175 protein-coding genes, 5 tRNA genes, 1 other RNA gene and 1 pseudogene are annotated in these 182,511 nt (G+C 68.8%); 83 read left to right on the top strand and 99 right to left on the bottom strand.

The features are described 5' to 3' along the window. The coding region (locus AC5Y3P_RS13510) for a PadR family transcriptional regulator (protein WP_500046404.1) at positions 1 to 420 on the top strand (420 nt) is incomplete at its 5' end. A gap of 53 nt (positions 421 to 473) precedes the next feature. On the opposite strand, the gene glpK is transcribed toward AC5Y3P_RS13510, so the two are convergent. Further along, a complete protein-coding gene (glpK, locus tag AC5Y3P_RS13505) occupies positions 474 to 2,042 on the bottom strand; it encodes a glycerol kinase GlpK (RefSeq protein ID WP_500046403.1) in 1,569 nt (522 codons plus the stop codon). Between the two features lies 1 nt (position 2,043). Here glpK and AC5Y3P_RS13500 point away from each other — a divergent pair, with 1 nt between their 5' ends. Genes AC5Y3P_RS13500 through AC5Y3P_RS13490 form a run of 3 tightly spaced genes read left to right on the top strand, consistent with a single transcriptional unit; the run spans position 2,044 to position 5,031 of the window. Next, positions 2,044 to 2,805 carry a class I SAM-dependent methyltransferase gene (locus AC5Y3P_RS13500; RefSeq protein ID WP_500046415.1) on the top strand — a complete coding sequence of 254 codons (762 nt, stop codon included), beginning with the start codon at positions 2,044 to 2,046 and terminating at the stop codon, positions 2,803 to 2,805. Positions 2,806 to 2,825: 20 nt separating this feature from the next. Then, positions 2,826 to 4,313, top strand: coding sequence for a glutamate-cysteine ligase family protein (locus tag AC5Y3P_RS13495; RefSeq protein WP_500046402.1), 1,488 nt, complete (start codon positions 2,826 to 2,828; stop codon positions 4,311 to 4,313). Between the two features lie 40 nt (positions 4,314 to 4,353). Next, complete coding sequence (locus AC5Y3P_RS13490; RefSeq protein ID WP_500046401.1) at positions 4,354 to 5,031, top strand: class I SAM-dependent methyltransferase; 678 nt, start codon at positions 4,354 to 4,356, stop codon at positions 5,029 to 5,031. A 3-nt stretch (positions 5,032 to 5,034) separates the two neighbouring features. Here AC5Y3P_RS13490 and egtE read toward each other — a convergent pair whose 3' ends face one another. The 13 genes from egtE to AC5Y3P_RS13425 all read right to left on the bottom strand — a co-directional run bounded on the left by egtE (position 5,035) and on the right by AC5Y3P_RS13425 (position 18,028). After that, positions 5,035 to 6,165, bottom strand: coding sequence for an ergothioneine biosynthesis PLP-dependent enzyme EgtE (gene egtE, locus AC5Y3P_RS13485; RefSeq protein ID WP_500046400.1), 1,131 nt, complete (start codon positions 6,163 to 6,165; stop codon positions 5,035 to 5,037). After that, on the bottom strand, positions 6,162 to 7,127 hold the full coding sequence (gene egtD, locus AC5Y3P_RS13480; RefSeq protein ID WP_500046399.1) for an L-histidine N(alpha)-methyltransferase: 966 nt from the start codon (positions 7,125 to 7,127) through the stop codon (positions 6,162 to 6,164). The genes egtE and egtD overlap by 4 nt, the downstream gene beginning before the upstream one ends. Then, entirely contained in the window at positions 7,124 to 7,864 is a 741-nt protein-coding gene (egtC, locus tag AC5Y3P_RS13475; protein WP_500046398.1) for an ergothioneine biosynthesis protein EgtC, read from the bottom strand. Before egtC ends, egtD begins: the two co-directional genes overlap by 4 nt. After that, positions 7,864 to 9,150 carry an ergothioneine biosynthesis protein EgtB gene (gene egtB, locus AC5Y3P_RS13470; protein ID WP_500046397.1) on the bottom strand — a complete coding sequence of 429 codons (1,287 nt, stop codon included), beginning with the start codon at positions 9,148 to 9,150 and terminating at the stop codon, positions 7,864 to 7,866. The genes egtC and egtB overlap by 1 nt, the downstream gene beginning before the upstream one ends. Continuing rightward, positions 9,147 to 10,433, bottom strand: a complete 1,287-nt coding sequence (gene egtA / locus AC5Y3P_RS13465) for an ergothioneine biosynthesis glutamate--cysteine ligase EgtA (protein WP_500046396.1) — start codon at positions 10,431 to 10,433, stop codon at positions 9,147 to 9,149. The genes egtB and egtA overlap by 4 nt, the downstream gene beginning before the upstream one ends. A 140-nt stretch (positions 10,434 to 10,573) precedes the next feature. Next, a complete protein-coding gene (locus AC5Y3P_RS13460) occupies positions 10,574 to 11,227 on the bottom strand; it encodes a sensor domain-containing protein (protein WP_500046395.1) in 654 nt (217 codons plus the stop codon). A gap of 167 nt (positions 11,228 to 11,394) precedes the next feature. Continuing rightward, positions 11,395 to 11,832, bottom strand: coding sequence for a hypothetical protein (locus AC5Y3P_RS13455; RefSeq protein ID WP_500046394.1), 438 nt, complete (start codon positions 11,830 to 11,832; stop codon positions 11,395 to 11,397). Between the two features lie 45 nt (positions 11,833 to 11,877). Continuing rightward, entirely contained in the window at positions 11,878 to 12,915 is a 1,038-nt protein-coding gene (locus tag AC5Y3P_RS13450; RefSeq protein ID WP_500046393.1) for a CobW family GTP-binding protein, read from the bottom strand. Next, positions 12,909 to 14,000, bottom strand: a complete 1,092-nt coding sequence (locus AC5Y3P_RS13445) for a DUF4185 domain-containing protein (protein ID WP_500046392.1) — start codon at positions 13,998 to 14,000, stop codon at positions 12,909 to 12,911. The genes AC5Y3P_RS13450 and AC5Y3P_RS13445 overlap by 7 nt, the downstream gene beginning before the upstream one ends. A 46-nt stretch (positions 14,001 to 14,046) precedes the next feature. After that, positions 14,047 to 15,093, bottom strand: coding sequence for an aspartate-semialdehyde dehydrogenase (locus AC5Y3P_RS13440; protein ID WP_500046391.1), 1,047 nt, complete (start codon positions 15,091 to 15,093; stop codon positions 14,047 to 14,049). A 109-nt stretch (positions 15,094 to 15,202) separates the two neighbouring features. Beyond that, positions 15,203 to 16,468 carry an aspartate kinase gene (locus AC5Y3P_RS13435; RefSeq protein WP_500046390.1) on the bottom strand — a complete coding sequence of 422 codons (1,266 nt, stop codon included), beginning with the start codon at positions 16,466 to 16,468 and terminating at the stop codon, positions 15,203 to 15,205. A gap of 90 nt (positions 16,469 to 16,558) precedes the next feature. Continuing rightward, positions 16,559 to 17,545, bottom strand: a complete 987-nt coding sequence (locus AC5Y3P_RS13430; RefSeq protein ID WP_500046389.1) for a linear amide C-N hydrolase — start codon at positions 17,543 to 17,545, stop codon at positions 16,559 to 16,561. Between the two features lie 27 nt (positions 17,546 to 17,572). After that, positions 17,573 to 18,028, bottom strand: a complete 456-nt coding sequence (locus tag AC5Y3P_RS13425) for a hypothetical protein (protein WP_500046388.1) — start codon at positions 18,026 to 18,028, stop codon at positions 17,573 to 17,575. Between the two features lie 190 nt (positions 18,029 to 18,218). Here AC5Y3P_RS13425 and AC5Y3P_RS13420 point away from each other — a divergent pair, with 190 nt between their 5' ends. The 3 genes from AC5Y3P_RS13420 to AC5Y3P_RS13410 all read left to right on the top strand — a co-directional run bounded on the left by AC5Y3P_RS13420 (position 18,219) and on the right by AC5Y3P_RS13410 (position 21,971). After that, complete coding sequence (locus AC5Y3P_RS13420) at positions 18,219 to 19,214, top strand: lytic murein transglycosylase (RefSeq protein WP_500046387.1); 996 nt, start codon at positions 18,219 to 18,221, stop codon at positions 19,212 to 19,214. Positions 19,215 to 19,696: 482 nt separating this feature from the next. Then, on the top strand, positions 19,697 to 21,535 hold the full coding sequence (gene leuA, locus AC5Y3P_RS13415; RefSeq protein ID WP_500046386.1) for a 2-isopropylmalate synthase: 1,839 nt from the start codon (positions 19,697 to 19,699) through the stop codon (positions 21,533 to 21,535). A 49-nt stretch (positions 21,536 to 21,584) separates the two neighbouring features. Further along, on the top strand, positions 21,585 to 21,971 hold the full coding sequence (locus AC5Y3P_RS13410) for an SHOCT domain-containing protein (RefSeq protein ID WP_500046385.1): 387 nt from the start codon (positions 21,585 to 21,587) through the stop codon (positions 21,969 to 21,971). A 70-nt stretch (positions 21,972 to 22,041) separates the two neighbouring features. Here the strand turns inward: AC5Y3P_RS13410 and AC5Y3P_RS13405 are convergent, their stop codons facing one another. Next, positions 22,042 to 23,031 (bottom strand): DEDDh family exonuclease, encoded by a 990-nt coding sequence (locus AC5Y3P_RS13405; RefSeq protein WP_500046384.1) that lies wholly within the window; start codon positions 23,029 to 23,031, stop codon positions 22,042 to 22,044. Positions 23,032 to 23,161: 130 nt separating this feature from the next. Between AC5Y3P_RS13405 and AC5Y3P_RS13400 the strand changes: the two genes are divergently transcribed. Together AC5Y3P_RS13400 and AC5Y3P_RS13395 are read left to right on the top strand one after the other, a co-directional pair. Further along, complete coding sequence (locus tag AC5Y3P_RS13400) at positions 23,162 to 24,385, top strand: Mur ligase family protein (RefSeq protein WP_500046383.1); 1,224 nt, start codon at positions 23,162 to 23,164, stop codon at positions 24,383 to 24,385. Further along, the gene (locus AC5Y3P_RS13395; RefSeq protein ID WP_500046382.1) at positions 24,382 to 25,089 is read left to right on the top strand and encodes a type 1 glutamine amidotransferase; all 708 of its coding nucleotides are present in this window, start codon (positions 24,382 to 24,384) and stop codon (positions 25,087 to 25,089) included. Before AC5Y3P_RS13400 ends, AC5Y3P_RS13395 begins: the two co-directional genes overlap by 4 nt. Positions 25,090 to 25,105: 16 nt before the next feature. On the opposite strand, the gene recR is transcribed toward AC5Y3P_RS13395, so the two are convergent. Together recR and AC5Y3P_RS13385 are read right to left on the bottom strand one after the other, a co-directional pair. Continuing rightward, positions 25,106 to 25,717, bottom strand: coding sequence for a recombination mediator RecR (recR, locus tag AC5Y3P_RS13390; protein ID WP_500046381.1), 612 nt, complete (start codon positions 25,715 to 25,717; stop codon positions 25,106 to 25,108). Between the two features lie 9 nt (positions 25,718 to 25,726). Then, positions 25,727 to 26,065, bottom strand: a complete 339-nt coding sequence (locus AC5Y3P_RS13385) for a YbaB/EbfC family nucleoid-associated protein (RefSeq protein ID WP_500046380.1) — start codon at positions 26,063 to 26,065, stop codon at positions 25,727 to 25,729. Between the two features lie 104 nt (positions 26,066 to 26,169). Here AC5Y3P_RS13385 and AC5Y3P_RS13380 point away from each other — a divergent pair, with 104 nt between their 5' ends. Continuing rightward, complete coding sequence (locus tag AC5Y3P_RS13380; RefSeq protein WP_500046414.1) at positions 26,170 to 26,907, top strand: Rv3717 family N-acetylmuramoyl-L-alanine amidase; 738 nt, start codon at positions 26,170 to 26,172, stop codon at positions 26,905 to 26,907. 34 nt (positions 26,908 to 26,941) lie between these two features. On the opposite strand, the gene AC5Y3P_RS13375 is transcribed toward AC5Y3P_RS13380, so the two are convergent. Next, on the bottom strand, positions 26,942 to 27,379 hold the full coding sequence (locus tag AC5Y3P_RS13375) for an SRPBCC family protein (RefSeq protein WP_500046379.1): 438 nt from the start codon (positions 27,377 to 27,379) through the stop codon (positions 26,942 to 26,944). Between the two features lie 90 nt (positions 27,380 to 27,469). Between AC5Y3P_RS13375 and AC5Y3P_RS13370 the strand changes: the two genes are divergently transcribed. Next, the gene (locus tag AC5Y3P_RS13370) at positions 27,470 to 28,849 is read left to right on the top strand and encodes an FAD-binding oxidoreductase (protein ID WP_500046378.1); all 1,380 of its coding nucleotides are present in this window, start codon (positions 27,470 to 27,472) and stop codon (positions 28,847 to 28,849) included. Beyond that, on the top strand, positions 28,846 to 30,162 hold the full coding sequence (locus AC5Y3P_RS13365; protein WP_500046377.1) for a class I SAM-dependent methyltransferase: 1,317 nt from the start codon (positions 28,846 to 28,848) through the stop codon (positions 30,160 to 30,162). Before AC5Y3P_RS13370 ends, AC5Y3P_RS13365 begins: the two co-directional genes overlap by 4 nt. Before the next feature lie 53 nt (positions 30,163 to 30,215). On the opposite strand, the gene AC5Y3P_RS13360 is transcribed toward AC5Y3P_RS13365, so the two are convergent. The 3 genes from AC5Y3P_RS13360 to ffs all read right to left on the bottom strand — a co-directional run bounded on the left by AC5Y3P_RS13360 (position 30,216) and on the right by ffs (position 33,770). Continuing rightward, a complete protein-coding gene (locus AC5Y3P_RS13360; protein ID WP_500046376.1) occupies positions 30,216 to 32,303 on the bottom strand; it encodes a DNA polymerase III subunits gamma/tau in 2,088 nt (695 codons plus the stop codon). 41 nt (positions 32,304 to 32,344) lie between these two features. Next, a complete protein-coding gene (locus tag AC5Y3P_RS13355; protein WP_500046375.1) occupies positions 32,345 to 33,643 on the bottom strand; it encodes an aspartate aminotransferase type Ic in 1,299 nt (432 codons plus the stop codon). A gap of 32 nt (positions 33,644 to 33,675) precedes the next feature. Next, positions 33,676 to 33,770: signal recognition particle sRNA small type (gene ffs / locus AC5Y3P_RS13350), an RNA gene on the bottom strand. A 72-nt stretch (positions 33,771 to 33,842) separates the two neighbouring features. On the opposite strand from ffs, the gene AC5Y3P_RS13345 reads away from it, so the two are divergent. From AC5Y3P_RS13345 to AC5Y3P_RS13335, 3 genes are all read left to right on the top strand, one after another. Then, positions 33,843 to 33,928 (top strand) — tRNA-Ser (locus AC5Y3P_RS13345). Between the two features lie 92 nt (positions 33,929 to 34,020). Further along, positions 34,021 to 34,677, top strand: coding sequence for a lipid uptake coordinator LucA (gene lucA, locus AC5Y3P_RS13340; protein ID WP_500046374.1), 657 nt, complete (start codon positions 34,021 to 34,023; stop codon positions 34,675 to 34,677). A 103-nt stretch (positions 34,678 to 34,780) separates the two neighbouring features. Continuing rightward, complete coding sequence (locus tag AC5Y3P_RS13335; RefSeq protein WP_500046373.1) at positions 34,781 to 35,833, top strand: S1C family serine protease; 1,053 nt, start codon at positions 34,781 to 34,783, stop codon at positions 35,831 to 35,833. Positions 35,834 to 35,922: 89 nt separating this feature from the next. On the opposite strand, the gene AC5Y3P_RS13330 is transcribed toward AC5Y3P_RS13335, so the two are convergent. After that, positions 35,923 to 36,219, bottom strand: coding sequence for a hypothetical protein (locus AC5Y3P_RS13330; protein WP_500046372.1), 297 nt, complete (start codon positions 36,217 to 36,219; stop codon positions 35,923 to 35,925). Positions 36,220 to 36,382: 163 nt separating this feature from the next. Here AC5Y3P_RS13330 and AC5Y3P_RS13325 point away from each other — a divergent pair, with 163 nt between their 5' ends. Then, the gene (locus tag AC5Y3P_RS13325) at positions 36,383 to 38,566 is read left to right on the top strand and encodes an ATP-binding protein (RefSeq protein ID WP_500046371.1); all 2,184 of its coding nucleotides are present in this window, start codon (positions 36,383 to 36,385) and stop codon (positions 38,564 to 38,566) included. Then, on the top strand, positions 38,563 to 39,138 hold the full coding sequence (locus tag AC5Y3P_RS13320) for a LuxR C-terminal-related transcriptional regulator (RefSeq protein WP_500046370.1): 576 nt from the start codon (positions 38,563 to 38,565) through the stop codon (positions 39,136 to 39,138). Before AC5Y3P_RS13325 ends, AC5Y3P_RS13320 begins: the two co-directional genes overlap by 4 nt. A 9-nt stretch (positions 39,139 to 39,147) precedes the next feature. Here the strand turns inward: AC5Y3P_RS13320 and ligD are convergent, their stop codons facing one another. Then, a complete protein-coding gene (gene ligD / locus AC5Y3P_RS13315) occupies positions 39,148 to 40,194 on the bottom strand; it encodes a non-homologous end-joining DNA ligase (RefSeq protein WP_500046369.1) in 1,047 nt (348 codons plus the stop codon). A 107-nt stretch (positions 40,195 to 40,301) separates the two neighbouring features. Here ligD and AC5Y3P_RS13310 point away from each other — a divergent pair, with 107 nt between their 5' ends. After that, entirely contained in the window at positions 40,302 to 41,369 is a 1,068-nt protein-coding gene (locus AC5Y3P_RS13310; RefSeq protein ID WP_500046368.1) for an ATP-dependent DNA ligase, read from the top strand. Positions 41,370 to 41,436: 67 nt separating this feature from the next. Here the strand turns inward: AC5Y3P_RS13310 and gluQRS are convergent, their stop codons facing one another. Genes gluQRS through AC5Y3P_RS13285 form a run of 5 tightly spaced genes read right to left on the bottom strand, consistent with a single transcriptional unit; the run spans position 41,437 to position 46,809 of the window. After that, positions 41,437 to 42,321, bottom strand: coding sequence for a tRNA glutamyl-Q(34) synthetase GluQRS (gene gluQRS, locus AC5Y3P_RS13305; RefSeq protein WP_500046367.1), 885 nt, complete (start codon positions 42,319 to 42,321; stop codon positions 41,437 to 41,439). 10 nt (positions 42,322 to 42,331) lie between these two features. Further along, a complete protein-coding gene (locus AC5Y3P_RS13300; RefSeq protein ID WP_500046366.1) occupies positions 42,332 to 43,558 on the bottom strand; it encodes a saccharopine dehydrogenase family protein in 1,227 nt (408 codons plus the stop codon). Between the two features lie 15 nt (positions 43,559 to 43,573). After that, positions 43,574 to 44,803: a cytochrome P450 gene (locus AC5Y3P_RS13295; RefSeq protein ID WP_500046365.1), complete on the bottom strand. Its 1,230-nt coding sequence runs from the start codon at positions 44,801 to 44,803 to the stop codon at positions 43,574 to 43,576. A 34-nt stretch (positions 44,804 to 44,837) separates the two neighbouring features. Then, positions 44,838 to 46,070: a tRNA guanosine(34) transglycosylase Tgt gene (tgt, locus tag AC5Y3P_RS13290; protein WP_500046364.1), complete on the bottom strand. Its 1,233-nt coding sequence runs from the start codon at positions 46,068 to 46,070 to the stop codon at positions 44,838 to 44,840. 1 nt (position 46,071) lies between these two features. Beyond that, positions 46,072 to 46,809 (bottom strand): HAD family hydrolase, encoded by a 738-nt coding sequence (locus tag AC5Y3P_RS13285; RefSeq protein WP_500046363.1) that lies wholly within the window; start codon positions 46,807 to 46,809, stop codon positions 46,072 to 46,074. Positions 46,810 to 46,903: 94 nt separating this feature from the next. On the opposite strand from AC5Y3P_RS13285, the gene AC5Y3P_RS13280 reads away from it, so the two are divergent. From AC5Y3P_RS13280 to AC5Y3P_RS13270, 3 genes are all read left to right on the top strand, one after another. Further along, entirely contained in the window at positions 46,904 to 47,413 is a 510-nt protein-coding gene (locus tag AC5Y3P_RS13280; protein ID WP_500046362.1) for a lipoprotein LpqH, read from the top strand. 68 nt (positions 47,414 to 47,481) lie between these two features. Then, entirely contained in the window at positions 47,482 to 47,919 is a 438-nt protein-coding gene (locus AC5Y3P_RS13275; protein WP_500046361.1) for a lipoprotein LpqH, read from the top strand. A 107-nt stretch (positions 47,920 to 48,026) separates the two neighbouring features. Continuing rightward, entirely contained in the window at positions 48,027 to 48,530 is a 504-nt protein-coding gene (locus AC5Y3P_RS13270) for a lipoprotein LpqH (RefSeq protein ID WP_500046360.1), read from the top strand. A gap of 71 nt (positions 48,531 to 48,601) precedes the next feature. Here the strand turns inward: AC5Y3P_RS13270 and AC5Y3P_RS13265 are convergent, their stop codons facing one another. The 6 genes from AC5Y3P_RS13265 to AC5Y3P_RS13240 all read right to left on the bottom strand — a co-directional run bounded on the left by AC5Y3P_RS13265 (position 48,602) and on the right by AC5Y3P_RS13240 (position 53,666). Further along, complete coding sequence (locus AC5Y3P_RS13265; protein WP_500046359.1) at positions 48,602 to 49,069, bottom strand: NUDIX hydrolase; 468 nt, start codon at positions 49,067 to 49,069, stop codon at positions 48,602 to 48,604. Positions 49,070 to 49,072: 3 nt separating this feature from the next. Then, entirely contained in the window at positions 49,073 to 50,446 is a 1,374-nt protein-coding gene (locus AC5Y3P_RS13260; RefSeq protein WP_500046358.1) for a WS/DGAT/MGAT family O-acyltransferase, read from the bottom strand. 101 nt (positions 50,447 to 50,547) lie between these two features. Next, complete coding sequence (locus AC5Y3P_RS13255; RefSeq protein ID WP_500046357.1) at positions 50,548 to 51,783, bottom strand: sulfotransferase family protein; 1,236 nt, start codon at positions 51,781 to 51,783, stop codon at positions 50,548 to 50,550. Further along, a complete protein-coding gene (locus AC5Y3P_RS13250) occupies positions 51,780 to 52,859 on the bottom strand; it encodes a DUF1214 domain-containing protein (protein WP_500046356.1) in 1,080 nt (359 codons plus the stop codon). Before AC5Y3P_RS13250 ends, AC5Y3P_RS13255 begins: the two co-directional genes overlap by 4 nt. Next, positions 52,856 to 53,461, bottom strand: coding sequence for a TetR/AcrR family transcriptional regulator (locus AC5Y3P_RS13245; protein WP_500046355.1), 606 nt, complete (start codon positions 53,459 to 53,461; stop codon positions 52,856 to 52,858). Before AC5Y3P_RS13245 ends, AC5Y3P_RS13250 begins: the two co-directional genes overlap by 4 nt. A gap of 114 nt (positions 53,462 to 53,575) precedes the next feature. Next, positions 53,576 to 53,666, bottom strand: a tRNA-Ser gene (locus AC5Y3P_RS13240). A 152-nt stretch (positions 53,667 to 53,818) separates the two neighbouring features. Here AC5Y3P_RS13240 and AC5Y3P_RS13235 point away from each other — a divergent pair. Next, a complete protein-coding gene (locus tag AC5Y3P_RS13235) occupies positions 53,819 to 54,319 on the top strand; it encodes a hypothetical protein (RefSeq protein WP_500046354.1) in 501 nt (166 codons plus the stop codon). A gap of 127 nt (positions 54,320 to 54,446) precedes the next feature. Here AC5Y3P_RS13235 and AC5Y3P_RS13230 read toward each other — a convergent pair whose 3' ends face one another. Beyond that, positions 54,447 to 54,905, bottom strand: a complete 459-nt coding sequence (locus AC5Y3P_RS13230) for a nucleoside deaminase (protein WP_500046353.1) — start codon at positions 54,903 to 54,905, stop codon at positions 54,447 to 54,449. Continuing rightward, on the bottom strand, positions 54,902 to 55,417 hold the full coding sequence (locus tag AC5Y3P_RS13225; RefSeq protein WP_500046352.1) for a tRNA adenosine deaminase-associated protein: 516 nt from the start codon (positions 55,415 to 55,417) through the stop codon (positions 54,902 to 54,904). The genes AC5Y3P_RS13230 and AC5Y3P_RS13225 overlap by 4 nt, the downstream gene beginning before the upstream one ends. A gap of 96 nt (positions 55,418 to 55,513) precedes the next feature. Between AC5Y3P_RS13225 and AC5Y3P_RS13220 the strand changes: the two genes are divergently transcribed. Beyond that, a complete protein-coding gene (locus AC5Y3P_RS13220; protein ID WP_500046413.1) occupies positions 55,514 to 56,452 on the top strand; it encodes a prephenate dehydrogenase in 939 nt (312 codons plus the stop codon). Here the strand turns inward: AC5Y3P_RS13220 and AC5Y3P_RS13215 are convergent. Genes AC5Y3P_RS13215 through AC5Y3P_RS13195 form a run of 5 tightly spaced genes read right to left on the bottom strand, consistent with a single transcriptional unit; the run spans position 56,421 to position 60,520 of the window. Then, on the bottom strand, positions 56,421 to 57,014 hold the full coding sequence (locus tag AC5Y3P_RS13215) for a putative glycolipid-binding domain-containing protein (protein WP_500046351.1): 594 nt from the start codon (positions 57,012 to 57,014) through the stop codon (positions 56,421 to 56,423). The genes AC5Y3P_RS13220 and AC5Y3P_RS13215 overlap by 32 nt on opposite strands. Before the next feature lie 4 nt (positions 57,015 to 57,018). Beyond that, entirely contained in the window at positions 57,019 to 57,786 is a 768-nt protein-coding gene (locus AC5Y3P_RS13210) for an ABC transporter permease (RefSeq protein ID WP_500046350.1), read from the bottom strand. Further along, positions 57,783 to 58,457, bottom strand: coding sequence for an ABC transporter permease (locus AC5Y3P_RS13205; protein ID WP_500046349.1), 675 nt, complete (start codon positions 58,455 to 58,457; stop codon positions 57,783 to 57,785). The genes AC5Y3P_RS13210 and AC5Y3P_RS13205 overlap by 4 nt, the downstream gene beginning before the upstream one ends. Next, entirely contained in the window at positions 58,457 to 59,569 is a 1,113-nt protein-coding gene (locus AC5Y3P_RS13200; protein WP_500046348.1) for an ABC transporter ATP-binding protein, read from the bottom strand. The genes AC5Y3P_RS13205 and AC5Y3P_RS13200 overlap by 1 nt, the downstream gene beginning before the upstream one ends. Then, complete coding sequence (locus AC5Y3P_RS13195) at positions 59,570 to 60,520, bottom strand: ABC transporter substrate-binding protein (protein ID WP_500046347.1); 951 nt, start codon at positions 60,518 to 60,520, stop codon at positions 59,570 to 59,572. 140 nt (positions 60,521 to 60,660) lie between these two features. On the opposite strand from AC5Y3P_RS13195, the gene AC5Y3P_RS13190 reads away from it, so the two are divergent. After that, positions 60,661 to 60,996 carry a LapA family protein gene (locus AC5Y3P_RS13190; RefSeq protein ID WP_500046346.1) on the top strand — a complete coding sequence of 112 codons (336 nt, stop codon included), beginning with the start codon at positions 60,661 to 60,663 and terminating at the stop codon, positions 60,994 to 60,996. A gap of 19 nt (positions 60,997 to 61,015) precedes the next feature. Here the strand turns inward: AC5Y3P_RS13190 and AC5Y3P_RS13185 are convergent, their stop codons facing one another. Continuing rightward, positions 61,016 to 61,633, bottom strand: coding sequence for a histidine phosphatase family protein (locus AC5Y3P_RS13185; protein WP_500046345.1), 618 nt, complete (start codon positions 61,631 to 61,633; stop codon positions 61,016 to 61,018). A gap of 78 nt (positions 61,634 to 61,711) precedes the next feature. Between AC5Y3P_RS13185 and AC5Y3P_RS13180 the strand changes: the two genes are divergently transcribed. Continuing rightward, the gene (locus AC5Y3P_RS13180) at positions 61,712 to 62,296 is read left to right on the top strand and encodes a TetR/AcrR family transcriptional regulator (RefSeq protein WP_500046344.1); all 585 of its coding nucleotides are present in this window, start codon (positions 61,712 to 61,714) and stop codon (positions 62,294 to 62,296) included. Here AC5Y3P_RS13180 and AC5Y3P_RS13175 read toward each other — a convergent pair. From AC5Y3P_RS13175 to AC5Y3P_RS13150, 6 genes are all read right to left on the bottom strand, one after another. Beyond that, positions 62,286 to 64,163, bottom strand: a complete 1,878-nt coding sequence (locus AC5Y3P_RS13175) for an alkyl/aryl-sulfatase (RefSeq protein ID WP_500046343.1) — start codon at positions 64,161 to 64,163, stop codon at positions 62,286 to 62,288. The genes AC5Y3P_RS13180 and AC5Y3P_RS13175 overlap by 11 nt on opposite strands. A gap of 45 nt (positions 64,164 to 64,208) precedes the next feature. After that, positions 64,209 to 66,137 (bottom strand): ArnT family glycosyltransferase, encoded by a 1,929-nt coding sequence (locus AC5Y3P_RS13170; protein ID WP_500046342.1) that lies wholly within the window; start codon positions 66,135 to 66,137, stop codon positions 64,209 to 64,211. Positions 66,138 to 66,142: 5 nt separating this feature from the next. Further along, positions 66,143 to 67,450 carry a bifunctional glycosyltransferase family 2/GtrA family protein gene (locus tag AC5Y3P_RS13165; RefSeq protein WP_500046341.1) on the bottom strand — a complete coding sequence of 436 codons (1,308 nt, stop codon included), beginning with the start codon at positions 67,448 to 67,450 and terminating at the stop codon, positions 66,143 to 66,145. Between the two features lie 63 nt (positions 67,451 to 67,513). Then, the gene (locus AC5Y3P_RS13160) at positions 67,514 to 69,343 is read right to left on the bottom strand and encodes a glycosyltransferase family 39 protein (RefSeq protein WP_500046340.1); all 1,830 of its coding nucleotides are present in this window, start codon (positions 69,341 to 69,343) and stop codon (positions 67,514 to 67,516) included. Between the two features lie 44 nt (positions 69,344 to 69,387). Then, positions 69,388 to 70,911 (bottom strand): sensor histidine kinase, encoded by a 1,524-nt coding sequence (locus tag AC5Y3P_RS13155; protein WP_500046339.1) that lies wholly within the window; start codon positions 70,909 to 70,911, stop codon positions 69,388 to 69,390. Next, complete coding sequence (locus tag AC5Y3P_RS13150; protein ID WP_500046412.1) at positions 70,889 to 71,593, bottom strand: response regulator transcription factor; 705 nt, start codon at positions 71,591 to 71,593, stop codon at positions 70,889 to 70,891. Before AC5Y3P_RS13150 ends, AC5Y3P_RS13155 begins: the two co-directional genes overlap by 23 nt. Positions 71,594 to 71,766: 173 nt before the next feature. Between AC5Y3P_RS13150 and AC5Y3P_RS13145 the strand changes: the two genes are divergently transcribed. Genes AC5Y3P_RS13145 through AC5Y3P_RS13120 form a run of 6 tightly spaced genes read left to right on the top strand, consistent with a single transcriptional unit; the run spans position 71,767 to position 76,519 of the window. Beyond that, complete coding sequence (locus AC5Y3P_RS13145; RefSeq protein ID WP_500046338.1) at positions 71,767 to 72,264, top strand: hypothetical protein; 498 nt, start codon at positions 71,767 to 71,769, stop codon at positions 72,262 to 72,264. Between the two features lie 54 nt (positions 72,265 to 72,318). Further along, on the top strand, positions 72,319 to 73,065 hold the full coding sequence (locus tag AC5Y3P_RS13140; protein WP_500046337.1) for an alpha/beta fold hydrolase: 747 nt from the start codon (positions 72,319 to 72,321) through the stop codon (positions 73,063 to 73,065). A 31-nt stretch (positions 73,066 to 73,096) separates the two neighbouring features. Beyond that, positions 73,097 to 73,504 (top strand): DUF1622 domain-containing protein, encoded by a 408-nt coding sequence (locus AC5Y3P_RS13135; protein WP_500046336.1) that lies wholly within the window; start codon positions 73,097 to 73,099, stop codon positions 73,502 to 73,504. Positions 73,505 to 73,544: 40 nt separating this feature from the next. Next, positions 73,545 to 74,540, top strand: coding sequence for a phosphotransferase family protein (locus AC5Y3P_RS13130; RefSeq protein ID WP_500046411.1), 996 nt, complete (start codon positions 73,545 to 73,547; stop codon positions 74,538 to 74,540). Then, on the top strand, positions 74,537 to 75,715 hold the full coding sequence (locus AC5Y3P_RS13125; protein ID WP_500046335.1) for an acyl-CoA dehydrogenase family protein: 1,179 nt from the start codon (positions 74,537 to 74,539) through the stop codon (positions 75,713 to 75,715). The genes AC5Y3P_RS13130 and AC5Y3P_RS13125 overlap by 4 nt, the downstream gene beginning before the upstream one ends. Before the next feature lie 42 nt (positions 75,716 to 75,757). Then, positions 75,758 to 76,519 (top strand): SDR family NAD(P)-dependent oxidoreductase, encoded by a 762-nt coding sequence (locus tag AC5Y3P_RS13120; protein WP_500046334.1) that lies wholly within the window; start codon positions 75,758 to 75,760, stop codon positions 76,517 to 76,519. Positions 76,520 to 76,537: 18 nt separating this feature from the next. Here the strand turns inward: AC5Y3P_RS13120 and AC5Y3P_RS13115 are convergent, their stop codons facing one another. Genes AC5Y3P_RS13115 through AC5Y3P_RS13090 form a run of 6 tightly spaced genes read right to left on the bottom strand, consistent with a single transcriptional unit; the run spans position 76,538 to position 80,868 of the window. Beyond that, positions 76,538 to 77,173: an urease accessory protein UreD gene (locus tag AC5Y3P_RS13115; RefSeq protein WP_500046333.1), complete on the bottom strand. Its 636-nt coding sequence runs from the start codon at positions 77,171 to 77,173 to the stop codon at positions 76,538 to 76,540. Continuing rightward, a complete protein-coding gene (gene ureG / locus AC5Y3P_RS13110) occupies positions 77,173 to 77,835 on the bottom strand; it encodes an urease accessory protein UreG (RefSeq protein ID WP_500046332.1) in 663 nt (220 codons plus the stop codon). The genes AC5Y3P_RS13115 and ureG overlap by 1 nt, the downstream gene beginning before the upstream one ends. Positions 77,836 to 77,880: 45 nt before the next feature. Beyond that, positions 77,881 to 78,537: an urease accessory protein UreF gene (locus AC5Y3P_RS13105; RefSeq protein ID WP_500046410.1), complete on the bottom strand. Its 657-nt coding sequence runs from the start codon at positions 78,535 to 78,537 to the stop codon at positions 77,881 to 77,883. Next, positions 78,534 to 80,255 carry an urease subunit alpha gene (locus AC5Y3P_RS13100; RefSeq protein ID WP_500046331.1) on the bottom strand — a complete coding sequence of 574 codons (1,722 nt, stop codon included), beginning with the start codon at positions 80,253 to 80,255 and terminating at the stop codon, positions 78,534 to 78,536. The genes AC5Y3P_RS13105 and AC5Y3P_RS13100 overlap by 4 nt, the downstream gene beginning before the upstream one ends. Further along, on the bottom strand, positions 80,252 to 80,569 hold the full coding sequence (gene ureB / locus AC5Y3P_RS13095) for an urease subunit beta (RefSeq protein WP_500046330.1): 318 nt from the start codon (positions 80,567 to 80,569) through the stop codon (positions 80,252 to 80,254). The genes AC5Y3P_RS13100 and ureB overlap by 4 nt, the downstream gene beginning before the upstream one ends. Next, the gene (locus AC5Y3P_RS13090) at positions 80,566 to 80,868 is read right to left on the bottom strand and encodes an urease subunit gamma (protein WP_500046329.1); all 303 of its coding nucleotides are present in this window, start codon (positions 80,866 to 80,868) and stop codon (positions 80,566 to 80,568) included. The genes ureB and AC5Y3P_RS13090 overlap by 4 nt, the downstream gene beginning before the upstream one ends. A gap of 231 nt (positions 80,869 to 81,099) precedes the next feature. On the opposite strand from AC5Y3P_RS13090, the gene AC5Y3P_RS13085 reads away from it, so the two are divergent. Beyond that, positions 81,100 to 81,738 (top strand): class I SAM-dependent methyltransferase, encoded by a 639-nt coding sequence (locus AC5Y3P_RS13085; RefSeq protein ID WP_500046328.1) that lies wholly within the window; start codon positions 81,100 to 81,102, stop codon positions 81,736 to 81,738. A gap of 15 nt (positions 81,739 to 81,753) precedes the next feature. Here AC5Y3P_RS13085 and AC5Y3P_RS13080 read toward each other — a convergent pair whose 3' ends face one another. The 4 genes from AC5Y3P_RS13080 to AC5Y3P_RS13065 all read right to left on the bottom strand — a co-directional run bounded on the left by AC5Y3P_RS13080 (position 81,754) and on the right by AC5Y3P_RS13065 (position 84,331). Beyond that, positions 81,754 to 82,728 carry a pirin family protein gene (locus AC5Y3P_RS13080; protein ID WP_500046327.1) on the bottom strand — a complete coding sequence of 325 codons (975 nt, stop codon included), beginning with the start codon at positions 82,726 to 82,728 and terminating at the stop codon, positions 81,754 to 81,756. A gap of 318 nt (positions 82,729 to 83,046) precedes the next feature. Continuing rightward, positions 83,047 to 83,982, bottom strand: a complete 936-nt coding sequence (locus AC5Y3P_RS13075; protein ID WP_500046326.1) for a type IV toxin-antitoxin system AbiEi family antitoxin domain-containing protein — start codon at positions 83,980 to 83,982, stop codon at positions 83,047 to 83,049. Positions 83,983 to 84,148: 166 nt separating this feature from the next. Beyond that, positions 84,149 to 84,221: transfer RNA gene (locus tag AC5Y3P_RS13070), tRNA-Arg, on the bottom strand. Positions 84,222 to 84,239: 18 nt separating this feature from the next. After that, positions 84,240 to 84,331, bottom strand: a tRNA-Ser gene (locus AC5Y3P_RS13065). A gap of 87 nt (positions 84,332 to 84,418) precedes the next feature. On the opposite strand from AC5Y3P_RS13065, the gene AC5Y3P_RS13060 reads away from it, so the two are divergent. From AC5Y3P_RS13060 to AC5Y3P_RS13050, 3 genes are read left to right on the top strand one after another with little or no spacing between them, the layout of a single operon-like run. Beyond that, positions 84,419 to 85,471 carry a pyridoxal phosphate-dependent aminotransferase gene (locus tag AC5Y3P_RS13060; RefSeq protein ID WP_500046325.1) on the top strand — a complete coding sequence of 351 codons (1,053 nt, stop codon included), beginning with the start codon at positions 84,419 to 84,421 and terminating at the stop codon, positions 85,469 to 85,471. 40 nt (positions 85,472 to 85,511) lie between these two features. Next, a complete protein-coding gene (locus AC5Y3P_RS13055) occupies positions 85,512 to 85,991 on the top strand; it encodes a DUF4334 domain-containing protein (RefSeq protein ID WP_500046324.1) in 480 nt (159 codons plus the stop codon). A gap of 24 nt (positions 85,992 to 86,015) precedes the next feature. Further along, positions 86,016 to 86,840: a crotonase/enoyl-CoA hydratase family protein gene (locus tag AC5Y3P_RS13050; protein ID WP_500046323.1), complete on the top strand. Its 825-nt coding sequence runs from the start codon at positions 86,016 to 86,018 to the stop codon at positions 86,838 to 86,840. Here AC5Y3P_RS13050 and AC5Y3P_RS13045 read toward each other — a convergent pair. Continuing rightward, positions 86,794 to 87,744, bottom strand: a complete 951-nt coding sequence (locus AC5Y3P_RS13045; RefSeq protein ID WP_500046322.1) for an NAD-dependent epimerase/dehydratase family protein — start codon at positions 87,742 to 87,744, stop codon at positions 86,794 to 86,796. The two genes, AC5Y3P_RS13050 and AC5Y3P_RS13045, sit on opposite strands and share 47 nt — an antisense overlap. A 65-nt stretch (positions 87,745 to 87,809) precedes the next feature. Here AC5Y3P_RS13045 and pdxR point away from each other — a divergent pair, with 65 nt between their 5' ends. The 4 genes from pdxR to AC5Y3P_RS13025 are packed head-to-tail and all read left to right on the top strand — an operon-like array spanning position 87,810 to position 91,550. After that, positions 87,810 to 89,216 carry a MocR-like pyridoxine biosynthesis transcription factor PdxR gene (gene pdxR / locus AC5Y3P_RS13040; RefSeq protein WP_500046321.1) on the top strand — a complete coding sequence of 469 codons (1,407 nt, stop codon included), beginning with the start codon at positions 87,810 to 87,812 and terminating at the stop codon, positions 89,214 to 89,216. A gap of 21 nt (positions 89,217 to 89,237) precedes the next feature. After that, complete coding sequence (locus tag AC5Y3P_RS13035; protein WP_500046320.1) at positions 89,238 to 89,723, top strand: peroxynitrite isomerase; 486 nt, start codon at positions 89,238 to 89,240, stop codon at positions 89,721 to 89,723. Beyond that, positions 89,720 to 90,955: a lipase LipE gene (gene lipE, locus AC5Y3P_RS13030; RefSeq protein ID WP_500046319.1), complete on the top strand. Its 1,236-nt coding sequence runs from the start codon at positions 89,720 to 89,722 to the stop codon at positions 90,953 to 90,955. Before AC5Y3P_RS13035 ends, lipE begins: the two co-directional genes overlap by 4 nt. A 55-nt stretch (positions 90,956 to 91,010) precedes the next feature. Further along, a complete protein-coding gene (locus tag AC5Y3P_RS13025; protein ID WP_500046318.1) occupies positions 91,011 to 91,550 on the top strand; it encodes a hypothetical protein in 540 nt (179 codons plus the stop codon). A 49-nt stretch (positions 91,551 to 91,599) separates the two neighbouring features. On the opposite strand, the gene AC5Y3P_RS13020 is transcribed toward AC5Y3P_RS13025, so the two are convergent. Beyond that, complete coding sequence (locus AC5Y3P_RS13020) at positions 91,600 to 92,289, bottom strand: TetR/AcrR family transcriptional regulator C-terminal domain-containing protein (RefSeq protein WP_500046317.1); 690 nt, start codon at positions 92,287 to 92,289, stop codon at positions 91,600 to 91,602. Between the two features lie 114 nt (positions 92,290 to 92,403). Between AC5Y3P_RS13020 and AC5Y3P_RS13015 the strand changes: the two genes are divergently transcribed. After that, on the top strand, positions 92,404 to 93,462 hold the full coding sequence (locus tag AC5Y3P_RS13015; RefSeq protein WP_500046316.1) for an NAD(P)H-dependent amine dehydrogenase family protein: 1,059 nt from the start codon (positions 92,404 to 92,406) through the stop codon (positions 93,460 to 93,462). A gap of 53 nt (positions 93,463 to 93,515) precedes the next feature. On the opposite strand, the gene gjpA is transcribed toward AC5Y3P_RS13015, so the two are convergent. Both gjpA and AC5Y3P_RS13005 read right to left on the bottom strand, forming a co-directional pair. Continuing rightward, the gene (gene gjpA, locus AC5Y3P_RS13010; protein ID WP_500046315.1) at positions 93,516 to 95,066 is read right to left on the bottom strand and encodes an outer membrane porin GjpA; all 1,551 of its coding nucleotides are present in this window, start codon (positions 95,064 to 95,066) and stop codon (positions 93,516 to 93,518) included. Between the two features lie 490 nt (positions 95,067 to 95,556). Beyond that, entirely contained in the window at positions 95,557 to 97,938 is a 2,382-nt protein-coding gene (locus tag AC5Y3P_RS13005; RefSeq protein ID WP_500046409.1) for an arylsulfatase, read from the bottom strand. Between the two features lie 100 nt (positions 97,939 to 98,038). Between AC5Y3P_RS13005 and AC5Y3P_RS13000 the strand changes: the two genes are divergently transcribed. Next, positions 98,039 to 99,916 carry a hypothetical protein gene (locus AC5Y3P_RS13000; RefSeq protein ID WP_500046314.1) on the top strand — a complete coding sequence of 626 codons (1,878 nt, stop codon included), beginning with the start codon at positions 98,039 to 98,041 and terminating at the stop codon, positions 99,914 to 99,916. Positions 99,917 to 100,060: 144 nt separating this feature from the next. Here the strand turns inward: AC5Y3P_RS13000 and AC5Y3P_RS12995 are convergent, their stop codons facing one another. The 3 genes from AC5Y3P_RS12995 to AC5Y3P_RS12985 are packed head-to-tail and all read right to left on the bottom strand — an operon-like array spanning position 100,061 to position 101,022. Beyond that, positions 100,061 to 100,285 carry a hypothetical protein gene (locus AC5Y3P_RS12995; protein ID WP_500046313.1) on the bottom strand — a complete coding sequence of 75 codons (225 nt, stop codon included), beginning with the start codon at positions 100,283 to 100,285 and terminating at the stop codon, positions 100,061 to 100,063. 57 nt (positions 100,286 to 100,342) lie between these two features. After that, positions 100,343 to 100,690, bottom strand: coding sequence for a VOC family protein (locus tag AC5Y3P_RS12990; RefSeq protein WP_500046312.1), 348 nt, complete (start codon positions 100,688 to 100,690; stop codon positions 100,343 to 100,345). After that, positions 100,690 to 101,022, bottom strand: coding sequence for a hypothetical protein (locus AC5Y3P_RS12985; protein WP_500046311.1), 333 nt, complete (start codon positions 101,020 to 101,022; stop codon positions 100,690 to 100,692). Before AC5Y3P_RS12985 ends, AC5Y3P_RS12990 begins: the two co-directional genes overlap by 1 nt. 719 nt (positions 101,023 to 101,741) lie before the next feature. On the opposite strand from AC5Y3P_RS12985, the gene AC5Y3P_RS12980 reads away from it, so the two are divergent. After that, the gene (locus AC5Y3P_RS12980) at positions 101,742 to 102,173 is read left to right on the top strand and encodes a transcriptional regulator (RefSeq protein WP_500046310.1); all 432 of its coding nucleotides are present in this window, start codon (positions 101,742 to 101,744) and stop codon (positions 102,171 to 102,173) included. An 8-nt stretch (positions 102,174 to 102,181) separates the two neighbouring features. On the opposite strand, the gene AC5Y3P_RS12975 is transcribed toward AC5Y3P_RS12980, so the two are convergent. Continuing rightward, on the bottom strand, positions 102,182 to 103,177 hold the full coding sequence (locus tag AC5Y3P_RS12975) for an AraC family transcriptional regulator (RefSeq protein ID WP_500046309.1): 996 nt from the start codon (positions 103,175 to 103,177) through the stop codon (positions 102,182 to 102,184). Positions 103,178 to 103,324: 147 nt separating this feature from the next. Here AC5Y3P_RS12975 and AC5Y3P_RS12970 point away from each other — a divergent pair, with 147 nt between their 5' ends. The 8 genes from AC5Y3P_RS12970 (at position 103,325) to AC5Y3P_RS12935 (ending at position 110,547) form a co-directional block, all read left to right on the top strand. Beyond that, positions 103,325 to 103,801, top strand: coding sequence for a hypothetical protein (locus AC5Y3P_RS12970; RefSeq protein WP_500046308.1), 477 nt, complete (start codon positions 103,325 to 103,327; stop codon positions 103,799 to 103,801). Positions 103,802 to 103,895: 94 nt separating this feature from the next. Further along, positions 103,896 to 104,189 (top strand): hypothetical protein, encoded by a 294-nt coding sequence (locus tag AC5Y3P_RS12965; protein WP_500046307.1) that lies wholly within the window; start codon positions 103,896 to 103,898, stop codon positions 104,187 to 104,189. A gap of 271 nt (positions 104,190 to 104,460) precedes the next feature. Next, positions 104,461 to 106,836 carry a sulfatase-like hydrolase/transferase gene (locus AC5Y3P_RS12960; protein WP_500046306.1) on the top strand — a complete coding sequence of 792 codons (2,376 nt, stop codon included), beginning with the start codon at positions 104,461 to 104,463 and terminating at the stop codon, positions 106,834 to 106,836. 105 nt (positions 106,837 to 106,941) lie between these two features. Beyond that, positions 106,942 to 107,325, top strand: a complete 384-nt coding sequence (locus AC5Y3P_RS12955; protein WP_500046305.1) for a heme-binding protein — start codon at positions 106,942 to 106,944, stop codon at positions 107,323 to 107,325. 17 nt (positions 107,326 to 107,342) lie between these two features. Continuing rightward, a complete protein-coding gene (locus tag AC5Y3P_RS12950) occupies positions 107,343 to 107,645 on the top strand; it encodes a hypothetical protein (protein WP_500046408.1) in 303 nt (100 codons plus the stop codon). A gap of 141 nt (positions 107,646 to 107,786) precedes the next feature. Further along, entirely contained in the window at positions 107,787 to 108,482 is a 696-nt protein-coding gene (locus tag AC5Y3P_RS12945; RefSeq protein WP_500046304.1) for a hypothetical protein, read from the top strand. Beyond that, complete coding sequence (locus AC5Y3P_RS12940; protein WP_500046303.1) at positions 108,479 to 108,853, top strand: YidH family protein; 375 nt, start codon at positions 108,479 to 108,481, stop codon at positions 108,851 to 108,853. The genes AC5Y3P_RS12945 and AC5Y3P_RS12940 overlap by 4 nt, the downstream gene beginning before the upstream one ends. 560 nt (positions 108,854 to 109,413) lie before the next feature. Beyond that, positions 109,414 to 110,547, top strand: coding sequence for a site-specific integrase (locus AC5Y3P_RS12935; protein WP_500046302.1), 1,134 nt, complete (start codon positions 109,414 to 109,416; stop codon positions 110,545 to 110,547). On the opposite strand, the gene AC5Y3P_RS12930 is transcribed toward AC5Y3P_RS12935, so the two are convergent. Together AC5Y3P_RS12930 and AC5Y3P_RS12925 are read right to left on the bottom strand one after the other, a co-directional pair. Beyond that, entirely contained in the window at positions 110,548 to 110,859 is a 312-nt protein-coding gene (locus AC5Y3P_RS12930) for a hypothetical protein (RefSeq protein ID WP_500046301.1), read from the bottom strand. Continuing rightward, positions 110,856 to 111,041: a hypothetical protein gene (locus tag AC5Y3P_RS12925; RefSeq protein WP_500046300.1), complete on the bottom strand. Its 186-nt coding sequence runs from the start codon at positions 111,039 to 111,041 to the stop codon at positions 110,856 to 110,858. The genes AC5Y3P_RS12930 and AC5Y3P_RS12925 overlap by 4 nt, the downstream gene beginning before the upstream one ends. A gap of 67 nt (positions 111,042 to 111,108) precedes the next feature. Between AC5Y3P_RS12925 and AC5Y3P_RS12920 the strand changes: the two genes are divergently transcribed. Genes AC5Y3P_RS12920 through AC5Y3P_RS12905 form a run of 4 tightly spaced genes read left to right on the top strand, consistent with a single transcriptional unit; the run spans position 111,109 to position 112,856 of the window. Then, a complete protein-coding gene (locus tag AC5Y3P_RS12920; protein WP_500046299.1) occupies positions 111,109 to 112,098 on the top strand; it encodes a hypothetical protein in 990 nt (329 codons plus the stop codon). Next, positions 112,095 to 112,286, top strand: a complete 192-nt coding sequence (locus tag AC5Y3P_RS12915; RefSeq protein WP_500046298.1) for a hypothetical protein — start codon at positions 112,095 to 112,097, stop codon at positions 112,284 to 112,286. The genes AC5Y3P_RS12920 and AC5Y3P_RS12915 overlap by 4 nt, the downstream gene beginning before the upstream one ends. After that, positions 112,283 to 112,615 carry a hypothetical protein gene (locus tag AC5Y3P_RS12910; protein ID WP_500046297.1) on the top strand — a complete coding sequence of 111 codons (333 nt, stop codon included), beginning with the start codon at positions 112,283 to 112,285 and terminating at the stop codon, positions 112,613 to 112,615. Before AC5Y3P_RS12915 ends, AC5Y3P_RS12910 begins: the two co-directional genes overlap by 4 nt. Continuing rightward, the gene (locus AC5Y3P_RS12905; RefSeq protein WP_500046296.1) at positions 112,608 to 112,856 is read left to right on the top strand and encodes a hypothetical protein; all 249 of its coding nucleotides are present in this window, start codon (positions 112,608 to 112,610) and stop codon (positions 112,854 to 112,856) included. The genes AC5Y3P_RS12910 and AC5Y3P_RS12905 overlap by 8 nt, the downstream gene beginning before the upstream one ends. 30 nt (positions 112,857 to 112,886) lie before the next feature. On the opposite strand, the gene AC5Y3P_RS12900 is transcribed toward AC5Y3P_RS12905, so the two are convergent. The 4 genes from AC5Y3P_RS12900 to AC5Y3P_RS12885 all read right to left on the bottom strand — a co-directional run bounded on the left by AC5Y3P_RS12900 (position 112,887) and on the right by AC5Y3P_RS12885 (position 115,186). Beyond that, on the bottom strand, positions 112,887 to 113,006 hold the full coding sequence (locus tag AC5Y3P_RS12900; protein WP_500046407.1) for a MerR family transcriptional regulator: 120 nt from the start codon (positions 113,004 to 113,006) through the stop codon (positions 112,887 to 112,889). 196 nt (positions 113,007 to 113,202) lie between these two features. Beyond that, the gene (locus AC5Y3P_RS12895; protein WP_500046295.1) at positions 113,203 to 114,420 is read right to left on the bottom strand and encodes a tyrosine-type recombinase/integrase; all 1,218 of its coding nucleotides are present in this window, start codon (positions 114,418 to 114,420) and stop codon (positions 113,203 to 113,205) included. Positions 114,421 to 114,572: 152 nt separating this feature from the next. Then, positions 114,573 to 114,659: transfer RNA gene (locus AC5Y3P_RS12890), tRNA-Ser, on the bottom strand. Between the two features lie 17 nt (positions 114,660 to 114,676). After that, on the bottom strand, positions 114,677 to 115,186 hold the full coding sequence (locus tag AC5Y3P_RS12885) for a MarR family winged helix-turn-helix transcriptional regulator (protein WP_500046294.1): 510 nt from the start codon (positions 115,184 to 115,186) through the stop codon (positions 114,677 to 114,679). Between the two features lie 67 nt (positions 115,187 to 115,253). Between AC5Y3P_RS12885 and AC5Y3P_RS12880 the strand changes: the two genes are divergently transcribed. Further along, positions 115,254 to 116,222 (top strand): NAD(P)H-quinone oxidoreductase, encoded by a 969-nt coding sequence (locus tag AC5Y3P_RS12880; protein ID WP_500046293.1) that lies wholly within the window; start codon positions 115,254 to 115,256, stop codon positions 116,220 to 116,222. 1 nt (position 116,223) lies between these two features. Here AC5Y3P_RS12880 and AC5Y3P_RS12875 read toward each other — a convergent pair whose 3' ends face one another. Beyond that, positions 116,224 to 117,420 (bottom strand): cysteine desulfurase-like protein, encoded by a 1,197-nt coding sequence (locus tag AC5Y3P_RS12875; protein WP_500046292.1) that lies wholly within the window; start codon positions 117,418 to 117,420, stop codon positions 116,224 to 116,226. A gap of 118 nt (positions 117,421 to 117,538) precedes the next feature. Between AC5Y3P_RS12875 and AC5Y3P_RS12870 the strand changes: the two genes are divergently transcribed. The 5 genes from AC5Y3P_RS12870 to wzm are packed head-to-tail and all read left to right on the top strand — an operon-like array spanning position 117,539 to position 122,601. Next, entirely contained in the window at positions 117,539 to 119,509 is a 1,971-nt protein-coding gene (locus tag AC5Y3P_RS12870; protein ID WP_500046291.1) for a DUF6541 family protein, read from the top strand. Next, positions 119,482 to 120,018, top strand: coding sequence for a bacterial proteasome activator family protein (locus AC5Y3P_RS12865; protein ID WP_500046290.1), 537 nt, complete (start codon positions 119,482 to 119,484; stop codon positions 120,016 to 120,018). Before AC5Y3P_RS12870 ends, AC5Y3P_RS12865 begins: the two co-directional genes overlap by 28 nt. Positions 120,019 to 120,026: 8 nt before the next feature. Further along, positions 120,027 to 120,854: a galactan export ABC transporter ATP-binding subunit Wzt/RfbE gene (gene wzt, locus AC5Y3P_RS12860; protein ID WP_500046289.1), complete on the top strand. Its 828-nt coding sequence runs from the start codon at positions 120,027 to 120,029 to the stop codon at positions 120,852 to 120,854. Then, positions 120,851 to 121,774 (top strand): galactofuranosyltransferase GlfT1, encoded by a 924-nt coding sequence (gene glfT1 / locus AC5Y3P_RS12855; protein ID WP_500046288.1) that lies wholly within the window; start codon positions 120,851 to 120,853, stop codon positions 121,772 to 121,774. The genes wzt and glfT1 overlap by 4 nt, the downstream gene beginning before the upstream one ends. Then, the gene (gene wzm, locus AC5Y3P_RS12850; protein WP_500046287.1) at positions 121,771 to 122,601 is read left to right on the top strand and encodes a galactan export ABC transporter permease subunit Wzm/RfbD; all 831 of its coding nucleotides are present in this window, start codon (positions 121,771 to 121,773) and stop codon (positions 122,599 to 122,601) included. The genes glfT1 and wzm overlap by 4 nt, the downstream gene beginning before the upstream one ends. Before the next feature lie 50 nt (positions 122,602 to 122,651). Here wzm and AC5Y3P_RS12845 read toward each other — a convergent pair whose 3' ends face one another. Together AC5Y3P_RS12845 and AC5Y3P_RS12840 are read right to left on the bottom strand one after the other, a co-directional pair. Beyond that, positions 122,652 to 123,086, bottom strand: a complete 435-nt coding sequence (locus AC5Y3P_RS12845; RefSeq protein ID WP_500046286.1) for a pyridoxamine 5'-phosphate oxidase family protein — start codon at positions 123,084 to 123,086, stop codon at positions 122,652 to 122,654. Between the two features lie 78 nt (positions 123,087 to 123,164). Next, entirely contained in the window at positions 123,165 to 123,791 is a 627-nt protein-coding gene (locus AC5Y3P_RS12840) for an HD domain-containing protein (RefSeq protein WP_500046285.1), read from the bottom strand. A gap of 40 nt (positions 123,792 to 123,831) precedes the next feature. Between AC5Y3P_RS12840 and AC5Y3P_RS12835 the strand changes: the two genes are divergently transcribed. The 9 genes from AC5Y3P_RS12835 (at position 123,832) to AC5Y3P_RS12795 (ending at position 138,951) form a co-directional block, all read left to right on the top strand. After that, positions 123,832 to 124,272, top strand: a complete 441-nt coding sequence (locus AC5Y3P_RS12835; protein WP_500046284.1) for a GtrA family protein — start codon at positions 123,832 to 123,834, stop codon at positions 124,270 to 124,272. A 32-nt stretch (positions 124,273 to 124,304) separates the two neighbouring features. Then, entirely contained in the window at positions 124,305 to 125,717 is a 1,413-nt protein-coding gene (dprE1, locus tag AC5Y3P_RS12830; protein ID WP_500046283.1) for a decaprenylphosphoryl-beta-D-ribose oxidase, read from the top strand. 16 nt (positions 125,718 to 125,733) lie between these two features. Further along, positions 125,734 to 126,513 carry a decaprenylphospho-beta-D-erythro-pentofuranosid-2-ulose 2-reductase gene (dprE2, locus tag AC5Y3P_RS12825; protein ID WP_500046282.1) on the top strand — a complete coding sequence of 260 codons (780 nt, stop codon included), beginning with the start codon at positions 125,734 to 125,736 and terminating at the stop codon, positions 126,511 to 126,513. A gap of 1 nt (position 126,514) precedes the next feature. Then, positions 126,515 to 128,422 carry a galactan 5-O-arabinofuranosyltransferase gene (locus tag AC5Y3P_RS12820; RefSeq protein ID WP_500046281.1) on the top strand — a complete coding sequence of 636 codons (1,908 nt, stop codon included), beginning with the start codon at positions 126,515 to 126,517 and terminating at the stop codon, positions 128,420 to 128,422. Positions 128,423 to 128,457: 35 nt separating this feature from the next. Continuing rightward, positions 128,458 to 131,655 carry an arabinosyltransferase domain-containing protein gene (locus tag AC5Y3P_RS12815; protein WP_500046280.1) on the top strand — a complete coding sequence of 1,066 codons (3,198 nt, stop codon included), beginning with the start codon at positions 128,458 to 128,460 and terminating at the stop codon, positions 131,653 to 131,655. Between the two features lie 64 nt (positions 131,656 to 131,719). Further along, positions 131,720 to 131,977 (top strand): type II toxin-antitoxin system VapB family antitoxin, encoded by a 258-nt coding sequence (locus AC5Y3P_RS12810; protein ID WP_500046279.1) that lies wholly within the window; start codon positions 131,720 to 131,722, stop codon positions 131,975 to 131,977. Continuing rightward, a complete protein-coding gene (locus tag AC5Y3P_RS12805) occupies positions 131,974 to 132,378 on the top strand; it encodes a type II toxin-antitoxin system VapC family toxin (protein ID WP_500046278.1) in 405 nt (134 codons plus the stop codon). The genes AC5Y3P_RS12810 and AC5Y3P_RS12805 overlap by 4 nt, the downstream gene beginning before the upstream one ends. Before the next feature lie 103 nt (positions 132,379 to 132,481). Continuing rightward, the gene (locus AC5Y3P_RS12800) at positions 132,482 to 135,736 is read left to right on the top strand and encodes an arabinosyltransferase domain-containing protein (RefSeq protein ID WP_500046277.1); all 3,255 of its coding nucleotides are present in this window, start codon (positions 132,482 to 132,484) and stop codon (positions 135,734 to 135,736) included. Then, positions 135,733 to 138,951, top strand: a complete 3,219-nt coding sequence (locus AC5Y3P_RS12795; protein WP_500046276.1) for an arabinosyltransferase domain-containing protein — start codon at positions 135,733 to 135,735, stop codon at positions 138,949 to 138,951. The genes AC5Y3P_RS12800 and AC5Y3P_RS12795 overlap by 4 nt, the downstream gene beginning before the upstream one ends. 54 nt (positions 138,952 to 139,005) lie before the next feature. Here the strand turns inward: AC5Y3P_RS12795 and AC5Y3P_RS12790 are convergent, their stop codons facing one another. Next, complete coding sequence (locus AC5Y3P_RS12790) at positions 139,006 to 140,016, bottom strand: DUF4331 family protein (RefSeq protein ID WP_500046275.1); 1,011 nt, start codon at positions 140,014 to 140,016, stop codon at positions 139,006 to 139,008. A 106-nt stretch (positions 140,017 to 140,122) separates the two neighbouring features. Between AC5Y3P_RS12790 and AC5Y3P_RS12785 the strand changes: the two genes are divergently transcribed. Continuing rightward, on the top strand, positions 140,123 to 141,289 hold the full coding sequence (locus tag AC5Y3P_RS12785) for a transporter substrate-binding domain-containing protein (protein ID WP_500046274.1): 1,167 nt from the start codon (positions 140,123 to 140,125) through the stop codon (positions 141,287 to 141,289). 104 nt (positions 141,290 to 141,393) lie between these two features. On the opposite strand, the gene AC5Y3P_RS12780 is transcribed toward AC5Y3P_RS12785, so the two are convergent. From AC5Y3P_RS12780 to glf, 12 genes are all read right to left on the bottom strand, one after another. Beyond that, the gene (locus AC5Y3P_RS12780) at positions 141,394 to 142,977 is read right to left on the bottom strand and encodes an acyl-CoA carboxylase subunit beta (protein ID WP_500046273.1); all 1,584 of its coding nucleotides are present in this window, start codon (positions 142,975 to 142,977) and stop codon (positions 141,394 to 141,396) included. 2 nt (positions 142,978 to 142,979) lie between these two features. After that, the gene (pks13, locus tag AC5Y3P_RS12775) at positions 142,980 to 148,487 is read right to left on the bottom strand and encodes a polyketide synthase Pks13 (RefSeq protein WP_500046272.1); all 5,508 of its coding nucleotides are present in this window, start codon (positions 148,485 to 148,487) and stop codon (positions 142,980 to 142,982) included. 63 nt (positions 148,488 to 148,550) lie between these two features. Continuing rightward, positions 148,551 to 150,443, bottom strand: coding sequence for a long-chain-fatty-acid--AMP ligase FadD32 (gene fadD32 / locus AC5Y3P_RS12770; protein ID WP_500046271.1), 1,893 nt, complete (start codon positions 150,441 to 150,443; stop codon positions 148,551 to 148,553). 224 nt (positions 150,444 to 150,667) lie between these two features. Beyond that, positions 150,668 to 151,684 (bottom strand): carboxylesterase Culp6, encoded by a 1,017-nt coding sequence (culp6, locus tag AC5Y3P_RS12765; RefSeq protein ID WP_500046270.1) that lies wholly within the window; start codon positions 151,682 to 151,684, stop codon positions 150,668 to 150,670. A 9-nt stretch (positions 151,685 to 151,693) separates the two neighbouring features. Further along, a complete protein-coding gene (locus AC5Y3P_RS12760) occupies positions 151,694 to 152,140 on the bottom strand; it encodes a DUF732 domain-containing protein (RefSeq protein WP_500046269.1) in 447 nt (148 codons plus the stop codon). Positions 152,141 to 152,228: 88 nt separating this feature from the next. After that, the gene (locus AC5Y3P_RS12755) at positions 152,229 to 153,125 is read right to left on the bottom strand and encodes an alpha/beta hydrolase-fold protein (protein ID WP_500046406.1); all 897 of its coding nucleotides are present in this window, start codon (positions 153,123 to 153,125) and stop codon (positions 152,229 to 152,231) included. 137 nt (positions 153,126 to 153,262) lie between these two features. Beyond that, a complete protein-coding gene (locus tag AC5Y3P_RS12750; RefSeq protein WP_500046268.1) occupies positions 153,263 to 154,312 on the bottom strand; it encodes an esterase family protein in 1,050 nt (349 codons plus the stop codon). Between the two features lie 249 nt (positions 154,313 to 154,561). Further along, positions 154,562 to 156,637, bottom strand: a complete 2,076-nt coding sequence (gene aftB / locus AC5Y3P_RS12745; RefSeq protein ID WP_500046267.1) for a terminal beta-(1->2)-arabinofuranosyltransferase — start codon at positions 156,635 to 156,637, stop codon at positions 154,562 to 154,564. After that, positions 156,615 to 157,526: a decaprenyl-phosphate phosphoribosyltransferase gene (locus AC5Y3P_RS12740; RefSeq protein ID WP_500046266.1), complete on the bottom strand. Its 912-nt coding sequence runs from the start codon at positions 157,524 to 157,526 to the stop codon at positions 156,615 to 156,617. The genes aftB and AC5Y3P_RS12740 overlap by 23 nt, the downstream gene beginning before the upstream one ends. Beyond that, a complete protein-coding gene (locus tag AC5Y3P_RS12735) occupies positions 157,523 to 158,053 on the bottom strand; it encodes a phosphatase PAP2 family protein (RefSeq protein WP_500046265.1) in 531 nt (176 codons plus the stop codon). Before AC5Y3P_RS12735 ends, AC5Y3P_RS12740 begins: the two co-directional genes overlap by 4 nt. Further along, complete coding sequence (locus tag AC5Y3P_RS12730) at positions 158,046 to 159,971, bottom strand: glycosyltransferase (RefSeq protein WP_500046264.1); 1,926 nt, start codon at positions 159,969 to 159,971, stop codon at positions 158,046 to 158,048. The genes AC5Y3P_RS12735 and AC5Y3P_RS12730 overlap by 8 nt, the downstream gene beginning before the upstream one ends. Continuing rightward, positions 159,968 to 161,206, bottom strand: a complete 1,239-nt coding sequence (glf, locus tag AC5Y3P_RS12725) for a UDP-galactopyranose mutase (RefSeq protein WP_500046263.1) — start codon at positions 161,204 to 161,206, stop codon at positions 159,968 to 159,970. Before glf ends, AC5Y3P_RS12730 begins: the two co-directional genes overlap by 4 nt. Positions 161,207 to 161,408: 202 nt before the next feature. On the opposite strand from glf, the gene AC5Y3P_RS12720 reads away from it, so the two are divergent. Beyond that, positions 161,409 to 162,284 (top strand): hypothetical protein, encoded by an 876-nt coding sequence (locus tag AC5Y3P_RS12720; protein WP_500046262.1) that lies wholly within the window; start codon positions 161,409 to 161,411, stop codon positions 162,282 to 162,284. Between the two features lie 178 nt (positions 162,285 to 162,462). Further along, positions 162,463 to 164,109 (top strand): N-acetylmuramoyl-L-alanine amidase, encoded by a 1,647-nt coding sequence (locus AC5Y3P_RS12715; RefSeq protein WP_500046261.1) that lies wholly within the window; start codon positions 162,463 to 162,465, stop codon positions 164,107 to 164,109. 30 nt (positions 164,110 to 164,139) lie between these two features. On the opposite strand, the gene AC5Y3P_RS12710 is transcribed toward AC5Y3P_RS12715, so the two are convergent. Genes AC5Y3P_RS12710 through AC5Y3P_RS12700 form a run of 3 tightly spaced genes read right to left on the bottom strand, consistent with a single transcriptional unit; the run spans position 164,140 to position 166,459 of the window. Beyond that, positions 164,140 to 164,955 (bottom strand): HAD family hydrolase, encoded by an 816-nt coding sequence (locus AC5Y3P_RS12710; protein ID WP_500046260.1) that lies wholly within the window; start codon positions 164,953 to 164,955, stop codon positions 164,140 to 164,142. Further along, positions 164,952 to 165,698 carry a lysophospholipid acyltransferase family protein gene (locus AC5Y3P_RS12705; RefSeq protein WP_500046259.1) on the bottom strand — a complete coding sequence of 249 codons (747 nt, stop codon included), beginning with the start codon at positions 165,696 to 165,698 and terminating at the stop codon, positions 164,952 to 164,954. Before AC5Y3P_RS12705 ends, AC5Y3P_RS12710 begins: the two co-directional genes overlap by 4 nt. Before the next feature lie 5 nt (positions 165,699 to 165,703). After that, entirely contained in the window at positions 165,704 to 166,459 is a 756-nt protein-coding gene (locus tag AC5Y3P_RS12700) for a lysophospholipid acyltransferase family protein (RefSeq protein ID WP_500046258.1), read from the bottom strand. 200 nt (positions 166,460 to 166,659) lie between these two features. Between AC5Y3P_RS12700 and AC5Y3P_RS12695 the strand changes: the two genes are divergently transcribed. Further along, positions 166,660 to 168,210 carry a Rieske 2Fe-2S domain-containing protein gene (locus AC5Y3P_RS12695; RefSeq protein ID WP_500046257.1) on the top strand — a complete coding sequence of 517 codons (1,551 nt, stop codon included), beginning with the start codon at positions 166,660 to 166,662 and terminating at the stop codon, positions 168,208 to 168,210. Further along, the gene (locus tag AC5Y3P_RS12690) at positions 168,207 to 168,548 is read left to right on the top strand and encodes a hypothetical protein (protein WP_500046256.1); all 342 of its coding nucleotides are present in this window, start codon (positions 168,207 to 168,209) and stop codon (positions 168,546 to 168,548) included. Before AC5Y3P_RS12695 ends, AC5Y3P_RS12690 begins: the two co-directional genes overlap by 4 nt. Before the next feature lie 97 nt (positions 168,549 to 168,645). Here AC5Y3P_RS12690 and AC5Y3P_RS12685 read toward each other — a convergent pair whose 3' ends face one another. Together AC5Y3P_RS12685 and serS are read right to left on the bottom strand one after the other, a co-directional pair. Further along, positions 168,646 to 169,461: a DUF5718 family protein gene (locus tag AC5Y3P_RS12685; protein WP_500046255.1), complete on the bottom strand. Its 816-nt coding sequence runs from the start codon at positions 169,459 to 169,461 to the stop codon at positions 168,646 to 168,648. Continuing rightward, complete coding sequence (gene serS / locus AC5Y3P_RS12680) at positions 169,458 to 170,711, bottom strand: serine--tRNA ligase (RefSeq protein WP_500046254.1); 1,254 nt, start codon at positions 170,709 to 170,711, stop codon at positions 169,458 to 169,460. Before serS ends, AC5Y3P_RS12685 begins: the two co-directional genes overlap by 4 nt. A 405-nt stretch (positions 170,712 to 171,116) precedes the next feature. Here serS and AC5Y3P_RS12675 point away from each other — a divergent pair. Together AC5Y3P_RS12675 and AC5Y3P_RS12670 are read left to right on the top strand one after the other, a co-directional pair. Beyond that, positions 171,117 to 172,205 (top strand): annotated as a pseudogene (locus AC5Y3P_RS12675) (septum formation family protein); the annotation flags it as partial. Between the two features lie 23 nt (positions 172,206 to 172,228). Next, a complete protein-coding gene (locus AC5Y3P_RS12670) occupies positions 172,229 to 172,582 on the top strand; it encodes a metallopeptidase family protein (RefSeq protein WP_500046253.1) in 354 nt (117 codons plus the stop codon). A gap of 237 nt (positions 172,583 to 172,819) precedes the next feature. Here AC5Y3P_RS12670 and AC5Y3P_RS12665 read toward each other — a convergent pair whose 3' ends face one another. Both AC5Y3P_RS12665 and pheA read right to left on the bottom strand, forming a co-directional pair. Beyond that, positions 172,820 to 173,503 carry a histidine phosphatase family protein gene (locus AC5Y3P_RS12665; protein ID WP_500046252.1) on the bottom strand — a complete coding sequence of 228 codons (684 nt, stop codon included), beginning with the start codon at positions 173,501 to 173,503 and terminating at the stop codon, positions 172,820 to 172,822. Further along, positions 173,500 to 174,438 (bottom strand): prephenate dehydratase, encoded by a 939-nt coding sequence (gene pheA, locus AC5Y3P_RS12660; protein ID WP_500046251.1) that lies wholly within the window; start codon positions 174,436 to 174,438, stop codon positions 173,500 to 173,502. The genes AC5Y3P_RS12665 and pheA overlap by 4 nt, the downstream gene beginning before the upstream one ends. 116 nt (positions 174,439 to 174,554) lie before the next feature. On the opposite strand from pheA, the gene AC5Y3P_RS12655 reads away from it, so the two are divergent. From AC5Y3P_RS12655 to AC5Y3P_RS12635, 5 genes are all read left to right on the top strand, one after another. Next, positions 174,555 to 175,331, top strand: a complete 777-nt coding sequence (locus AC5Y3P_RS12655; RefSeq protein ID WP_500046250.1) for a DUF2470 domain-containing protein — start codon at positions 174,555 to 174,557, stop codon at positions 175,329 to 175,331. Positions 175,332 to 175,358: 27 nt separating this feature from the next. Then, complete coding sequence (locus AC5Y3P_RS12650) at positions 175,359 to 176,165, top strand: CPBP family intramembrane glutamic endopeptidase (protein WP_500046249.1); 807 nt, start codon at positions 175,359 to 175,361, stop codon at positions 176,163 to 176,165. A 9-nt stretch (positions 176,166 to 176,174) separates the two neighbouring features. Further along, positions 176,175 to 177,440 carry an LCP family protein gene (locus tag AC5Y3P_RS12645; RefSeq protein ID WP_500046248.1) on the top strand — a complete coding sequence of 422 codons (1,266 nt, stop codon included), beginning with the start codon at positions 176,175 to 176,177 and terminating at the stop codon, positions 177,438 to 177,440. A gap of 33 nt (positions 177,441 to 177,473) precedes the next feature. Beyond that, complete coding sequence (locus tag AC5Y3P_RS12640) at positions 177,474 to 178,031, top strand: ferritin (RefSeq protein ID WP_500046247.1); 558 nt, start codon at positions 177,474 to 177,476, stop codon at positions 178,029 to 178,031. 125 nt (positions 178,032 to 178,156) lie between these two features. Continuing rightward, on the top strand, positions 178,157 to 178,702 hold the full coding sequence (locus AC5Y3P_RS12635; RefSeq protein WP_500046246.1) for a ferritin: 546 nt from the start codon (positions 178,157 to 178,159) through the stop codon (positions 178,700 to 178,702). 10 nt (positions 178,703 to 178,712) lie between these two features. Here AC5Y3P_RS12635 and AC5Y3P_RS12630 read toward each other — a convergent pair whose 3' ends face one another. From AC5Y3P_RS12630 to AC5Y3P_RS12620, 3 genes are all read right to left on the bottom strand, one after another. Further along, positions 178,713 to 179,540 carry a glycerophosphodiester phosphodiesterase gene (locus AC5Y3P_RS12630; RefSeq protein WP_500046245.1) on the bottom strand — a complete coding sequence of 276 codons (828 nt, stop codon included), beginning with the start codon at positions 179,538 to 179,540 and terminating at the stop codon, positions 178,713 to 178,715. A 4-nt stretch (positions 179,541 to 179,544) separates the two neighbouring features. Next, positions 179,545 to 180,705, bottom strand: a complete 1,161-nt coding sequence (locus AC5Y3P_RS12625; RefSeq protein ID WP_500046244.1) for a DUF4328 domain-containing protein — start codon at positions 180,703 to 180,705, stop codon at positions 179,545 to 179,547. Positions 180,706 to 180,766: 61 nt separating this feature from the next. Beyond that, complete coding sequence (locus AC5Y3P_RS12620) at positions 180,767 to 181,102, bottom strand: rhodanese-like domain-containing protein (protein WP_500046243.1); 336 nt, start codon at positions 181,100 to 181,102, stop codon at positions 180,767 to 180,769. Positions 181,103 to 181,501: 399 nt separating this feature from the next. On the opposite strand from AC5Y3P_RS12620, the gene AC5Y3P_RS12615 reads away from it, so the two are divergent. Continuing rightward, positions 181,502 to 181,657: a hypothetical protein gene (locus AC5Y3P_RS12615; RefSeq protein ID WP_500046242.1), complete on the top strand. Its 156-nt coding sequence runs from the start codon at positions 181,502 to 181,504 to the stop codon at positions 181,655 to 181,657. Positions 181,658 to 181,726: 69 nt separating this feature from the next. Here AC5Y3P_RS12615 and AC5Y3P_RS12610 read toward each other — a convergent pair whose 3' ends face one another. Beyond that, entirely contained in the window at positions 181,727 to 182,020 is a 294-nt protein-coding gene (locus AC5Y3P_RS12610; RefSeq protein WP_500046405.1) for a S26 family signal peptidase, read from the bottom strand. Positions 182,021 to 182,105: 85 nt separating this feature from the next. Here AC5Y3P_RS12610 and sodN point away from each other — a divergent pair. Continuing rightward, positions 182,106 to 182,511 (top strand): superoxide dismutase, Ni (gene sodN, locus AC5Y3P_RS12605; RefSeq protein ID WP_500046241.1); only part of this gene is annotated, 406 nt, incomplete at its 3' end.

The following is a 182,511-nucleotide window of genomic DNA, read 5'->3' as shown; positions in this document are numbered from 1 at the left end:
GTCCGCGCGGCCATCCTGGTGCTGCTGACCGAACGCCCCATGCACGGCTACGAGATGATCCAGGAGATCGACTCGCGCAGCCGGCAACTGTGGAAACCGAGTCCCGGTTCGGTGTACCCGACGCTGCAACTGCTCGAGGACGAAGGCCTGATCGTGGCCAGCGCAGCCGACGGCAACCGCAAGCTCTTCGAGCTCACCGAGGACGGTCGCGCGGCAGCCGAGCAGGTCGAGACCCCACCGTGGGACGCCATCGCCGAGGATGCCGACCCGGGCCATCTGAACCTGCAGGCCGCTATCGGCCAATTGTTCAGCGCGGTAACGCAATCCGCGCACGCCGCCAGCGTCGACCAGCAGCAGCGGATCGTCGAGATCCTCAACCGCGCCCGGCGTGAGGTCTACCAGATCCTCAGCGAGGACTGATTGCCTGCGGTGCGGTCATCGCGCACACCCCACCGTCGCGATAACCGCACCGCTCACACGTCGACCCAATCCAGGGTGCGCTGCACGGCTTTTCGCCATCCGGCATAGCCGGCAGCGCGCTGCTCGGCGGTCCAGGACGGCGACCAGCGCCGGTCTTCCTGCCAGTTGGCCCGCAGTTCCTGCGGGTCGTTCCAGAACCCGACCGCCAACCCGGCGGCATAGGCCGCGCCCAGCGCCGTCGTCTCGGCCACCACGGGTCGCACCACGTCGACGCCGAGCACATCGGCCTGGATCTGCATGCACAGGTCGTTGGCCGTCACGCCGCCGTCGACCTTGAGCACCTCGAGATGCACACCGGAGTCGGCTTCCATCGCGTCGGCGACGTCGCGGCTCTGATAGCAGATCGCTTCCAGCGCGGCCCGCGCCAAGTGCGCGTTGGTGTTGAACCGGGACAGCCCGACGATTGCGCCGCGGGCATCCGAACGCCAGTACGGCGCAAACAATCCGGAGAACGCGGGCACGAAGTACACCCCGCCGTTGTCCGGGACCTGCCGGGCCAGCGCCTCGCTTTGCGCTGCGCCGCTGATGATCCCGAGTTGATCGCGCAGCCACTGGATCGCCGATCCGGTCACCGCGATCGAACCCTCCAGTGCGTACACCGGTTTGGCGTCGGCGAACTGATAGCAAACCGTGGTGAGCAATCCGTTGCGCGAACGCACGATCTTCTCACCGGTGTTGAGCAGCAGGAAGTTTCCGGTTCCGTAGGTGTTCTTGGCCTCCCCCGCCGACAGGCACACCTGGCCGACCATGGCGGCCTGCTGATCGCCGAGGATCCCGGTGATCGGAATCTGGGCGGCCAGCGGCCCGGACCCTCGGGTCAGGCCGTACGGCTCCGGCGCCGACGACGGCGCGATCCTGGGCAGCATCTGGCGCGGAATCGTGAAGAACGACAACAGTTCATCGTCCCAGTCCAGGGTCTCGAGGTCCATCAGCATGGTGCGGCTGGCATTGCTGACGTCGGTGACGTGCACACCGCCGTCCGGTCCGCCGGTCAGGTTCCACACCACCCAGGCGTCCGAGGTACCGAACAGCGCGTCGCCGCACTCGGCGGCCGCCCGCACCCCGTCGACGTGGTCCAGAATCCACTGCACCTTGCCGGCGGAGAAGTAGGTGGCCGGCGGCAACCCGGCCTTGCGCCGGATCACATCACCGCGACCGTCGCGGTCCAGCGCGGACGCTATCCGATCGGTGCGGGTGTCCTGCCACACGATCGCGTTGTAGTACGGCCGTCCGGTGCGGCGATCCCACACCATTGCGGTCTCGCGCTGATTGGTGATGCCCAGCGCGGCCAGGTCCCGGGCTTGCAGGCGGGTGTTGTTCAATGCGCTGGCCAGCACCGAGCTGGTGCGGTCGGCGATCTCCACCGGGTTGTGCTCCACCCAGCCGGCCTGCGGCAGGATCTGCTCGTGCTCGAGTTGGTGCCGGCCCACCTCGCGGCCGGCATGATCGAAGATCATCGCGCGGGTACTGGTGGTGCCCTGGTCGATGGCGGCAACGAAGTCAGCCAACGGGTCTCCTCGGCGGCCTGGTCGGTGATCTGCGGGTTTTGGCTCGTCGTCCATGATGGACCACGTGAGCACCAGAACCTTCGACATTGACCGAATGCCGCGCGGCGGGTTCGACGCATCGTGTCTGGATCGGCTGCTGCGCACCGACCGGCTCGAGTACCTCGACCGCGACGACGATGATCAACGCAAACGCCAGGTAATCGACGCGCTCGAGCTCACCGGCCGGCTGTTCGGCCACCACCGCCGGTTCGCCCACCTGGCCCTGGAACTGCTCGCCGAGGTGCCCGACCCGACCATCCTGGAACTCGGCGCCGGGCACGGCGCCGTCTCGGCCATCCTGCTCGACGAGCATCCGACCGCCCGGCTCACGGTCACGGATCTGGAGCCGACGTCGGTGGCCGCGATGGCCGACGGCGACCTGGGCCGACACCCACGGGCCACGGTGCGCCGGATGGATGCCACCGCGATCGACGCCGACGACGGCAGCTTCGATCTGGTGTTGTTCGCCATGTCGTTTCACCACCTGCCACCGGCGGCCGCCGCGGCGGCGTTGGCCGAGGGCACCCGGGTCGGTCGGCAGCTGCTGATCATCGACCTGCCGCGGCCGCCGGCCCCGCTGCACCTGCTGCGGCTGGCCAGCATGGCGCCGCTGGTCCCCTGGCTGCCGTTCGTGCACGACGGGCTGATCAGCTCGCTGCGCAGCTACAGTCCGTCGGCGTTGCGATCGCTGGCGCAGCACGCCGACCCGGCGATCGAACTCGAGCTGCGGCGCGGTTGCCGGATACCGCAAGTGCTCATCGCCCGCCGCCGAACCTGACCGCCGATTAGCATCGCGGTGTGGGCGATGAAGTCCGGCAGGCCAGTTACAACCGCGCGCACCGGCAGGAATACCGACGCAAGGTGTTGTTGTGCCTGGACGTTTTCGAAACGATGCTGGCGCAGTCCAGCTTCGAGTTCGACCGGCCGCTGACCGGTATGGAGATCGAGTGCAACCTGGTCGACGAGGACTACCAACCGGCGATGTCCAACACCGAGGTCTTGGCCTCGATCGCCGATCCGGCCTATCAAACCGAATTGGGCGCCTACAACATCGAATTCAACGTTCCGCCGCGGCCGTTGCCGGGACGCTCGGCGCTGGACCTGGAAAATGAGGTGCGGGCCAGCCTGAACGCCGCTGAAACCAAGGCCACCCGCAGCGGGAAGCACATCGTGATGATCGGCATTCTGCCGACGCTGCGGCCCACCCACTTGGCGCACGACTGGATGAGCGAATCGGCCCGGTATCGCGCGCTCAACGAGTCGATCTTCACGGCCCGCGGCGAGGATATCCTGATCGACATCGACGGCCCCGAGCGGCTGACCCTGATGACCGAGACCATCGCCCCCGAATCTGCTTGCACCAGTATGCAATTGCATCTGCAGGTGGCTCCGGGCGACTTCGCCAACAATTGGAATGCCGCCCAGGTGCTGGCCGGTCCGCAGTTGGCGGTGGGGGCCAACTCACCGTTCTTCTTCGGGCACCACCTGTGGGCCGAAACCCGCATCGAGTTGTTCTCGCAGTCCACCGACACCCGGCCCGACGAACTCAAGACCCAGGGGGTGCGGCCGCGGGTCTGGTTCGGCGAACGCTGGATCACCTCGATCTTCGATTTGTTCGAAGAGAATGTGCGTTACTTCCCGTCACTGCTGCCCGAACTGTCCGAGGAAGACCCGGCGGCCGAGTTGGCCGCCGGCCGCACCCCGCAGCTGTCCGAGCTGCGCCTGCACAACGGCACGGTGTACCGGTGGAACCGCCCGGTGTACGACGTCGTCGCCGGGCGGCCGCATCTGCGGGTGGAGAACCGGGTGCTGCCGGCTGGGCCCACGGTGCTCGACATGCTGGCCAACTCGGCCTTCTACTACGGTCTGCTGCGCACGCTGTCCGAAGAGGACCGGCCGGTCTGGACCAAGATGAGCTTCCCGGCCGCCGAGTCGAACTTCTACGCCGGTGCCCGCTGGGGGATGGATGCCCAACTGTATTGGCCCGGCCTCGGACAGGTGACGCCCGATGAGTTGGTGCTGCGGGAGCTGCTGCCGCTGGCCGATGAGGGGCTGCGACGCTGGCGGGTGGCCGCCGACGTGCGGGATCGGTTCCTCGGTGTGATCGAGGGCCGGGCCAAGACCGGCCGCACCGGCGCAGCCTGGCAGGTGCAGACCGTGCAGGCCCTGCAGGAGCGCGGGCTGCCCCGACCGCAGGCGCTGGCCGAGATGCTGCGGCTGTACTGCGAACTCATGCATTCCAATCAGCCGGTGCACACCTGGGACGGTCCGCGCACCCAGAGCTGACCGACCGTCGGCGGTTGCCAGGACCAGTACCGTGGTTGCCATGGACGCTGCCGATGACGTGATGAACTGGGACGAGGCCTACCGCGAGCAGGCTCAATTCGCGGGCCCGCCGCCGTGGAACATCGGTGAGCCACAACCCGAACTGGCCCGGCTGATCGCCGACGGAAAGGTGTCCGGTGCGGTGCTCGACGCCGGCTGCGGGCACGCCGAACTCGCGTTGGCGCTCGGCGCTGCCGGCTACGACGTGGTCGGCATCGAACTGAGCCCTACCGCGGTGGCCGCGGCCCGTCAGGCCGCCGACGACCGCGGGCTGACCAACGTCACCATCGTGCAGGACGACATCACCACCTTCACCGGCTTCGACGGCACCTTCGACACCATCATCGACAGCACCCTGTTTCATTCGCTGCCGGTAACCGCCCGGGACGGCTACCAGCAGTCGGTGTACCGCGCGGCAGCCCCGGGTGCGCGCTACTACATTCTGGTGTTCGCCAGCGGGGCGTTTCCGGCCGAACTGGAGATCAAGCCCAACCAGGTCGACGAGGACGAGTTGCGGGCCGCAGTTGGAAAGTATTGGGAGATCGACGAAATCCGGCCGGCCCACATCCACGCCAACCGGGTGGAGATCCCCGGAGCGCCGACTGTCGACCACGAGTTGGACGAACAGGGCCGGGTGAAGTTTCCGGCCTTCCTGCTCAGTGCGCACAAACCGGGCTGACTTTCAGTCCGGCTCGCCGAGCACGGTGAGCGCATCGGCCAACAGCCCGAGGTCGGCGGTATCGACGTCGAGGTGCGGTGAGATTCGCAGCACCGGGGCGGTCAGCGCGAACGGCGCCCGGGCGACCTCGGCGAACGTGGTCAAGATGGCATGTTCGGCCAGCAGTTCCCGGTGCACCCGGGCGAGATCGGCACCCGGCGGCGGGCGCAGCGTGGTGATCGCGCTGGGCTCGTCGCGGTCCTCTACCACCTGCCAGCCGGCCACCTCGGCCAGCACCGCGCGGGTGGCCCGCCCGACCGCGGCCAGGCCGGCGCGCACCCGCGCCGGGCCGGCCGCCAGGTGCTCGCCCAGTGCCACCGAAAATCCCACTCGCGCAGCGATGTTCGCTTCAGCCCAGGCGAAACTCTGCAGGGTGGTCATCGGCAGCGGCCAGTTCGGCGGCGGCACCCGGCGGTTCAGCCGCTCGGCCAGCTCGGGGCGCACCGCCAGGAACCCGACCCCGCGTGGCCCGGCCAACCACTTGCGCGAGGTGGAGTAGACCGCGTCGGCCCCGACCGCGCAGTCCAGCTGGCCCAGGGCCTGGGCGGCGTCGAGCACCAATGGGATCTCGAGATCTCGGCACAGCGCGGCCATCTCGGCGATCGGTTGCACCACACCGCAGTGGCTGCCCAGACCGGTCAGGTGCACCATCGCGGGTCGCTGGGCGCGCAGCGCATCGGCGGCTGCGGCCACCCGCAGCCGGCCGTGTTGGTCGACCGGCAACGCGCTGACCTGGAAGCCGTGTGCTGCCATGACGGCCAGGTTGGGCCCGAATTCGCCGGGCAGACACACCGCGGTGCGTGGGTCCGGCCAACTGCCCAGCAGCAGGTCCAAACCGTGCTGGGCGCCCGTGGTGTACACCACGTCGGCTGCGGTCATCCCGGTCAGCGCCCCGATAGCGGTGCGTCCGGCCGCCAGCACCGGTTCGGCGGCTTGTGCCGCGACGTAGCCGCCCGCCTCGGCTTCGTGCCGGGCGTGCGCGGCGCACGCGTCCAGCACGGCGCGGCTCGACCGCGAGCAGGCCGCCGAATCAAGGTGCAGCACAACCGGTTCCGGACGCGCGGTGCGCCACGCCTGAGCCAGCTCGGCGCTCACTTGACCGCCAGGGTCAGGCCGAAGTCTCCGTCCGGGTCGGTCCACCACCGGGTGCGGGTCAACCCGGCCGCGGCCAGTTCGTCGGCCACCTGGGTCGGCGTGAACTTGCAGGACACTTCGGTGAGCAGTTCCTCGCCGTCGGCGAAGCGCACTTCCATGTCCAGATCGTCGATCGCGACGCGCTGGGGACCGCGTGCCCGCAACCACATCTCGATGCGCCGTTCTACGCTGTTCCACCGGGCGACATGCTCGAAATCCTCGACGACGAAGTCCGCGCCCAGTTCCCGGTTGATCACCCTGAGCACATTGCGGTTGAACTCGGCGGTCACCCCGGCTGCGTCGTCGTAGGCACGCACCAGCCGAACCGGATCCTTGACCAGATCGGTGCCCAGCAACAGGCCGTCGCCGGGCGCCAGGGTCTCTGCCAGCGCCGCCAGGAAGGACGTCCGCGGACCCGGCGTCAGATTGCCGATCGTCGACCCCAGAAAGGCCACCAATCGGCGTCCACCGCGCGGGATTTCGGCGAGGTGGCGTTCGAAGTCGCCGCACACGGCGTCGACCTGCAGCCCCGGATATTCCTGCTGCACGGCCTGCCCCGCACTGCGCAGCACGCTGGCGTCGACGTCGAACGGAACGAAACGCTCGAGTGCACCGCTGCGCGCCAGCGCGTCCAACAGCATCCGGGTCTTGGCCGACGTGCCGCTCCCGAGTTCGATCAGGGTGTCGGCGCCGCTGGCTTCGGCGATCTCGTCGGCCCGCCGGCCCAGGATGGCCGCCTCGGCCCGGGTCGGGTAGTACTCCGGGAGTTGGGTGATCCGGTCGAACAACTCGCTGCCGGCGGCGTCGTAGAACCATTTCGGCGGCAACGACTTCGGTGTCCGGGTCAGACCGTCGCGGACGTCGTTGCACAGTTCGCGACGCGCATGATCGGCCGGCAGATGGTTGGTCAACACCAGGCTCATGGATCTCCTCGCAGGTCGGTGATCCGCACACCGTCGGCGTCGACGTCGACCAGGTGCCGGTCGGGCACGTCGGTCCAGTCCGGATGATCGTCGTAGGGTTCGCTGGCCAACACCACCCCGTCGGGCCGGCGCAGGATCGCCAGGGTGTCACCCCAGGTGCTGGCCAGCAGCCGGGATCCGTTGCCGGCCAGGATGTTCAGTCGTGCGGCTGGGTCCCGCTCGGCCACCCAGGCGAGGGTTTCGGCCAGTGCGTCCATCCCCCGGTCGAAGATCAGCGCGGCCAGTAGCGCGCTGTCCACGGTCGATTCGGCGGCCGCGCTGACCGGCAGCACCGCACGGTCCACCACGCCGTTGTGCGACAGCAGCCACTGCCCATCGGTGAACGGCGCCGCCGCCGTGGTCTCGATCGGCATGCCGACGGTGGCCGACCGGACCGCGGCCACCACACAGCCGCTGACCAACACCGGGGCCACCGACGCGAACGACGCGTCCCCCCACAGCGGGGCCGCGCTGCGCCAACGCCGCGGCGGCGCCGGCCGGCCGGGTTGCGGACCGTCGCGGTCGGCGTGCGAGCCATCGCGGTCGGCGAAGAACCCCACGCCCCAGCCGTCGGCGTTGAGCAGGCCGTGCCGCTGTCGGCGCGGTGCGTAGGACTGCACCAGCAGACTGTGCGGTGGGTCGAGCACCAGAGTGCTCACCGGGACCGGCGCGCCCAGCCAGCCGAGATGTCGGCACATCAGACGTCCCAGGCCAACCGCAGGCCGGCGAAGATCTGTCGCCGGATCGGGTGATCCCAGTTGCGGAAACTGGGCCGCAGGATGTCGGCGCTCACCGCCCACGAACCGCCGCGCAGCACCCGGTACTCGCCGCTGGGCGCCGGCTCGAAAAACGGTGTGCTGTAGCGCTGGTAGATCATCGGGGTGAATCCGGGCCACGGCCGCAGCGGCGATGCGGTCCACTCCCAAACATCGCCCAGCATCTGCTCGGCCCCGTAGGCCGAGGCGCCCTCGGGATAGCTGCCCACCTCAGCCGGCCCGCGCGCTACCCCGGACAGGTTGGCCCGCTTGGCATCCGGGGGATCCGAGCCCCACGGATAGCGACGCCGGGTTTCGGTGCGCGGATCCCACGCGCAGGCCTTCTCCCACTCGATCTCGGTCGGCAGCCGCGCCCCGGCCCAGGCCGCGTACGCCTCGGCCTCGTAGTAGGTCACGTGCTGCACCGGCCGCGCCGGCGGGATGGGTTCGGTCCGGCCGAATCGAGTAAGGCTGCCGTCCGGGTTCCAGAACTGCGGTGCCTGCAGTCCCGCGGCGCACCGATGCGCCCAGCCCGGCTGCGACCACCACCGCGCATGCCGATACCCACCGTCGTCGATGAACTGCTGCCATTCGGCGTTGGTGACCGGCACCCGGCCGATCCGGAACCCCGGCACGTCCACCACGTGGGCAGGACGTTCGTTGTCGAGGGCATACGGTTCGGTGTCGGCGTCCACGCCCAGCACGAAGGGCCCGCCGGCGACCAGTACCGAGGTCCCGGCCAATCCCGGCCGCCCCGGCGGGGTGGGCGCGCCGGCGTCGAGCAGCGGCGGTCCGCCGCGCAGGTTCAAGGCCTGCAGCATGGTCTCGACGTGCTGGTTCTCATGGCTGATCACCAGCCCGTAGTCGAACCCCGGATCATCGTCTGCCAGGCCGGCCAAGCGGTCGAACACCTTGGCGCGCACCGTGTTCAGGTAGTCGCGGGACTGCGCCGGGGACAGCAGCGGCAGCTCGCCGCGGCCGGCCCGCGGATGCACGAACGCGTCGTAGAGGCCTTCCACCGCCGGGTCGAGCAGCCCGGGCCGGTTCGGGTCGCCGCCGCGCAACAGCCAGAGCTCTTCCTGCTGACCGATATGCGCCAAATCCCACACCAGCGGGCTCATCAGCGGGTGGTACTGCCGACGCAGTTCGTGCTCGTCGAACTCGACTAGGGCCAGGGTGCGGTCCCGGGCCCGGGCCAACTCCTCGGCGAGGGTGGCTGCCGCGCTCATCGAGACGCTCCGAGCGCACTGCGCAGCGCCGCGGCCGGGCCGGTGCGGACCACGGCGTCGGCGAAGTCATCGGCCGGGCACCGGCCGCGGTCCACCAACTCGGACAGCAGTTGCATCGAGTCGGTCAACTCCGGCGGGGCCGCGGCGGCCGCTACTCCGACGCAGTGCCGGGCGGCGTGCTGCAGGTGCGGATCGGCCAGGCCGATCCGGGCCGCGGTGTCCCACGCGGTGGCCACCTCGGCCACCGCGACGCCGGCCTGGGCGGCGGCGTCGGCGTCGTCGAGCAGTTGAGTCAGGGTGAACACGACGGCCGGCCAAAGCTGTTCCGGAACGGCGTCGAGGTAGCGGATCTCCAGCCAGCCACGCGGACGGACCGGCGGGAACAAGGTGGTCAGGTGGTAGTCCAGGTCGGCGGTGGTGGGCCGCCGGTCACCGAGCAACACCCGGCCGTCGGCCCAGTCGGCGAACGGCACCCGCTCCGGCACCGCGACGGCGGTCGGCTCGTGCACCAGCATGACCGGCGCCTTGAGTGCATACCGCGCCCAGTCGGTGGCCGGGTCCTCGTAGCCGACCCCCAACACCGGCCCGCAGCGCGCGGTGTCGAGCTGTCCCCACACCTGCTGTCGGCTGGATTTCCACCCGGTGAACCGGCCGTCCAGCAGCGGCGAGTTGGCCGCGATGGCCACCATGATGGGACCCAACGCGTGCGCCAGCCGGACCCGGGCGGACCAGCCGTCGGCCGGGCCGGCTTCCAGGTTCAGCTGCACCGACGCGGTGCCGGTCATCATGGCCGCGCCGGCCGCGGCGGTGCCGGTGGCGGCGAAGAACTGCTCCATCGCCCGGTAGCGCGCGCCCGGGTTGACCCGCTGTGCGCTGCGCAGCGGATCGGTACCGGTGAGCAGCAAGCCCAGGCCGGCCGCGTTGAAAGCCTGGGTCAGCACCGCGCGGTCGGTGCGCATGGCCGCGATGGCGGCGCACGCACCGGGCAGCGGCGGTCCGGACAGTTCCACCGCGCCGCCGGGTTCGACGGTGACCCGGCTGCCCCCGGGAAGCGCCGGAAGCCCCGCGACGACCTGCTGGATGCGCGACCAACCGGGTCGACTCATCAGGTCGTCGAGGTCGATGCAGTGCGCTTCGATCTCGATGCCGACCCGGCCCAGCGGGGTGTCGCGCAGGGCGCGCGCGCAGATCTGTTGGGCGGCGTCGGCGGAGCCGGTGAGTTCCCTGACCTCGACGTCCGCCGGCGCGGCCGGTACCGGCGGTGCTGTGACGGCGGACGTCATGAGTTGATTGCCTCGCTCCTCGGACCTGCTGTCCCGGTCATTCGTCGAGTGGCTGGTTCCATCTTCGACCACCGGACCGACAAATTCTCGTCGTGTGACACCAGGAGGCGATACCCGTTTTTCGTCGCTCTGTCGTGCGGCTACTGCCCCAGGATGTTCTGCATCGCCCCGGCCAGCACGTTGACCGCCGGGCCACCGTTGCCGAACTGGCACACCTTGGCTTGCAGCAGCGCGTTCTCGCGCAGCCGGGTCTGGGTGAAGCAGCGCCGATCGGTGCCGGCCTCCTGTTTGACCCAGGACGCGTCGGCCGGCCCGGGTGCGCCGCCGCTGAACGACCACACCTCGACGCTGCCGTCGTCCAGACGCATGGTCGCGGTCTGACCGGCGCAACCGGCCGTGCGGTCCACCACGCGGTGGTAGGCGCGGTTGGCGGCGTCGGTGCTGGCGAACACCCCGACCGCCTGCTTGACCAGGTGGGTGTCATCGGTCGGGGAGGTCTGGGCCGCGGCGCCGTTGAACGACGCCAGGTCCGGGTCGTTGAACACCTCGGGTAGTCCGATGTCGGCCCAGTTGTTGCACACCGGGACGTCCACCGAATAGCCCTGGAACGGGAAGCCGAACCTGGTTTCGGCCGTGATGGGTGCGCCCACCACGTTGGCCACCGAACCCTTGGCCAGCACGGCGTAGTTCACCACTCCCGGATCCGACGGCTTGGCCGATGCCGGGGCCGCGCCGGTCAGCAGCCCGGCGGCGGCCAACACCGCCGCGCCGGTCAGGTGGACGACGGCTTTCATCGACGAATCCTCCTCCCGCCCGGACTCCCCGGCCGCACTGCCTCGGAGCCGTTGCGAATGTCCTCGGTGCGCTGTTCGCTGCCAGCTGCGAACCGGTTCCGATCATGCCAGCCGCCGAACCCGGCTCGCGGCACGTGTTCAGGATCCGCGAGCGGTGTTCGAACTGCTCAGGGCCGCGCGGGCGGGGTGGCCGGTGAGGTAGGCGAGGGCGACGGGCTCTCGGCGCCCCGGTTCGGTTCGGTGGGCCGCTGCGTCCTGGAATCGTCCCTGGAGTCGTCGTCTCGGGAGTCATCTCCGCGCCGGAAGGGTCCGCCCGGGTGCATCATCGGTCCGCCCCGCTCGAACTTCGAGCTGTCCCGATCGTGGTGGTGGCGGTGGTGCCCGTCGCCGCTGTGGCTGCCCAGCATGAATCCGGTGCAGAAGACCACTCCGACGATGAACAGCGTGCCGGCCACGATCGCCACCCAGGCCGCGACCTGGTAGAGCCGGTTGGGTTTGTTCTCGACCACGATCGGCCGGGCCGCGGCCGGTGCGGCCTCGGGAGCCGCGGACCCGATGGGCGCCGTGGCGTCGGCGGTGTCGGGCTGCTCAGGTGTTTCACTCATGTCGCCATCATCCACGTCGGCGCCAATATGGCAGGTGAGCCGCCGTTAGGAATTGGCTGTGAAGCGGTGCCAGCGGCGCAGGTCGGCCGCGGTCGCCGGTTCCGGGTCGGCGGCCAGGGCGTTCGTCAGCGCGGTGCGCACCGCGTCGGTGTCCAACCGGGTACCGATCGCCACCAGCGCATTGTCGGTCCCGCCCCGGCGCACCGGCGTGATGTGCACCGAGGTGCCGACCACGTGCACGACGTGGCTGCGCACCCCCGAGGTGTGCCGGATGCACACCGTGCCCTTGATCCGGTACACCCCGGCGGGTGGCTGCTCGAGCAGATCGAGTAGCGCGCCCGGCCGCGCCGGGCCGGAACTGGTGACGGTCACCGAATCGGCGTGCGTGTGCGGATGCGCGGCGTGCTCGTCGGCTTCGGCCTGGGCGAACAGTTCCCGGAAGGACAACTGCCCGGTCTCCTCGGCGACGTCGGCGACGTCGTAGAGCAGGGCCGGGTCGATCCGGCCACCGACTGCGCCCACCAGGTGGGCGCGCGGGTTGGCATCGCGCACCCGGGCCTCGATGCGGGCCAGGGTGGCCTCGCGGTCGGCGTCGGCGAGCTGGTCGAGTTTGTTGACCACGATCAGCGAAGCCGCCGCGTAGCGGGCCGGCGGGATGCCGTCGCGGTCGACGGTGTCGAAGTGGGTGGCCGCGTCGATCACGTCGACCACGCCGCCCGGGCGCACCCCGGGTATCCCGGAGAATCCGATCATGCGGGCCAACGCAACCGGCTCGGCCAGCCCGCTGGCCTCCACGATTATCGCGTCCAGCCGCAGCTTGGGGTCGGCCAGCTTGGCCAACGCCTCATCGAGTGCACCGTCGGTGGGCAGACAGCAGATGCAGCCGCCGGCGATCGAGGCCGGTTCATCGATCTGGCCGGTGATCAAGCCGGCATCCACATTGAGTTCACCGAAGTCGTTGATCACCACCCCGATCCGCGACCCCGAGGTGCGCAGCACGTGGTTGAGCAGGCTGGTCTTGCCGGCGCCGAGGTAGCCGGTCAGCGCGATGACCGGGACCTGCTGACCGGCACGCCTCACCATGGCTTCAGCGGGTTGACGGCGTACTGCAGGACCCGGTAGGGCGCCCGGTCCCGGGTCACGGTGTTCCACTGGCTGACGAACACCCGTACCTCGTCCAGGGTGGAGCCGGGTGCGATGTAACCGCCGTACGGTTGGGCCAGCGTGTTGTCGTCGGGGTCGGGCAGCGCGTCGACCTGCTCGGGCCAATCCCCGGCCCGCACCACGGTGGTCACCGGGGCGCCGCCCAGTTTGGTCGGGTCGTCGGCGACCCGGATCTCCATGTTGCCGGTGCTGGCGTTGAAGTAGGACAGCACGGTCTTGCCTTCGATCTGCCGAATACTCATCTCCCCCACCCGGTCCGGCCACAGCGGAGCCGCCGGTCCGGCCCAGCCGCCGGACTCCGACCAACCTTGCCAGGCCGCACGGTCGGTGAACTTCGCCGGCGGCACCCGGTACAGCGAAACCGGTGCACTGCGGTCGAAGTCATTGGCCACGATGTAGACCCAACCGGTCACCGAGTCCGACGTCGGGATCGGGTCGTAGTAACCGCTGATCTGGGTTTGCTTGCCGTCCAGGTAGTCGGCGTCCCGCACCGAACCGGCAACAGTCGGCCAACCTGCTTGCGCCACTTCGGCTTTGACCAACCGCGAGTTCTGCGGCAGCAAGCTCTTGGTGGTGGTGATCATCAGGTAGTTCTCCCGGTTGATCTCCACGATGCCGGCCGGCAGCTGCGAGGTGCCGGCCGGTCCGGGGTCGGCGAGCAACGGTTCGAACGCGCCGGTGACGCCGGTGTAGCGCACCCCGCCCGGCGAGTTCAGCGAGCTGCGGTCGACGTGCAGCGCGACCGGCGAATACCAGCCGCCGAAACCCACACCGGGACCGGCGAAGCTGTCACCGCACACCTGCAGCAGTTCGGTGGGGAATTCCAAGAACTCGCACAGGTCGGTGGCCCCGATACCGTAATCGGCGGTGTCCGTTCCGGTTCCGGCCACCGCGCCGATCCGGACCACCTGACCGGGGGCCAGCGGCGGCAGCCCGTTCTCCGGACTGGCCGACACCGGCGCGGCCAGCGCGCAGCCCAACAGCACCGCGAGGCCCAACGGCACCGCGTGCCACACCCGGCGACCCGGACGTCGACGTCGGCGCACCGGACTACAGCGCAGCGGCGAGCAATTCGGCAATCTGAATGGTGTTGAGCGCAGCGCCCTTTCGCAGGTTGTCACCCGAGACGAACAGGGCCAGACCGCGACCGTCCGGCACGCCCGGATCCTGGCGGATCCGGCCCACCAGGGAATCGTCGGCACCGGCGGCAGCCAACGGCGTCGGCACGTCCACCAACTTCACCCCGGGGGCGCCGGCCAGGATCTCACTGGCGCGCGCGGCCGAGATCGGTTGGGCGAACTCGGCGTTGATCGACAGCGAGTGCCCGGTGAACACCGGCACCCGCACGCAGGTGCCGGACACCGCCAGTTCCGGGATGCCCAGGATCTTGCGGCTCTCGTTGCGCAGCTTCTGGTCCTCGTCGGTCTCCCCGGAGTCGTCGTCGACCAGCGCGCCGGCCAACGGCACCACGTTGAACGCGATCGGCGCGACGTACTTGTTCGGCGCCGGGAAGTCCACTGCCGCACCGTCGTGCACCAGGCCTTCGGCGCTGTCGATCACGGCGCGGGCCTGAGCGGCCAGTTCCTCGACACCGGCCAATCCGCTGCCGGAGACCGCCTGATAACTCGACACGATCAGCCGGGTCAGCCCGGCTTCGTCGTGCAGCGGTTTGAGCACCGGCATGGCGGCCATCGTGGTGCAGTTCGGGTTGGCGATGATGCCCTTGGGCAGCGAACGGATCCGACCGGCCACATCCCGGTCGAAGTTGACCTCGCTGACCACCAGCGGAACGTCGGGGTCCTTGCGCCAGGCCGAGGAGTTGTCCACCACGACCGCTCCGGCTGCGGCGAACCGCGGGGCCTGCACCTTGGACATGGTGGCCCCGGCCGAGAACAGCGCGATGTCGATGCCCGCCGGGTCAGCGGTGGCGGCATCCTCGACCTCGATCTCCTGGCCCTTGAAGCTCAGCTTCTTGCCCGCCGAGCGCTCCGAGGCGAAGAACCGGACGTTGTTGGCCGGGAAGTCGCGCTGCTCGAGCAGCGTGCGCATCACCTGGCCGACCTGACCGGTGGCTCCCACTACTGCGATGTTGACCATTGCCGTTCCCGTCGTGTCTCGCTCTTTGGTTTCGTGCTCTGCTGGTTTCGTGCGCCCTGGTGTCGTGCTCTTTGGTGCCGTGCTCGGCGCTGGTCGGCCGGCGCGCCGATCAGCGTCCGGTGCCGCCGTAGACCACGGCTTCCTCGCCGCCGCCGAGGTCGAATGCCTGATGCAACGCGGCGACGGCCTTGTCCAATTCCGTGTCCTTGATCAGCACCGAGATCCGGATCTCCGAGGTGGAGATCAGGTCGATGTTGATGCCCGCCTCGGCCAGCGCCTCACAGAAGGTGGCGGTGACGCCGGGGTGGCTGCGCATACCGGCACCGATCAGCGAGACCTTGCCGATCAGGTCGTCGTAGAGCACCCGGGTGAAGCCGATCTCATCCTGCAGCGAGGTGAGCTTGGCCACCGCACCCGGCGCGCTCTCCCGCGAGCAGGTGAAGGTGATGTCGGTCTTGCCGTCTTCCACCTTCGAGATGTTCTGCAGCACCATGTCGATGTTCACGTCGGCGTCGGCGACGGCGCGGAACACCTTGGCGGCGTAGCCGGGCACGTCGGGCACGCCGGTCACCGTCACCTTCGCCTCGCTGCGGTCGTGGGCCACACCGGTGAGGATGGCGTCTTCCATGGGGATGTCCTCCATCGATCCTTTGACGAGGGTGCCGGGTTTGTCCGAGTACGACGACCGGACATGGATCGGCAGGTTGTAGCGCTTGGCATATTCCACGCAGCGCAGCATGAGCACCTTGGCGCCGGCCGCGGCCATCTCCAGCATCTCCTCGAAGGAGACGGTCTCCAGCCGTCGGGCGTCCGACACGATCCGCGGATCGGCGGTGTACACGCCGTCGACGTCGGTGTAGATCTCGCACACGTCGGCACCGAGCGCGGCAGCGACCGCAACCGCGGTGGTGTCCGAGCCGCCGCGGCCCAGCGTGGTGACGTCCTTGGTGTCCTGACTCACGCCCTGGAACCCGGCGACCAGCACGATCTGACCCTCGTCGAGGGCCGACCGGAGTCGTCCCGGCGTCACGTCCATGATCTTGGCGTTGCCGTGGGTGCCGGTGGTGATGACGCCGGCCTGCGAACCGGTGAACGACCGTGCATTGGCGCCCAGCGATTCGATGGCCATGGCCAGCAGCGCGTTGGAGATCCGCTCGCCGGCGGTCAGCAGCATGTCGAGCTCGCGCGCGGGCGGCGACGGGCACACCTGTTGAGCCAGGTCAAGCAGGTCATCGGTGGTGTCACCCATGGCGGAGGCCACCACGACGACGTCGTGGCCGGCCTTCTTGGTCTCGACGATCCGCTCGGCGACGCGCCGAATCCGTTCGGCGTCGGACACCGAGGATCCGCCGTATTTCTGCACGACGAGCGCCACTGTCTGCCCCTTCAGCTGGGATTGGATCCCAACCAGGATAAGGGAGCCGATGACGTGCTCGTCCCTCGGCGACTGGCGGCGTGGTCTGCGTTACGGCGTGCTGAGAAACTCGAACGGCGGCGTTGGCTCGAACTCGGCGCTGGTGTCGCCTGCATAGACGGTCTTTTCGCCGTCACCGAGGCTCAGCCGGCGTGTGGGTCCGCCCGCGCTGAAGTCCAACTTGCTCAACTCGACCCAGAACGTGCTGGGCGAGAGCGCCGATTCGAAGAAGTAGCGCAGGTCCTTGTGGTCGATGACGGTGCGCCACCGGGTCGAGGAGATGTTGGGTTCGTCGGCGGTGGCGATGCCGTAGGGCACCGAGGCGTTGCGCACCACGCTGAACACCACCGCGGCGGCTTCCAGCGGATCGTCGGTCTTGGGCACCGCGTTGACGTAGAACGCGGCCCGGACGAACCGGTCGGCGGCGCGGTTGGTGCCCGGCAGCATCACGGTGCCGCCGATCTGCTGCCAGTACTCGGTGATCGCCAACTGCTTGTCGAAGGTCGGCGAATTCGTCATCACCTGGTATTCGCGGCCGTGGTGGATGGTCTGCACACCGTCGATGTACTCCACGATCGCGCTGTCGCCGGACCCGTCCGACATCGCCAGGTGCAGCGTGGCCATCCGCTGCTGGCCGGGCACCTCGGCGGTGGTCACCCGCAGCGGCGTCGCGGTCAACGCGGACACCGCCTCGGCGACCGAGCCGAAGTTGTCCAGGACGTACTGGCCCCACAGCGCCAGCGAGATTGCGTTGCCGCCGCCGGCGTCGGCCGCCGGATACTGCGATTCGGCCAGCCACAGCAGGTTGACCGCCAAACCCTTCTCGTTGAGACCGTCGGTGGTGCAGATGTCGTAACCGGTGGCCACCACGCTGCCGTACTTGGCGGTCCACTCCACCGAGTCCGGTCCGGCCTGCCCGGTTCGGGCGATGCCGCGGGGCAGCGCCCACAGGTTGGTGTTGAGTTCGTACTTCCAGTCCATCGAGCGGCCGGTGACCACCCGCTCGCCGGAACCCAGATAGACCACCCTGGTGCACATGACGGCGACCTTAGCCGCGAATCCGGCTCAAGCGGGGCAAGCCGAATCGAGTGTCCGCAGCGAAGCCGTGATCTGGTCGTTGAGCAACGACATTTGGGCCAGCACCGGGGGTGGTGCGCTGCCGGTGTCGCCGGTCGGCACCGACGGCAGTTTCGCGGTGAACTGCCCGGCCAGGTCCGCCAACTGGATCGCCTCGGCCGCCAGGTCCGGGTTGTTGACCCGCTGCGCATGCTCGGCCAGACCGTCGGCCCACTGCTGGTAGAGCCAGATCGGCATGGCCTCTTCCTCGCCGAACTCCTGGATTCGTTCGGATTGGGATTTGTTGTAGTCCAGCAGCTCCCGCACGGGTTGGCAGTCCTCCCGGGAGTATTCGCGGAACCAGGTCTGGGACAACACCAGAGCGACGACCGCGACCACGGCCACCGCGATGGCCACCCACCAGCGTCGGTCCAGGTTGCGCAAATGGTCCATCAGGCCAGCCATGCCGCCATTGTCCGTCCCGCTCGCACCGGCCGGTCCGGTGGGGTGGTTGGGGCGCCGGCCACCGTGCGCGGGCGGCCCGGCGTGTCGGGGATTGGCTCCTCGGCGGTCCGGATGCCACGGTGGTCGTATGCGTCTCCGTGCCTGTCGAGCGGCCCGCGACGCGTCCGCGCGGCTCACTGTGATCGCGCGGATGGCGTTGGCAGGTGTGGTCGCCGTCGCGCCCGGCCTGGTCGGTCTGGTTCAGGAGACCCGCATCCGGCCGGTGGCCGCGGTGCTGCCGTTGCCCGCTCTCACCGACCTGCCCTGGGCGGCAGCGGCGCCTTCGGATCCGGCTGCCGCGGCACCCAGCACGACCGGGCCGCCGGCACCGCCGCAGGTCCGGGCACCCGGTGCGGTGCACATCCCGGCGATCGCGCTGGCGGCCTATCAGAACGCGGACGCCCTGATGGCGCAGCGCCAAGCCGGCTGCGGGGTGGGCTGGAACCTGCTCGCCGGGATCGGGTACGTCGAGTCCACGCACGCCTTCGGCGGGGCCGCCGACGAGCGCGGCAATCCGGTCCGGCCGATCTTCGGTCCCACGCTCGACGGTTCACTGCCGGGCAACGAGATCATCGTGGCCGGGCACTTCGGCGGCAGCACGCAGTACGCCCGCGCGTTGGGTCCCATGCAGTTCCTGCCCAGCACCTGGCTGCTGCACGGCGCCGACGGCGACGACGACGGACGGGCCGATCCGCACAACCTGTTCGATGCCGCGCTGGCCGCGGCCGGCTACCTGTGCAGCGGCGGCATGGACCTGCGCGATGACGCACAGCTGAGAACCGCGGTGCTGCGCTACAACCATTCGATGGCCTATGTCGCCAATGTGCTGGGTTGGGCGCAGGCCTACGCCACCGGGGTGGCTCCGGTGAATCTGCCGCCGCTGATCGCACCGGCCCGCCCGCGGGTCGTCGACGCCCCCGCCGCCCCGGCCTACGAGCCCGTCGAAACCGGCAGCGCCGCAGCGGAGAAGCCCGTGCGCCAGGCGGAGGTGCAGACCAGCGCGCCCACGCCCCAGCCGCGGACCTCGACCACCCGCTCCACCGGTCCGACCACCCGCTCCACCGGCCCGAGCGGTCCCCGGACTGAAACCCGCAGCAGCACGCCGAAAGTGAAGTTCGGCAACGGCCGCACGGGTGGGGCGCGCTGATGCCGAGCCGTCAAGGCCGAGGATTGCAGTCACCAGGTGACTGCAATCCTCGGCCTAACGCGTCCTGACTGCTTACTCGCTCCCGCAGCTGCAGTTGGCGCCGCAGGTACAGTTCTCGCACTTGCAGTTCGGGTTGTCGCAGCCGTTGCTCTGCACTGCCGCGGTCTCGTTGCTGGTCATGGCTGCCAGTCTGGCCGGTCGTCGGCGGCGGCGCTGCTGCCTTGAGTCACAAACCGCAACTACTTCGGTCACCAACCGGCCTCGACGTGGATTGGCGTCGCAGTTCCGGTGTCGGCGGGGCAGCCGGCCGCCGGTAGCGAACTCGTTTGGTCCAACCGCAGGCCAGGAGTACAGTATTTGCCGTGCAGCGGGTGCTCCTTCTCGGCGGCCGCGACGGGGTCTGATCCAGACTGGCTTCCCGTCGCGGGTTTTCGCGATGCGCCGGTCTGAAAATCCCACCAAGACCATCCGGAGCCACCATCATGAGCAGCACTTCAGACATCACCTCTCCCGACGCCTTTTCGTCGGTGCGCACCATCACCACGCCGTCCGGTCCGCCCAACCCGGGTCAGCCGTCCTGGAACACCCAACGCGGTTCGAGCATGCCGGTCCACCGCTACCGCAGCTTCGCCGAAGAGGTGCCGGGCGGCAGCCCGGCGTTCGGCGCGGCCGACGTTCCGTTCGACCGCACCTGGCCGGACATCGTGATCGACCGCGCCCCGATGTGGGGTGCGGTGGACCTGCGCGACGGCAACCAGGCCCTGATCGACCCGATGAGCCCCGAACGCAAGCGGCGGATGTTCGACCTGCTGGTCAGCATGGGCTACAAGGAGATCGAGGTCGGTTTCCCGTCGGCCTCGCAGACCGACTACGACTTCGTTCGCGAGATCATCGAACAGAACGCCATCCCCGACGACGTCACCATCCAGGTGCTGACCCAGTGCCGTCCGGAGCTGATCACCCGCACCTTCGAAGCCTGCGAGGGCGCGCCGCGGGTGATCGTGCACTTCTACAACTCCACCTCGATCCTGCAGCGCCGGGTGGTGTTCCGGGCCGAGCGCGATGAAGTGCAGCAGATCGCCACCGACGGCGCCCGGCTGTGCGTCGAGGAGGCCAAGCGCTATCCGGGCACCCGGTGGCGTTTCCAGTACTCCCCGGAGTCCTACACCGGCACCGAGCTGGAGTACGCCAAGCAGGTGTGCGATGCGGTGTCGGAGGTTATCGCGCCCACGCCCGACAACCCGATGATCGTCAACCTGCCGGCCACCGTCGAGATGGCCACCCCGAACGTGTACGCCGACTCGATCGAGTGGATGAGCCGCAACCTGGCCCGCCGGGATTCCATCATCTTGAGCCTGCATCCGCACAACGACCGCGGAACCGGTGTTGCCGCAGCCGAATTGGGCTTCCAAGCCGGCGCTGACCGGATCGAGGGCTGCCTGTTCGGCAACGGCGAGCGCACCGGCAACGTGTGTCTGGTGACGCTGGGGCTGAACCTGTTCAGCCGTGGCATCGATCCGCAGATCGACTTCTCGAACATCGACGAGATCCGGCGCACCGTGGAGTACTGCAACCAGCTGCCGGTACCCGAACGGCACCCGTACGGCGGGGACCTGGTTTACACCGCGTTCTCCGGCAGCCACCAGGACGCCATCAACAAGGGTCTGGACCAGATGAAGTTCGACGCCGACGCGGTCGACGCCGACGTCGACGACATCCTGTGGCAGGTGCCGTATCTGCCGATCGACCCCAAGGACGTCGGCCGCACCTACGAAGCCGTGATCCGGGTGAACTCGCAGTCCGGCAAGGGTGGGGTGGCCTACATCATGAAGGCCGACCACGGGCTGGTGCTGCCACGGCGGCTGCAGATCGAGTTCTCCCGCGCGATCCAACAGATCACCGACGGCGAAGGCGGCGAGGTCGCGCCCAAGGAGATGTGGGATGCGTTCTACGACGAGTACCTGGCCCCGGTCACGCCGCTGGAGCGGATCCGGCAGAAGGTGGACGCCGCCGAAGTCGACGGCGGCACCGATCGGGTCAGCGCGATCGTAAAGGTCGATGGCGTGGAGCAGGAGATCGTCGGCGCCGGCAACGGTCCGTTGGCGGCGTTCGTCGACGCGTTGGGCACCATCGGTTACGACATCAACGTGCTGGACTATTCCGAGCATGCGATGGCCTCCGGTGAGGAAGCCCAGGCAGCGGCCTACGTCGAGGCGTCGATCGGCGGCACCACGGTGTGGGGCGTGGGGATCGCCACCTCGATCACGACTGCGTCACTTCGGGCCGTCGTCTCCGCGGTCAACCGCGCTGCGCGTGCTTAACTGACGGCGACGTAGAGCACTACGTCACCGTCAACTTCGAGGAGCAGTCATGGACTGGGGCTCTACCTGGGACTTCCTTTGGCACTTCCTGATCATCTTCGCTTGGATCGCCTACCTGCTGGTGCTGTTCCAGATCCTGGGCGACCTGTTCTGGCGGGACCACCAGACCTCCGGCTGGGCCAAGGCCGTGTGGGTGATCTTCCTGATCCTGTTCCCGTGGCTGACCGCGGTGATATACCTGATCGCGCGCGGGCGCGGGATGGCCGAGCGGGCACATGCCGCCGCGGTGTCGGCCAAGCAGGAGACCGACGCCTACATCCGGGAGGCGGCCGGCCGGTCACCGGCGCAGGAGATCGCCGACGCCAAGGGGTTGTTGGATGCCGGTGCGATCACCCAGGCCGAGTTCGACACGCTGAAAGCCAAGGCGCTCAGCTAGTTTCACATCCCGAACGATTCGATCCGGCGGTCCCGACGGACCGCCGGATCGGCGTTTGGCGGCTGGTCGCTCAGAACAGCGCGAACTGCTCACCGGCCACGGTCGGGTCGACGAACTCCTCGATCCCGATGCCGCCCACCACATCCGGCACGCTGGCGATGAATTCGTGGTCCGCGACCACCGGCACGCCGAGTTCCTTGGCCAGATAACCCTTGCCGTGTTCGGGCCGCCGCTCATTGCAGATCACCAGCGAGGTGTCCGGGTCGACGGTGTCGCAATAGGCCAGACCGGCATGCAGGATCCGCTCGACGAGTTCGTCGTGGGTGCGGGTGCACTCCGCCGACAGCGCCACCCGCATGCCCTGCACCAGCGGCCGGCCGTGGACGTACCGGCCGGGATTCTGGTACGCGCACGGCATCCGTGAGGCCAACATCTTCAGCGGACGCAACTCGTCATGGGTGACCCGCCCATTGGGCCAGCGGCGCCGGGTCAGCGGCCGGATCGGCAGCCAGGTATCGCGGTCGCGGGCCCGTTCCAGCGCGGGCGTCAGAACCCGGGACAGCACCAACGCGTCGTCGAACGCGTCATGCGGGCGGGTTTGGGCCACTCCCCAGTGTCGGGCCACGGTCTCCAGCCGCAGGTTGTCCAACCCGAGGTCGAGGCGCCGCGCCAACTCGACGGTGCACATCGCGGTGTCGATCGGCAGTTCGACGCCGGCCAACTCGGCCTCGTGGGCCAAGAACGAATAGTCGAAGCCGACGTTGTGGGCGACCAGGGTGCGCCCGCGCAGCACCTCGATCAGGTCCCCGGCGATCTCGGCGAACGTGGGCTGGTCCTCCAGCATCTCGGCGGTCAGCCCGTGCACGTGGGTGGGCCCCGGGTCCACACCCGGATTCAGCAGGCTGGCCACCGACTGCTCCACCTGCCCGTCGGCGTCCAGAGCGAGCAGCGCGACGCTGATCACCCGGGCCTGCGGCGGGCTGAAACCCGAGGTCTCGACGTCGACGACGACCCAACCGGCACCGGGCTCCCCGGCCGGCCGTCCCCAACTGTGCGTCATAGCGTCAGGATGGCACGCGCGACCGACAAACCCGGTGGACCACCCCGCTGTGGAGAACCGTGTCGGCCGTCACGTTCGGCTGGGTTCGGCGCGGGGCGCGGAGGCCGCGGCACCGAACTACACTGCCCGGGTGATCACCGCCCGAGGACGTGTTGCGCTGGCCGCCGGTGCGGCGGCGCGCTGGGCTTCGCGGGTGACCGGACGCGGCGCCGGCGCCATGATCGGCGGCCTGGTGTCGATGACGTTGGACCGCTCCATCCTGGGCCAGCTCGGCCGGGGGCGACGCAGCCTGATCGTGACCGGGACCAACGGCAAATCGACCACCACGCGGATGGCCGCTGCCGCGCTGCAAACCGTCGGCGAGGTCGCCACCAACGCCGAGGGCGCCAACATGGACGCCGGGCTGATCGCGGCGCTGGCCGGGGCGCGGCAGGCCCCGCTGGCGGCGCTGGAAGTCGACGAGATGCACGTGCCGCACGTCGCCGACGCGATCGACCCGGCCGTGTTCGTGCTGCTGAACCTGTCCCGCGACCAGCTGGACCGGGTCGGCGAGATCAACCACATCGAACGCACGCTGCGCGCCGGGCTGGCCCGGCACCACGGCGCGGTGGTCGTGGCCAACTGCGACGACATCCTGATCACCTCGGCCGCCTACGACTGCCCGAACGTGGTGTGGGTGGCGGCCGGCGGCGGCTGGGCCGGTGATTCGGTGAGCTGCCCGCGCAGCGGCGAGGTGATCGTGCGGGACGGCACCGACTGGTTCTCCACCGGGACCGACTTCAAACGCCCCAGCCCGCACTGGTGGTTCGACGACGACACGCTCTACGGCCCGGACGGTGTGGCGCTGCCGATGACCCTCGCGCTGCCCGGTGCGGTCAACCGTGGCAACGCCGCGCAGGCGGTGGCGGCCGCGGTGGCGCTGGGCGCCGATCCGGCGCAGGCGGTGGCAGCCGCGGCCGGCGTCGACGAGGTGGCCGGCCGCTACCGCACGGTGCGGCACGGTCAGCACACCGTGCGGATCCTGCTGGCCAAGAACCCGGCCGGGTGGCAGGAAGCGCTGTCGATGGTCGACACCGGGGCCGGCAGCGTGGTCATCTCGGTCAACGGGCAGGTTCCCGACGGCGAGGACCTGTCCTGGCTGTGGGACGTGAACTTCGAACACTTCGTCACCCATCCGGTGGTCGCCGCCGGGGAACGCGGCACCGACCTGGCGGTGCGACTGGGCTACGCGGGGGTGCAGCACACCCTGGTGCACGACACCGTCGCCGCCATCGAGTCCTGCCCGCCCGGTCACGTCGAGGTGGTTGCCAACTACACCGCGTTCCTGCAACTGAACCGGCGGCTCGGGTCATGACCGTGCAGATCGGGCTGGTGCTGCCCGACGTGATGGGCACCTACGGCGACAGCGGCAACGCGGTGGTGCTGCGGCAGCGGCTGCGGCTGCGCGGCATCGACGCCGAGATCGTCGAGATCACGCTGGCCGACCCGGTGCCGGATTCATTGGACCTCTACACCCTCGGCGGCGCCGAGGACTACGCCCAGCGGTTGGCCACCAAGCATCTGCTGCGCCATCCGGGGCTGCAGCGCGCGGCCGGGCGGGGCGCACCGGTGCTGGCGATCTGCGCGGCCATCCAGGTGCTCGGACACTGGTATGAAACCTCGGCCGGTGAGCGGGTCGACGGCGTCGGGCTGCTGGATGTGACCACCTCCCCGCAGGCCGAGCGAACCATCGGCGAAGTGGCCGCCACCCCGGTCGTCGACGGGCTGACCCAGCCGCTGACCGGCTTCGAAAACCACCGGGGCGGAACGGTTCTGGGCCCGGACGCCAAGCCGCTGGCGCGGGTCACCAAGGGTGCGGGCAACCGGCTCGGCGACGGCTACGACGGGGCCGTGCAGGGCAGCGTGGTCGCGACCTACCTGCATGGCTGCTGCCTGGCGCGCAACCCGGAACTCGCCGATCACCTGTTGGCTCAGGTGGTCGGGCCGCTGGCGCCGCTGGAACTGCCCGAGGTCGAGCAGTTGCGCCGGGAACGGCTGGCCGCCCCACGCCGCGTCTAAGTCTTTCCCGCCAGGATCAGGCCATCGCGCGGCGGCCGGCCAGCGCCCGTCCCAGGGTCAGCTCGTCGGCGAACTCGAGGTCACCGCCCATCGGCAGACCCGAGGCGATCCGGCTCACGGTCAGCCCCGGGATGTCGCGAAGCATCCGCACCAGGTAGGTCGCGGTGGCTTCGCCCTCGGTGTTCGGGTCGGTGGCGATGATCACCTCGGCCACGTCGACGCCGTCGACCCGCTCCCCGATCCGGTTGAGCAGCTCGCGAATCCGCAACTGCTCGGGCCCGATCCCGGACAGCGGATCCAGCGCACCGCCGAGCACGTGGTACCGGCCACGGAACTCGCGGGTGCGCTCAACGGCCTGCACGTCCTTGGGTTCTTCGACGACGCACACCAGGGAGGCGTCGCGGCGCGGATCGTTGCAGATCCGGCAGCGCTCGTCGTCGGAGACGTTGCCGCACACCGCGCAGAACGTCACCCCGTCGCGCACCCGGTTGAGCGCGGCCACCAGTCGGTCGATGTCTGGCGGCTCCACGCTCAACAGGTGGAACGCGATGCGCTGCGCGCTCTTGGGTCCGATACCCGGCAGCTTGCCCAGCTCGTCGATCAGATCCTGGACGGGGCCTTCAAACACTCAGACGCCTCAGTAGCCGGGCATGCCCAGCGCCTGGCCCATCCCGCCGGCCAGCGGGCCGAGCCGGGACTGCGCCAAGGCGGTGACCTGGTTGGCGGCGTCGGCCAGCGCGCCGACGATCAGGTCCTGCAGGGTTTCGACGTCGTCGGGATCGACCACCTTCGGATCGATCGAGACCCCCACCACTTCCCCGCTGCCCTTGACGGTGACCTGCACCAGGCCGCCACCGGCTTGGCCGTGCACTTCGCTGCTGGCCAGGTTGGCCTGCGCCTCCATCAGCTTCTGCTGCATCTGCTGGGCTTGGGCCAGCAGCTGTGACATGTCGGGCATGCCTCCGTCGGGTTGCATGACAGTCCCCTTGCGTATTGGTCTCGACTTGGTTGCGCATCCACAATGTGCACGCTTCAGTCCTTCAACCCTAGCTGCGCTCACGCTACGGTGACGCCGTGCCCATACCAGCTTGCCTGCGTGTCGGCGCGCCTCTGTTCGCCGGCGCGCTGGTCGCCGCTTCCCTGCTGACCTCCCCGGCCGCCCCGGCCGCGCCCAACCTGTCCGGCAAGATCGTCTTCCTCGACCCCGGCCATCAGGCCAGCATGGAAGGGCTGGACCGGCAGGTTCCGACCGGCCGCGGCGGCACCAAGCCGTGCCAGGCCAGCGGTACCTCCACCGACGACGGCTACCCGGAGCACACCTTCACCTGGGAGACCACCCTGCTGGTGCGGCAGATTCTGCACAATCAGGGCATCCGCACGGCCATGACCCGCGGCGACGACACCGGGCCGGGACCGTGTGTGGACGAACGCGCGGCGATGGCCAACTCGGTGCAACCGAACGCGATCGTGTCGATCCACGCCGACGGCGGCCCGCCCTCCGGCCGCGGTTTCCACATCTTGTACTCCAGCCCGGCGCTCAACCAGGCGCAGTCCGGCCCGTCGATCGCGTTCGCCCAGACCATGCGGCAGCAACTGCTGGCCTCGGGCATCCCGGCGGCCAACTACATCGGTTCCGACGGTTTAGACCCGCGCTCGGACATCGCCGGGCTGAACCTGGCCCAGTACCCGTCGATCCTGGTCGAGTGCGGCAACATGAAGAACCCGGCCGACTCCGCGCTGATGAAGACTCCGCAGGGTCGGCAGAAGTACGCCCAGGCGATCGCCCGCGGCGTGCTGGCCTATCTGGGCTCGACGTAGTCGCTCGCCGAGCGGCTCGTCGACGGCGCCTGGCTCAGCCTTCGAGGTGGTTCTTGAGGTTGCCCAGCACCTCGTCCTGAATCTTGCGCAAGCCCAACGGCGCAAAGGTCTTCTCGAAGAAACCCTTGATCCCGCTGCCACCGGTCCAGCTGGTCTTGACCGTGACGGTCGCGCCGGTACCGGCCGGCGCCACCGTCCAGTTGGTGATCATCGAGGAGTTGGCGTCCTTCTCGATGACGGTCTTGCCGGCGATGTCGACCGAGTTCTGGACGTCGCGCACCCGCGATTTGGTGGCCTGCAGTTTCCACTTCACCACGGTGCCGGCGCCCACTCCGCCCTGCAGCACTTGGTATTCGCTGTAGTGGTCGGTCAGGATCTTGGGCCGGACTTCCTGGTAATTGGCGACCGCCGCGAGCACCGCGTCGGGCTCGGCATTGATCAGGACCGTGCTGGACGCGCTGACCTGTCCCATCAGGAAAGACTCCTCATTCTGTGCTGAAGGTACGGCGAGCCTTCTCACCGAGCGGTCGCATCGACCGCGTTTGACGACTAGCGTATATGCGTGTCCGTTCCAGCGACCGACGCACTCGCACAGCACGCCCACGGCGTGCAAAGACTGCTGGCAAGTTACCGCTCGATTCCGCCGTCGGCCACCGTCCGGCTGGCCAAGCCGACCTCAAATCTGTTCCGCGCCCGCGCCAAACGCGACGCCCCCGGCCTGGACACCTCCGGTTTGACCGGGGTGTTGCAGGTCGACGCCGACGCTCGCACCGCCGACGTCGCGGGTATGTGCACCTACGAGGACCTGGTGGCCGCCACGTTGCCGCACGGCCTGTGCCCGCTGGTGGTGCCGCAGCTCAAGACCATCACGCTCGGCGGTGCGGTCACCGGGTTGGGTATCGAGTCGGCCTCGTTCCGCAACGGCCTGCCGCACGAGTCGGTGCTGGAGATGGACATCCTCACCGGCACCGGCGAGATCCTCACCGCGTCCCCGCGCGACCACGTCGACCTGTTCCGATCCTTCCCGAACTCCTATGGCACCCTGGGCTATTCGGTCCGCATCAAGATCGAGCTGGAGCCGGTCAAACCGTTCGTGGCGCTCAACCACCTGCGCTTCCACGCACTGGCCGACCTGATCGAAGCGATGGACCGGATCATCGAGACCGGTGGCCATGACGGTGAACCCGTGGACTACCTCGACGGTGTGGTGTTCAGCGCCGACGAGTCCTACCTGTGCCTGGGCCGCCAGACTGCCACCAGTGGCGCGGTCAGCGATTACACCGGACAAGACATCTACTACCGGTCGATCCAGCACGATCAGGGCGAGAAGCACGACCGGTTGACCATCCACGACTACCTGTGGCGGTGGGACACCGACTGGTTCTGGTGCTCGCGCGCGTTTGGGGCGCAGCATCCGCGGATCCGCCGGTTCTGGCCACGTCGACTGCGACGCAGCAGCTTCTACTGGAAGCTGATCGGTTACGACCAGCGCTTCGGTATCGCCGACCGGATCGAACAGCGCAACGGCCGGCCGGCGCGGGAACGCGTGGTCCAGGACATCGAGGTGCCCTTGGAGCGGTGTGCGGAATTCCTGGACTGGTTCTTGACCAACATCCCGATCGAGCCGATCTGGTTGTGCCCGCTGCGACTTCGCGACCGCAAGGGTTGGCCGCTGTACCCGATCCAGCCCGACCACACCTACGTCAACGTCGGGTTCTGGTCCTCGGTGCCGGTCGGCCCCACCCCGGGCCACACCAACCGGCTGATCGAAGCCAAGGTCAGCCAACTCGACGGGCACAAGTCTTTGTACTCCGAATCCTTCTACACCCCAGACGAATTCGAAGAACTCTACGGCGGCGAGGCCTACAAGACAGCCAAGAAAACCTACGATCCCGACTCACGTCTGCTCGATCTCTACGCGAAGGCGGTGCAACGGCGATGACCACGTACAAGTCCCATCCCACGACCAGCAAGCCCGGTCGACTCCGCCTGGCCGAGATCTTGGAGGTGTTCACCGCCGGCAGCCAGCAGCCGTTGAAGTTCACTGCCTACGACGGCAGTTCGGCCGGCCCGCCGGACGCCACCCTCGGCTTCGAACTGCTGACCCCGCGCGGCACCACCTACCTGGCGACGGCGCCGGGCGAACTGGGTCTGGTGCGCGCCTACGTCTCCGGCGACCTGAATCTGCTCGGTGTGCATCCAGGTGACCCCTACGAGTTGCTGCGCGCCCTGGCCACCGGGATGAAACTGCAACTTCCCTCGCCCCGGACGCTGGCCAACATCGTCCGCTCGATCGGCCTGGAGCGGCTCAAGCCGATCGCTCCGCCACCGCAGGAAGCCCTGCCGCGCTGGCGCCGGATCGCAGAAGGACTGCGGCACAGCAAATCCCGGGATGCCGAAGCCATCCACCACCACTACGACGTGTCCAATGCGTTCTACGAATGGGTGCTCGGCCCGTCGATGACCTACACCTGTGCGTGCTATCCGGACCCGGACGCCACGCTGGAAGAGGCCCAGGACAACAAGTACCGGTTGGTGTTCGAGAAGCTGAACCTGTCCGCCGGTGACCGACTGCTCGACGTGGGCTGCGGCTGGGGCGGCATGGTGCGCTACGCCGCGCGGCGCGGTGTCCGGGTGATCGGCGTGACGCTGTCGGCCGAGCAGGCCAGCTGGGCCCAGCGCGCCATCGCCGAGCAGGACCTCGGTGAACTCGCCGAAGTGCGGCACGGCGACTACCGCGACATCAGCGAAACCGGTTTCGATGCGGTGTCCTCGATCGGGCTCACCGAACACATTGGGGTGCAAAACTATCCGGCCTACTTCGGTTTCCTGAAGTCGAAACTGCGCACCGGCGGACTGTTGTTGAACCACTGCATCACCCGGCCGGACAACAAGTCGACGGCCACCGCCGGCGGCTTCATCGACCGGTACGTCTTCCCGGACGGCGAACTGACCGGGTCGGGCCGGATCATCACCGAGGTCCAGAACGTCGGCCTGGAGGTGCTGCACGAGGAGAACCTGCGCCAGCACTACGCACTGACGTTGCGGGACTGGTGCGCCAACCTGGTCGAGCACTGGGACCAGGCGGTCGCCGAGGTCGGACCGGCCACGGCCAAGATCTGGGGGCTCTACATGGCCGGCTCACGGCTGGGGTTCGAGACCAACATCGTGCAGTTGCACCAGGTCCTGGCGGTCAAGCTAGGCAACCTCGGCGACGACGGCGACCTGCCGCTGCGGCCCTGGTGGTCTGTGTGATTTCGGTGCGTTTGGGTGCGCTCAGCGCCCCTGCGCGCACCGAAATCGCTTGGCTAGCCGTCGATTTTGCGGGCGCCGAGCTCGTTCTGCAGTAGCTCGAGCGCCACTTCCTCCGGGTCTCGACGCGGACCCGGATCGGCTTCCTCGGACGCCGCCTCGGCCATCAGCCGGTCCTCTTCGGCGCGCTGCGCGGCCACCCGGGCCTGTTCGGCGCGTTCGGCGGCCAGCTGCGGATCTTCGGCCGGTCCCGACGACGACGTCGGCGCGGCCGGGGCCGCACCGGGAGCCCCGTGTTCACACCGCACCCGCCAGTTCACGCCGAGGGCATCCTTGAGCGCCTCCGAGATCACCTCGGCGTTGCGCTGCTCGGAGAGCCGACGGGCCAGGGGCGCCGATTCGTGGATCAGGTGCAGCGTGTTGTCCTCGACGGCGCGCACGGTGGCGCCGGTCAACATCACCTCGGTGGTGCGGCTGCGCAATCGCACCTTTTCCCGCACCGTGGTCCACATGCTGCGGACCGCGGCCGCGTCGGGCTGTCCGGCCGCCGGGGCCGGCGCGGGTGCTGCAGGTGCGGCGGGCGCGGGCGGCGGTGGCGGTGCGGCCGGCTCCGGGGCCACCGCAGCGGGCCGAACCGGGGCCGCGGGCGGTTCCCACCTGGGTCGGGCCGGCGGGGCGGGTGGCGTCGGGGTGGGCTCCGGGGCCGGTTCCGGCGCGGCGGGCTCAGCGGGCCGCGCGGCGGGCGCAGCGGGCTCGGCAGGCCGCGCGACGGGCGGGACGGGCTCGGCGGGCGCAGCGGGCCGCGCGGCGGGCTCAACGGGCTCGGCAGGCGCGGCGGGTTGAGCAGCCGGCGGCACAGCGGGCGCCTCCGACGGTGCAGCCTGCGCGGGAGCGACAGCCGGCACAGCCTGAGCAGGTGCCGCCTCGGACCGTCGGGTGAATTGCTTGGCCGCGGCGGGTCCACCGGCACCGCCGGCGCCCGGAATCGACATGTCCAGCCGGGTTTCGATGCGTTCGACGCGTTGCAGCAGTGCGGCTTCGGTGTCGCTGGCCGACGGCAGCAGCAACCGCGCGCACACCACCTCGAGCAGCAGGCGCGGTGCGGTGGCACCGCGCATCTCGCCGAGCCCGGCGTGCACCACCTCGGCGTACCGGGTCAAGGTGGCGGTGCCGATCCGGCCGGCCTGATCGCGCATCTTGTCCAGTTCGTCCTCGGGCGCGTCCACCACACCGCGTGCGGCGGCATCCGGGACCGCTTGCAACACGATCAGGTCGCGGATCCGCTCCAGCAGGTCGGTGGCGAACCGGCGCGGATCATGCCCGGCGTCGATCACCGATTCGATGGCACCGAACAGCGCCGCCGCGTCACCGGCGGCCAGCGCCTCGATGGCGTCGTCGATCAGCGCGAGGTCGGTGGCGCCGAGCAGCGCCAGTGCTCGCTGATACCCGACGTGGTTGTCCTCGGCGCCGGCCAGCAACTGGTCCAGCACCGACAGGGTGTCCCGCGGCGAACCACCGCCGGCGCGAATCACCAAGGGGTACACCGCATCATCGACGTTGACGTCTTCGGACGCGATGATCTTCTCGATCAGGGTGCGCATGGTGCGCGGTGGCAGCAGCCGGAACGGATAGTGATGGGTACGCGACCGGATGGTCGGCAGCACCTTCTCCGGCTCGGTGGTGGCGAACACGAAGATCAGATGCTCGGGCGGTTCCTCGACGATCTTGAGCAGCGCGTTGAAGCCCGCAGTGGTGACCATGTGCGCTTCGTCGATGATGAAGATCCGGTACCGGGACTGGGCCGGCGCGTAGAACGCGCGGTCACGCAGTTCGCGGGTGTCGTCGACGCCGCCGTGACTGGCCGCGTCGAGTTCGACGACGTCGACGTTGCCGGGTCCGTTCGGGGCCAGCGCCACACAGGAGTCGCAGGTCCCGCACGGGTCGGCGGTCGGTCCCTGTGCACAGTTCAGCGAGCGGGCCAGGATGCGCGCCGAGGAGGTCTTTCCGCAACCACGTGGGCCGGAGAACAGATAGGCGTGGTTGATCCGACCGGCCGCCAGGGCCGTGCACAGCGGCGCGGTGACGTGCTCTTGCCCCACTACTTCGGCGAAAGACGCCGGTCGGTACTTGCGGTAGAGAGCCACGGAAGCAGGCTACCCACTCCGCCTGACACGTGCGGACGCCGTCACTGCCGTTCCAGCAGCGACTCGGTGGCAGCCAGCAGGGTGCAGGTGGCCAGCCCGTCGATGGCGTCGCGCAGATCGGGCAGCGACGGGAACGACGGCGCGATCCGGATGTTCTGGTCCTGTGGATCCTTGCGATACGGGAACGACGCCCCGGCCTCGGTCACCGCGATGCCGGCCTCCTTCGCCAACGCCACCGTGCGCCGCGCGGTCCCGGGCAGCACGTCCATGCTGACGAAGTAGCCGCCCTTGGGATCGGTCCAGGACGCCACCTTCGAGGCACCGAGCCGATCTTCGAGCAGCTCGCCCACCAGGGCGAACTTCGGGGCCAGCAGCTCTTGGTGGCGCTGCATGTGCAACCGCACACCGTCGGCGTCGCCGAAGAAGTTCAGGTGCCGCAACTGGTTGACCTTGTCCGGTCCGATCGTCTTCTTGCCGACGTACTGCAGATACCAGGCGATGTTGCCCAGCGAGCCGCCGAAGAAGCTGACGCCGGCACCGGCGAAGGTGACCTTCGAGGTCGAGGCGAACACGTACGGCCGGTTCGGGTTGCCGGCCGCGGCGGCCAGGCCCAGCACGTCGACCTGTTGCGGGAACTCGCGGGTCAACGTGTGCACCATGTAGGCGTTGTCCCAGAACAGGCGGAAATCACTTGCCGCCGTGCGCATTTGGACCAGCCGGCGAACCGTCTCCCAGGAGTAGGTGGTGCCGGTCGGGTTGGCGAACACCGGTACGCACCACATGCCCTTGATCGCCGGATCGGCCGCCACCAACTCTTCGATCAGGTCGACGTCGGGGCCCTCGTCGAGCATCGGCACCGGGATCATCTCGATGCCCACGGTCTCGGTGATCGCGAAGTGCCGGTCATAGCCGGGCGACGGACACAAGAACTTCACCCCGGTGCCGTCGTGCAGATCGGCGATCCACGGCCGGGTGGAGTCCACCCCGCCGTGCAGCAGCGAGAACACCACGCAGTCGTGCATCATCTCCAGGCTGGCGTTGTTGCCGGCGATCAAGTTCTGCACCGGGATGCCGAGCAACTCACCGAAGATCTGCCGCAGTGCGGGTAGTCCGTGCAGCCCGCCGTAGTTGCGGGTGTCGGTGCCGTCCGGGTCGCGCCAGGCATCCGGGGCAGTTCCCGGCAGCGCCAACAGACCATTGGACAGGTCGAGTTGCTCGGGGGACGGCTTACCGCGGGTCAGGTCCAGCTTGAGGTTCTTGGCCTGCAGATCGGCATAGTTGCGCAACTGCTGCTCATGCTCAGCCTGCAGTTCCGCGCGGCCCAGGGAGAAGAACGACACGTCAGGGCCTTTCACCAGCCGCTTTCAGAAGAATTGGGGGACCCCGCGCACCCGCTAGAGCCCGTTGACCCTTGCTGCCTTCCGGCCCTGGGGGAGTTCACAGGGTAGACGCCGCGCGGGGTCCACGGGCGAGTGTATCCCCGATGGGTTCGGGGCAGCGATTCTGGCCTCCCCGGCATCCTCGGTTACCATTGCCGACGGAGGATTCGCCTAGTGGCCTATGGCGCTCGCCTGGAACGCGGGTTGGGTTAATAGCCCTCGCGGGTTCAAATCCCGCATCCTCCGCACTCGGTCTGGGGTGCCGGTCCCGGTGGCGCACACGCCAGCGAAGCGGACCGGCACCCCAGAACCACATACATCCCCTGCGAAGGAGCGGCATGCGGCGTGGCATCGCAACCACCTGGCACGCGCTGTCCGTCCTGATCGTCTCGGTGCTGTTCTTCGTCTTCGTGCTGCCGCGCTGGGGCGAACTGTCCGGTGCCTACGGGTCAGCCGTGGGCAGCAGCATGCGGGTGGTCACCGGTGCGCTGCTGCTGCTGACCGCCCTGCCGGTGTGGTTCAACCTGCGCCTGGCCCGGCGCCCAGACTCCGGCACCCCGCGACTGGCCCTGACGCTGCGGGTCTGTTCGGTGCTCGGCCAGTTGCTGGCCGGCGTGGTGATCACCGGTGTCGCGGTCGCTGAGATCTGGTTGCCGCTCGATGAGTACGGCCACTGGCTGTTCGCGATCTACGCCGGCGCCGCGGTGCTGGCGCTGATCGGTGCGGCCGCGTTCTACCTGGCCTTCGCCGCCGAGTTGCCGCCGCCGCCGCCCAAGCCGATCGATCCGGGCGCCTACCTGCCGCGCGCGGACGGCGCGTCCGAGGACGACGGCGATGATGACGCCGACGACACCGAGGTCGCCGAGACCTCCGCCGACGACGACGACGGCGATCACGAGATCACCGAATCCTCGGCCGCTGAGCCATTCGCCGCCGAGCCGGACCGCGAGCCCGCACAGGTGGGGTTGCGCAACCGCCGGGGCAAACGCAGCTGAACCGGCCCGGGCTGTAACGCAGATCACCCACCCCACCCCTGACCTGCCGGTTCCGGCAAGATGGTCGGGTAACGAAAGCATCTGCTGGGCCGAGAGGCAGGTAATGAACGCGAACCGAAGTCGTCGCCGCGCGCCACGCTGGCTACCGAGCCTGCTCGCGGCCGCCCTGCTGGCTTTGGCCACGGCGACGCCCGCGCACGCCGCGCCGCTGGATGCCGACACCGTGGTCGACCGGGTCGAACCCGGCCTGGTGCAGATCAGCACGATCGTGGACTTCCAGGGTGTGGTCGGCAACGGCGCGGGCATCGTGCTGACCCCGGACGGCGAGATCCTGACCAACCATCACGTGGTGCAGGGCGCCAACTCGATTCGGGTGGCCGTCCCGGCCGTCGGGCAGGTCTTCGACGCCGACCCGATCGGCTACGACCGCGGCAACGACGTCGCGCTGCTGCGGTTACGCGGAGCGGCCGGGCTGCCGGTGGCGCCGCTGGGTAATTCCGACACCGTCGCCGTCGGCGACCCGGTGATCACGCTGGGCAACGCCAACGGCACCGGGCAACCGTTCACCCACGAGCAGGGCACCGTGGTGGCCCTGGACCAGAGCATCAGCGCCGAGGACGGTCTGACCGGCAGTTCGCATGAACTCGACGGGCTGATCGAGTCCTCGACCAACCTGCGCTCCGGCGACTCGGGCGGCGCGCTGGCCAACTCCGCCGGGCAAGTGATCGGCATGAACGCCGCAGCCACCTTGAACTTCCGCATCGACGGTGAGTCGGTGCCGGCCGGCCAGGGCTACGCGGTACCGATCAACCAGGCCCTGGTGATCGCCGACCAGATCCGGGCCGGCGCGGCCTCACCCAGCGTGCACATCGGCCCGTCGGCCATGCTCGGCGTCGGCATCAACGCCGCCGCCCCGAGCGGCAGCCGAGGGCTGCCGATCCGGACCATCCTGCCCGGCGGCCCGGCCGACCAGGCCGGACTGCGGGTCGGCGACGTCATCGTCGCGATCGACGGCACGCCGATCAACTCGGCCAACGCGCTGACCTCGCTGCTGGATCAGCGCTATCCCGGCGACGTCATCGACGTCACATTCACCGACCGGTTCGGGCAGAGCTACGCCGCCAAGGTGACGCTGGTGCCCGGCCCGGTCAGCTGACGTCGTCGCTCCCGGCCGGGCAACGATGCCCGCAAACGGGAGAGGCCGGGTCCCTCCCCTCCGGAGACCCGGCCTACCCCCGACATTCGCTAGTGGCTTTGGGCGAGTGCACCGCACAGCCGGGTGTCCACGCCGTAGGTCAACCGCTGAACGGCGAACCCAGCGGCGCCACAGGCCGCGGTGATGGTTGCCGCCGAATTGGCCTCGGCGTCAAACACTCCGTACAGCACATCGTCGGCCGGCACCGCCACCAGTAGCAGCAACTTCATGCCGTCGAGGTCGCCCAGTTGCCGCTCGATCTCGTCGACAGATACCTGCCCCAGGTCGGGTCGATACCATTCGGCCAGGTAGCAGCACCGTTGGGTAGCCGGCACCGATGTGAGCACGGACCTGACCGTAAGGGCGTCCGCACCGGCAAAGCATCAGGGATTCCCCTACAACTTAGGGTTTGCCCACCCCGTACCATCGAGTATGCAGCGGCCGGCAGAGCCGGCCAGCACGCATTTTGCTGACTGCCGGACATGGGGTTACGCACGGGGGTTCAGGGGCATGCCGGACAGGGTGGTTCGCGCGGCGACGACGCGTGCCGTCCTGAGCTTGCTCGACGCTGCCCGGAGCAAGCCGGCCGGCCTGGGCCTCGAAGGCGAAGCCGGTATCGGCAAGACCACGGTGCTGCTCGACGCCATGGCGCGGGCGCGCGCCGACGGGTTTCTGGTGCTCGGCGCGGCCGCCAGCCCGACCGAGTCGCTGTTGGCCTTCGCGGTGGTCTCCGATCTGCTGCGCGACGTCGATGCGGAGGTGCTGGCGAGCCTGCCGGAGGTGCAGCGGGTCGCACTGGACCGGGTGCTGCTGCGTCACACCGATCCCGGCCTCGACACCGACTATCGGGTGACCGGGGCCGCTCTGCTCGCGGTGATCGAGAGCTGCGCACGCTCCACCCCGGTTCTGATCGCCCTCGACGACATCCAGTGGCTCGACGAGTCCAGTCGCATCGTCCTGACCTTCGCGTTGCGTCGCCTGCAGGGCCCGGTCGCGGTGCTGGCCACCGAACGCTGCGAGCCCGGCCGGGCCTCGGGCTGGCTGAACCTGGGTACACCGAATGCGGTGCGCCGCCACCGGGTGGGCCCGATGAGCTTGGGCGCGCTGCACGCGATCCTCACCGCCGAGTTGGGGCGCTCGTTTCCGCGACCGCTGATGGCGCGGATCGCCCGGTCCTCCGGCGGCAACCCCTTCTACGCACTCGAGTTGGGCCGGTCCCTGTCCGACGGCGACCTCGGCCGCGAACCCGCGCTGCCGGCCTCGCTGTCGGAGTTGGTGCGCAACCGCGTCGAACAGCTGGACCCGGGCGTGCGCCGGGTGTTGCTGGCCGCCGCGGTCGCGGTCAACCCAACCCTCGACCTGGTGTCCAAGGTGCTGGATCAACCGGTTGAGCAGGTGGCCGAAGCGCTGGACACCGCCGAGCGGCACGAGGTGGTGACGGTCTCCCGAGCCCGGATCCGTTTCGCCCACCCGCTGTTGTCCGAGGGCATCTACCAGGCCGCCACCGCCAGTGAACGTCGGCAATTGCACCGGGCCTACGCCGAGGTCAAGACCCAACCCGAGCTGAAGGCCCGACATCTGGCGCTGGCTTCCACCGGGCCGGACCCCACCACCATCGCGGCGCTGGACGCCGCCGCGCTGGACGCCCGGAGTCGGGGCGCCCCGGCTGCGGCCGCCGAATTGCTGGAATTGGCAATCGGATTGGGCGATGATTCGCCGGTCCGTACGCTGATGCTGGCCGACCACCACATTCGCGCCGGGGCGCACCAACGCGCCACCGAGTTGCTGACGCCGTTGTCGTCGAGTCTGCGGCCCGGGACCCTGCGCGCCATGGTGCGGATGGCTTTGGGCGCCATGTACATCTACGGCGACAGCTACCTGGAGGCCGCAGAACTACTGCAAGCGGCGTTGGCCGACGCAGAGGGGTTGGACGCGCTGAAAGTCCAGATCCTGCTGCCGCTGTCGTTCGCCGAGGGCAATGCCGCGAGGTTCGATGCGGCCATCGACCACGCCCGGACCGCAGTGCAACTCGCCGAGTCACAGGGTGCGCCCGCGCTGCTGAGCCAGGCCCTGGCCAACTGGGCGATCGTGTCGGGCAGTTACGGGCTGGGCTTCGACCAGGAGGCGCTGCAGCGCGCCCTGGAATACGAGGACGTCGCCGCCGAGACGCCAATTCCGTTCCGCGCCCGGGCCAATGAAGTCCTGGTGTTGACCTGGACCGGACGGCTGTCCGAAGCCACAGCCAAGATGGCGCGGGTACGGCAACGCTGTGCCGACCGCGGCGCGGAGAGCGACATGATCTTCGTGTCCGGGCATTCCACCATGATCGCGGTGTGGCGCGGCCACTTCGCCGAAGCCTTGCGCCTGGCGGACGAATGTATCGAGCGCGCCGAACAGCTCGGCGGCGAACACACCCGCATCATCGGCTACACCGTGCGCGGGTACGTCCATGCGCACCTGGGGAACGAGGCCGAGACCCGCGCCGACGTGGCCACCGCGCTGACCGCCGCGGCCCGGTGCGGCTCCCAGCGGATGACCGAGGTGCCCGCCAAGACCCTTGGCCTGCTGGAGGTTTCACTGCGCGACTACCAGGCGGCCGCCGATGTGCTGGAACCGGTGATCACCACCTTCAACGCGCACCCGTTCACCGAGATGATGACCGCATTCTTCATCCCGGTGCGGTCGAAGCGTTGACCACACTGGGCCGCAGCGCCGAAGCCCGGCCGTTGCTGGCAGCATTGGAAGCAGACTTGGCCCGCCTGGGCGGCCCCTGGCGGCACGCGGTGACGGCGCGTTGCCGGGCCATGATCCTGGCCGCCGAAGGCGAACTCGACGCCGCCCTGCGCTCAGCCGAGCAGGCTCTCGCGCTACAGCGCGAACTGGAACTGCCGTTCGAGACCGCGCGGACCAAACTGCTGCTGGGGCAGCTGCAGCACCGGGCACGCCGGCGCGGAGCCGCCGACACGCTGCGCCGCGCCGCGGAGATGTTCGAACAACTCGGTGCGGCGTTGTGGGAGCAGCGGGCGCGCACCGAACTGGACCGGGTCACCATCCGCTGGAGTCGTGGTGAACTCACCGCGGCCGAGCAGCGGGTGGCCGAACTGGTGGTCAGCGGGATGACCAACAAGGAAGTGGCCGCCACATTGTTCGTCAGCCCGAAGACCGTCGAAGCCACCCTGAGCCGGGTTTACCGCAAGCTCGGCATCCGTGGCCGCACCGCGCTGGCGGCCAGTCTCGGCGCCGCCGAAACCGGACCCCGGGACTAGCGACCAGCGCTATTTGGGATTGCCGTCCTCGTCCCAGTGCGCCGCCACCTTCTTGCTGGGCTGCACGCGTGGCGGCTCACCGGGCATCTTCGGATAGTTCGGCGGATACGGCAGGTCCCCGAGCCCGCGTTCCTCATCGGCGGCGGCCAGGTCCAGCAGCGGCTGCAGTGACTGCCGGTTCGTGTCGATGTCGGCCCACGGATCCTCACGTTCGGCGATCAGGTCCGGCACCGTCAGCATGGTGAAGTCATCGGGGTCGGCGTCGGGCAGATCCGACCAGGCCAGCGGCATCGACACGGTGGCGATCTGGGTGCGTCGCACCGAATACGGTGAGGCCATGGTGCGGTCCCGGGCGTTCTGGTTGTAGTCGACGAAGATCCGCTGACCGCGTTCCTCCTTCCACCACGACGCGGTCACCAACTCCGGGGCTCGCCGTTCCAGTTCGCGGGCCAGCGCAATGCCGGCCCGGCGCACCGCGATGAAGTCCCAGTCGGTGCTGATCCGCAGGTAGACGTGGATGCCGCGGCCGCCGGAGGTTTTCGGGTAGCCGACCAGACCGAGATCGTCGAGCAGCGGTTCGAGCACGTCGACGGCCACCCGGCGGGCCTCGGCGAAACCGGTGCCGGGCTGCGGGTCCAGGTCGATGCGCAGCTCGTCGGGATGCTCGGTGTCCGGGCAGCGCACCGGCCACGGATGCAACGTGACGGTGCCCATCTGGGCGGCCCACACCACCGCGGCGGGATGGTCCACCAGCAACGCGTCCGCGGTGCGCCCGGACGGGAACGTGATCTGGCAGGTGTGCAGGTACTCGGGCCGCTTCTGCGGCATCCGCTTCTGATAGACCTCTTCGCCGTCGATCCCGTCCGGGAACCGCTGCAGGTGCGTCGGGCGATCCCGCAGTTGTGCCAACATCGGACCGGGTGCGACCGTGCGGTAGTAGTCGATCAGCTTGCCCTTGGTGCCGTCGGCGCCCAGCTTCGGAAAGAACGGCTTGTCCGGGCTGGTGACTCGGACCTTGATTCCCTCGACGTCGATTTCGGTTGCCGGACTTGCCATTAGCGCGTCTCCAGACGTGGTGGGCGTGATCGCCAGGGTAGACCATCGGAGTTGCTGCGCGCAGCCGGTTCCGCGGCGCCCCTTGCGCGGCGCGGCACAATGGGAGGATGCAGCTCCCCGTGATGCCACCGGTCTCCCCGATGCTGGCCAAGCCGGTGGCATCGATCCCGCCGGATCTGATCTACGAACCGAAATGGGACGGGTTCCGCTCGATCTGTTTTCGGGATCACGACGACGTCGAGTTGGGCAGCCGCAACGAGCGGCCGCTGACCCGCTACTTCCCCGAGCTGGTGGCGGCGATGCGCAGCGAGTTGCCACCACGCTGCGCGATCGACGGTGAGATCGTCATCGCGACCGAGCACGGCCTGGATTTCGAAGCGCTGCAACAGCGCATCCACCCGGCGGTATCCCGGGTGCGGTTGCTGGCCGAACAGACCCCGGCGTCGTTCATCGCGTTCGACCTGCTCTGCCTCGGTGATGAGGACTTCACCGGCCGGCCGTTCAGTGAGCGGCGGGCCGCGCTGGAGCGGGCGCTGGCCGACGCCCGGGCGCCGGTGCACATCACGCCGGCCACCACCGATGCCGCGTTGGCGCTGCGCTGGTTCGACGAGTTCGAAGGCGCGGGCTTGGACGGGCTGATCGCCAAACCGCCGTCGATCAGCTACCAGCCGGACAAGCGGGTGATGTTCAAGGTGAAACATGAACGCACCGCCGACTGCGTGGTGGCCGGCTACCGGGTGCACAAGTCGGCAGACGATGCCATCGGTTCGCTGCTGCTCGGCTTGTACGCCGACGACTGCACCCTGGCGTCGGTCGGCGTGATCGGCGCCTTCCCGATGGCCAAACGCCGCGCGCTGTTCACCGAATTACAGCCGCTGGTAGTCGGTTTCGACGAGCACCCGTGGAACTGGGCCGCACACCAGGCCGGTGAACGCACCCCGCAGCGCAATCAGGGTTCGCGGTGGAACGCCGGTAAGGACCTGTCGTTCGTGCCGCTGCGGCCCGAACGGGTGGTCGAGGTGCGCTACGACCACATGGAAGGTGAAAGGTTCCGGCACACGGCGCAATTCAACCGGTGGCGGCCGGACCGGGATCCGCGCAGCTGCACCTACGCACAGTTGGAGCAGCCGACCAGTGCGCGACTCGGTGACATCGTTGAAGGCCTGGGCGACTGACCACCGCCCGCGTTGATTCAGCGCCCAGGTAGGCGTTGTGCGAGTAGCGGCCTACCAGGATTCTGGATCAACGTGGATCGGTGTAGATCCACGGTTCGCGGGGCAGCCGGGCCGGATCGAATTCGGTCAGCATGCCGTCCAGGGTGTGGCTGCTGTACCCCAGCGAGTCCGCGATCTGTTCCAACGCGGCCGCAACGCCGATCTCGCCCAGCGTGACCGCGCCGTCGCGTTTGGCCAGTCGCTTGCCGTCGCCGTTGAGCACCAACGGCACATGCGCGTACTCCGGTATCGGGTAGCCGAGCAGACTCGCCAGGTAGGCCTGCCGCGGGGACGACGACAGCAGGTCGTCGCCGCGGACCACCTGGTCCACACCGGTGGCGGCGTCGTCGACCACGACCGCCAGGTTGTAGGCGGGTACGCCGTCGCCGCGGCGCAGCACCAGATCGTCCACCACCCCGGTGTAGCTGCCGTGCAGCAGGTCGGTGACGGTGTACTCGTAGGTCGCTGAGCGCAGCCGCAGGGCCGGCGGCCGACCGGCCGCGCGGCGTCGCGCGCGTTCGTCGTCGCTCAGCTCCCGGCAGGTACCGGGATAGGCTCCCTCCGGGGCGTGTGGCGCGCGCGGTGCGGACTGGATTTCCTTTCTGCTGCAATAGCATTCATAGGTCAGTCCGCGCGCCGACAGTTCGTCGATCACGGTGTCGTAGCGGGTGGCGTGCGCACTCTGGTACTGCGTCGGTGCGTCTGCGGTGATGCCGAGCTCAGCCAGGTCGGCCAGTTGGCGGGCCGCGATGTCGGCGGAGGTGCGGTCGTCGAGGTCTTCCACCCGCAGCAGGAACCGGCGCCCGCTGCGCCGGGCGAACAGCCAGGCCAGCACCGCGGTGCGCAGATTGCCGATGTGCAGATCGGCCGACGGGCTGGGCGCGAACCGGCCTGCGCCGCTGGAATCAGGCATCTGCTCGAACCTAACCGACGGCCAATTCCTGCAGCCCCCAGGGCGAGCCGTAGTCCACCAGTAGCTCCAGGAACGGTTCGGCCGGGAAGGCTTCCGGGCCCAGCACGCCGGTGCCGGACCAGGTTTGGCGCGCCAGCAGTTCCAACGCGATGACCGGGTTGATCGCGGTCTGCCACAACACGCACTGGTGGCCGTATTCGCGCATCGACCACTGGTTGTCGACCACGTGATACAGGTAGGTCGAGCGCGGCCGGCCGTCCTTGCCGGTTCCGGTGACCCAGACACCGGCGCAGGTCTTGCCGTGCAGCCGTGGCCCCAACCCGGCCGGATCGGGCAGGCAGGCCGCCACCAGGTCGCGCGGACTGACCAGCACCGTGCCGTCGGGTCCGGGCACCGGCAGCGGTTCGGTGCGGTCCAAACCCAATTTGTGCAGGGTCTGCAGCGCGCCGATGAACTCCGAGCCCAGCCCATACTTGAACGTCACCCGACGACAATCCAGCCAACGTGGAATCAGCAGCACTTCTTCGTGTTCCACGTTGACGCATTCCACCGGACCGATACCTTCCGGGAAGTCGAACACCTCGGGCTCGCTGAACGGTTCGGTGACGAACCAGCCGCGATCGGCTTCCCAGATCACCGGCGGGTTGAGGCACTCTTCGATGGTGGTCCAGATCGAGAACGACGGCGCGAAGTCGTAGCCGTCCACGGTGAGGTTCGCGCCGTCGCGCACCGCGAATTCGGTGATGTCGCTGAACAGTTGGTCGGCGGCATAGCGGGCGAAGACGTCGGACAGCCCGGGCTCGACGCCCATACCCAGCAGCGCCAGTCGCCCGCCGGCAGCCCATTGGTCGGCCAGCGCGAACTGCTCGTCGCCCAGCTTGACGTGGGTCTGCCGGTAGGGGTGGACGGGGTGCGGTCGGGACAGACTCATCGCCATATCCAGGTAATCCGCGCCGCCGGCCAACGCACCGGTGAAGATCGGCAGCACGAACCTCGGGTCCACCGCGTTGAGTACATGGGTAATACCTTGCGCGGCAATGAGTTCAGCCACAGCATCGGCTGAACCGGCGTCGAGGTGGGCGGCCGAGAACCGGCCGTCCTGCACGGCACCGGCCGCGCGGGTGGCGCGGGTCAGGTCGTGGTCGCACACCAGCACGTGCTCGAAGAAGTCGCGGCGCGCCGCGATCGCGCAGAACGCCGAACCCACACCCCCGGCACCGATCAGCAGGATTCGCATGCGTCGATGATGCGGCTAGGCGCGGACCGGGAGGGCGGTCATGCCACGCAGGGTGACGTTGGGTTTGTAACTGGGCGCACCGTCGAGGCGGGCATTCGGGAAGCGAGCAGCCAACGCCGACAACGCGATCGAGGCCTCCAACCGGGCCAGTGGTGCGCCCAGACAGAAGTGCGGGCCCAGACCGAAGGCCAGGTGCCGGATCGCGCCACGGTTCGGGTCGAACTGCTCCGGGTTCTGGTACATCGCCGGATCCCGTTGCGCGCCGGCGAGCAGCAGCATCATGATCTCGCCCTTGGGCACCTGCGTGTCGTTGATCTGCATGTCCTCGGCCGCCGACCGGCTGACCAGTTGCACCGGCGGGTCATAGCGCAGCGTTTCCTCGATGATCGCCGACACCCGGGACGGGTCGGTGCTCAACGCCGCCCAGTATTCGGGGGCGCGCAGCATGGCCAGTACCGCATTGGCGATCAAGTTCACCGTGGTCTCGTGCCCGGCGATCAGCAGCAGGTTGCAGGTCGCGACGATCTCCTCGGCGCTGAGTTGATCACCGTCCTCCTCGGCCGCGATCAGCTCGGAGATCAGGTCCTGGCGCGGCTGTGCGCGCCGCTGCTCGACCAGATCCCGCAGGTAGCCGCGCAGCCAGTGCCCGGCCTGCATGCGTTCGTCGATGCCCTCGGAGGTCTCACCGGTGACGGTGCTGAACGGGTCGAGCGCCTGGGCCAGCAGCGCCGAGGCCCGGCTGAACTGCGGTTCGTCTTCCAGCGGTACGCCGAGCAGCCGGCAGATCACCGCGACCGGCAGCGGGTAGGCCAGGGCGGACACCACGTCGAAACCGGCCGGGTCGATCTCGGCCAGCAGTTCGTCGACCAACGCGACGATTTCGGGTTCGAGCGCCTTGACCACCTTGGGCGCGAACGCCTTTTGCGCCAGCTTGCGCAGCCGGGTGTGGTCGGGCGGGTCCAGGAACAAGAACCCGGGCGGCCCGAACGGCCGCACCGTCTGGCCGGCCTCGACGGCGCGCTGCGCCGCCGTCGACTTCAGCCGGTCGTTGGACGACGACGGGTGCCGCAGCACCGCATCACAGTCGGCGTAACCCGAGAACACCACCAGATTCATCTCCGGTAGCGCCACCGGCCCCAGGCCACGAATCTGGTTGTAGAGCGGATACGGGTTGGATCGCAGGTCCGGATCGAACATCCGCTGCAGCAGCTCGCCAGGCGCGGCCACCTCCGGTGCACCAGTCATGGTCACATTGTGCCTGCGCCGCGCGGCGTGCAGGTCAGCTGCGCACCGTGCTGCCGTAGTAGCGGCCCAGCACCTCTTGGCGCAGATCGTCGAAGCGGCCGGCCTGGATCGCGGCACGCATGTCATCGACCAACCGGATCACGAAGCGCTCGTTGTGGATCGTGCACAGCGTCGAGGCCAGCATCTCCTTGGCCTTGAACAAGTGGTGCACATAGGCCCGGGTGTAGTGCGCGCAGGTGTAGCAGTCGCATTCGGGATCGATCGGGGTGAAGTCCCGTTTGTACCGGGCGCCGGTGATGTTGTAGCGACCGTCCATCGAGTACACCGCGGCGTTGCGGGCCACCCGGGACGGCGAGACGCAGTCGAAGGTGTCCGCACCGGCGGCGACGGCGGCGAACAGGTCGTCGGGTTCGGAGATGCCCAGCAGATGCCGCGGTTTGTCGTCGGGCAGTTCGTCGATCACCCAGCCGACGATGGTGGCCAGGTTCTGTTTCTCCAGCGCGCCGCCGATCCCGTAGCCGGCGAATCCGGCGCCGTCGTCGTCGCGGATGCCGACCAGGCCGCGCGCCGATTCCCGGCGCAGGTCCTCGTACTGGGCGCCCTGAACCACACCAAACAACGCCTGCGCGGGTTTGTCCGGGCGGGACCGGGTCAGCCGGCGATGCTCGGCCACGCAGCGCACCGCCCAGGCCTGCGTGCGGCGCACCGAGGACTCCTGGTAGCTGCGGGTGTTGACCAGCGTGGTCAGTTCGTCGAACGCGAAGATGATGTCGGCGCCGAGGTGGTGCTGGATGTCCATCGACACCTCGGGGGTGAACCGGTGCGTGGAGCCGTCCAGGTGCGAGGTGAAGGTGACGCCGTCGTCGTCGACCCGGGCCAGCCGTTCCTTGCCGGCCGCGATGATGTCGTCGGCCTGCACCCGGTTGGCGTCCATCGCCAACACTTTGCGGAACCCGGCCCCCAGCGAGAGCACCTGGAACCCGCCGCTGTCGGTGAACGTCGGCCCGGGCCAGTTCATGAACGCACCCAGACCGCCGGCCTCGTCCACCACGTCGGGTCCCGGCTGCAGGTACAGGTGGTAAGCGTTGGCCAGAACTGCTTGCGCGCCAAGGGCAGCCACCGTTTCCGGCAGCACCGCCTTGACGGTGGCCTTGGTGCCGACCGGGATGAACGCCGGGGTCTCGATGTCGCCGTGCGGGGTGCGGATTATCCCGGTGCGTCCAAGCTGACCGGGCAGGTCAGCGCCCGGTGTGAAGAAGTCGACCACGTCAGGAATTCAACCCGATGCCGAACCTGCGCCGCCGGGCGCCGTCGGTACGCAGCACCGGCCAGCCCTCGGCCGCAGCGACGGCAGCCAACTTCGGCCGCGGGTTCACCGGCCGCGGATTGCCGACGGCCCGCAGCAGCGCCTCGTCCTCGTAGCCGTCGGCGTAGAAGTAGCTCTGCGCCAGATCCACCCCCTCGGCACTGCTGAACGACGTCACCGCGTCGGCTTTGCGGGCACCCCAGATGATGGGTGCGACGACGCCGCCGGTCAGATGTCCGCGGTGGTCGAGCTCGAAGTGGTTGCAGATCAGGTGTGCGATGTCCAGGGCGCGGGCGACCGGTTGCGCGTGGATGCTGAGCGCCGACGAACTGAGCACCACGGTGTGACCCGCTTCCTGGTGGGCGCGGACCAGGCTGACCATCGGCGGGCGCATCCGGGGCCTGACCTTGTCCCGGAACAGTTCCTCACACAGCGCTTCGAGTTCGAGCAGCGAGGCCCCGCGTAGATAACCGGCCGCCCGCACCAGCAACCGATCGAATTCGACCCAGCCCAGCCGGTAGCTGACGGCCGCCTCGGCGATGCCGGTCAGCTCGCCGAACTTGGCCTGACGGTTGCGGATTCGGTGCCGCGCGTGCGCGACCGGGGTGAAACCGTCGACCAGGGTGCCGTCCAGATCGAAGAATGCTCCCACGTCAGAGCCCGTTGGACCCGCGGCGATGTCGACGAGCGGATCAGTCATCGATAACTCGATCCCACCGCACCGAGTCTAGAGATGCCGCCCGACATCCGGTCAGTTCGGCCAGCGGGTTGCGGCGACCGGCCATACTCGAGCCATGCACCGTGCACTCATCATCGGCGCCGCCGCCGTCGCCGTCCTCGCTGCCTGCTCATCAAACGATCATGACTCGGCCGATCACCACGCCGATTCGCCCGCACCGGCCGACGCGTCGACCCCGGCGGCCCCGCCGGCCGGTGAAGACACCGCGGCCGCACCCGCACCCACCGGAACCGACCACATCAAGTTCGGGGACCGCGAGATCAGCGAAGTCAGCAACGTGACCTGCCAGGGTGACGGCACGCTGGTCACCATCTCTGTCGAATCGGATCCCAAGACCACGATCGTCGTCACCGACGGCGACGCCCCGTCGGTGCAGTCGATCAGCATCGGTGAGGCCGGTTCCGACCAACCGTCGCTGGTCTACATCGAGGGGCTCTCCGACACCCCGCAGGCCGCGCGGACCGGCAACACCTACACCCTGACCGGCACCGGGACCGGCACCACCGCCGAGGATCCGGTCAACCCGGTGCCGATGCCGTTCGACATCGCGGTGACCTGCCCGTAACCGCGGTCGACGCCGACCAATCGCACCAATCCCGGCCGGGTCCCCAGCCGCGCCGATAGATTCATGGTGTGCGGATTCAGATGTTGACGTGCGCTGCGGCGCTGCTGGCGGTGACGGCTGGGTGTTCGTCGGACTCCGAAGAGTCCGAGCCGCAACCCGGGACCTTGGTCTCGGGTACTGCGGTGATCACTGTCGACGACAAGCACCTCGGCGAGTTCCATTCGGTGCACTGCCACACCACCGGGGCATTGACCACGATCACCACCGGCGACGAGGAAGCCGGCGTCACCGCGTTGGTGTCGAACGCCGAGGGGTTGGCCGCCGAATCGGTGTCGCTGCGCAACCTCGGGTCGTTCACCGGCAGCTACAACCGTGGGTTGGGCGGCGAGGCTGAGGTGCGGATGACCGGCAAGACCTACGCCATCACCGGCGTCGCCGACGGATTCGCCACCGACAATCCCAGTTTCCGCACCACCGCCACCTTCGACATCAAGGTGGCCTGCTGAATACACCTGAGTTTGGGTAATTCTGCCCGCCGCCGCGCGTGCGCGCACGATACTGCCCTTCAGGTCTGTCAGCCTTGGCGGATCATCCACAGGCGAAGGAGATAGATGTGAAGCGTGCACTCGTTGTCGCCATCGGCGGTGCAGCCCTGGTGGTGGGTGGGCTGGCCGGCTGTTCCGACGATAAATCGGCATCAGAGCAGATCACTTCGGCAACCGAAGAGGCCAAGGATGCGGTGACGTCAGCCACCGACGCCGCCAAGGACGCCATCGACGGCAACCGGGTCAGCATCGACGGCGAAGACCAGGCCATCGAGGGCGACGTGGTGTGCACCAACATGGGCGGCAAGATCCAGATCGCGATCGGCAACGCCACCCAGGGCATCGGGGCGCAGGTCAGTGAGGGCGACAGCCCCACCGTGCACCAGGTCGGTCTGGGCAACGTCGACGGCACCGCGCTGGGGTACACCGAGGGCGCGCCCGGCGGGGAAGCCACCGCCACCAAGGACGGCGACACCTACACCATCACCGGCACCGCGACCGGCGTCGACCTGGCCAACCCGACGCAGCCGCTGACCAAGCCGTTCGAGATCAAGGTCACCTGCCCGGCCTGATCCCAGCCAGAAGATACGGCGACGCACTCGACCGAGTGCGTCGCCGTCTTTCGTTCCCGGTGCCGGTCGGCTCAGGACACCGGCAACTGCTCGAGCAGACGGTCCAGGAACGGCAACTGGCCGGCCAGCAGTTTGACCCGGGCCTGCTCGACCGGCAGCCACTCGACCCGATCGACCTCCGGGAACTCGGCGCGCTTGCCCGAGCGCGGCGGCCACTCCATCTCGAAGACGTTGCTGCGGGCCGCGGACACGTCCAGGTCGGCAGCGACGGCGAAGGCCGTCACCAGCTTTCCGCCGGCTTGCCGGACCTGCCCCAGCTCGAGCCGGTCGCCGTCGGGCACCTCGAGGCCGAGTTCCTCGCGGAACTCGCGGCGGGCCGCGAGCCACGGATCTTCGTCGGCGGCGTACTCACCCTTGGGGATGGACCACGCCCCGGCGTCCTTGCGCGCCCAGAACGGGCCGCCCGGGTGCGCGATCAGGACTTCGACGCCGGTGGGTGCGCGACGGAACAACAACACCCCGGCGCTGAGTTTGGCCACTGCTCAGCTGCCGACGGCGCGTTCGAGGTCGGCCAGCGAATCCTCCAGGTGCCCCAGCAGACGCTGCAGGTGCGGCACGCTGCGGCGGCAGCCGGTGAGCCCGAAGTCGAGCTGGTCGCCGTTGCTGACCAGGGTGATGTTGAGCGCCTGACCGTCCAGCACAATCGACAGCGGATAGTTGCCGTCCAACCGGGCGCCCTTGAAGTACATCGGTTGCCGTGGCCCGGGCACGTTCGAGATCACGATGTTGAATGGCGGCGGGGTGCCACCGACGAAGCCGGGCACCCCACCCAGGGCCAGCGGCGCGATCATTATCGCCGACAGCGCCAACGCCTGCAGCTTGGGCAACTCGGAGAACACCTGCTTGTTGCCGCGCATCGACTCGCTGATGATGCCGAGGCGCACCTCGGCATCCTCGACGTCGGTGGCCAGGTTGCACAGGATCGCGCCGACCTGATTGCCGCCGGCGTGCGCGTCGGCTTCCGAACGCATACTCACCGGCACCATGGCGATCAGCGGGGTTTCCGGCAGCGCGTCCCGCTCGATCAGGTAGGCCCGCAACGCGCCCGCGCACATCGCCAAGATGACGTCGTTGATCGTGCTGGCCGAGGCCTGCTTGACCCGTTTGATCCGGTCCAGCGGCCAGGATTGCGCGGCGACCCGGCGGGCCCCGCCGATCTTGACATTGAACATGGTCTTGGGCGCTTGGAACGGCAGGGTGAGCTGCTGTTCGAGCAACGCCTTACGGGCCAGCAGCAGCGTCGACGGCGCCAACCCGACCATCGACCCGGCGGTGCCGGTCGCGGTCTGCCACAACCGCTGGGCGGCCGAGCTGCTGGGCGCCGAACGGGTGCGTTTCTTGGGCGGCAGCGCCCACGGCACCCGCACCTCGGTGTCGGCGGGGTCGGTGGACAGCGACCGTTCGGTCAGTTTGAGCGCCGAAATCCCGTCGATCAGGGAGTGGTGCATCTTCGAGTACACCGCGAACCGGCCGTCGTCGAGTCCCTCGATCAGATGCATCTCCCACAGCGGGCGGTGCCGGTCGAGCAGGGTTCCGTGCAGCCGGGAGGTCAGCTCCAGCAGGTCGCGCACCCGGCCCGGCCGCGGCAGCGCAGAGCGACGCAGGTGGTAGTCGACGTCGATGTCGTCGTCGATGCTCCAGCCGATGTTGGCGATACCGCCCAGCACGGTGGCCGGGTGCTTGCGGAAGGTGGGTTGGATGTCGGTGACGGCGACGACGTCGTCGTAGAGTTCGCGCACGAAGTCCGCGCCGGCGTCGGCGGGCGGCTGGTAGAGCTGTAGCCCGCCCACGTGCATCGGATGCTCGCGGCTCTCACCGGCGAGGAAGATCAAATCGGTGGGCGAAATCAACTCCATGCGCTCTTCATACCCGCAGGCCCGGCTTCCCGCCGCAAAGCCGCTTCTTTGCGCGCTACCGCTGCGGCGCGCGGCGTCGGTTTTCCGGGTTCTCGACGTCCTCAGCAGAACCGTTCGCGGTAGCCGCCCAGACGCTTGGCGACCTCATCGACGTCGAGGCCCAGCGCGACCGGGTCGTAGTCGACCCCGCCGTGCCGGCCGCGCGGGTGCTCGGCGAGGAAGGCCCGCATGGCCCGGCGTACCTCGTCGTCAAACGGTTGGCCGGCCAGCTCGTAGATGCGACGCAGGGTGCCTTCCTCGTCGGACATGAAATCGTCGAACCGGATGTCGATGGACTGGTCGGCCGGCAGCGCATCGCGGTCGGTCAGGCATCCGTTCAGCAGATCTTCGGCGCGGCCCAGCCAGTAGCGGGTCAGCTTGACCGGGTCGGGCCGGGCAGCGGCCATCCGGGCGGCGTAGCTGATCATCGTGGTCATCGAGGCCACGACGTCGACCGGGTCGCGGTGGGTCACGACGAACGTGGCGTCCGGGAAGGTCTTCGCCAGCAGCGGAAACTGCTCGAGGTGCTGCGGGGACTTCAGCACCCACCGGGAGCCGCCGCGCAGGTATTGCAGCGCCTGCAGGCTGCGTTTCAGGTACGCATAGGACGGTGTCTGGTCATGCGTCTTGTAGTGCTCGGCGAAACTTGGTACGTAGTAGGTGGTTTCGAACAGCATGCCGGAGATGTCGTTGGCCAACAGCTGGATCTCCTCGTGCGCGTGCTCGACGGTCATGTCGTGCATGCGTTTGAATTCCGGCATGGTGGCTTCGATCAGCGCCAGCCCGGCTGCGCAGCGCTGCCGGCGCGGCTCGGGGTCTTGCTCATCGGGCGCCGGGAACGGTTCCAGGCTCTCCCAGTAGGGCAGGTGCCGCAGCGCCGGGTCGGCCGCCAGCAGGTTGTGCAGGTGGGTGGTGCCGGTGCGGGGTAGCCCGCAGATGATGATCGGCCGGTCGATGGTTTCGTCTTCGATCTCCGGGTGTTCGATCAGCAAGGCCTGCAGCCGAAATCGGTTGACCAGGTTGCCGACCAGCTGTTCGAACACCACCGCGACGCCGGTGTCGGACAGGCCGGCCTCCTCGCGCAGCGCGGTGCACAGCACGTCCAGGCGTTCGCCGAAGCACGGGTCCTCGGCGTCGGTGAGGCCGGTGCGTTCGGTCGCTGCGGCCAGCAGCGCAGCCGGGGTCAGTTCGAGTTGGGATCCGTAGCCGGCCAACCCGTCGCGCAGGGCTTGGGATTCGGGCGGATAACTCGGATTGGCCAAGTCCTGCAGGCGGATTGACGCCGGGCGCGCGCTCACTGCGCACCTGCTTCGGCGATGCCGACGACCCGGCAGGTCGGTTGTTGTGGGGTGGCGTCCGGCAGGAACCAGCGCAACCAGATCAGCCCGGCGCCGCGGCCGGCGGTCGACACCCAGTTCGGGTGACCCGGATCGGTGTCGCTGATCACGATCCGCCAGGAACCGTCCGGCTGGTAGCGCACCTGGGAACCGTTGATGGTGACCCGCTCATAGGTGTAGTCGTAGGTGTGCAGGAACGGGTTCCACAGGCACAGGTTCCAGAACGCGCACGGCGGGGAGGTGCCCTCGACGATCAGGGCCTGGCCCGGTTCCAGCGCGTAGGCGCCCATGGCGTAGGCGGCGTCGGCGGCCGACCAACCGTAGGCATGTTCGGGTACCGGGAACGGTTCCAGGATCTGGTTGGGTGGGTCGATCCGGGTGGGCAGGAACGAAACCTGTTCACGTAGCCAGAGTTTGGCGGCGTTCAGGCGTTTGGTCAGATCGGCGCTGCTGTCGGCGCGGCGGGCCGGCCGGTCCACGGCCTCGATCTTCCAGTGCGGCCGGCGGGCGGTGACCGGATCGTCGAGATAGTCACGGGTCAAGGCGAACTCGGCGTCCGGCGTCAATTCCAGCCAGCTGCCGCTTCCGGGGTTGGTGGGGCCGAGGGTGAATTCGAAGTTGCCGTCGGCGTCGAAGTCCAGGGTGCGGTCGTTGACGGTGCCGACGATCCGGTTGCTGTACGCGCCGCCGCCGGGGCCGCCGTAGACCGTCATGGACAGATAGACCGCGTCGCCGCGGTTTCCGCTAATCTTGTAGGTGCGGGCCGGATCCACCGGTGCCAGCTGATAGTAGGCATCCGAATTGTCGCCGCCCCATTTCAGGTAGGGGCTGATCAGGTCGACCAGGATCGGGTTGTCGGCGTCACCCCACACGTAGGCGTCGGTGGCCACCCGCAGCAGGCTCAGCGCCAGCCGGTAGCCGTCGAGCAGGTCGGGCTCGGCCAGCGGCGGATCGGTGGTGAGCAGTTTGCGTTCGACGGCCCGCACCTCGTCCAGCAGTTCGTTGAACGCTTGGGACAGTGGAGTGGTCTCGGTCATGACGGGGTGCCCTTTCGTCGGGTGTTGCGACCGGCGCCGTCGAGCACCAGGGCGCACAGTCGGTCGGTGACGTCGTCGTGGTCGTCCTCACCGCGTTGGGCGAGATAGAAAGCGGTGCCGATCAGGGTCTGGTAGAGCATCTCGACGTCGACGTCGGCGCGCACTGCCCGCTGCGCGATGCCGGCACGCACCAGTTCGGCGAAACCGGAGGCGGTGCGCTCGTCGAGCAGCTGCTGGGTCCGGATGCTCAATTCCGGGTCGCGGTGGCGTTCGGCCAGGATCCCCAGCGCCGCGGCCTCGACGACCGGGTCACTCCAGAACTGCAGCGCTGCCTGTACGAACTTGCGCAGCGCGGAGTCGAAATCGCCTGATGGATCAGGGAGTTCGACGTGCTGCGCGGCACCGAACGCGGCGTCGAACACGATGTGCGCCTTGGACGGCCAGCGCCGGTACACCGTCGGGCGACTGACACCCGCTTCCCGCGCGATCTGTTCGATGGACAACTGTTCGTAGCCGTCGCGTTCCAGCAGCCGTCGGGTGGCGGCCATGATCGCGTGCTGCGCGCGCGGGTCCCGCGGGCGGCCACGCTCGATGCCGGACACGGAGCATATCGTTACAGGTTGTAACGATATTGCGCAGGCTTTCTGCTGAAACGGTGCCCTCTAGGGCCCGCCACGAAAAAGCCCACCACCTGAGAGAACAGGCGATGGGCTTTATGGCGGTGGCGGAGGGATTTGAACCCTCGGACGGGGGTTACCCGTCACACGCTTTCGAGGCGTGCTCCTTAGGCCGCTCGGACACGCCACCGTGTGGCAGCTTACCGGGGACTGGCTTCTGGCCATAATTGCCGGGCTGGGGTGGACGGACCGCCCGGGTCGTGAGCCATGACTTGTGAACGTCTTCACTCGGGAAATGCGTCCTCAAGTCACGGTTCACGAGAGACCAGGGACGAAAGGCGAATGCCAGTGTTCAAGAAGGTGCTCACCGTAGGCGCAGTACTCACCGGCATCGCCGCCGCTGTGCTGACCTTCCTACCCTGGATCAACCTGGACGAGATCGGCCTCACGCTGAAGTGGACCGGACTTGGTTGGGCTGTCGGCCCGCACGCCGCGCACTACAACTCGGTGCTGGAAGGCGCCACCAATTCAGCACCTGGCTGGATCGTCTTGCTCACCTCGATTGCAGCTGCCGTGGCGGCGGCGGTCGGCCTGCGGTGGCGTCTCGGCAGCGTGGTTGCGGTGGTCTTCTCGGCGATCGGCTTCGTCACCGCGCTGATCTGCGTCGCGTACCCGGGGTTCGTGCTGGGCGGGTTCAAGGAACTGGCCGGTGCAGCATCCGTCCCGGACCGCATGTTCGTCGACAACTCGATTCTGGTCACGTTAGCCGTGCTGACCGGTGTTCAACTGGTGATCACCCTGCTTATCGCCGTCCGATCGACCCGCCCGGTTCGTGAACCGTGAATTGTTAACGCCTCCACTCGGGAAATGCGTTCACAATTAACGGTTCACGACGGAGGTGGGCCTGGTTTCCGGGGCTACGACGGAGGTGGGCCTGGTTTCTGCGGTTCTCGACGGAGGTGGGCCCGGCTCAGCGCTGGCGGGCGAAGAAGTCCTCGAGCAGCCCTGCGCACTCCTCGGCCAGCACCCCGCCGACCACCTGCGGGCGGTGGTTGAGCCGACGGTCCCGCACCACGTCCCACAGCGAACCCACCGCACCGGTCTTGGGTTCCCACGCCCCGAATACCACCCGCGCCACCCGAGCCAACACCAGCGCACCCGCACACATCGTGCACGGCTCGACGGTCACGGCCAGCGTCGCGCCCTCCAGCCGCCAGCCGTCCCCGTACACCCGCGCGGCCTCGCGCAGGGCCAGGATCTCGGCGTGTGCGGTCGGATCACCCAGGGCTTCTCGCGCGTTGGCGGCCCGGGCCAGCTCCACCCCGTCGGGGTCGACCACTACGGCCCCGATCGGCACATCCCGCGGACCCACCGAGCCGGCAACCGAAAGCGCAGCGCGGATCAGCGCCTCATCGTCAGGCCGGCTCACCGATCGAGCTTGTCGAGTACCGTCGCGAGTTCGTCGCCGAAACCCATCTCCCCGGCGATCCGGACGATCTGCTCGTCGGCGTAGAGCTCGTCGTCGCCGAGGATCACCTGCAGCACGTCCTCGTGCAGACCCAGGTCGGACAGCACTCCCAGGTCGCCCTCCTCGAACGGGTCGGCATCCTCGAGCTCATCGTCATCGATGTCGGCGTCCAGATGCTCGAGTGCTTCGGCGGCGATGTCGTAGTCCAGGGCCGCTGTCGCGTCCGACAGCAACAACCTGGTCCCCGACGGTGCCGGCCGCACGATCAGGAAGAACTCGTCGTCGATGTCGAGCAGCCCGAAGACCGCGCCGGCGCTGCGCAACTCACGCAGCTCGGTCTCGGCGGCCGCCAGGCTGCGCAACGCGGCACGCCGCAACGCCGTGCAGCGCCACTTGCCGTCCTCACGCACCACCGCCACACCGAAACCGTCGAACGCCTCGGCGTCGGACGCGGAGGCCCGCTGTACTCCCATGGCCGCATACGGTAGTCCCCGATATGCCCCGTTGACCAGGTAATTGGATGGCGCCCGATGCAGATGTGCCAACCTTGGACCGTGACACGAAGACCGGTGTGCGTGCTGGGCTTGGGGCTGATCGGGGGTTCGCTGCTGCGGGCCGCCGTCGCCGCAGGCCGGGAGGCGTTCGGCTACAACCGTTCGGTCGACGGCGCCCAGTCCGCCAGCGCCGACGGTTTCGACGCGTCCACCGATCTGACCGCGGTGTTGCAGCGCGCCGCGCAGACCCAGGCGCTGATCGTGCTGGCCGTTCCGATGTTCGCGCTGCCCGCTCTGCTGGAGCGGATCGCGGCCACCGCGCCGGACAATCCGCTGACCGACGTGGTCAGCGTGAAAGGCGCGGTGCGCGACGCCGTGCAGGCCGCGGGCCTGCTGCCGCGGTTCGTCGGCGGGCACCCGATGACCGGCACCGCGCATTCGGGTTGGGCGGCCGGCGATGCCCGGCTGTTCTCCCGGGCGCCCTGGGTGCTGATGGTCGACGACCACGTCGACCCACACATCTGGTTCGACGTGATGACGCTGGCCCTGGAGTGCGGTTCGTTCGTGGTGCCGGCGGTCTCTGACGAGCACGACGCCGCCGCAGCCGCCATCTCGCACCTGCCGCATCTGGTCGCCGAGGCGATGGCGATCACCGCCGGCGAAGTGCCGTTGGCGTTCGCGCTGGCGGCGGGGTCGTTCCGGGACGGCACCCGGGTGGCCGCCACCGCGCCCGAGTTGGTGCGGGCGATGTGCGAGGCCAACAGCACCGACCTGCTGATCATGTTGGATCGCACGCTGGAACTGCTCACCGCGGCGCGGCGCACCCTGGTCGACGACGGCAATGTGGCCGATCTGGTCGACGAGGGGCACGCGGCGCGCACCCGCTACGACAGCTTCTCCCGGCCGGAGATCTTGACGGTGCGGATCGGCGAAACGGACTGGCGCGCCGAGCTGGCCGCCGCCGGGCGGGCCGGCGGCGTGATCAGATCCGCGTTGCCAGGCCCGGATAGTTGAGGATGAACCCGTCGGCGTCCACGGTGATCGTGGTGTCGGCCACCGGCGACTGCAGCTTGATGCCGCCGGCCGTGCTGGCGTAGCCGATCGTGACCGGCTCGACCACCAGGTCCGGCAACCGCACGTAGACGACCGGCAGCATCACCGAATCGGTGCGGTGGTACAGCTCGGTGCGCCGGATCGGCAGCGCGTTGAAGAACGGGCTGAACACCACGTCGACGTCCAACGCGCCGTCGTAGGCGGCCCGCGAGGTCTGCCCGCCGCCGGCCTGCACCAACCACATGTTCTCTTCGTCCCGGGCGATCGAGAGTTGACGTTCCCGGTCGGCCGCGGTCAGCGACATCGACAACCGTTTGGTGGCCCCGGATTCGTCGGTGACCAGGTCATAGGAGGCGCTGAACGCCGGGGCGTCCGGGGTGGCGGCCGACACGATCCGGCCGTGCGCCTTGATCCGGTTGCCGGACAACTGCACCCGCACCGACTCCATCCGCGGCAAGTCATGTCCCCGCCAGGTCAGGACCGCGGGCCACTCGTTGCTGGTCGGAGCTTTGGCTGCACTCACGGGTCTACCGTAAGCGACGCGCTCGTGGCCTCGCAGTCCGGTTGGGTAGATCGGCGGCCAGCGCCACTTCGTCGTCGAGCAGCGGTTGCGGCAACCTGCGTCCCGAGCCGGGCAGCCGGCCGGTGCCGGGAGCCGACAACCACACCGCGTAGGCCAGTACCGCGTCCAGCAGCAGCGCCAACAGGGTCACCAGCAGCGCGCCGACCAGCGCGATGTGGAACTGACGCACTTTGATGCCGTCGATCAGGTAGCGGCCCAGCCCGCCCAGGCTGGCGTAGGCGGCCACGGTCGCAGTCGCCACGATCTGCAGCGTCGCGGTGCGCAACCCACCCAGGATCAGCGGCGCCGCGTTGGGCGTCTCGACCCGGATCAGGATCCGGGTTTCGGTCATGCCCATGGCGCGGGCCGCGTCGACCACGCCCCGGTCGACGTTGGCGATCCCGGAGTAGGTGCCGGCCAGCAGCGGTGGGATGCCCAGCAGCATCAGCGCCACGGTCGGCGGGATCAGACCCAGGCCCCAGAGCAGCACGCCGAGCAGCAGCACCCCGAGGGTGGGCAGCGCGCGCAGCGCGTTGACCCCGGTGACGACCAGCAGCGTGCCGCGACCGGTGTGCCCGATCAGCATGCCCAGCGGGATCGCGATCAACGCCGAGCAGGCCAGCGCCAGCACGGTGTACTGCAGGTGCTCGAGGATCCGTGCGGTCAGCCCGGCCGGGCCGGCCCAGTTGGCGGCGGTGAAGATGTAGGACAGCGCCTGCTGCAGGAAGTTCATGCCGCCGCCCCGAACCGGCCGATCAGGCCCGCGGGTTGGCCGGCCCGCGCCCACGGTGTCAACACTCGGCCGGCCAGCATGATCAGCAGGTCCACCACGATCGCCAGCACGAAGATCGCGATGATGCCGGCGATGATCTGACTGCTCTTGTCGGCCTGGTAGCCCTCGGTGAACCAGGTACCCAGCCCGCCGATCCCGATCACCGAACCCACCGCCACCATCGAGATGTTCGTCACGGCCACCACCCGAAGACTCGCGATCAGCACCGGAAGCGCCAGCGGCAGTTCGACTTTGAGCATCCGGACCAGTGGGCGATAGCCGACCGCGGTGGCCGCGTCGCGCACCGCGGCCGGCACCGCGTCCAGCGCCTCGGGGACCGCGCGCACCAGCAGTGCGACGGTGTAGAGGGTGAGCGCGACGATCACGTTGGCTTCGTCGAGGATCCGGGTCGGGATGATCAGCGGCAGCACCACGAACAACGCCAGCGACGGGATGGTGAACACGATGCTGGCGGTCACCGTGCTGATCCGGCGCCAGAACGTGCTGCGCTGCACCCAGGCCCCCAGCGGCACCGCGATCAGCAACCCCACCACGATCGGGATCAGCGACAGCCGCAGGTGGATCACGGTCAACGCCCATGCGCTGTCCAGATGGGTCAGCAGGTAGCGCATCAACTGCTCCGCGGACGCGCGTCGCGTTGCCGGTCCAGCGCGGCCAGCACGTCTTCAGCGCGAATCCCGCCCAGCACGCGGCCGTCGTCGTCGACCGCGACACCCAACCCGGACGGAGAACTCAGCGCGGCATCCAGCGCCACCCGCAGCGACCCGCCGGGCCGGAACAGCGACCCGCCGGCGATGCTGGAGTCATACCGGGACCGGCCGTCGCGATGCAGCGCCAGCCCGGCGGCGTCGATCCAGCCGTACGGGCTGCCGTCCGGGTCGATCAGCAGCGCCCACTGGCCCGCTTCGAGCTGCATGGCGTCCAGTTCGGTCTCGGTGACCCATCGGATTTCGTGCAGCGGCAGATCGGTGCCGCCGAAGAACTGCAGCCCGCGGTAGCCACGGTCGGCGCCGACGAACCCGGCGACGAAGTCGTCGGCCGGGTTGGACAGCAGCCGCGCCGGTGGGTCGTATTGGCGCAGCACCCCGCCGGGGCCGAACACCGCGACCAGGTCGGCGAGTTTGACCGCCTCGTCGATGTCGTGCGTGACGAACACGATGGTCTTGTGCAGTTCGGCTTGCAGTCGCAGGATCTCGGCTTGCAGTTCGTCACGTACCACCGGGTCGACCGCGCTGAACGGCTCGTCCATCAGCAGGATCGGCGGGTCGGCCGCCAAGGCCCGGGCCACCCCGACGCGTTGCTGTTGCCCTCCGGACAGTTGCGCCGGATAGCGGTGCGCCAGTTTGGGATCCAGACCCACCCGTTCCAGTACGCCGTAGGCGGCCTTGCGGGCCGCTCGTCGGGACTGGCCGCGCAGCACCGGGACCGTCGCGACGTTGTCGATCACCCGCTGATGCGGCATCAGCCCGGCGCTTTGGATCACGTAACCGATGCCCAGCCGCAGCTTGACCGGATCCACCTCGGCGACGTCGCGGCCGTCGACCGTCAGGCGCCCGGCGCTGGGGTCGATCATCCGGTTGATCATCCGCATCGAGGTGGTCTTGCCGCAGCCGGACGGGCCGACGAACGCGGCCAACTTGCCTTCCGGAACTTCCAGCGTCAATTGGTCGACGGCCACCGTGCCATCGTCGTAGCGCTTGCTGACGTCGTCGAAGCAGATCATCTAGCCGCCGATCGGTTTGTCGAAGCCGTTGTCCTGCACCCACTTCCGCGCTGCCTCGTCCGGGTCCACGCCGTCGTTGCCGGACACCGCGGTGTTCAGCGCGATCAGGTCCTCGGTGCTCAACGTTGCCGACACCGCGTCCAGCACGGTCTTGATGGCCTGCGAACGCTTCTGCGAGCTCAGCACCGGAACCACGTTGGCGGCCGGGAAGTTGCGCTTCGGGTCGGCCAGCACCACCAGATCGTTCTGCGCGATCGCCGGTGAGGTGCTGAAGATGTTGGCCGCGGTGACCCGGCCGTCGACCAGGGCGCGCACGGTGGCCGGGCCGCCGCCGTCGCTGATCGCGATGAAGTTGTGCGGCGCGATGTGCAGCCCGTAGTTGGCCGCCAGCCCGGGCAGTCCCTCGGTGCGGCTGGCGAACTCCGAGGGCGCACCGAGCTTGACCTCGGCCGAATGTGCGGCCAGATCGGCGATGCTGGTCAGGTTCCAGTTGCGTGCGGTCTCGGCGGTGACCGCGACGGTGTCGATGTCCTCGGCCGGCGACGGCGTGAGCATCGTCAGATCACCCGGCAGCGCCCGATGCAGCGCGAGTTCGACGTCGTCGGGTTGGGTCGCCTCGGCCGCCGGATCGAAGTAGTTGAGCAGATTGCCGGTGTATTCCGGCACCAGGTCGATCGAGTGATCTTGCAGTGCCGGGATGTAGGTTTCCCGGCTGCCGATGCCGAATTGCCGGCCGACGGTGAAGCCGTTGGCCTCCAGGGCCTGCGCGTAGATCTCGGCGATGATCTTCGATTCCGGGAAGTCCGCGGACCCGACGACCACGGTCTTCAGATCACCCGAGATGGTGCCGCCGCCGAGCGGATTGGAACTGCCGCAGGCGGCGGCAGCCAGCGCGACCGCCGCGCACACGGCCAGCAGCAGCCGCCGCGCATGACTGCGTGGCCTGGTCATCTGTCGACCCTAACCGGGCCTGCGGCCGCGCACCCGGATTCGCTGCGGCGTGCTGGTAAACCGCATATTCCGAGGTATCCGGATGCCGACGCTCCGCGTGGGTGATTGCGTCGGCGCCGGAAACGGCGCAGATTGGGATCATGAGCAGCGAACCATCCGTGCCCGCACCGTCCGATCCCCCGGCCGATCACCCGACATCCCACGCGCAGGACCCCGACATCGGCTTGACCCGAGCCGGCGCGCTGTGGACCGCGCTGATCCTCGGTTTCCTGCTTCTCATCGTGCTGCTGATCTTCATCCTGCAGAACTGGCACCCGGCCCGGATCGCCTTCCTGAGCTGGGAGCAGGAACTGCCGGTGGGGATTGCGCTGCTGTTCGCGGCTGTGGCCGGTGGTCTGCTCACCGTCGCGGTCGGCGCGGTCCGGATGGTCCAGTTGCGCCGGGCCGCCAAGCGGTCGGCGAAAGCCCTGCGCTGACTCGTCCGGTCCGGCAATCCTACGGAGTGATCTGGCGCTGGTTGCGCGGCAGCAAGTCCCACACGTGCTCACTGCCGTTGACGCTCACCACGCTGGCCGCGCCGGTGCGCGAGAACAGTACCCGGGTCACCGACGCGTAGTCGATCGGAAACGACAGCAACCGCTCGGTGCCGAGGATCTGATGTAGCACCACGTTGATCACCCCACCGTGGCTGAACGTCGCCACGGTCTGGTCGTGCGGGGTGTCCGCCACGATGTCGGCCAACGCCGCCTGGATCCGGGCGCGGAAGGCGTATTCATCCACGCCGGCCGGCAGCCGGCCCTGCGACATCCGGGACCAGTCCTCGGGCCGCTCGGCGCGCAGGTCCTCCAGCGGGACGTAGCCGGCCATCTCCCGGTCGTACTCGGCGAGGCGTTCGTCGACGTCGACGTCGAGGCCGAGGGCGGCGGCCACCGGTGCCGCGGTCTGCACGGCGCGCCGCTGCGGGCTGCTGATCAGCCGGGCCAGCGGAAACCGTTCCAGCGCCTCGGGCAGCCGACGTGCCTGTTCCCAGCCCTGCGGGGCCAATTCCGGGTCTGATCCCGCCCCGTGCGCGCTGCGGTGCGGCAGCGCATGCCGGATCAGCAGCAGTTGCATGGTGTGGTTCCTCTCGGCTGACGTCGGACTCATCGGCGCGGTTGCCCGTGTAACGATAGGTGCCATGCGGGGAGCGGTATGACCACGGGCGAGACCATGGGGGACTCCGAGGTCGAGCGGATCCTGGCCGCCGCCGTGCGGGTGATGGAGCGGGTGGCCCCCGAAGCCCCGCGGGTCAGCGACATCGTGGCCGAGGCCGGATCGTCGAACAAGGCGTTCTACCGGCACTTCGGCGGTAAGGACGATCTGATCCTGGCGGTGATGAAACGCGGTGTGACGCTGCTGGCCGTGCAGCTCGAACACCAGATGGCCGTCGAGTCCGATCCGGCCGGCAAGATTGCGCGCTGGATCGAGGGGGTGTTGGCCCAGGTCGCCGACCCCGAGTTGATCAGCACCAACCGCGCCGCCACCGGGCAGATGTCAGCAGCGGTGTACCGCCACGTGCTGGATACCGACATCATGGAACCGCTGCGCAACCTGCTGGTCGAACCCATTGCCGCGCTGGGCCGTTCGGCCACTGACGCCGATCTGGTGTTCCTGTGTGCGACCGGAACCATGCGCCGTTATCACGGTTCCGGGGAGCGGCCACAGGCCGCCGACGTCGAACATCTGGTGCAGTTCTGTCTGCGCGGAATCGGTCAACTGCCGGTCGTCACGGCGTGACGATGTCGAACGACGGGTCCGGTTGATCCAGCACGCCGATCAAGGCCTGCAGCAGCGCCGGGTCGCCGGACATGCGCGGCGCCGCTCCGGTGCTGTCGCCGAGCATCAGCGCCACCAATTGACCCCGATCATCGAGTTCGAGCGAGACTCCCGCTGTGTCCGGATCGACGGGCGCCTGGCGATAGACCAACACCCCGTTGCGCAGCGTCAGGCGGTAGTTGGCGGCCAGGTCCGCGAAGCTGACGTCGATGGCCAGGTCCAGATCCCAGGCTCGCGGCCCGTTCACCCTGATCGCCAGGCTGTCGAAGATCTGCTCCGGGGTCAGTTGGTGCAGCATCGAGGCCGACGCCACCTGGGTGGGAGTGCCGAAGTTGCCGTCGCGCAGTTCCGTGGCGCCGGACAGGAAGAAGTTGCGCCAGGTGGCGCACTCCGATCCGAATGCCAGCTGACGCAGGGTTGCCGCGTACAACTCCCGCGCTGGCACATGTTTTTCATCGGTGAACATCACGTGATCCAACAGCGTTGCTGCCCAACGGAAGTCACCGTCGTGGTAGGCCTGCTGGGCGAGCGCGACGACGGCGTCCGGGCCGCCCATCGCGGCGACGTAGCGCGGCCCGATCGCCTCCGGCGGGTGCGGCCACAGCCGGGCCGGGTTGCCGTCGAACCAACCCATGTAGCGCTGGTAGATCGCCTTGACGTTGTGGCTGACCGAACCGTAGTAGCCGCGCGCGTGCCAGGCCTGATCCAGCGCCGGCGGTAACCGGAACTCTTCGGCGATCTCGATGCCGGTCTGGCCCTGGTTGAGCAGACGCAGGGTCTGATCATGCAGGTAGGCGTACAGATCGCGCTGCAAGGACAGAAATTCCACGATGCGCGCCCGGCCCCAGGTGGGCCAGTGGTGCGAGGCGAACAGCACGTCGGTGCGGTCGGCGAAGGTGTCGATGGCTTCGGTCAGATACCCGGACCAGGCGTGCGGGTCACGCACCAGCGCGCCGCGCAGGGTGAGCAGGTTGTGCAGATTGTGGGTGGCGTTCTCGGCCATGCACAGCGCCCGGAACCGCGGGAAGTAGAAATGCATCTCGGCCGGCGCTTCGGTGCCCGGCGCCATCTGGAACTCGATCTCGACGCCGTCGATCACATGCGTTTCTCCGGTGGTGGTGATGTCGATGGTCGGGACGATGATGGCGACTTCGCCCACCGATGGTGTCTGCCCCAGTCCGCAGCCCACTTGGTCGGCGGGTCCGCGGTCCAGCAGTGCGCCGTACATGTAGGCCGCGCGGCGCGCCATCGCGGTGCCGGCGTAGACGTTCTCCTGCACGGCGTGCTCGACGAATCCGGCCGGCGCCAGCACCGCGACCCGCCCGGCGTCGACGTCGGCCTGCGTGGTCACCCCGAGCACGCCGCCGAAGTGGTCGACGTGGCTGTGCGTGTAGATGACCGCGACCACCGGCCGATCGCCGCGATGCGCGCGGTACAGGCCCAGGGCGGCCGCGGCGGTCTCGGTGCACACCAGCGGGTCGATGACGATGATCCCGGTGTCACCCTCGATGACGGTCATGTTCGAGAGGTCCAGTCCGCGAATCTGATACACGCCGTCGACCACCTGGTACAGGCCTTGTTTGGCGCACAGCATGCTCTGCCGCCACAGACTAGGGTGCACGGTCGCCGGGGCGTCTCCGGTCAGGAACGCGTACGCGTCGTTGTCCCACACCACCTTTCCGTCGGCGGCGGTGACCACACATGGCGACAGCGCACCGACGAAACCACGATCGGCGTCCTCGAAGTCGGCGGTATCGGCGAACGGCAACTCCGCGGCTGCCCGGGCATGCGCGGCGGTGACGGCAGGCGACGGTGCGTTTGAGTCCATCCGTCCATCTTCGCCCCGACCACTGCGGCCGGGCGCCGAATCGCGCTATCCGATCAGGTGGTAGACCGTCAGGTCGTCGATGGTGGTGAAGGTGAAGTTGGCCTGCACCCAGTCGCTGATCTGGGTGCCGACGTTGTCCGGGCCGCCGGTCGGGCCGCCCGGGCCGCGACCACCGAAGCTGACGAAGTACTGGATCTGGCCGTCGGCGACGTACTTCTGGAACTGCTGCAGGGTGGGTGCCGGGTCACCGCCCATGAAGCCGCCGATCGCCAGCACCGGTTTGCCTGTGCTCAAGGCCAGGCTGCCGGCCAGCGGTGAGCCCACAGTCGCTGCCGCCCAACGGGTCTCGGAGTCTCGGATCAGCTGCTGAACCTGCTCATTGGACCTGCCGAAGGCGTCCGGGCCGGGGCCGGCGGGCTGGCCGTCTGCGCTGCGCGGCGGACCCGAGGTGGGGATCGGACCACCGTGGCTGTGCAGCACGGTCTCCACGGTGTAGGCCGCGGTCGGCGCCAGGCCGAACAGCAGACCCGCGCCGGCCAGCACCGCGGTGTAGCGGCCGAGTTGCTGCGCGCCGACGATCAGCACCGCGGCCACCGTGATCGCACCGATCAGCACCGTCGGGCCGAGCCAGGGCAACCAGTGCGGGGTGCGCTGCAGCAGCACGTAGTTCCACACCCCGGTACCGGCCAGCATCAGACCGAGCACCAGGCGCGCGCCGCCAAACGCCTTGCCGCGCCAGGCTTCCCGCACCGCAATCGCCGCGGTGGCGGCCACCCCGGGCGCCAGCGCCACCGTGTAGTAGGGGTGCATGATGCCCTTCATGTAGCTGAACACCAGCGCCGTGCTGACCAGCCAACCGCCCCACACCAGCAGGGCCGCCCGGGTGTGATCGGTGCGCGGCGCGCGCCGGGTGAACCACAGCCCGGCCAGCAAGCCGATCAGTGCGGCGGGCAGCAGCCAGGACACCTCGGTACCCATCGACTCGCCGAACATCCGGAACATGCCGGGATCACCGCCGAACATCGCGCCGCCGGGTCCACCCGGCCCGGCGCCGCCGGAGCCGTGGGTGGGGTTGCCGTTGCCGCCGAGCACCCGGCCCAGACCGTTGTAGCCCAGCGTGAGCTGCAGCAGCGTGTTGTCGGTGGAGCCGCCGATGTAGGGCCGGGAGTCGGCGGGCCACAGGTCGACCAGCGCGATGAACGCAGCACTGGAGACCACCATGGCGACCACGCCGACCAGCAGTGCCCGCAGCCGCACCCAGACGCTGCCCGGCATCGCGACCAACACCGCCAAGCCCAACGTCGGGATCACCACGAACGCCTGCATCAGCTTGGCCAGGAATGCGAACCCGAGTGCCACGCCGGCCAGCGCCATCCAGCGGGTGGCATGGCGATCGCTGGTGATCGCGCGGATCACGCAGTAGGCCGCGGCCACCAGCAGCAGCACCAGCAGCGCGTCGGGGTTGTTGTACCGGAACATCAAGGCGACCACCGGGGTCAGCGCCATCGCGGTGCCGGCCACCAGAGCCGCACCGGGACCGTTGGTGCGGCGCACCGCGGCGAACAGCAACCAGACCGCGGTCACCCCCATCAGTACCTGCGGCACCAGCATGCTGGCCGTGCTGAACCCGAACAGCCGACCGGACAGCGCCATCGCCCACAGCGCGGCCGGCGGCTTGTCCACGGTGATCACGTTGCCCGGGTCCAACGAGCCGAACAGCAGCGCCTTCCAGTCCTGCGTGCCGGATTGCACTGCGACGGCGTAGAACTCGTTGGCCCAGCCCAGGGCATTCAGATTCCACAGGTAGAGCACGGCGGTCAGCGTCAGCAGCCCCAGCAGGCCCGGGCGCTCCCAGCGCGGCGCATCGCCGGTGCCCAGCAACAGTCGCCGCCAGCCCGAACGTGGGGCGGCTGCCGGGGCCGCATCCGGCGCGGCGTCGTCGGTCGCGGTGTCGGTGTCGTTGTCGGCGGTCATCACCGTCATCGTGCTTGGTTCCTGACCTCGCGGCGTCGACGGAGTCGCTGCGGATGGAACACCCAGCCGCGCAGCAGCACGAACCGCAGCACGGTGGCCATCAGGTTGGCAGCCACCAGCACGACGAGTTCGACCACCCGTGCCGGCTCGCCGGTGGCGTGCAACAGGGCCAGTGCGGCACTGGTCAGCGACAGCCCGATGCCGAACACCACCAGACCTTCGACGTGGTGGCGCACCGCACCGCCGCGGCCCCGCACCCCGAACGTGAAGCGCCGGTTGGCGGCTGTGTTGGCGATCGCGGTGGCCAGCAGCGCCACCAGGTTTGCGCCTTGGGCACCCAACCCGGCCCGCAGCGCCAGATAGAGCACCAGGTAGGCGACCGTGCTGCAGATCCCGACGGTCGCGAAGAACACGCCTTGGCGCAGCAGCGACCGCGGCGCCGCCGCCCGGGTGCTGGAGCCGAACTGCGCGGCGATCGCGGCCACCGGGATGTCGCCGGTCGCGAAGCCCTTGGCCAGCCGGGCCACGCCCTTGAGGTCGGCGACCGCGGTGGCCACGATGTCGACCCGGCTGTCCGGGTCGTCGACCCAGTCCACCGGCACCTCGTGGATGCGCAGCCCGGTGCGTTCGGCCAGCACCAACAGTTCGGTGTCGAAGAACCAGCCGGTGTCCTCGACATGCGGCAGCAGCGCCCGGGCGGCGTCGGCGTGGATCGCCTTGAACCCGCACTGGGCGTCGGAGAAGCGCGCCGACAGCGTCGAGCGCAGGATCAGGTTGTAGCAGCGCGAGATGATCTCGCGTTTGGGTCCGCGCACCACCCGGGCGCCGCGGGACAGCCTGCTGCCGATCGCGACGTCGGAGTGCCCGGAGATCAACGGCGCGACCAGCGGCAGTAGCGCGGCCAGGTCGGTGGACAGGTCGACGTCCATGTGGGCCAGCACCGGCGCATCCGAATCCGACCACACCTGGTGCAGCGCGGCGCCGCGGCCCTTGCGCTCCAACCGGCAGTAGCGCACCTCGTCGAGTTCGCCGGCCAGCGCGGCGCCGATCCGCGGGGTGCCGTCGACGCTGGCGTTGTCGGCGATCGTGATCCGGAAGCTGAACGGGCACTGCGCGCGCAGGTAGTCATGCAGCCGGCGCACCGAATCGGCCAGCGCGACCTGCTCGTTGTAGACCGGGACGACGACGTCGAGCACCGGCACGCCGCGTTCGGCGGCGACCTGGACCGCATTGCGGCGGGCGGTGCGGGTGGACCGTGCGGCAGGTTCGATGACCCGGGTTGTCGCGTCGTCGCGGTCCACTGCGCTCGTCATGACTTCGATCCTGGGCGACCGGCGTGGGTCGAGAGTTGGTGCTTGCTATGCGTCGGCTGTGAATCAGGACAGGTCGTAGACCGAGACGCCGTCGATGCTGGTCACCGGGAAATTGCCGGCCACCCATTGTGCGATCCGTTCGGCCGCATCGCTGCCGCCGTGCTCGGCGGGCTTCGGCCCCGGCATCGACCCGCCGACGAAGTAGTGGATGCGCCGGTGCGCCACCAGGTCCTGGAACTGCGCCAGCGTGGGTGCCGGATCGGTGCCGTTGAAACCGCCGACCGCCAGCACCGGTGCCCCGGTGGCCAGCTGGTAGCCGGCGGCGTTGTTGGAGCCGACAGCCGCGGCCGCCCAGGTGTATCGATCCGCGTCGGCGCCGACGACGGCAACCAGCGCGGGCCCGGGCTGCGACAGCGACAAGAAACCGGGCGGCCCGCCGAACCCCGAACTCGGGCCGGCCGACGGGATGGCACCGCTGTGCGGCGTGGCCGCGGTGGCCACCGAGAACGCGGCCGGGCCGGTCAGCAGGACCGCGACGGCGACCCCGGCCACCACGCGCACCGCGCGATCCGGCAACCGGTGGTTGACCAACAGCAGCACCGCGGCGGCCAGCGCGGCGATCAGCAGCACCGGGCGCAGCCACGGCAACCACTCCGAATACCGCTGCAGCAGTTGGTAGCTCACGACACCGGTGAGCGCGACCGCACCGGCCAGGGTGAGCGCTGCACGCGGATCGGCCCGCCGGTCCCACAGCAGCGCGCCGCCGATGCCCACGCAGCCGGCCACCGCCGGCGCCAACGCCACCGTGTAGTACGGGTGCACGATGCCGTTCATGTAGCTGAACACCGCCGCGGTGCCCAGCAGCCAGCCACCCCACACCAGCAGTGCGGCCCGAACCGGGTCGGTGCGTGGTGCCCGCCGGGTGATGATCAGCCCCGCGACCAACCCGATCACCGCGGCCGGCAACAGCCAGCCGATTTGGTTGCCCATCTCCCCGCCCAGCAGGCGGGCCCAGCCGACGTCGAAGTTGAGGTTGCCCAGCCCGCCGGTCTCGGCGCCGGTGAGTCGGCCCACGCCGTTGTAGCCCAGCGCCAGCTCGATGACCGAATTGTGTTGTGAACCACCGATGTACGGGCGGGAATCAGCGGGCCACAGTGCCACCAGCAGCAGATACCAGCCGGCCGAAACCAGCAGCGCCGCCGCCCCCGCCGTCAGCCGCAGCAGGCGGACTCGGCGCGCCATGTCCGCGCACACCAGGAATACCACGGCCAGCACCGGTGCCACCAGGAAGGCTTGTAGCATCTTGGCCAGAAAACCCACGCCCAGCGCCAGGCCGGCGGCCGGCATCCAGCACGGGCTGCTGCCGCGTTCGATCGCGCGCAGCGTGCAGTAGCCGGCCAGCACCATGCTCAACACCAGCAACGCGTCCGGGTTGTTGAACCGGAACATCAGCGCAGCGGCCGGCGTCGACGCCAGTACCGCACCGGCCAGCAGCGCGGCCCGCGGACCGCAGCTGCGCCGCACCGCGGCGTAGAGCACCCCGACCGCGGCGACGCCCATCAGCGCCTGCGGCACCAGCATGCTCCACGGGTTGAACCCGAACAGCCGCACCGACAAACCCATGACCCACAGCGCGCCCGGGGTCTTGTCGACCGTGATCGCGTTGGCCGCGTCACTGGAACCGAACAGCCATGCCGTCCAGTTCTGCGATCCGGCCTGCACGGCAGCCGCGTAGAAGCCGTTGGCCCAGCCACTTTCGCCCAGGTTCCACAAATAGAGCACCCCCGTCGTGCACAGCAGCGCAACGACGGCGATCAGCTCGCGGCGGCTGCGCCGAACTTCGGGCGGGGTGTGGACTTGCCCGGCGGTGGGCACGGGGCAGGTCACGGTCACCGATCCAGCCTGCCCGATCAGCGTGGCCCCGACATGAGCGACGGCTATGCGCCGGCTGTGAACGGCAGCCGAACCACGAATTCGGTGTCCCCGGGCCGGCTTTGCACGTCGATGCTGCCGCCATGGGCCCGTACCACGGCCGCCACGATCGCCAACCCCAGTCCGGTGCTGCCGGCGTTTCTGGATCGCGAGGTATCGCCGCGCGCGAAGCGTTCGAACACCTCCGACTGCAACTCGGTCGGGATGCCGGGACCGTCGTCGGCGACCCGCAGCACCGCGGCATCGGGTTCCGGGGTCAGCGACACCGTCACGGTGGTGCCCGGCGGTGTGTGCACCCGGGCGTTGGCCAGCAGGTTGGTCAGCACCTGGTGCAGTCGGGCGGTGTCGCCGGTCACGGTGACCGGTTCCTCGGGCAGATCCAGGTTCCACTCATGATCTGCGCCGGCCACGTGCGCATCGCTGACCGCATCGATCGCCAACTGCGACAGGTCAACTGGCTCCTGTTCGAGCGGACGTCCGGAATCCAGCCGGGCCAGCAGCAGCAGGTCTTCGACCAGACTGGAGAGCCGCTTGGCTTCCGAGGACACCCGACCCATGGCGTGCGCGACTTCGTCGGGCAGCTCACTGCGGTGCCGCTGCACCAGTTCGGAATAGCCGCGGATCGCGGTCAGCGGGGTACGCAGTTCATGGCTGGCGTCGGCGACAAACTGGCGGACCCGGGTCTCGCTGGCCTGCCGGGTCGACAGCGCGGCCGCGATGTGGTCGAGCATCCGGTTCAGCGCCGAACCCATCTGTCCCACTTCGGTGTTCGGGTTGGTGTCCGGCTCGGACACCCGGACCGGCAGCTCGACCTCGCCGCGGTCCAACGGCAGGTTCGCGACCTCGCGGGCGGTGGCCGCGACCCGGGTCAGCGGCGTCAACGCGCGACGGGTGATCATCGCCCCGACCGTCGAGGCGATCAACACCGTGGCGACCGCGACCACCACGAAGATCAGCAGCACCCGCAGCATGGTGGCGTTGACGTCGGACATCGGCATCGCGGTGACGATGACGTCGCCGCCGCGGTCCTGCGCGGCGATCGCCCGGTAACTGCCCAACTCATCGAGGTCGACGGCGACCGGGCGGGCGCCGGGCTCCAGTGCGGTGAGCGTCTCGACGGCCGGGTCGGGCAGCGCAGCCCGGTCGCCGGCGCTGGTGAGCAGACCGGCCTCCAGTCGGCCGCCGCGGTGCACGACGACGGCGATCAACCCGACCGGTTGCCCGGGCGCGTCCAGGAAGTCCGGACCCGGGCCGGGCCGGCGGTAGGGCCGGCCGGTGCCGTCCGGGCCGATCGGCGGTGGCGGGAAGCTGGACAGCACCGTCGAGCGGTGCGAGATCTCGGTCAGGCTCTGGTCGAGTTGGGCCACCAGGTATTGCCGCAAGGCGACTTCGGTGACCGCGCCGATGCCGATGCAGACCAGCACCAGCAGCAGGATCTGGCCCACCATCAGCCGGGTGCTCAACGACCAGTTGCCGGGAGCGCGGCGGCTGCGCCGAATCTCGGTGTCAGCCTGCGGGTTTGAGGACATACCCGGCCCCCCGCAGGGTGTGGATCATCGGTGTTCTGCCGTTGTCGATCTTCTTGCGCAAATAGGAGATGTAGAGCTCGACGATGTTGGACCGGCCACCGAAGTCGTAGCTCCACACCCGGTCGAGGATCTGCGCTTTGGACAGCACCCGCTTGGGGTTGCGCATCATGAACCGCAGCAACTCGAACTCGGTGGAGGTCAACGTGATCGGCTCCCCGGCGCGGGTCACCTCGTGGCTGTCCTCGTCGAGCACCAGATCCCCCACCACGATCTGCGCGCCGCTGTCCTCGGTGGTGACCCCGGTGCGGCGCAGCAGCGCACGCAACCGCAGCACCACCTCTTCGATGCTGAACGGTTTGGTGACGTAGTCATCGCCGCCGGCGGTCAGACCGGCGATCCGGTCTTCGACGGCGTCCTTGGCGGTCAGCAGCAGCACCGGCAGCGCCGGGTTGTCCTCCCGGAGTCGGCGCAGCACGTCCAGGCCGCTCATGTCCGGCAGCATCACGTCGAGCACGACGACGTCGGGGCGCGCGCTGCGGGCCGCGGCAATCGCCGACGCGCCGTCACCGGCGGTGGTGATCTCCCAGCCCTCGTAGCGCAGCGCCATCGACACCATCTCGGCGAGCACGGCTTCGTCGTCGACCACCAGGATGCTGATCGGACTTCCGTCGGCACGCCGCATGACCACGCGTTGCGCAGGGGAAGACGTCATGACTCCCAGTCTTCGAAATTTCGATGGGCCGACCCTGTGTCGATTCTATGCGCCGGCTGTGAAGATCAGAGCGGGTTGTGCGCCACATCGCCTGCTGGGCTGTTACACAGCCGGCACACAGCTGCGCGCGCCACCGTGGTGGCATGCAGACCGAGGTTTCCTCGCCCGTCTGGGGCGAAACCACCGACGAGCAACCGCAGTGGTCGATGCGCAAGACGCTGGGCGCGGTCGGGATCGCAGTGCTGTTGGCGGCCGGCGGCGCCGCGGTGATCTACGCCGTCGACGGCGGTGCGACCGCGCAGGGCGGCTTCGATGCGCCCGGCGGTGGGCCCGGCGGCCCAGGTGGGCCCGGCCCGAGTTTCGGGCGCGACGCCCAAACGCCGACCGCGCTGCACGGACAGTTCGTGGTCACCGACGAAGACGGCGGGTTCACCACCCAGTTGACCCAGACCGGGACCGTCACCGAGGTGACGGACACGTCGATCACTGCGCGCAGCGCCGACGGGTTTGTCGCGACCTACACCATCACCGCCGACACCCGGCAGACCCGCGAACCGGCGCAGGCCGGCGACACCGCCACCATCCGCGGCGTGCTGACCGACGGGGTCAGCACCGCGACCGCGATCTCACCGCAGCGCTGACGACCCGGGCGCGGTCCCTGTAGCAACGTCGGTGCGGCATGCCAGCATGGGGCCATGACCGTCGTCTTGGTGCATGGCAATCCGGAAACCGACGCGATCTGGGACCCGCTGGTGGCAGCCCTCGGGCGCAGCGACGTGGTCCGGCTCTCACCACCGGGTTTCGGTGCACCGCTGCCCGCGGACTTCGAGCCAACCCACACCGGCTACCGGGACTGGCTGGCCGGCGAGTTGGGGCGCTTCGACGCACCGGTCGACCTGGTGGGCCACGACTGGGGTGGCGGACACGTCGTCAATGTGGTGCTGCAGCAGCCCGAGCTGGTGCGCAGCTGGGCCACCGACGTGATCGGATTGTTCGACCCGGACTACACCTGGCACGACATGGCCAAGGTGTGGCAGACCCCCGGCGCGGGTGAGGAACTGATCGACTCGATGATCGGCGGCCCGGTCGAGCAGCGCGCCGAAACGCTTGTCGCGTTAGGTTTTCCACCCGAAACCGCAGCCGTCGTCGCCGTCGGGCAGACCCCCGAGATGGGACGCGCCATCCTCACCCTGTACCGGTCGGCTCCGGAAACCACATTGGCCGAGGTCGCCGCGTTGCTGCCGGCGGCCGCCGCCCGACCGGGTTTGGCGCTGCTCGCGACCGACGATCCCTACCTGGGTGAGCAGTCCACGATCCGGCGCGCCGCGCAGCGGGCCGGGGCCCGGGTCGAGGTGCTCGACGGACTGGGACACTGGTGGATGCTGCAGGATCCGCAGCGCAGCGCCCAGGCACTGACCCGGTTCTGGGCGTCCTTGACCTGAGCGGTCCGCGGCCACAGTAGGTTTGCCTGGCATGGAGTTCTATGAGGCCATCGAGATCGTGGGCAAGGTCATCGACGGGGTCGGGGTCGCCGTCATCGCGGTGGGTGCGGTGGTGGCCGCCGGCGTCGCGGTCGGGCGGATGCTGCGCAAGACACCGCACACCTATCGGCTGTTCCGCGGTCAACTCGGCCGGGCCATCCTGCTCGGCCTGGAACTGCTGGTGGCCGCCGACATCATCCGGACCGTGGCGATCACCCCGACCATGGAGAGCATCGGCGTGCTGGCCGGCATCGTGCTGATCCGGACTTTCCTGAGTTGGTCGCTGGAACTCGAGATCAGCGGCTTCTGGCCGTGGCAGCACAAACGCCCCGAGGAATCCACTGCGCCGGCGGCCGCGGTATCCGACACCACAGACCAGACCGGACCAACCAACCGGTAGGTTGTCAGTCGTGGACGATCTGGACAAAGTCTCGGAGTGGATGTCGGCGCGTGGCCTGGCTGAGGGTCCGTTGGAGAACGTCACCCCGATCGGCGGTGGCACCCAGAACATCATGGTGCGCTTCGAGCGCGATGGGCGCCCGTTCGTCTTCCGGCGCGGCCCGCAGCACCTGCGGCCGATCAGCAACAAGGTGATCTTGCGCGAGACGCAGGTGTTGGGCGCGCTGGCCGGCACCGACGTCCCGCACGCCGGACTGATCGCGGTGTGCGACGACCCCGAGGTCCTCGGCGACGCGGTGTTCTACCTGATGGAACCCATCGACGGCTTCAACGCCGGGGAAGCCCTGCCGGAACCGCATGCCACCGATGAGTCGATCCAGTTCCAGATGGGGTTGTCGATGGCCGACGCGCTGGCCAAGCTGGGCGCCGTCGACCACATCGCGGTGGGTCTGGAGAAGTACGGCAAGCCGGACGGTTTCCTGGAGCGGCAGGTGCCGCGCTGGCTGTCCGAGCTGGAATCGTATTCCGGCTTCGAGGGTTACGCCGGGCCGCAGATCGGTGACGTCGACGGCGTCGCGCAGTGGCTCTCCGAACGCTGCCCGCAGTCCTGGACGCCGGGCATCATGCACGGCGACTACCACGGCGCCAACGTGATGTTCGCCAAGACCGGACCCGAAGTCGTCGCGATCGTCGACTGGGAGATGAGCACCATCGGCGACCCGCTGCTGGACCTGGGCTGGATGCTGGCCACCTGGCGTTATCCCGGGCAGGACACCGTGCTGGGCCAGGCCCTGATGGACGCCCCCGGCCTGTGCACACCCGATGACCTGGTCAACCGGTACGCCCAGCACACCAACCGGGACCTGACCCACATCAAGTGGTACGCCGTGATGGCCTGCTTCAAGCTCGGGATCATCTTGGAGGGCAGTCACGCCCGAGCCGCGGCCGGCCTGGCGCCGGTCGAGATCGGTGATCACCTGCACACCGCGACCCTGCGACTGTTCGAACGGGCTGAGACCCTGATTGGAGAGGCATGATCGACTTCGAGGTTCCCGCCAGCGTGACCGCTCTGCGCGACCAGATCCGCGCGTTCGTCACCGAGCAGGTGGTCCCATTCGAGACCGATCCCCGACTGACCCGGCACGGCCCCACCGAGGAGCTGCGCACCGAGCTGGTGGACCTGGCCCGCAAGGCCGGACTGTTGACCTTCCAGGCGCCGCACCGGTTCGGCGGCCGCGAGCCCAGCCACCTCGAGCAGGCCGTGCTGTTCGAGGCGGCCGGCTGGTCCACGCTGGGGCCCGTCGCGTTGAACTGCGCAGCCCCCGATGAGGGCAACATGTTCCTGCTCGGCAAGATCGCCAACGACGAACAGGTCGAGAAGTTCCTGGTCCCGGTGATCGAGGGCAAGCAGCGTTCGGTGTTCGCGATGACCGAACCCGGCGGCGCCGGTTCGGATCCCAACCAGTTGGCCACCGAGGCCGTGTTCGACGGCAACGAGTACGTGATCAACGGCCTGAAGTGGCTGATCACCGGCGCCAACGGCGCCCGCACCTGGATCATCATGGCCCGGGTGGCGCCGAATTCCCATGGCGCCGATGGTCCGACGCTGTTCTTGTGCGACGGCAATACGCCGGGCATCGAACTCGAGCGAGTGATGAACACGATGGACCGCAACTACGTCGAAGGGCACGGCGTGGTGCGGTTCAACGACCTGCGGCTGCCGGCCTCGGCCGTGCTCGGCGAGGTGGGTCAGGCGCTGCGTTACGCCCAGCTGCGGCTGGCTCCGGCGCGTTTGACGCACTGCATGCGCTGGCTGGGTGCAGCTTCACGCGCGCAGTCGATCGCGATCGAACATGCCCGCACCCGAACCGGTTTCGGCAAGACGCTGTCCGAACACCAGGGCGTGAGCTTCATGATCGCCGACAACGAGATCGCTCTGCAGCAGTGCCGGCTGGCGATCTGGTGGGCCTGCTGGACGTTGGACTCCGGCGCCAAGGGCCGGCACGAAAGCTCGATGGTCAAGGCCTATGTCTCCGAGGAACTGTTCAAGGTGGCCGACCGCTGCGTCCAAATCCTGGGCGGCATGGGCATTTCCGATGAGACGCCGGTCGCGATGATCTTCTCCGACATGCGCGCCTTCCGGCTCTACGACGGGCCGACCGAGGTGCACAAGCATGCCATCGCCCGCCAGGTGCTGCGCAACCCGTCCTGATCGCTGCTGCTCGCCAAAAGTACTGACAAGTAAGGAAGAACATTGAGCGTGCTGGATTCGTTCAAGCTCGACGACAAGGTTGTCATCGTCACCGGAGCCTCCTCGGGGCTGGGTGTTTCGTTCGCGCAGGCCTTCGCCGAAGCCGGCGCCGACGTCGTCCTGGCCGCCCGCCGGGTGGAGAAGTTGGCCGACACCGCGGCGCTGGTGCAGGCCGCCGGTCGGCGGGCACTGAGTGTGCAGACCGACGTCGCCGATCCCGAACAGTGCCAAGCGCTGGTGGACGCCGCGATGAAAGAGTTCGGCCACGTCGACGTGTTGGTCAACAACGCCGGCATCGGCACCGCGGTGCCCTCGACGCGGGAAACCCCCGAAGAGTTCCGCAAGGTGATCGACATCAACCTGGAGGGCTCCTACTGGATGGCGCAGGCCTGCGGCCGGGTGATGCAGCCCGGCAGTTCGATCATCAACATCTCCAGCATCCTGGGCATCACCACCGCGGGCTTGCCGCAGGCGGCCTACGCCGCATCCAAGGCCGGTGTCATCGGCCTGACCCGCGACCTGGCTGCGCAGTGGGGCGGGCGCAAGGGAATTCGGGTCAACGCGTTGGCGCCGGGCTTCTTCTTGTCGGAGATGACCGACGAGTACAAGCCTGGCTACCTGGATTCGCAGATGCCGCGCGTGGTGCTGGGCCGCACCGGCGACCCCGCCGAGTTGGCGGCCAGCGCGGTCTGGCTGGCCTCGAAGGCCGGCGGGTACGTGGTGGGTCAGACCATCGCGGTCGACGGTGGCCTGACCATCAACTGAGTCGGTGCGCCGCTGATGCTAGGCCGGCGGCAACTGCGGACCCTGCCAGGTGGACAGGCAGCCGCCATGTTCCAGCTCGAGGGTCAGCCCGTCGCCGGGTAGATCGGTGCCCGGATAACGGAGTTGGCTGATCTGGGCGCGGACCGTGCCGAGTTCGTCGTCGATCACCGAGCCGGCACCGAGTTCGACGCGGTGCCGCACCAGCGGTGCCGCCCCGACATCGACGCTCAGCGCGCCGGACCAGAATCCTTGGTGTTCTCCGGTGCGCCCGATCTGCACGCGTTCCCGGATCCAGATGTTGGCGTCCTCGTCGAGTTGGATCCGGGTGCTGCTCAGGTGCCGGGCTGCGGCCGCCACGATCATCGGTTCCGGATCGACGTCGAGCTCACCGGCCACCTCGAAACTCCACTCGGCGTTCGATTCTCGGGTGTCCGGCCCGGGCAGTGCGATGGCCGCGGCCACCGAGCGCACCCGCAGCGTCGCACCGCGCTCGACCACGATCCGCACCGTGCTGCTGTCACCGCCCAGCGGAGTCGCGGCCGCAGACACCAAATGCACGGTATTCGGGCCGGTTTGGCGCACCGCGATCGCGCCTCGCCCGTCGACCCGTGGGGCCCGGTCGACCGAGGCGACGATCAGGACTTCGGAGTGCATCAGGACGCGAGTTGTTCGCGCACCCAGGACAGCACCGGCGTCGCCGCCGGATCCTCGACCAGGGACACGAACACCGCGGGGCGGTCGTGGCGCACCTTACCGGCGTCGCGGCGCATGACGTCGAGATCCGCGCCGACCAGCGCAGCCAGATCAGTCTTGTTGATCACCAACAGGTCTGAGAATGTCACGCCGGGTCCGCCCTTGCGGGGCACCTTGTCGCCGCCGGCCACGTCGATCACGAAGATCTGCACGTCGACCAGACCGGTGGAGAACATCGCGGTCAGGTTGTCGCCACCGGACTCCACCAGGATCAGGTCCAGTGCCGGATTGCCGGCGACCAGGTCGTCGATGGCATCCAGGTTGGCGGTGATGTCATCGCGGATCGCGGTGTGCGGGCAGCCGCCGGTCTGTACGGCAGCAATCCGCTCGTCGGGCAGCACGGCGTGCCGGCGCAGGAAGTCGGCGTCCTCGGTGGTGTAGATGTCGTTGGTCAGCACGGCCAGCGACAGTTCGTCACGCAGCTGTCGGCACAGCGCGGCGACCAACGCGGTCTTGCCGGACCCGACCGGTCCGCCGACCCCGATGCGCAGCGCTTCGCCGGGCGTGCGGATGCGTTTGGCCGACGGGCCCTGCACCTCGGCGTCAATGAAATGTGGTGGCATGCTGATCCTTTCCCCTGTTGCCCGACCCACGGGACGGCAGGTGGTTCACGAGACGAACAATGGTCGGTCCCGCTCGACGTGGCGTTGCGCCAGCACATCCAGCAGCGGGTCGGACAGGTCGGCGAGCTCTGCGCAGGCGCGTGCCGCGGTGTCCTCACACAACCCCGCGAGCTCGAAGGTGATCGCCGCGACGTCGGCGGGATCGAGTGCGAGCAGGCGCTGCGCCGCGGTGGCGCTGCCGGTCATGCTGGTGTACACCAACGAGATCGCGGTCTGCTGCGCGGACAGCCCGGCAACCCGGCCGACCACCCCGGACACCACCGGCAGGTGCGGGCTGCGGCCCAGGTCATCCCAAACACTCTCGGCACCGGGGCTGCCCGCGTCCGGCCAGACTCGTCGTGCCAGCCGCAGCAGTCCGCGGCCCTGCACCCTCGAGGCCTGCCGCGCGGCCGGAGCCGGTGTGCGGGCATCGGTTTCGCGGTCGGCCTGGTTCGGCGTCAACCGGCCGTCGGCGACCGCGGCCGCCAAGGATGCGGTCACCAGGGCTTGGGTGCGGATCCGTCGACGCAGGTAGGCCCGCAGCGTGTCCAGGTCGCCGACCAACCCGCAGGTGATCGCTTCCTCCATGCCGCCGGAATGCACGTGGCCACCGGCCGGTAATCGGGAGTCGGCCAGCCCAAGCAGCGTCACCAGTGTCATCAGAACAGGAAATACAGTTGTGCCATCGGCAGTTCGGTGGCCGGTTGCTCCTGCCACACCTGGCCGTCGATCCGCACCGTGAAGGTGTCCGGATCGACCTCGATGTCCGGCCGTGCGTCATTGTGCGGCATGTCGGCCTTGCCGATCCGGCGGGTGTCCTTCACCGCGACCAGCGATCGGTTGACCCGCAGTCGTTGCGGCAGACCGTCGTCGAGCGCGGCCGGCGCCACGAAATGCACCGACGTGGCGGCCGCGGCGGCTGGGGCCGCGCCGAATGCGGGTCGCGGCAGCACCGGCTGCGGCGACGGGATCGAGGCGTTGGCGTCACCCATCGCGGCCCAGGCGATCATGCCGCCCTTGAGCACCGCGTGCGGCCGTACCCCGAAGAAGCGGGGATCCCACAGCACCAGGTCGGCGAGCTTGCCCACTTCGACCGAGCCGACTTCGTCGTCCAGACCATGCGCAACGGCCGGGCAGATGGTGTACTTAGCTACATATCTGCGGGCCCGCAGGTTGTCGGCCGCGCCGTCGCCGGGCAGCGCGCCGCGGCGACGTTTCATCACGTGCGCGGTCTGCCAGGTGCGGATCACCACCTCGCCGACCCGGCCCATCGCCTGGGCGTCGCTGCCGATCATCGAGATGGCACCGATGTCATGCAGTAGGTCTTCGGCGGCGATGGTGGACGGCCGGATCCGGCTTTCAGCGAACGCCAAATCCTCTGGGACGCTGGGCTTGAGGTGGTGGCACACCATCAGCATGTCCAGGTGTTCGTCGAGCGTGTTGACGGTGTGCGGCCGGGTCGGGTTGGTGGAGCTGGGCAGCACGTGCGGTTGGCCCGCGATGGTGATGATGTCCGGCGCGTGGCCGCCGCCAGCACCCTCGGTGTGGTAGGCGTGGATCGAACGACCGGCGATCGCAGCTACGGTGTCCTCGACGAACCCGGCTTCATTGAGGGTGTCGGTGTGCAGGGCAACCTGCACACCGGAGGCGTCGGCGACCCGCAGGCAGGCGTCAATCGCCGCAGGCGTCGAGCCCCAGTCCTCATGCAGTTTGAAACCCGAAGCGCCGCCACGTAGTTGCTCCCACATGGATTCGGCGCTGACGGTGTTGCCCTTGCCCAGCAGCGCGATGTTCATCGGCCAGCCGTCCAACGCTTCCAACATGCGGGCCAGGTGCCAGGCGCCGGGGCTGACCGTGGTGGCCTTGCTGCCCTCGGCCGGTCCGGTACCGCCGCCGATCATGGTGGTGATGCCCGAACCGAGTGCCTCCTCCATGATCTGCGGGCAGATGAAGTGCACGTGACAGTCGATACCGCCCGCGGTGAGGATCCGGCCGTTGCCGGCGATCACCTCGGTCGAGGGGCCGACCACCAGGCCGGGGTGCACCCCGTCCATGATGTCGGGGTTGCCGGCCTTGCCGATCGCCGAGATTCGGCCGTCCCGAATACCGATGTCGGCCTTGATGATCCCCCAGTGATCCAGAATCACCGCACCGGTGATCACGGTGTCGGGTGCACCCTCGGCGCGGGTCGCCCGGCCCTGGCCCATCGACTCGCGCAGCACCTTGCCGCCGCCGAAAACGGCCTCGTCGCCGGCCCGGCCCGGTCCGCCGCTGCGGTCCTCGGTGATCTCGATCAGCAGGTCGGTGTCGGCCAGCCGGATCCGGTCACCGGTGGTCGGTCCGTACAGCGCGGCGTAGCGTTCCCGCGACAGCGAGGTCATGATGCGTCCAACCGGCCGGGCGGATTCAGGCTCAGCCCGTACACCGCGCGGTCCCCGCCCATCGGAACCAGCAGAACCCATTGGGCCACACCGGGTTCGAATCGCACCGCGGTGCCGGCCGGCACGTCGAGGCGATGGCCGTGGGCGGCGGTGCGGTCGAAGTCCAGTGCCGCGTTGGCCTGCGGCAGGTGCACGTGGCTGCCGACCTGCACCGGGCGGTCGACGGTGTTGACGATCGGCAGCTCCAGCCGCGGTGCACCGTCGTTGATGCTGATCTCGTCGGCCGCGAACAGGATCTCGCCCGGCCTACTCATGAGATCGGGTGGTGCACGGTCACCAGTTTCGTGCCGTCCGGGAAGGTGGCTTCCACCTGGACCTCCGGGACCAAGTCGGGCACGCCGTCCATCACGTCGTGCACACCGAGCACCTCGCGTCCGCTGGACATCAACTCGGCGACGGTGCGGCCGTCTCGGGCACCCTCGAGCAGGTGGTCGGTGATGATCGCGACCGCCTCGGGCTGGTTGAGCCGCAGCCCACGCGCCTGCCGTCGACGGGCCAACTCCGCGGCATAGGAGATCAGCAGACGGTCCTGTTCATGCGGAGTCAGACGCATGGGCGTGATCCTGCCACGTCGAGCCGCACCGGGATTCGGCTCGGCTGGGCGGGCATGCTCGGCGTCATCACTGCCTTCCTTGCGCGGCCATGGTCGGGGTGAAGGTAGCCAGTTGCTGTTGCAGGGATGTGACGGCGGTGTTTCACCCATGCAGCGCACCGAAGCTGGCCGCGCCGGGGGCTTTGCTTGCTGCCCTGGTCGGCACCCGTCGGCGCCGCGTACCGTCGAGGTATGTCCTCGGTACCTCGACGCAACCTCAACGAGGCGGTGACCAAGTTCTGGAGCTTCGCCTCGCCCGCCTACGATTTGGCCGCCCTGCAGTGGTTTTACCGCCCCGCCCAAGACGAGGTGATCGAGGTGTTGCGCGCCCAGGGCTGCACCCGAGTGGTCGACGTGGCCTGCGGCACCGGCATTCTGGCCGACCGGATCCAGCGGGAACTGGCGCCGGACGAGGTGTACGGCGTCGACATGTCCGAGGGCATGCTGGCCAAGGCGAAGGCCCGCTCCGCTGAGGTGCACTGGCTGAGCGCGCCGGCCGAAGAGTTGCCGTTCGAGGACGGCGCGTTGGACGCGGTGGTGACCACCTCGGCGTTTCACTTCTTCGATCAGCCCGCCGCGTTGCGCGAGTTCCACCGCGTGCTGGCCCCCGGCGGCGTCGTCGCGGTGACCACGATCAGCCCGCTGGCGGTGTTCCCGTTTTCCGCGGTGCTCGACCATCGCCTCGCACCTGCACACAACCCCACCGCCGAGCAGATGCGGGAACTGTTCACCGACGCCGGGTTCAGCGTCGATGAACAGCACCGCGTGCGGCGACCGCTGTGGACCCAACTGGTGTCGGATCTGCTCACCGTCGGGATCAAGCCCGCGTAGTTCAGCGGTGCGGCATCAGCGCATCGGCCGGTGCGGCGTCAGCGCATCGGGCGGGATCTGACCGAACTTGCCGGACTGGAAGTCCTCGAGCGCCTGGATCACGTCGGCCTTGGTGTTCATCACGAACGGTCCGTAGTGGAACACGGGCTCTCGAATCGGTTGGCCGCCCAACAGCAGAACCTCCATGGCGGGTCGGTGGGAATCCTGTGTGCCGTCGGCCTTGACGGTGATTCGGTCACCGGGACCCAGGACAGCCAGCTGGCCTCCTTCGATGGGCTGCCCGACGGGGCCGATGCTGCCGCGACCGGACAGCACATATACCAGCGCGTTGAACTCCCGGTTCCAGGGCAGGCTGAGCCGAGCGCCGGGCTGGATGGTGCTGTGCGCCAGGGTGATCGGCGTGAACGTCGAACCCGGCCCGGAGTGCCCGTCGATGTCGCCGGCGATCACGCGGACCAGCGCCCCACCGTCCTCAGACGACAGCAGCTTGACCTCGCCGCCCTCGATGGCCTGGTACTTCGGTTGGGCGAACTTGTGCTCGCGGGGCAGGTTGACCCACAGCTGGATGCCGTGGAACATGCCACCACTGTCCACCAGTTCGGCCGGCGGGGTTTCGATGTGCAGGATGCCGGAGCCGGCGGTCATCCACTGCGTGGCGCCGTCGGTGATCAGACCGCCACCGCCGTGTGAATCCTGGTGGGCGAAGCGGCCGTCGATCATGTAGGTGACGGTCTCGAAGCCGCGATGCGGGTGCCAGTCGGTGCCGCGCGGTTCACCGGGCTGGTATTCGACCTCGCCCATCTGGTCCATGTGCACGAACGGGTCGAGTGCGGCAGCGCTGACCCCGGCGAATGCCCGCACGACCGGGAAGCCTTCACCCTCGTAGCCGCGCGGGCCGGTGGTGATCGAGCGCACCGGACGGTCGGTGTCGGTCGGCTGGGGCGATGGGATGCGGGGCAAAGTCAAGGTGTCGGCGGTGATGGCGGGCATGGGTACCTCCTATGGGAGTCAGTACCCGGTATAACCGGACTACGGTCCGATTCATTCCCTGGGTGTGCTGCCGCTGACCCGCCGCTGAACGCCCAGTTGCGACCGAAGTACCCGTCCCCGCTCGGCGGCCCTGCTTTAGCCCGCGCTTTGGCCCGCGCCCAGTTATGCCGAGGATCCTTGCCGAATAGTGGCTGCAATCCTCGGCACAAGTACCGCCGAGCAAGCGTCCCACCCGGCTCAATCGCCGTGGCCGCGACGATCGCACCTTATGCCGAGGATCCTTGCCGAATACTGACTGCAATCCTCGGCACAACTGCCTCAGGCCGCTTGGTCCAGCGGGCCGAACTCGCAGTCCGGCCCGCACCGTCGGCCGGGCGCGTCGATCCCCTGCCGCCGCAGCACCTGGGCGATCTTGGCTGCGGTCTGGCATGGCCGGTCGAAGACCTGCCCGTAAGTAAGCCGAAGGGTCGACCGGCCGTCGACGGCAGCATCGAGGTCCCGTTCGAAATCCGCATCCCGCCGAGTCGCCGAATCGTGGTAGAGCCGGCCATCGAGTTCCACCACGAGCCCGTCGCCGTACTGGGCATCGCGGTAGCAGACGCCGACTGAAGACGCAGACTTCTGCTGTCGCCGCGCCCGAGGTAGTCCGTGCGACCGCTCGACGCGAACCAGATAGCCATGTTCGAGCACCGAACAGGTGCCCTCGGCGATGTCGACCAACACCGACCGCAGCCACCGGCGACGAGGCAACCGTTTCCGGGAGTCGAGGGCCTGCAATAGCCGCTGTGCGGTCGTCCGCCGCGATTGGCACGCGTTGGCCAATGTCGCAATGACATCGAGGTCTGCTGCTGCACGGGCCGCGACGTCGAGGACGGCTTCCTCGTAGCGCATCCGTGGCGGGCCGACATTCCACAGCACCCGCTCCGACAGGTGGTCGAGGTGATGAATGCGAACTCCCGGCGGCTCGGCCAACATGGCGCGCTGCCGTGCGACCGCAACATGGATCAGTGCCGAGTCTTCGCTCATGGCCGATTCGAAGCACAGCGCCGCCGGAGCCGCGTAAAGCACTGCTGCCCAGGCCCGTTGCCGCCAGGTCAGCGGACCGGTGTGATCGACGTAGACACCGCTGTGCACACGGGCCCACTCGTTGCGGCGGAGCAACCGCCGGATCTGATGATCGGCCAGGCCCGCAGCCAGGGCCTGCTGACGCGAGATCACGCCGTCCTGCTGTCGAAGCACGTCGCCGACGACCACGCTTCAATACTCATGGCCAACGGCAGCCACCGCCTGCACGGTCCGACGAGTCTGTGGATAACCGTCAACGCCGAGGATCCTCGCCACATACTGACTGAAATCCTCGGCGTAACTGGTTAATGCTGGAAATCCGGAAGCAGCAAGGCCGCCCACCGCTCGTACGAAGTGCGCCCGAAGGGATTCGAACCCCTAACCTTCTGATCCGTAGTCAGATGCTCTATCCGTTGAGCTACGGGCGCTGGACATATTCAGTTGTGTGGCGGAGGCGAGAGGATTTGAACCTCCGGTCCCCTGTAAGGGGGACAACTCATTAGCAGTGAGTCCCATTCGGCCGCTCTGGCACGCCTCCTCGAACTTGGTAGAGGTTACCGGATCCTCGTCGAAGCACCGGAACCGCCGAGGGCACAGCGTACAGGCACTCACTTATGCTGACCAAATGAGTACCCGGCTGCGCCCGCTGATGGCCGATCTGCCGGCCTACACGCCCGGCAAGACAGTGCCCGGCGCGATCAAACTGGCCAGCAATGAAACCGTCGACGGGCCGCTGCCCAGTGTGCGCACCGCCATCGAGAAGGCCACCGACACCCTCAACCGCTACCCGGACAACGGCTACGCCGAGCTCAAGGGACACCTGGCCAAGCACGTCGGTGTCACGCCCGAGCACATCGCGGCCGGCTGCGGCTCGGTCAGTCTGTGCCAACAGCTGATCCAGGTCACCGCGTCGGTCGGCGACGAGGTGATGTTCGGCTGGCGCGCCTTCGAGGTGTACCCGCTGCAGGTGCGGGTGGCCGGCGCCACCCCGGTGCCGATTCCACTGAAAGACCACGCCCACGACCTGGACGCCATGCTGGCCGCGATCACCGACCGCACCCGGCTGATCTTCGTGTGCAACCCGAACAACCCGACCTCCACGGTGGTGCCGCCGGCCGAGTTGGCCCGCTTCGTCGAGGCGGTGCCGCCGCACATCGTGGTGGCCATCGACGAGGCCTACGTCGAATACATCCGCGACGACCTGCTGCCGGACAGTCTCGGGCTGGCCGCGCGGCACCCCAACGTCGTCGTGCTGCGCACGTTCTCCAAGGCCTACGGGCTGGCCGGCGCGCGGGTCGGCTACGCGGTCGGCGATCCGGAGCTGATCACCGCGCTCGGCAAGGTCTACGTGCCGTTCACCGTCAGCGCGCTGGCCCAGGCTGCGGCGATCGCCTCGCTGGGCGCGGCCGATGAACTGCTGGCCCGCACCGACGCCGTGGTTGCCGACCGCCGCCGGGTCAGCGCCGCGCTGCGCGACGCGGGCTACAAACTGCCGGACTCGCAGGCCAACTTCGTCTGGCTGCCGCTGGGCCCCGAACGCACCGCCGACTTCGTCGAGCAGGCTGCCGAGCAGGCCCGGATTCTGGTCCGCCCGTACGGCACCGACGGCGTCCGGGTGACCATCGGAGCCCCGGCCGAAAACGACGCCTTCCTGGCATTCGCCCGATCCTGGATCTGAATTTCGGGCCGCGGCCGCCCATGCGTTAGGTTCAACCACCGTGCCAACGACCGACCTGCGCGCCCGCTTCGACGAACTGCGGCAACGCACCACCCCGCTGACCGACGCCGAGCTCGACGAGTTCTGGGCGCAACTGACCCCGACCAGCATCGAGGACATGCTCGGCGAATGGCGCGGCGGCGAATTCGTCACCGGCCACCGCGCCAACGGCATGCTGGAGAAGGGCCGCTGGCACGGCAAGGCGTTCTACTCGGCCGCCGACGCCAAGCCGCTGGTCTGCCTGGACGAGGACGGCAACAAGTTCTCCAACGCCGAATGGATGAAGGGCGAAGCCAGCCTGTGGCTCGAGCAGTTCCGCGGTGAGTTGGTGGCGACCATGGTCTACGACGGCGTCCCGATCCACGACCACTTCAAGCTGGTCGACGCCGACACCGTGATGGGCATCATGAACGGCAAGGCCGGCCTGGACTTCACCAGCGGCACCCCGCGGCACTTCTACTTCTGGTTGGAGCGGGAGTAACCGGACCGACTAACCTCGACGGTTATGGCTGACAGCTACGAGTCCCTTTCTGTCGAGATCAAGGACCACATCGCGCAGGTAACCCTGCTCGGACCGGGCAAGGGCAACGCCATGGGCCCGGCGTTCTGGGCCGAACTTCCGGTCGCGTTCGAGACGCTCGACGCCGACCCCGAGGTCCGCGCGATCGTGTTGACCGGGTCCGGTAAGCACTTCAGCTACGGCCTGGACCTGGCCGCCTCCGGCAGCACGCTGGCGCCGATGATGGCCGAAGGCGCGATGGCCCGCCCGCGCGCGGACTTCCACCGCCACCTGCGCGGCATGCAGCAGTCGATCACCGCCGTGGCCGACTGCCGCACCCCGGTGATCGCCGCGGTGCACGGCTGGTGCATCGGCGGCGGCGTCGACCTGATCAGCGCCGTCGACATCCGGTATGCGTCGGCCGATGCGAAGTTCTCGGTGCGCGAGGTCAAGCTGGCAATCGTCGCCGACGTCGGCAGCCTGGCCCGGCTCCCGCTGATCCTGTCCGAGGGTCACCTGCGCGAGTTGGCGCTCACCGGCAAGGACATCGACGCCGCCCGCGCCGAGAAGATCGGCCTGGTCAACGACGTGTTCGACGACGCCGAGGCCTGTCTGGCCGCCGCGCACGCGACGGCCGCCGAGATCGCCGCCAATCCGCCGCTGACCGTGCAGGGCATCAAGGATGTGCTCGACGAGCAGCGCACCGCCCAGGTGTCGGCCAGCCTGCGCTATGTGGCGGCCTGGAACTCGGCGTTCCTGCCCAGCAAGGATCTGTCCGAGGGCATCACCGCGATGTTCGAGAAGCGCCCGCCGAACTTCCAGGGCGAGTGAGCGCGTCGGCCATCTCGCGGTAGCCCTCCCGCACGCTGGGGAATCGCGGCTGCCACTGCGTGGCGGTCCGGAACCGCGCGTTGTCGACGCGCAGCGAACTGGTCATCGGCGCGGTGCGCGCGCCGAGCAGCAGCGCCAGCCGGCCCGGCCCGACCAGCCACGGCTTGGCGCCGGCCGCGGTCGCCAGGATCCGCACGTGTTCGCGCTTGGTGACCGGTTCGTCGTCGACGACGTTGTAGACCCCGGCTGGGCAGTCCAGCGCCGCGACCACCGCGTCGGCGGCGTCGGCCAGGTGGATCGAGGAGATGTAGCCTTCCGGTCGCCCGGCCAGGAAGCCGAGGTGCCGTCGCGCTGCGGCGAAGAATTGCTCACTGTGCGCTGCACCCCGGCCGTAGAACAGACCGAAGCGCAAAACCACTGCGACAGAGCCTGATTCGGTGAACCGGCGGGCGTTGGCTTCGGCTGCGTGGTTGCCCTCGGCGATCGGGAAGTGGTCCACCGGGCTCGCCTCGTCGAGCCACTGATCCCCGCCGTCGTGATACGTCATCACGATCGACTCCTGGACCAACCGCCCTACCCCGGCTTGCAGCGCCGCATCGACGACGGTGGCCGAACCCTCGGTGCGGATGCGGTGGCAGTCGCGCCACGCCGAGGCGAAGACATAGCGGTGCGAGGCCGGCAACGCCGACGCCAGGTTGACCACCGCGTCGTGACCGGCGAACGCCGCGGCCAGGGCGTCGCGGTCGAACAGCGACACCGCCACCGGGGCCGCGCCCTGGCTGCGCAGTCGTTCGGCGGCGGCCTGGCTGCGCGCCAGCGCTGTGACCTGGTGCCCGGCCGCGATCAGGGCGGGCACCGCATACCCGCCGATGGCCCCGGTCCCGCCCGTGACGAACACTCGCATCGCTGTTCCTCCTTCGTCAGGTTGAACGCTAGTCCGGTACTGGTCGCCGATTAAGCTCCACTTCGGTGAAGAAATCGGGTACCAATCCTGCGGCGGCCGGTTTCGGCCCGGAACTGCTGCTGCCCTTGGATCGCGAGGACCCGGTACCGCTGTACCGCCAACTCGCCGACAGCCTGCGCGACGCCATCCGCGCCGGCCGGCTGGCACCGGATACCCGGATGCCGTCCACCCGCACCCTGGCCAACGATCTCGGGGTGTCGCGGCGACTGGTCGTCGAGGGTTATGAGCAACTGGCCGCCGAAGGGTTCCTGGTGGCGCGCCGCGGCTCGGGCACGGTGGTGGCCCGGGTTGATACACCGGCCCCGCTGGAAGCAGCGGCAGCACCCGCCACCCCGGCGGTCTACGACGTCGACTTCCTGCCGGGCACACCGGATCTCAGCACCGTGCCGACGCACGCCTGGGTACAGGCGCTGCGCCGGGGCCTGGCCGCGACCCCGGTCCGCGACTTCGGCTACGTCGACCCGCAGGGTCTGCCGGCGAGCCGCCGGGCGATCGCCGACTACTTGCGCCGCACCCGCGGCGTGCTGGCCGGCGCCGACGACGTCATCGTGTGCTCGGGGGTCACCCAGGCGATCGCGCTGCTCGCCCCGCACATTGCCGATGCCCCGGTTGCCGTGGAGGATCCGGGGTTCTGGCTGCACCCGCGCATCCTGCGCCGGCACCGGATCGACCCGCTGCCGGTACCGGTGGACGAGTACGGCCTGGACGTCGGCGCGCTGGCCCGCACTGCCGCGCGCACCGTGGTCTGCACCCCGGCCCACCAGTCGGTGCTCGGCGCGGTGCTCGATCCGCAGCGCCGCGCACAGCTGGTGGGCTGGGCCCGGTCCGGCAACCTGGTGATCGAGGACGACTACGACGCCGAATACCGCTATGACCGCGCCCCGGTCGGGGCGCTGCAAGGCCTGGCACCGGACCGCGTGGTCTACACCGGGTCCACCAGCAAGACGCTGTCGCCCGGGCTGCGGATGGGTTGGCTGGTCGCCCCCGAGCAGCTGATCGGGCAGCTGCGCCGCGACAAACTGCTGGCCGATCTCGGTAGCTCGGTGATGGACCAGATCGCTTTCACCGAGCTGTTGAACTCCGGCTGGTATGACCGCCACCTACGGTTGACCCGGCGGCGGTATCGGCGTCGCCGCCAGGCGCTGGTCCGGGTGCTCGCCGAACGGCTGCCGGAAGCGCAGGTGCTGGGCACCGCCGCCGGGGTGCAGTTGGCGGTGCGGCTGCCCGCGGACACCGACGTCGACGCCGTCGTGCAGCGCGCGGCTGCAGACCGGGTGCGGGTGGAGTCGATGGCGCGTTGCTACGCCGACCCTGAGGCGGCCGAACCCGGCCTGATCCTGGGCTATGCCAACCTCACCGAACCCCAGCTGGCCCGCGGCGTGGACGTGCTCGCCCGCGCGGTGCGGGACTGAGCGCCCCGTAGGCTGGCAGACGTGGTGGACCTGCATCCCGACGTCGTCGTACTGGCTCCTCTGCTGGGCACCTGGGCCGGGCTCGGTGCCGGTGAGTACCCGTCCATCGAGGGCTTCGAGTACCGCGAAGAGGTGACGTTCGGTCACGTCGGCAAGCCGTTCCTGAGCTACGCGCAGCGCACCCGGGCGGCCGATGACGGCCGGCCGCTGCACGCCGAGGTCGGCTACCTGCGGGTGCCCTCCCCCGGGCGGGTCGAGCTGGTGCTGGCACATCCCACCGGGATCACCGAGATCGACGAGGGCAGCCTGGCCGCCGACGCCGACACGTTGACGCTCGAGCTGCAGTCCACGACGGTGGGCCTGACCTCCTCGGCCAAGGCGGTCACCGCGGTGGCCCGCATGTTCGAGCTCAGCGGTGACACGCTGAGCTATCGGGTCGCCATGGCTGCAGTCGGTCTGCCGCTGCAGCATCACCTGGCCGCGACGCTGCATCGGCAGGACGTATGAGCGCCGACGGCCGGATCGCGGTCCCTGCGGACTTGGAATCGGTGACCGCGCGTGGCGTCGAAGATCACACCGATGTGGATTCGGCTGGCGTGGAACGGATCTGGCAGTCAGTGCGGCACTGGTATGCGGCCGGTATGCACCCGGCCATCCAGGTGTGCATACGCCGGGACGGCAAGGTGGTGCTCAACCGGGCGATCGGGCACGGCTGGGGCAACGGCCCCGACGACGGGCCGGACGCCGAGAAGGTCCCGGTGCGTACCGACACCCCGTTCTGCGTCTACTCGGCGGCCAAGGCGATCTCCACCACCGTGGTGCACATGCTCGTCGAACGCGGGCACTTCTCGCTCGACGACCGGGTCTGCGACTACCTGCCCAGCTACACCAGTCACGGCAAGCACCGCACCACAATCCGGCACGTCATGACGCACAGCGCCGGCGTGCCGTTCGCCACCGGCCCGCGCCCGGACCTGCGCCGGATGGACGACAGCGACTACGCGCAGCAGATGCTCGGCGCACTCAAACCGGTGTACCGGCCCGGGTTGGTGCACATCTACCACGGCCTGACCTGGGGTCCATTGGTGCGTGAGATCGTGCTGGCCGCAACGGGACGCGGCATCCGCGAGATCCTGGCCACCGAGATCCTCGAACCGCTCGGGTTCCGCTGGACCAACTACGGGGTCACCGCCGCCGACGTGCCACTGGTCGCGCCGAGTCACCCGACCGGTAAACCGCTGCCCCCGCCGATGGCCCGGGCGTTCAAACTGGCGGTCGGCGGGACCATGCGTGAGATCATTCCGTTCAGCAACACCCCCGCCTTCCTCACCAGTGTGGTGCCGTCGTCGAGCACGGTGTCCACCGCCGAGGAGTTGTCCCGATTCGCCGAGATCCTGTGCCGGGGTGGCGAACTCGACGGCGTCCGGGTGCTGCGCCCGGAGACGCTGTACGCCGCGACCCGGGAGGCCCGGCGGCTGCGTCCCGATGTGGCCACCGGTTTGCAGCCGATGCGGTGGGGCACCGGGTACATGCTCGGGTCGCGGCGGTTCGGTCCGTTCGGCCGCGACGCCGCGGGCGCGTTCGGGCATACCGGTCTGGTCGATATCGCGGTGTGGGCCGATCCGTCGCGGCGACTGTCGGTCGGCATCGTCAGCAGCGGCAAACCCGGCAACCATCCGGAGGCCAAGCGCTATCCGGCGGTGTTGAACCGGATCAACGCCGAGATGCCCCGGCAATGACTGCCCGGCGCCGCCGATCTGCCGGTGCCGCGGCCGCATCTGATTGACTGTCGGCATGGTGTGTCGAGATCGATCACTGGCGGTGCTGGCGGTTTCGCTGGTGGGTGCCGCGCTCGCGCTGACCGGGTGCGCCGGCCGGGGCGGTGAGGACAGCACCGCCGCGGAGTCCACGACCGACCAGACCGTGGCCGCCTCGACCCCGAACGCCGATGCGGCGCCGGCGGATTCGCTGCCGCAGGGCTTCCCCGCCGACATCCCGCTGGTGCGCGGAAACATCGAGGGCAGCGCCGAAGAGGTGCCCGGTTCGGGCGGCGGCAAGATCTGGACGGTGATCGTGTCTGCCGTCGAGGAGGACGACTTCCAGACCGCCGAGCAGTTGCTGACCGACGTCGGTTTCACGCCGGACCCGGTACCGAAACCGGCTGCCACCTGCGAACGCGAGGCGAGCCTGACCAAGGAGAACACCGACGGCAGTGCCTACGTCGCCCGGTTGTGCTCGAGTACTCCCCCGACCGGCTACCAGATCAAGTACAGCGTCAACGTCTACCCCGAGTCGGTGTGGGGTCCGGGGCTGGCGACGCTGCCCGGCTCGTGATTTCGGTGCGTTTGGGGGCGCTCAGCGCACCCAAACGCACCGAAATCGCTCAGTGAAGCGACTGTTCCAAGCCGGCGATGACGACGCCGAGGTTGAACTCGAAGTCGTCCACGCCCGGCGCGCCGCGCTGCTCGGTGACGGCAGCCAGCAGCGGAAACTCGCCTGCGGCAAACTGTTTCAGCGCGCGTTCGACTTCCGGCGTCTGATGCTTGATCCGCGACTCGGGCGAGCCCAGGACGTCATGGCCGGCCGACAACGCGATGCCGGTGACCAGGGTCAGGACGCGGCCGGCCTCGTCGACGCCGAAGCCGCCGTCGGTCAGAGCCCGCAACACCTGCTCGGCCAGCGCCAGGCTGGCAGCCCCGCCGATGCCGCTGATCCGGAAGTTCATCCCGGTCGCTCCGGCCTTGCGCACCCCATTGCGGATCGCGGTGGCGTGCGCGCGCAGGATCTCCTGCCAGGGCGCGTTCTCGGGCAGTTCGGTGGCGCGCAGTTCGGCTTCGAAGCAGTCCGCGACCACCAGCTCGACCAGCCCGTCCCGGTCCCCGACGTAGTGGTGCAGTGCGGTGCGGTCCACGCCGAGCGCGTCGGCCACCGCCTGCATGGTCAGACCGCCGGGGGCTACTTCGCGTGCGGCGGCGATGATCTGATCGCGGTCGATGCGACGTGGCCGGCCCCGTCGGGGTCGGCTTTCCCGGTGCACGGGTTGGTCAGCCGTGCCCTCCGCGCTGTCGGTCATCGCGGTCACCTTAACGCCTGCGCCGCTGTGACCGGGGCCGGGCCTTGACAGCCCGTGTTAGTTTTCTCACGGTCGTGAAAAAAGCTATCCGGGTCGTGGCGGAAGGGATCAACCGTGTCGAAATACCGCGTCGTGCAATGGACCACCGGCAACGTGGGCAAGAGTTCGGTGGCGGCGATCGCCAAGAACCCCACCCTGGAGCTGGTGGGCTGTTATGCCTGGTCGGAGGAGAAGGTCGGCCGCGACGTCGGTGAACTGTGCGGCATCGAACCGCTGGGCGTGCAGGCCACCAACGACGTCGACGCGCTGTTGGGGCTCGAGCCCGACGTAGTGGTCTACAACCCGATGTGGATCAACGTCGACGAGTTGGTCCGCATCCTGGAGGCCGGGATCAACGTGGTGGCGACGGCGTCGTTCATCACCGGTCACAACCAGGGCGACGGGCGCGGCAGGATCGAAGCCGCCTGCCGGCGCGGCGGATCCACCATGTTCGGTTCCGGGATCAGCCCGGGCTACGTCAACCAACTGTCGGTGGTGGCCGCCGGGATCTGCGACCGCGTCGACAAGATCACCGTCAACGAAGCCGCCGACACCACGTTCTACGACTCCCCGGACACCGAGCGCCCGGTCGGTTTCGGGCGTCCCATCGACGATCCCGACCTGCCGGCGATGACCGCGCACGGCACCGGGGTGTTCGGCGAGGCGGTGCGGATGGTGGCCGACGCGCTGGGCATCGACCTCGACGAGGTGCGCTGCGACGCCGAATACGCGAAGACCACCGAGGATCTCGACCTGGGCTCGTGGACCATCCCGGCCGGCGGTGTGGCCGGCGTGTACATCAGCTGGAAGGGCATCGTCGACGGTGTGTCCCGGGTGGAGATCAACATCCTGTGGCGCAAAGGCCAGACGCTGGAACCGGATTGGCAGATCGACCAAGACGGCTGGGTGATCGAGGTGGCCGGGCGACCGACGGTGACGATGAAGGTCGGTTTCTTGCCACCGCCGGACTTCGAAGCCACCACGCTCGAGGAGTTCATGGTGCTCGGGCACATCATGACCGCCACCCCGCCGATCAACGCGATCCCCGCGGTGGTGGCCGCCGAGCCGGGCATCGTCACCTACAACGACCTGCCGCTGATCCTGCCGCGCGGCGTAGTCCCCAGCGCCAGTTAGCTTCTGCGCGACGACGGTAACGGCCCCGCCCCCCGAGGCGGGGCCGTTACCGATCAGGCAGCGTCGCTACCGGCGTCCTTCTTGACGGCGCGCTTCTTCTCGGCGCGCTTCTTGGGGCCGGTGTCGGTGCTGTCTGCCGACTCGCTGGTGGCGTTGTCGTCGGCCTTCTGCGTGCCCGGTCGCTTGGGCAGGCTGTCCCGGATGCTCTTACCGAGGTCGGAGACCTTCTGCTTGACCTGAGTGCGGGCGTCCTCGAGCGTGCTCGACAGTCGGCTGCCCGGGGTTGCGCGCTTGACTGTCGTCGTGCTTTCCGAGGCGTTGGTGTCCGGTGTCAGTCCAGACGATGCGGCGCCGTCGCTGACCTGCTCGGCGAGCTTGGACACCATCTTGGCATCCCCGTCCGTTGGGACCGATTCCTGCACAACATCTTTCGGCGTCAAGGCAGGATCGGTCTTTAGATCCACGATTGGACTCCTATCGCCCGTCACCGAGGCCGGAATATCAGCCGGACCCTGAACCTCGACCGGGGCCTGGGCGGTCAGCGCGGCTGGTGTCTCCGGAGGATCGACCGTCGGGAAGGTGACGTCGGTCAACGGATTTCCCGTACCGTCCCAGCCGACTGCTGCGGCGATCATCTGCGAGAGGTTGACGAGGGCACCGAGCGGGCCGACGGCTTGGCCGGGAACCGCCAGGGCGAAACCGCCGAGATCGACCGTCAAGCCCACCGAATTGAAGATCGAACCGCCGATGCCGTTGTTCACTTCGATGTTCGGTGTGCCGCCTTCGGGGCCCAACCCGGTCACGCCGGGCGTGAGCAGCCCACCGAACGCCAGGCTCAGCGACGTCAGGGCAATGCCCTCCGGGAAGGGCACGGCGTCCGAGATCAGCGGCAGCAGCGGATCGAGGTTGAGGGTCGCGCCGTTGAAGAACGCACCGACGACCTCGGCCGGCGCAGCCACCAGCGCCTGCAGCGCCGCCTCGAGGTTCGCGGCATTGGCAATGGCCGAAACGCTGTTGACCAATGCCACCACCGGGCTGACGACCGGGCCGATCGCCCCCATCAGAACACCGCTGACCGGTGAAGAGATGAACTGCACCACCTCGGCGATCAGATCGGCGGTGGCCGGATCCGAGGCCGGCAGGAACATCGGGAGCAGGGCCGCAAATGCCGCATGGAACCCGTCGTTGCTCTGCAGTAGCGGCACCAGAGTGGTGTCGTCATTCGGGTCGATTTCCAAGCCGAGGAAGGTGGCCATCTGGAATGCCGCCTTCAGGTTGGCGCCAGTCGCTTCGAGCGCATCTCCGATACTGGCCGGGTCATTGAGCACCTCCCCCAACTGATTGAGTTGGTTGACGATCACCTGCTGCAGCACCGGCGCCGGCGCCTCGAAGAACGTGTCGGCGAGCTGCGTGGTGTTGTCGGATGAGGTGTGGAAGAGATTGACCCATGGGCCGATCGGGTCGACGGCGGCGGACAGCGTGACCGCTTGATCGGAGGCACGTAGGTCCGCAGTCGGCGGTGGCGCGGCCGGTGTGATTGCGATGGCGCTAGCCCCCAACAGCGCTATCCCGGCGGTCGCATACGGACGAAGTCGTACTTCCATTTACTCGCTCCTAACGGCGTGGTCAATAATTCACGCCGGGGTCGCTACCTAATAGGAAGCTGAGAATTCTCCGGAATGCATTTATCGGTAGGCAAGTGGCAGATTGTGTCGAGTGCGGGCTTCGGCGTTTGCGGTTGTGCGTCAATTACAGTGGTATACACCGGAATACAGGAAAGACTCGCGGTCACACGGATGTGATCGCGAGCGCAGTTGGGCCCCAACGTAGCCGAGGATGCGCTGAGAAACCTGAGAATTAGATTCTCTCCTTGCACGGGCAATGTTTCCCAGATCAACCTGCTGGGCTCCTGGCAAACTTCCATCCGAACCCCGCCTCGAACCTCAGATCCCGCAAGGCGACGTGCACAACGACTGCGGTTTCGGCCACTCGACCGCAACCTCGCCGCGGGGTAGATCGGGGTGCTCGACTGACCTCTCCGCCGGTCAGTGCGGTGTTCGTGTTGCGGCGCGGGCCGTTGTGGCGCCTGTGCCGTCAGGTGTAGGCGACGTGCACCGTGCGGATCAGCCCTTCGTACGGGAACGGCGCCTTCTCCCGGTAATCCATCGACACCGGCGACCCCAAGCAGGTGCCGATGTCCAGGCAGTCGTTGGCGGTGAACAGCAGCGGCGCGCTGACCGGCACCGTGCCGGACGCCACCTCGATGCCGTCGACTGCGATACCGATGTTCAGCGGACCGCCGGCCCGAGCCTCGGCGTATGCGGTGGTCACGGTGAGGGTGTGCTTACCCGCTGCGACCGGGTCCGCAGACCGGATCTTGGTCTTCATCAGGATGAACAGGTTGTACTCGTAGCACAGGTACCCGTCCTCCATGAAGCAGGTCAGGCCGCCGGCACCGCTGCCGAGCGCGTAGAGCACGCCGTTCGCGTTCTCCGGAACATCGAGATCGATGGTCAGCGTGTTGTTCTTGTTACCGAGGCCGGGCGCGCAGAACTCCGGCATCCGGATCATGTCGCCGGCGAACTCCCACTCGGTGAACGGCGGCGCAATCCGCAACTCGGGGTGATACACCGGCACCCACAGCCCACCACCCACGGGGAGCACCGCATTCTTCGCGGCCTCGATCGCGAACGTCTCACGCATCTGCGCCAGCTTCTCCGGCATATCCGCGGCCAGATCGTGGGCCTGAGTCCAGTCCTCGTCCAGGTTGTACAGCTCCCAGGCGTCCTGATCCGGGGTCCACGTGGCCATTCCGGGCGGCAGACCGGGCACCCACGGCAACCGCGGCCCGACCGCGCCGGCGAACCAACCGTCGTGATAGATCCCGCGGCTGCCCATGATCTCGAAGTACTGGGTCTTCTTGCCGCCCTCGGCGTCCCGATCGACCAGCGTCTGCGCGAAACCGGCACCGGCCAACGGCATCTGGGTCTCCCCGGACACGGTGCGCGGCGGCTCGATCCCCACCACCTGGTAGATGGTCGGCACCACGTCGTTGCAGTGCAGGAACTGGGTGCGCGGGGTGGCATCGGCGGCGACCTTCGCCGGCCACCGGACCGCCATCGGGTTGCGGGTACCGCCCAGATGCGAGGCCATCAGCTTCATGCCCTTGTACGGGGTGGAACCGGCCCAGGCCCAGCCCGCGTGGTACTGGTTATCGACCAGCGGCGAGCCCAGCACGTCCAGACCGCCGAGCTCGTCGAGGGCGTCGATGTGCTGGCGCACCGTGGTGGGGATCCCGTTCTGCGCCAACAGCTCCGAAATCGTGCCGTTCTGCCCCTCACCGGAGGAGCCGTTGTCGCCCCAGATGTAGAGGAACAGGGTGTTCTCGGCGTACCCGAGGGCGTCGAGCTCGTCGGCGAGCCGGCCCACCTGCACGTCGACATGTTCGGCGTAGCCGGCGGCCACCTCCATCAGGCGGCGCTGGAAGGGTTTCTCGTCCTCGGGGATGTCGTCCCAGGCGGCCAGCTGCGGGTCACGCTCGGTGAGCTGGCAATCCTGCGGGATCCAGCCCTTGTCCTTGGCGCGTTCGAACACCCGCTGCCGGTAGGCGTCCCAGCCGTCGTCGAACTTGCCGGCGTACTTGTCAGCCCATTCCTTCATGATGTGGTGCGGGCCGTGCAGGCAGCCGCTGGCCCAGTACATGAAGAACGGTTTGTCGGCGTTGAAGGCCTTGTGCCGGCGCAGCCAGCCGATGGCGTCGTCGGCCAGATCCTCCGAGAGGTGGTACCCCTCCTCCGGGGTACGCGGCGGCGGAACGATAGTGGTGTTGCGCACCAGGTTCGGCTCGTACTGCGACGCCTCGCCGGCCAGGAACCCGTAGAAGTACTCGAAACCCAGGCCGGTGGGCCAGTTCTCGAACGGCCCGGCCGCGGTGGTCTCCTCGGCGGGGGTGTTGTGCCACTTCCCGAACGCCGATGTCGCGTAGCCGTACTGCTTGAGCACCTCAGCCACGGTGGCGCTGCTGCGCGGGATCTTCCCGGAGTAGCCGTCCCAGTCGTTGGCCAGCTCGGCGATCTGCCCGTTGCCGATCTCGTGGTGGTTGCGGCCCGTGAGCAGCGACGCACGGGTCGGCGAACACATGGCGGTGGTGTGGAACCGGTTGTAGGTAACGCCCTCGCGGCAGATCCGATCCATGGTGGACGTGGTCACCTCGCCGCCGAACGTCGACGGCAGGCCCGGACCCGCGTCGTCGATCAGCACGATCACGATGTTCGGCGTGTCCTCGTGCAACCGCCGCGGGACCTTGCGCGGGCTGTACGTGGAATCCTGCAACGTCCGGCCCGCGACACTGCCGGACGGCACCGGCGGGAACGGCAGCACGCCGCCATCCGGCAGGACCGGCGCCACAACCTGATTACTGCGCCCCTCAGACAACACGGCCCCTTCCCAAGACACATGGCCGCTGCGGCCAACCATGGTCGGGACGACCGCAACGCTGCGGTCCCCGACCGGAAAATAACTCTGCAGTATCCAACCACCGCGCGTCTTGACTTTGTTAGACAACTTCTTGACTGTCATGGACATGCAGTTGATCCGAGGATCGTGCCTGACCGGGTTCGACTCGCTCGTCGCGGCGCGCGGCGGCGACCCCGCCGAACTGCTGGCACTGGCCAACATCGATCCCGCCGATGCCGGCTGCGACGACCGGTTCAGACGTGCCCATCCCATCGTGAGATCCGAAAAGGACCAGTCACGCGGAACGACACGCCGACACGGCACCGGACACATTCCCCGGCGATGGGGTCAATATGTGTCGACTTTCAGCAGTTGTCCGATGAGACCGGTCAGCTCGGTGGAGAAGGCGGCCACTGAATGGCTCGGCGGGCTCAGCGACCTCTTCACCGAGATCGACACGGTGATGTCGAGCGCGGGAGAGGCGTACTTCACTGAGTACAAGGCACGCCTGCAGCCCCACCTCGATGCGATGAAGCAGCTCCGTGAGCAGGCCAAGCCGCTCCTACAGCAGCTCACCGCCGCCTCGGACGGGGCAGGGCAGGCGTACACCGCGATCCTCGACGCGAACCGCAGCGCGCGCGAGCAGCTCGTCGAAGCCGGGAAGCTCAGCGACCAGGCGGCGGCGCAGGCGGGCAGCTCGGCGCTGAGCGCTGCGGTCTCCACGGTTGAGGCGGCGGACCGGAACATCGCGGCGCTGTTCGGTGAGCCCGCCGCGGTACTCACGGCTACGGTCGCGGCTGGCACGGGGACGCGCATCGACCCGAGCAAGAGGACGGACCCGGTGCAGACCGCTCCTGTGGCGCAGAACCCGGTCACCCCGACGTCGCAGGCACCGACCGCCACGCCCACGAAGACGGAGACGCCGACCAAGACCAACGACCCGCTGAGCGACTTGCTCCGCACGCTGAACCAGAAGACCGCCACGCCGACCACGCCGAGCACCCCGAACCTGGGCAGCGGTCTCGGCGGGTCGCCGCTCGGTACGGGCGGGGGATCGCCGCTCAGCACCTCGCCGAGCAAGCCCCTCGACACCAGCAGCGACCGCAAGCTCGACGACGGCAAGAAGGGCGAGGACAAGAAGTCCGAGCGCAAGCTCGGAGACGAGCCGAAGAAGGAGAAGTCCGAGACCAAGCCGTCGCTCGCCGCGTCGAAGACCGAGAACGCGAAGACGAAGCCGGACCCGCTCACCGCCGCCGAGCGGCCCGGCGCCCCGGCCATGGTCCCGGCCCAGCCCGCCGCCGCTGCCGCGAACGCAGCACCCACCGCCGCGCAGGGACCGGCCGCGCCGCCCGAGCCGAGCAAGGAGGTCGACGTCAAGGGCAACAAGACCACGTTCCCCGACGCGAAGACCGCCAAGATGGCGCAGCTCCTCTCGGCGGCGGACCCGGCTCACCCGCTCAGCCTCTCCGAGGCCGCGAAGATGGCCGGCCTCACCCCGCCCGTGCCCGGGCAGGACCCCGGCAGCCAGGTCGCACCGGCTCAGGCCAAGCCGGGCGATCTCCTCGTCGCGGGGGACCGAAGCTACCTGCTCCTCGGTGACGGGCGCTTCTACGACCTGGCCGAGTACAAGGTCGTGGATGCGTCGCAGCTGCCGCAGGACATGGGGTCGAGGGGCGGTTACTTCCACCTGAACGACCCCAGCCCGAACACCGCTGCGGGTACGCAGCCGGTGTCGGGGCAGACCCTGAACGCTGTGGATCAGGTGGTGCCGACTGGTATGCCGGCGGCCACGGTACCGGCCGATGCCAGCGCCGCGAAGCCGGCCGGTCCGGTACCGGACACACCCGCTGCGGGTGGAGTTCCGTCGACCGGCATCCCTGGTGCCCCGAAGCCCGCCACCGGAGGTGGACCCAACTCGGCGGAGTCCACCGCGACGGGTACGGGTGAGGGGCAGCCGTCTCCCTCGACGCCGCGTCTCGATCCCACCACCGTCCGCTGAGCCCAGTACAGAACACCCCGCAACCGTTCAGGTAGCGGGGGGTTGCTGTGTCAGGGACGGGGGCTCAGTCGCGGTCGCGCTCCTCGTCGAGCCACTGCTCGCCGTCGTCGTGGACGTCCTCGTTGTCGTACACGGGCTCGGTGCTCATGCTTCTGCTCCGTCCCGCTGCGCCTCGATGCAGGCGGGATCAGACGCGGCCACCGCGGCGGCCACGGCGTCCCGTGCCACCCGCAGCGCGGTGACGGCCTCGACGTACCCGTCGGCGGAGGAGTCGAGCTCCTCGAACTCGGCGAGCAGTGCGCGCATCTCATGGAGCAGTTCCGGTGGTGTGTCCTCGGCGGCGGGCTTGGTCCAGGTCGTCTCGTTCATGGGCCGAGCATGTCGGCGGCACCGACAAGATGGTGCGCGCGGCGCGGGTAGCTGCTCTCAGCTCGGCAGCAGCACCACGGTGTTGCCGATCGGGTCGCTCACCCACCAACCGCCACCATCGCGGGTGCGTTCGGGCAGCGCGTAAGCCTTGTCCATCAACCTGGTCGCCGCGGCGTCGACATCCGAGTCGTGGAACTCCAGCCGGGTCGAGGTGTGGGGCCGCGATGTGGCCGGATACAGCTCCAGCGCCAGGCCGGTCTCCGGACACGTGACCGACCAGTGCTCCGGCCCGTACTCGCCGTGCTGTTCCCGTACGGGCTCGGCGTCGAGGATCGCCCCGTAGAACGCCGCGGCGCGGTCGAGGACCGGATCCGGCACGTACAGCACGATCAGCGACAGCTTCATCAGTCGATCCCCGGCAGCCGCATCTCCGACTGCGGAGCGATCCGCAGCTCGCCGCGGGCCTCCTGCTCTCGCAACGCCTGCTGCTTCTCAGCCGGCAACGTGAAGAAGTACTCCTCGGCGATCACCAGGGAGCCCGGGACCGGGCCGAACCCGGGTGTCGGCGTCGGGTGCACGTCTGGGCAGTCGGCCAAGCAGCACCCGCACTCGGTGTACCGGCCGAGCGGCTCGGGCTCCTCGCTGCGCAGCGACGGATTCGTGCAACAACCATCGAAGGACCCGACGTGGTCGCGGCGGGGGCAGTCACACAGCTCGACGGGCGCGGACTCGGTCATGCACCGGAGCGTAAGCCGGGGCGGTGACACGTCGCGAGGGAGTTTCACCCTCGGACAGGTCAGTCCCACGGTTTCCGCCGGCGCCACCACGGCGCCGATGCCCAGGCATCACGTTCCATGGTGACCGCGCGGAACCGCTCGTCGAGCCGATTCACCTCCGCCCGGAGCCTGTGGGCGTGCTTCCCACCACGGTGGACGAGCGCTTCGAGGCGGTCACGGGAGTCATCCCAGATCTCGCCTTGGCAGCACGGGCAGCCGATGTCGCCGATGTAGACGTAGCCACCTGATCGGTGGAGGCGTTCAGCTCGTTCGACTTCCCGTCGCCACTCGGTGAGGTACCGCAGGGCCGCGCCGTCTTTACGAGGGCGGCGGGGACGGTGCCGGTTCACCGGCGGAGAAGGGGCTGCCGCTTCTGGTGAGTGTGTGTCATGTGCGGCGCCGTGACGTGGCGCGGCCGGTGAGGCGGAACACGAACCCGGTTAGCCTACAACCGGAAGGCGTCCAGCAGTGCGGCCATCCCTCAACCCCGGTGTCCAGGAAAATCAAGAAGCAGTCCTGAGATGTCAAGGTCACAGCGGCTCAGCTCCCGCGAAGATGTGTAGGACGAGGAACCGAGAGTTTGCTGCCGGAGGCAGGGCGGGGATCAGTTGCGCTGCACGCCGAGTGGGAATCGGTTTGCAGCGCCGGTGCTATCTCGTGCAGAGGAAGGGAACGGCGGAATGAGCGCTGAGACAGTCGGGGGTGCGCCGGCACCTGACGCCAGCGCTGCGGGGGAACCGAGCTTCGCGGCGCGGCTGAATTTGCTGTTCGAGTCCGTGTACCCGCCCGGACGGGGTCCGTACCGCGACGCCGAGGTCGCCGACGGGCTGGCGCATCTCGGCTACCCGGTGTCGCGGCCGTACCTGTCGCAGCTTCGCACCGGCCGGCGAACGAACCCGTCGGAGACGACGATTCACGCCTTCGCGGAGTTCTTCCGAGTCGACGCCGCCTACTTCACCGACGACGAGTACTACCTGGCGATGCAGGAGGAGCTGGCCTGGTTGAGAGGGCCCCGCGACGGCCTCCTCGCGGACCTGGCCCGCGGGTTGCTCGGATTGTCGAGGGACTCCCACGCTGAGGTCATCGAATCGATCGAACGCGGGTCGTCGTAGCGCGCGGATCAGCGGCTGGTCCGATACTCCGTCGGCGTCACCCCGAACCAGCGCCTGCAGGCGCGGGTGAACACGCCGTGCTCGGCGTACCCGAGTTGGCGGGCCACCTGGGCCACGGGTAGGTCGGTGCCGGTGAGCAGGCGGTGGGCCAGGTCGCGGCGGGTGTGGTCGACCAACTCGGCATAGCTGGTTCCCTCGGTGGCGAGGCGCCGTTGCAAGGTCTTCGGGTGGATGCCGAATTGGCGGGCGACCTGCTCGGCGGACAATTTCCGCGTCGGTAGTAGCTGTCGGATGATGCTGCTCACGGTGTCGGCGATGTCGGGTGCGCGCCGCCCGTGGGTGTCGGACAGGTAGGCGAGGGCGACGCGGTGCGCGAGCGGGTCGTGGTTGAGTGGGCGCTGCAGATCGCTGGCGCGCAGGGTGAACCCGCCGATCGGATCGTTGAAGTGCGGTGGACAGCCGAAGAACTCGTGGTAGTCGGCCGTGGTACCCAGCGGCGGGTGCGGCAGGTGCACCGCCACCGGCCGGTAGGCGGCGCCCAGGAACAACCGCAGCACCTGGAGAGTGAGTCCGAGAGCCAGTTCGAGTGCCTGGCTTTGCGGCGGCGTGGGGCGCAGCAGGAAGTCGTACTCGAACCGGCGCAGCTGCGGATCGACGTGCGCGGTGATGCGCGCGGAGATGGCGGGGCTGTGGGAGTCCATGTGGGTGACCAGGACATCGAACGCTTCAGCGACTGTCGCTGCGGTGCGCGCGGCGACGGAGACTGGGCCGAGGATGTCGATGCTCTGCCGCCGGCCGAGTTGGCGGCCGAAGTCAGGCGCGCTCAGCATTGTTGCCGCAGTCTCGACTGCGACGATGGCGCTGCGCAGCGGGATGAACCGATCGTCGTGGCCCGCGTCGGCGGGGTCGACCCCGGCGGTGGCCAGCAGAGCGGCCGGATCTCCACCGTGGGCGGTGACGAGCGGTGCGAACCCGGTGAGTGACGATCCGCGGACCAGATGCATGTCCAGAATGGTCAATAATGTGTCCAGCAACGTCAAGGCGAGTGCCTGCTGGATCGTGCAGAGTGGAGGCCCGGTCGGGGGACCGCTTTCGTTTGTGGCCGATCCGATCGTGGTGGGGCGCAATGGCCGTGAGGAGGCAGCAGCGCTGTGCCCGGTATAGCTGAGATCGCTTTGGGCGCCGCGCCGATCGCCGGCGGTGCACTGCTAGGCGCTGTCGCCGGCAACCTGAAAGCACCGGATGTGCGCGCGGTGATCAAGGCCGACCTCGACATGCTCGACCGCATCCCCGAGGATCAGGTGCAGCGGCGCGCGGCGCTGTCCCAGATGATCGGGGCGCGCATCGATGACCTGGTCACCGCCGACCAGCGCGGCCGTGAGCTGCGTCAGGCGGCGGCAAACTATCAGGGCAGCTGGCGTGACATCGTGGTGTTCGTCTGCACTGTGCTGTTCACCGTCGTGTGGTGGCACGTCAGCCATCATCACGCGAACTGGTTGCCGATGTTCGTCGTGCTCATCGTGATGTCGGTGATCGCCGGTGCCTACGCCGCCCGCGGCGCGGTCCGCGCGCTCGCGCACCTGCTGCGCCGCAAGCCCACCCCCGCGGCGCGGCACTCCGCGCTGTAACGGCCCGGCGGCGGATCGTGACATGTCTGACGAAACCGCCGATGGCCCCTCAACGGAACCGGTCCCATGTACATCGCGACAAGGAGAAGCACGCATGAAGAAACCCGTTGGAACGCTGTTCACCGCGGCGGGATTGGCGATCGCGCCGATGATCTTCCTCGCACCCAGCGCGTCGGCTGACATCTGCGCCGGCGCGCATGGCCGCTTCGTCGGTGTTGAGGGGTGTGGCGCGCCCATCGCGCACATCGCCACCGGTGCGGCCATCGCGGGCGGTGTGGCCGCCGGGGTCGCCATCGATTCGGCTGCCGTGCCTTACGTGCCGGGGGAGATTCCGTGCTACACCGTCGAAGGCGTGCCGTACTACACCCCGCCGGGACAGCCCTGCTGACTAGCGGCGGGTCGCGGTGGCCGGGATGGGTCACCGCACTCAGCTCGCCGGCAGTACCCGTAGCGGCTATGGCGTCGCCGGCGGTCACCGACGGAAGCTGGACCCCTCCGAAGGTGTCGAAGAGTATCGACTGATCAAAATCCACTGTCGCCCAGTTAAATTCGCGCGAGTCGGGCAGTGTGGTAGTCGGATCGTGAAGGATGGAGACGCGTCGGCAAACGCCGGCGTGTGGGAGTTTGGCCCGTGGGGCCGATGGAGAGGACACGCGTAAGTGAGTACGGATCACCAGGTTTCCCGGACGCATCTGCCGATTCCGAGTGCCCCGCGAACGGGGTTGATCACCTATGACGCGAAGGATCCCGACACCCCGCATCCGCCGATCCGGGATGTGCGGCCGCCCGACGGTGCCCCGAACATCCTGCTAATCCTGCTTGATGATGTGGGTTTCGGGGCGGCCAGCGCGTTCGGTGGTCCGTGTGCAACCCCGACCGCGGAGCGGCTGGCGGCCGGCGGGTTGAAGTACAACCGGTTTCACACCACCGCGCTGTGCTCACCCACTCGCCAGGCCCTGCTGACCGGGCGCAATCACCACTCGGCCGGGATGGGTGGGATCACCGAGATCGCCACGGGCCAGCCGGGCTACAGCTCGGTGCTGCCGAACACGATGTCGCCGATCGCGCGGACCCTCAAGCTCAACGGGTACAGCACCGCCCAGTTCGGCAAGTGCCACGAGGTGCCGGTGTGGCAGACCAGCCCGGTCGGGCCGTTCGATGCCTGGCCGTCGGCGGGCGGTGGTTTCGAGTACTTCTACGGATTCATCGGCGGCGAGGCCAACCAGTGGTACCCGTCACTGTACGAGGGAACCAATCCGGTGGAGGTGGACCGCACCCCCGAGCAGGGTTATCACCTGATGGAGGACATGACCGACAAGGCGATCAGCTGGATCGGTCAGCAGAAGGCACTCGCCCCGGACAAACCGTTCTTCACCTACTTCGCCCCCGGCGCCACCCACGCCCCGCACCACGCCCCCAAGGAGTGGATCGACAAGTACAAGGGGAAGTTCGACGCCGGCTGGGATGTGGTACGGGAGCAGACCTTCGCCCGGCAGAAGGAACTGGGGGTGATCCCGGCGGACGCGCAGCTGACGCCGCGGCCCGAGCAGATCCCGGCCTGGGACGACATGCCCGAGGACCTCAAACCGGTGCTGCGCCGCCAGATGGAGGTCTACGCCGGGTTCCTGGAGTACACCGATCACCACGTCGGCCGGCTCATCGACTCCATCGAGAAACTGGGCCTGCTCGACGACACCCTGATCTACTACATCGTCGGCGACAACGGCGCGTCCGCAGAGGGCACCCTCAACGGCACATTCAACGAGATGCTGAACTTCAACGGCATGGCGGCCCTGGAAACCCCCGAGTTCCTGATGGAGCGCCTCGACGAGCTCGGCGGCCCCGACTCCTACAACCACTACGCGGTGGGCTGGGCGCACGCCATGTGCACGCCGTACCAGTGGACCAAGCAGGTGGCCTCACACTGGGGCGGCACCCGCAACGGCACCCTGGTGCACTGGCCGGGCGGTTTCGCGGCCAAGGGCGAGCACCGAGATCAATTCCACCACGTGATCGACGTGGCGCCGACGCTGCTGGAGGCCGCCGGAATCCCGGCGCCGCTGTTCGTCAACGGCGTGGCGCAGGCACCGATCGAGGGCACCAGCATGCTGTACTCGTTCGGCGACGGCAACGCCGCCGATCAGCACGAGACGCAGTACTTCGAGATGTTCGGCAACCGGGGCATCTACCACAAGGGCTGGACTGCGGTGACCAAGCACAAGACGCCGTGGCTGCTGATGGGCGAACAGACCGTCGCCTTCGATGACGACGTGTGGGAGCTCTACGACACCACCGTCGACTGGACGCAGGCCAAGGATCTGTCCAAGGAGCAGCCGGAGCGGCTGCACGAACTGCAGCGGTTGTGGCTGATCGAGGCGACCCGGTACAATGTGCTGCCGCTGGACGATGATCTGAACAAGCGGCTGAATTCCGACCTGGCTGGCCGCCCGACGTTGATCAAGGGCAATACGCAGGTGCTGTTCGGCGGGATGGGGCGGCTCTCAGAGAACTGCGTGCTCAACGTGAAGAACAAGTCGCATTCGGTCACCGCCGAGATCGAAGTGCCCGAGGGCGGCGCCGAGGGCGTGATCATCGCCCAAGGCGCCAACATCGGCGGCTGGAGCCTCTACGCGCACGGCGGCAAACTGAAGTACTGCTACAACCTCGGCGGGGTCAAGTGCTTCTACGCCGAATCCGCCGACCCGATCCCGGCCGGAACCCATCAGGTGCGGATGGAGTTCGACTACGACGGCCCGGGCCTGGCCAAGGGCGGAACGGTGACGCTGTTCATCGACGGTGAATCGGTGGGCACCGGTCAGGTGGAGGCGACGTTGCCGAACATCTTCTCCGCCGACGACGGCTGCGACGTCGGAACGGATTCCGGCGCCGCGGTCTCGCCCGACTACCGCCCCGGCGACAACCGGTTCACCGGCCGGATCCGCGGCGTGCAGTTGGCCATCGACGACGCCGCCGACGCTGCCGGCCATCACGTGGACCCCGCGGAGGCGGTTCGGATCGCCCTGGCCCGCCAGTAACCCCCGGCCCTGCGCGGGGCCACCCCGCGCAGGGTCCGGCCGCGGTCACCTCGACCAGCGGCGGCAAGAGTTCATCCGGTTCGACCAGAAGAATGGAGTTCCCCCATGCCCACGACACTGACCCGCCTGGCAGTTGCCGGAGCGCTCGCGGTGAGCGCCGCAGCGCTGCTCGGCGGGGCGACCGCGACCGCGGACCCGGCTGCGGATCCGCCCCGCCCGCCGAACTGCACTCCCGCTGACCTCGCCGGCATCGCGTCCGGAGTCGCCGCAGCGACTTCCGTCTACCTGTTCACTCATCCCGACGTCAACGAGTTCTTCGCCAGCCTGCACGGCCGTCCCCACGACGAGGTACCCGCTGCCAGCAAGGTGTTCTTCGACGCACACCCCCAGGAACTCGCGGAGCTGCGGGGCATCCGCCAACCGCTGGTCGACTTCCGCAACCGCTGCGGCTACAGCGAGCCGAACGCGCTTGAAGGACAACCGTCGTGAACAGATCGCCTCGGTCGATCCGGGCCCGCGTCGCAACCGTCACGCTCGCGTTCTTGACGCTGCCCGGCGCGATCGTGCTGCTGGTGCCCGCAGGTACGGCCAACGCGGATGTGTGCGCGAGCGGCGGGCGCCGCATCACGGTCGGGGGATGTGTCAACATCGCCGACGCCGTGGCCCCGTATGTGCCGCCGCCGGCCTACTACGCCCCGCTGCCCGAAGACGTACCCCCACCACCCCCTCCGCCACCGCCGCCGGGCTCCAACATCAGCGGCTGCATCGGTTACAACGGACGCTGGGTCCACGCCAGTGGCTGCAACTAGAACCGGTCGGCAGATGGTTAGGTCACGCGGCCCGGCAACCGCAGCGGTACACGGCATTTCGGCTGTGAACCTCAGTGTGATCTCTACCGGCGATGATCGGCTGGCACACCCCTGGCCCCACCGATCCGGAGGGTCGACGCGATGACGGGTGTCTCGGCGCCGTCCGGGTCGGTCGTGCACCGGTTGTCGACGCCCCGCGCGGCGGGGCTGGCCGGTGTGGTGTTCGCGATCCTGTTCGCCGTCACGCAGGTGCTGATCCACACCACCATGGGGCAGGCCGGCGGAGCGCAAGCCCGGTGGGCACCCGGCGATGACACGGGTATCACGACCGTGACGGTGCTGATGCCCTTTGTCGGGATCAGCTTCCTGTGGTTCCTGGCGGTGGTGCGAGACGGGTTCGGCCGCGTGGAGGATCGCTTCTACGCCACCGTCTTCCTGGGCAGCGGGCTGCTGTTCGTGGCGATGATCTTCGTCGCCACCGCGGTGGCCGCCGGGTTGGTCGCCGTCGGTGGCGGGGGCGACTCCGGTGTGCAGGCGGTGGTGGTCGACTTCGCCACCGCGGTGATGGTGTCGGCGAGCAAGACCTACGCCCTGCGCATGGCCGCAGTGTTCATGATCTCGTTGGCGACGATCTGGCTCAAGACTGCGCTGATGCCGGGCTGGCTGGCCGTTGCGAGCTACGTGACGGCACTGACGCTGCTGGTCGTCAGCGACCGGATCGAATGGGCGACACTGGCGTTCCCGGTGTGGGTGTTCGTGGTCAGCGTCATGATCCTGATCCGAGGACACCACGTCGCCGCGGCTGCAACTGCGCATCACCGCGGTGAGCGATCATGACCGAGCCGCCCGCCCTGGACACCTCGACCCGGCTGGCGGTCGAACGCACCCGGCTGGCGCTCGAGCGCACCACCATGGCCTGGATCCGCACCAGCACGTCGCTGATCGCGTTCGGCTTCACCATCTTCAAGTTCTTCCAGTACCAAGCTGAACAGAACCACCGCACCGTCGCCAGCCCCTGGGTCGTCGGCATGGTGATGATCGGCATCGGCCTGACCGCCCTGACTCTGGCCTGGATCCAGCACCACCAGGAAAGCACCGCGCTCCGCTCCCAGGATCCGCACCTGCCGTACTCGCTGGCCGGGATCATGGCCGGTCTGATCGCCATGCTGGGAGTGTTGGCGTTCGTCACCGTCGCCTGGCGGCTGTAGCTCAGCCTTTTGCTGCCGGAGCGGACTTCGCGGCGGTAGAAGGAAGCCAACCGGCTGCCGGCCTGGGCTGGCGACTTCGAGCTGATCCTGCGAACCTCCACGGTCGCGAACGATGAACACGACTGTGCCCTGCCGGAAACAGCGGGGCACAGGTGTGTCGGTGTCGCGACGTTCGACTGGTGGCGGCCTACTCCGCTGCGCCGGGCCGAAGCCCGGAGTCGACGCCGGGTGCGCGGACACTCACACACCGCCAGCCTCGAATCCACAGGTCAAACCCAACCCGCGTTACCGACGAGAAATTCGTCCGACCTGTCGCCGAGGCCCCACCACCCCCCGCTTCACCCACCCCGAACCCGCCTCTCCACCAGTCCCTGCACAGTCACTCGAGACGGATGCGCGCGAGGCGACGAGAATTTCACTTCCCGCACATGACGGGGCGGTGAGCTGAGGAAACGGGCTAGCAAGGGTGGAGATTCTCGGCGGTCGAGGCGGCTGATCCAGGGTGTCCGTACTCGCGCCGCGTACCGGCGCTGCGGGGTGTCGGACCTACGTTGCCGGCCATGATGCTTCCCGCCGTCAACGCCGCCGCCGCGCCGCCGGACCTGCCGCCCGATGCAGTGGAGCGGATCCGGCTGGCCACCATCGACAGCCAGTCCGAGGGCACTCGCCGCGCGTACAGCTCGGCCTGGAGGCGGTTCGAGGGCTGGTGCCGCCGCGCCGGGTACGACTCGTTGCCGGCGCACCCCACGGTGATCGCTGCGTACTTGGTCGACGCCGCCGAGACCATCAACCCGGATGGCGAGCGCGCGTACTCGACGCAGTCGCTGGGCAAGTGGTCCTCGGCGATCTTCGACCGACACCGCCGAGCGGGCGTGGACCCGAACCCGGCGGGGCATGAACTGGTGCGTCAGACCATGGCGGGGATCCGGCGGCAGTACGCGTCTCGGGGCGACCGCCCACGGCAGCCCCGGACTCCGCTGCTCACGGACGATGTGGTGCTCCTGGTGACCGCTGCACGAGAGCAGGCCGACACGTGGGTGTCGCAGGTCTGCGAGCGCCGTGACAGCGCGCTGCTTCTGATGGGGTTCGCGGGAGCCTTCCGCCGCAGCGAGCTGAGCGGACTCACCGGCGCCGACGTGGAGCTGCACGCCGCGGATGGTGTCCACGTGCACCTGCGCAAGAGCAAGACCGATCAGCTCGGTGAAGGCGGGGTGTACCCGCTGCCCCGGACGAAAGATCCGCTGCGTTGCCCCGCGTGCGCCTTCGTGCGTTGGGCCGCAGTGGTTTCCGAGTACGACGCCGGAAGCAAGGACGCGGTGATCCGACTGCTCACCGATGCCGCTCCGTTCGGCAGCCGCCACGTCTGTCGGTCGCGCGCACCGAAGATCGACCGCCGCTCGCCCGTGTTCCGCTCCTGCCGCAACGGAGTCCTGTCCGAGGGTCCGCTTTCAGGTGCCGGTGTCCACGCCGTGATCCGGCGGCGTGCACTTCGAGCAGGCTTCGATCCCGAAGCGGTCGAGCGTCTCGGTGGGCACTCGTTGCGCGCCGGCTTCGTAACCCAGGCCGCGCGTGCCGGCGCCGATCACCACTCGATCATGCGGCAGACGGGCCACCGGACGCCGGCGATGGTCACTCGCTACGTGCGTGAGTCCGCGCCGCTCATCGGGAACGCCGTCACCGTGCTGGGGCTGTAACTACGTCCGCACCAGGAACACGGTGCCGTCCGTGCCGTTCGTGTCCACGGCCTGCGATCCATCGGCGGAAACATCGAACCCGTTCTCCCGCAGCCGATCCGCTGCGCCCGGGTCTACCGAGACGGTCAGGTCGACGTACCGGCTGATCGTCTCCCACACGCGTGAAGTGCTCACCACGACGGCAGGACCGGTGGCCGGCGTGATGCGGTGGCGACCGTCGCCCAGCTCCTCGGCCGTTACGTCGAGGATCGCGGACCAGAAGCGGGCGGTGCTCTCGGCATCGTTCGACTGGAGCTTGACCTCGGTGATCACGGCGTGCCTCCTGTCTCCGACACGATCAGCACCAGGTGCCGCTCGGCGGGTGCGGCTACCACTTCATCCGACGCGGTGATCGTCACCGGCGCGTCGAAGAGTAGGGACAGGAACTCGGCGGTGCGGGCGATGTCGGCGGTGCGGGCGCGGATCACGGGACGGGTAGCGGTGGTGTTGCTCATTCGTAGAAGGCTGCCACGTCAGTACGACACGGGATAGCTGGATTCTCCAGTCGCGCAGTGTAGTTCGGTGATCCTGCAACGCGCTGAGGCGTCGCCGCTGGTCCGGGCGATGTTGCTGGTTCGGTTGCATGCGCAACGGAACCTGCATCGGGGAAAGGGCTCGCGAGGTGTCAGTGAGACCGGTCAGACTGGCGCCATGCCGCTGCATGAACCGACGGATGCCGACCGTGACCGCCGTGCCGCCGACCTCCGCGAGCGGGCAGCGCTCGTGCGCACGAACGGCTGGGCGTCGTACGAGAGCGTCTGGTCGACAGGCGAGGTGCTCGGTGTCCGTGCCGTGCTCGGCGAACCCGGTGCACTGCGCGCTGCAGTGGAAGTCTGGGCGCCCACGCTGTGGGGCGCGGAGGCCGCGCAGACCGAATCGCGATGCGGGTACCCGCAGACGTACCGCTGGCTCAGACGGTTGCAGGTGCCCGAGGAGATGACCGAGGCTGAGAAGGCATCGCTAGCGGCCTCGCGCGCGGCGATCAATGAGCTGGCACACGCGATCGTCGAGGGCACCGACGCCGAGAGCGCCGAGGCCGCACTCGCCTCGGCGAGGCAGGCGAACACGCAGTTGGATCGGGAGGCTCTGCTCAACAAGATCCACATGCCCGACGACGCAGCGGGATTCGAGGACGGACTCCGCGCGATCATGATGCGCATCCCTGATGGCTGGGGTCGGTGGATCAGCTGCTCGCGCGGCTGGTACTCGATCATCATCCAGGTCGACGAGGCGCTGGCCGCGATCGACCCTGACTACGAGTTGCACCAGGTGAAGGAGAAGTTCGCGGGCTTGCGCTACTACTTCGGTGCGTCCGAGTCGATCTCAGAGGCAGACCGCGAGCGGATGCGCGCACTGGTTCGAGAGGCAGAGGACCGCTGCGAGGCGACATGCGAGCTTTGCGGTGGTCCGGGCTCACGGCACGTCACGGCAGGTGGTTGGTACCGCACCCTGTGCGCAGCGTGCGCGGCCGCGGAGGGGAAGGGGTACGAACCCGCGAAGGAGTTGGAGTGACTGCCGACGAGCCGGAGCGCATCACGATCAGTGCGGCGACCATGCATGAGTTGAATCCACAGATGAAGAAGCTGTTGAGCGAGGGCTGGCGCATGGTCCGCATGGACAAGCCGCTCGCGGAAGGCTTCGGCGATGACGTGGTCGCCTGGTTCGAGCGGCGGATCGAGGACGAGGTGTTGGAGCGGTGACCGATAGGAGCGCGTTCCCACCGCCGACCACGGTCGCGGAGCTGCGCCGCATCCTCGACCAGCTGCCGGGAGATGCGCTGGTACTCGTCGACGCGTACGAGGCTGCCTACTCCGCGGTCGGGTCGGCCGCACTCACCGAGGTACAGGAACTGTCAGGGCGGCCCAGCTACCTCGGCCGGTTCGAGCACCCGTCCAACGCTGCGCGTGCGGTGTCCGGCGATGACGCCGCGGGGTGGGCGATCAGTGAGCCGGGACCACTGCCGCAACTCGTCGGCGAACCTGTGATGGCGTTGGTGCTCCGCCGCGAGGTGCGGGACGACAATGAGTGACCGTCGACGCACCTGGGAGACGAGGCTGATGCGTGCGGCCACGGCGGGCGAACTCACACCGGACCTGTCCGTGGCGGAGCGGGCCGCCGTGGCGTTCCTGCTGTCCGACGACGCCCAACTCGACGAGCACACGGCGACGGTCTGGGCAGAGCTGGTCGCCTCGGATGTGCCGCACGACGAGCGGGTGGGGTTCACGCAGATGTGGATGCGCGAGCTCCGTGACGCGTTGCGGCGGGCGTAGCCCGAGCAGAGGGCCAGGTGCCACCGGGGCCTATGCCGCCTCGCCGATGATCCGGTCCACTTCCGTCGACGGGATCAGCCGTCTGCGGCCGAGCCGGATCGACCGCAACTCCCCCGACCGCAGCTGGGAGTAGATCAGCGAGCGCGACACCCTGAGTCGGTCCGCCGCCTCGTCCAACGGTCAGTACGGTCGTCGGCTCCGCGGCGGGTGCGGGTTCGGTCTGCGTCGCGGCCAGGACGGCGGCGATCGTCGCGGCCAGCGCGGCCGGGTCGGTGGTGCTCATGCCCGCAATCCGATCACGGGTTTGCGATTCCGACGACTGAGCTGCACGACACGCCGAAACACGTCACCGCTCCCCCGACACCCTGGGCGACAGCAACACCGCCGCGGACGCCAGCGACTCCCTGCTGGTGTGCGCGTACGTCCGCATCGCCAGAACACCGTCCGCGTGACCGAGCCACGCCGCGATCGTGGCCGTGGGTGCTCCGCGCAGGTGCAGCAGCGTCGCCGCGGTGTGCCGGGATGCGTGCAGGCGACGGTGCGCGACACCCGCGAACGCCAAGGACCTGTTCCACCAGGCGTTGAGTGCCCGCGGGCTGACAGGCCGGCCGAACGGGTGCGCGATCACGAACGGGTCCGCCGGTCCCTCCCACTTGTCACCGACGGCCAAGCGCATCTCGCGTTGCTCCCGCCGTACCCGTCGCAGAATCGGGATCAGGTGCGGCGGCAGGTCGAGTTCCCGTGCGCTGGAGAGGGTCTTGGCATCGGCCTGCTCGATCACACCGTGCGCGGTTGACACCCTCGTCGCCCGCACCGCGAGCGTCGGTGTCTCGGCGTCGAGGGTGATCGCGGACCACCGCAACCCGGCCAGCTCACCGCGGCGCAGACCCAACAGCGCGAGGTGCACGAACAGTTCACGGAGCCTTGCGTGTTCGGTCTCGCGCACCTCCTTCGGAGGGTCGCCCGCCGCGTGGGCGGACACCGCGTGGGCGTCGACGAGCTGCTCCACCTCGGCCTCGGACAGAACGTCGTCCAGCTTCAGGTCCGGTGCGCCCGACGGCCGACGCAGCGGCTCCACCAAGTCGACTACGTTGCGCGGCAGGATGCCCTGTGCCTGAAGGTCTTTCCACACGCTGCGCCACCGCGCGAGCATCGGGTTGATCGATGTGCGTGCCCACACGCCGCGTGGGCCGGTGCCGTCACGGAGCTCCACGACGAGCTTCTCCACGTCGGCCTTGACGATCTTCTGCACCGGCCGGTCCCCGTAGCGTTCGATCACCGGAGCCAGCGCGGCGGAGTACGCGGAGTGCGTCGTCGGCTTGATGCGCTTTCCGGCCAGCCAGGTCTCGCACGCGGCCTTCACGGTTAGTTCGGAGGGCGCAGTGAACGTTCCGGCGCCGCGCTCGGCAGGCACCTTCGCGTAGGCGTCGACCGCCTCCTTCAGCGTGCGGAACCGGCGGCGGCGCTGATGCCGCACGCCGTCGGGTCCGGTCACTTCGAGTCTGACTTCGTAACGGCGGCCGGAATCGAACTCGCGCACCGTGACGTAACTCGGGATCTTCATGCGTCCACCTCACCGTAGAAATTCGGTGAGACCAGCCGCGTCGAACGACACGCCGAAACTGGATACCTGGGCTCATGTGTCACCTTGTGTCACATCGACCGGGCGGTGATCCGCGGGCGGACCCGCGATCCAAACGTCGGCGCTGGTAAGAGCGGTGGCGGAGGGATTTGAACCCCCGGACGGTGTTAGCCGTCTCTCGCTTTCAAGGCGAGTGCATTAGGCCGCTCTGCCACGCCACCGCGGACCAGCGTAGCGGTCAGTTCCGGCTGATCGGAGCCGGGGCACCGGCGCGCAGCGCGACACCGATGCGCCGGCAACTCTCGCCCAGCGCGGTGGTCTGCGACCGGGTCAACGGCGTCAGGAAGTAGCCGCGCACCGACTCGGCGTAGGTCACCATCGCCTTGCCGACCGCCTCGCGGCCGTCGTCGGTGATGGTTGCCAGTACCCCGCGCCGGTCGTGTTTGCTCGACGTGCGTTTCACCAGACCTTGGGCCTCCAGCCGACTGATCTGTCGGGTCACCCGACTCGGCAACGACGCCAACGCCTCGGCGATGTCACCCATCCGCGCCGAGCCGTCGGCCGAAGAATCCAGCAGGTCCAGCAACCTGACGTCGGTCAGCATCAGCCGATGCCGATCGGTCAGCACCCGGTTCAGCGCCGCATGCATTCGCAGTGCGGAATCCAGATACTCCTGCCACGCATGCTCTTCCTTGGCATCCAAACCTGGCATCCCGCTGGGATCACGCCCAGCAACAATTCCCCCCATGGTCAAACATGGTAAGTGACGCTTGCGACACCACGGCGACAAACCGTCCGACGGTACGGTAGGCCGCATGCACGCGATCTCGGTGGAATCCGATCAAACCCTCCAGTGGCGCGAAACCCCGGACGTCGCAGCGGGTCCCGGAGAGGTGTTGCTCGAGGTGCATGCGGCCGGGGTCAACCGCGCCGATTTGCTCCAGGTCGCCGGACGCTACCCGCCGCCACCCGGCGCCAGCGAGATCCTCGGCATGGAGGTCTCCGGTGTGGTCGCCGAATGCGGGCCCGGCGTGCAGCAGTGGCAGCCCGGTCAGCAGGTGTGCGCGCTGCTCGCCGGCGGCGGTTACGCCGAATATGTCGCGGTCCCCGCCGAGCAGGTGCTGCCGGTGCCGCCGAACGTGTCGCTGACCGACGCCGCCGGACTGCCCGAGGTGGCCTGCACGGTCTGGTCGAATCTGGTGCTGACCGCCGGGCTGTCGGCGGGCCAGTTGGTTCTGCTGCACGGCGGGGCCAGCGGCGTGGGCAGCCACGCCATCCAGGTCGCCCGCGCGCTCGGCGCACGCGTCGCGGTTACTGCCGGGTCCGCCGAGAAGCTGGACCTGTGCCGCGAGCTCGGCGCCGAGATCACCATCAACTACCGCGACGACGACTTCGTCGCGGTACTCCGCGGGGCCCGCGGCGCCGACGTCATCCTCGACATCATGGGCGCGGTCTACCTGGACCGCAACGTCGACGCCCTGGCCACCGACGGTCAGCTGATCGTGATCGGCATGCAGGGCGGGGTCAAGGCCGAGTTGAACCTGGGCAAGCTGATCGCCAAGCGCGCCCGGGTGATCGGTACCGCGCTGCGGGCCCGCCCGATCGACGGCAAGAACGGCAAGGCCGTCGTCATCGAGGGGGTGGCCGAATCGGTGTGGCCGATGATCGCCGAGGGCAAGGTGCGCCCGGTGATCGGCGCAACGCTGCCCATCCAGCAGGCGGCCGAGGCGCACCGGATGCTGCAGGCCGGCGAGGTCAGCGGCAAAGTGGTGCTGACGGTCTGAATCAGCCCAGGCTGGCCAGCGCGCGCATCAGCTGATCCACCTCGGCCATGGTCGAGTAGTGCGCCAGCCCGACGGTGACCGCACCGCCGATGTCGTTGACGCCGATCGCATCCAGCACCCGCGAGTTGGAGTTGGGGATCGCCAGCACACCGTTGTCGGCCAGCCGCTGCACCACCCGCTCGGCGGGCACCGTGGACATTGCGAAGCTGACCACCGGGATGCGGTCCTCGGGCTGGCCGATCACCATCACCAACGGCATCGACCGCAGCGAGCCCAGCAGGTAGTCGAACAACCGATCCAGGTAGGACGCGGCCGACTGCATCGAGAAACTCAGCCGGTCCCGACGCGAACCGGATGCGGTTTCATCCAGACCCGCGAGGTATTCGACGCTGGCAACCAGACCGCCGAGCAGTCCGTACTGGTGCACGCCCATCTCCAGCCGGGCCGGCCCGGTCGCGTTCGGGTCGGTGGACACCGGGGTCAGCGAGTCGATCAGCGCGGGATCGCGGAACACCAGCGCACCGATCGGCGGGCCGCCCCAGCTCGCCGCGTTGACCGCGACGACGTCGGCGCCCATCTCCTTGATGTCGACCAGCCGGTAGGGCGCGGCGGCGGTGTGGTCCACCACCACCAGCCCGCCGACGTCGTGCATCAGCTTGTCCACCGGACGCAGGTCGACGACGGTGCCCAAGGTGGCCGACGCCGTCGTCAACGCCGCCAGCCGGGTCGGCTTGGCGATCAGGTTCTCCCACTGCCAGGCCGGCAGCTCACCGGTTTCGATGTCGACCTCGGCCCACTTCACCTTGGCGCCGTACCGGTTGGCCGCCCGCAGCCACGGCGCGATGTTGGCCTCGTCGTCCAGCCGGGTGACGATCACCTCGTAACCCAGCCCGGAGCGCGAGGCCGAGGCATCGGCCAGCGAGCTCAGCAACACCGCGCGGTCGGCGCCGAGCACCACACCGCGCGGGTCGGCGTTGAACATGTCGGCGAGCGCCTGCCGGGCCGCGTCGAGCAGCGTCGCACTGCGCTGCGCGTAGGGGTGCGGACTGGTCGCGGTGGGAGCCGAGGTCCGGAAGGCGGTCGAGACCGTGGTCGCCACCGCGTCCGGAACGAGCATCCCGGCCGGGGCATCGAAGTGCACCCACCCGTCGCCCAGTGTGGGGTGCAAACCACGCACCCGGGCGACGTCGTAAGCCATGCCAGCCGTCCTCTGAGGAATCCAAGCCATCGTTGGTTGCCGATCCGCGCGGCGGCCGTGGGCCCCACCCCCACCATGCCGAACCGAGCCGGATCACCTGGGCAGCCATACTAGTCCAGTGAGCTTCGGGGTCGGTGTGCTGTGTGCCGTCCTGTTACTGGTGGTACCGGGCGCGCTGACCGCCCGAGCGGCCCGGCTAACTTGGCCGGTCGCGGTGGCAGTTGGCCCAGTCCTCGGCTACGGCGCAATCGGGTTGGCCATCGTCCCGTTCGGTGCGCTCGGAATCCCCTGGAACGCTTGGACTGCGCTGGCCACCTGGGTGGTGCTGACCGCGATCGCCGCGAGTTTGCCGGCTCTGCTGTCCCGCTACCGTGATCCCGACGCCGAAGCCCGCGCGATCTCTACCGGTTCGGCCGCCGTGGTGGCGCTCGGGGTGCTCATCGGCGCGACCGCGATCCTGGCCGCGGCGTGGCTCGGCCTGACGCACTGGCAGTCGGTGCCCAGTACCTGGGACGCGGTCTGGCACGCCAACGAGATCCGCTGGATCCTCGACACCGGGCAGGCCTCCCCCACCCACATGGGCGAGCTGCGCAACGTCGAAACCCAGATGCCGCTGTACTACCCGTCGACCTTCCACGCGTTGGCCGCGGTGTTCAGCCAGCTGACCGGCGCCGCGCCCACCACCGTCTACACGTTGAGTTCGGTGGCGGCCGCGGCCTGGCTGTTCCCGGTCAGCGCGGCGGTGTTGACCTGGAACCTGCTGCGCAGCCGCACCACCGAGCGCCGCACCGCGGGCGCGGCGGCCACCGCGGCGGCGGTGTCGGCGTCGTTCACCGCCCTCCCCTACGTCGAGTTCAACGTCTCGGCCACCCCGAACCTGGTGGCCTACGGGCTGGCCGTGCCGGCCGCGGTGCTGGTGGCGAGCTGCTGCGCGCACCGCGACCGGATCCCGCTGGCGGTGCTCGCGCTGGTCGGGGTGTTCTCCACGCACACCACCGGCGGCATCATCACGGTCACCCTGGTCGCGGCCTGGTGGCTGCTGGACGCGGTGTGGCGCCCGGTACGCGGCCGACTCGCCGACCTGGGCGCGCTGCTGGCAGTCGGGGTGAGCGCGCTGCTGATTCTGCTGCCGCAGTTCCTCGGCATCCTGGCGCAGGCCGACATCATCACCGGGCATCAGTTCACCGCGCACCTGAGCCGGCTGCGGGTGCTGTTCAACGCCGTGGTGCAGCACACCCGGCACCTCAACGACTTCCCGATCCAGAACATGCTGATCGCGCTGGCCGCGGCCGGCGGCCTGGTGCTGTTGATCAAGCGGGTGTTCTGGCCGCTGGCGGTGTGGCTGCTGCTGATCGTGGCGATCGTGCATTCCGGCGCACCGTTCGGCGGCCCGGTCGGCAAACTCATCGGCGCCTACGGCGACCTGTTCTACGCCGACCCACGCCGGCTCTCGGCGGTGCTGCCGCTGCTGCTGGCGCCGATGGCCGGGATCGCGCTGTTCTACGCGACGCTGTTCGTGGTCGACGGTGTCCGCGCGGTCACCCGGCGCTGGGCCGGCCGCGACCTGGATCGCCGGGTCTGGTTGTCGGTGACGGCCGTGCTGCTGATTGCCGCCACGGTGGGTTTGGCCTGGCATTACTTCCCGCGGCATCGGCTGCTGCTGGGCCAGAAGTACGACCAGGTGATGGTCGACCAGTACGACCTGGACGCGTTCGCGTATCTGGCCACCCTGCCCGGCGCCCGGGACACCCTGATCGGCAACGCCAACACCGACGGCAGCGCCTGGATGTACGCGGTGGCCGGCCTGCATCCGCTGTGGACCCACTACGACTACCCGGTGCAGCAGGGACCCGGCTATCACCGCTACGTGTTCTGGGCTTATGCCGACGACGCCGACCACGACCCCCGGGTGGCTGAGGCGGTGGAAGCCCTCGACATCCGCTATGTGCTCGTCAGCACTCCGGTGGTGCTCGGGTTCGCCATACCCGACGGTCTAGTGTCACTAGATGAGTCCGAGTCGTGGGCCCAGGTCTACGACAACGGCAAGACCCGCATCTACGAGTGGCGCGGAGGAGCCCCCCAGCCGTGAGTACCGACGACGACAACATCGAGATCATCGGCGTTCCCGACCCGCAGGCAGCTGCCGCGGCCGTCGGCGACGACGAAAATTCGGTGACCGATCTGGTTCAGCAGCCCGCCAAGGTGATGCGGATCGGCACCATGATCAAGCAGTTGCTCGAGGAGGTGAAGGCCGCCCCGCTCGACGAGGCCAGTCGCAACCGGCTGCGCGACATCCACAAGACCTCGATCAGTGAGCTCGAGGACGGCCTGGCCCCGGAACTGCGTGACGAGCTGGAACGGTTGGCGCTGCCGTTCACCGAGGACGCCATCCCGTCCGACGCCGAACTGCGGATCGCCCAGGCCCAGCTGGTGGGCTGGCTGGAGGGCCTGTTCCACGGCATCCAGACGGCGTTGTTCGCCCAGCAGATGGCGGCTCGGGCGCAGCTCGAGCAGATGCGCCAGGGCGCGTTGCCGCCCGGTGTGGCCGGGCCGGGCCCGCGCGGCGGCACACCGCCGGGCACCGGGCAGTACCTGTAGAGCCGACCGTGGCCGCACCGCACATCGAGACCCGCAACGCGTGGGTCGAGTTCCCGATCTTCGACGCCAAGTCGCGCTCGTTGAAAAAGGCGTTCCTGGGCCGCGCCGGCGGCGCGATCGGACGCAACTCGTCCAACGTCGTCGTCGTCGAAGCACTGCGCGACATCACCATGTCGCTGCAGATGGGTGACCGGGTCGGCCTGGTCGGCCACAACGGGGCCGGCAAGTCGACGCTGCTGCGGCTGCTGTCCGGGATCTACGAACCGACCCGCGGACTGGCCTCGGTGCGCGGCCGGGTGGCGCCGGTGTTCGACCTCGGCGTGGGCATGGACCCGGAGATCTCCGGGTTCGAGAACATCATCATCCGCGGCCTGTTCCTCGGGCAGACCCGCAAGCAGATGCTGGCCAAGGTCGACGAGATCGCCGAATTCACTGAACTCGGCGAATACCTGTCGATGCCGCTGCGCACCTACTCCACCGGTATGCGGGTGCGGCTCGCGATGGGCGTGGTGACCAGCATCGACCCCGAGATCCTGCTGCTCGACGAGGGCATCGGCGCGGTGGACGCGGAATTCCTCAAGAAGGCCCAGACCCGGCTGCAGAGCCTGGTCGAGCGCTCCGGGATCCTGGTGTTCGCCAGCCACTCCAACGAATTCCTGGCCCGGCTGTGCAAGACCGCGATGTGGATCGACCACGGCACCGTCCGGATGAGCGGCGGCATCGAGGACGTGGTGCGCGCCTACGAGGGTGAGGACGCCGCGCGGCACGTCCGCGAGGTGCTCGACGAGACCGCGCGGGAAGCAACGCAGCAGCCGCCCGAGATCACCAGGTCATGACCGAGACCGTCATCGCCGTCGTCGTCACCCACCGCCGCCCCGACGACCTGGCCCGCTCGCTGGGTGCGCTCGCCGAGCAGAGCCGCCGCCCCGACCACCTGATCGTCGTCGACAACGACGACGACGTCGTCGTCCGGGATCTGGTTGCCGCCCAACCGATTCCGTCGACCTATTTGGGATCGCGGCGAAACCTCGGTGGCGCAGGCGGTTTCGCGTTGGGCATGTTGCACGCCTTGGCGTTGGGCGCGGACTGGGTTTGGCTAGCCGACGACGACGGCCGCCCGGCCGACGCCGAGGTGTTGGCCACCCTGCTGGACTGCGCGCAGCGGCACGATCTGGCCGAGGTCTCACCGATGGTGTGCGATCTCGACGATCCGCAGCGGCTGGCCTTCCCGCTGCGCCGCGGACTGGTGTGGCGGCGCCGGGTCGACGAGTTGCGCGACGAGTCCGGGTCCGATCTGCTGGCCGGCATTGCGTCGCTGTTCAACGGCGCGCTGTTCCGCGCCGAAACACTGGAAGCCGTTGGGGTGCCGGATCTTCGACTGTTCATCCGCGGCGACGAGGTGGAACTGCACCGCCGGCTGGTGCGGTCCGGGGTGCGGTTCGGCACCTGCTTGACCGCGGCGTACCTGCACCCGCAGGGCAGCGCGGAGTTCAAGCCGATCCTGGGCGGCCGGATGCACACCCAGTACCCCGACGATGAGACCAAACGCTTCTTCACCTACCGCAACCGCGGCTACCTGCTGTCGCAGCCCGGCTTGCGCAAACTGCTGCCGCAGGAATGGCTGCGGTTCGGCTGGTTCTTCCTGGTATCCCGCCGCGACCCGGCCGGGTTGCTGCAGTGGTGGCGGCTGCGCCGGGAAGGCAGACGCGAGAAGTTCTTCAGGGGCGAGCAAAGCGACGGGATGGAGGCCAGATGACGTTCACCGACGCTGCCGCACAATCGAAGACGTTCCGCCGCGCCTTTCGTGACCTCGCCGACGGGTTCGCCCGCCGCGAGCTGTGGCTGCATCTGGGCTGGCAGGACATCAAGCAGCGCTACCGGCGCAGCGTGCTCGGCCCGTTCTGGATCACGATCGCCACCGGCACCACGGCCGTGGCGATGGGCGCGCTGTACTCCAAGCTGTTCAAACTCGACCTCGCCGAGCATCTGCCCTACGTCACCCTGGGGTTGATCATCTGGAACCTGATGAACGCGGCGATCATCGAAGGCGCCGAGGTGTTCGTCGCCAACGAGGGCCTGATCAAACAGCTACCCACGCCGCTGAGTGTGCACGTCTACCGGCTGGTGTGGCGGCAGATGATCCTGTTTGCGCACAACATCGTGATCTACGTCATCATCGCGATCATCTTCCCGAAATCCTGGTCCTGGGCTGATCTTTCGTTCATCCCGGCACTCGGGCTGATCATGCTGAACTGCGTCTGGGTGGCGCTGTGCTTCGGCATCCTGGCCACCCGCTACCGCGACATCGGCCCGCTGCTGTTCTCGTTGGTGCAGTTGCTGTTCTTCGTCACGCCGATCATCTGGAACGACAAGACCCTGCAGCAGCAGGGCGCCGAGCAGTGGATGCGGGTCGTCGAACTGAACCCGCTGCTGCACTACCTGGACATCGTGCGGGCCCCGCTGCTCGGTGACACCCAGGAGATCCGGCACTGGGTGGTGGTGCTGGTGCTGACCGTGATCGGTTGGGCGGTCGCTCTGCTGGCCATGCGGCAATACCGCGCCCGAGTGCCGTACTGGGTGTAGCAGCCTGCTTTCGGTCGCGAAAGCAGCGTTGGTCGCGGACCCGCGCCCTCCTATCCGGGGACGTGGCCGGCGTCGGGCTCCGGACCGAAAACGAAGCGGCGGCCGCTGATCTCGGTCGGTGTGATCCGCACGTAGCGCAGCTTGAGGGTGGCGATCCAGGGATACAGACCGGCCTGCTCGGCGTCCTCGATCTCCTCGGCGCCATAGAGCACCTCCGCGGTGCCCCGCACGATCACACTCCAACCGCGGGCGGCGTCGTGGTCGTCGGCCTCGAACAACACCTGGTCGTTCATCACCGTGCCGAACAACTTGGTGCCCTCGGCGGTGCGGATCAATACCGTGCCGCGCTGCACCACGTAATTGACCGGGAAGATCTCGGGTCGACCGGCAATCACGGTGACCAGCCTGCCGAGGTGCACGCCGGACAGCAGGTCCAAACTCTCGTCTTCGGTCAGGACGGTGACCGGTTCGGTATCAGTGGCCATGCCGTCATTCTGGCGGGCCGGAGGTCCCCGCGCTAGGGACGGCGGCCATCGGCGCGGGGTCCAACGACCCTGCGGTGGCTATTCGTCGCTCAACCGGGCCAGTTCGGCGCGCAGGTTGTCCCGGGCCGCGCTCTCCCACCGGGCCCGGCCCTGCGGGGTGCGGAACAGTCGGGGTTCGGCCAGCAACGCTTCGATGGCGTCGGCGCGCCCGGCCCGGAACGCGTCATCGGACACATGGGCGTACTCCGCGCGGATGGCCGCCGAGTTGGCCCGGTACTGCTCGGCCGGCACCGCGAGCGCGGCCAGGTCGGCATCCGAGAGCACCTGGCCGTCGTGGTCGTCGGGCGCCGGGTCGTGCTCGACGGTCATCCGGATCAGCCGGCCGACGGTGGCCACGACGTCCTCGGCCACGCCGAGTGCGGCCAGTTCGGCTTCGGCGGCCAGCGCGCTGCGCTCTTCGTCCTCAGGGGTGCCGTCGTAGATGGCGTCGTGATACCAGGCCGCCAACCGGACCGCGTCGACGTCGTCGGCGTGCTCGGCGAGCACGTCCACGTTGGCCAGCACGTCGCGCAGGTGCACCAGATCGTGGTAGCGCCGGTGCGGTTCGCTCCAGCGCGCCAGCAACTTCTGCCCGACCGCCTCCGCGTCCGGAGATCGGGTGTGCCGCGCCATCATGGTGCGCCAGGCAGCCGCCAGCTCCTCCACACCTCCATTCAATCAGTCCGGCCACGTACCATTTCCCGCGATGACCGAGACCGCCCCGGACCGCAGCCCGATCGCCCTGAAGACCCAGGTGCTGCGGTTCCTCATCACCGGTGGCTTCTCGGCATGCGTGGACTTCGGTCTGTACGTGCTGCTGCTGTGGGTGTTTCCGCAGGTCTGGGACGGTAGCGAGGCGGTCCAGGTGAACCTCGCCAAGACTCTGAGCTTCATCGCCGGCACCACCACCGCCTACATGCTGAACCGGCGCTGGACGTTCGCAGCGCCGCCCAGCACAGCCCGGCTGATCGCCGTGATCGTGCTGTACGGGCTGACCTACCTGGTGCAGGTCGGCATCAACTACGTGTTCTACTTCGCTTTCGCCGGTCAGTCCTGGCGGGTGCCGGTGGCGTTCGTGATCGCGCAGGGCACCGCGACGGTGATCAACTTCATCGTGCAGCGGGCAGTCATCTTCCGACTGCGCTGAACGCATCCGCCCGCACGGTACCCTTGCCAGCGATGTCCACCCCGCCCAACGCTCCCCTGCAGCTCACGCCGCGTGCCCTGACCGGCTTCGGCCACACCGCTCCGACCGTCGCGCATGTGTTGTCGACGCCGGATGTCGAGCTGATCACCGCTGCAGTCAAGCAGGTCGCCGACGCCAACTCGACCAGCCCGGCGCACCTGCGCCGCGGCATCCTGGCCCGCGGCCTCGGTCGTTCCTATGGTGACCAGGCGCAAAACGGTGGCGGCATCGTCGTGGACATGACCCCGCTGAACCGGATCCACCAGATCAGCGCCGAAACCGCGATCGCCGACGTCGACGGCGGGGTTAGCCTGGACCAGTTGATGAAGGCCGCGCTGCCGTTCGGGCTGTGGGTGCCGGTGCTGCCCGGCACCCGGCAGGTCACCATCGGCGGGGCCATCGCGTCGGACATCCACGGCAAGAATCATCACAGCGCCGGCAGCTTCGGTAACCACGTGCGCTCGATCGACCTGCTGATGGCCGACGGCGAGGTGCACACCATCACCCCCGACGGCCCCGACGCCGAGCTGTTCTGGGCCACCATCGGCGGCAACGGTCTGACCGGCATCGTGTTGCGCGCCAGCATCGCGATGACCCGCACCGAGACCGCGTACTTCATCGCCGACGGCATCGCCACCAAGGACCTGGACGAGACCATCGCCGTGCACCTGGACGGCAGCGATGACCAGTACACCTACTCGAGCGCCTGGTTCGACCTGATCAGCCCGCCGCCGAAACTGGGTCGGGCCTCGGTCAGCCGCGGCAGCCTGGCCAAACTGGATCAGTTGCCGCCCAAGCTGGCCCGCAACCCGCTGAAGTTCGATGCGCCGCAGTTGCTCACCGTGCCCAACCTGTTCCCGGTCAGCGCGATGAACAAGCTGTCGTTCATGGCGATCGGTGAGGTGTACTACCGGCTCGGCGGCAACTACCAGGGCAAGATCCTCAACCTGTCGCAGTTCTACCACATGCTCGATCTGGTCAGCGGCTGGAACAATGCTTACGGCCCAGCGGGTTTCGCGCAGCACCAGTTCCTGGTGCCGCCCGATGCGCTGGACGAGTTCAAGGACATCATCCGCTGGATCCAGCGCAGCGGGCACTACTCGGCGCTCAACGTGTTCAAGCTGTTCGGACCGGGCAACCGGGCACCGCTGAGCTTCCCGATGGCCGGCTGGAACGTCGCGATGGACTTCCCGAACAAGCCCGGGGTCAACGAGTTCCTCAACGAACTCGACGACCGCGCAATGCAATTCGGTGGCCGGGTGTACACCGCCAAGGACTCCCGGGTGAACGCCGAACGGTTCCACCGGATGTATCCGCGGATCGACGAGTGGATCGCGACCCGGCGCAAGGCCGACCCGCACGGCGTGTTCGCCTCCGACATGGCCCGACGCCTCGAACTGCTGTAGAAAGGCCCCGCTTTCGATGATCGATGCCACCGGCAACCCGCAAGCCATCCTGCTGCTCGGCGGAACCTCCGAGATCGGCCTGGCGATCTGCGCGCGCTATCTGCGCAACGCCCGAGCCCGGGTGATCCTGGCCGACCTGCCGAACTCGCCGCGCCGTGAGGCGGCGATCGCCCAGATGGAGGCCGCCGGCGCTACTTCGGTGGAATACCTGGATTTCGACGCGCTGGACACCGCCTCGCATCCGGCGCTGATCGACGCGGCCTGGGCCGCCGGCGACGTGGACGTGGCGATCGTGGCGTTCGGGGTGCTCGGCGACGCCGAGGAGTTGTGGCAGAACCAGGCCAAGGCGGTGGCCACCGCGCAGATCAACTACACCGCCGCGGTGTCGGTGGGGGTGTTGATCGGCGCCAAGATGCGCGAGCAGGGCAGCGGTCAGATCATCGCGATGTCCTCGGTGGCCGGCGAACGGGTCCGGCGCTCGAACTTCGTCTACGGCTCCACCAAGGCCGGCCTGGACGGTTTCTACCTGGGCCTTTCAGAAGCGTTGCGCGAGTTCGGGGTTCGCGTGCTGGTCATCCGGCCCGGCCAGGTGCGCACCACCACCACGCTGGAGCACTGGAAGGCCACCGGCGCCAAGGAAGCCCCGTTCACGGTGGACAAGGAGGACGTCGCCGAACTGGCGGTGACCGCCGCCGCCAAGGGCAAGGAGCTGATCTGGGCGCCCGGCCCGGTGCGGGCGCTGATGTCGGTGATCCGGCACATCCCGCGGCCCGTCTTCCGCAAGCTGCCGCTCTGACATGAATCGCACGCTGGCCCGGCCGCTGCAGGTGGGCGGCCGCATGGTGGCGGCCACCGCCATCGCCGTCGTCGTCTGCGTGCTGGCGCTGGTGGCGATCAGCCGGGTGCAGTGGCCGGCGTTCCCGTCCTCGAACCAACTGCATGCGCTGACCACAGTCGGCCAATTCGCCTGCCTGGCAGCACTGTTGGGTGCGGGTTGGCTGTGGCGGCAGGGACGACGATGGTTGGCCGAACTGACCGCGGTGCTGTTCCTGACCGCGTTCGTGGTCACCACGTTGGGCATGCCGTTGGGCGCCACCAAGCTGTACCTGTTCGGCATCTCGGTGGATCAGCAGTTCCGCACCGAATACCTGACCCGACTGGCCGACAGCCCCGCGCTGCAGGACATGACCTACGCCGGGCTGCCGCCGTTCTATCCGCCCGGCTGGTTCTGGCTCGGCGGCCGGGCCGCCGCGCTGACCGGGATACCGGCCTGGGAGATGTACAAGCCGTGGGCGATCACCTCGATCGCGATCGCGGTGGTGCTGGCGTTCGTGCTCTGGAACGCAATGATCCGGTTCGAGTACGCGCTGGTGGTGACCGTCGCGACCGCCGCGGTCACGCTGGCCTACGCCTCACCCGAGCCGTACAGCGCGATCGTCACGGTGCTGCTGGCGCCGGTGCTGGTGCTGGCCTGGTCCGGTCTGCGAGCCGGTGATTTCGGTGCGCTGGGGGGCGCTGAGCGCCCCCCAGCGCACCGAAATCGCAAGGGGTGGGCCGCGTTGCTGGGCGTCGGGATCTTCCTGGGCGTGACCGCGACGTTCTACACCCTGCTGCTCGGTCTGGCCGCGCTGACCGTCACGGTGATGGCGGTGGCCCTGGCGATCAGCCGGCGGCGCATCGAGCCGCTGCTGCGGCTCGCCGTGATCGCGGTCATCTCGGTGGCGATCGCGCTGATCACCTGGGCACCGTTCCTGCTGCGCGCCCTGCGCGAACCGCTGTCGGACACCGGCAGCGCCCAGCACTACCTGCCGGCCGACGGCGCGGTCCTGACCTTCCCGATGCTGCAGTTCTCGCTGCTGGGTGCGCTGTGCATGCTGGGCACCCTGTGGCTGATCGCGCGCGCCCGCACCTCGGTGCGCGCCGGAGCGCTGGCGGTCGGGGTGCTGACCGTCTACCTGTGGTCGCTGCTGTCGATGCTGACCACACTGGCCGGCACCACACTGCTGTCGTTCCGGCTGCAGCCCACGCTGACCACACTGCTGGCCGCCGCCGGCGCGTTCGGCTTCCTGGAACTGTCGGTGGCCGCGGCCACCCGGTGGAACCGCAAGCTGCTGGGCGTGGCGACCGCGATCGGCCTGCTCGGCGGTATGGCGTTCAGCCAGGACATCCCCGACGTGCTGCGCCCCGACCTGGCGGTGGCCTACACCGACACCGACGGCTACGGCCAGCGCGGTGACCAGCGTCCGCCCGGGTCGGAGAAGTACTACCCGCAGATCGACGAGACCATCCAGGCCGCCACCGATCGGCCGCGCAGCCAGACCGTGGTGCTGACCGCCGACTACGGCTTCCTGGCGTTCTATCCCTATCTCGGTTTCCAGGGCCTGACCTCGCACTACGCCAACCCGTTGGCGCAGTTCGACGCGCGCGCCGCCGAGATCGAGAGCTGGGCCGACCTCGACGACGCCGACGAGTTCGTCGCGCGCCTGGACGCGCTGCCGTGGGCGCCGCCGTCGGTCTTCCTGCTGCGCCGCGGATCCGGCTCGGGGTCCAGCGCCACCTACACCCTGCGGTTGGCCGAAGATGTCTACCCGAACCAGCCCAACGTGCGCCGCTACACCGTGGAGTTGCCGTCGGCGTTGTTCGCCGAGCACTTCACCGTCACCGAGATCGGCCCGTTCGTGCTGGCCATCCGGAGCCAGGACTGACGGGCCCTTAACCGGGCCGGTTACCATCTACCTCCGTGACCGAGGCGGGGACGAACTACCGGACCGCGCGGATCGTTGCCGTCGTCGCCGGTCTGCTCGGAACCTTGTTGGCCCTGGCCACCCCGTTCCTTCCGGTCAAGCAGACCACCGCGCAACTGAACTGGCCGCAGAACGGCGCGCTGGACAGCGTCACCGCACCACTGATCTCCTATGTCCCCACCGACCTGGAGATCCGGGTGCCGTGTCAGGCCGCGGCCGGGCTGACCGGCAACCGCACGGTGCTGTTGTCCACGGTGCCCAAACAAGCCCCCAAGGCCGTCGACCGGGGCCTGCTGATCGAGCGGGCCGGCGACAACCTGGCCGTCGTGGTGCGCAACACCCCGGTGGTGGTGGCGCCGCTGTCGGCGGTGCTCGGCCCGGACTGCGAATACCTGACCTTCAGTGCGCGCGCCGACAAGGTGACCGGCGAATTCGTCGGGCTCACCCAGGCCGACTCGATCGACGCCAACCCCGAGGAACCGACCGATCCGCTGCGCGGTGAGCGCGGCGGCTATGACTTCCGGCCGCAGATCGTCGGCGTGTACACCGACCTGTCCGGGGCCGCGCCGGACGGACTGAGCTTCTCGGCGACCATCGACAGCCGGTACAGCAGCGCGCCGACCTGGATCAAGCTGGCCGCGATGATCCTGGGCGTGCTGATGACGATCATCGCGCTGATCGCCCTGCACGTGCTCGACACCGCCGACGGCGTGCGGCATCGGCGCATCCTGCCGCCGCGCTGGTGGTCGCTGCGGCCGCTGGACGGCGTGGTCACCGCAGTGCTGGTGTGGTGGCACTTCGTCGGGGCCAACACCTCCGACGACGGCTACATCCTGACCATGGCCCGGGTCTCCGAAAACGCCGGCTACATGGCCAACTACTACCGCTGGGCCGGCACCCCCGAGGCGCCGTTCGGCTGGTACTACGACCTGCTGGCGCTGTGGGCGCACGTGTCCACCGCCAGCATCTGGATGCGGCTGCCCACCTTGTTGATGGCGCTGGCCTGCTGGTGGGTGCTCAGCCGCGAGGTGCTGCCCCGGCTCGGTGATGCGGTCAAGCGCAGCAACGCGGCGGCGTGGACCGCGGCCGGCATGTTCCTGGCGTTCTGGCTGCCACTGAACAACGGCCTGCGCCCGGAACCGATCATCGCCCTGGGCATCCTGCTGACCTGGTGTTCGGTGGAACGCGCGGTGGCGACCAGCCGGCTGCTGCCGCTGGCCATCGCGTGCATCCTGGGTGCGTTGACGCTGTTCTCCGGGCCCACCGGGGTGGCCTCGATCGGTGCACTGCTGGTGGCCGTCGGACCGCTGCGCACCATCTTGCACCGCCGTTCCCGGCGGTTCGGCCTGCTGACCATGCTGGCCCCACTCAGCGCCGCGATCACCTGTGCGGCCATCTTGATCTTCCGCGACCAGACCTTCGCCGGGGAGATCGAAGCCTCGTCGTTCAAGTCGGCGGTCGGCCCCAGCCTGGCCTGGTTCGAGGAGCACGTCCGCTACGAGCGGCTGTTCCTGCCCACCCCGGACGGTTCGGTGGCGCGCCGCTTCGCGGTGCTGGCGCTGATCGTCGCGCTTGCGGTGGCGATCGCGATGGCGCTGCGCAAGGGCCGCATCCCGGGCACCGCGGCCGGCCCGGCCCGGCGCATCATCGGCATCACGGTGGTGTCGTTCCTGGCGCTCATGCTCACCCCGACCAAGTGGACGCACCACTTCGGGGTGTTCGCCGGACTGGCCGGCGCGATGGGTGCACTGGCCGCGGTCGCGGTGGCCGCGCACGCCATGAAGTCCCGACGCAACCGCACCGTGTTCGCGGCCGTGGTGCTGTTCCTGACGGCGTTGGCGTTCGCCAGCGTCAACGGCTGGTGGTACGTGTCGAACTTCGGGGTGCCGTGGTCGAACCAGTTCCCCGAGTGGCGGTTCGGCTTCACCACGATGCTGCTCGGCCTGTCGCTGCTGCTGTTGCTGGCGGCCACCGTCATTCACTTCTCGGCGCGCGGTGAACGCCCGTGGCAGCCGACCCGGTGGGGCCGGATTCTGCACTCGCCGTTGGGGATCGCCGCCTGGGTGCTGGTGGTCTTCGAGGTGGTGTCGCTGACGCTGGGCATGATCGCGCAGTACCCGGCCTGGTCGGTGGGCCGCTCCAACCTGCAGGCCCTGACCGGTAAGACCTGCGGTCTGGCCGACGACGTCATGGTCGAACAGGACGCCAACGCCGGGCTGCTGCAGCCGGTCACCGGCCCACCCGGCGTGGCGCTGGGCGCGGTGACCTCGACCGGCTTCTCGCCCAACGGCATTCCGTCCGACGTCTCCCCCGACGACGTGATGGAACAGCAGGGCAGCAGCAATTTCGCCGACACCGACGGCGACGACGAGACCAACGCCACCGGCGGCACCGAAGGCGGCACCACCGCCACCACCGGCATTAACGGGTCGCGGGCCCGGCTGCCCTACGGGCTGAACCCGGCCACCACCCCGGTGCTGGGCAGCTGGCGCGCCGGCGTGCAACAGCCCGCGGTGCTGCGCTCGGCCTGGTACCGACTGCCGCCGCGCGACGCGGCCGGGCCGCTGATCGTGGTGTCGGCCGCCGGCCGGTTCGACCCCGGCGAGGTCGTGGTGCAGTGGGCCGGCTCGGACGGCAAACCGGGTGGCTCGCTGGGCTTCGCCGACATCGGCGCGGTCCCGGCCTGGCGCAACCTGCGCGCCCCGCTGGCCGCGATCCCCGAGCACGCCACCCAGATCCGGTTGGTCTCCACCGACGACGACCTGGCCGCCCAGCACTGGATCGCACTCACCCCGCCGCGCATCCCGCAGCTGGAAACCTTGCAGGACGTCGTCGGCTCGCAGGATCCGGTGCTGCTGGACTGGCTGGTGGGTCTGGCGTTCCCGTGCCAGCGCCCGTTCGGCCACCAGTACGGCGTCACCGAGGTGCCCAAGTGGCGCATCCTGCCCGACCGGTTCGGCGCCGAAGCCAACTCTCCGGTGATGGACAACATCGGCAGCGGCCCGCTGGGCCTCACCGAACTGCTGTTCCGCGCCGAGACGGTGCCGACCTATCTGCGCGACGACTGGTTCAGGGACTGGGGCTCGCTGCAGCGGCTGGATCAGTTCTATCCGGACGCGCGGCCCGCCGAACTCGAACTCGGTAGCGCAATCCGCAGCGGGTTCTGGAGCCCGGCGCCGCTGCGCAAGACCTGATGCGGCCTGCTGAGCAACCCGAACGATGAAGGTAGAAATCAGCTCCTGACGGTAGAATCTGGCCGTGAGCTTGAACATCAAGAACGAGAGGGTGCACGCAGCGGTGCGTGAACTGGCCCGCCGACTCGGCGTCAGTCAGACCACCGCCGTCGAGATGGCCGTGCACGCCAAGCTCAGTGCGATCGACTCCGAGATATCGGATGCCGCGCGGTCCCGCCGGATCCGCACGGCTGTGACGGCAGCACAGGATGCGTTCCGCGACGTGAACCTCCGCGACATCGAGAATCAGCTCTACGACGACGAAACCGGCATGCCTCGGTGATCGTGGACACGTCGGCGATCATCGCCGTCTTACAGAGCGAACCGACCGCTTCTGCCGTCGTCGACGCTCTCGAAGCTGCCCCCGGCGTTGCGATCTCGGCGCCAACCCTGGTCGAGCTATATCTGGTTGCCGATGGCCGCCGGGACCCGGTCCGCTCGGCCCGCTTCGACGCGCTACTCGCCGCGATCCGCCTCGAGGTCGTTCCGTTCACCGCCGAGCACGCCCTGATTGCCCGTCAGGCCTATCTCACCTACGGCCGCGGTTCCGGGCATCCAGCCCGACTCAATTTCGGCGACTGCTTCAGTTACGCCCTGGCCCTGCACCGCAACCAACCTCTGCTTTATGTCGGAAGCGACTTTTCCCACACCGATGTGCGTTCGGTCCTTGACACTGCCCGCTGAAGCCGCCGGTCTGACCTGAATCACCGCTAATCCTCGCCCTGCCGCCACGGCGCGCGGTACGCATCGGCCGGGCTCTCATCCCGGTCGAATACCATCGACCCTCGTGCCAGACCTCCGGATTGCCCGCCTGATCGCCATCCTCGCGGGTCTCGCCGGAGTCGTGCTGTGCGCTCTGGTCCCGCTGTTGCCGGTCAACCAGACCACCGCCACCATCCACTGGCCGCAGGCACCCGGCGCCGACGGGTTGGTCGCCGACGTGACCGCGCCGCTGGTCTCCGGCGCCCCGCAAGCCCTCGACGTGTCGATCCCGTGCCGGGCGGTGGCCAGCCTGCCGCCGGCCGGCGGTGTGGTGTTGTCCACCATCCCGGCCGCCGGCATCGACGCCGGCCGCAACGGCCTGTTCGTCCGCGCCAACACCGAGACCGTGTTCGTCGCGTTCCGCGACACCGTGGCCGCGGCCGCGCCCCGCCAGGACGTGAACGACGGAGCCTGCAGCACGCTGCACGTGTGGGCCAACGCCGGCGAGGTGGGTGCCGACTTCATCGGCATCCCGGACGCCGTCGGCGTGCTGCCGGCCGAGAAGAAGCCGCAAGTGGCGGGCCTGTTCTCCGACCTGAAGGTGCCGCCGCAGGAAGGCCTGAGCGCGCGCGTCGACGTCGACACCCGATTCATCAGCACGCCCACCACCCTCAAACTCGCGGCCATGGTGCTCGGTGTCGGCTGCGTGCTGGCCTCGATCTTCGCGCTGGCTGCGCTGGACCGGCGCGGCGGCCGCCGGGTGCCGCACGCGTGGCGGCGGTTCACCCGGGTCGGACTGTCGACCTGGCTGGCCGACGTCGGCGTGATCGGCACGCTGCTGCTCTGGCATCTGGTCGGCGCGACGTCCTCGGATGACGGCTACAACCTGACCATCGCCCGGATCTCCTCGGAGGCCGGCTACTCGGCGAACTACTTCCGCTACTTCGGGGCCACCGAGGCACCGTTCGACTGGTACCAGTCGGTGCTCGCACAGCTGGCCCAGATCAGCACGGCCGGCGTGTGGATGCGGCTGCCCGCGACCCTGGCCGGTATCGCCACCTGGTTGATCCTGAGCCGCTGGGCCCTGCCCCGGCTGGGCCGCACCTTGTCCAACAACAAGGTCACGGTGTGGACCGGCGCCGCGGTGTTCCTGGCCGCCTGGCTGCCGTTCAACAACGGACTGCGCCCCGAGCCGCTGATCGCGTTCGCGGTGGTGGCGGTCTGGGCGCTGGTGGAGAACGCGATCGGTTCCCGACGGCTGTGGCCGGCCGCGGTCGCGATCATCGTCGCGGTGTTCAGCGCGACGACGGCCCCGCAGGGCCTGGTCGCGTTGGCCCCGCTGCTGGTCGGAGCCCGCGGCCTGGTCCGGGTGATCAAGGCCCGGCGCGGCCGCGACGGCGTGCTCGCGCCGCTCGCTGCGCTGGCCGGGGCGGCCGCACTGCTGTTCGTGGTGGTGTTCCGGGACCAGACGCTGGCCACCGTCGCCGAGTCGGCCCGGATCAAGTACGTGATCGGCCCGACCATCGCCTGGTACCAGGACTTCCTGCGCTACTACTTCCTCACGGTCGAGGAGAGCGTGGACGGGTCGATGACCCGCCGGTTCGCGGTGCTGCTGATGCTGCTGTGCCTGTTCGGTCTGCTGACCGTGCAGCTGCGTCGCGGCGGGGTGCCCGGCACCGCATCGGGTCCGCTGTGGCGGCTGCTGGGCAGCACCGCGGTCGGGTTGCTGCTGTTGACCTTCACCCCGACCAAGTGGGCCGTGCAGTTCGGCGCGTTCGCCGGGCTGGCCGGCGCACTGGGCGCGGTGACCGCGTTCGCGTTTTCCCGGGTCGGGCTGCACAGCCGACGCAACCTGGCGCTGTACGTGACCGCGCTGCTGTTCGTGCTGGCCTGGGCGACCTCCGGGATCAACGGCTGGTTCTACGTCGGCAACTACGGCGTGCCGTGGTTCGACCGCCAACCGGTGCTGCTCGGCCAACCGGTGACGTCGATGTTCCTGGTACTGGCCATCATCACCGGGCTGCTGGCCGGCTGGCTGCACTTCCGGATCGACTACGCCGGGCACACCGAGGTGGCCAACACCCGACGCAACCGGGTGCTGGCGTCCACGCCGCTGCTGGTGGTCGCGGTCCTGATGGTGCTGCTGCAGGTCGGCTCGATGACCAAGGGCTTCGTGCAGCGCTACCCCACCTACACCACCGGCAAGGCCAACCTGGCGGCGCTGACCTCGGGTCTGGGCCCGGACAGCTGCGGCATGGCCGACGACGTCCTGGTCGAAGCCGACACCAACGCCGGCATGCTGACACCGGTGCCGGGCCAGCAGTACGGCCGGTACGGCCCGCTGGGCGGTGCCACACCGGTGGGCTTCACCCCCAACGGCGTCAACGACACACTCGAACCGGCCGAACCCGTGGTCGGCAACCCGGGCACGGTGAACTCCGACGGCCCCCCGGACAAACCCAACGTCGGTAACGCGTATGCGGCCGGCACCGGCGGCGGCTACGGCCCGGAAGGCGTCAACGGCTCGCGGGTGTTCCTGCCGTTCGGCCTGGACCCCAAGACCACCCCGGTGATGGGCAGTTACGGGGAGAACTCCCGGGCGGCCACCGCCACCTCGGCCTGGTATGAGCTGCCGGCACGCACCCCGGACCGGCCGCTGGTGACCGTCGCGGCCGCCGGCGCGATCTGGTCCTACGACGAAGAGGGCGCGTTCAACTACGGCCAGTCACTCAAGCTGCAGTGGGGTGTGCGCGGCCCGGACGGCTCCTTCCAAGAGCTGGCCGAAGTGCAGCCGATCGACGTCATCCCGCAAAAGGCTTGGCGCAACCTGCGTTTCCCGCTCAGCTGGGCGCCGCCGGAAGCCAACGTCGCGCGGATCGTGGCCGAAGACCCGAACCTGTCCGAGGATCAGTGGTTCGCGTTCACGCCGCCGCGGGTGCCGATCCTGCAGACCGCCAGCGAGTTCCTGGGTGCGCAGACCCCGGTGCTGATGGATATCGCCACCGCGGCCAACTTCCCGTGCCAGCGGCCGTTCACCGAACGGCTCGGGATCGCCGAGCTGCCCGAGTTCCGGATCCTGCCGAACTTCAAGCAAATCGTGGTGTCGTCGAACCAGTGGCAGTCCGCCGACGACGGCGGCCCGTTCCTGTTCATCCAGGCGCTGCTGAGCACCGCGACCGTCCCGACCTACCTGCGTGACGACTGGTACCGGGACTGGGGTTCGATCGAGCGCTTCATCCGCGTCGTCCCCGCCTCCGCGGCGCCCGACGCCGTCGTCGACACCGGCGTCCAGCGCGTCTTCGGCTGGTACCGCCCCGGACCGATCAGGGCCCTGCCATGACCACAACCGTCCCCGCCCCGCCGACCGCCGCCGAGGACCCCGGATCCCGCGACGTCGCGATCACCCGTTGGGTCGCGATCGTGGCCGGCCTGCTCGGCATCGTCATGGCGGTGGCCACCCCGCTGCTGCCGGTGGTGCAGACCACCGCCAACCTGACCTGGCCGCAGAACGGTCAGCTGAGCAACGTGACCGCACCGCTGATCGCGCAGGCTCCGGTGCAGCTCGAGGCCAGCATCCCGTGCCAGGTGCTGCGGGAGGTGCCCGCCGACGGCGGCCTGGTGTTGGGCACCGCGCCGGCCGAAGGCAAGCAGGCCGCGCTGCACGCGCTGCTGGTCAACGTCACCGAGGACCGCGTCGACGTCACCGACCGCAACGTGCCGCTGCTGTCGGTGGACCGGGCGGAGCTGACCGGCTGCTCGACACTGGAGATCCGCTCGGATCAGTCCGGCACCTCCGCGGAGTTCGTCGGGCTGACCGACGAGGACGACGGCGGCCCGCTGCGCAAACAGTTCGCCGATCCGAACCTGCGCCCGGCCATCGTCGGGGTGTTCACCGATTTGACCGGACCGGCGCCCGAAGGCCTGCGCTTCGACGCCACCATCGACACCCGATTCACCAGTACGCCAACCACTTTGAAGTTGGTCGCGATCGTGTTGGGGGTGCTCTCGACGATCGTCGCGCTGCTGGCGCTGTGGCGGCTGGACCGCCTGGACGGGCGCCGGATGCAGCGCTGGATCCCGGCCCGCTGGCGCACCTTCACCACGGTCGACGTCGCCGTCATCGCGACGTTCATCGTCTGGTACATCGCCGGGGCCAACTCCTCGGATGACGGCTACATCCTGGGGATGGCCCGGGTGGCCGAGCACGCCGGGTACATGTCGAACTACTTCCGCTGGTTCGGCAGCCCGGAGGATCCGTTCGGCTGGTACTACAACCTGCTGGCGCTGATGACGATGGTCAGCGACGCCAGCATCTGGATCCGGCTGCCCGACCTGATCTGTTCGCTGATCTGTTGGCTGCTGCTGTCCCGCGAGGTGCTACCGCGGCTCGGGCCGGCCGTGCTGGCCAGCCGCCCGGCGCTGTGGACCGCCGGCATGGTGCTGATCGCGGCGTGGATGCCGTTCAACAACGGGCTGCGCCCGGAGGGTCAGATCGCCACCGGCGCGCTGATCACCTACGTGTTGATCGAGCGTGCGATCAGCTCGGGTCGACTGACCCCGGCCGCGCTGGCGATCGTGACCGCGGCGTTCACGTTGGGCATCCAGCCCACCGGACTGATCGCGGTCGCCGCGTTGGTGGCCGGCGGCCGCCCGATCCTGCGCATCCTGATGCGACGCCGCCGCCAGGTCGGGTTGTGGCCGCTGCTGTTGCCGCTGCTGGCCGCCGGCACCGTGGTGCTGACGGTGGTGTTCGCCGACCAGACCTTCGCGACGGTGTTGGAGGCCACCCGGATCCGCACTGCGATCGGCCCCAGCCAGGAGTGGTACACCGAGAACCTGCGCTACTACTACCTGATCCTGCAGACCGTGGACGGTTCGATCTCGCGCCGGTTCGGTTTCATGATCACCGCGCTGAGCCTGTTCACCGCGATGTTCATCATGTTGCGCCGCAAGCGGGTGCCCGGGGTGGCGCGCGGGCCGGCCTGGCGGTTGATGGGCATCATCTTCGCGACCGTGTTCTTCTTGATGTTCACCCCGACCAAGTGGGTGCATCACTTCGGGTTGTTCGCCGCGGTGGGCGCCGCGATGGCCGCGCTGGCCACCGTGCTGGTGTCCCCGGCGGTGCTGCGCTGGGCCCGCAACCGGATGACGTTCCTGGCCGCGCTGCTGTTCGTGATGGCGCTGTGTTGGGCTTCGACCAACGGCTGGTGGTACGTCTCGACGTTCGGGGTGCCGTTCAACAACGACGTGCCCGCGATCGGCGGCGTGACGGTCTCGACGATGTTCTTCGTGCTGTTCGGGCTCGCGGCGCTGTACGCGTTCTGGCTGCATCTGGCCCCGCGCGACAAGGGCCAAGGCCCGGTGACGCTGGCGCTGTCCAGCTGGGCGATGCCGGTGCTGTCCGGGTTCATGGTGCTGGTGTTCGTGGCCTCGATGCTGATCGGCGCGGTGCGCCAGTACCCGACCTATTCGAACGCCTGGGCCAACCTGCGCGCCTTCACCGGCGGCTGCGGGATGGCCGACGACGTGCTGGTGGAGCCGGACCCGAACGACGGTTTCCTGACCCCGGTCGGCGGGCCGTTCGGCGAGCTGGGCCCGCTCGGCGGCACCAAACCGGTCGGCTTTGACGCCAACGGCGTGCCGGAACGCATTGTGGCCGAATCGATTCGGCTCAACAATCCGAAACCGGGCACCGACTACGACTGGGACCAGCCCAAGGAGTTGGAGTCGCCGGGCATCAACGGGTCCACGGTTCCGCTGCCCTACGGGCTGGACCCGGACCGGGTGCCGATCGCCGGCAGTTACACCGACGGCCCGCAGCAGCCCGCGCTGCTGACCTCGGCCTGGTACGAGTTGCCGGCCCCCGATGATGCCCACCCGCTGGTGGTGGTGACCGCCGCGGGCACCATCACCGGCGACAGCGTGGCCAAGGGCCGCACCATGGGACAGGCCGTCGAGTTGGAGTACGGCCGGCTCGGCCCGGACGGCGCACCGGTGCCGGCCGGTCGGGTCACCCCCTACGACGTCGGGCCGACACCGTCCTGGCGCAACCTGCGCTACCCGCGTGAGCAGATCCCGGCCGACGCCGGTTACGTGCGGGTGGTCGCCGACGACGGTTCGCTGGCCCGCGGCGACTGGGTGGCGGTGACCCCGCCGCGGGTGCCCGAGCTGCGCTCGGTGCAGGAGTACGTCGGCTCCGAGGAACCGGTCCTGATGGACTGGGCGGTCGGCCTGGTGTTCCCGTGCCAGCAGCCGATGCTGCACGCCAACGGCGTCACCGAGATCCCGCGGTTCCGGATCAGCCCGGACTACTACGCCAAGCTGCAGAGCACCGACACCTGGCAGGACGGCATGAACGGCGGACTGCTGGGCGTGACCGATCTGCTGCTGCGCGCCCACGTGATGGCCGCCTACCTGTCCCGGGACTGGGGCCAGGACTGGGGTTCGATCCATCGGTTCGACACCATCGTCGACGCCGACCCCGCGCAGATCGAGTTGGGTGAGACCACCCGGTCCGGGCTGTCCAAGCCGGGTCAGATCCGGATCAAGCCGTAGCTGATCTCCGCCGAGCAGCCGGAAACCACTGCAGAACCGGCTGCCCGGCGGGAATCAGTGCGGCGCGCCCAGGTACGGGAAGACGTCGAGGGTGTCGGTGTGCGGCGGTAGCCCCTGCGGTGGGCACTTGCCGTTGGTGAGCATCGCCAGGCGGTAGTCGACCACGTCGTCGTGCAGGGTCCGGCCGTTGGGGTACTTGGCCGGCCGATCCGGGTCGTAGCGCAACATGTCCGGCAGCGTGCCCTCGTTGTCCAGCGCCGCGATCGCCTTCGGGCGGGTGTAGCCGCCGGTCTGGCCGAGCAGATGGATGAAGGACCCGATCCAGCGTTGCCGGTCCAATCGCGGTATCCCGGCGCTGTATTCGGCTTCGGTCTCGTCGGTGTTGAAGAAGCCGTTGACCAGCGGGTGCCCCACCCGGTCGACGTGCACCAGCTTGCCGTCGCGGCGCACGCTGACCCGACCCCAGACCCGCGCCTCCCGGACCGCGCCCAGCGCCGAGGTCGGCATCTCCACCACGAGCGCCAACACGTTGGAGCCCAGATTGGCGTCCACCCCGGTCCACGGTGACTCCGGGCCCAGCCGGGGCGCGGTGTAGTTGCGTCCGGCGGAGGTGTCGAACAGGTTCTGGATGCCGTCGAAGTCGACGAAGAACGGGTTGGAGCGCAGCCCGGCGAAGAACTTGAAGCTGCCCGAGCCGTGCACCACGGGGGTCTTGTCCATGGCCACCTCGACGTCGTCGAAGATCCGGGAACCCACCGCGGCCTCGGCCTCGGCGTCGTCGTTGTAGGCCAGGTAGACGTCGACGGTCGCGGAGCCGTCGTCCGGTTCACCGAACACGAAGCTGAACGCGATGTCGTTGCGCAGGTCGCTGTCGTTGTCGATGGCCAACCGGTAGACCGCGTCGGGATGCCAGGAGGTGGCCGCCGGGTGCAGGGTCAGGGCCAGCACCGTGCGCGACGGGTCCGCCGGGGACGGGAACGCGTACAGGTCGGTCAGGTCCAACCGCGGATCAGCCGCGGCAGAACCCAGATGCCGACCGTTGATGGGATTGGACACGCCGTTCATTAAAGCCGGTGGCGCCCGAGCCGCTGCACCCCCCGGCTACCGCAGCGTGCGGTTCAGTATGGTGCAGGAATGGCTGAGCTCGGCGAACCGGCGGCGGATCGACGTCGTGTCGGCTGAGCCTCGGACTCTCGGCAGGTGCTCGGCGCTGCTCGCTGCGTTGCTGTTCCTGCTGCTGCTCGGCGGCGCCCCCGGGCTGGCGGCGTCGGCTGCGGCCGAGCCCGACCCACAACCTCAGCCGCAGCCGCCGGTCACCGTCGCGGTGCACGACCTGGAACCGTTCGTGATGCAGACCGCCGACGGCGAACTGACCGGGTTCAGCATCGACCTGTGGAACGAGATCGCCAAACGCTTGGATCGGGACACCACCTTCCTCGACACCAGCGACGTATCCGGACAGTTGGCCGCGGTCCGCGAGGGCCGGGCCGACGTCGCGGTCGGCGGAATCTCGCTGACCTCCGACCGCGAACGGATCTTCGACTTCTCGCAACCGACATTGGACGCCGGACTGCAGATCATCGTCCCGGTGCACGACACCCGCCCGTCGGTGCCGGGCCTCGGCGGCTACCTCGACCTGTTGTTGTCGCGCACCATGCTGATCTGGTTGAGCGCCGCGGTTGTGGTCAGTGTGATTCCGGCGCACGTGTTCTGGTTGGTCGAGCGGCGCGCCGAGTCACCCGTGGTGTCCCGCTCCTACTTTCCGGGCATCGTGCAGTCGTTCGGCTGGGGCATCGGTTCGTTGGTCGGTAAGAACAGCACCACCGCGACCCGAGCGCTCACCCAGGCGATGGCCATCCTGTGGGGGTTCGCCGGAATCGTGTTCATCGCGTTCTACTCGGCCAACCTCAGCGCCACCTTGACGGTGGCCAAGTTGGATTCCAAGATCCACGGTCCCGCGGATCTCTACGAGAAATCGGTGGCCGCCGTCGCCGACACCACCGCCACCGAGTACCTGCGCAACATGGGCATCCCGGCCACCGAAACGCGCACCATCGAGGAGGCCTACCGACTGCTACGCGAGGAGGGCTACGACGCGGTGGTGGGCGATGCGCCCGTGCTGCGGTACTACGTGGCGCACCGCGGCGAAGGCGTGGCGGTGCTGGCCGGACCGGTGTTCCAGGACGAGAACCAGGGATTCGTCTTCCCGATCCACAGCCCGCTGCGCAAGCCGATCAACCAGACGCTGTTCAAGATGCGTGAGGACGGCACCTACAACCTGATCAAGGAGAAGTGGTTCGGTGACAGCACCGCGACCACGGCCGGCGACCCGAACTGAACAGCCAGCCCCCAAACCCGTCGTGAACCGTGAATTGTTTACGCCGGCACTCGGGCGATGCGTACGCAATTAACGGTTCACGATGGGCAGGGTCAGCGTAAAGGTTAGATCGGGGTCAAGCCGTGCTTGCGCTGCACGCGGCTGATCTGCTTGTCCCGCAACAGTCTCAGCGACTTGCGCAGCAGCAGCCGGGTCTCGTGCGGCTCGATCACACCGTCGATGAAGCCCCGCTCGGCGGCGATCCACGGCACCGCCATGCCCTGGTTGTAACCCTCGATGAACTCCTTGCGGATCTGCTGCACCTCGGGGGCGGTCGGGTCCGGGAACCGCTTCACCAACAGCTGCGCGGCACCCTCGGCACCGATCACCGCGATGCGCGCGGTGGGCCAGGCGAAGTTCAGGTCCGCCGAGAGCTGCTTGGACCCCATCACCGCGTGCGCACCGCCGTAGGACTTGCGGATGGTGAACGTGACCTTGGGGACGTCGGCCTCCACCACGGCGTTGAGGAACCGGCCGCCGCGCTTGATGATGCCGCCCTTTTCCTGCTCCACACCGGGCATGAAGCCGGGGGTGTCCACCACGAACACCAGCGGCAGGTTGAACGAGTCGCAGAACCGGACGAACCGGGCCGACTTGTCGGAGGCCTCGTTGTCGATCGCGCCGGACATGTGCATCGGCTGGTTGGCGATCACACCGACCGGCCGGCCGTCCACCCGGGCGAACGCGGTGATCATCGCCGGGCCGGCGTTCTCGCCGACCTGGAACACATCCCCGTCGTCGAAGATCCGCAGCAGGATCTCCATCATGTCGTAGGCCATGTTGTCGCTGTCCGGCACGATCGAGTCCAACTCGAGGTCGTGCGGGGTGATCTCGGGCTCCAGGCCCGGGTTCACCGTCGGCGGGTCGTCGAAGGTGTTGGCCGGCAGGAAGCTCAGGTAGTCCCGGACGTACTGGAACGCGGCGGCCTCGGATTCCACCACCTGGTGGATGTTGCCGTAGCGGGCCTGCGCGTCGGCGCCGCCGAGTTCGTCGAGGCTGACGTCCTCACCGGTGACGTCCTTGATCACGTCGGGTCCGGTGACGAACATGTAGCCCTGGTCGCGCACCGCGACCACCAGGTCGGTCTGGATCGGCGAGTAGACCGCACCGCCGGCGCACTTGCCGAAGATCAGCGAGATCTCCGGGACCAGGCCGCGCAGCAGTTCGTGGCGCCGACCCAGTTCGGCGTACCAGGCCAGCGACGTCGCAGTGTCCTGGATCCGGGCGCCGGCCGAGTCGTTGATGCCGATGATCGGGCAGCCGACCATGGCCACCCACTCCATCAGCCGGGCCACCTTGCGGCCGAACATCTCACCGACCGAGCCCTGGAACACCGTCTGGTCATGGCTGAACACACCGACCGGGCGGCCGTCGATGGTGCCGTGCCCGGTGACGACGCCGTCGCCGTAGAGCGCGTTCGGGTCGCCCGGGGTCTTGGCCAGCGCCCCGATCTCGAGGAAGCTACCCGGGTCGAGCAGCGCGTGAATCCGGGCGCGGGCGCTCGGGATGCCCTTCTTATCCCGCTTGGCGACCGCCTTCTCGCCGCCGGGTTCCTTGGCCAATTCCAGCCGCGCGCGGAGCTCGGCGAGCTTTTCGGCGGTGGTTGCCGGGGTGCTGGGTGCGGGGGTGCCCGCGGTGTCGCTAGCCACGCCTAGTCGCCTTTCTGGCCCTGTTCGGCCTGGATCTTGCTGATCTCCTGGCTCATGTGTGCACCGACCTTAGCGATGTAGGGCTCGTCGATGGCCTGAATGTGCTCGCCACCGATGTGCACCACCTCGAGGTCGGTGACGTGCTCGCCCCAACCGCCGTCCGGTTGCCGGGTGGCGTACGCGGGCTCGAAGACGATCGCGTCGTCGTGGTAGCGGTCGGCCATGTAGAGCACCACGTGCCCGTCGTAGGGCTGGATCTCGATGGTGTCCAGCGCCCGGTTGTCCAGATAGGAGGTGCGCTGGTGCTCGATGATGCCGCCCGGGATCTGCACGCCGGATTGCGCGACGACGTCGAGCACGAACTTGACCTGGCCTTCGTCGTCGAGCTTCTCGAGTTCCTCGTACGGGATCTCGGGCACCTCGACGTTGAAGGTGCGTTCGGCGAACCGGGCGTAGCGGTCCCAGCGGGCCCGCATGCCGGCCTGGGACTGGTCGATCGGCACACCCGGGCGCACGCAGTCGATCAGCCCGACGTAGCGCACATCGGCGCCGGCCTGCCGCAGCCCGATCGCACACGCGTAGGCCAACGCCCCGCCCAGGGACCACCCGGCCAACAGGAACGGGCCGTCGTGCAGCTCGAGCAGCTTGGGCACGTACTCGGTGGCGCGTTCCTCGATCGAGCCTTCGACGCGTTCGATGCCGTAGATCGGGGTGTCCGCCGGCAACCGTTTGATCAGCGGCTCGTAGACCACGGTCGACCCGCCGGCGGGGTGGAAAACAAAGAGCGGAACCGCGTTCGAGCCCTCCTTGGGGGCGCGCAGGGTGCGGACGAAGCCGTCCACCACACCTTCTTCGAGCTGGTCGCGCACGATGCTGGACAGCTCTTCGATGGTCGCAGCCGAGCGCACCTGTTCGACGGTGATGGTGCCCTCGGCACGTTCGGAGAGTCGCGCCGAAAGCTTGGTCGCGGTCTCGTCGTCGACGGCCGGCAGCTCGTTGAAGATGCCGCCCGGCGACTTGCCGGTGACGATCGCCCAGGTCGCGAACGTGACCCGCTCGGCGGCGTCGCGCGGCGGGACGTCGGCGCCGAGCGCCTCGGTGACCGCCTCCTGGGTCAGCACCTTGGCCGCCGCGGCAGCCGCGGTCGCCTGGGAGGGACCCGAGGGCGAGGCTGCGCCGGGGCCGGACGGATCAGTCGGCGGAGCCGGGATCGCACCGGTCGGTCCGGACGGGTCGGTGGGCGGTGCGGGAATCGCTGCGGCGGGCCCGGACGGCTCGGTCGGCGGAGCCGGGATCGCACCGGTCGGGGCGGCCGCGTCGGACTCGGCGGCCGCATCGGACTCGGCGCCGGCCAGCGGGTGACCGACCTCGGCCAGCTTGGCTTCGAGCTCGGCGACCGTGGACGCACCGCCCAGCAGTTCGGACTGCTCGGCGGCGATCTCCTCGGCAGTCTTGCCCTTCTGCGACTCGGCGATCTGGTCGACCTCGTCGCGATGCTCGATCGCGTACTTGATCAGTTCCTCGACGTTGTACAGGTTGGCGTCGCGCACCGCGGTGAGCTGGATCGGCGGCAGGTCGAAGTCGTACTCGACCCGGTTCTTGATCCGCACCGCCATCAGCGAATCCAGGCCCAGCTCGATCAGCGGCACCTCCCAGGGCAGGTCCTCGGGCTCATAGCCCATCGCGCCGCCGACGATGCTGCCCAACCGCTGCGCCACGGTCTCACCGGTTTCCGGGGACCACTTGGCGAACCCGGCACCCAGATTGACGCCCTGGGTCAGGTTGTCGGACAGGATCGCGGCATCGTCTTCGACTTCGGGTTCAACCACTGCGACTTCCGAAACCTGCTCGGCCACACCGGTTCCGGCTCCGACGGCGGTCGGCAGCGCAGCCGCGGCACCGCCGCGGGTGACGATCGCGTCGTAGACCAGGGTGAACGACTCGTCGATCCGGGCGTGCACCTGCACCGCGGCGCCACCGGGATGCCGGGTCAAGGTGGTGACCAGTCGCGAACCCTCGGCGGGCACCGCGCGCTGCTCCGAGGCGGTCAGCTTGGCATCCGGAAGCACTTGGGCGGCAGCGGCTTTCACCAGAGCAGCCAGATCGGTCTGGCCTCTGCCGGCGAACTCCCAGACATGCTTGCCGTCCGGGGTGGCGACGTGGTTGCCCGGCATCACCGCCGAGCTGTCGCCGGTGAAGTGCGCGTCCAGCCAGTGCTGCTTGCGCTTGAACTTCGTCGGCGGGATGTTCGCGTAGTCCAGCGCACCGGCCAGACCGGCCGAGGCGGGCGTGAACAACGTGCGGAAGTCCAGGTCGTGGCCGTGCACGAACAGGGTCGCCATCGCCGTGGTCATCGAGGTGACCTCGTCTTGCTTACGGGCCAGCGTCGCGATCAGCTGCGCGTCCGGCAGACCGGCGGCCATGGTGGTCAAACCCACCTGCATCAGCGCCACCGGGTTGGGCGCCAGTTCGAGGAACGTGGTGTACCCGGAATCCACCGCGTTGCGGATGCCGTGGGTGAAGTAGACGCTGTGCCGCAGCCCCTTCTTCCAGTACTCGACGTCGTGGATCGGGTCGCCGCCGGGCCGGATGTAGCTGCCCTCGTGCACGGTGGAGAAGTAGCCGGTGCTCAACGGCAGCGGTTCGATGCCCTGCAACTCGGCAGACAACTCACCGAGCAGCGGGTCCATCTGCTGGGTGTGGCTGGCGCCCTTGGTCTGGAACTTGCGGGCGAACTTCCCCTCGGATTCCGCGCGCGCGATGATCGCGTCGACCTGATCGGGCGGCCCGCCGATGACGGTCTGGGTGGGGGCCGCGTAGACGCACACCTCGAGGTCGGGGAAGTCGGAGAACACCGTCTTGATCTCGTCGGCGGAGTACTCCACCAGCGCCATCAACCGGATGTACTCACCGAACAGCATCGCCTCGCCCTCGCCCATCAGGTGGGCGCGCGAGCAGATGGCACGAGTGGCATCCGCCAGGCTCAGACCGCCGGCGAAGTACGCCGCGGCGGCTTCACCCAGCGACTGTCCCACCAGCGCAGCGGGTTTCGCACCGTGCGCCTTGAGCACCTCGCCCAGCGCGATCTGGATGGCGAAGATCACCACCTGCACGACTTCGATCGGGTAGTCGACGGTTTCGTCGGTGTAGTCGATCGAGTCGTCCAGGATCATCTCGACGATCGAGTAGCCGCGCTCATCCTGGATCAGGGCGTCGACCTTGTTGATCCACTCGGCGAAGACCTCGTCGCGCAGGTACAGGCTCTTGCCCATCTTGCGGTGCTGCGCACCGAAACCGGCGAGCACCCAGACCGGCCCGTCGGTGACCGGACCGTCGGCCGAGATCACACTCGGGTGCTGCTTGCCTTCGGCGATCGCCCGCAGACCCTTGATCGCCTCGTCGTGGTCATGGGCCAGCACCACCGCGCGGGAGCGGCCGTGGTTGCGCCGGGACAGCGACCGTCCGATCGATTCCAGCGTGGACGACCGACCTTCCTCGCTGTCGATCCAGTCGGCCAGCTCGGCTGCAGCGGCCTTCTTACGCGAGGTCAGGAACGCCGAAACCGCCAGCGGTACAACATTCTTGGTCGGCTCTGCGGCTTCACTGGCGGCGAGTTCCGCGCGCGCCACCTCCAGCAGGCGCAGCGCCTCGTCGGTCAGCCCGGGCAGCTCGGGCTCGGCATCGGAAGCCCGGCCGTAGAACTCGTCATCACCGCGCGCGTCATCGTCGTCGTCCTCGTCGATGAACTCGCCGTACTCGTCCATCCGGACCCCGCCGACGTAGATCGCGTTGGCGTCATCAGCGCTCGACTCGTCTTGGGCCGCTTCGGGTTCGGGTTCGGGTTCGACCAGATCCGAGGCCAGCACCTCGCGCAGCACCAGGTGCGCGTTGGCACCGCCGAAGCCGAAGCCGGACACGCCCGCGATGGCGTGACCGCTGTAGCGCGGCCAGTCCGAGACGGTGTCGTTGACCTTGAGATGTTCGCGCTCGAAGTCGATGTAGGGGTTGGGGCCGGCGTAGTTGATCGACGGCGGCAGCTTGCCGCGCTGCAGCGACAACGTCACCTTGGTCAGGCTGGCTGCACCGGCCGCCGACTCCAGGTGGCCGACATTGGATTTCACCGCACCGAGCAGGGCCGGACGGTCGGCGTCGCGGCCCCGGCCGACGACGCGACCGAGCGCGTCGGCCTCGATCGGGTCGCCCAGGATGGTGCCGGTACCGTGCGCCTCGACGTAGTCGACGTCGCGCGGGTTGATCCCGGCGTCCTGATAGGCCTTGCGCAGCACGGCTTCCTGCGCGTCCGGGTTGGGCGCCAACAGTCCGTTGGAGCGGCCGTCGTGGTTGACCGCGCTACCGGCGATCACCGCCAGGATCTGGTCACCGTCGCGGCGCGCGTCGGCCACCCGCTTGAGCACCAGCATGCCGCCGCCCTCGGAGCGGGCGTAGCCGTCGGCGTCGGAACTGAAGGACTTGATCCGGCCGTCCGGCGCCAGCACGCCACCGACCTCGTCGAAGCCGACCGTCACCAGCGGGGTGATCAGGGCGTTGACGCCGCCGACCACCGCGACGTCGGCTTCACCGCTGCGCAGCGCCTGCACACCCTGGTGCGCGGCGACCAGCGAGCTCGAGCACGCGGTGTCCACCGCGACCGACGGGCCGCGGAAGTCGTAGAAGTAGGACACCCGGTTGGCGATGATCGAGCTCGCGGTGCCGGTGATGGCGTACGGGTGGGCGATGGACGGATCGCTCATCGCCAGGAAGCTGTAGTCGTTGGTGGAACTGCCGATGTACACCCCGACGCTGGTGCCGCGCAGGCTGGATGCCGGAATCCTGGCGTGCTCCAAGGCTTCCCAGGTCAGCTCGAGCGCCATCCGCTGCTGCGGGTCGATGTTGTCGGCCTCGATCTTGGACAACGCGAAGAATTCCGAGTCGAAACCCTTGATGTCGGACAGGTAGCCGCCGCGGGTGCGGGCCTTGGCCACCCGCTCGGCGATCCGCGGTTCGTCGAGGAATTCCTCCCACCGGCCCTCCGGCAGGTCGGTGATGCAGTCCTTGCCGGCGAGCAGGGCGTCCCACATCTGGTCGGGGGTGTTCAGGTCACCGGGGAACCGGGTGGCCACCCCGACGATCGCGATGTTGTAGTTGTCCTCGTCGACCTCGCGCGACCAGTCTTCGCCGTCGGTGCTCTCCGGTTCCGGCTCGCCCTCGACGATCACGGTGGCCAGCGCCTCGATGGTGGGGTGCCGGAACAGCACCGTGGCGGTCAGCGTGACACCGGTGAGGTCTTCGATGTCCGACGCCATCGCCACCGCATCGCGCGAGGACAGCCCCAGCTCGATCAGCGGGGCGGACTCGTCGATGCTGTCCGGCGGCTGATTGATCGCCTCGGCCACCGCGTTGCGCAGCCAGGCGCGCATCTCGGGTACCGACAGCTCGGTGCGGGCAGCCGGCACCGCCGGAGCCTGCGACGTCGACGCTGCCTCTTCGGGAGTCACGTGGTCTTCGGACATTCGTCAGGCCTCAATCTCGCTCGGGCGCCGCCGCCTCCGGCTCGCTCGTGTTCTTCTTCGCTGCTAGTCACCCGCGTCGGGGAAGGAGTTGGCCACCTTGCCGGCCCGCAGCGAGCCGTCCAGGTAGGCCGCCCGGCAGGCTCGGCGGCCGATCTTGCCGCTCGAGGTGCGCGGGATGGCGCCGGCTGCGGTCAGCAGCACGTCGCGCACGGTCACACCGTGCCGCACGGCGATTGCCGCGCGGATGTCGTCGGTGATCGGGCCGACTTCGAGCTTGTGCGCGCCCGGGGCCCGCTCGGCGACGATCACCAGCTGTTCGGAGCTGTCGTCGGGGTCGCGCTTGAGCCCCGAGTGCGCATTTTCGAACACCTCGTCGGGCAGCTGGTTGGCGGGCACCGAGAACGCCGCGACGTAGCCGGTGCGCAGCGCCTTGCTGGCCTCCTGCGCCGAGTACTCCAGGTCCTGCGGGTAGTGGTTGCGGCCGTCGATGATCACCAGGTCCTTGACCCGGCCGGTGATGAACAGCTCGCCGTCGTAGTACGCGCCGTAGTCGCCGGTACGCACCCAGGTGGCGTCGTCGGCCGCGCCTTCGGCGTGCGACGCGCTGATCCGCGACTTGAGGATGTTGTGGAAGGTCTCCGCGGTCTCCTCGGGCTTGCCCCAGTAGCCGGTGCCCATGTTCTGACCGCTGATCCAGATCTCACCGATCTGGCCGTCGGGCAGCTCGGTGGCCGATTCGGCGTCGACGATGACGGCCCATTCGTCCAGCCCGACCTTACCGGCGCCGGCCTGCGCGACGGCCTTGGGCGAATCGTCGGGCACCTCGACGAACCGGCCCGAGTTCAGCTCATCGCGGTCCACCGAGATGATCCGGGGCTCCTCGGCGCTCGGCGTGGTGGAGACGAACAGCGTCGCCTCGGCCAGACCGTAGGACGGCTTGATCGCCTTGGCCGGGAAACCGTACGGCCCGAACGCGTCGTTGAAGCGCCGCACGGTGGCCGCCGAGATCGGCTCGCTGCCGTTCAGGATGGCCTTCACGTTGGACAGGTCCAGCGGCTCCGAACCCTCCTTGGGCACGCCGCGGGCGGCGGCGTGATCGAACGCGAAGTTCGGGGCCACCGAGATGGTGCCGCCGGTGTCGCCTTCCTTGCGGGCCAGTTCGCGGATCCACCGCTCGGGCCGACGCACGAACGCGGCCGGGGTCATGAAGGTGAAGTGGTAGCCGATCATCGGCGACAGCAGCGCGGTGATCAGACCCATGTCGTGGAAGAACGGCAGCCAGGACAGGCCGCGGTCACCCTCTTCGCCTTCCAGCGCCTCGATCACCTGCAGCACGTTGGTGGCCAGGTTCAGGTGGGTGATCTGCACACCGGTCGGGATCCGGGTCGAACCCGAGGTGTACTGCAGGTAGGCGATGGTGGTCTCGTCCGGTTCCGGCGGGCTGACCCAGGTGGCGGCCACCTCGTCCGGAATCGCGTCGACGGCGATGACGCGCGGACGCTCCTTGGCCGGGCGGCTGCGGAAGAACTTGCGCACGCCTTCGGCGGCCTCGGTGGTGGTCAGGATCGCCGACGGCTTGCAGTCGTCGACCACCGCGTGCAGCCGGCCGACGTGACCGGGCTCGGACGGGTCGAACAGCGGCACCGCGATGCGGCCGCCGTAGAGCGCACCGAAGAACGCCACCAGATAGTCCAGGTTCTGCGGGCACAGGATCGCCACCCGGTCACCGGGCTCGGTGACCTGCTGCAGCCGCGCGGCGACGGCCTTGTTGCGGGCGCTGAAGTCGGCCCAGGTCAATTCCCGTGCCACACCGTCGCGTTCGGTGGAGAAGTCCAGGAAGCGATACGCCAGGCTGTCGCCGCGGACCTTGGCCCACTTCTCCACGTGCCCGACGATGCTGGCGTTTTCCGGGAATACGATCTTGCCGTCCTTGATGAAGGGGTTGTGGAACGGCATGCCATCTCTCCTGTTCGCAAACGACTAGCGGGGCGGCTGACGGCTGCGCATTCGGCGCCGCCTGAACCGCCCGTGAGTCCTGGTCGCTGAACTCAAACCTCTCGATCCTACCGAGGGCCGTGCGGCCTGAGCGGATCTGAGTCGGATGGGACAACGACTACACGTCTTATCTTCCTCTTAATGTTACGGGCCAGTAGGGCCCGGACCAAATCGCAATGGCCTCGTTACCCGTGTTTGGGGTGCGGCGCGTTCTCGATCAGGTTGCGCGCCCAGTTCAGGGTCCACTCGGTGGCAGGTTGACCGTCGACTTGCCAGAACTGCGTCGTGGCATACATCGCGTGCACGGGTTGCCCGGCTCCGCCGGCCAACGTTTCCAGGGTGCGCGGCAGGTTGGCGATCGAGAAGGCGCCGTCGGGAGCTGCGCAGATCAGGTCGCCGGCAGCGCAGATCTGGTTGGTGCGGTCGTTGAGCGCCCCGAAGCCGCCGTCCCGCGGGCCGCTCATGGTCAGGCCGAGCGTGGACAGCATCGGCACCTCGTGCAGCGTGATCTCGGCGCCGTGGCCGGGCGCGTTGGGCCCGACCTCCTGGCCGACGCCCACTTCGCGGCGGCCGTCTGCGATCAACGTCACACCGAGCACCAGGTCCTCGTCGACCGGGCCGCGGCCGTTGCCGATGTCGCTGGCGATGTCGCCGGCGATCACCGCGCCCTGCGAGAAGCCGATCAGGACATAGCTGGTCAGCGGGCACTTCTCGGACATCTCGGTGAGCGCCTTGACCGCGGCCTGGGTGCCTTCGGCCCGGCTGTCGTTGTAGGACATCTGGCCGTCGTTGGACAGCGGGTTATGGAACTGCGCGGTGTAGGGCACCGTGTAGACCTGCACCCGTTCGGTGCTGAACTGCTCCTGCAGTGGCCGGGACACGTTGAGCAGCAAGGCGATCGGGTACTTGGTCGGATTGAACGGATCCTCGGTGGGCCACGACTCCCAGGTGCCGGGGATCAGCAGCGCCTGCACGTCCGGGCAGCTGGCGTCCTGGAATTCCGGTCGCGGCTTCTGACCCGGTTTGGTGGGTGAGGTCGGCACGGCCTCCGGCGGTTCCGCGATCGGCGGGGTGTCCGGCTTGCGGGCCATGATCCAGATCATCACGGCGACCAGCACCACGACGACGGCCACGGCCACGGCGGCGGCCCAGGCCAGGATGCGGTGGCGCCGCCGAGTGGCGTTGCGCGAAGAGGAAGCCATCTTCTCCTGCTAGCAGAGTTCGTCGGTAGCGGTACGCACGTAGACGTCGGTGGTGTCGCGGACCTCGGAGGTCATCGACGTCACGGCGACGCCCGGGTTGGAGTCACTGTATTCACCCCGCACCATCGGGAGGATGAAGTCGCGGACTGCCTGCGTGCTCTGCCCGGCGTCGACCGCCTGGCAGATGTACGACCCTATCGACAATGCCAGCAGCGCACTCGAGGGCTGCACGCCCGCGGCCTTCAACGCGTCCAGGTAGGCCCGCTGCTGCGGGGTGACGGCCAGATCGTCGGCATCCAGCACCGGATGCGTGCCGTCGGGACCGGCCGGGCCGACCGGGGAGGTCAGCACGTTGTCGCTGGGTGCGCAGGCCACCACGGCCACCGCGCCGACGATGCCCATCAGCGCCGAAGCCGCGAGAGCACCCGGTCCCCGGGACCACGCCTTGGTCAGCACGATTCCACCGTACCGGTGAATTTCGAGGCCCTCGGCGGGCCGCCGTCCCAGGCGGTCACTGCTGCTGACTCGATCCGCGCCTCGTCGGCTACCGGAGCTGGTGTGCCAGGTCACCGGCCATGGCGCCGAGTTGCGGAGCCCACGAACCCCAGCCGTGATCGCCTTCGATCGGGAAGTCGAAGTTGGCGTTGACCCCACCGATGCTGCGGTACTTGGCGTAGAAGGATCGGTTGGTGCCCTGGGCCTGATCGGCGTAGCCGACCATGGCCGCGGGGTCGCTGGCGGTCAGGGTCTGCGGTGAGAACACCCACAGCCGCACACCGTTGTCGACCAGCAGTTGCGCATGGTGGTAGGGGTCGTGGTTCTTCCACCGGCCACCCTGGGCCGGGCCCCACATCAGGTTGGTGTCCACCCCGCCGAACCGCATCATGCCGTCGTGCAAGGCGCCGTTGACGAAGGTGTTCGACGGGTACAGGAAGCCTGACATCGACCCGGCGTAGCGGTACCGGTTCGGGTAGTAGGCGGCCAGGTTCAGCGCGGCCGTGCCGCCTTGCGCGGCGCCGACGACGGCGTGCCCACCGGGGGCCAGACCCTTGTTGGCCGCCAGCCAGTCCGGCAGCTCGGTGGACAGGAAGGTCTCCCACTGCTTGCTCGGATCCTGATCCCAGTTGGTGTACATCGAGAATGCGCCACCGGCCGGTGCGACCACCGACAGACCACGACCGGCCAACGTGTTCATCGCGTTGCCGGCGGTGACCCAGTTGCTCACCTCGGGGCCGGCGTTGAACGCATCCAGCAACACCACGGCGTGCGGCCCGCCACCCTGGAACGCCACCGGGATGTCGCGGCCCATCGCCGCCGACGGCACCTGCAGGTACTCGACGCTCTCGGCGTGCGCCTGCGGCGCCAGCGCGGTGGCCGTCCAGGTTCCGGCCAGGAGCAGCACGGCTCCCAGGATTCTGAGCACCGTCGTCCGCAGGGTCATCCGCATCGCCAATCCCTCACTGCTCACCCGTTTCTTCGGGTAGTGAACCACATCGGCGCGCCACGGCTGCCGGGAACGCCGACGGCGGCGACCCAATGGGCCGCCGCCGTCGTCGCTGTCGAACTTCGTGGCGCGGATCAGCCGCCTTCGGTGGCCGAAGCCGCCTCGGCCGAGGCCAGCGCGGCCGGATCCTGCGGAACCGCACCCAGCACCCGCTGGATGTCCGGCTTCATCGCCTGCAGCTGCTCGCCCCAGTAGGGCCAGTCGTGCGTGCCGCCCGCCGGGAAGTTGAAGACACCGTTGGTGCCGCCGGCGGCGATGTAGTTGTCCTTGAAGGTCTTGTTGGTGCGCAGCGTGAAGCTCTCCAAGAACTTCGCGTTGAAGTTGTTGCCCGCGATGCTGCCGTTGACCTCGGCCGGCTTGCCGTTACCGCAGAAGATCCAGATCCGGGTGTTGTTGTCCACCAGGCGCTGGATGTTGACCATCGGGTCGTGGCGCTCCCACGCGTTGTTGGGGTCTTCGGTCTTGCCCCACATGTCGTTGGCGTCGTAGCCGCCGGCATCACCCATCGACAGGTTGACCAGCATCGGCCACCAGCCCTCGGACAGGTTCAGGTAACCCGACAGCGAGGCGGCGTACTGGAACTGGTTGGGGTGCCAGATCGCCAGGGTCAGCGCAGCCGAACCGGCCATCGACAGACCGACGGCAGCCGTGCGGGTGCTGTCCACACCCTTGGTGGCCAGGTAAGCCGGCAGCTCCTGGGTCAGGAAGGTCTCCCACTTGTAGGTCTGGCAGCCGTTGTTGCCGCAGGCCGGCTTGTACCAGTCGGCGTAGAAGCTGGACTGGCCACCGACCGGCATGACCACCGACAGGCCCGAGCCGTGGTACCACTCGAACGCCGCAGTGTTGATGTCCCAGCCGTTGTAGTCGTCCTGCGCGCGCAGACCGTCGAGCAGGTACACCGCGGGTGAGTTCTCGCCACCGCTTTGGAACTGGACGCGGATGTCGCGACCCATCCCGGCAGAGGGCACGTCCAGGTATTCCACCGGCAGACCCGGACGGGAGAACGCTCCCGCCGTCGCAGTGTTTCCGACGGCACCCACCAGGCCCGGCAGCAGGGCCGCAGCCGCTGCTCCGACGACGAGGCGGCGCCCCCATGCACCACGCAGTTTCTCGGCGAACTTCATAGAACTACCTATCCCATCTTTCGTATGCTGCGCGCATCAGAGTCCCTCGACGACCCCGGCCACACCGCCCGCGCGCCCGTGTAGTCAACCACAGGTTTTGTGCTCGACCCTCTTTCAGCAGCTCCTGCCCACTTTGACCGGTGCGATTCACCAGGATGGTCTGACCAGGCGTCATTGCCGGGCCACACCGTGGTCCGATTGGCTATCGCCGGCAGTAGGCCGAAGTGTTACCGCGGCCACCGACCGGGCTCACGGACCGGTGGCCGGCAAGCCCGTGTAGGGCTCGCCGGGCAGGTCGGGTTGCTGTAGTCCGCAGCGCTCCAGCTCGTACTGCGGAACCCGGTCGATCCGGTAGTTGGTGTAGTCGTAGGCGTGCGCGATGTTCGACAGGAACCGCCGCGGAGTCAACGGCATCCTGATCGATTCCAGCTTGGCGACGGTCGCCGGGCATTCCAGCGCCGCCTGGGCTTCGATGATCCAGCCCTCATCCAGGTACTGCGGGACGTAGGGGTGCTCCTTGAGCCACGGCCCCTCGGCCACCGCCCAGTCCGGGAACAGGTTCTTGTCGTGTCCGATCCGGCCGTCGCCGAGCCGAACCGTATGCGCGGCAAGCGGATTGGCCAGTCCGATCTGGTCGATCACCCGCACGTCGAGTCCGACGTTCATGCCCACCATGCCCAGGTTGGTGAAGAACACCGTGTGCGGCCCGCGATAGTCGGGGGTGCGCAGGTCATCCGGCGGTGGGATGGCCGGCACCACGTCCCACTGGTCATAGTTGCCCGACGGCAGTAGCAGCGCCCCGTCCGGGGTGTTGTTCAGCGCCACCAGCACCGCGCGCATCCGCGGATAGTCCAGGTAGTCGGCCGCGGTCAACGGGTGCGCGTGGCCGGTGGCCTGCGCGTAGAACCGGCGTTCGTCGACGATTCCGGTGTAGGTGACCCGGGTGCCGTCGGGGCCCATCCCCGGTGAATTGGCCGCCCACAGCGCCCAGGCCAGCACGGTGCCCCACAGCACCGTCATCGCCCCGGCCAGCAGGAAACCGGCCTCGCGGGAGAACCGGGTGCCGTCCGGTTTGACCACCGGGATGACCGCCAACGGCGCCAACATGCAGAACACCGGGGTCAGCAACACCCGGCCGTGCATGAAGTCGCCGCCTTGGCGCACCCAGTAGATGGCCTGCACCAGGCCGCTGAGCACCATGAACGTCACCACCGCCGGCGGGCTCTGCACCAGCCGGGCCAGCGCGCCGGCGTCCTTGGCCACCTCGTGGTGCACCCACCAGGGCCGGGTCCGGGTGGTACTCAGCAGCAGACCGAGGGCGACCAGCGCGATCGCCGGTATCCACAGCAGATAGGGCGCATTGAAGTTCGCCAGGTAGGTCAGCCCGTTCGACCATTTGGCGCCGGAGGCGTCCTTGGCGACCGCGGTGCCCGGCACCACCAGTGCGTAGTAGCCCATCCGGAAGATCTGGTAGGCCACCGGCAGCAGACCACCGGCAACCACGATCAGCCCACGCCGGCGCCAGTTCGGCGCGGCGATCAGCATCATGATCAAGGCGCCGCCGCCGATCAGGGCCAGTTCCGGGCGGACCAGCACGCTGCACCCGGCGACCGCGGCCAGCACCGCGGTGAACCAGGGTCCGGTTGCCGCCCAACGGCTTTCCCGGCGCGGCAGCCGCAAACCCTGCGACCAAGCGACCAGCAGCCACCACAGCAGACCGAGGTAGCCGAGGACCAGGCCGTTCTCCAGGCCCGAGGTGGCGAAGTCGCGGGCCGGCGGCAACGCGATGTACACCAGCACCCCGGTCGGCAGCAGCAGCGCCTGGCGGCCCTGCAGACTGGGCGCGTACAGCCGGGCGGTCCCCAGCATCACCAGCGCGACACCGGCCAGCGACAGGCTCAGCGCGAGCGCCAGCGCGACGTACTCCAACCGGACCGGGCCGCCGGCGAGCCCGCCGAGGTAGATCAGATAGGTCCACAGCGTGGAGGTGTTGGCTTCGATCCGTTCCCCGGCATTGAACACCGGGCCGTTGCCGGCCATCAGGTTGCGCACGGTGCGCAGCACGATCAGGCCGTCGTCGGCGATCCAGCGCCGCTGCCACGCGCCCCACCCGAACAACGCGCACACCGCCACCAGGCTGATCCACAGACTGATCCGGGTGGAGAACGAGAACGGGAACCGCGGTGTCGGCGGCGCCGACGGCGGCGGGGTCGCGGGTCCGCGGGTCTCGGTGGCGGCGGTCGGCGCGGCCGGCGCCGTCGGCGCCCGGCGCAGGCTCGGCCGCCGGCTCAGGGTCGGGGTGTCAACCGAAGTAGATTGCGGCACCGACCGTTCCAATCAACGCCAAGGCAAGCAATTGCAGCACCCGGTCCCGCAGCGCGATGTCCTCGGGTTCGCCGGCGATGCCGCCGTCGATGTCGACCGCGTAGCGCAGGATCGCGATGGTGAACGGAATGATCGACACCGCCCACCAGGAGGCCTCGCCGCCGTCGCGTTCGAAGGCGAACAGCCCGTAGCAGAGCACCACGGCGGTGGCCGACAGCGTCCACACGAAACGCAGATAGCTGCTGGTGTAACTCTCCAGCGACTTGCGGATCTTGGCGCCGGTGCGCTCGGCCAACTGCAATTCCGCATACCGCTTGCCGGCCGCCATGAACAGTGAACCGAACGCCATCACCAGCAGGAACCACTGCGACAGCCGGATGTCGGTGGCCGCGCCACCGGCGATCGCCCGGATCAGGTAGGCCGAGGAAACGATGCAGATGTCCAGCACCGCTTGATGTTTGAGGCCGAAGCAGTAGGCCAACTGGATGCCCAGGTAGACCGCGATCACCACCGCGAGATTGGGCGTGACCAGCCATGAGATCACCAGTGCGCCAACTCCGAGCAGCACCGCCAGCGTGTAGGCCAACCCCTCCGGCACCACCCCGGCGGCGATCGGCCGGTAGCGCTTGGTCGGGTGTTCGCGGTCGGCTTCGACGTCGCGGGCGTCGTTGACCAGGTAGATCGAGGAGGCCGCCATGCAGAACACCACGAAGGCCAACGCCACCCGGATGACCAGCGTCGAGTCGATCTGCAGGTCGTCGCCGAGGGCGGCCAGCGGAGCCACCAAGACCAGCAGGTTCTTCACCCACTGGCGCGGTCGCAGCGCCTTGATCACCCCGGTGACGATGTTGCTGGGCGGGCCCAGCTCACGCTCGGTCTTGTTGCTCATCGCCCGCCTCCGATCCGGTCGGCGACCGCTTCGGTCGCCTTGGCCACCGCCGCGCCGATGACGACACCGGCCGCCACGTCGCTGGGGTAGTGCACACCGAGCACCATGCGCGACAACACCATCGGCGGCACCAGCACCGCCGGCCAGCGCGAACCGGTGGCGCGCGCCATCAGCACCGCGGCCGCCGTCGTCGACGTGGCGTGCGCGGACGGGAAACTCAGCCGGCTCGGGGTGCCGACGTTGACCGCGATCGCGGGATGGTCGGGACGGGTCCGGCGCACCACCCGCTTGATCAGCACCGCGGCCGCATGCGCTGCGAACGCCCCGACCCCGACCGCGAGCCAGTCGCGCCGACGGCGCGGCGCGGCCAGCGCGCCCACACCGGCGCACGCCAGCCACCCGAGGCTGTGCTCACCGAAGTGCGACAGTGCGCGAGCGGCGGGCAGCACACCGGGGCGTTGCGCCAGCGCCGACTGCACCAGCACCAACGCCGCGTCTTCCCCGTGCGGGGCGGCGGAGTCAGGCATCGGCCGATTCCAGCAGCACGGTTTCCCACTTCTGCGGGCTCGACAGGGTGGGCAGCGCCTCCCGATAGGTCCGCCGCATGGTGTCGAACTTGCGGGCCAACCGGACGTGCTGGCGCGCCGAAGCCCGCAGCAGCGCGAACATCTTGGCCCGGTCCCGCTGCCGGTAGACCACACCGCGGCCGTCCGCGGTGGTGACCGTGACGCCGTCCACGCCGCACAGCAGGAACCAGCGGGCATCCTGCGTCGCGACGTTGAGCTGCGGGCGCACGTGGTGCGCCGGGTCTTCCTTGCGCAGTTGATGAATCAGCCCGCGCAGCAGCCGAATACCGATGGTCGGCAACTTGGTGGGCGGTTTCAGCGGCCAGCTGCGTCCGGACGGTGTCGGCAGTTCGGTGGCTCCGGGCAGCACCACGGCGTCCGGGAACTCCTTGCGCATCGCGTGCACCGCAGGCAGCGCCGACTCCAGGATGGAGAAGATGTGCTCCGGCCCGGCCAGGAAGTCCTCGATCGCCTTGTTCTGGATGGCTACCGTCGAATACTCCAGGCACAGCAGATGTTTCAGGGTGGCCTTGACCGAGCTGCGCAGCAGGCCCTTGACCTCGCCGTCCCAGTGCAAGGCCGCCACCACCAACCGGTTGCGCAGGTGGAAGTAGGCCTGCCAGTCGATGGCGTCGTCCTTGTCACTCCAGGCCATGTGCCAGATCGCGGTGCCCGGCATGGTGACCGTGCCGTAGCCGTGTTCGGCGGCCCGCAATCCGTAGTCGGCGTCGTCCCACTTGATGAACAACGGCAGCGGCTGGCCGAGTTCTTCGGCGACGACGCGCGGGATCATGCACATCCACCACCCGTTGTAATCGACGTCGATCCGGCGGTGCAGCGCCCGGCTGCGCTCGTCCTCGTCGGTCAGCGGGTACTTGGCGAAGTCATGGTCGTACTCGGTGAACGGCGCGTTGGTCCACATGAAGTTGGCGCGGTTGACCATCTCACCCATCACATGCAGGTGCGACGGCTCCTGCAGGTTGAGCATCTGGCCGCCGACCAGCGTGGGCGACTTGCTGAACCGGTTCAACGCCAGCGCCCGCAGCACCGAATCCGGTTCGATGCGGATGTCGTCGTCCATGAACAGGATCTGTTCGCAGTCGGTGTTCTTCAGGGCTTCGTACATCACCCGGCTGTAACCGCCCGAACCACCCAGATTGGGCTGGTTGTGGATGGAAAGCCGGTCACCCAGCGCCGCGGCCGCGGCCGCGAAGTCGGGATGGTCGACGGCCTTCTTGGTGCCCTGATCGGACACGATGACGGCGCCGATCACCTCGTCCACCAACGGATCCGAGGTCAACGCGGCCAACGCGTTGACGCAGTCGGCGGGCCGGTTGAAGGTGGGGATCCCGACGGCGATGTTGGCCCGGCCCGGTGCGGGCACCGGCGCGTACCAGCCGGCGCTGTGCACCGTGACGTCGGAGTCGGTGGTGATGTCGAACCAGATCCAGCCGCCGTCCTCGAACGGCGCCAGGCTGACCTCGAACTCGGTCCAGGCCGGGGTGGCCGGGTCCGCGGACACCACCGGCGCACCGCCCACCGTGATCCGGGCGCCGGTGGCCTTCGACCGGTAGACGTCGACCCGGGCCGAACCGGTCAGTTCGACCCGCAGCACCACCGATTCCAACGTCGACCAGCGGCGCCAATAGCTGGCCGGGAAGGCATTGAAGTAGGTGGCGAACGAAACCTCGTCCTCGGCACCGATTTCCAGCGTGGTGCGGGTGGGGGCGTGCGCCCGCCGTCCGTTGGTGTCGGATTCCACCAGGTAGAGCTTGCGGACGTCGAGCGGCTCACCCGGCCGGGGCAGGATGACCCGGGACAGCAGGCTGACCGCCCGGGACTCCGCCGAGTCCAGCGGGCCGGAGGGGATCTCACTCATGCGGAAGCGCTTTCTTCTGGGCCGTGCAGGGGGGCACCGTCGATCAGGTGCGGCGCCAACGTGTTGTCGTACATGTTCAGCGCGCTGGCGATCGCCATGTGCATGTCGAGGTACTGATACGTGCCGAGTCGGCCACCGAACAGCACCTTGGCCGCCGCGGTTTCGGCCTTGGCGCGAGTCCGGTAGGCGGCCAACAACTTGCGGTCGGTTTCGGTGTTGATCGGGTAGTACGGCTCGTCCTCGGCATCGGCGAACCGCGAGTACTCCCGCATGATCACGGTCTTGTCGGACGGGTAGTCGCGTTCGGGATGGAAGTGCCGGAACTCGTGGATCCGGGTGTAGGGCACGTCGGCGTCGTTGTAGTTCATCACCGAGGTGCCCTGGAAGTCACCACAATCCCGGAGCACCTCGAGCTCGAAATCGAGGGTCCGCCAACCCAATCGACCTTCGGCGTAGTCGAAGTAGCGGTCCAGCGGGCCGGTGTAGACCACCGGGGCGTCCGGGCTGGCGGCGCGGAGTTCGTCTCGCACGTCGAACCAGTCGGTGTCCAGCCGCACCTCGATGCGCTCGTCGGCGGCCATGTTGGACAGCCACGCGGTGTAACCGTCGACCGGCAGGCCCTCGTAGGTGTCGTTGAAGTAGCGGTTGTCGAAGGTGTACCGCACCGGCAGCCGGGTGATGTTCGACGCCGGCAATTCGCGCGGGTCGGTCTGCCACTGCTTGGCGGTGTAGTGCTTGACGAACGCTTCGTAGAGCGGGCGGCCGATCAGCGAGATGGCCTTCTCTTCGAAGTTGGCCGCCTCGTGTCCGGCGATCTCACTGGCCTGCTCGGCGATCAGCGCCCGGGCCTGGTCCGGGGTGAAGTAGCGGCCGAAGAACTGGCTGACCAATCCCAGCCCCATCGGGAACTGGTAGGCCTGGCCGTCGTGCATGGCGAACACCCGGTGCTGGTAGCCGGTGAAGTCGGTGAACTGCCGCACGTAGTCCCACACCCGCTGGTTGGAGGTGTGAAACAGGTGCGCGCCGTACTTGTGGACCTCGATGCCGGTCTGCGGTTCGGCCTCCGAGTACGCGTTGCCGCCGATGTGTGGACGGCGCTCCACGACGAGCACGCGCTTGCCCAGCTGCGTGGCCACGCGCTCGGCGATCGTCAGACCGAAGAAGCCGGATCCGACGACGAAGAGGTCATAGCGAGACGCCGAGGGTGCATCGACCCGGGGTTGGAGAGAACTCATCGCAGGAAAGGGTATCCGACCGTGCGATTTCAGCCCGCCCGGCGCACGTGCGGCACGGCCCACCAGCGCATCCGGCGGTTCGGGTCTTCACGCGGTCGCGGTTAGCTCACGATTGGGTCTCGTCACTTTAGTCACACCAGTCTCATCCGTAGCATCGGTGAAGTTGCTATGTACCCACGTAGTCCAGATTGAGGAGACTTCCGTGCCGAACCGTCGTCGACGCAGGCTCTCGACCGCCGCGAGCACAGTCGCCGCGCTGGCCGTTGCGAGTCCTTTCGCGATCATCGCGCTTTCCGAGTTGGCCCCGATGCCGCAGCAGCGAGAGTTCACGCAGGCGGCCGTGGTGACCGACCTTCCCAACGAGATCATGTCGGCGCTGCAGCAGGGCCTGTCCCAGTTCGGGGTGAACCTGCCGCCGATGCCGACCGGGCTGAGCCCGTCCGGCGCCCAGCCGATCACCGGCAGCACGCTTACCAACCCGGCGCTGACACCCGGACTGGGCACCACACCGGCGCTGACCAGCCCGGGGCTGACCACGCCGCCGGCCACGCCGGGCTTGGGCATCACCGATCCGGCGGCGCCGCTGACCCCGGCGTTGAGCACCCCGGATGCCACGTTGCCGGCCACCACCACGCCCGGGCTGGATACGGCGCTGACCAACCCGGCGCTGACCACGCCGTCACTCACCGCGCCCGGGTTGACCAGCCCGACCTCGGTGCTGCCGGACACCACCGGGCTCAACCCGGCGTTGACCGCACCGAGCCTGAGCACGCCGGGCCTGGGTCTGCCCAACGAGCAGCCGATCAGCGCACCGATCGGCTTGGACACCGCGAACACCTACCCGATCCTGGGTGACCCGTCGCTGGCCGCGATCCCGACCTCGGCGCCCAGCGGCGGCCTGATCAGCGATCTGAGCAGCGCCGCACAGCAGCTCGGCGCCGGACAGGCGATCGACCTGCTCAAGGGCGTGGTGATGCCCTCGATCATGAGCGCGGTGCAGTCAGCCGCGCCGGCCGCCCAGGCCGCAGCTGCCCCGGCGGCCGAGGCCGCGGCCGCGGTGCCGGCCGCAGCGGGCTGACCAGCAGCGGGCTGAACAACTGAAGAACCTGTAACCAAACGACACCGCAGGGCGGGCTCACCCCCTCGACCCCCCAATGAGCCCACTACCCCTGCGGTGTCGTTGCAGGTTTAACTTTCTTCACTTTCGTACCGTGTCGAAACAGTGGCAACTGTAGTCCCATACGTAACATCAGCGTGTGCTCCGCCGTTTCGGTCGCCGCCCCGCGCCGACACTTCTCTACACCGCGATCGCGGCCACCGTCTTCGCGCTGCCGATCAGCGTGGCCGGCGAGCAGGAGCCCACGCCCCCGCAGGCCACCGACACCCGGCTGGCCGAACAACCGCTGGCCGGGGTGGGTGGCGGCGTCACGATCCGCGAACTGTCCCAGGACACCCCGTTCTCGATGGTCGCGCTGACCGGCGACGACCTGTCGGCCACCTCGGCCGAGGTGCGCGCGCAACGCTCCGACGGCAGCTGGGGACCGTGGTACCAGGTCGAAACCCTGGAATCCACCGCCGACACCGACACCGACACCCACACCGACGACGCTGACACGCAGCACCATCCACGCGGCAGCCACCCGGTGTTCGTCGGGACCACCAACGCCGTCCAGATCTCGCTGACCCGGCCCGACAACGCCCCGGTCACCGATCCGGCACCGCCGCAGACCGAGCAACCCGATCTCGGCTACCGCCCGGCCAACGTCGAAGAGTCTCTGGGCCAGCACCTGTCCGTCATCCTGATCAGCCCGCCGCAAGCACCGCTGGATCCGCAGTGGACACCACCGAATGCAGTACTGCCGGCCGGCCAGCCGCCGGCGATTATCGGCCGCGGGCAATGGGGTGCGGGCCCGACCCGCTGCGGCGACCCGGTCTACAGCGACACCGTGCGGGCCGGCATCGTGCACCACACCGCCGGCAGCAACGACTACGCGCCGGAGGACTCCGCTGCGATCGTGCGCGCCATCTGGGCCTATCACACCGAAACCCTGGGCTGGTGCGACATCGCCTACAACGCGCTGGTGGACAAGTACGGACAAGTCTTCGAAGGCCGCGCCGGCGGTGTCGACCGCGCCGTGCAGGGCTCGCACACCGGCGGCTTCAACCGCGAGACGTTCGGCGTGGCGATGCTGGGCGAGTTCGACCACGAACGGCCCAGCGACCCGCAGTTGCGCAGCGTCGGCCGACTGCTGGGCTGGCGACTCGGGCTCGATCATGACGATCCGCGCGGCACCGTGGAACTGGTCTCGGCCGGCGGCTCCTACACCCATTTCCCGCGCGGATCGAAACCCACGCTGCCCACCATCTTCACCCACCGCGACGTCGGCAACACCGACTGCCCGGGCGATGCGGCGTATGCGGCGATGAACGAGATCCGGGAAATCGCAGCACGTTTCAACGAACCGCCGCTACCCAAGACGCTGGAGGAGCAGCTGCGCGGCGGTGCCATCCACGCCAAGTGGCAGGCGCTCGGCGGCGAGGCCGGGGCGCTGGGCAAACCCACCTCACCGGAGTCCTGGGCCGCCGGCCAAACCCGCTACGCCACCTTCGAACGCGGCGCGGTGTACTGGTCGCCGACCTCCGGCGCCCAGCCCGTGACCGGCGCGATCTACGCGGCCTGGGCCTCGCTGGGCTACGAGCGTGGTCTGCTCGGTCTACCCACCAGCGCCGAGATCGCCGAACCGCAGTGGATCGTGCAGAACTTCCAGCACGGCACGTTGAACTTCGACCGCGAGACCGGCACCGTGACCCGGGTGGTCGAGGGCGTGGCCCAGCAACTCCCGCCACCACCGCCGGAGGGGCCACCGGTGCAGCTGGAGCGGTTCACCCGGATCTCGAGCTGACCGCCCGCATGGGTCTGCGGGCCAGCGGTTCTACAGCCACCAGCGTTCCAGCACCCGGGCCAAGCCGTCGTCGGTGTTGGGTGCGGTGATCTCGTTGGCGGCCTGCAGCGCCTCGGGATGACCGTTGCCCATCGCCACCCCGTGGCCGGCCCAGGCCAGCATCGGCACGTCGTTGGGCATGTCCCCGAAGGTGATGATGTCGGCAGCCGGGATGCCCAGCGGCGCGGCGATCTCGGCGACGCCGGTGGCCTTGCTGATGCCCGACGGCATGATCTCGATCAGGCCGTTGTTGGTGCTGTAGGTCAGGTCGCCTTCGGCGCCGACGTGCGGGGCCAGCGCGGCGGCCATGTCCGCGCTGCGCGCACCGGTCTTGCGGATCAACAGTTTGATCGCAGGTGCCGAGAGCAGATCGGTCAGCGACACCTCGGTGTTGTCCGGGTTCAGCCAGGCGTGCTCGTAGCCGGGTGAGCTGATGAACTGCGGCGTGGCGGCGTCGTGTGCACTGTTGCCGATCCGCTCTACGGCCAGACCGGAACCGGGGATCACCCGACCGGCGATGTCGGCCAGCCGGGTCAGCGCGTCGATCGACAGGGTGCGCGCGGAGACCACGGTGTCGGTCTCCGGGTCGTAGATCACCGCGCCGTTGGCACACACCGCCGGCGGCGCGAAACCCAGCTCGTCGACGATCGGCGCGATCCAACGCGGCGGGCGCCCCGTCGCGAGCACGAACCGGGTGCCGTCGGCGATCGCGGCCGCGATCGCCGCGCGGGTGCGCGGGGTGACGCGTTCGTCGTCATCGAGCAGGGTGCCGTCGACGTCGGTGGCGATCAGCGCCGGCAGGGTCATCGGCCTTCCGCCCGTTTACGGGCGCGCTCGGCCAGCTCGGCCTCGTCGAGCACCCGGGCTTCGGACATCGTCGGGGCGCCGCCCCCGAGCCGCTGCGGTACCCAGTGCGCACCCTCCGGGTGCGGATAGGACTCCTGCACCTCGTGCAGCATGCGGGTCATCTGCTCCCGCAACGTGGCATCGAGTTCGGCCGCGCTGCCGTCCGGCGGGATCGGTTCGCCGACCGCTACCCGGATCGGAATCTTGTGCCGCCCCAGCTTCTTCGGGTGGTCCTTGGTCCACATCCGGTGGGCCCCCCAGGCGATCAGCGGGATGATCGGCACCTGCGCCTCCAAGGCCATCCGGACCGCGCCGGTCTTGAATTCCTTGAGTTCGAAGGACCGGCTGATGGTGGCCTCCGGGTAGACCGCCACCAGTTCACCGGCGCGCAGCTGTTCGACGGCCACCGCATAGGCCTGCGCACCGGCGCTGCGGTCCACCGGGATGGTCTTGGTCCGGGTGATCAGGAAGTTGACCACCTTCACGTCCTTCATCTCGGCCTTGATCATGAACCGCATCCGGCGCTTGCGGTATGTGGCGGCCAGCGCGGCCGGCAGGAAGTCGATGTAGCTGGTGTGGTTGATCGCGATCACCGCGCCACCGGTTTGCGGGATGTGTTCGAGTCCGGTGAACTCGATCTTGGTTCCGACCAGCCGAAACGCGACCTTGGCGGCGATCTCCAGAGTACGGAAAACCGGCTCCATCCGGCTTACTCCGTGCCGTGCCGATGTGCTTTGCGCGCAGCCATCTCCTCCGCGTCCAGGCGGGCGGCCTCGGCCAACGTCGGCGCGCTGCCGCCGAGCCGCTTGGGCACCCAGAACGCGCCCGGCGGATACGGGCCGTAGGCGTCTTGCACCTGCTCGAGCAGTTGCTGCATGCGGGTGTGCAGGAGTTCGGTCAGCTCGGCGGCCGGCAATGTCGGCTGGATCGGTTCGCCGACCGCGACCGAGATCGGCACCTTGGGCCGCCACATCTTCTTCGGGTGGTCCTTGGTCCAGATGCGTTGGGCGCCCCACACGATGTGCGGGATGATCGGGACGTCGGCGGCAATCGCCATCCGCGCCGCACCGGACTTGAACTCCTTGATCTCGAAGCTGCGGCTGATCGTGGCCTCCGGGTAGACGCCGACCAGTTCGCCCTCCTTGAGGCGGCGGCAGGCTTCGGCGAAGGAGTCCGCACCGGCGGCCCGATCCACCGGGATGTGCCGCAGCCGACGCATCAGCGGGCCACCGATCTTGTTGTCGAAGACTTCCTGCTTGGCCATGAACCGCACCTTGCGGCCCAGGCCCTGCCGGTAGGCGGGCAGGCCGGCGAAGGTGAAGTCGAAGTAGCTGGTGTGGTTGATCGCGACCACTGCGCCACCGGTGCGGGGCAGGTTCTCGACGCCGGTGACGGTGAACTTCAGGCCCTGCGCCTTCCAGATCCCACGTGCAAGCTGGATGACGGTGCCGTATACGGGTTCCACGGCTCACCAGCCTAGTGCGCTGGCCGAGTGCCCTGCGCCGCAAGGTTGAGCAGCGCCGGTGCGGCCAGGGACCTCAGGCATCGGGCCCGGTGCCGAACGGCTCGGCCGGAAGCGACGGCCGCAGCGGGTCCGGCGCCGCGCCGGCAGTTAAGCTCGTGGCTGCACGTTGTTGGCGTCTAGTCGGTGGTCGGAGAGAAGAAGTGCAGGTCACGAGCGTCGGACATGCCGGCTTCCTGATTGAGACCGCCGCCGGGCGGATCCTGTGCGACCCGTGGGTGAACCCGGCCTATTTCGGATCCTGGTTCGTCTTCCCGGACAACAGCGAGCTGGACTGGGCCGCGCTCGGCGACGTGGACTACCTCTACATCTCGCACCTGCACAAGGACCACTTCGATCCGGAACTGCTGCGCGCGCACGTCAACAAAGACGCCGTGGTGCTGCTGCCGGACTTCCCGGTGCCGGATCTGCAGCGCGAACTGACCGCGCTCGGGTTCACCCGGTTCTTCGAGACCACCGACTCGGTGAAGCACACCGTCACCGGCGCCAAGGGCGACCTGGACGTCATGATCATCGCGTTGCGGGCCCCGGCCGACGGGCCGATCGGCGACTCGGGTCTGGTGGTCTGCGACGGCGAGACCGTTGCGTTCAACATGAACGACGCGCGGCCCATCGACCTGGACATGGTGGCGGCCGATTTCGGTCACGTCGACGTGCACATGCTGCAGTATTCGGGCGCCATCTGGTACCCGATGGTCTACGACATGCCGGCCCGGGCCAAGGTGGCGTTCGGCACCCAGAAGCGGCAGCGCCAGATGGACCGGTGCCGGCAGTACATCGCGCAGGTGGGTGCCACCTGGGTGATCCCGTCGGCGGGCCCGCCGTGTTTTCTGGACGACGACCTGCGCTTCCTCAACGACGACCGCGATGACCCGGCCAACATCTTCCCCGACCAGATGGTGTTCTTGGACCAACTGCGCCGGCACGGCCACGACGGTGGGCTGCTGATGATCCCGGGCACCACGGCCGACTTCACCGGCTCCACCTTGAACTCGCTGACCCACCCGCTTCCGGTCGCGGACGTCGAGGCGATCTTCACCACCGGCAAGGCCGATTACATCGAGGCCTACGCGCAGCGGATGGCTCCGGTGCTGGCCGCCGAGAAGGCGCGCTGGGCGCCGGCCGACGGCGAGTCACTGCTCGAGCCGCTGCGCGAGCTGTTCGAGCCGATCATGGTGCAGACCGACCAGATCTGCGACGGCATCGGGTATCCGGTCGAGCTGCGGCTGGGCCCCGAGACCGTGGTCTTGGACTTCCCGAAACGAGCTGTGCGCGAACCGATCCCGGATGAGAAGTTTCGCTACGGGTTCGAGATCGCGCCCGAGCTGGTGCGCACCGTGGTCCGTGACGGCGAGCCGGACTGGGTGAACACCATCTTCTTGTCCACCCGGTTCAAGGCCTGGCGGGTGGGCGGCTACAACGAGTACCTGTACACCTTCTTCAAGTGCCTGACCGATGAGCGGATTGCCTATGCCGACGGCTGGTTCGCCGAGGCGCACGACGACACCTCGACGATCACGTTGGACGGCTGGGAGATTCAGCGCCGCTGCCCGCACCTGAAGGCAGATCTGTCGAAGTTCGGCATCGTCGAGGGGTCGACCTTGACCTGCAATCTGCACGGCTGGCAGTGGAATCTGGAGAACGGTCGCTGCCTGACCACCAAGGGCCACGAGTTGCGGGTGAGCAAGCCATGAGCGCCCCGCCCCGGCAGTACTACGACGACGGTCTGATCCAGCTGGACGCACAGGCAATCACGTTGCGCCGCTACCACTTCCCGTCCGGTACCTCGAAGGTGATCCCGGTGTCGGCGATCAAGGGCTACCAGGTGAGTCCGCTGGGCTGGTGGATGCAGCGGTTCCGGATCTGGGGCAGCAGCGATCTGCGGCGCTGGCTGCCACTGGACATCAAGCGGCCGCTGAAGTCTGCGCTAGTCACCCTCGACGTGCCGGGGGTCTACCCGCAGCCCGCGTGCACCCCGGAGCGGCCGGAGGAGTTCGTCGCGATGCTCGACGAGGTGCTCTCCGAGCAGTAATCCCTCGCCCCGCTTTTCGCTCTGCCGTCTCCGTCCCGCTCTTCAGGTCAACAGAGCGGGACGGAGACGGTAGAGCGGCAAGGCGGCGGGCGCGAATCTAGGACGAAACCTTTTGCCGCAGCTCGGAAACCGCATCGGACTCGGTGTCGTACACCCGGATCACGGCGTCGTCCTCGGCCTGCAGGTAGGTCGAGGCGCCCAACTCGGTGTAGCGGGTGGCACCGATGCCGATCAGCACGTTGGTCGGCCGGCCCGCGGCCACCATCAGCGCGCCGACGTCCTCGAGCGGGGTGTCCGGTGAACCCTTCTGGTTCGCCAGCCGCTCGACGATCCAATCCAGCAGCACCTCACCGTAATACGAGTAACCGAGCAGCGGGCTGTCCACGCCGTAGGCGTGCTCCTGCCCGTCCGGACCGTGCAGGAAACAGGCCAGCCGCAAGGTGGCGGTCGGGCCGTCCGGGGTCAGGTCGCTGATCTCGAAGAACTCGCGCGCCACGCCCTTTGAGGCCGGGCCCCAGTTCTTCTTGTGGCTGATCTTCGGTGCGCCGGGCCGGCGGATCGAGCAGTCGTTGAACGCGCCGAGGGCGAACGGCTCCAGCGAGGCAACCACGTCGCCGTTCCAGTGCACCGAGCAGGCCAGCCCGACTTCGGGTTCGATCTGCAGGTTCAGCGGGCCGTCGAAATCCGGGCTGGGCGCCGGTAATTGGATCTTGTCGTGGGACAGCGGGAACTCCCCGAGGAACCCGTCGGTGCCCGGCGCGTACCAGGGGAAGATGCCCTTGGGGGCAGTGCCTTCGCTGGTGACGTTGACGAAGTCCACCGCCTCACCGGCCTGCTCCAGGTGCCCGGCGAAATTGCCGGCCACCCCGAAACCGAACCAGGTCCGCAGTTCGTCGCTGTCCAAAGTGATCACGGGCGCAGCACCTCCGTGCCGAGGTAGGGCACCAGCGCCGCCGGCACACGCACACTGCCGTCGGGCTGCTGGTGGTTTTCCAGGATCGCAACCAGCCACCGGGTGGTGGCCAGCGTGCCGTTGAGGGTGGCCGCGGTCTGCGGCTTGCCGTTGTCGTCGCGGTAGCGGGTGGCCAGCCGGCGAGCCTGGAACGTGGTGCAGTTCGAGGTCGACGTCAGCTCCCGGTAGGTGCCCTGCGACGGCACCCAGGCTTCGCAGTCGAACTTGCGCGCGGCCGAGGAACCCAGATCCCCTGCAGCGACGTCGATCACCCGGTACGGCACCTCGATGGCCGCCAGCATCTCGCGCTGCCAGCCCAGCAGCCGGTCGTGTTCGGCTTGCGCGTCCTCGGGTTTGCAGTAGACGAACGCCTCGACCTTGTCGAACTGATGCACCCGGATGATGCCGCGGGTGTCCTTGCCGTAGCTGCCTGCCTCGCGGCGGAAACACGACGACCAGCCCGCGTAGCGGCGCGGACCGCCGGACAGGTCGAGGATCTCACCGGAGTGGTATCCGGCCAGCGGCACCTCCGAGGTGCCCACCAGGTACAGGTCGTCGGAGTCCACCCGGTACACCTCGTCGGCGTGCGCGCCCAGAAACCCGGTGCCGCCCATGATCTCCGGGCGCACCAGCACCGGCGGGATCATCAGGGTGAACCCGGCGTCGACGGCCAGCCGCACCGCCAGCTGCAGCAATCCGAGCTGCAGCAGCGCGCCGTGCCCGGTCAGGAAGTAGAACCGCGAACCGGACACCTTGGCGCCGCGCTCCATGTCGAACAGGCCCAGCGCTTCCCCGAGCTCGAGGTGGTCCTTGGGATCGGCGATCTGCGGTGGCTCGCCGACGGTGTCGAGGACGACGTAGTCGTCTTCACCGCCGCTGGGCACGTCCGGCACGATCACGTTGTCGATCGCCAGATGCGCTGCCGAGAACGCCGCCTCCGCCGCGGCCTGGGCCGCCTCGGCCTCCTTGACCGCGGCCGCCAACTCCTTGGCCTTGGCCAAGACCGCCGGACGGTCCTCCGGGCTCGCCGCGCCGACCTGCTTGCTGACCGCCTTTTGCTCGGCGCGCAGGTTGTCGGCGGCCGACACCGCGGCGCGCCGGGAGCTGTCCGCGGTCAGCAGCGCATCCACCAGGTCAGGGTCGGCGCCGCGACTGCGCTGGGAGCGCCGCACCAGCTCGGGGTCGTCTCGGAGCACCTTCAGGTCGATCACGCCCGCCAACCCTACTTTCGTCAGGTACCCGTCGCGCGCCCGGCCGGGCAACCCCGCGTCGCCCTCCGACGTTGAACACCCCACCGGCCAGAACAGCCTCACGACGTTACATTCGGCGCATCGGTCACAGCACCCGACACGCCTGTCACAATGGAGGGGATGTCTGACGCACCTGAGCAGGGTTCCGGCGCGGAACCCGAGTCGACCGCCGAGTCAGAAGCCGAGGCGGACAGCGCTGAAACCGAGGCCGTGACCGGGGACCCCGCCGCGGCCTCCATCGAGGACTCCGAGAAGGGCCGCGAGAAGGACCCGGACGGGGATCTCGATGAGAAGGCGGACGGCGACGGCACCGATGCGCAGCCGGCGGAGGCGTCGGCCGAGGATTCCGAAGAGCACCTGGACGACGTGGACGACGACCTCGACGAGACCCCAGAAGAAACCCCGGACCAGACCGCGGCGGCAGCGACCAAACGGCCCAAACGCTCGGGGTGGTTGCGCACGCTGCAGCCGGCGTCGACCCGGCGCGCGCTGCTGCTGACCGCACTCGGCGGCCTGCTGATCGCCGGTCTGTTGACCGCGGTGCCGATCGGCGGGCCGCAGGCCAACCTGCTCGGCTATCTCGGTTCGGACCCGGTGCCGCCCACCACCGGCAACGGCAACCACACCTTCGACAACGCGAAGGCCGGCGACTGCCTGAACTGGCCGGGCAACACTCCCGACGACGCCACGGTGGTGGACTGCTCCGAGGAGCACCGGTTCGAAGTGGTCGAGTCGGTCGACATGCGCACCTTCCCCGGCTCGGAGTACGGCCCGAACGCCGAACCGCCGTCGCCGGCTCGGATTCAGCAGATCACCAAGGAGCAGTGCGAGGTCGCCGCACGCAACTACCTGGGCCCCCGATTCGACCCGAACAGCCGGTTCACGGTCAGCATGTTGTGGTCCGGCGACTCCGCCTGGCGCCACGACGGCGAGCGCCGGATGCTGTGCGGTCTGCAGCTGCCCGGCCCGGACGGTCAGCAGCTGCCGTTCCAGGGCAGGGTCGCCGACAACGACCAGTCCAAGGTCTGGCCGGTGGGCACCTGCCTGGGTATCGACCCGGGTAGCAATCAGCCCACCGATGTGCCGGTCGACTGCGCGGCCCCGCATGCGGTCGAGGTCACCGGCGCGGTGGACCTGGCGGCCAAGTTCCCCGGTGAGCTGCCGTCGGACGAGGATCAGGACAACTTCATCAAGGAAGCCTGCACCCGGATGACCGACGAGTACCTGGATCCGGTCCAGCTCCGGGACACCACCTTGACTCTGATCTACAGCACCATCGGGTTGCCCAGCTGGTCGGCCGGCAGTCACCAGGTGTCCTGCAGCATCGGCGCCACGCTGGGCAACGGCGGCTGGGCCACGCTGGTGAACAGCGCCAAGGGCCCGCTGCTGATCAACGGTCAGCCGCCGGTTCCGCCGCCGGACATCCCGGCCGAACGGTTGAACCTGCCGCCGGTGACGGACGGACCCAACTAGTCCCGATGGCGGTGCGGATGAGCGCGCAGCGGTTCGACGAGTTGGTCTCCGATGCGCTGGACCAGATTCCCGCCGAGCTGATGGCCGCCCTCGACAACGTCGTCGTGTTGGTCGAGGACGAACACCCCGAGGAACCGGACCTGCTCGGCCTGTACGAGGGCACCGCGCTGACCGATCGGTTCTACTCGGAGTACGCCGGGGCGCTGCCGGACACCGTCACCATCTACCGGCGTGCGCTGCTGACCATGTGCGATTCGGAAGACGAGGTGGTCGACGAGGTGGCCATCACGGTGGTCCACGAGATCGCCCACCATTTCGGCATCGACGACGAACGGCTGCACGAACTCGGCTGGGGCTGAACCGCAATCACGATTCGGTCGCCGGGCGCGGCACCGCGACTTCGTCGGTCCGCGGTGCTAAGAACAAGTCATGGAGTCCAGATGCCGGGAATGCGCCGCGGGTCGGGTGCACTGCCACGGCACGCTCATTCAGCACAGCTGGGGACACGCTGACTGCACCGACCCGGGCTGCGCGGTTCCCGAGGTCACGGTGCACACCTTCGTGGTCGACTGCGACGTGGTGGGTTGCGAATGCGGTCAGCCCATCGGGTCGGGCACCTGGGTGGCTTCCGCGGCCGGCTGAGTCCGCGGCTGCGGGGCCAGCGGGGGCCCGGCTGCACCCCACTGCAGGCAGTTCCACTCGCCGCCGGCGCCCGGTGCCAACACCACCGATTCGGTGTTGGCCAGGTGGTGCTCCAACGCGAACTCGCCGTCCACCCCGCCCAGCACGGCGCCGGCCAACCGGATCGCCGCGCCATGACTGACGACGACGACGTCGCCGACGAAGTTCGGATCGTCCAGGTACTGCACCCGCAGCTGCTGCACCACCGGCAGGAACCGGTCCAAGACCTGCTCCCCGGACTCGCCGCCGGGCATCTCCACCCGCAGCCGGCCCCGATGCCAGCCCTGATAGATCCCCTCGAACTCCTTGATGGCCTCGTCGTCGTTGCGGTTCTCCAACTCGCCGACCTGCACCTCGTGCAGGTCGGCGAACTCGACGGTGGTCAGGCCCAAGGTCGCACCGATGACGCCCGCGGTCTGCCGGGCCCGGATGGCGATCGAGTGACCCAACAGCCCGGGCCGCGCGGCGGCGCGGGCGAACCCGCGGGCTTGTTCACGGCCCTTCGGGGTGAGATCCGCACCGGGCGGGCGGGTGTCGAGCCGTTTTTCCACGTTGCCGTAGGTCTGACCGTGCCGCAGCAGGACCAGGCGACCACTCACGACGATGCCTCCGGTCCGGGTTGGCCGGCGCGCAACCACGCCAACCAGTCCTGGGCATCGTCGATTCGGGGAGGCAGCGCGCCCGCGGCCGCGCCGGTGGGCCAAGAACCTAGAAATCGCACATCGGTACAACGTCGGCGCAACGCAGTTAGTGCCTGGGCCACCGACGCGTCGTCGATGTGGCCGACACAGTCCAGGAAGAACACGTAGGTGCCCAGCTCAACCCGGGTGGGCCGGGACTCGATCCGGGTCAGATCGATGTCGCGGAGACCGAACTCGCTCAACGCAGTCACCAGCGCGCCCGGAGCGTTGTCCAGCTTGAGCACCACCGAGGTGCGGTCGGCGCCGGTGCGGGCCGGCGGCGCGGCGGGGCGACCCACCAACACGAACCGGGTCCGGGCATTCGGTTCGTCGACGACGTCGTCGGCCAGCGTGTTCAGTTCGTGGCGCTGCGCGGCCAGGCGGGTGCTGACCCCGGCGTGCGCGCGGCCGGCGGCCACGTCGGCTGCCGCACCGGCGTTCGAAATGGCCGGTACCACTTCGGCATCCGGCAGATGCTCGGCCAGCCAGTGCCGCACCTGGGCGGCCGCCACCGGGAACGCCGCGACGGTGCGGACGTCGGCGGCAGTCAGTCCGGCGCCGATCACGATGCTGAACGACACTTCCAGGGTCAGTTCGGCGAACACCTGCAGCGGCGCGCCGACGGCCAGGTCGTCCAGGGTGGGCAGCACCGACCCCTCGATCGAGTTCTCGATCGGCACGCACGCGTAGTCGGCGGCACCGCTGCGCACCGCGGCCAGTGCGGCCGGGGTGCTGTTGGTGGCGATCGGATCGGTGTGGCCGGACCCGCCCGGGATGAGCCCGTCGGCGACCATCCGCTGCAGCGCCGCATCGCAGAAGGTGCCCTGCGGGCCCAGATACGCGATGGCGACCACGGTTGAACCCTATCCGGAAAGTCTTGCCAACCCGGCCAAGTTCTAGTTAAGTTAGGCTTACCTCACCGCCGGCGGAGTGGCCTGCGCCACCCGATCGCACACCTGGAAGGCATTCGATGGCAACCGCGACGATTCCCGGACCCACGACGGCAGAACGGATCCGAAGCGCCTGCGCACGGGCCCGCAACGCGCTCATCGCGCTGGACAGTGCCGGCGCCGATCCCGAGCAGATCGCTGTGCATCACCTGCTGGCCGACGGTTCGATCGCGCTGACCGTGCCGATCCGCGGCGTCGCGGCGCAGAACGTGCTGAGCGCCGACGCGTCTGGTGTGCAGGCCATGCTCGAGCTCACCGACTACGCGCCGCTGCCGCTGCGCGAACCGGTCCGCTCGCTGGTCTGGATTCGCGGTCAGCTGTTCCAGGTTCCCGACGCCATGCTGCGGGCCACCCTGGACGTGATCGCCTCGGGCAATCCCGACCCGGCGCTGCTGCAGGTCGGTTCGGAGTTCGCGCTGCTGCGGCTCGAGATCGAGTCGGTGGTGGTCGCCGATTCCACCGGCGCCGAGTCGGTCGGCATCAGCGCGCTGTTGGAGGCCAAGCCGGACCCGTTCTGCGCCATGGAAACCCAGTGGCTGCGCCACATCGACTCCGACCACCGCGACGTGGTGGCCCGGCTGGTGGCCAAGCTGCCGCGCGGGCTGCGCTGCGGCCAGGTGCGTCCGCTCGGCTTGGACCGCTACGGGCTGCGGTTGCGGGTCGAGAGCGAGGACGGCGACCACGACGTGCGGATGCCGTTCCCCAAGCCGGTCGACGACGTCAACGGACTCAGCCAGGCCATCCGGGTCCTGATGGGTTGCCCGTTCGTCAACGGCCTGCGGACTCGCCGGACCTGATCCGGTCCTGACCGTTACCGTGGCCGGGTGAGCGCGCCCGACCACGAGGCCGACCGGCCGGCCGCCGACCGCGCGGCACGCCGAACCGGACTGCGCCTCGAACTGCTCGTCGTACTGACCGTCACCTTCGGCCTGAGCGCCGTCACCGCGGCGCTGCGACTGATCGACTTCACCCTGCGCGGGCTGGCCGACCAGACCGTCAGCCTCAATCCGCGGCGCGCCTACTTCGATCTGATCGACCTGGGCCTGAACCTGGCCTACGCATCGCAGCTGCTGGCCTGGGGCGGGCTCGGCCTCTACCTGCTGTGGCGCGACGGCATCGGCCCGGCCCGGGTGGGACTCGGCCGGTTCTCGCTGCGCCTGGACCTGGGTGGCGGTTTGGCCTTGGCCGCGCTGATCGGTCTGCCCGGGCTGGGCCTCTACCTGGCCGCCCGCGCGCTCGGTTTCAGCGCCGAGGTGGTACCCAGCGAGCTGACCGACACCTGGTGGCGCATCCCGGCGCTGTTGCTGCTGGCATTCGGCAACGCCTGGGCCGAGGAAGTCATCGTGGTCGGCTATCTGCTCACCCGGCTCAAACAACTCGGCGTCCGCCCGAACCGGGCGCTGCTGATCTCGGCGCTGCTGCGCGGCACCTATCACCTCTACCAGGGCTTCGGCGCGGGCCTCGGAAACCTGGTGATGGGGCTGGTGTTCGGTTACGCGTGGCGGCGCAGCGGCCGGTTGTGGCCGCTGATCGTGGCGCACGCCGTGATCGACGCGGTGGCCTTCGTCGGCTACGCACTGCTGGCCTCCCGGCTCGGCTGGTTACCGGTCGATGCCCCCGATGGCGCGTAAATTGACCTGGTGAACCGACAGCGGCCCGAACGCGCGGACGACCCGTGGTTTCGTCGGCCGCCGCGCGAGGAACCGTCGCAGGTGATCCGGCGCGATCCGCGGTACCCGCCGCCCGGGCCGGCGCGCCGGCCGCCGCCACCTCCCCCACCGAACCGGTCGACCGCGGCACCGCCGCCGCGGCAGCCGCCACCCGCGCCGCCTCCCCCACGGCAGCGTCCCCCGCGGCAGCCTCCCCCACGGCAGCGTCCACCGGCTCCGCCCCGCCGCCCGTCGGTTGCGCCGGCGCCCGCCAAAGCCGGCCGACCCAAACGCAAGCGGCGCCGGGTCCCGGTGGGCGCGCTGCTGCTGACCGTGCTGCTGCTCGTGGTCACCGGCGTGGCCGGTGTCGGGGTATGGCTGGAACGCTCGCTGAACCGCACTGCTGCACTGCTTGAATACGCCGACCGTCCGGCGGCCGGAGCGGGCACCACCTGGCTGCTGGTGGGATCCGATAGCCGCACCGACCTGTCCGCCGAGCAGCAGGCCGAGTTGAGCACCGGCGGCGATCTGGGCAATGCCCGCACCGACACCATCGTGCTGGTGCACCTGCCCGCGCTGGGTTCGGCCGCGCCCACCACCATCGTGTCGATCCCGCGCGATTCCTACCTGTGGGTTCCCGGCTACGGCCAGGACAAGGTCAACGCGGCCTTCTCGCTCGGCGGCGCGCCGCTGCTGGCCCAGACCGTCGAGCAGGCCACCGGACTGCGGCTGGACCATTACGCCGAGATCGGCTTCAGCGGCTTCGCGGCGGTGGTCGACGCGCTCGGTGGCATCACGGTGTGTCCGGCCGAACCGATCTCGGATCCGCTGGCCGGCATCGAGCTGCCGGCCGGCTGCCAGCATCTCGGCGGGCGCGACGCCCTGGGCTATGTCCGCAGCCGCGCCACCCCGCGCGCGGACCTGGACCGGATGGCCAACCAGCGCCAGATGATCACCGACCTGCTGCACCGGGTGACCAGCCCGGCGGTCTGGCTCAACCCGTGGCGCTGGTACGCGGTGCCACAGGCCGCCGCCGGCGCCCTCACCGTCGACGACGACGACCACGTCTGGGATCTGGCCCGGCTCGGCTGGGGTCTGCGCGGCACGCCGGTCACCGTCACCGTCCCGATCGGCGAGTTCGTCTCCACCGGGTCCGGAGCGGCGGTGGTGTGGGACCAGACCGCGGCCGCCGAACTGTTCGCGGCGCTGGCCGCCGACCGGCCGGTGCCGCAGTCGGTGCTCGACGCGCAACCCTGACCGTCTGCACCGGCCGCTGGTTATGGTTTGCAGGTGACCGACGCCGCCGCAGATCAGCCGACGTTCTTGGACCTACTCACCGCGCAGGTGGGCAATGAGTTCACCGCCGCCCAGCAGTACACCGCCGTCGCGGTGTACTTCGATGGCCAGGACCTGCCCCAGCTGGCCCGCCGGTTCTATCGCCAGGCCGTCGAGGAGCGCAATCACGCCATGATGATCGTGCGCTACCTGCTGGACAAGGATGTTCCGGTGGCCATCCCCGGGGTGCCGCCGGTGGTCACCGCATTCGACTCGGTGCGCGGGCCCGTCGAGCTCGCGTTGGCGCAGGAACGCGAGGTGACCGAACAGGTGACCCGGTTGGCCAAGGCGGCCCGCGCCGACGGCGACTACCTCGGCGAGCAGTTCATGCAGTGGTTCCTCAAGGAGCAGGTCGAAGAGGTGGCGTCGATGACCACGCTGCTGACCGTGCTGGACCGCGCCGGGGACAACCTGTTCCACCTGGAGAACTTCGTCGAACGGGAGATGAACAGCGGCGCCGGCGCCGTTGATCCGACCGCTCCGGCCGCCGCCGGCGGCGCCGTATCTTTGTGATCCAGCTAACTTTTTGGCGTGCTCCCAAACGGCCGCTAGGCAGCATCGCCTAAGCTAGGCGATGCTATCCAAAGTAAGCGTTACCTTCGATGACAGGTGCCCTGACCTGCACTATTCTGGTCGACATGACTGTGGATAACGCCCTTGACACGAAGTTTCACGGCCTCCTCCAGGACCAGATCCGGAACGAGTTCAGCGGCTCCCAGCAATACATTGCGATCGCTGTCTACTTCGATGGCGAGGATCTCCCGCAACTGGCCGCGCACTTCTATCGGCAGGCCGTCGAGGAACGCAACCACGCCATGATGCTGGTGCGCTATCTGCTCGACCGCGGTGCGCGTGCCGAGATTCCCGGCATCGACGCGGTGCGCACCGAGTTCGACTCGGCCCGCGATGCGATTGCCGCCGCCCTGGAACTCGAGCGGTCGGTGACCGATCAGATCGTGGCGTTGGCCGCAGCGGCCCGCGACGAGAACGACTACCTGGGCGAGCAGTTCATGGCCTGGTTCCTCAAGGAGCAGATCGAGGAGGTGTCCTCGATGACCAGCCTGCTGCGGATCGCCGACCGCGCCGGGAACAACCTGTTCGACCTCGAGGACTACGTGGCCCGCGAGATGGCCGCCGGTGCCGCCGACGTCAGCGCGCCGCCGGCCGCCGGCGGGACGCTCTGACCCACCCGCACTAGCCGACGCCGCTGGCGCCGCTCAATCCGTTCTGCAACCAATCCTTGGTGCGGCCCGGGTGGTTGGTCGCCACCCACGCCACCCCTTGATCGCGGCAGAACTGCACGTCTTCGTAGTGGTCGACGGTCCAGCAGTACAGCGCCCGGCCCTGGGCCGCGGCCCGGTCCACCAGTTCGGGACGTTCCCGCAACGTCGCGATGGACGGACCCACCGCGGTGGCGCCGACCGTCGTGGCCGCGCTGCCGCCCAGATAGCGCGAGGTCTCGCCGAGCAGCACCGTCGGGAGCAGCGGCGCCGAGCGCCGGACCCGCCACACCGCGGCCGCCGAGAAGGACATCACCACGGCCCGGGACAGATCGGCCGAAGCCGGTGCCGCCAAGCCGTACCGGTGCAGCAGCGCCAGCAGCTTGCTTTCCACCAACGCGCCGTAGCGCACCGGGTGTTTGGTCTCGATGAACAGCTTGACCGGCCGGCTCCAGTCCAAGACCAGTTCGACCAACCGGTCCAGGGTCAGCAGACCGGTGTCACCGGCGCCACCGTCCGGTCGCCAACCGCTGTGCCAGGATCCGTAGTCGAATTCGCGCAGCTGCGCCAGCGTCAGATCGCTGACCACGCCGGTGCCCGACGAGGTGCGGTCGATGCGCCGGTCGTGCACGCACACCAGATGACCGTCGCGGGTGAGCCTGACATCGCACTCGACGCCGTCGGCGCCTTGCTCCAGCGCGAGTTCGTAGGCCGCCAGGGTGTGCTCGGGCAGCTGCGCTGAAGCGCCCCGGTGCGCGACGACGAACGGGTGCCCTGCGTGCGCGTCGTCGTCCCCAGGCATGGCTCTATGCTGCCGGGTCCTGCGTGCGGGGCTCAACCGGAAGCGGCGAATCGGCATCCTGTTGCGGGCCGGGCTGATTCGCGTCGGGATCGGCGTCGCCGGCCCGGCGCTGGTCCGGCGCCTGCCCGGCGGGCCCGTCGGCGTCCGGGACCACCACCCAGCGCGGTGCCGACCGATCGGCCGGCTTGGCCATGAACCCGTCGTAGACCCGCAGCAGCGTGAGCAGTGTGCCGGCCGCGACCAGGTAGGCACACACCATGGCCACGGTGTGATTGGCGAAGTCCTGTGTCGACCGGGTGTAGCTGACATCGAAGAGCCAGTTGGCCATCGAGGCCAGGATCGCGCGGGTGATCGGGTGCAGCAGCACCGCGAAGGTGGAGGCCACCGCGCTGCAGGCCCACATCACCCACCACACCCGGATGGCGGTGCGCTGCCGCGAGTAGATGCCCTCGGCGATAGCGGTCTCGATCGCGAACACCGGCGCGAAGAACAGGTTGATCGGCGGCAGCAGACAGCCCACCCACAATTCCCACTGCGGGCGCGGGTCCTCGACGCCGCGACGCTCGTAGACCGTGGCCCGCCGGGTGATCAGCCAGTACGCGACCAGCACCTGGCAGCCGACCAGCGCCAGCAGCGCCAAGCCGCTGGCCAGCCAGCCGAGTCCGGTGGCGGTGCCGGCGATCAGCGGGTGCAGCAAGATCGTGCGGTTGATCAGCATCAGCAGGTAGCGCAGCACCAGCACCGCCGCGGCCGCCACCAGCACCCAGGTGGTCGCCACGATGGCGGACCGGACGAGGTTCGGATCGGGTCCCGGGCGCGGTGGTGCCTCATCGGTCTGGACCGCACTGGTCTGGCCGTGCAGGGTCCAGCGCGGGATGACCTGGTAGCGCGGTGTCGGGCCGAGCCTCCGGGGCCGGGATCGCGGCGGAGGCGGCGGGCCGGGGCGCACCGCTATCCAGCGGTAGCCGCGGGGCAGGGCGGCCGCGGCGGGCCCGTTGCCCGGGCCGGGCGCAGCGGTCTGCCGCACGGCAGTGGTCGCCGCCTGCGCAGTCGGACTGACCACCTCGGTGGGCGGCAGCAGGGTGCCCTGGCAGCGCGGGCACCACACGCGCTGCTTGTTGCGCACGTTCCAGCGCGTGCGGCAGGACGAACAGACCTGGATCACCGCACCAGCCTAACGACGGTCAGCGGGCATTGCGGCAGCTGCACGGCGGGCAACGGCACGACTACACCGTGCCGGCGCCGCCACTGTCGGTGACCACCGGGCGTCCGGCTGCTGCCCAGTCCAACATGCCGCCGTCGACGTTGATCGGGTCGTAGCCGTTGCGTTGCAGGTACTGCGCGACCCGTTGGGACCGGCCGCCGGCACGGCAGATCACGTACAGCGTCGCGTCGCGGTCGATCTCGCCCATCCGCACCGGGATGTCTCCCATCGGGATGTGTTGGGCCCCGGGCGCGTGGCCCTGCTGCCACTCGTCGTCCTCGCGGACGTCGAGGAGCACCGCGTCGGTCAGGTCGGTGGGCAGTGCGGAAATCGAAACTTGCGGGACGGCGTCTTCCATGTGTCGATCCTGGCACGCCGAAACCGGCCGGTCGCCCGGAGTTCATCGGGCAACCGAAGATAGCGGGACTTATCCACAATTTCCACAGGTTTGTCCACAGGTTTAACTGCGCGCAGATTGGGTATCCGCCTCGCTTGTCAGGCGTGTCGCAGATCCGGCTGTGGATAACTGCGGCCGTCTCAGGCTCGGAAATCAACAACCGGAGACGGTTCCGAGCGAACATCCGCGTCGCGCAGCGCCGACCGCCGCTGCACCGATGACTACCGCTGCGCCTGGACTTATTCACTCGCCGGTGCGGATTTTCCTCGCGCGCATCGAGCCGCTATGATCGCCGTCACAGCAGTAATTGTGACTCTTCTCACTAGGGGTGGCATTGATCGTGCAGGTCAGGGGCTTCTGATGGCGACACATCCGATTGGGCCGTCGTCGTCCCCGCAACAGCACTGGTACACGCCATCGTCGACCTGCAACCGCTCGTACCTGGTCGCCATGTTGCGCGCCGGCTTCATCGCGGCGGTGCTGCTCGGCATCCTGGCGTTGGTCGTCCTGTTCTGAAATTGGACGCCCCGGCATCCTGGGGATGGCCGCCGGGCTGAAACTCCCCACCCGGTCACTGCGGACTTGTCAATGCGACCCGCGCTCGGTCCCGACCGCCCCACGCACCGTCCACAGCACCCGATAGGACCCCGCTGCAGGCTGCCACCCGAAGTGCCGGGAATCCACCACCCCGGCCGCCCGCGGATTGTCCGACACGGCTTCGAAGGTCGCCGTCCGGCCTCGGCCACGCACCCCGCCGACCCGTTTGATCAACCACCGCTGCGGCAACGTCGGGTCCGGGAACACCCGCAATTCACCGCTGCGCGGCCGCGCCCAGCGCACGGCCAGCAGACCGTCGCCGGGGTTCAGGCTGGGCCGCATGGAGTCTTCGACCACCACGAACCGGCGTAACAAGCAGCCACCCGGCCCATGGTTATTGCCCACCCTCTGAGGGTAAGTTAGGCCCATGCTGCATCGACTCTTCAACAACGCAACCCCCGCCCACGCCCACTGTGATCTGTACTGCGGTGTCTACGACCCCGCGCAGGCCAAGATCGAGGCCTTGTCCTGCCTGAAGACGATTCAGAAGTACAACGACTCCGATGACGAACACTTCCGCACCCGCGCCATCCTGATCAAGGAGCAGCGCGCCGAAGAGGTCAAGCACCACCTGATGGTTCTGTGGGCCGACTTCTTCGAAAAGAAGCACTTCGAGCAGTTCCCCAACCTGCACCAGCTGTTCTGGGACGGCATCCACGGCGCCGGTGACGTCAAGAAGTCCACCGACCTGGCCGTCGCCGAGAAGCTGCTCAAGACCATCGACGAGATCGCCGACATCTTCTGGCAGACCGAGAAGTCCAAGAACGCGGGCG

The organism is Mycobacterium sp. NGS45 (assembly GCF_059812645.1).
The sequence above is the reverse complement of the archived record's forward strand: the minus strand, read 5'-3'. Positions and strand labels throughout refer to the sequence as shown.

Excerpts from the sequence above, each read along its gene's own strand:
- glpK (WP_500046403.1), bottom strand. The coding sequence starts at position 2,042 with ATGGACGACGAGCCAAAACCCGCAGATCACCGACCAGGCCGCCGAGGA.
- AC5Y3P_RS13500 (WP_500046415.1), top strand. The coding sequence starts at position 2,044 with ATGGACCACGTGAGCACCAGAACCTTCGACATTGACCGAATGCCGCGC.
- AC5Y3P_RS13490 (WP_500046401.1), top strand. The coding sequence starts at position 4,354 with ATGGACGCTGCCGATGACGTGATGAACTGGGACGAGGCCTACCGCGAG.
- egtD (WP_500046399.1), bottom strand. The coding sequence starts at position 7,127 with ATGAGCCTGGTGTTGACCAACCATCTGCCGGCCGATCATGCGCGTCGC.
- egtC (WP_500046398.1), bottom strand. The coding sequence starts at position 7,864 with ATGTGCCGACATCTCGGCTGGCTGGGCGCGCCGGTCCCGGTGAGCACT.
- egtB (WP_500046397.1), bottom strand. The coding sequence starts at position 9,150 with ATGAGCGCGGCAGCCACCCTCGCCGAGGAGTTGGCCCGGGCCCGGGAC.
- egtA (WP_500046396.1), bottom strand. The coding sequence starts at position 10,433 with ATGACGTCCGCCGTCACAGCACCGCCGGTACCGGCCGCGCCGGCGGAC.
- AC5Y3P_RS13460 (WP_500046395.1), bottom strand. The coding sequence starts at position 11,227 with ATGAAAGCCGTCGTCCACCTGACCGGCGCGGCGGTGTTGGCCGCCGCC.
- AC5Y3P_RS13455 (WP_500046394.1), bottom strand. The coding sequence starts at position 11,832 with ATGAGTGAAACACCTGAGCAGCCCGACACCGCCGACGCCACGGCGCCC.
- AC5Y3P_RS13450 (WP_500046393.1), bottom strand. The coding sequence starts at position 12,915 with ATGGTGAGGCGTGCCGGTCAGCAGGTCCCGGTCATCGCGCTGACCGGC.
- AC5Y3P_RS13440 (WP_500046391.1), bottom strand. The coding sequence starts at position 15,093 with ATGGTCAACATCGCAGTAGTGGGAGCCACCGGTCAGGTCGGCCAGGTG.
- AC5Y3P_RS13430 (WP_500046389.1), bottom strand. The coding sequence starts at position 17,545 with ATGTGCACCAGGGTGGTCTATCTGGGTTCCGGCGAGCGGGTGGTCACC.
- AC5Y3P_RS13425 (WP_500046388.1), bottom strand. The coding sequence starts at position 18,028 with ATGGCTGGCCTGATGGACCATTTGCGCAACCTGGACCGACGCTGGTGG.
- AC5Y3P_RS13420 (WP_500046387.1), top strand. The coding sequence starts at position 18,219 with ATGGCGTTGGCAGGTGTGGTCGCCGTCGCGCCCGGCCTGGTCGGTCTG.
- leuA (WP_500046386.1), top strand. The coding sequence starts at position 19,697 with ATGAGCAGCACTTCAGACATCACCTCTCCCGACGCCTTTTCGTCGGTG.
- AC5Y3P_RS13410 (WP_500046385.1), top strand. The coding sequence starts at position 21,585 with ATGGACTGGGGCTCTACCTGGGACTTCCTTTGGCACTTCCTGATCATC.
- AC5Y3P_RS13405 (WP_500046384.1), bottom strand. The coding sequence starts at position 23,031 with ATGACGCACAGTTGGGGACGGCCGGCCGGGGAGCCCGGTGCCGGTTGG.
- AC5Y3P_RS13395 (WP_500046382.1), top strand. The coding sequence starts at position 24,382 with ATGACCGTGCAGATCGGGCTGGTGCTGCCCGACGTGATGGGCACCTAC.
- AC5Y3P_RS13385 (WP_500046380.1), bottom strand. The coding sequence starts at position 26,065 with ATGCAACCCGACGGAGGCATGCCCGACATGTCACAGCTGCTGGCCCAA.
- AC5Y3P_RS13375 (WP_500046379.1), bottom strand. The coding sequence starts at position 27,379 with ATGGGACAGGTCAGCGCGTCCAGCACGGTCCTGATCAATGCCGAGCCC.
- AC5Y3P_RS13365 (WP_500046377.1), top strand. The coding sequence starts at position 28,846 with ATGACCACGTACAAGTCCCATCCCACGACCAGCAAGCCCGGTCGACTC.
- lucA (WP_500046374.1), top strand. The coding sequence starts at position 34,021 with ATGCGGCGTGGCATCGCAACCACCTGGCACGCGCTGTCCGTCCTGATC.
- AC5Y3P_RS13335 (WP_500046373.1), top strand. The coding sequence starts at position 34,781 with ATGAACGCGAACCGAAGTCGTCGCCGCGCGCCACGCTGGCTACCGAGC.
- AC5Y3P_RS13325 (WP_500046371.1), top strand. The coding sequence starts at position 36,383 with ATGCCGGACAGGGTGGTTCGCGCGGCGACGACGCGTGCCGTCCTGAGC.
- ligD (WP_500046369.1), bottom strand. The coding sequence starts at position 40,194 with ATGGCAAGTCCGGCAACCGAAATCGACGTCGAGGGAATCAAGGTCCGA.
- AC5Y3P_RS13310 (WP_500046368.1), top strand. The coding sequence starts at position 40,302 with ATGCAGCTCCCCGTGATGCCACCGGTCTCCCCGATGCTGGCCAAGCCG.
- gluQRS (WP_500046367.1), bottom strand. The coding sequence starts at position 42,321 with ATGCCTGATTCCAGCGGCGCAGGCCGGTTCGCGCCCAGCCCGTCGGCC.
- AC5Y3P_RS13300 (WP_500046366.1), bottom strand. The coding sequence starts at position 43,558 with ATGCGAATCCTGCTGATCGGTGCCGGGGGTGTGGGTTCGGCGTTCTGC.
- AC5Y3P_RS13295 (WP_500046365.1), bottom strand. The coding sequence starts at position 44,803 with ATGACTGGTGCACCGGAGGTGGCCGCGCCTGGCGAGCTGCTGCAGCGG.
- AC5Y3P_RS13285 (WP_500046363.1), bottom strand. The coding sequence starts at position 46,809 with ATGACTGATCCGCTCGTCGACATCGCCGCGGGTCCAACGGGCTCTGAC.
- AC5Y3P_RS13280 (WP_500046362.1), top strand. The coding sequence starts at position 46,904 with ATGCACCGTGCACTCATCATCGGCGCCGCCGCCGTCGCCGTCCTCGCT.
- AC5Y3P_RS13260 (WP_500046358.1), bottom strand. The coding sequence starts at position 50,446 with ATGGAGTTGATTTCGCCCACCGATTTGATCTTCCTCGCCGGTGAGAGC.
- AC5Y3P_RS13250 (WP_500046356.1), bottom strand. The coding sequence starts at position 52,859 with ATGACCGAGACCACTCCACTGTCCCAAGCGTTCAACGAACTGCTGGAC.
- AC5Y3P_RS13235 (WP_500046354.1), top strand. The coding sequence starts at position 53,819 with ATGCCAGTGTTCAAGAAGGTGCTCACCGTAGGCGCAGTACTCACCGGC.
- AC5Y3P_RS13225 (WP_500046352.1), bottom strand. The coding sequence starts at position 55,417 with ATGGGAGTACAGCGGGCCTCCGCGTCCGACGCCGAGGCGTTCGACGGT.
- AC5Y3P_RS13210 (WP_500046350.1), bottom strand. The coding sequence starts at position 57,786 with ATGAACTTCCTGCAGCAGGCGCTGTCCTACATCTTCACCGCCGCCAAC.
- AC5Y3P_RS13205 (WP_500046349.1), bottom strand. The coding sequence starts at position 58,457 with ATGCGCTACCTGCTGACCCATCTGGACAGCGCATGGGCGTTGACCGTG.
- AC5Y3P_RS13200 (WP_500046348.1), bottom strand. The coding sequence starts at position 59,569 with ATGATCTGCTTCGACGACGTCAGCAAGCGCTACGACGATGGCACGGTG.
- AC5Y3P_RS13195 (WP_500046347.1), bottom strand. The coding sequence starts at position 60,520 with ATGACCAGGCCACGCAGTCATGCGCGGCGGCTGCTGCTGGCCGTGTGC.
- AC5Y3P_RS13190 (WP_500046346.1), top strand. The coding sequence starts at position 60,661 with ATGAGCAGCGAACCATCCGTGCCCGCACCGTCCGATCCCCCGGCCGAT.
- AC5Y3P_RS13185 (WP_500046345.1), bottom strand. The coding sequence starts at position 61,633 with ATGCAACTGCTGCTGATCCGGCATGCGCTGCCGCACCGCAGCGCGCAC.
- AC5Y3P_RS13180 (WP_500046344.1), top strand. The coding sequence starts at position 61,712 with ATGACCACGGGCGAGACCATGGGGGACTCCGAGGTCGAGCGGATCCTG.
- AC5Y3P_RS13175 (WP_500046343.1), bottom strand. The coding sequence starts at position 64,163 with ATGGACTCAAACGCACCGTCGCCTGCCGTCACCGCCGCGCATGCCCGG.
- AC5Y3P_RS13170 (WP_500046342.1), bottom strand. The coding sequence starts at position 66,137 with ATGACCGCCGACAACGACACCGACACCGCGACCGACGACGCCGCGCCG.
- AC5Y3P_RS13165 (WP_500046341.1), bottom strand. The coding sequence starts at position 67,450 with ATGACGAGCGCAGTGGACCGCGACGACGCGACAACCCGGGTCATCGAA.
- AC5Y3P_RS13155 (WP_500046339.1), bottom strand. The coding sequence starts at position 70,911 with ATGTCCTCAAACCCGCAGGCTGACACCGAGATTCGGCGCAGCCGCCGC.
- AC5Y3P_RS13150 (WP_500046412.1), bottom strand. The coding sequence starts at position 71,593 with ATGCGGCGTGCCGACGGAAGTCCGATCAGCATCCTGGTGGTCGACGAC.
- AC5Y3P_RS13145 (WP_500046338.1), top strand. The coding sequence starts at position 71,767 with ATGCAGACCGAGGTTTCCTCGCCCGTCTGGGGCGAAACCACCGACGAG.
- AC5Y3P_RS13140 (WP_500046337.1), top strand. The coding sequence starts at position 72,319 with ATGACCGTCGTCTTGGTGCATGGCAATCCGGAAACCGACGCGATCTGG.
- AC5Y3P_RS13135 (WP_500046336.1), top strand. The coding sequence starts at position 73,097 with ATGGAGTTCTATGAGGCCATCGAGATCGTGGGCAAGGTCATCGACGGG.
- AC5Y3P_RS13130 (WP_500046411.1), top strand. The coding sequence starts at position 73,545 with ATGTCGGCGCGTGGCCTGGCTGAGGGTCCGTTGGAGAACGTCACCCCG.
- AC5Y3P_RS13125 (WP_500046335.1), top strand. The coding sequence starts at position 74,537 with ATGATCGACTTCGAGGTTCCCGCCAGCGTGACCGCTCTGCGCGACCAG.
- AC5Y3P_RS13115 (WP_500046333.1), bottom strand. The coding sequence starts at position 77,173 with ATGCACTCCGAAGTCCTGATCGTCGCCTCGGTCGACCGGGCCCCACGG.
- ureG (WP_500046332.1), bottom strand. The coding sequence starts at position 77,835 with ATGCCACCACATTTCATTGACGCCGAGGTGCAGGGCCCGTCGGCCAAA.
- AC5Y3P_RS13100 (WP_500046331.1), bottom strand. The coding sequence starts at position 80,255 with ATGACCTCGCTGTCGCGGGAACGCTACGCCGCGCTGTACGGACCGACC.
- ureB (WP_500046330.1), bottom strand. The coding sequence starts at position 80,569 with ATGAGTAGGCCGGGCGAGATCCTGTTCGCGGCCGACGAGATCAGCATC.
- AC5Y3P_RS13090 (WP_500046329.1), bottom strand. The coding sequence starts at position 80,868 with ATGCGTCTGACTCCGCATGAACAGGACCGTCTGCTGATCTCCTATGCC.
- AC5Y3P_RS13085 (WP_500046328.1), top strand. The coding sequence starts at position 81,100 with ATGTCCTCGGTACCTCGACGCAACCTCAACGAGGCGGTGACCAAGTTC.
- AC5Y3P_RS13080 (WP_500046327.1), bottom strand. The coding sequence starts at position 82,728 with ATGCCCGCCATCACCGCCGACACCTTGACTTTGCCCCGCATCCCATCG.
- AC5Y3P_RS13060 (WP_500046325.1), top strand. The coding sequence starts at position 84,419 with ATGAGTACCCGGCTGCGCCCGCTGATGGCCGATCTGCCGGCCTACACG.
- AC5Y3P_RS13050 (WP_500046323.1), top strand. The coding sequence starts at position 86,016 with ATGGCTGACAGCTACGAGTCCCTTTCTGTCGAGATCAAGGACCACATC.
- AC5Y3P_RS13045 (WP_500046322.1), bottom strand. The coding sequence starts at position 87,744 with ATGCGAGTGTTCGTCACGGGCGGGACCGGGGCCATCGGCGGGTATGCG.
- lipE (WP_500046319.1), top strand. The coding sequence starts at position 89,720 with ATGAGCGCCGACGGCCGGATCGCGGTCCCTGCGGACTTGGAATCGGTG.
- AC5Y3P_RS13025 (WP_500046318.1), top strand. The coding sequence starts at position 91,011 with ATGGTGTGTCGAGATCGATCACTGGCGGTGCTGGCGGTTTCGCTGGTG.
- AC5Y3P_RS13020 (WP_500046317.1), bottom strand. The coding sequence starts at position 92,289 with ATGACCGACAGCGCGGAGGGCACGGCTGACCAACCCGTGCACCGGGAA.
- gjpA (WP_500046315.1), bottom strand. The coding sequence starts at position 95,066 with ATGGAAGTACGACTTCGTCCGTATGCGACCGCCGGGATAGCGCTGTTG.
- AC5Y3P_RS13005 (WP_500046409.1), bottom strand. The coding sequence starts at position 97,938 with ATGGTTGGCCGCAGCGGCCATGTGTCTTGGGAAGGGGCCGTGTTGTCT.
- AC5Y3P_RS13000 (WP_500046314.1), top strand. The coding sequence starts at position 98,039 with ATGGACATGCAGTTGATCCGAGGATCGTGCCTGACCGGGTTCGACTCG.
- AC5Y3P_RS12995 (WP_500046313.1), bottom strand. The coding sequence starts at position 100,285 with ATGAACGAGACGACCTGGACCAAGCCCGCCGCCGAGGACACACCACCG.
- AC5Y3P_RS12990 (WP_500046312.1), bottom strand. The coding sequence starts at position 100,690 with ATGAAGCTGTCGCTGATCGTGCTGTACGTGCCGGATCCGGTCCTCGAC.
- AC5Y3P_RS12985 (WP_500046311.1), bottom strand. The coding sequence starts at position 101,022 with ATGACCGAGTCCGCGCCCGTCGAGCTGTGTGACTGCCCCCGCCGCGAC.
- AC5Y3P_RS12980 (WP_500046310.1), top strand. The coding sequence starts at position 101,742 with ATGAGCGCTGAGACAGTCGGGGGTGCGCCGGCACCTGACGCCAGCGCT.
- AC5Y3P_RS12975 (WP_500046309.1), bottom strand. The coding sequence starts at position 103,177 with ATGCATCTGGTCCGCGGATCGTCACTCACCGGGTTCGCACCGCTCGTC.
- AC5Y3P_RS12965 (WP_500046307.1), top strand. The coding sequence starts at position 103,896 with ATGAAGAAACCCGTTGGAACGCTGTTCACCGCGGCGGGATTGGCGATC.
- AC5Y3P_RS12955 (WP_500046305.1), top strand. The coding sequence starts at position 106,942 with ATGCCCACGACACTGACCCGCCTGGCAGTTGCCGGAGCGCTCGCGGTG.
- AC5Y3P_RS12945 (WP_500046304.1), top strand. The coding sequence starts at position 107,787 with ATGACGGGTGTCTCGGCGCCGTCCGGGTCGGTCGTGCACCGGTTGTCG.
- AC5Y3P_RS12940 (WP_500046303.1), top strand. The coding sequence starts at position 108,479 with ATGACCGAGCCGCCCGCCCTGGACACCTCGACCCGGCTGGCGGTCGAA.
- AC5Y3P_RS12935 (WP_500046302.1), top strand. The coding sequence starts at position 109,414 with ATGATGCTTCCCGCCGTCAACGCCGCCGCCGCGCCGCCGGACCTGCCG.
- AC5Y3P_RS12925 (WP_500046300.1), bottom strand. The coding sequence starts at position 111,041 with ATGAGCAACACCACCGCTACCCGTCCCGTGATCCGCGCCCGCACCGCC.
- AC5Y3P_RS12905 (WP_500046296.1), top strand. The coding sequence starts at position 112,608 with ATGAGTGACCGTCGACGCACCTGGGAGACGAGGCTGATGCGTGCGGCC.
- AC5Y3P_RS12895 (WP_500046295.1), bottom strand. The coding sequence starts at position 114,420 with ATGAAGATCCCGAGTTACGTCACGGTGCGCGAGTTCGATTCCGGCCGC.
- AC5Y3P_RS12885 (WP_500046294.1), bottom strand. The coding sequence starts at position 115,186 with ATGGGGGGAATTGTTGCTGGGCGTGATCCCAGCGGGATGCCAGGTTTG.
- AC5Y3P_RS12880 (WP_500046293.1), top strand. The coding sequence starts at position 115,254 with ATGCACGCGATCTCGGTGGAATCCGATCAAACCCTCCAGTGGCGCGAA.
- AC5Y3P_RS12875 (WP_500046292.1), bottom strand. The coding sequence starts at position 117,420 with ATGGCTTACGACGTCGCCCGGGTGCGTGGTTTGCACCCCACACTGGGC.
- glfT1 (WP_500046288.1), top strand. The coding sequence starts at position 120,851 with ATGACCGAGACCGTCATCGCCGTCGTCGTCACCCACCGCCGCCCCGAC.
- wzm (WP_500046287.1), top strand. The coding sequence starts at position 121,771 with ATGACGTTCACCGACGCTGCCGCACAATCGAAGACGTTCCGCCGCGCC.
- AC5Y3P_RS12845 (WP_500046286.1), bottom strand. The coding sequence starts at position 123,086 with ATGGCCACTGATACCGAACCGGTCACCGTCCTGACCGAAGACGAGAGT.
- AC5Y3P_RS12835 (WP_500046284.1), top strand. The coding sequence starts at position 123,832 with ATGACCGAGACCGCCCCGGACCGCAGCCCGATCGCCCTGAAGACCCAG.
- dprE1 (WP_500046283.1), top strand. The coding sequence starts at position 124,305 with ATGTCCACCCCGCCCAACGCTCCCCTGCAGCTCACGCCGCGTGCCCTG.
- dprE2 (WP_500046282.1), top strand. The coding sequence starts at position 125,734 with ATGATCGATGCCACCGGCAACCCGCAAGCCATCCTGCTGCTCGGCGGA.
- AC5Y3P_RS12820 (WP_500046281.1), top strand. The coding sequence starts at position 126,515 with ATGAATCGCACGCTGGCCCGGCCGCTGCAGGTGGGCGGCCGCATGGTG.
- AC5Y3P_RS12795 (WP_500046276.1), top strand. The coding sequence starts at position 135,733 with ATGACCACAACCGTCCCCGCCCCGCCGACCGCCGCCGAGGACCCCGGA.
- AC5Y3P_RS12790 (WP_500046275.1), bottom strand. The coding sequence starts at position 140,016 with ATGAACGGCGTGTCCAATCCCATCAACGGTCGGCATCTGGGTTCTGCC.
- pks13 (WP_500046272.1), bottom strand. The coding sequence starts at position 148,487 with ATGTCCGAAGACCACGTGACTCCCGAAGAGGCAGCGTCGACGTCGCAG.
- fadD32 (WP_500046271.1), bottom strand. The coding sequence starts at position 150,443 with ATGCCGTTCCACAACCCCTTCATCAAGGACGGCAAGATCGTATTCCCG.
- culp6 (WP_500046270.1), bottom strand. The coding sequence starts at position 151,684 with ATGGCTTCCTCTTCGCGCAACGCCACTCGGCGGCGCCACCGCATCCTG.
- AC5Y3P_RS12755 (WP_500046406.1), bottom strand. The coding sequence starts at position 153,125 with ATGACCCTGCGGACGACGGTGCTCAGAATCCTGGGAGCCGTGCTGCTC.
- AC5Y3P_RS12750 (WP_500046268.1), bottom strand. The coding sequence starts at position 154,312 with ATGAAGTTCGCCGAGAAACTGCGTGGTGCATGGGGGCGCCGCCTCGTC.
- AC5Y3P_RS12740 (WP_500046266.1), bottom strand. The coding sequence starts at position 157,526 with ATGAGCAACAAGACCGAGCGTGAGCTGGGCCCGCCCAGCAACATCGTC.
- AC5Y3P_RS12735 (WP_500046265.1), bottom strand. The coding sequence starts at position 158,053 with ATGCCTGACTCCGCCGCCCCGCACGGGGAAGACGCGGCGTTGGTGCTG.
- AC5Y3P_RS12730 (WP_500046264.1), bottom strand. The coding sequence starts at position 159,971 with ATGAGTGAGATCCCCTCCGGCCCGCTGGACTCGGCGGAGTCCCGGGCG.
- glf (WP_500046263.1), bottom strand. The coding sequence starts at position 161,206 with ATGAGTTCTCTCCAACCCCGGGTCGATGCACCCTCGGCGTCTCGCTAT.
- AC5Y3P_RS12710 (WP_500046260.1), bottom strand. The coding sequence starts at position 164,955 with ATGACCCTGCCGGCGCTGATCGCCACCGACGTCGACGGCACCCTGCTC.
- AC5Y3P_RS12705 (WP_500046259.1), bottom strand. The coding sequence starts at position 165,698 with ATGGAGCCGGTTTTCCGTACTCTGGAGATCGCCGCCAAGGTCGCGTTT.
- AC5Y3P_RS12690 (WP_500046256.1), top strand. The coding sequence starts at position 168,207 with ATGAGCGCCCCGCCCCGGCAGTACTACGACGACGGTCTGATCCAGCTG.
- AC5Y3P_RS12670 (WP_500046253.1), top strand. The coding sequence starts at position 172,229 with ATGGCGGTGCGGATGAGCGCGCAGCGGTTCGACGAGTTGGTCTCCGAT.
- AC5Y3P_RS12655 (WP_500046250.1), top strand. The coding sequence starts at position 174,555 with ATGGCAACCGCGACGATTCCCGGACCCACGACGGCAGAACGGATCCGA.
- AC5Y3P_RS12635 (WP_500046246.1), top strand. The coding sequence starts at position 178,157 with ATGACTGTGGATAACGCCCTTGACACGAAGTTTCACGGCCTCCTCCAG.
- AC5Y3P_RS12630 (WP_500046245.1), bottom strand. The coding sequence starts at position 179,540 with ATGCCTGGGGACGACGACGCGCACGCAGGGCACCCGTTCGTCGTCGCG.
- AC5Y3P_RS12620 (WP_500046243.1), bottom strand. The coding sequence starts at position 181,102 with ATGGAAGACGCCGTCCCGCAAGTTTCGATTTCCGCACTGCCCACCGAC.
- AC5Y3P_RS12615 (WP_500046242.1), top strand. The coding sequence starts at position 181,502 with ATGGCGACACATCCGATTGGGCCGTCGTCGTCCCCGCAACAGCACTGG.
- AC5Y3P_RS12610 (WP_500046405.1), bottom strand. The coding sequence starts at position 182,020 with ATGCGGCCCAGCCTGAACCCCGGCGACGGTCTGCTGGCCGTGCGCTGG.